The organism is Weissella soli (assembly GCF_001761545.1).
GTDB classification, from domain to species: domain Bacteria; phylum Bacillota; class Bacilli; order Lactobacillales; family Lactobacillaceae; genus Weissella; species Weissella soli.
On the sequence record NZ_CP017326.1, the window covers coordinates 230,686 to 461,371 of the forward strand.

Below are 230,686 nucleotides of genomic sequence, written 5' to 3' on the forward strand. Positions count from 1 at the left end.
GAAATGGGCATTGACGTCGCGTCAGTCTTTAATGTCCTGACGGGTTATTCTGACCCGGATTACTTTAATCAACTCTATATGTCACCAGATGGCATTCGCGAAGCCTTGATCGATCGGTTACACCAGGTTCGGGCAGCTAAGCGCGCAGGTCATGATGTGAAGGTGCGTTTCAAGGCTAATTCATTGTCAGACAAGGAAATGGTCGATGAAATTTTTGTCGCCAGCCAAGATGGGGTGCCAGTCGACATGTTGATTCGGGGGATTACGATGTTGAAGCCGGGTATTCCTGGCGTCAGCGAAAATATCGCCGTCCATTCAATTGTTGGTCGGATGCTTGAGCATAGCCGGATTTACATTTTTGAAATCGATGGCCAAGCGGAAGTGTTCTTATCATCAGCGGACTTGATGACCCGGAACCTCTCGCGCCGGGTCGAGCTAATGTTTCCAATCTTGGAACCAGCATTGGCCCAACAAGTCATCGATGTGTTTGATACGATGTGGCATGATAATGTCAAAACGCGCGTCTTACAAAGTAATGATGACTGGGTGAAGCAAAACCGGCGGAGTACAGAGCCCATCAATGCCCAAAAGGTGTTCATCGCCGATGCTGTGGCGCGCGTAGCTGCCCAAAAGCAGGCTCGAGAGCGGCATGAAGCCCAACAATCTCAATTTGAACCAGTCAACCATCCATTCTAAAAATAAAGGAGCAAGCTAGATGACAGTTATCGCAATTATGGATCTAGGGTCAAACTCGACCCGCATGACCATCAGTAAAGTTCGTAGTGACGGCTCTTATGAAGTGCTCCAACGCTCACAGTCAATGGTCCGTTTGTCAGAAGGCATGCAATCAGATAAGCAGTTGCAAGAGAAGGCCATGGACCGGACAATTGAAGTAATGAAAGAATTCATGGAGACGGCCAAAGAGTTCAAGGCAGAAAAGATTGTGCCAACCGCCACGGCTGCTGTGCGCCAGGCGACCAATCAGCAAGTCTTCATTGATAAGTTATTCAAAGAGACCGGGTTGCAACTACGGGTGTTAACCGGTTTGGAAGAAGCCCACTATGATTATTTGGCCATTATTAATACATTACAGGTCACAGATACCTTGATTATCGATACAGGGGGTGGCTCAGTCGAGTTGATCTATGTCCAAGGAACACACATGGTGCAGGCCATCTCGGTACCAATTGGCGCAGTCAATCTGACCGAAGCCTATCTTGAAAAAGATAAGATCTCAGCTAAGGCCTTGTTTGCCGCCCAGTTAGCCGTTGAACGTCAATTTAGTAATGTCCCTTGGCTGCAAAATGTCCGCCACCTGCCCATTGTGGCCTTAGGTGGTTCTAACCGAACGTTTGCGAAAATTTCGCGGCGGGCGCGGAATGTCATGGACCTCCCGATTCATGGTTATCGCTTAACGGCAGAAGAGCTGTTTGATATTTTTGCCGAGGTCTTGGTCGCTGATTTAGATGAACGCAAGAAGATCCCTGGTTTGGGGAAAGACCGGGCTGATATCATTGTCGGGGGGATGCTCCCCTTGATTACTGCATTGCAATACGTTGATGCCAATCAAGTCATCTTTTCACAGGCTGGGTTGCGTGAAGGGATTATCTTCGAATACATCATGCAACAAACTGGTCACGCCGTGGTGCCACCAGTGCCTGGTGATATGACTATTGATGATGATAAGAATTAATTAGTATCATGCACGTATATAAAAACCACCTCCAATGGGGTGGTTTTTTGTTGCAAAAAAGACGCACCACGGGGATGCGTCTTCAGTGATTAAAGTAGCACTTCGAATTCTAGGTTGTTATATTGATCGCGCTCACGGATTTGACGATAGCCAAACTCTTGCGTCGAACGCGTTAATATATCGGTTTGCCAGATAATCTTCTCAGCAGTATTAGCAAACATCTCTTCTTTAAGCGTGTTCATCAGGGCTAAGATCTGCGAACCTTCTTCTGCAGTCATGGTCGCATAAGCTCGTTCGTCATTACCAAATTTCTTTGAAATACGCTTCAATGAGATGCTAAGTACCTGACGCGTGTAGGCGGGGTTACGGTTTAAACGGACATTAAAGACAATGTGATTATAGTGATTATCGCGACTATACTGAAGGAGCATTGCTAAGAAGGGCTTTGCTTCAACCTTTTCAACTTTATTAGACATGTGTTTTCCTCGTATCTTTTCTAACTATATAGTAGTCTATCATGTTATGCGGTCCGTATGGCAACGAATATTTAAAGAAAAGATTAAGAGGGCTTGTGTATTATGGGTGAAGTAGCTATGATAGATAAGTTGTCTCAGCGACTGATTCAGTTAATGCAAGTTAATTGAAATAGGTTGTTGACAAATCATGTGTGATTCTTTAGTATAGATAGAGTTGGTTTGGAAATAAATCAATTGTGTATCAAAACTAATTAAAATAAGTTGTTGACTTATGAATTTTGATTTGATATGATATATGAGTTGTCAACGAGACAATGTAGGACATTGAAAACTGAATAACGTTTCGATGATCAAATGTGTAGGGTCTTCAAATTTTAGAATTTGAAGCAAAAAACATTTGCGAAGTCAATTCGCTAGTAAATTCGTTTAACATTGGTTAAACACAACAAAGATTGAGTTATACTCAAGCTTTCAAATTGAGAGTTTGATCCTGGCTCAGGATGAACGCTGGCGGCGTGCCTAATACATGCAAGTCGAACGCCTTGTGGTTTTAATGAATAGCGTGCTTGCACAATATGATTTAAAACAATGCAAGGAGTGGCGAACGGGTGAGTAACACGTGGGAAACCTACCTCTTAGCAGGGGATAACATTTGGAAACAGATGCTAATACCGTATAATACTGAAAACCGCATGGTTTTTATTTGAAAGATGGTTCTGCTATCACTAAGAGATGGTCCCGCGGTGCATTAGTTAGATGGTGAGGTAACGGCTCACCATGACGATGATGCATAGCCGAGTTGAGAGACTGATCGGCCACAATGGGACTGAGACACGGCCCATACTCCTACGGGAGGCAGCAGTAGGGAATCTTCCACAATGGGCGCAAGCCTGATGGAGCAACGCCGCGTGTGTGATGAAGGGTTTCGGCTCGTAAAGCACTGTTGTAAGAGAAGAATGTACTTGAGAGTAACTGTTCAAGTAGTGACGGTATCTTACCAGAAAGGGACGGCTAAATACGTGCCAGCAGCCGCGGTAATACGTATGTCCCAAGCGTTATCCGGATTTATTGGGCGTAAAGCGAGCGCAGACGGTTATTTAAGTCTGAAGTGAAAGCCCTCAGCTCAACTGAGGAATTGCTTTGGAAACTGGATGACTTGAGTGCAGTAGAGGAAAGTGGAACTCCATGTGTAGCGGTGAAATGCGTAGATATATGGAAGAACACCAGTGGCGAAGGCGGCTTTCTGGACTGTAACTGACGTTGAGGCTCGAAAGTGTGGGTAGCAAACAGGATTAGATACCCTGGTAGTCCACACCGTAAACGATGAGTGCTAGCTGTTCGAGGGTTTCCGCCCTTGAGTGGCGTAGCTAACGCATTAAGCACTCCGCCTGGGGAGTACGACCGCAAGGTTGAAACTCAAAGGAATTGACGGGGACCCGCACAAGCGGTGGAGCATGTGGTTTAATTCGAAGCAACGCGAAGAACCTTACCAGGTCTTGACATCCTTTGACCACTCCAGAGATGGAGCTTTCCCTTCGGGGACAAAGTGACAGGTGGTGCATGGTTGTCGTCAGCTCGTGTCGTGAGATGTTGGGTTAAGTCCCGCAACGAGCGCAACCCTTATTGTTAGTTGCCAGCATTCAGTTGGGCACTCTAGCGAGACTGCCGGTGACAAACCGGAGGAAGGCGGGGATGACGTCAAATCATCATGCCCCTTATGACCTGGGCTACACACGTGCTACAATGGCATATACAACGAGTCGCCAACCCGCGAGGGTGCGCTAATCTCTTAAAGTATGTCTCAGTTCGGACTGTAGGCTGCAACTCGCCTACACGAAGTCGGAATCGCTAGTAATCGCGGATCAGCACGCCGCGGTGAATACGTTCCCGGGTCTTGTACACACCGCCCGTCACACCATGAGAGTTTGTAACACCCAAAGTCGGTGGGGTAACCTTTATAGGAGCCAGCCGCCTAAGGTGGGACAGATGATTAGGGTGAAGTCGTAACAAGGTAGCCGTAGGAGAACCTGCGGCTGGATCACCTCCTTTCTAAGGAAAATCGGAAACCTACACAGCGTTGAAACGTTATTCAGTTTTGAGTGTCTTACACTCACAATATATTATCCCATGGGGAATTAGCTCAGCTGGGAGAGCACCTGCTTTGCAAGCAGGGGGTCATCGGTTCGATCCCGATATTCTCCATTGGCCCACGTGAGTGGACCACTTATTAGTTCTTTGAAAACTGAATCATATTAATGTAAATTTTTAAATTTCAATTTAAATTAAATTGAACCGAGAAATACACCGCGTTATTTTTTTTGAGTTTTAAAACAAGTTCATTACTTTAATTAGTAATAATCGCAAGTGACCTTTATGGTCACATACTCGAACTTGAATCATCAGCGTAAGCTGATAGGTTAAGTTATTAAGGGCGCATGGTGGATGCCTTGGCACTAGGAGCCGATGAAGGACGGGACTAACACCGATATGCCTCGGGGAGCTGTAAGTAAGCTTTGATCCGGGGATTTCCGAATGGGGGAACCCAACTTGTTATGCAAGTTATCAGCAGTTGAATACATAGGCTGTTTGAAGGTAGACGTTGTGAACTGAAACATCTCATTAGCAACAGGAGTAGAAAGAAAAATCGATTCCCTGAGTAGCGGCGAGCGAAACGGGAAGAGCCCAAACCAAGATGCTTGCATCTTGGGGTTGTAGGACTGTCGTTGTGGAGTTACAAAATGGTTTGTTAGTTGAAGTGGTTGGGAAGCCACGCGAAACAGGGTGATAGCCCCGTAAACGAAAGCAAGCCATCTCCCGTACAGGATCCTGAGTACGGCCGGACACGTGAAATCCGGTCGGAATCTGGGAGGACCATCTCCCAAGGCTAAATACTACCTAGTGACCGATAGTGAACCAGTACCGTGAGGGAAAGGTGAAAAGCACCCCGGAAGGGGAGTGAAAAAGTTCCTGAAACCATGTGCCTACAAGAAGTTAGAGCCCGTTAATGGGTGATAGCGTGCCTTTTGTAGAATGAACCGGCGAGTTACGATCCCATGCGAGGTTAAGGTGGAAAGACCGGAGCCGAAGCGAAAGCGAGTCTGAAATAGGCGAGATAGTATGTGGTTGTAGACCCGAAACCAGGTGACCTACCCATGTCCAGGGTGAAGGTGTGGTAAGACGCACTGGAGGCCCGAACCTGTGCATGTTGAAAAATGCTAGGATGAGGTGTGGGTAGCGGTGAAATTCCAATCGAACTTGGAGATAGCTGGTTCTCTCCGAAATAGCTTTAGGGCTAGCCTCGGAATGTAGCGTCTTGGAGGTAGAGCACTGTTTTGGTGCGGGGCCCATCTCGGGTTACCAAATTAAGATAAACTCCGAATGCCAATGACGTATGTCCGGGAGTCAGACAGTGAGTGATAAGATCCATTGTCGAAAGGGGAACAGCCCAGACCGCCAGTTAAGGTCCCTAAATGTGTGTTAAGTGGAAAAGGATGTGGAGTTGCACAGACAACTAGGATGTTGGCTCAGAAGCAGCCATCATTTAAAGAGTGCGTAATAGCTCACTAGTCGAGTGATTCTGCGCCGAAAATGTACCGGGGCTAAACACACTACCGAAACTGCGGGTGCCACGTAAGTGGCGCGATAGGAGAGCGTTGTAAGGGCGATGAAGTCAGACCGTGAGGACTGGTGGAGCGCTTACAAGTGAGAATGCCGGTATGAGTAGCGAAAGACAGGTGAGAATCCTGTCCACCGTATGACTAAGGTTTCCTGGGGAAGGCTCGTCCTCCCAGGGTTAGTCGGGACCTAAGGCGAGGCCGAGAGGCGTAGTCGATGGATAACAGGTTGAGATTCCTGTACCAGGTGAATATGTTTGAACGATGGAGGGACGCAGAAGGCTAACAGAACCCAGCAGCTGGAAAAGCTGGGCTAAATCACAAGTCTTGGAAGTAGTTAAATGCTTATTCCTCATAGGACAAGTGATGATGGGGACCGAAATAAAGTAGGGAAGTCTGTGATGTCACGCTGCCAAGAAAAGCTTCTAGTTAGTATTTACCTGCCCGTACCGCAAACCGACACAGGTAGTCGAGGAGAGCATCCTAAGGTGTGCGAGTGAACTCTCGTTAAGGAACTCGGCAAAATGACCCCGTAACTTCGGGAGAAGGGGTGCTCAGCGCAAGCTGAGCCGCAGTGAATAGGCCCAGGCGACTGTTTATCAAAAACACAGGTTTCTGCAAAATCGTAAGATGACGTATAGGGGCTGACGCCTGCCCGGTGCTGGAAGGTTAAAAGGAGTGCTTAGCTTCGGCGAAGGTACGAATTGAAGCCCCAGTAAACGGCGGCCGTAACTATAACGGTCCTAAGGTAGCGAAATTCCTTGTCGGGTAAGTTCCGACCCGCACGAAAGGCGTAACGATCTGGGCACTGTCTCAACGAGAGACTCGGTGAAATTTAAATACCCGTGAAGATGCGGGTTACCCGCGACAGGACGGAAAGACCCCATGGAGCTTTACTGTAGCTTGATATTGAGTGCTTGTGCAGCTTGTACAGGATAGGTAGGAGCCGTAGAAGTCGGAACGCTAGTTTCGATGGAGGCAATGGTGGGATACTACCCTCGTTGTATGATCACTCTAACTCACACCACTCAGCGTGGTGGAAGACAGTGTCTGGCAGGCAGTTTGACTGGGGCGGTCGCCTCCTAAAAAGTAACGGAGGCGCTCAAAGGTTCGCTCAGAATGGTTGGAAATCATTCGCAGAGTGTAAAGGCACAAGCGAGCTTGACTGTGAGACTTACCAGTCGAGCAGGTACGAAAGTAGGACTTAGTGATCCGGTGGTTCCGCATGGAAGGGCCATCGCTCAACGGACAAAAGCTACCCTGGGGATAACAGGCTCATCTCCCCCAAGAGTCCACATCGACGGGGAGGTTTGGCACCTCGATGTCGGCTCATCGCATCCTGGGGCTGTAGTCGGTCCCAAGGGTTGGGCTGTTCGCCCATTAAAGCGGTACGCGAGCTGGGTTCAGAACGTCGTGAGACAGTTCGGTCCCTATCCGTCGCGGGCGTAGGAAATTTGAGAGGAGCTGCCCTTAGTACGAGAGGACCGGGGTGGACGTACCTCTGGTGTATCAGTTGTTCCGCCAGGAGCATCGCTGAGTAGCTATGTACGGATGAGATAAACGCTGAAAGCATCTAAGTGTGAAACTCGCCTCGAGATGAGATTTCCCATTCAGAAATGAAGTAAGACCCCTTATAGATGATGAGGTAGATAGGCTAGAAGTGGAAGTGCTGCGAAGCATGGAGCGGACTAGTACTAATGGTTCGAGGACTTAACCAAGTAGTAACAGATAACGTGGTTTCAAAGTTCAATGCAATTTACAGAGATATGATTCAGTTTTGAGAGAACTAAACTCTCACTAATTAAATACCGTGTCGTGATGATGGCACTGAGGTCACACCTGTTCCCATACCGAACACAGCAGTTAAGCTCAGTAGCGCCGAAAGTAGTTGGAGGATCGCTTCCTGCGAGGATAGGACGTCGCGATGCACAGTTAGCAGGCAACCAGTGATGGTTGTCTGTTTTTTTGCGTTGATTTGGCATGGCACCACGAGCCCATCAACGTTGCGAGGGGGCTTTTTTGTGGGAGAAAATTAGCCGGTAATATGATAAACTTGATGAGACATAGTAAGGAAATCATATTAAAAACGATAGAAAAGGTCATGCGATGAATAAGGTAATTGTGATTGGTAGTTTAAATATTGATGTGCAACAGAGAATTGAGCGATTGCCCTTACAGGGGGAAACGCTTGGAATCAATAAACAAACCACCGCATTTGGCGGTAAGGGGGCGAATCAAGCCGTAGCCGCTGCTCGACAGGGAGCTGCGGTTCACTTTATTGGATCAGTGGGACAAGATGAAGGCGGGCGGGCTTACAAGGAGCTATTGAAAGAAGAGGGCATTAGTACCGCCACAATTAAAGAAATTGCCCATGAACCAACAGGGACCGCCTATATTATGCTGGAGCCAGATGGACATAACACAATTTTAGTATATCCAGGTGCGAATGCCTCAGTAACTGTTGCCGATATTGAAGCTGCTGAAGCGTTATTTGTGGATGCTGATTTTGTGGTCGCTCAATTTGAAGTGCCCCAAGAAGCTGTCTTGGCGGGATTTAGGTTAGCCCATAAGTATCATGCTAAGACGATCCTAAACCCAGCACCAGTGCGAACTAGTATTGAAGAGGCAATTTTGGCCGAAACGGACTTAGTCGTACCGAATGAGACGGAGGCAGCCGCATTGGCCCATCTAGCACCAACGACTGACATCGAGGAGTTAGCGCCAGTCATGGCATCATTACGGGCTAAGGGTATGGATAATGCGATTATCACGCTTGGTGAAGCTGGTGTGTACTACGATGTTGATGATGTGACTGGCGTGCGTGCGATATTTAAAGTGCAGGTGGTGGATACAACTGCAGCCGGTGATACCTTTATCGGCACGTTAGCAGCTCATCTTACTCCTGATTTTTCGAATCTGGAGGAGGCAATTTTGATGGCAACACGGGCCAGTTCACTAGCCGTATCACACGCGGGTGCGATTGATTCGATTCCGACGTTAGCTGCTGTGCAAGCTGCTAATGCAGATGTTTAGTAAACAAAAAACTCATATAATCCTAATTAATTAACAAAACCTGAACATTCGGAAAAACGCCAGCGAAACGTTGTATATCTCTGGTGTTTTTATTTATAATAATCATTGAAAACGTTTTCAAATTATTTTGTAGGATTTTTGTGAGGGGTATAAAATATGGCGCTATTGCTAATTAATATCGTTGGAATCTTTGCTTTCATTGGAGTAGCTTATCTATTTTCAAATGATCGCAAGAATATCCAATGGAAAAGTGTGGGAATTGTTTTAGCCATTGAACTATTTTTTGCGTGGTTCTTTATGAGTTTTAGCATTGGTCGGGATGCTGTTAAGGCTGCAGCGGATGGCTTTGCTTGGTTGGTTAATATCGCCTACCAAGGAATCGTCTTTGCGATTCCAAACTGGGTACCAGCAACCAGTGCGGCTGGCGGTACGGCGCAAACGATGAACTTCATTACTTCAGCACTGCTACCAATTCTGTTAGTCGTGCCCTTGTTTGATATTTTGACTTACATTGGCGTGTTACCTTGGATTATTAAGTGGATTGGCCGGGGGCTATCAATCATCACTGGACAACCAAAGTTTGAAGCTTTCTTTTCAGTTGAAATGATGTTCCTAGGTAATACTGAAGTGTTGGCAGTTTCTAAGACACAATTAGACACGATGAATTCACGGCGTATCTTGACGATTGCCTTGATGTCAATGTCATGTGTGACGGCTTCGATTTTAGGGGCGTATACTCAAATGATGCCAGGTGAGTATGTTATCACTGCGGTACCATTGAATATCTTATCAGCCATCATCATGGCTGCCATTTTGAATCCGGTCGTTGTTTCACCTGAAGAAGACACGGTGGCAACCATTCATAACCCAGCTGAAGAAGCTGCTAGTGGTGAGATGAAGGCCCAAAAAGAGCCTTTCTTCTCATTTTTGGGTGATTCAATCTTAGGTGCTGGTAAGTTGGTTTTGATTATCACGGCTAATGTGATTGCCTTCGTGGCTTTGGCTGCGTTGATTAATGGTTTGTTTGGTTTGACTGGCTTTGAGTGGCTGACCTTGCAAAATATTTTGGGAGTCATCATGTTCCCATTTGCCTGGTTACTGGGATTTAACCCAAATCAGGCCTTTGAAATTGCCCAGTACATGGGTACTAAGTTGATTACCAATGAATTTGTGGTCATGGGTGAGGTCTCAAAGAGTGTCTTGGCCCATCAAGGGTTGTTCGTGTCAGAACACGCTCGTGCCGTTTTGACAACGTTCCTGACATCTTTTGCAAACTTTGGTACTTTGGGCATGATTATCGGTGCTTTTAAGGGCTTGGTTTCAAAGGAAAAAGTTGACTATGTTTCAAAGCATGTGCCACTAATGATGGTTTCAGGAATTTTGGTCTCATTACTAACTGCAGCAATGGCTGGCCTATTTGCATGGTAAAATGAATGTATCGAAATGAATATGATAGTTAGGTCATGACAGACGACACTTATTTATGTTGCAAAGACTTAACTAGCAATTTACTGAAAGAGGATGGAAAAATGGCACAACGGAAAATGATTTTGGACTTGGATACGGGAATTGACGACGCTTTGGCTCTGGCTTATGCGGTTGCCGATCCACGAGTGGACTTGATTGGCATTGTCTCAAGTTACGGTAATAATACACTTGAGGTGACCACGCAAAATGCGCTCGACTTGTTACATTTATTGGGACAAGATGATGTTCCCGTTTTCAAAGGCTTGCCTCATTCTTCAACTACTGATCATTTTGATGTGATGCAAGTCTCTAAGGATATTCACGGGGATAACGGAGTGGGCGATGTGACCTTGCCCCATGCGCCACGTGTAGCCGAGACGACGTCAGGGGTTGATTTTATCATCGAAGCGGCTCATCAGTATGCTGAAGATTTGATTATTGTGCCTACTGGTCCTTTGACTAATCTAGCGGCGGCGATTGAAAAAGATCCAGCCATCGCCAAATTAATTGGTGATGTGACGTTGATGGGTGGTGCTTTGACGGTTCGTGGTAATGTCACCTCAGTCACTGAAGCTAATATCCACCAAGATGCAGAAGCTGCTGACTTTGTCTTTAAGAACCAAGCCAATTTAACGATGGTAGGGTTGGATGTCACGCTACGGACCTTACTTTCAAAGAAAGAAACTAAGCAGTGGCGTGAGCTCGGCCAAAAGGGTGAGATTTACGCTGACATCTTTGATTTCTATATTGATGCCTACGATCGTTTGGGTATCGATCACCGTGGAGCAGCGTTACATGATCCTTTGGCCGTTGGTATTGCCATCGAGCCCACTTACGCCACTTTCTTAGATCTGAATATGGAAGTTACAGTGGATCAAGCATCAGGTGATTACGGTCGTACGATCGGTGATAATACTAAATTGCTCGATGGTACGAGCTCACGAGCAGCCATTAATGTTGATGTGGCACGTTACACACGTGATTTTATGGACTTGACGAAGGCTGTTTTGACAGACTAGTCTAGCAAAACACGACACCATTGTGGTTGGTGTCGTCTTTTTTACCCATGCTTGCTTGCAAATAAGGAGGATCAGATGACTTTACCGATTATTTTAGACATGGACCCCGGGATTGATGATGCCGCAGCGATTGCGATTGCCGTGAATAATCCTGACTTTGAGGTGCGCTTGTTGACATCAGTCGCTGGCAATGTGTCCGTCGATAAGACGACCACCAACGAACTGAAATTATTGGAGTTTTTTGAGCGGACCGATATTCCGGTGGCCATGGGCGCTAAACAGCCCTTGAAGAAAGCCTACCAAGATGCCGCTAACATCCATGGCGTTTCCGGGATGGAAGGGTATGATTTTCCACCAGTTACCACGCCCGTTGATCAGCGGGATGCGGTGAGTGCGATGGTCGATGTGCTCACGGCAGCGGCAGCGCCCATGACAATCGTGGCCACGGGGTCGTATACCAATATTGCCAATTTGTTAACACAACACCCAGAAGTGAAAGTGAAGATTGACCGTTTTGTATTAATGGGCGGCTCGATTAGCGGCGGTAACGTCAGTTCAGTAGCTGAATTTAATGTGTTTACGGATCCAGATGCGGCCAAGATTGTATTTGAAGCAGGGGTGCCGATCGTGATGATTGGTCTAGATGTGACGTTAAAGGCGTTGATTTCACCAGCAGCAATGGCTAAGTTAGCCACGTTGAATGCCTCTGGGAAAATGTTGAGCAGCTTGCTGCATTCGTACCAGGATGAAGAAGCTGGTGGGAAGCCGATGCATGATGTGAATACGCTCTTTTACTTGCTGCATCCTGAGAAGTTTACGTTAGAGCGCTATCAAATCGATGTCGTCACTGAAGGCCCTGCAATTGGGGCAACCGTCGCAGATACGCAGAACAGGTGGTCAAATGGGCGGACCAATGCAGATGTAGCGGTGGCTGTTGACGCGGGCTACTTCGAAAATTGGTTCTTGGCGTCAGTTGCAAAAATGCGGTAGCGGGGTTCATTGTGACAGCTACCAGCAATGGTTATTAAATAAAAAACAGCTTTCGCAGTTAATTGCAAAAGCTGTTTTTTATTTAGGCTGTTGTTGTTTCTCAGTGATTATTTGCTCTGGAATGACATTTGGATCGACGGACTTTTTATTTTTGGGAATGAAAACATCTAGAGCCGCCCAGTAGGCAATGCTCAGAAAGATCAGGCTAATATGCCAGAAGACGACAGCCCAGGCATTCCCATAATTATTTTGATAGGTGTTGATCCAGCGGTGTTTCCAGATGAAGACGGTAATTTCTTCGACCGCCATGATGAGGGCAGTCAACGAGATACTTGCAACCGCCACAGCACCAAACATGAGTAACCCTGAGAGAATTTGGGTCATACCTGTCAAAAGGGCATTGATGAATTTGTTTTCACTATGCAAAACCGATATCTCCTCTCGTAGGTAAAATTAACATTCTCTAGTATAGCAAAAAATGCCGAACTTTGCTGATTCCTTGCTATAATTAACATACTTAATACGCGAAAAGAGGTGCACCATGTTTCCAGAACTAGCTGATAAATTAGAGCGTTTCATTGTCGCTCAAGACGAAAATAATAGTTACAACATTGCGGTAGATGAATTGTCTGCCGGAGTTAAAACAAGCCACTGGATGTGGTGGGTATTTCCACAATTACGTGCCTTGGGCAGTTCTGAACGGGCGGTCTTTTATGGCATCAAGGATCGTAAGGAAGCGCGGGCCTATATTGAAGACCCCACCTTGCAAGCCCGTTATGAATACGTTACCAAGATTGCGTTAGCGAGCACAACGCATGATCCTGTGGCTTTGTTTGGGAGCGTGGATGCAAAAAAAGTGCAGGCATCATGGACTTTGTTTGAGGCGGTCGCGGATGATGCTACCTTGTATACGGCTGCTCTCGCCAAGTTTTTCAATGAACAGGCTGATGCTAAGACCCTGAAATTAATTTAAATCAACTGGTTATTAGGTTAAAACTACAAAACGTTACCGGAATTTTGACGCATACCGTATAATAAAGGTTAGTAAGAAATAAATGTAAATTAACATAATTAGGGGAAGATAATACATGGCAAATGATTGGATAACAATTCATGGCGCCCGGGCGCACAACTTGAAAAATGTGGATGTGACCATCCCACGCGATAAGTTCGTCGTCATGACTGGTTTATCTGGGTCGGGGAAAAGCTCGCTTGCGTTTGATACGTTGTATGCTGAGGGCCAGCGACGATACGTTGAAAGTTTGTCAGCGTATGCGCGACAGTTCCTAGGCCAGATGGATAAGCCCGATGTTGATGCAATTGATGGTCTCAGTCCAGCCATTTCAATTGACCAAAAGACGACGTCAAAAAACCCACGTTCAACCGTGGGTACGGTCACGGAGATTAATGATTACTATCGTTTGTTATATGCACGTGTCGGCAAGCCAGATGCGCCCGAGGATGGTACGATTGTTCAGCCTTCAATTGATCAGATGTTGAACTATTTAGAAACGACATTGGACGAAGGCACGCGCATGCAAGTATTGGCACCAATTGTGCAACACAAGCGGGGTTCACACGCGACGGCTTTTGATCGTATCAAAAAAGAGGGGTATGTGCGCGTCATGGTTGATGGCGAGTTACATGATGTCTCTGAAAATCTCGCCTTGGATAAAAATAAATACCATGATGTCGCCATTGTGGTCGATCGGATTGTCTTGCGCAATGGTGCGCGGGCCCGGTTGTATGAATCTTTTGAGTCTGCTTTACGCATGGCTGATGGCGTCGTGATTGTAGATGTGATTAAGGGTGATCCAATTCGTTTTTCAGATCACTATACGGGTGCCTTGAAAAATTTTGGGGTGGGCAAACTTGAACCACAATTATTCTCATTTAATGCACCTTTGGGGGCCTGTGAAGTCTGTGGTGGCTTAGGGATTACCCTTGAAGTTGATGAAGATATGGTGGTGCCTGATCGTTCAAAGACGTTGGCTGAAGGGGCAATTGCAGCCTGGAATCCAATTTCTTCATCTTACTACCCAGAGATGTTACGGCAGTTTGCCGAGCAATTTGGGATTCCCATGGATGTGCCCTTCGAAGCATTGTCCGCTGATCAACAGGACCTCGTGCTCTATGGTTCCCGTTTAAAGACATTCCATTTTCACTATGAAAATGATTTTGGGGGCGTGCGGGATGTTGAAATTCCGTTTGAAGGCGTTGTGACTAACATCGATCGGCGTCACCGTGAATCAAATTCTGATTTCACCCGCGAGCAGATGCGGAGTTATATGAATGAATTAACTTGCCAAACTTGTGGTGGCTACCGGTTGAACAAGGCGGCTTTGTCGGTTAAGGTCGGTGCGAAGCACATTGGTGAAGTCTCTGAGCTGCCAGTTGACGCTGAATTGGCTTTCTTTAATGAGTTGTCATTTGGCCCACAAGACACGGAAATTGCCAAACCAATCGTCAAAGAAATCATTGATCGCCTGTCATTTTTGAAAAATGTTGGGTTGGAGTATTTGACCTTATCACGTTCGGCACGGACCTTGTCAGGTGGTGAAGCGCAACGCATCCGGTTGGCAACCCAAATTGGGTCGAACCTTTCTGGGGTCATGTATGTTCTCGATGAGCCATCAATTGGCTTACATCAACGCGACAATGATCGGTTGATTGCGTCATTAAAAGCGATGCGTGATTTAGGAAATACCCTAATCGTGGTTGAACACGATGAAGATACCATGCGCGCGGCTGATTACATTGTCGATGTTGGTCCTGGGGCCGGTGAACGTGGTGGTGAAATCATGGCCGTTGGGACACCTGCGGAGATCGAAGCCAATCCTAACTCATTGACTGGTCAGTATCTGACCGGTAAGAAGTTCATCCCCGTGCCTCACACCCGCCGTAAGGGTAATGGTCAGAGCATCAAGGTCACCGGCGCCCAAGAAAATAATTTGAAAAATGTCTCCGTGGAGATTCCATTGGGCAAGTTTATCGCCGTGACCGGGGTATCGGGTTCAGGTAAATCAACCTTGATTAATACCATTTTAAAGCGGGCGATTAAGCATGAAATGAATGGTAATTCTGAAAAGCCCGGTAAGTATAAGAAGTTGATTGGATTGGAAAATATCGACAAGTTGATTGATATTGATCAAAGCCCAATTGGTCGGACACCGCGCTCAAATCCAGCCACCTACACCGGTGTCTTTGATGATATTCGTGATTTGTTTGCCCAAACGAATGAAGCCAAGTTACGTGGTTACAAGAAGGGTCGGTTCTCGTTTAATACAAAAGGCGGTCGCTGTGAAGCCTGTAAGGGTGATGGGGTCATCAAGATCGAAATGAACTTCCTACCAGACGTTTACGTCACTTGTGAGGTCTGTGGCGGGACCCGTTTTAATTCAGAAACTTTGGAAGTCACTTACCGTGGTAAGAATATTTCAGAAGTGTTGAACTTGACCGTTGAGGCGGCTCTGGACTTCTTCGCGGCGATTCCAAAAATTCGGCGTAAGTTGCAGACGATTGTGGATGTCGGTTTGGGATACATTACCCTAGGACAATCAGCAACGACCTTGTCAGGTGGTGAAGCCCAACGGATGAAGCTAGCCTCTGAATTGCAACGTCGTTCAACAGGTAAGACGCTATACATCTTAGACGAACCAACGACTGGCTTGCACGTCGATGATATTGCGCGCTTGAATGAGGTCCTCCAACGATTAGTTGACGGAGGCAACACGGTCTTGGTAATTGAACACAATCTGGATGTCATTAAGACCGCCGACTGGGTGATCGATATGGGTCCTGAAGGTGGTGCAGGTGGTGGTACGATTTTGGCTGCTGGGACCCCCGAGAAAATTGTTAAGGTGCCGGAATCATATACTGGACAATATTTAAACACCATTATGATTCGCGACCGTGCCCGAGAAGCTGCCTTAGCTAAATAACCTTTTTTAGTTTGCAAAAAAGACAACCTCGTGTATACTTACTTTTAGTAATTAAAATACTATCGAATATAAAAATAAAAGTGAGGTATCTGAACATGGCAGAACGGATGGATGTTGCTTCAGCACGTCGTAAGATGAAGAGCCCAAACATCAAGACACGTAAGCGTGCTTTGAAGGCTTTGCACGATGCGAATAAGGCTACGCGTAACAAGAAGTAACCGATAGTTAATATGAAAAAACCAATAATGCCCTTACTGGCGTTATTGGTTTTTTTGCGTGCAAACAGGTTTGCAGAGGCCTGGGTCACGGGCGGAGCTTCCCGGGATGGGTGGTCCGCATCAGACAAGTTGGCTGGCATAAAGGTGTTGAACATTTTTTAATAATGTGTTCAAATAGTAGAAGTTCGCGGGTTTTCCTAGTTTAAGATCACCCCGCCAAAAGATCATCATGAAAGGCAACGCAACGTAGGCTATGTTAAATAAAAATGCAATTATTCAAGCTGTTCATCCAGCCATTCAAGTTGAAGTATTCGAAAAGATTAGTTCAACCAATACGTATGCGCAGCAACATGTTGATCAAACACACATGACGGCGGTTGTCGCAACGGAGCAAACGGCTGGATATGGGCGCCAGGGGCGTTCCTTTTATTCACCAAAAACGGGTTTGTATCTGACTTTTGTGGTCCCCTTTGATGTCGTCGCCACGAAAACGCCTGGGATTATCACAACGTTAATTGCCCTGGCCACGCAACGCGTTTTAGCACAGGCGTTTCAGGTGATGACGGAGATTAAGTGGGTTAACGATCTGTATCGTCATGATAAAAAGGTCGCTGGTATTTTAGTTGAGCAAACTGACCAAGCATATGTCATCGGCATGGGCTTAAATGTGCAGGCCTTTGATGTACCAGTTGCATTGCAAGATAAAATTACCCATGTCTTCGATGAGACGATCGACCGGAATGTGTTAGTCGGGTTGCTATTAAATGCCTGGTTTGAAACCATCACACAAACGACGCAGTTAGATGTATCTGCATATAAGGCAGTTAGCTACTTATTGAATAAGACGGTAACACTGAATTATAACCGGACATTATTAACAGGTCGGGTGATTGATTTTGGCCAGCAAGGAGAACTGATACTAAACGTGAACGGCGCAACCTTGGCGATTCGTTCCGGCGAAGTGACCAAGGTTGTCGAGATAGAGGGAAAGGTTCTTAAATGAAGACCCGAGAATTAATTTTAGCCGGCTTGTTAGCAGCGATTATCGCCGTAATGGCCCCCTGGTCATTGCCATTACCATTGGTACCCATCACCCTGCAAACGCTGATTATTCCAATCGTGGCGTCCATTGCAAATACCAAGATTAGTCTGGCCGCAATCGTCGTTTATTTGTTATTGGGGATCATTGGGTTACCCGTCTTTGCTGGTGGCGCCAGTGGGTTAGCAGTGATGTTTGGGCCCACCGGTGGTTATCTATGGGGGATGTTGGTGTTTCCATTGATTATCAGTAGTCTACTGGCCAAACAGCGTAGTCTACCGGTCCTCATCGGGGCAAATCTACTCGCCGCCATCATCCAATTATTGCTGGGTGCTGGGTGGTTAGTGTTAGCTTCCAAGGGGATGGACTGGCAGACCGGTTTGACTGCCGGCATGCTCGCCTTCATCGTGCCAGCCATCATTAAGGTCGCCCTCGTCACCATGGTGACGGTGATGATTGCACGCTCAATGAAGCTGCCACTGCAATAAGGACTGCGGTCATTATTGCAGCGAGTGTAGCTATTCCAACTCAGCTAGTTTGTAATTTATCTAAGCTTTCCAGCGGTGATAAGTTACAAACTAGCTTTGTTGTATAATAGAAAAAATATGCGATCACAGTCGCGAGTTAAATAGAGATGAGAACGACATGGCAAAAAATTATGTTTTAGTGTTAACTGGTAATACAGGAACGGGTAAAACCACGGTTGCAAGTTATCTTGCTGAACACTACCATATTCCACAGGTCATTACCCACACCACGCGTGCCCCCCGTACGAATGAAATTGATGGGGTGGACTATTATTTTGAAACGGTGGCCAGCTTCCCCAAAAATCATTATTTAGAGCATGTCACGTATGCTAATAACCAATATGGTTCATCATGGGAGGGACTTGAGCGTGCATGGTCCAAGCATCATATCATTGCGATCGTCTTGGATACCGCCGGCGCCGTCACCTATGCCCGTGAATTGGGTGAACAAGCAATCATCATTTACTTGACAGTCTCAAATATCGATAATCTCGCGATGCGCTTAGTGGATCGTGGGGATGACGCCCGAGAAGTTAAGGCTCGTTTATCCAGTGACGAGTATGTTAGAGACTTGGCAGTACCGATTGGTATTAAGTCGGTAGCGCATATAATAAAAAATGATGATTGGAACAAAACAACTCAACAAGTAGATGCTATCATCGCCTCGCTGGAGTAATTGTTCAAATAAAGGAGGAATGAGTTTATGGCTGAATATCGAACGCCCCCACTCATTACACCAGTTGCACTTGTGTCAGTGATTCTAGCATTGAGTGCAGCGAATGTGTTGGTCAATAATGTCACAAATACAACGGATGGTGGTAAGGCACAAGTGTCTTCGTCTGTGGTTTCATCTTCATCATCAACCGCCAGTTCACGTCAGATGAAGTCAATCCCAGCTGACAGGCTCTCACGTTCTTCAAGTAGTGTTTCCAGTTCGTCAGCTGCCGTTTCCAGTTCGGACAGTACGGTTGTTGTCACATCGACAAGTAGTGCAAGTACCAGCACTAGTAGCGCTAGTTCAGATACCACTTCAAGTACATCGACGGATAGTTCATCGTCGGCCGATGATTCATCGAATACTTCGACGAGTACTGTGACGGGAGGTAATAACTAATGTTAACTATTTTAGATTTGTTGAATCATTATCTCGGTTTTTTCAATGTGAATACCCGTTGGAAAGGAAAAATCTATACGATCCTCGCGACAGTGGGTGATTTTTATATTGCTTACTTGGCAGTCATGTTTTATTTGAATAAAAATTTCCTGCGTGGTACGCTTTTGGTTGGTGCTTTTCTGGTCATTATGTACTTCGCAATTTTAAATTTCGTGTACTATTTCACAAAGAAAACAGTCAAGTGGGATATCTCGCCGAAAGTTGAAAAATACCTTGGCACGCAAGAAAAGAAGGAATTTGGTACCCATCAATCCGTTTATGTGCCAGCTAATGGTTTGTACAAGCAAAATCAAGTTTTGCCCACCACCGTCATTAGTGACGCGGATATGCAGGCAGAATTGCAAAAACTAGCGGACCAACTGTTGGTCGCGGGTCTGATGCATGAAAATTATAATGGTCTCTCAAGTAATGAACAGATTGCCTTGATGCGGGTTGAAAAAATTGAGACCATTTATGCAAATCATCCTGGCACCCCAATCCCATACTTCACGGTAAAAGAAGAGCGTGATGGCTTGGCCATTTACGGTGGGGTTAATGAGATGATGGCCAGTCGTTTAGGACGTATTATGTCCGTTGGGTTAATGCCCATTGAAGATGCGTTGCGAACCTATGAACTGTATCCAGCTACGGTCACTTTAACGGGTGGAAAAGGGCACAGTATCGGGCGTTCATCCGTCATTCAAGTACAAAATCCGTATCAAATTCAGGTTGAATTAGCGTTTAAAAAGAAAGCCTAATTATTCTGTAATGTTCGTAATCTCACAAATTTGTGTAAGAAAAACTTGTTATTTTTCGGGTTTATAATGTATATTTAATAATAACGAATAAAGCTCACTGAACGTTTCGTTTGGCGGGCTTTTCTGTACCCTCCCTTTTGACAAAAATGATGCACTAAATCATAATTCCATTAGAATGTCGGTTTAGTTGTAAAATCGTAATCGTTATCCAAATTGGCACTTTGCTGGATAGTTTGGCGCACGACCATAATTTATATTTACTTGAATGAGGGTAGTCGTAAATATAAATTTGCACAGAGAAGGAGAATGAATGTATGTCAATGATCGAGTTTAAGAACGTAGAGAAGTACTATGGTGATTTCCACGCGTTGAAGGATATTAACTTGGAAGTCGATGCTGGTGAAACGGTTGTTTTGATTGGGCCTTCTGGTTCAGGAAAGTCAACCTTGATTCGGACAATTAATGGGTTAGAGGCCATTCAAAAGGGTGACTTGATCGTGAATGACCAAGATTTGGCTGATCCAGATACTGATATCAACCGCGTCCGTAAGAATGTTGGGATGGTGTTCCAACACTTTAACTTATATGAAAACAAGACGGTGATTGAAAACATCATGTTGGCACCGCGTTTGGTGTTGAAGCGTGATGAAGCCGAAAATCATAAAATTGCCATGGAACTATTGGAACAAGTTGGCTTAGTGGATAAGGCTGAAATGATGCCATCTACTTTGTCAGGTGGTCAAAAGCAACGTATTGCGATTGCCCGTTCTTTGGCGATGCGTCCCAAGGCATTGTTATTCGATGAACCAACGTCAGCATTGGACCCAGAAATGGTTAACGACGTGTTAAAGATCATGCAAGAAATCGCGCAAAACGATGCGATGACTTTAATGATTGTTACGCACGAAATGGGCTTCGCCAAGCAAGTCGCTGATCGCGTTATTTTCATGGCTGATGGCAAAATTCTGGAAGATTCACCAACGCAAGAATTCTTTGAGAATCCTAAAGAACCACGGGCTAAGCAATTCCTCTCACAAATTATGCACTAATTAATAAGATGATCATTGCAGGTTTGCAGAAGGTAGAGGTAGATGAAAATGAATAAAATGCTAAAAATGAGTGTTGTGGCATTGATGTCAGCAGTGATGGCTGTTGGTCCCATTGCTGGTACAACAGTCAGTGCCGCCACCAAGAAGAACGCTGTCTATAACCGTATTAAAACCACTCATAAAATTACTTGGGGTGTTAAAGCGGACACGCGTCTCATGGGCTTGATGAATATCAAAACGGGTCAGATCGAAGGTTTTGACATTGATATTGCTAAGGCGGTGACCAAGAAAATTGATGCCAAGGCTAAGGCTGAATTTGTCCAAGTGACATCCGGTACCCGAATTCCCCTATTGATTAACGGCAACATTGATGCCATTATCGCAACAATGACCATTACTCCTGAACGAGCGCAGGTCGTGGATTTTTCAAAGTCATACTTTAAAGCTGGTCAATCATTGTTAGTGGTGAAGGGCTCAAAGATTAAGAGTGTTGCTGATACGAATAAGAAGGGTGTGACGGTCATTGGTGTGGCTGGTGCTAATTCAATTGCTAATTTCCAAAAAGTTGCCCCAAAGGCTAAAATTTTGGCTTTGCCAGACTATGCCACTGCTTTGACCGCCTTGAAGGCCGGGCAAGGGGATGCTTTGACGACCGACAATGGTATCTTGTCAGGTATGGCCGCAGAGGATAAGTCGCTTAAGCTGGTTGGGGGCACGTTTACCAATGAGCCTTACGGGATTGCCTTTGCTAAGAACGATCCCAAGTTGGTGAAGGCCTCTAACAAGGCATTGAAGGAAATTAAGGAAGACGGTACATACCGTAAAATCGTTAAGAAGTGGTTCGGTAACGTGCCTGGCATGAATTGGAAGGAGTTGGCTAAATAATGATTAGTTTATTTGCAAATAACAGCCAAGCATTCCTGGAAGGGTTTGGTTGGACTTTACTTTCAAGTGTCATTGCCTTAATTGGTTCATTGATTTTGGGAACGATTTTCGCTCTTTTCCAAGTCATACCAAATAAAGTACTGAACATTATTGGACGAGTTTATGTTGAAATATTGCGTAATATCCCATTATTGGTGATTACCATGTTTTTCTACGTCGTGGTCGCTAAGACATTTAGTTTAGATGGCTTTTCCTCAGGAACGATTGGGTTAACCTTGTATACCTCAGCTTTTATTGCTGAAACCATTCGAGCTGGTATCGAAGCCATCCCTGAGGGTCAATTAGAAGCAGGGCTTTCAAATGGGATGACGTGGGGTCAAACGATGCGTCAAGTGGTGCTACCACAAGCGTTTAAGATGGTCATTCCGCCACTAGGTAACCAATTCATCAATCTGGTTAAGAATTCGTCAGTATTGGCGTTCGTGGCTGGTTTCGATTTGATGTACCAAGCCAATTTGATTTCACAAACGACATTCGATACATTTAATCCATTCATCATTGTGGGCTTGTTCTACTTGGTTATTACGATGCCAATTAGTTACTACATGGCCCACCTTGAAAAGAAGTTAGCGAAGGAGGCCTAAGATGCAAGATTTTATTAATGCTTATTCATGGGTCAATATCCACTTCTTATTGAAGGGGTTTTGGATCACGATTGAAGTGGCGGTTGTTTCCGTTATTTTGAGCTTTATTTTTGGTTCACTGTTGGGAACGGTCCGCTACATGAAGATTCCGTTCCTGTCAAAAATCGTCGGTTTGTTTATCGATATTGTCCGTAACTTACCGCTATTGCTGATTATCTTCTTTACGTACTTTGCGTTGCCAAAGTTGAATATTCACATGGGTATTATGACCAGTGCGATCTTTGGCTTGACGATTTTTGAGTCAGCCATGTTGGCCGAAATTGTGCGAGCAGGTATTGTTGGCGTACCCAAGGGCCAATTAGAGGGTGCTTTGTCAAATGGAATGACTTTCAAACAAGCCCTGTGGCATATCATTTTGCCACAAGCCTATAAGAAAATGATTCCACCGATTGTGTCACAATTTATTTCGTTGATTAAAGACACGTCATTGGCAACCATTATTGTCTTGCCGGAAGTCACGTATCGGGCCCAAATTATTTATGCCCAAAATTCAAAGGCGATTATTCCAATGTTCTTAGCGTTGGCCGTCTTGTACTTTGTTTTGAACTATGCGTTGTCAATTGCAGCACGGATGATCGACCGTCGGATGCGCGCCTAATTGATTATGAGTAAGCCAGTAACTTTATTAAAAGTTACTGGCTTTTTTGATTCGATTTGGCCATTATCTTTGAATAAAAGTTGAATATATCACGTGAAATCGGCGGATAATCGACTTAATTAACGGTTAAAATGCGATGGTGGTGCGATTTAACCTTAAATTAGTTACAAATGAGAATAATTAAATAGAAAGCGTTGACATTATGACATTATGACTGTATATTTATATCATTGTTATTTAAGTTGACGTTAGGGTTCGCTTGATGTTTATTTAAGATACGAGTGGGATACACTCATCATTTAGAAGAGGTATATGGAATGAACAAGATGGTTAAGACATCTGCATTGCTTTCAACAGCAGTGATCTTGGGATCAAGCTTCGCTGTTGTACCAGCATCTGCTGCTACATACAAGACAATCAAGTGGTCAGAATCAGCTGATTTGACTACGATGGATCCTTCAGCTGCAACAGATACGGTTGCTTTTGATGCGTTGCAAGCTACTGGTGAAGGATTGTACCGTAGCGGTAAGAATGGTAAGCCTGCTTTGGCATTGGCTAAGTCTGTTACTAAGTCAGACGATGGTTTGACTTATACTTTCAAGTTGCGTTCAGGTTTGAAGTGGGCGGACGGTTCATCATTGACTGCCCAAGACTTCGTTTACGGCTGGCAACGTACGAACAACCCTAAGACAGCATCACAATACGCATACTTATTCTCAGGAATTAAGAATGCTGATGCTATCCAAGCTGGTAAGGAAACTGATTTGTCAAAGTTGGGCGTTGAAGCCAAGGATGACACAACTCTTGTTGTCACTTTGGAAAAGCAAATGCCACAATTGGCCTCTGTTTTGACAATGGCACCTTTCTACCCACAATCAAAGACGTTCAATGAAAAAGCTGGTAAGAAGTTGGGCACGGCTGCCAAGTATTCATTGTCAAACGGACCTTTCATTTTGAAGGGTTGGAACGGGTCTAACTCAAAGTACTCATTCGTAAAGAATCCTAACTACTGGGATGCCTCAGCAGTGAAGTCAAAGAAGATCACTGTGCAAACGATCAAGGATCAAAACACAGGTTACAACTTGTTCAAGGGTGGTAAGTTGGATTACACGACTTTGTCATCAGACCAAGTGAAGGCTTCAAAGAAGAACAAGAACTACGTTAACTACCCACAAGCTTCATCATTCTACTTGGACTTTGGGCGTAAGCAAGTGTCTGCTTTCAAGAACCTAAAGATTCGCCAAGCCTTCTCATATGCGATTGATCGTCAGACATTTGCTGACAAGATCTTGACTGGTTCTGGAAAGGCAGCTTACTCATTCACTTCAGCTGGATTGGCTAAGGATCCAAACACTGGTAAGGACTTTGCTAAGTCAGCTCGTGTCAAGGGTGCCATCTCATATGACAAGAAGAAGGCTGCTAAGTTGTGGAAGCAAGGGTTGAAGCAAGTTTCAACTGCTGAAGCAAAGCGCGTTAAGAACATCACGATTTTGACTGATGACACTGATGGTGCAAAGAAGTCAGCACAATTCTTACAATCACAATTGCAAAACAACTTGAAGGGCTTGAAGGTCTCAATCAAGACGGTACCATTCAAGCAACGTTTGAGCTTATCACAATCAAAGAAGTTTGACGTGGTTATCTCAGCTTGGGGTGCGGACTACGCTGACCCATCAACGTTCTTGGACTTGTTCAAGTCTGACTCATCATTTAACAATGGTGGTTGGGCAAACGCTGCCTATGACAAGGCAGAAACTAAGGCAACAACTACTGACGCTGGTAATGACAAGGCTCGTTATGCTGACTACAAGGAAGCTGAGCAAATCATTGAGAAGGAAGTCGGTGTTGCACCACTTTACTACCAATCATACCCAACTTTGACTAGCAATAAGGTTAAGGGTGTAATCGCACACTCAGTTGGTGCTAAGTTCGACTGGAAGTACGCTTACAAGAAGTAATTTGGATTCATCAATATTCCTGAAAAGCAGGCTCGCAAGAAAATGCGACCTGTTTTTTTGGTGTTATCATCCTAATGCTTGATGGTTAAACGTAACTAAAGGTCCGAGGTTGGGCACGTAGCACGGCGCGTCTTAAAACCGAACTTTCGCTGGTTATTTAAAGCGTAGCTCCCATGATATTTAATGGTTAGGAATCCATTAATTACTTTAGCTAAGAGTATGGGATAAAATGGCGATTTATATAGTAAGAAACCGAATAATTAGCCAGCTCAATCAAAAAAATGTGGCAAAATTCAACTATTTGATCGGAATAGTTAGTAAAAAAAAGCGATAATAGCGTGAACAGTATAGTTATTCTAGAATATTTGTGATAAAATTAAAAACATTCTAATCATGTGTAGGTGAAGTATCATATACTCTCATCTGCTACTTGATATCCTCACATTATTTGATGGTGGAGAAAAATTTGGAAAGGATCATTGATATGATCAAATATATCTTGAAACGTCTTGCAATCATCGTTGTAACGTTGATCATTATCATCACGGCGACATTCTTTTTGATGAAATTGATGCCAGGCTCACCGCTTGCCAATGCAGAACGTTTGTCAACTTCACAACGTAAACTAATCGAGGCTCAGTATGGTCTGGATCGACCAATGATCGTGCAATACTTGAGCTACCTCTGGAATGCGTTTCATTTCAACTTTGGAGTTTCCTTCCAATATGCTAATCAACAAGTATCAACGTTGATTGCACAACGGATGGGACCTTCAGCGCAACTAGGTGTGCAAGCTTTGATTTTCGGAGTTATCTTTGGAATCGGCCTTGGATCAGCTGCGGCGGTTCGTCGTAACACAAAGACTGACACGGCTTTGTCAATCTTAGCGGTCCTTGGAATTTCAATTCCCTCATTCGTGGTGGCTGCTTTGCTACAATACTATGTTGGGTTGAAGTTAAACTGGTTGCCAATTGCTGGTTGGAAGGGGTTCGCCTCAACTATTTTGCCAACCATCGCCTTGGGCTTGAGCCCATTGGCTATCTCAGCCCGTTTCATTCGCACTGAAATGGTTGATGTTTTGGGGTCTGATTATATCGAATTGGCCCGTGCTAAAGGTTTGTCAAAGAGTGAGGTTATCTTCAAACACGCCTTACGTAATTCATTGATTCCAGTGGTGACGTTGATCGGCCCAATGGCAGTTAACTTGATGACTGGTTCAATCGTTATCGAGCAAATCTTCTCAATTCCTGGAATCGGACAGCAATTCGTTTCTTCAATTTTGACGAATGACTATCAAATTATCATGGGAACCACAATTGTCTACGCCATGATGTTGATGGTAGTGTTGTTGATTACGGACATCTTATATGGATTAATCGATCCACGTATCCGTTTGTCATAGAAAGGGGCCTCGTTAAATGGATAAAGTACAATTAACAGCGGCTGATTTCACATACATTACCGCTGATCGCCACGAAGAAGCAGAACGAATTGCAAAGCCTTCACTGACTTTCGCACAAGATGCTTGGCGTCGACTCAAGAAGAACAAAGGGGCGTTCGTCTCAATGTGGATTATCATCTTCATTGTGGTAGCTGCCTTTGGTTCAATTCCGTTCACCTCAACTAAGGTCGTGTCACATCAAGATGTGACGCTCCAAAATTTGCCACCAAAGATTCCGGCGTTAAGCTTTATCCCTGGTTTGGATGGGACGCAGAAGACGGATGGCGTGACTAGTAATCCTTATAAGGACGGTGACGTTAAACAGTCATTCTACTTTGGAACTGATCAATTTGGTCGGGATATCTTTAAGCGCGTGCTTTATGGTACACGTATCTCACTCGAAGTTGCCTTGATCGCTGCACTGATGGATATTTTCATTGGGGTGACCTATGGTATGGTTTCCGGCTGGCGTGGTGGTCGTATCGATACGATTATGCAACGGATCATCGAAGTGATTTCCTCAATTCCAAACTTGGTGGTCTTTGTGCTGTTGATCTTGATTATGAAGCCCGGTATGTTCTCAATTGCCTTGGGAATTGCCCTGACTTCATGGACAACGATGGCGCGTTTGATTCGAGCCCAAGTTTTGACTGCTAAAGAACAAGATTATATCCTTGCTGCCCGCACGCTAGGGGCGTCAGCTTGGAAGATTGGGTTCCGCCATTTAGTACCGAATGTGAGTTCAACGATCATCATTAATTTGATGTTCACCATTCCATCAGCAATCTTCTTCGAAGCCTTGCTGTCATTCATTGGTTTGGGAATTCCAGTGCCCATGGCATCATTGGGAACATTGATGAACGATGGTCAAAAGGCCTTCCAATTTTACCCATACCAATTGATTATTCCCGCAATCATCTTGTCAATTATCATGATTGCTTTCAACTTGTTGGGTGATGGATTGCGTGATGCCTTCGACCCACGTACTAAAGATTAACTAGAAAGGAGTGTCGGAACTGTGGTAGAAAAAGTTCTTGAGGTCAAAGACCTAAAAATTAATTTCAATACCTATGGCGGTAAGGTGCAAGCCATCCGTGACATTTCTTTTGATTTGTATAAGGGTGAAACATTAGCGATTGTTGGTGAATCAGGTTCTGGTAAGTCGGTCACGACACGTGCCATTATGGGCTTGTTGGCTAACAATTCTGAAATCGAGCAAGGATCAATCACTTTCAAGGGGCAGAACTTGATCGGATTGACAGAACATGAGTGGACGAAGATTCGTGGCTTTGATATTGCGATGATTTTCCAAGATCCAATGACTTCACTTGATCCAACGATGAAGATTGGTCAACAGATTGCGGAACCATTGATTAAGCACCGTGGTCTTTCAAAGAAGCAAGCTTGGGCGAAGGCCCTTGATATGATGAAGTTGGTCGGCATTCCAAACGCGGAAGCCCACATCAAAGATTACCCACACCAGTTTTCTGGTGGTATGCGGCAACGTATTGTGATTGCGATTGCCTTGATTGCCAATCCAACGATCTTGATTGCTGATGAACCAACGACTGCTTTGGACGTAACTATTCAAGCACAGATTTTGCACATCATGAAGAAATTGCAAGCTGAAATTGACACATCCATTATCTTTATTACGCACGACCTGGGTGTTGTGGCGGGTATTGCTAATCGAGTGGCTGTTATGTATGCTGGTCAAATTGTTGAAATTGGGACCACTGACGAAGTCTTTAATTTCCCACAACACCCATACACATGGGGCTTGTTGAATTCAATGCCAACCATTGAGACTGAAAAGGGCGAATTGGAAGCAATTCCTGGTACGCCACCGGACTTGTTGGAGCCACCAAAGGGTGATCCCTTTGCCGCTCGTAATAAGTTTGCCTTGGAAGTTGATGAAAAGATGAAACCACCCTTCTTTAAGTTGTCAGACACACACTTCGCCGCAACTTGGTTGTTGGATGAACGTGCGCCTGAAGTCGAGCCTCCGTTGGAAGTTCGTAAGCGTTGGGCAAAGTATCAAGCAAAGCACCCAGAAGCTGATCGTCGCAAGGCGGTTGCGGTTGAGTTTAACGCAGTGCTAGGATCGGAGGATAACCTCTAATGGCAGAAGCAAAGAAATTAGTACAAATTAAAAACTTGGATATTGTTTTTAATCCGGGGCGTCGCAACGAAACGAAAGCCGTTCAAAATGCATCTTTTGATATTTATGAAGGTGAAACGTTTGGTCTTGTTGGTGAGTCTGGTTCAGGAAAGACGACCATTGGTCGGACAATCATGAAACTTTACGATCCCGTTGCCGGTGAAATCGATTTTGAAGGAACTGATATCACGAAGCTGAAGAAGAAGAGTGATCTCACACACTTCCGCCAAAATGTCCAAATGATTTTTCAAGATCCCCAAGCTTCATTGAATCTACGGATGAAGGTCAAAGATATCATTGCTGAAGGAATTGATGTTAACCACTTGGCTAAGGACGATGCAGATCGGACGGCCCAAGTTGAACGTTTGCTTGACCTCGTTGGGTTAAACAAAGACCATATCAACCGTTATCCGCATGAGTTCTCGGGTGGTCAACGGCAACGTATTGGAATTGCACGTGCTTTGGCCGTGCAACCAAAATTCATCATTGCTGATGAGCCAATCTCTGCCTTGGACGTTTCGATTCAAGCGCAGGTGGTTAACTTGTTGAAGCAACTGCAAAAAGATCAGGGCCTCACGTATTTGTTTATCGCCCACGACTTGTCGATGGTGAAGTACATCTCTGATCGGATTGGCGTGATGCACTGGGGTAAGATGCTTGAAATCGGACCGGCTGAAGAAGTTTATAATCAACCTTTGCATGATTACACACGTTCATTGTTGAGTGCCATTCCGGTACCGGATCCTGAAATTGAATTGGCACGCGTGCCGATCGATTATGATCCAGTCGCTGAATTAAACGGTGCTGAGCGTGACATGGTCGAAATTGTCCCAGGACACTTTGTCTGGGCTTCAAAGGAAGAAATTCCAATGTACCAAGAGCGTGCCGTTGAAATGGGCTTGCTATAAGTATTGCAAAAACAGTTTGGTATTTTCCAAACTGTTTTTTTGTCCGCAATGGCGTTATTGCATCATACAATAACTATTAAATCAATCGATTGATTGGTGATTGGACGGTAATTTGCAAAAGTGCCATCACGGAATAGACGTCTAGTCAGGTTCATGATATAGTTAAAGAACAAAATAATTAAAAACGGTTGGGCGCATGCTTCAAGATTGACTAGGTGGGGAACTAGTCGGTCGTGGAGTGTGCTTTTTTGTTATCAATGGGCCTAGTTCTTTGATAGAGATGGGAGATGTTATGCAAATTATATTTTTACTGTTGATTAGTATTGTCCTTGGTTGGGTGACTAAAAAGTTGGGTTTTGCAACGGTGGTGGGTCAGCTATTGGCTGGTGTGATTATTGGGCCAGCCCTGTTGGGACTCGTACATGAATCACACCTGTTACACCTGTTATCCGAGGCGGGAGTTTGGTTGTTAATGTACAATGCCGGCTTGGAAACTGATGTTGGCGAACTACGGCAGAATTTTAGGGCGGCCAATGCGGTTGCCGTGATGGGGGTGTTGGTGCCATTAATCACGTTTCCGATGGCGGCGCTTTGGCTCGGCTATGGGCTCACCCATGCAATCTTTTGGGGAATTGTCTTTGCGGCAACCTCCATTTCAATCACGATTGCGGTCCTGAGTGAACAAAATAAACTCGGTTCTAAAGTGGGCACAGTGATTCTTGGCGCGGCTGTCTTAGATGATATTATGGCGTTGATCTTAGTGACAGTGTTTTCACTCTTCGTTGGTGGTGGTAGCTTGGGCATCACCTCGTTAATGCCCATTATCATCTTTGGTCTCGGATTGTTAAGTCGGCAATTTGTCTTCTCAGGTCAAGTGCTGCACTATACCGAGCTGATTGGGAATTGGAGTGTCTTCCCATTGTTCTTTGGATCAATTGGCTTAGCGGTGACTTTCGACGGGATTGAAAAGACTTGGCCCATCATCATTGTAATGTCGTTGCTAGCGGTTGCCTCGAAATTTATGGGCGCCGGGTTAGGGGCGAAGCTGGTTAAACTCAATCGGCATGAAAGTCGGGCGATCGGGGCAGGCATGATCTCACGGGGTGAAATGGCTCTGATTATTGCGCAAATTGGTGTGGGTGCCCATATTTTGTCGGCCGGTGTCTTTAGTGAATTTGTATTGGTGATTATGATTGCCACGATTGTTGCCCCCTTACTCATGCGTCCTTTGTTCGCCAAGATATAAGCATTTGTAAAGGGCTATTTTCCAGTGTAGAATAGAGACAAAGCATTGCTTAGGCAATCAGGACGAGAAGGGATCTGCTGTATGGTATCGATGGGCAAAGCATTTAAGTTGTTTTGGAAAAATTATGTAAACTTTACCGGGGCGTCAACCCGCGCTGAATACTGGTGGGTACAATTATGGGGCATCATTGCCGCCGTTGTCTGGGTGGTTGGCTTGATACCTATCATGGCACTGGTCGGTGATACGGAAGTGGCGACGATGGCTAATGCCGACACCGCTGCGAAAATGGTTGCAGCGATGTACAAATTAGTCATGCAGCCAAGTAGCCTCCTGTTAATGTTTTGGATGGTGATTGGTTTAGTGGGTGTCGTATTAGTCTTAATTCCGGGCTTAGCCTTAGAGATTCGACGCTACCGTGATGCTGGGCTGGCGACATGGGCTATCTGGACAGTCTGGGGTTTGAGCTTGATTGGTGGTTGGCTGAGTGACAGTAGTAGTAATAGCCTCATGTGGCATCTGCTGGTTGGCTTTACCGGGTTGTTTGCCTTCATTAGTTTCATGTTGACCTTGATGCCAACTAATTTTTTGGCAAAAGTGCCAGGGATTGGCCATGGCCAGATGATTCAACATACTGATAACCAAGTAAAGCAGCCCAAAAGCTTCACCATTATGAATAATAGTGATGATGAATTGTGAGTGATTAGAACAGACCATTTCCATTTGGGAATGGTCTGTTTTTTTAATTTAATTGGGTAAAATCGCAATGGCACGGTGTTCATGTTATAATAAATACATTAATAAAGAATTTACTAAGAATATAAAGATATTGATACAAGGTGCGCCAATCGCAGTGGTTGGCCTTTTTGTTTGATGGAGGGGTGCTATGTTTAATCACAATATGACATTTGGGACACTTCCAGCGTTCTTCAAGAATCGTCAGCTTGCCGTGATGGCTATTTTTGTCTCATTTATGGCCTTGATCGGGACGATCATTGCCTTTTGGTTGAGTTGGATTGTTGGTGTTTTATGGGTACTGCTGGTTGTCATTGCCATGTTTGTGTTCTTTGATACGTTGCGCCGCATTGGTCGTGATACGGAACATTATATTGCTAGTTTGTCATACCGGATTAATCGCGGTGAACAAGAAGCAGTGATTCAAATGCCTGTCGGGGTATTACTATTTAATGAGAACTATGAAATTGACTGGGTTAACCCTTATTTGCAACAATTTTTAGCCGATACCAATCTAGTTAACAAGCAATTGAGTGTCGCCAATGATGTGTTGGCACGCATTGTTATGGGTTGGAATACTGAGGAACAACAAACACGATTAGCTTGGCTTGGTCGTCAGTTTGAGGTGCAAGTCCAACCAGAACTGCATGCCATCTACTTAATGGATGTGACTGAAACTAGTAAAGTGGTCAAAGCATATGAAGATGGTCAATTAGTCATTGGTATTATTTCATTGGATAACTACGATGAGGTGACCGAACGGATGTCTGATTCAGAAATTTCAGCCTTACGTTCTTATGCGACCAGTGCCATTACGGACTGGATGATGGCACACGATATCTATGTGCGGAGCTTAGCAGCGGATCGTTTTTTGATGATTGGGTATCGGGAAGGTTTGCGCCAAGCTGAAAATGACAAATTTAATTTGTTAAATGAAATTCGGGAAGCCACTTCGGCACAAAATACGCCATTAACCTTAAGTATTGGTATTTCATATCATGAAGACACCATTGAAGCCATTGCCCAAGGCGCCCAAACCCAATTGGATTTGGCGCTCGGTCGTGGTGGCGATCAAGTTGTCGTGAAGGGGTCACAAGCCGACGCCAGGTTTTATGGTGGTAATACTAATCCAATGGCTAAGCGTACCCGTGTTCGGGCACGGGTGATTTCTCAAGCGTTAACTGAATTGATGACGCAAGCGGATAATGTGATGGTGGTTGGCCACCAACGCGCTGATATGGATTCAATTGGTGCTGCCTTGGGTGTCCGGCGGCTGGCACGCATGGTCGGTATGGATGCTTGGGTGGTGACGAATAATGATGTGGCTAAGATGCATGCAGATATGCAGCAGTTGCATCAAGAACTAATGAATGAGCCACGGGATGCCGAAGCCTTGATTAATGAAGAAGCGGCTTTGAATTTGGTAACCCCAAATACCCTGCTTGTATTAGTTGATCATTCAAAACCATCAATTACCGAAAGTCCAGCCCTCTTGGAGCTTTTGCCAGATCGGTTGGTGATTATTGATCATCATCGACGAGGTGAGGAGTTCCCCGAAAATTCATTGTTAACTTACATTGAGTCATATGCATCATCTACGTCGGAACTAGTGACTGAATTATTTGAATATCAGCCACGTAAAGCACAAGGGCTCTCACGGATTGAGGCCACCACTTTGTTGGCCGGTATTCAACTCGATACAAAGTCATTTACATTACGGGCTGGGACGCGAACTTTTGATGCGGCCAGTTATTTGCGCTCTGTGGGTGCTGATGGTAATTTAATTCAGAACTTTATGAAAGACACCATGGCGGATTATCGCGATAAGTCCCATTTGATTGAAATGGTCAAGATGCATGGGGATGCAGCGATTGTCGTTGCTGAAGACGATGTGATTTATGATTCAGTGGTGGTGGCCCAAGCAGCCGATGCGTTGCTACAAATCATTGGGGTGGCCTGTTCGTTTGTCATTGCCCGGCGTGATGCTGAAACCGTGGCGATCTCAGCCCGGTCGACTGGGACCAAAAGTGTCCAAATCATTATGGAACAGATGGGTGGTGGTGGTCACTTGAGCAATGCCGCGACCCAGGTAAAAGATCAAACAACGACTGAAGTGGCTGAAACGTTACGCGAGTTATTGACGGCAAGTCGTGAAGAAGTAGAATAGTAGATAGAGTTTATTAGATCGGAGCAAGAAATTATGAAGGTTATCTTTTTGGAAGATGTTAAAGGCCGTGGTAAAAAGGGTGAAATTAAAGAAGTGCCCGATGGCTATGCCAATAACTTTTTGATTAAGGGTAAGAAAGCTGAAGTTGCTACGAATGCGAATGTGTCAGCCTTACGTGGGCAGAAGAAAGCAGCTGATCGTGAAGCAGCTGAAGAACAAGCCGCGGCCGAAGCTCTGAAGGCCAAGTTAGAAGATGACCAGACAGTAGTTGAATTAAAAGCTAAGGCCGGTGCTGATGGGCGCCTATTTGGTGCCATCTCATCAAAGCAAGTAGTCGAAGCACTCGACAAGCAATATGGCATCAAAGTTGATAAGCGTAAAATGGATATGAAGGAACCAATCCGCGCATTGGGTTACCGGAGTATCTCAGTTAAATTGCACAAAGCGGTTGAAGCAACGATTCGTGTGCACACTGACGAATTATAATGATAAAAAAATCGAGCCAGTGATGGGCTCGATTTTTTTGTGGTTAAGCATGAGCTACCTAAATTTGTTATAATTATTTGTTAACATTAGTGGTGCAACGGTTGGGCAGCGCCTAACTAGTTCAGTGACCCACAGTGTCAGAAGATGATCAAAACCTGAAAGGAAGCGCAGAATGGCATTAAGTGCAAAGGAGCAGTTTCAAGTACTGCTAAAGCAACTAGAGATTGAAGAGCTGCAAACGACTTTAACCGAAACCGCGTTAAGTGAAGTTATCGTCCATGAAACTTCACACATCTGGCAGTTTGTATTTCAGATGCCAGCTCTGCCAAGTGTGCGAGATTTGGCATTGCTTACTCAGCGCCTGCAAATCGCTTTCTCACAGATTGCACAAGTAACCTTTCAATTGGAACTTACTGATCAACCTAATTTATCGCAAATCGTTGACTATTGGGCATGGGTCTTACAACAACATCAAAATGAATCGGGCGCCTTTCGAAATGCCTTTAATCATGTCATGCCAGCGTTGGTTGATACAGAAATTCGGCTGACATTTGATTCAGAAATTTGGGCTAAATATGCGCGTGACAGTGGCTTGCCAATCATTTTGCAGACGTACCAACAGTTGGGGGTCCGGCGACAAATTCCATTTACGATAACCGTTGATGCCGACCTACATGCGCAATCTATGGCACAAATGCGTGAAAAGCGCGCCGCTGAGGATCGTCAATTGGCGGCAAATGCGCAAAACCAAATTCAAGAGCAAGCGAAGGCACGCGAAGATCATGAGCTGAAAACAGCCAAAGCAACCGTTACCGAAAAACAAATGGGTAAACCAATTAATGGCAATGTCGACATTACCCGGATGGCTGACGTGACCATGGAAGAACGATCAGTTGTTTTTGAGGGTTATATTTTTGGTTCTGAAATTAAAGAATTAAAAAATGACATGAAATTGGCGACTTTAAAGATTTCCGATTATTCATCATCCTTCTTACTGAAGAAGTTCATTCGTAATGAAGAAGAATTAACCTTCTTAGAAGGGCTGAAAAAAGGGGCTTGGGTTCGAGCCCGCGGTCCCATCCAAGAAGATAACTTTTCCCATGATTTGACAATGATGGTCCGGGATATCGATCTGGTACAACATGCATCACGTCAGGATACTTATCAAGGACAGGAAAAACGAGTTGATTTGCATACCCATTCAATCATGTCGACCATGGATGCAACTAACTCAATTGGCCAGTACATCAAAACAGCCGCTAGTTGGGGGATGAATGGCCTGGCAATCACAGACACCGCTGGTGCACAGGGCTTCCCCGAGGCGGCAAGCACCGCGCGCGATATCAACAAAGGGCGGCAAGCAGTGGCCAAAAAGAATGCCATTGCTAGTGGGATTTCCGAAGATGATCAGGTCGGTATTCAGGGCTATATCAAGGAACATGTGACGCCATTTAAGATGATTTATGGCGTTGAGGTCAACCTTGTGGAAGATGGCCAGCAGATCGCCTTGAATACGACTGATGTGCAGCTGGATAGTGCCCAGTATGTCGTGTTCGACGTGGAAACCACGGGTCTATCACCTGCGTACGATAAAGTTATCCAATTGTCGGCGGTTAAAATGGAACGTGGGATGGTCATCGATGAGTTTGATGAATATCTTGATCCAGGTGAGCCATTAAGTCATAAAATTATCGAAATCACGCACATTACCGATGATATGTTGGTTGGATCGCGTTCCGAAGCGGAAGTTTTTGCCGATTTCCGTGCCTGGACTGGGGATGCCATCATGGTCGGACACAACGTGATCGATTTTGATGTGCCGATGGTGAATAATGCCTATATTCGCAATGGCATGCCGCCAATCCAAAACGTGGTGATTGACACCCTGAATCTGGCCCATTTTCTGTATCCAGAGATGCGCAGATTCACCTTAGGCACGTTGGCTAAACGGTTAGGAGTGCCTTTGGAGCAGGCGCACAATGCCATTTATGATGCCGCCGCCACGGGTCAGGTTAATTTCAAAATGCTAAATGATGCCAAAGAACGTTACGGCGTTGAACGGGCATCACAGTTAAATGAACATATTACCGAGAATGATTCCTGGCAACATGAACGGCCCAAGCATGCGACTGTGCTGGTCAAAGAGCAACAAGGGGTCAAAAATCTTTATAAGCTGATTTCAGCTTCGAATACGCAATATCTCTTCCGCCAACCACGTGTGCTACGGTCACTCTTGAATCAATATCGGGAGGGATTATTAATTGGAACCGGAGATAGCTCTGGTGAATTCTGGGAAGGGTTGGAGCGTAAGGGCAAGGCTTTTGCTAAGCAAATTGCTACTTATTACGATTATATTGAGATCCAACCACTGGCAGCCTATTCGATTGAGTTACAACGGGAAATGATCCGGGACGAAGGCCGGTTGCGTGAGTTGATTAAACAAGCCATCGCGATCGGGGAGGAGTTAGGTAAGCCAGTTGTTGTGACTGGGGATGCGCACTATCTGAATCCAGAAGATGCGATTTACCGGAAGATTTTGATTAATTCACAAGGTGGCGCTAACATGCTGAACCGGTATGAATTACCCGCGTTGCATTTTAGGACGACGCAAGAATTGTTGGACGAGTTTAGTTTCTTGGGCGCTGACATTGCGCAACAAATTGTCGTGCATAATACCAATGTGGTTGCTGACATGATTGAAAATGTTGAGGCGATTAAGTCAGGGAACTATCCGCCTAATATGCCAACGGCTAATCAAGAAATGCATGATCGTACTTATGAAACGGCTTATAAGATGTATGGTAAGCCCCTGCCACTCCAGATTGAAGCACGTATTGAACGTGAGCTTGATTCTATTATTAATAATGGTTTCTCGGTGATTTACTTGGTGGCGCAACGTTTGGTGGCGAAATCAAACAAAGATGGTTATCTGGTCGGATCACGTGGTTCCGTGGGCTCTTCATTAGCCGCTTTGCTGGCCGGCATTACGGAAGTAAATGCGTTACCGCCACACTATCGTAGTGCAACCGGTGATTATGTTGAGTTTGTTGATCCGCGTGACTATGAGTCTGGGTATGATATCCCAGAAAAGGCGTCGCCAATTGACCATACACGGTTACTCGGTGACGGTCACAATATTCCGTTTGAAACTTTCTTGGGCTTTTTGGGGAACAAGGTGCCTGATATTGATTTGAATTTCTCAGGGGACTATCAGCCATTCGCCCATAATTATATGAAGTCTTTGTTTGGGGAAAATAACGTTTTCCGTGCCGGGACGATTGCGACAGTTGCCGATAAGACGGCCTTTGGTTACGTGAAGGCCTACGAGCGAGATCATGAATTACAATTACGTGGTCCTGAAATTGAACGGTTAGCTCAAGGGGCAACTGGGGTGAAGCGCACTACGGGTCAGCATCCGGCTGGTATTTTGATTGTGCCAGATGATATGGAGATCTTTGACTTTACGCCAATCCAATTTCCGGCAGATGATATTCATGCTACCTGGCGGACCACCCACTTTGATTTCCATTCGATTCACGATAACATTTTGAAGATGGATATTCTGGGCCATGATGATCCGACGATGATTCGTGCCTTACAGGATATGTCCGGTATTGATCCGCAAACCATTCCCATGAATGATCAAGGTGTGATGAGTTTGTTCCGTTCTACTGAAGCCTTGGGTGTCACGCCGGACCAAATTTTCTCAAAAACAGGTACCCTTGGTGTCCCAGAATTTGGGACTAACTTTGTCCGGGGAATGTTGCAAGAGACTAATCCGACGAATTATTCAGAACTGCTGCAAATTTCAGGTTTGTCGCACGGAACGGATGTTTGGCGTGGGAATGCCGATGAATTGATTCAACAAGGCAAGGCGACGATTGCAACAGTTATCGGAACCCGTGACAAGATCATGACCGACTTAATTAACTGGGGGGTTAACCCAGAGTCATCATTCCAAATCATGGAAAAAGTGCGTAAGGGCAAGGGCATCTCTGATGAGTACCAAGCCGAAATGCGAGCTGCGGGTGTTCCTGAATGGTATATCGAATCAGGTTTAAAGATTAAGTACATGTTCCCACGGGCCCACGCGGCAGCGTACGTCTTAATGGCGTTGCGGATTGCTTACTTCAAGGTGTATTTTCCAATGTTATACTATGCGGCGTACTTCTCAGTGCGGGCAAGTAACTTTGACATTGTCGCGATGGCACATGGGTTGAGTACCACTAAGGCTCGTATTCAAGAAATTCATAAAGCTGGGTTAGACGCCTCAGCGAAGGATCGTGACTTAGTAACGGTCTTGGAGTTGGCAAATGAAGCAATGGAACGGGGCTTCAAATTTGGCATGGTCGATTTATATAAATCGGACTCGGAACAGTGGATTATTGATGGCCATACATTGATTGCACCGTTTAACGCAGTGCCTAGTTTGGGTGATAACGTTGCTAAGAAAATCATCGCGGCGCGTGCTGAAGGTGAATTCCTTTCAAAGGAAGATTTAGCTAAGCGCGGGGGCGTCTCGCAAACCCTGATGACGTTCTTTGAGGCTAATGGTGTGTTAGAGGGTATGCCTGATGAAAATCAGTTAGCCTTGTTCTAACTTAACTACAATCAACTATCAATTTTTTAAGAGCTTGCCACAAATGTTGTGGCAAGCTCTTTTTGTCTGGGTGTGTCTGACTAGATCAGCTCTGGGAGAGCTTCCATATATTGGCCTTGTTGCGGTCGTATCGTTGGGTACGACCGGGTTGGGTTACGTTGGTGGCTGCGGTTTACAATGTTCGGAAAAGTTTTCTTAAATAAAGTAGTTGACGAACATTGGTAGGTGCGGTATATTAATTGAGTACCCAGTTTTGTAACGGAAACGCTTACTTGATTGATACAAAACATCAACAAAAGGTGTTGACATTGAGTCAACATGTTGGTAAGATATAAAAGTTGTCAAAAGCAACGAAGTAGGACATTGAAAACTGAATAACGTTTCGATGATCAAATGTGTAGGGTCTTCAAATTTTAGAATTTGAAGCAAAAAACATTTGCGAAGTCAATTCGCTAGTAAATTCGTTTAACATTGGTTAAACACAACAAAGATTGAGTTATACTCAAGCTTTCAAATTGAGAGTTTGATCCTGGCTCAGGATGAACGCTGGCGGCGTGCCTAATACATGCAAGTCGAACGCCTTGTGGTTTTAATGAATAGCGTGCTTGCACAATATGATTTAAAACAATGCAAGGAGTGGCGAACGGGTGAGTAACACGTGGGAAACCTACCTCTTAGCAGGGGATAACATTTGGAAACAGATGCTAATACCGTATAATACTGAAAACCGCATGGTTTTTATTTGAAAGATGGTTCTGCTATCACTAAGAGATGGTCCCGCGGTGCATTAGTTAGATGGTGAGGTAACGGCTCACCATGACGATGATGCATAGCCGAGTTGAGAGACTGATCGGCCACAATGGGACTGAGACACGGCCCATACTCCTACGGGAGGCAGCAGTAGGGAATCTTCCACAATGGGCGCAAGCCTGATGGAGCAACGCCGCGTGTGTGATGAAGGGTTTCGGCTCGTAAAGCACTGTTGTAAGAGAAGAATGTACTTGAGAGTAACTGTTCAAGTAGTGACGGTATCTTACCAGAAAGGGACGGCTAAATACGTGCCAGCAGCCGCGGTAATACGTATGTCCCAAGCGTTATCCGGATTTATTGGGCGTAAAGCGAGCGCAGACGGTTATTTAAGTCTGAAGTGAAAGCCCTCAGCTCAACTGAGGAATTGCTTTGGAAACTGGATGACTTGAGTGCAGTAGAGGAAAGTGGAACTCCATGTGTAGCGGTGAAATGCGTAGATATATGGAAGAACACCAGTGGCGAAGGCGGCTTTCTGGACTGTAACTGACGTTGAGGCTCGAAAGTGTGGGTAGCAAACAGGATTAGATACCCTGGTAGTCCACACCGTAAACGATGAGTGCTAGCTGTTCGAGGGTTTCCGCCCTTGAGTGGCGTAGCTAACGCATTAAGCACTCCGCCTGGGGAGTACGACCGCAAGGTTGAAACTCAAAGGAATTGACGGGGACCCGCACAAGCGGTGGAGCATGTGGTTTAATTCGAAGCAACGCGAAGAACCTTACCAGGTCTTGACATCCTTTGACCACTCCAGAGATGGAGCTTTCCCTTCGGGGACAAAGTGACAGGTGGTGCATGGTTGTCGTCAGCTCGTGTCGTGAGATGTTGGGTTAAGTCCCGCAACGAGCGCAACCCTTATTGTTAGTTGCCAGCATTCAGTTGGGCACTCTAGCGAGACTGCCGGTGACAAACCGGAGGAAGGCGGGGATGACGTCAAATCATCATGCCCCTTATGACCTGGGCTACACACGTGCTACAATGGCATATACAACGAGTCGCCAACCCGCGAGGGTGCGCTAATCTCTTAAAGTATGTCTCAGTTCGGACTGTAGGCTGCAACTCGCCTACACGAAGTCGGAATCGCTAGTAATCGCGGATCAGCACGCCGCGGTGAATACGTTCCCGGGTCTTGTACACACCGCCCGTCACACCATGAGAGTTTGTAACACCCAAAGTCGGTGGGGTAACCTTTATAGGAGCCAGCCGCCTAAGGTGGGACAGATGATTAGGGTGAAGTCGTAACAAGGTAGCCGTAGGAGAACCTGCGGCTGGATCACCTCCTTTCTAAGGAAAATCGGAAACCTACACAGCGTTGAAACGTTATTCAGTTTTGAGTGTCTTACACTCACAATATATTATCCCATGGGGAATTAGCTCAGCTGGGAGAGCACCTGCTTTGCAAGCAGGGGGTCATCGGTTCGATCCCGATATTCTCCATTGGCCCACGTGAGTGGACCACTTATTAGTTCTTTGAAAACTGAATCATATTAATGTAAATTTTTAAATTTCAATTTAAATTAAATTGAACCGAGAAATACACCGCGTTATTTTTTTTGAGTTTTAAAACAAGTTCATTACTTTAATTAGTAATAATCGCAAGTGACCTTTATGGTCACATACTCGAACTTGAATCATCAGCGTAAGCTGATAGGTTAAGTTATTAAGGGCGCATGGTGGATGCCTTGGCACTAGGAGCCGATGAAGGACGGGACTAACACCGATATGCCTCGGGGAGCTGTAAGTAAGCTTTGATCCGGGGATTTCCGAATGGGGGAACCCAACTTGTTATGCAAGTTATCAGCAGTTGAATACATAGGCTGTTTGAAGGTAGACGTTGTGAACTGAAACATCTCATTAGCAACAGGAGTAGAAAGAAAAATCGATTCCCTGAGTAGCGGCGAGCGAAACGGGAAGAGCCCAAACCAAGATGCTTGCATCTTGGGGTTGTAGGACTGTCGTTGTGGAGTTACAAAATGGTTTGTTAGTTGAAGTGGTTGGGAAGCCACGCGAAACAGGGTGATAGCCCCGTAAACGAAAGCAAGCCATCTCCCGTACAGGATCCTGAGTACGGCCGGACACGTGAAATCCGGTCGGAATCTGGGAGGACCATCTCCCAAGGCTAAATACTACCTAGTGACCGATAGTGAACCAGTACCGTGAGGGAAAGGTGAAAAGCACCCCGGAAGGGGAGTGAAAAAGTTCCTGAAACCATGTGCCTACAAGAAGTTAGAGCCCGTTAATGGGTGATAGCGTGCCTTTTGTAGAATGAACCGGCGAGTTACGATCCCATGCGAGGTTAAGGTGGAAAGACCGGAGCCGAAGCGAAAGCGAGTCTGAAATAGGCGAGATAGTATGTGGTTGTAGACCCGAAACCAGGTGACCTACCCATGTCCAGGGTGAAGGTGTGGTAAGACGCACTGGAGGCCCGAACCTGTGCATGTTGAAAAATGCTAGGATGAGGTGTGGGTAGCGGTGAAATTCCAATCGAACTTGGAGATAGCTGGTTCTCTCCGAAATAGCTTTAGGGCTAGCCTCGGAATGTAGCGTCTTGGAGGTAGAGCACTGTTTTGGTGCGGGGCCCATCTCGGGTTACCAAATTAAGATAAACTCCGAATGCCAATGACGTATGTCCGGGAGTCAGACAGTGAGTGATAAGATCCATTGTCGAAAGGGGAACAGCCCAGACCGCCAGTTAAGGTCCCTAAATGTGTGTTAAGTGGAAAAGGATGTGGAGTTGCACAGACAACTAGGATGTTGGCTCAGAAGCAGCCATCATTTAAAGAGTGCGTAATAGCTCACTAGTCGAGTGATTCTGCGCCGAAAATGTACCGGGGCTAAACACACTACCGAAACTGCGGGTGCCACGTAAGTGGCGCGATAGGAGAGCGTTGTAAGGGCGATGAAGTCAGACCGTGAGGACTGGTGGAGCGCTTACAAGTGAGAATGCCGGTATGAGTAGCGAAAGACAGGTGAGAATCCTGTCCACCGTATGACTAAGGTTTCCTGGGGAAGGCTCGTCCTCCCAGGGTTAGTCGGGACCTAAGGCGAGGCCGAGAGGCGTAGTCGATGGATAACAGGTTGAGATTCCTGTACCAGGTGAATATGTTTGAACGATGGAGGGACGCAGAAGGCTAACAGAACCCAGCAGCTGGAAAAGCTGGGCTAAATCACAAGTCTTGGAAGTAGTTAAATGCTTATTCCTCATAGGACAAGTGATGATGGGGACCGAAATAAAGTAGGGAAGTCTGTGATGTCACGCTGCCAAGAAAAGCTTCTAGTTAGTATTTACCTGCCCGTACCGCAAACCGACACAGGTAGTCGAGGAGAGCATCCTAAGGTGTGCGAGTGAACTCTCGTTAAGGAACTCGGCAAAATGACCCCGTAACTTCGGGAGAAGGGGTGCTCAGCGCAAGCTGAGCCGCAGTGAATAGGCCCAGGCGACTGTTTATCAAAAACACAGGTTTCTGCAAAATCGTAAGATGACGTATAGGGGCTGACGCCTGCCCGGTGCTGGAAGGTTAAAAGGAGTGCTTAGCTTCGGCGAAGGTACGAATTGAAGCCCCAGTAAACGGCGGCCGTAACTATAACGGTCCTAAGGTAGCGAAATTCCTTGTCGGGTAAGTTCCGACCCGCACGAAAGGCGTAACGATCTGGGCACTGTCTCAACGAGAGACTCGGTGAAATTTAAATACCCGTGAAGATGCGGGTTACCCGCGACAGGACGGAAAGACCCCATGGAGCTTTACTGTAGCTTGATATTGAGTGCTTGTGCAGCTTGTACAGGATAGGTAGGAGCCGTAGAAGTCGGAACGCTAGTTTCGATGGAGGCAATGGTGGGATACTACCCTCGTTGTATGATCACTCTAACTCACACCACTAAGCGTGGTGGAAGACAGTGTCTGGCAGGCAGTTTGACTGGGGCGGTCGCCTCCTAAAAAGTAACGGAGGCGCTCAAAGGTTCGCTCAGAATGGTTGGAAATCATTCGCAGAGTGTAAAGGCACAAGCGAGCTTGACTGTGAGACTTACCAGTCGAGCAGGTACGAAAGTAGGACTTAGTGATCCGGTGGTTCCGCATGGAAGGGCCATCGCTCAACGGACAAAAGCTACCCTGGGGATAACAGGCTCATCTCCCCCAAGAGTCCACATCGACGGGGAGGTTTGGCACCTCGATGTCGGCTCATCGCATCCTGGGGCTGTAGTCGGTCCCAAGGGTTGGGCTGTTCGCCCATTAAAGCGGTACGCGAGCTGGGTTCAGAACGTCGTGAGACAGTTCGGTCCCTATCCGTCGCGGGCGTAGGAAATTTGAGAGGAGCTGCCCTTAGTACGAGAGGACCGGGGTGGACGTACCTCTGGTGTATCAGTTGTTCCGCCAGGAGCATCGCTGAGTAGCTATGTACGGATGAGATAAACGCTGAAAGCATCTAAGTGTGAAACTCGCCTCGAGATGAGATTTCCCATTCAGAAATGAAGTAAGACCCCTTATAGATGATGAGGTAGATAGGCTAGAAGTGGAAGTGCTGCGAAGCATGGAGCGGACTAGTACTAATGGTTCGAGGACTTAACCAAGTAGTAACAGATAACGTGGTTTCAAAGTTCAATGTAATTTACAGAGATATGATTCAGTTTTGAGAGAACTAAACTCTCACTAATTAAATACCGTGTCGTGATGATGGCACTGAGGTCACACCTGTTCCCATACCGAACACAGCAGTTAAGCTCAGTAGCGCCGAAAGTAGTTGGAGGATCGCTTCCTGCGAGGATAGGACGTCGCGATGCACAGTTAACAGGCAACCAGTGATGGTTGTCTGTTTTTTTGCGTCCATCAAATAAAACAAGGTGCTAAATCATTAGCACCTTGTTTTATTAATGTTTATGATACAGGATGGTCAGTTACACCTTTGAGCCGATCACGTGTTGTTGATTCACCGTAAACACAGCTGTGTCGGGGGCATCATTAATAGCAATCTTTAGGATAATACCAGACTGCGCCGATTGCGCAACCACACCGTAGTATGTTCTCCCATGCAAGTGGAGGCTGATGAGCTCACCGGGATTGAAAGCGCCATAAATACGGTAATAGTATGAAGTATTGGTTTCTGAATATTCACCAGCCATGGTGACGGTTGAAAAGGCGGCTTTATTATTTTTTTTGTTTGAGGTTGTTTCTGTTGGGGTTGCACTAGTGATACTTGCAGCATTAACTGGTGTAAGACCAACGGCTGTGAAGATGCTCAAAGCCGTCGTTGTGGTGATAATACCCTTGAGCAGGTTATCCATCACATTTTTTACAAGCGAGTTTTTTAAATCAATCATTTCTTTCATAAGGCTTCCCTCCTGAGTATAGATTATCAACTGGAACTTGAATGAAGTTTAATTTGGACAAAACAGGCAAGCTTGCTTCCCTATTATGATAGGAGGCTTTTTTATGCAACTTGAAGAATATTATGGCCGCTTAGTGGTCGATAATGCGCAGGATCAGCATCCCAGCCAAGCACAACAATTTAAAGCAATCACAGAAAATGTCTGTTTTAGATGTGGTACAAAAATTTTGGATCATTGGCAAACCCGGCAACATGAACGCTATTGTTGGGCATGTGCCAAGTTAGGGCGTCTCAGTGAACATCATCGCTTATATACGATAGCCGAACCGCATATGTTTAGTTCAGGTAAGCCGGTCATGCGATGGACCGGGAAGCTATCACCAGTGCAAGCACAGATTAGTCACGAACTGATTAAGTCATATGAGCTTGGCCAGAGTCACCTTGTTTATGCAGTCACCGGAGCTGGCAAGACCGAAATGCTGTATCCATTACTTGAATATGTCATGCAGCACAAACACCGAGTAGCCTATGTAGCACCGCGAATTGACGTTGTGATCGAAATTTCGCAACGGATTAGGCATGACTTCATGATTGATTCGGTCTTGCTTTACGGCGATTCGCCAGAAGAGTATCACTATACGCAGCTGACTTTTGCGACGACGCATCAATTACTAAATTTTTATCAGGCATTTGATTTGATCATCGTTGATGAAGTGGATGCCTTTCCCTATGCTGGGAATACCTTATTAAAAAATGCCGTGGCACAAGCCCGTTTACCGACGGGGCGCATCGTTTATCTATCGGCAACCCCAATGCAACAGATGCTGCGCGCGTGTCGTAAGGGGCAACTGGGACTGAGCATGATGCCACTCCGTTATCACGGGCACCCCTTACCAGAGCTCACACTGTTAATTGCCGAAAACTGGCGGCAACGGTGGCCTTACCGCCTAAAAAAATTATTACAGCAGTATGCGGTTACCAAGCAGCGGTTTTTGATTTTTGTCCCTGAAATCGCCGATATTCCCTATGTATTAAATTGGGTGGTCCGTTATGTGGCAGCGGAAGCAGTCTTTGCAGCAGATGAGCAACGCGTATCAAAAGTACAAGCGATGCGTGAGCACCAAATTCAGGGCTTGGTGACGACGACCATCTTAGAGCGCGGGGTGACATTTCCTAATCTTGATGTGGTGATCCTGGGTGCCGATGAAGCATCTTATTCTGAAGCCGCCTTGATTCAGATGGCAGGTCGTTGTGGTCGTAGTAAGGATTTTCCAACTGGCTTGGTGTTATGCGTGGTCACCGAAAAAACGCATAAAGTACATCGGGCCGCGAAGGAAATTCGTCGTTTAAATCGGATGAGGTGACGCCATGCAATGTGAGTATTGTCAGCAGCATATCTCTCAACAACTTGAACTAAGTCAACTGTTGTGGCTAAAGCCGGTCACGCCGCCACAAATTTGTGAGACGTGTCATAGTAAGTTTACACGGATAAACTCAGCACATATCTGTGCGGGGTGTGGGCGTAGTGGTGATTACCCACGTTTATGTAGTGACTGTCAGGCATGGCAACAACACCGGGCCTTATTACATAACCGTGCCATCTATCATTATGATGAGATGATGCGCTGGTACTTTGAGCAATACAAATTTAACGGTGGGTATCATTTACACACCATTTTTGCAGCGGAACTGAGCCAAACATTGGCCAATAAATGTCTTGTTCCCATTCCAGTAACCAAGCACACAATGGCCACGCGGGGGTTTAATCAAACCCTGGGGCTTTTGGATGATAATTTATGGATTGTTGAAGCTTTGCGCTGTAAATTCTACGATAAGGTCGCACAATCAAAGAAGAACCGGGTGACACGTTTGCAAACGCAACAACCATTTGCAGTGACTGGTGAAGTTCAAGCGATTCTTGATCAGCCTGTGATCTTGGTCGATGATGTCTATACAACGGGTCGTACCTTGTATCACGCCGCGGATTGTCTGCATGCAGCCGGCGTGAAAAACATATCGTCAATGACACTTGCAAGATAGCTAAAGTATTAACTAACAATGAAATCGGTTTCAATTAGAAAAGTTTAATGTTACAATAGAGTTACCAAGAAGGGGTGGGATGAAAATCGCATCAACTTCAAGGAAGGATGAATGGCATTAGGGGTAACTCAAATTTGATTATGCGATTTAGACTTTAGATAGAATGGAGATTTAGCTTATGCTAGAATTTATCGTACGTGGTGAAAACTTGGAAATTACTGAGGCCATGCGTGAATACGTTGAAAAGCGTCTGGTACGTTTGGAGCACTATCTAAATGACGATAACAGGTACGATGCACATGTTAATGTCAAGTCATACAAAGATGGTTCACATAAGATTGAAGTAACAATTCAATTGCCATATCTATTACTGCGAGCTGAAGATACTGAAAAGGATCTCTACCAAGCCGTGGATTTCGTATCAGAAAAATTGGAACGTCAAATTCGTAAGCACAAGACAAAGGTCAACCGGAAGTCACGTGAAAAGGGCTTCAAGGGTATCGAACAACTCGACTTTACTGCTGAAGTAGAAGCCGAGGAAGATGAAGCACCAGCTATCGAGATTGTCCGGACGAAGCACCTATCATTGAAGCCAATGGATGCTGAAGAAGCCGTCCTCCAAATGGATTTATTGGGTCATGATTTCTTTGTCTTTGAAGAAGCCGAAACTGGTAATCCATCCGTTGTTTACAAGCGTAAAGATGGTAAGTACGCAGTCATTGACGCAGAAGCATAATCTCAAAATAAAATTGAACAATTACAAATAACGAGTCGATTAGGCTATAATTGATAGAGGAGTGTGGGGATTTCACACTCCTCTATTTATTTCTAGGAGAATATTAAAATGGTTAAGAAACAATTTGCGAATCCGCGTGATTACGCACTCAAGTTATCAGAATTAATTCAAGGTACTGAAGAAGCTGGTGAAAACGTCGCACCTTTCTTCGAAAAGTTGCGCGATGCCATTGATGCAGATAAGGTCGCTGAATTGCCAAAGGCTGAATTTGAAGAAATTGCCGCTGAGTTTGACGATGTCGTTGAGTTTTATCAAGCGACGGCTGCCAAAATTACCGCCATGAAGGCACCCGTACGGTTAATTGGGACCCATGCAAGCTTAGCTAAAACATTTACAGCCTACGCTGCCGCCACTGATATGATGGCGAAGTCATTGGATGTCGCTAATCAATCAATCAATATGGCAGATTTTGAACAATCAGAAAATGATCAAGACACGCTCATGGCAGAATTCTTGAAGCATGTTCGCCGTGCAATGAGTTTGGCGGTTTAAAACATGACAGAAGCAACACTACCAGAAATCGATATTGTTGCGGCAGTCGCCAAGGAATTGACATTACCGCTTAATAAAGTGCGGGCCACAGCTGAACTATTGGCCGATGGTAATACGGTACCCTTTATTTCACGTTATCGTAAAGAAGTCACTGGTAATTTGGATGAAGTCCAAATCCGTGACATTCAAGTAACGACCAAACGGTTAGATGATCTGCAGGCCCGTAAGCAATCCGTTGCCAAGGCAATTCGTGAACAAAATGCTTGGACAGCGACCATTGCTAAAAATTTGGCGACGGCCGCCAGTTTGCAAGCCGTTGAAGATATTTATCTGCCGTACAAGCAAAAGCGCCGTACCAAGGCGACCATCGCCAAAGAAGCTGGCTTGATGGGGATGGCTCAAATCGTCCAAACATTTCCAGCAACGAGTTTAGCCGAAAGTGCAGAAGCTTTCATTAATCCAGCCAAGGGTATCAACACCCTTGAGGACGTCTTAAGTGGGGTCCACGAAATTTTTGCCGAAGTGATTGGTGAAAATGCTGGGTTGCGCGAGTGGGTTCGTAAATATACATTAGATAACGGCTTATTGGAATCAAAGCAAAAGCGGGGCGCCGAAGATAAGGATCAACCGCGCGTTTATCAGCTGTACTACGATTTTGCACAACAAATTAAGCGGGTGCGCAATCACCAAGTGTTAGCGCTGAATCGTGGTGAAAAAGAAAATGTCTTGTCGGTGAATGTCCGGGTTGATGTGGCTGCGATTGAACGTTATTTGAAGTTTCGGTTGGTCGGTTCAAGAACCGGTGCAGCCGCTGATGTCCTGACGGCAGCGGCTAACGATGCCTATAAACGATTCATCGCACCAGCCATCGAACGTGAGATTCGTAAGTCATTGACCGATGTGGCTGCAACAGATGCCATTAAGGTGTTTGGCAAGAATTTGTACCACTTACTGATGGGGGCACCCTTACGCGGTCGCGTGGTGCTTGGATTTGATCCAGGTATTCGGACTGGCTCGAAGTTGGCGGTCGTTGATGAAAATGGGCGTTTTCTTGAAAAAGCGGTGATTTACCCGCATAAAGCGGCGAAGTACGATCCCCAGGGTGCCAAAAAAGTTATTATCGGCCTCGTTAAGAAATATGGTGTTTCATTGGTGGCAATCGGTAACGGGACGGCCTCACGTGAATCACAAACCTTCATTGCTGACATCATCAAGACGGACTTACCAGCTTTGCAGTATGTGGTGGTTAATGAATCTGGGGCTTCAGTTTATTCGGCCTCAGATGTGGCGCGAGCGGAATTCCCGGATTTGCATGTTGAAGAACGGTCTGCCATTTCCATTGCACGTCGTTTGCAAGATCCAATGGCTGAATTGATTAAAATCGATCCCCAAGCTGTTGGGGTGGGGCAATATCAACACGATTTGCCAACGAAAGAATTAGACGCTGAATTAAATGCGGTGCTAGAAACAGCCGTTAACCAAGTTGGGGTGAACCTCAATACGGCGTCACCACAATTATTGGAGCATATCGCTGGCTTAACCAAGACGACTGCGGCCAATATTGTGACCTATCGTGATGAAAATGGCCCATTCACAACCCGAACAGAATTAAAGAAAGTTCCTAAGCTTGGACCGAAAGCCTTTGAGCAAGCAGCCGGCTTCCTCCGTATTCCGGATGGCAAAAATGTTTTGGACAATACAGACATTCACCCCGAGTCATATGGCCTGGCGTCGACGTTGTTAAAGGAGACCGGTAGCCAGCCGGGTCCAAGCAGCGCTAATGTTTTGCAAGCATTGGCCAATCCGGCTGAAGCTGAACGGTTGCAAGTCGGGTTGCCGACATTAACTGATGTCATTGAATCACTGACCCACCTCGGTCGTGATTTACGTGATGGCACAGAAGGGGCGATCTTACGAACAGATGTCCTATCGGTGAAGGATCTCAAGCCTGGGATGCAATTACAGGGTACGGTGCGCAATGTGGTCGATTTTGGTGCGTTTGTCGACATTGGTGTCCATGAAGATGGGTTAGTGCATATCAAGAATATGGTCAAAACTGATCGCAAAACGCGGCATATTGAAACCGTGAATCCATATAACTACGTGGCAGTCGGTGATATTGTCACAGTATGGGTCAAGGAAGTTGACGTACAGCGTGCACGCATTGGCTTGTCAATGGTTCCGATCGTTGCAGATTAGAGTAGCTAGCAGCCTGAGTGGTAACACGCAGCAACTGATGGGTGAGCAGGTCAGGCTGCTATAAAGGTATTTACAAATACCTGAAAGTATTCTATGATTAACTCGTAAACTAATAAAGCATTCGAATGAGCCTTTCGCTTCAAGTCGACTAGTTGAAATTCTAGTTATTGAATCGGGGGGCTCTTTTTACTTTTAGGAGAAACCGGGTGAAACATATCTATCAAAAATTGGCGCTGATCTTAGCGACGGTGGTCTTACTATTTGGCGGTAGCATCAGTTCAGCCGCTGCCTTGAGCTATCGGAGTTACGGTGGCCGTTCGGCGTATCATTACACGCCAAAAACGACCACCAATAGTACTAACCGTGGGGTCACCAATGGGTACAAAACCAACTCTTCAAAATATAGTACCAAGACAAAAAATTCAACAGCAACCAAGCGTGGTGTCACGAGTGGTTATAAGACCGTTTCACAAAAAACAATCAAGCGACAAGTGAACACCGCGCAGGGTGTCAAAGCGAGTCAGATCAGTAAGAAGACGGCGACCCAACGCAATTACCACTATTACAATGGGTCATACTATTCTAATTCATTTTATCGGGCGCACTATTATGGGGGTGCTTTCTATCCGTTTGGTGGCATGTGGATGGGCGCTTTCTACCCATACATGGGCTTTGGTAATTTGATGACAACCGTCTGGCACATCGCTTGGTGGACGTGGTTTTGGTCTTGGATTTGGCATTTCTAATTGATTCAATTAGAATATTTTGTAACATACAAAGTGGGGACATAAATATGATTGGCACCGTTATTATTGCTGTGATTGCCAGCTTGGCAATCGGAATTTGGATTGGCCGCATCCAACATCGCGAGGTTGAGACAGCTTTTGAGCCCACCGCGACTGACCATGAACAAGAAATTCGGGTCGCTACTCATGAATTCAAATACGATAGTACCCAAGATGCACCGATCAATATCTTAGAGACGCTCCAAGATATCATTGAGAATGAAGGTCAAATCAGTAAGTTGAATTTTGAGCAAGATGGGCAAACGATTCAAATCAATGTTGAGACTGAAGAATTATCTGTTTAAATGAAATTAAAACGCAACCGTAAACAGTCTGTTGCGTTTTTTTGTTTTTTTATACCGATAGTTTGCGTATAATGAATAATTAGAGTCATCGAAAATCATGATCCGATGACAGAGGATGGCATTCGTGGCATTCTTAAAAGAAAGGTAGGACTCGATAATTGGCACAACCCATTATTGAATTTAAGCAGGTGGCGAAGCACTATGATGATAACATCGTGCTTAAGTCTGTTGATTTGGAGATCGAAGCAGGTAAATTTTATACATTGCTTGGACCTTCTGGTTCTGGAAAGACCACCATTTTGCGTTTAATCGCTGGTTTCTTGGATGCAACTTCAGGTGATATTTTGTTTGAAGGTAAGCGGATCAATGACGTACCAGCAGAACAACGTCAAGTGAACACAGTCTTCCAAAATTATGCACTATTCCCAAACATGAACGTGTTTGAAAATGTGGCGTTTGGTATGCGCCTCAAGGGTAAATCAAATTCTGAAATCAAAACCAAGGTTTCAGAAATGCTTGAATTAGTAAAGTTGGCTGGTTACGAAAACCGTGAAATCAGTGAACTGTCTGGTGGTCAACAACAACGTGTGGCCATTGCCCGCGCTTTGGCCAATGAACCTAAAGTGCTGCTCCTCGATGAACCATTGTCAGCCTTGGATTACAAGTTACGTAAGGAAATGCAATATGAATTACGTGATATTCAGCAACGGCTAGGCATCACGTTCATCTTTGTCACCCATGACCAAGAAGAAGCATTGGCGATGTCTGATTGGATTTTTGTCACCAATGATGGTGAGATCGTGCAAAATGGGTCACCCGTGGACATTTACGATGAACCAATTAACCGTTTTGTCGCTGACTTTATTGGTGAATCAAATATTTTACCCGGCATCATGGTTGAAGACTTTTTGGTGCGTTTTAATGGTAAAGAGTTTGAAAATATTGACGGTGGTATGAAGCCCAACGAACAAGTTGAGGTTGTTTTGCGACCAGAAGATTTAGATTTGGTACCGGCAGCCGAGGGCAAGATTATCGTCACCATTGACGATTTATCATTCCGGGGCGATTATTATGAAATTACCGCTTTTGACGATGATCAAAACGAATGGCAAATTCAAGCGACTAATCCGGTGGAAATTGGGGCACGCCTTGGTGTAACCTTCGACCCAGAAGACATTCATATCATGCGGCTCAACGAATCGGAAGAAGCCTTTGACGCACGTTTGGAAAAGTATGAAGGGGAGAATGATGACGAAAGCTAATCGAACAGTTAGTTACATGGTGCCGTACATCTTGTGGCTAGGTTTGTTCGTGGTGTTACCCGTGGTGCTCTTGCTGTATCAATCCGTTCAAGATTTGAATCACAACTTCACCTTGGATAACTACGTTGAATTCTTTAGCTCTGGCACCTACCTCCGCATGACATTTAACTCGGTGTTCTATGCATTTTTGGTTACATTGGTGACGTTAATTATTAGCTACCCGATGGCTTATTTTTTGAGTAAGTTGAAGAACCGCCAATTTTGGTTGTTGTTGGTGATCTTACCAACTTGGGTCAATCTTTTGTTAAAAGCCTATGCCTTTATTGGGCTATTTTCAAAAACCGGTACAGTCAATGACTTTACGACCTTTTTGGGTCTCGGTCAGCACCAGTTATTGTTTACAGATACCAGTTTTATGATTGTCGCCGCCTACATTCAAATCCCGTTTATGATTATGCCAATTTTTAATAGTTTGATTGAACTTGATCCAAGCTTGACGAATGCCGCGCGTGATTTGGGGGCAACGGCTTTTCAAACTTTGACCAAGGTCATCATTCCTTTGACCATGAGTGGGGTCAAGGCCGGCGTGCAAGCCGTCTTTATTCCAACCCTATCCTTGTTCATGATTACTCGTTTGATTGGTGGTAATCGTGTGATTACATTGGGTACGGCGATTGAAGAACATTTCTTGGTTACGCAAAACTGGGGGATGGGCTCAACCATTGGAGTCGTTTTGATCATCGCGATGGCAGCAACCATGTTTGTTACGCGTGATCGCAAGCATAAGGGAGGACGTTAAGATGACACAATCTAAGTCGAAGCTTGGGACTGTGTACCTCGTGATTGTTTTTATCCTGATGTACTTACCGATCTTCTACCTCATTTTATTTGCCTTTAATAAGGGCGATTATATGTCTCAATTTACTGGTTTTTCATTGCAACACTTCCGGGACATGTTTAGTGATGCCCGGCTCATGAGTATCTTGGTGAATACGTTCATCATCGCCTTGCTGTCCTCGTTGATTGCAACGTTGATTGGGACGTTTGGTGCCCTGGGTATTTACGGGGTCCGGTCTGTCGGCATGCGCAATATGATTTTATCGCTCAACAACGTCTTGATGGTGTCACCCGATGTGATTATCGGTGCTTCTTTCTTGATCCTGTTCACGATGGCCGGTCTTAGTTTAGGCTTTGGGTCTGTTCTGTTGAGTCACATTGCCTTTTCAATTCCAATTGTTGTGTTGATGGTGTTGCCACGCCTGAAGGAAATGAATCCAGCCTTGATTGATGCTGCCCGTGATTTAGGGGCTAGTACAGGCCAAGTGCTAAGTAAAGTCGTCTTGCCATTTGCCTGGCCCGGTATTTTAGCTGGTTTCTTCATGGCGATCACGTATTCTTTGGATGATTTTGCAGTCACCTTTTTCGTGACTGGTAATGGTTTTTCAACCTTATCAGTGGAGATTTACTCGCGGGCGCGGCAAGGGATTGATTTATCAATTAACGCCTTGTCAGCTTTGATGTTCTTGGTTTCATTAATCTTAGTGGTCATTTATTACTTTATTACCAATCGTGGTAATGCGACGCATGCTCGTAAAAATGTGACTAGAATGGTGGTGCCACGATGAAACGATTAGTGTGGTTAACAGGAATTATTCTGGCAACTGTTGCGTTGCTTTTTGGGGTTAACGTGATTCTAAATAAAGCCCAAGAACCAGCCAAGGCCAGCAAAGCGGGTAATTCAACTTTGACAATCTATAACTGGGGTGATTATATCGATCCAAGTTTGATTCAGAAGTTTGAAAAGCAGACTGGGTATCGCGTCAATTATGAAACATTTGATTCGAACGAGGCGATGATCACTAAGATCAAGCAAGGTGGCACCAACTATGATTTGACAGTGCCGTCAGATTATATGATTGCTAAGATGAAAGAAGAGCATTTGTTGGTCCCTTTGGATAAGTCGAAACTGACCAACTACAAGTACTATGACAAGCGTTTCTTGAATCAATCATTTGATAAAGGTAATAAGTACTCACTGCCTTACTTCTGGGGGACGCTCGGAATTGTCTATAATGACAAGTACGTGAAAGCCTCTGAAGTGCAAACTTGGAATGATCTATGGGATGCCAAATGGAAAAACTCAATCATGTTATTAGATTCATCACGTGACATGATGGGGATGGCGTTGGCATCAAATGATGATTCAGTCAATGCCACTGATACAGCCACGCTGGCAGCGGCTAAAGGTAAATTGGACGCATTAATGCCTAACGTGAAGGCCATTGTGGCGGATGAAATCAAGATGTACATGGTGCAAGATGAGGCAAAAATTGCGGTTGATTACTCTGGTGAAGCAGCCACGATGATTGATGAAGATTCACATTTGCATTATGTTGTGCCTAAAGGCAATGGTAATATCTGGTTTGATAATATTGTGATGCCAAAGACGGTCAAGAATAAGAAGGCTGCGTATGCCTTTTTGAATTTCATTTCTGAGCCTAAGAATGCTGCGCAAAATGCGGAGTATGTTGGGTATGCAACGCCCAACAAGGCGGCCTTTGCGTTACTGCCAAAGGCATTGCGCAATGACAAGCAATGGTATCCAAGTAATCAACAAGTTTCAAAGTTGACAGTTTATCAGAATCTCAGTCCGACATTGACGCAAACGTACAATGATCTGTTCTTAGAGTTCAAGATGTCGACAAAGCATTAACCTTTAAGTAAAACAAAGTGGTCAGGACATCATGATGTGCTGACCACTTTTTTAGCAGGACGCTGAGGCTTAAGGTTTTTCCACCAAGATTCGGTATAATAGAAGGTATTGAAAAAGCTAGGAGTGACTCATGAAGAAAGATAATGGACTATTTATTGGTCTCGGCGCCCTTGTTTTGGTCGTCGGATTGATCGCAGCTGCCCTATTGACGACCTCGTCAAATGACGCAGCCACAACCTCATCAAGTTCGTCAGCAGAATCGACAACTTCAACGCGGCAAACGGAAAGTAAGGCCAAGTTGGACAAGGAGCCGTTGCCACAACTTTCGACAACGGTGGCTGATGATGAATCTGAGGTCATTTTGCATACGACGGCCGGCGATGTCACGATTAAGTTGTTTAACACCTACGCCCCTTTAGCTGTTAAGAATTTTATTGTTCATGCTAAGGCGGGGTACTATGACAATACGACTTTCCATCGTGTCGTCAAGGATTTCATGATACAAGGTGGGGATCCACAGTCAGCCAAGAATCCAGATGCTGACACAGTTGGTTCAGGTGGTAAGTCAATTTATGCACCGGGTCAATCAAACGCTGATAAGTCAATTGACTCAGGTACTGGTTTCAAGAATGAAATTAGCTATAGTTTGTATAATATTCGCGGTTCATTGGCCATGGCTAATGCCGGGACTGATACAAATGGCTCACAATTCTTTATTAACCAGAATAGTGATGACGTACAATCACAAATTAGTAAGAAAGTTTATCCATCAAAAATTTATACGATCTACAAGCAGGGTGGTAACCCAAGCCTTGATGGTAGTTACACGGTCTTTGGCCAAGTGATTAAGGGCATGACTGTCGTTGATAAGATCGCATCGGCAAAGGTGAAAACAAATGCCAGTGGCGAAAAGTCAAAACCAACGTCACCAGTAAAGGTTACCTCAATTACAGTCGTCAAAGAAGCGGAATAATGTCTGTGACACAGCAAATTCAGAAAATGAATTTGCTGTTTTTTATTGCATTTTTAAGTCAGTATGCTAATATTATATATGTAGCTTAGCACTTGATATTAGTGAGTGCTAATAAAATCTTATTGTTTGGAGGATTGCATAATGTTGAAGCCTTTAGGAGATCGAGTAGTGATCAAGGTTCAAGAAGCGGAAGAGCAAGTAGTTGGGGGTATCGTCTTAGCTTCAAATGCGCAAGAAAAGTCAGTTGAAGGTACAGTGGTTGCCGTTTCAACACAAACAATTGGTGATTTCAATGCACCAACTGCTGTTAAGGAAGGCGACAAGATTGTTTTCGACAAGTTTGCCGGGAGCGCAGTGAAGATTGATGGTGAAGACTACCTGGTTCTGCATGAAAAGGACATCATTGGTGTACTTGCCTAAAACGTTGAATATAAATAAATAATTAATTAATCGAGGTGTAAACGAAAATGGCAAAAGAGTTGAAGTTTTCAGAAGACGCACGTTCAAAGATGCAAGCTGGGGTGGATAAGCTTGCTAACACAGTTAAGACGACTATCGGTCCTAAAGGCCGTAACGTTGTGATTGAGCAATCATTTGGCGCACCAACCATCACTAATGATGGGGTGACGATTGCTAAGTCAATTGAGTTGGAAGACCATTTTGAAGATATGGGTGCCAAGTTGGTTGCTGAAGTGGCCACCAAAACTAATGACATCGCTGGTGATGGTACAACTACAGCGACTGTTTTGACACAAGCCATCATTAATGAAGGTTTGAAGAATATTACCGCTGGTGCTAATCCAGTTGGTGTCCGTCGGGGAATCGAAAAGGCAACCAATGCAGCTGTTGACGCATTGCATGACATGTCAAAGACAGTGTCAACAAAGGAAGAAATCGCCCAAGTTGCCTCAATTTCAGCGGCTGACGAAGAAGTCGGGGCATTGATTGCCGAGGCCATGGATCGTGTTGGTAATGATGGCGTGATCACCATTGAAGAGTCAAAGGGTATTGAGACAACGCTTGATGTTGTTGAAGGTATGCAATTTGATCGTGGTTGGATGTCACAATACATGGTTTCAGACACGGATAAGATGGAAGCCAACTTGGACAACCCTTACATTTTGATCACGGATAAGAAGATTGGTAATATCCAAGAAATTTTGCCAGTGTTGCAACAAGTTGTTGAGCAAGGCCGGGCAATGTTGATTATCGCTGATGATATCACTGGCGAAGCTTTGCCAACCTTGGTCTTGAACAAAATGCGTGGTACCTTTAATGTCGTTTCAGTGAAGGCCCCTGGCTTTGGTGATCGTCGTAAGGCACAATTGGAAGATTTGGCTATCTTGACGGGTGGTCAAGTGATTACAGATGATCTTGGCTTGGCCTTGAAGGATGTGACCTTGGCACAACTAGGACAAGCTGCTAAGGTGACTGTTTCAAAGGACAATACGACGATTGTTGAAGGTGCTGGTAGTTCAGATGCTATCGCAGAGCGTGTTGCCCAAATCAAGGCCCAAATTGCCGAAACAACTTCTGATTTTGATCGTGAGAAGTTACAAGAGCGTTTGGCTAAGTTAGCTGGTGGTGTGGCAGTCATTAAAGTTGGTGCTGCTACCGAAACTGAGCTAAAAGAGCGTAAGTATCGCATTGAAGACGCTTTGAACGCCACTCGTGCGGCGGTCGAAGAAGGGTTCGTTGCTGGTGGTGGTACTGCCCTGGTTAACGTTATTCCAGCCGTTGCTGCCTTGTCAGAGACGGGGGATGTGCAAACAGGTATTAACATTGTTAAGCGCGCCTTAGAAGAACCAGTTCGTCAAATCGCTGAAAATGCTGGTTTGGAAGGTTCTGTGGTTGTTAACAAATTGAAGGAGCAAGTACCAGGCTTTGGATACAACGCGGCAACGGACGAGTGGGTTGATATGATTGCGGCCGGAATTGTGGACCCAACCAAGGTTACCCGTTCAGCTTTGCAAAACGCGGCTTCTGTTTCAGCCTTGTTGTTGACGACTGAAGCCATCGTGGCTGAATTGCCAAAGGATGATGCTGCTCCTGCTATGCCACAAGGTGGTATGCCAGGTATGATGTAAGCAAACGATAATTGATAGACGTGTTCGTCGTTAATCGACGGAGACGTCTTTTATTATTTAGCCGTTTTTCGGGTCAATGCCGATTGATTTAAAGTCAGTCGTATGATTAAAAAATGGCTAGACTCTTGCTATCAAACGGTTTAGCCACCTTTGAACAAAAAATTCAAAACAAATTTCAACTTCGTACTAGCTTTTATGAATTGTAGGTGTTATACTAAAAACAAGTTAAAAAGAGTTTTGTTTTAATGTTTTAGAGATGTTTGGCAGCCGATTTTTGATTTATAAATTTTTATTGGCGAAATGCCAGGAGGTTCTATCACATGGAACAAGGAACAGTAAAGTGGTTTGATTCAGAAAAGGGATTTGGTTTCATTTCTCGCGAAGCTGGTGACGATGTATTCGTTCACTTCTCAGCTATTCAAGGAGACGGCTTCAAGGCTCTTGAAGAAGGTCAAGCTGTATCATTTGAAGTTGAAAACGGTAACCGTGGCTTGCAAGCCGCTAACGTTACTAAGTTGTAATCAACTTTAGGAAAAACCATTACACTTCGGTGTGATGGTTTTTTTTATGCATTCACGTCTGGTTTAGTTGCTGAAGAAGCAGCGCTGCTACACGGCAGGATGCCAATGTGTCTCAAGCGCCAGGTTGATCTGGGCGTGGCCAATCAGCAGGCTGTGGAATTAATCATGACTGATAAGTAGTATAATGGGATTATTAATTTATTGAGTAGGTATAATGATGTTTGAAACACTTTCTAAGTGGTGGTGGACTGATAAAACACAAAAGTATGCAGCGTTAATTGTGCTCATACTGGTGGCGTTTCTCATCCGGCACTCGTTATCATTGGTCTTATTTGCCACGATTTTTGGTTATCTGGGAGTGAGCGGGGGGCGCACGATTCATAAGTACACTAGATTGCCCTATATCGCGGCCGTGATTAGTTTTTTCGTGACGCTAATTGCTGTTTTTGCACTGATTGTCTCTTTGATTGCGCCAATGTTTTATAAACAGGGGTTATATCTATATGAGGCCATTGTGAAGGGCCTCGTGAAGTATCCGCAAATTGAACAGCTTGCTTCTAGTTATATGAGTAAATTTAATATTACTGGTAAAGTCGGCGATCTGGTGCAAACCATTTTGCGGGGGTCGTTGAGTACTCTATCAGAAATTTTCCATGCGACTTCAGAAGTGGTCCTCGCCTTGTTCTTGGCTTTTATTTTCGCCATGACATTTAAATCAATTCGTCGCTTTGGCAACCAGTTTTTATCATCAGATTTTCCAGGTTTTTTCAAACATAGCTACCTGTTATTGAGCAAATTTGCCTACATTTTAGGCCAAATTTTTGAAGTTCAGATTGTGATTGACGTTTTCAACACCACTATTATGTTAATTGGTTTCATGATTATCGGGATGCCCTCACCCGTGGTCCTCGGGATGCTGGTCTTTATCCTAGGCTTAGTGCCGGTTGCCGGTGTGTTAATCTCAATGGTGCCATTAACAATTTTGGCCTTTTCAACGGGGGGCCTGGTGATGGCGGTTGAGGTCCTGCTGTTCGTCTTGCTCGTGCATACTTTTGAAGCATACTTCTTACACCCAAAGTTGATGGCATCGCGTTCGGAATTACCAATCTTTGTGACCTTCACGACGTTGATCTTCATGGAGACCTTCCTAGGTGCCTGGGGGTTGATCGTTGGGGTGCCGCTAGTTTCATTCTTCTTGGATGTCCTAGGCGTGCATAGATTTTCTGGCCAAACTGAAACATTTGAAGACTAATCGAAGTCGTCCATTCATTGGGTGGCTTTTTTGTAATAATTTTTGCATGGTTTTTTCGCGAAAAGTTCGGTAAACTTACAGACAATGTGAAGAATCTTTCATATGGAACTTTTAACTGTCCGTCCAGAGAGACGACCAAAGGAGTAGCACAATGAAACATAAGCAATTCGGTAAGGTAACAGCCGTGCCAATGGCCGAGCGCGCCATGACTAACTGGGACATGTTTGCCACATGGATCGGTGCCAATGCGAATAATGGTACCTGGTATATTGGCGGAGTGATCGCGGCAGCGGGGATGTTGACGGCATCGACAACCCTAATTATCACCGGCGTGTTGTCATACATCCTCTTGGCCTTGGCATCCTATATGGGTTATAAAACCGGGTTACCAGCGATGGTGTTGACCCGGGCATCCTTTGGGTTGCGGGGGTCATTTATTCCATCGATCATCAACTTGGTGCAGTTCATCGGTTGGGCGGCCGCTAATACATTTATCGCGGCCATCTCGATTTCGGTGATTTTTAAGGACCTCTTTGGTTGGGCCGTCTATGGCTCAAAAGGCGGGAACTTCGGCTTAATTTTGGGGATTGTCATCATGTCGATCCTGCATCTGATCAGTATTTCTTTGGGTGAAAAATCAGTCCGGATGATTGAACGTGTCGGTATTATTTTAGTTTTTATTTTTGTAATTTGGGAAACGGTGGTGGTGTTGAAGACCGTCTCGCTACAGGACATCATGCAATGGCATGCGCCTGCCAAAGTTGCAATGACGAGTGGTGCCGCGGTTGACGTTTTGGCCGCGTTCAATTTAGCGTGGGTCACCGCAGCCGCCGATTTTTCACGGTTTACACCGAAGAAGCAGGCAGCGACGACCCTGTCATTTCTGGGTGCGAATATCGGGTTGTTCTGGTTCACTTTTGTGGGCTTGATGGCGACCATCGCGACCGCAATTACATTGAACGCATTTGATCCAAATAATTCGGACCCCTCAACCATTGCCTCAAAGTTAGGTCTAGGCAGTCTGGCGTTGGTGGTGATCATCATTACATCAACGACGGCCAATGCGGTGAATTTGATGGCGGCCGGCTCTGCGTTAACAAATATGTTCCACAAGCTACGACTGACACCAGCTTTGTGGCTGGTCACTATTGGCGCTACCATCGTCTCATTTATCCCCTTAGTGGTCGCTTCATTCTTAGATTCATTTATTGTCTTTCTCGATGCGATTGGCATGTTTTTGGGCCCTGAAATTGCCGTATTCTTGGTGGACTTCTTCCTGGTGCGCAAGGGTGCATATGTTTTTGATGAATTTACCAAGATTGACGGAGCGTATTGGTATAATAAGGGTGTGAACTGGGTCGCCATCATTGCCTGGGTGCTTGGTGTCAGCTTGTACTTTGGTTTGAAGAAAATTAGTTTCATTGCGGATACGATCGGCGCCACTTTTGTATCCATGGCTTTGACGGCAGCGATTTATTATGTGGCTGCCCAGTTCATCATGAACAGCAAGCGTGGCACCCAGGTCTGATCGATGAGATTTGTAAAGATTTTGTAACCTGATGTCAGAAAAGCTAACATAAATTCTGTCTTGTAAATTTGATTTCAGGTAAACTAACTATTAGAGTATTTTGAGGTTAGCTTAAGACTAGCCGAATTTAGAGAAAATGGAGGAGTGTGTAATGCGTAAATGGCTAGTAAGTCTGTTAGTAATCGCGTCGGCTATATTTGGAATGCTGGTGGGGTTTGAACAGGCAAATGCGGCAAGCAAACCACACTACACGATTACGACGGATTCAACTTACCCACCTTTTGAGTTCCAATCAAAGAATGGGAAGTACATCGGAATCGACATGGATATGTTAAAGGCCATCGCCAAGAAAGAAGGCTTCACCTATACATTGAAGCCAATGAGCTTCAATGCCGGTGTTCAGGCGGTCCAAGCTGGTCAAGTAGATGGAATTCTAGCCGGAATGACAATCACTGACGAACGTAAGCAGACGTTTGATTTCAGTGAACCATACTACAAGACGGGGGTTGTCGTCGCAATTTCTGCTAAAGACAAGACGGTGAAGTCTTTGAAGGATTTGAAGGGGAAGACGGTTGCATTGAAGACCGGAACCGCCGGAGCAACATATGCCGAATCCATTCAAAAGAAGTATGGCTTTAAAGCAACTTATTATAATGATTCAAATATTATGTATAACGCGGTCATCACAGGTAACGCGGTTGCTGCGTTTGAAGATCAACCAGTGATGTTATACGCCATTAAGCAAGGAACGGCTTTGAAGATTATTTCAAAGCAGGTTGCCAATGGTGGTTGGTATGGGTTTGGTGTCAAGAAGGGCTCACAAGCTGCGCTACTAAAGTCATTTAATGCAGGCTATAAGAAGATCGTTGCCGATGGTACTTATGACAAAATCGTCAACAAGTATCTCGGAGATACTGGGGTTAACTACAAAGAAGTTAAGGCTGATTCATCACGGGATGACAGCACAAGCTTTGTATCAATCTTCAATGAAAACCGCAGTGCTTTGCTGAATGGTTTGATTAAGACGATTGAGCTAACCGTCCTTGGTGTTGTCTTGGCTTCAATTTGGGGAATCTTGCTAGGTGTCATGGGTGTGGTACCTTCAAAGTTCATTCAAGGTTTGTCAGCAACGATTATTTATATTTTCCGTGGCCTACCAATGTTGGTTTTGGCATTCTTCATTTATATCGGTATTCCTAATGTGACGGGACAACGTATCCCAGCGTTTACTGCTGGAATTATCACGTTGATTTTGAATGAAGGAGCCTATATTGGAGCCTTTGTTCGCGGTGGCTTTATGTCAGTCGATCCTGGTCAAATGGAAGCGGCGCGTTCGCTTGGTATGCCATATGGCAAGGCGATGCGTAAGGTCGTGATGCCACAAGGAATCCGCTTGATGATTCCAAGTTTCATTAACCAATTTATTATCACATTGAAGGACACCTCACTATTGTCAGCGATCGGAATTATCGAATTGACACAAACTGGAACCTTAATCATTGCCCGTAATCTACAAGGATTTAAGGTTTGGTTGATGGTGGCAGCTTTGTACCTCATCGTGATCACATTGTTGACATGGTTGTCTAACTGGGTAGAAAAGAGGCTGAAGTAATGGCTAAAATTGTTGAAGTTACAGATTTACACAAGAGTTACGGGGATAATGAAGTCCTTAAGGGTGTCAGCCTGAGTGTTGAAGAAGGTGAAGTCGTTGTCATGATCGGGCCCTCAGGGTCTGGTAAGTCAACTTTCTTACGTGCTTTAAACAAGTTGGAAGAAGTTGATTCAGGTGAGATTAAGATTGCGGGTTGGGATTTTAAGAATCCTAAAAATGACATTAATAAGACGCGCATGAACATTGGTATGGTGTTCCAACACTTCAATTTGTTTCCGCATCTAACGGTATTGGAAAACTTGATGCTAGCGCCAACTGAACTTGGTAAGATGAGTAAGGAAGAGGCTGAAGCAACCTCACGTAAGCTCCTTGAGCGCGTTGGTTTGGTCGAGAAGGCCGATGTGAAGCCAAATACTTTGTCAGGTGGTCAAAAGCAACGTGTGGCGATTGCACGTGCTTTGGCGATGAATCCCAACATTATGTTGTTCGACGAACCAACGTCAGCCCTAGATCCAGAAATGGTGGGGGATGTTTTGGCAGTAATGAAGGAATTGGCACAAGAAGGCATGACGATGATCGTCGTTACGCACGAAATGGGCTTTGCTAAGCAAGTGGCTGATCGGGTGGTCTTCTTTGACAATGGTTTGATTCGTGAAGAAGGCACACCAGAAGCAATCTTTAATCAACCAAAAGACCCTCGGACCCAAGAGTTCTTGAACAAGGTCTTAAATGTCTAATGATAGCACTGGGCATGGTGGTAACCTGCTAGTCTGCAGTTGGATAACAGTGTGACCGAAAAAGGCCAATCCTTAGGATTGGCCTTTTTTGCACGATAAAATCTTTATTTGGTACCGCCGGCATCCCCGTTGACACCTTCCTCAGTACCCGGATTAAACCAAGCGGCATGCGCATTAGTCGCTTGGTTGGTTAAATCGAAGTAGCCAACTGTGCGGTCGCTGGCGTTGGCCCAAGTCGCTGACTTAGTAAGGGTCGCATGGGTAATGATGCGATAATTGGTATCAGGAAACAAGCAGCTGATAATGGTTAGTTTAGCGTGTTTCGTAGCGTTCAATACACTGACATCGCTTGGCTTGACGAGGTCTTGGCCCGTAATGGTGTAGGTGTAGATATGCGTGCCATTTGCGAGATAGACCTTTTGGCCTTGCAGCCAATCAGATGAACCGGGTTGACCGTTTTGCAGGTAGGGCGCGTTTTGGCTCCGGTTTTTTTGGAGGGCAGAAAAACCAGTGTGGCCATCGTTGAAATTATGGGCCGCTAATCCATAATTGCCCTGGCCCATGACTGGCATGTTAGTGCCATTGGGATCATCAGCCGAGCGGTTAGCGTAGTTTGCCCCTTGGTTAAGACCGGCCACTGAGTACGCATCATCGTAGATTGGTAATAGAATTGAACGGGTTGGGATCGCAACGAAACCTTGCTTGTGATAGCCGTTGGCAGCGTTGCGCATCACCATTTTAGCAATGCGTTGACGGGCCGTGAGCGCATATATTGTGTGCGTGCGTTGTAATTTTTGATAGTGATAGTGCTGTAGCTGTTTTTGCGTAGTCCCGGCGATATTGAAGATATTGGTTTGCCAGATTTGAAAACCGATCAGGCTGATTGCAAATGCCAGCACTAAATGCGCTAAGGACCGCCTGATGGCGAGGTGCCAGTGGTGATGTAACCGGTAGGACCAAATGATCGACCAGAGTGTCATGAGCCCAAATAGGCCGAGGGCAACTGGCAGCATGGTTTTGAAGATGTGGGTTAATTCGATTTGCGTTGAAATCGCGGTGAAGTTTGGCATGATTAGATCCTAGGCGTGATATTTAATATTTTGCACAGCCAGCTTTTGGCTAAATAAAGGCTGCCAAGCTGGATAACGTTGCTGACTTTGAATGGTTTGCCAACGGTCGATAAAGGCGATGATCAAGATGATCGCAGGGCCAAATTTTTCATCAGTATAGGTGATTTGCAAACGAAAGTTATTTGTGGGGACGACCCGGGCTAACGTACGGGTGAGGTTTTTGACCGAATAGTGGCGTCGTTGTGGGTTACCAATGACCAGCCAATTTAAGTGATTAATGACTAATAAATCGCGAAATTGGGTTGAGAGACCGAACGACCCGAGTTCTTGGGCATCTAATTTCAAAACAAAGCGCGGTAAAAAACCGGCGGCAGTTTGCACGATTTTACAATGGCTTTCAGCACCGGGCGCAATTAATTGTAATTGATCGCCGGGACGCCCAAAGTCCCCAATGATATGATAAAGCAGTTTGCCGTTTTGATCCGTAATGCGGCTCACACCGAAACCTTGTTGCTGTGACGTTTGTTGTAAATAAACGGTAGTCATCCAAAGTACCTCCAATCCCGTCAGTCGTCACGTCGTGTATTTAGTTTAAGTATACCGGTAAAAACAAATTCAACCAAATTTTATTAACAGACTAGACGCGTGCCGGCTGGTTGGGTATAATTTCTATGTGAAGAAGTTCACTAAAATGATATCCTTATCGTTAGGCACGTGCCTACTGATTGTGGGATAATATAGTTGGTAGATGAAATTTGATTTTAAGAAGATGGAGTATTTCTCATGGAACTCTTTGAACAATTAAGCACCCGTATTAAGGGGCAAGGTAAGGTTTTGGTATTCCCTGAAGGAGAAGATGCCCGGATCCAAGGAGCGGCGGTTCGTTTGGCAGCAAGTGACTTGGTCAAGCCAATTTTGCTTGGTGACCAGGCGACCATTGCGGCAACTGCAGCCGCCAATCACTTTGATTTGTCAGGTGTCCAAGTGATTGACTTAACCGAATATCCACAGGACGCGTTCGATCGCATGGTCAATGCATTAGTTGAACGTCGAAATGGTAAGACGGATGCCGCGACAGCAGAAAAGTGGTTAGGGGATGTGAACTACTTTGGTACGATGATGGTTTATCTTGGGTTGGCTGATGGATTAGTTTCCGGTGCTGTGCACCCAACGAGTGATACGGTGCGGCCGGCCTTACAGATCATTAAGACCGCTCAAGGATCATCACGTATTTCAGGTGCATTTATTATGCAACGCGCAGAAGAACGCTATATTTTTGCTGATGCGGCCATCAATATTGATCCGGATGCGGCAACGCTAGCAGAAATCGCGATTCAATCAGCACACACCGCGAAGACATTTGGTTTAGAACCACAAGTTGCCATGTTAAGCTTTTCAACGAAGGGTTCAGCTAAAGCACCACAGGCCAATAAAGTGATCGAGGCCACTGCTTTAGCCCAACAAGCGGCGCCCACTTTAGCCATTGATGGTGAATTACAGTTTGACGCGGCCTTCAGTAAGACGGTGGCGGCGGCGAAGGCTCCTGAATCTAGCGTGGCTGGTCACGCGAATGTCTTTGTCTTTCCTGATTTACAATCAGGGAACATTGGCTACAAAATTGCGCAACGTTTGGGTGGCTTTGAAGCGATCGGACCAATCTTACAAGGATTAGCAGCCCCAGTGGCTGATTTGTCACGGGGTGCCAACGAAGAAGATGTTTACAAGGTAGCCATCATCACCGCGGCCCAAGCTTTAGAAGCCTAACTTAAAATGCCTCTAGTTAAACAGATATTCGGCAAACGGATATCTGTTTTTTTATTGACCGAGATTGCGTCAAGCGGTGGTGATTAAGGGAACGAATATATTTTAACCTTTGCTATCCACAAATGAACGTTTGATTGGTATGATAGTAAGATAGGATTCTTGAATGAAATGGGAGGTAACCATAATGGCGGATGAAGTGAACACTTTGGTACAACAGGCGCCACAGGATATTCAGGCTGAACAAGCGACGCTAGGCTCAGTCTTGATCAGCACGGATCCAGCGGATACGTTAGCTGAAATTAATGCGATTGTTGAACCAGATGACTTTTTCCAAACACGGCACCGGCTGATCTATCGTGCAATGTTGACCCTGGATGAAAATCTCCGACCAATTGATGTACTGACCTTAATTGAACAGTTAAATATCATGAACCAGCTGGAAAACGCTGGTGGTGAAGCCTATTTGGCTGAATTAGCCGTTGCGGTACCGATTGCGCGTAATGCCCCAGTCTATGCGGATATTGTTAAACAAAAAGCTTTACGTCGGCGGTTGATTGATTTGTTGGCTAATGGAACCGAGGAATCATATACCGATATGAAGTCGGTGGAAGATTTGATTTCAGAGTTATCATCAGGTTTGGATGCGATTGAAACCGGGGCCAATGATGCTGACTTTGAACGGATCGGTGACGTGGTCACCGATGCATTCGACCGGATTGAACTAAATGCCAAGGCTGATGGTACGGTGGTTGGTTTGGCGTCTGGTTATCCAGCGCTCGATAATATGACCACCGGCTTTGGTGGTGGTCAGGTGATTATCATAGCGGCTCGTCCGGGTTTGGGTAAAACGGCCTTTGCTTTGAATATTTTGAAGAACGTGGCGGTGGAAAACCCCACCTTACCCGTGGCGTATTTTTCACTTGAAATGTCTGCGGTGGACTTGGTTGATCGTATGCTGGCTGCTGAGGGCAATGTCCACTCAAAACATATTCGAACCGGGCAATTGACCGATGAAGAGTGGACGAGTTTAACGGTGGCGATGAGCTCGTTAGGCAATACAAAAATCTACATGGATGCATCATCCAATATCCGGGTTTCAGAGATTCGTTCGAAGCTACGTCGTTTGGTGAAACGTGAAGGCAAACTTGGCCTAGTAATCATTGATTATTTGCAATTGATCGAAGGTACCGGCAACGAGTCACGGCAACAACAAGTGTCAGCCATTTCGCGGGCAATTAAGAACATGGCCATGGAACTGGATGTACCGATTATTGCGTTATCACAACTCTCACGTGGGGTCGAATCGCGTGATGATAAGCGACCACGGATGTCTGATTTGCGGGAATCGGGCTCAATCGAGCAAGACGCCGACATTGTCGCGTTTTTGTATCGTGATGATTATTATCAACGTGACAATGACAATACGGAGAGTCTGCAGGATCCGCGGCATGAAGAGGCGGATGTGGGTGACATGGAAGTGATTCTAGAAAAGAACCGTCGTGGTGAACGAGGCACGGCACACGTGTTATTCGTGAAATCATACAATAAGTTCTCTTCGGTGGATTACACCCACGATGACAGTAATCCATTTGGTTAATTAAGGATGCAGAGCATGATGTGGAACTAACTGGTGTCAGTTAGTTCCACATTTTAATTTTTATGCGCTAGCCCATGATACTGGGGTAGGTTTGACAGATTGAGAGGAAAATTGTGGCAAAGAATACGGCGGGGCTATCACTAAAATGGCTCTTGATAGTGAGTTTTATTAATAATTTCGGCATGGGTTTCGTGTGGCCACTGACATCAGTGTATCTCCACAGTGAACTCCATCAATCGATGGTGACCATTGGTTGGGTGTTGTTAGCAAATTCAGCTGGGCAAGCGCTAGGCAGTGCCATCAGTGGTGCCTTGTTTGATAAATTTAAGCCAATTAATATCATTAAATTTGGGGTCGGCATGATGATTCTGATCCAATTAGGGTTGTTTTTCTATCATGGTTGGCCATCATATGCCATCTTCTTGGCGTTTTATGGCTTAATGGCCGGTTGGATGGGTGGCATCATCAATGCTTACGGAACGAGTGTTCATCATTATGACGGTCGCTTTGTTTACAACATGTTGTATTTCACAGCTAATTTTGGCATGGTCTTTGCGACCTCTTTAGTTGGCCCCATCTATAGTTTTGGGGTGCAGTGGTTATTTGTGGTGGCGTTATTGATGTATACCATCTTATTCATTATTGTTTATCTTAACTTTGATGTGCCACTTGAACGCCATGTTACTGAGCATAGCAGTAGTAAGATGACATTACCCCGAGCTAATGCCATTATGATCGGGGTGGTCATTGTCGCTTTGATTGGTATTTGGATTGCCTATTTCCAATGGAATGGGTCGATTTCCGTCTATATGGAATCAGTTTTAAAGTTACCGCTCTGGCAGTATTCAATGTTGTGGACGATCAACGGTGGCTTAGTCGTGATTTTCCAGTTAATTATCAATGCATTGAATCTCTCAACGAATACGCGGGCAATGTGGTTAGAGTTGATCATTGGGATGGCCTTATTTGTCGGCGCATTCTTTTCTATTTCATTTGCCAAAGATTTTGCAGGCTTTGTCTTGGCGATGGTGATTACCACGATTGCCGAGGTTATGGTCTTTCCAATGTTACCCGCGCTGGTTAATGAATTGACGCCAGCGGCGGTCAAAGGGCGTTATCAAGGGTTAGTCACGGCCGCCCCCAGCATGGGCCGAGCAATCGGACCGGTCGTTGGTGGTTTCATGATCGATGCCCATGGCTATATCAACATGTTTCGTGCGATGGCGTTGTTGGTTGCAGGGGTATATGTTATCTTTATAGGAATTGCTTTACTAGTTATGCGACGCACCAAGCGTTACGTATAAAAAAAGGGGGAATTCCTCATGGAGATTGGCTCATTACATTTTCGGTTTGGGCTGCGCACTTTAAAAACCGGCCTCGCCGTGTTATTAGTGACAGCGGGCTTTGCATTAGTGCATCGTGGTAACCCGATGATTGCCAGTTTAGCCGCCGTATTTGCGTTACGTTCGGACTTTGAAACGACCTTACACTTTGGTAAGTCCCGCGTATTAGCTAATTTTTTGGGTGGTGCTTTTGCGGTGGGTTACATCTGGATTCGAAACTATACCCATAATGCCGAGTTGGTTCAGGTGATTGGAGTCCCACTCTTGTTAATGGCGCTCATCATTTTAAATGACGGTATCAACAATAATAGCGGGATTATTGGTTCAACCGCGGCGTTTTTGATGATTTCGTTAACTGTACCAGCGGGTGAGTCCTATTTCTACGCGGTAGAACGGGTATTTGATACCTTTTTAGGGGTCGCTGCAGCCGTCCTGATGAATATTGGCACCTCACCAATTAGCCCGAGTGAGGTGGCCAAAGAAATTGAACAGCATGAAACTAAGCAGCAGCCGTGATGGCTGCTTTTTTTGTGATGCCTGTCTGATAAGTGGTGTAAACTTAGGAGCAAAAGCTGTAGTGGGTGGTGAAATTATGAGTCTATCATATCAACAATTATTAGTGGCGGTGCCGTTGGTATTGCAAGGTGGTAATGTACCTAATATCGTTGGTGAAGCCGGCATCGGCAAGTCCGCGCTGGTCGTGGCCGTTGCCAGCCAAATGCAGGCCAAGCTGTTTACCACGGTCGTGTCATTGTCTGAGAAGGGGGATCTGGTGATGCCCATTCCTCCGTTTACGGCTAACGCATTTGTGATGACGAGCCGTTATGGTGAGCTAGCGGATGTTAAATACGGTTATACACATACCTTAATTGAAATTATCGCGCAAGCCGAAGCCCATCCTGGTCAACCGATCTTATGGTTTCTGGATGAGTTTAATCGGGGTAGCCAAGCGGTCCAGTCTGAATTAATGAATTTAGTTTTGCAACGGCAAATTAATTCACTGCAATTACCAGCTGAGGTGCAAATTATCTTGGCAGAAAATCCAGATAGTGATATGCCCGGGTTTGAGGAAAGTAATTATGCGGTCATGGCTGGGGATGCGGCGATTAAGGATCGCACGACGCGGTTAGTGATGCGCGTCGATGTCGCGGATTGGTTGCAGTGGGCAAAAACCGTAGTAGCCGGTCGGCCGGTCATTCACCCACTCGTCACTGCCTATATTGCAACCACCCCTGATACTTTATTCCCCCGCGAACGTGGAGCAGATTTAAACCCGACGCCGCGTGCTTGGCAGCGGGTATCGGATAATTTATACGAGTTAGAGAAATTAGCGCCAAAAATGGCAGACCAGTTGATTTTTGATATCGTTGCGGGCGATTTAGGTACCTTACATGCGCAACTATTTGTGCAGTATTGGCGGGAACAGGGGACGACTTTGTCCATGGCGGAACTATTTTCCCCTGATTTTAAAGGGACGCAATTTAATGACCTCTCTGAGGTCACCAAAATCGCGTTGTTGAAGCAGGCGTTACTGGAGGTAACGTTAACTGATGCATCAAATGCAACCCGATTTAAGCAGCTCTTGGAGGCAGCGGCGCCAGATAGTCGTTATGTCGTTGTTAAGGCAATATCGCGTGAGTTATTAAATGAATTGTATAATGCAAAAAGTCATTCAACAGAAGAACTTTATCAATTGATTAGCGAGGTGGCGCTGGATGCTGACTAATGAAATTGAACGGCAAATTCAACAAGCTGCACGCCAATTATTAGATGACAGTCGGTTTTACGGTGAAATTTTATTACGACTGACCCGCGTCTATGATGACCAGGCCGAGAATGCGGTTGACGTGCGGTACGCGACGCATCAATGGCAACTGGTGATTAATCCCGCTCTGTTTGTTGTGACCTACCCCACCGCTGAAAACATATTGGGTATCTTGACACACCAGGTCTTGCATCTAGTGTGGCAACATCCCATCCGTTATGGGCACATCCCCACTGATAATTTACGACGGGTGGTTAATTTAGCAACGGATTTGGCTGTCAATCAGTATGTTAAAGCTGATTTTGCTGGGAAAGTTTTACCAGCAAAATTTGCTCAACGCTTTCATATTCAGTTGCCAACCTTTGCTGATTCACAACAGTACTATGAGTTGTTATTGCCTTTTTTAGATGATTTACAAACATCAGGGGGGACAACCAACGACCAAGCCATGCATGCCGGCTGGGCAACTAGCCAACAGTCGGCCACTGAAGCGGGCGCAGCCTTGGAAAATCTGATCAATCAAGCGCAGACAGATGCCCACATTGCGGGGCGGGGCCGCTTACCAGGCTCTGGCACCCAAGCAATCGAGGCGCACGGAACCCAGACATTGAATTGGCGACGCATCCTCACGCAGCAACGCATTCACCAAGCAGCTGAATATCACGCTACCCGGGCTCGATTCAACCGCCGGCAGCCATACCGGATTGATTTGCCAGGACAGGTGCTTAATCAACAAGTGCAAGTCGTCGTGTTTGTGGATCAATCTGCCTCAATCAATGCGACCTTGGCGGTGCGTTTTGTCAATGAAGCACGCGCGCTTAAACGACAAATTCAGGGCCAAGTCGTGCTTTATGCTTTTGATAGCGCCGTTTATCCCTTGGCGGATCTCACCAAGCGCCATCAGGGTGGTGGGACAACCTACCAGGCTTTATTTGATGAACTCAAAACAGCACATTTTCAGTGGCAACACACGCAAGTCGTCATTTTAACTGATGGTGTGGGGGAAGAGTTAGTGGATACGCACCATTTTAAAAATGTCACCTGGGTGCTACCGGCACAGCAGGTCCTATCCGTTAGTCAACCAATTGGCCGGGTGCTTTACATGGAGGTAGAAAAATGAAGGTCACTTCACCGGAAGTTTTGCAAACGATTATTGATAAAGGGCATGATTATCGGCGCGCAATTGCCCTGATTGAAGGCAAATGGGAAGAATTGCTCTTGGCGGCTCCTTGGGGAATGACGACCATTTCTTTAAACGATGTCAAGTTAATGCAGGCGTACTTAGCGGCCGAGGTGGTCGCGCAACCAAAATATACGTTGGCGACTTATGCTGATGTCCAGCGCTTCGTTCAAGCACACCATACGCGCATAACGCCAGCGGTCAGGGATTATCTGTTAGCACCCTATCAGATGTGAATGAAGTTGGCATTCCTCTGAATGTTTTTGTTAATTAGTCGGGAGCTTGCTATAATGTAGAAAAACACTTGGGGGATTCGACAATGGAAGTGCTTGAACGAGCGTATGCCAAATTGAATATCAGTTTAGATACGCCGTTCATTCATGCCGATGGTGAGCAAGAATGGGATATGGTGATGGTTGCGATTGATTTGGCAGATACGGTGATGATCCGGACGGTCACCGAGCATCATGAGATCATTGTTGATTCGACCTCGGGCTTACTCCCCCTAAATGAAAAAAATTTAGCTTACCAAGCCGCGATGTTCATGCGTGAAAAGGCCGGGGTTAACGAGGGTGTTGAAATCCATATCGATAAGCGCATCCCGATTGCTGCCGGTCTAGGTGGTGGTTCGGCCGATGCGGCAGCGGTGTTACGGGGGTTAAACCGCATTTGGGGGTTGCAACTCACGGAGACCCAATTAGCAGCAATCGGCTTGAAAATTGATGCTGATGTCCCTTTTTGCGTGTATTCGCGACCAGCCCGCGTGACTGGCCGTGGTGAAATTGTCCGCCCCTTAACTAAGAAGTTACCGGCCATTTGGGTGGTTCTAGCTAAGCCAGCCGTATCCGTATCAACGCCTAAAATTCTGCGGTCAATTGATTATGATGATTTGCAACACGGGGATGAAGTCAAAATGATCGCAGCGGTTGAAGCAGGCGACTACCAGGCGATGCTCAAATATATGTTTAATGTGTTGGAGCCAATTACGGCGGCCCGGTTCCCGGAAATCCTCAAAATTAAAAATAAAATGATTGAGTTTGGCGCCGATAATGCGCAGATGTCTGGCACGGGGCCCTCAGTTTTTGCCCTCACAGATAAAGCTTCACGCGCTAAACGTATTCGCAATGCGATTCAAGGCTTTGTCGGTGAGACATATATCACGCATATCGTGAATTAACATGACGCGACTTTAAGGTTTCTTTTGGTCGGGTCATTTATGTTTATAGCTATAGACCCTGTGAAAATAGAAAGAGAGTTACTTATGCCAATCGTAAATCAAAATGACGCTACTGCGGTGTCCCGTTATACTGAATTTATTCGTCAATCACCAAACGCCCAAATCACCCAAGATACCGGCTGGGCGCATGTTAAAAACAATTGGGAACCGCTCTATGCTTATGTTGAAAATGAGCAGGGCGCAATCGCGGGCGCGCTGTCAATTTTGATTTCAGACACACCAAGCGGGTATAAATTTGCCTACGCTTCAAAGGGACCAGTGGTGCCTTATGGTGATGTCGCGATGCTGAACGCATTAGTAGCAGAAGTGAAAGCAACGCTCATTGAAAAAAACGTCTACTTGCTTCGGCTTGATCCGGAATGGCGATATGATGAAGCCCTGGTGCAGTCGATTTTAGATGCCGGCTATAAGGTGCGGGGGCGTAACCTGGCCCATTTGGGGATGCATGCTACGATTCAACCACGACTGAACATGGTGATTGATCTAACCAAGCATCCTGAGGCCGAGACACTGTTTGATATGGTGCCTTCTAAGACAAAAAATAAGTTGCGTAAGCCAAGTCGTGAAGGGGTTGTGGTTGATTATGGGTTAACGGATGACTTCTTGGATGATTTCTATGCCACATATGTGACGATGTCACAGCGACATGAAATTTCCCACCGGCCCAAGGACTATTTTGCACGCATGATTGAAACGTACAAGGATACAGATATCATGCGTATCTATCGGGCTAAGTTAGCAGATGAAACCTTGGCTACGACGATCGGCTTTGATATGGGGGACAAGGTTTGGGATATGTATGCTGGATCAGTCGATCATGATAAGACGAATGCCCTCTATGCCACCCGGGTAGCCATGGTGGAATGGGCATTAGCAACAGGTAAGCGGCGTTATGATATTGGTGGCATTCAGGCAGCGGATGAATCCGATGGCTTGTATAAGTTCAAGCGTAATATCGTTCGGGATGAGCCAACTGAGTATCTCGGTGAGATTGACGTGGTGTTGAATCCGGCAGCCTACGCTGATTTAGTTCAAGAATAGTCATGGCACCCTCGAAGGTTTTCGGGGGTGTTATTATTTAGGCGACCACAATGCTGGTTTTTGTCGTTGTCCCACTGAATTGTGGTAAAATGGTATACAAATTGGTATATAAAAGGAGTGCAAAAATGACTAAGGTTTTGACACATGCAACGATTTATACCGGTGAGCATGAGCAACCAGTAATTAAGGATGCTTATATTCGCTTTGATAAACAAATTCAAGCCATCGGCCCAATGGAAACCTTGGTGCTGACAGCAGCGGATCAGGTCATCCGCGCTGATCGGCAAGTGATTGTCCCTGGTTTTATCGATGTTCATGCGCATGGTGCTTATGGGTATGACACGATGGATGGTGTGAAGGATGACATTATCAACATGGTGCATGGTCAAATTACTGAAGGCATTACCGCAGTCTTTCCGACGACCATGACGCAATCAGTCGAAAAAATTGCTAATTCGATGCGGGCTGTCAATGAAGCCGCCCAAGTTGAACCAGCGATTGTTGGTGTCCATTTGGAAGGCCCTTTTATTAACCCACACTATAAGGGTGCCCAGCCTGAAGAATACATTATTGCACCGAACTATGATTTGGTGAAGGAATGGAATGAATTATCTGGTAATCGCGTGCGGTTGATTACCTATGCGCCAGAGCAAGCCGAGGCGTTGCGTGCGTTTGAAGACTACCTACTCGCCCATGACATTATTGGTTCAGTGGGTCACTCCAATGCGACGCGTGAATTTTTGCAAAAGGAATCAAAGGCCGCTCACATTACTCACTTGTACAACGCACAACGACCAATGTCACATCGTGAACCAGGTGTTACCGGGCACGCGATGCTTGAAAAGAACATTCGCACTGAGTTGATTGTTGATGGTTTTCATGTGTATCCAGATATGGTTAACTTAGCCTACCAGTTAAAAACGGCGCAGCGCATTGATTTGATTACGGATTCAATGCGGGCGAAGGGGCTCGGTGACGGTGTATCTGAACTGGGTGGTCAAACAGTCTATGTCAAAGACAAGCAAGCTCGCTTGGTTGATGGTACATTAGCTGGTTCCGTCTTGGAATTTGATGACGCCTTCCGTAACATCATGGCCTTTACTGGTGCAAGTGTCCCAGAAGCTATTCAAATGGCCTCGGGTAATCAAGCCGAAGAATTTGGCTTGACGACTAAGGGTACTTTAACTATTGGCAAAGATGCTGATTTGAATGTTTTTTCAGCTGATTTTACAAGATTAGAAGCCACATACAGTCTCGGTCGCCATTTTTCAAAGGCGGATGTGAAGACAAAGTAAGGAGTATTTATGACAGCACCAATTTACATCACGATTCATGATGAGATGCGTGAAGCCATTGAAGCCGGCCGTTGGGGCGCGGGCGATAAAATCCCCTCTGAACGTGAATTAGCGGAACAATTCAATGTGTCACGGATGACCTTGCGCCAGGCCGTTTTAATGTTAGTTGATGAAGGTATCTTGGAACGCCGGGTGGGTGCTGGCACTTTTGTCACGGCGACACGTGTTCAAGAACGGTTGGATGGGGTTGGTTCGTTTACAGCAGCCATGCACGCTACTGGGCGCACCGCCTCCTCAAAAGTCATTGCTTACCATATTGGTCAGGCTTCCAAAAGTGAGGTGGACCAATTGCAATTGACACCCGATGCCCAGGTATTAAGGATGGAGCGTGTGCGTTATGGCGATGACGAACCAATTGCCTTTGAAATTGCGTCGATTCCGGCCACTTTGGTTGAGGGGCTGTCGCGTGAAGAGTTGACCGACTCACTTTACAATACGTTAACCACCAAAAAAGGGTTGACCATCGGCCGGGCAGAACAAGTGTTGACCGCGGCAGCGGCTACTGAACGCGTGGCCGATTTGCTTGCCATTCAACGGACAGATCCCGTTTTGGTCATGCGTCAGGTCACGTTTGATAGTCAGGCAGTGCCCTTTGAATATGTACGGACACAATACGTCGGCTCGCGTTTTGAATTTTATCTTGCGCATTAAATAAACAGGAAGGCCATCCATCAGTGATGGCCTTTTTTGTTGAGCACCATGGGCAGGTAGGTGACATAGTTAATGCTATATACATTCTTTTCATGAAATTGTCAAATAAATTGGCATTGATTACTTGTTGTATCATGAAATAAGGGGTAACATGTACGTTGGATGGAAACATTTCGCACAAAGTTTTCAGTGTTATCAAGGGGGCTAAAATTATGGTAAATACAGATCAAACAGTTTCTGAGTTAACGGCAATCGTTGGTCAGCATCATATTATTACTGATGCTGCAAAATCATTGCGTTTTCGTAAGGGCTATCGTTCAGGGCAAGGGGATGCATTGGCTGTTGTCTTTCCAGGTAATTTAATGGAAATGTGGCATGTGCTTGAAGTGCTACATAAGCATGACATCATCATCATTATGCAAGCTTCCAATACGAGTTTGACGGAGGGATCTGTACCCACACCAGGTTACGATCGGCCGGCAGTCGTGGTGAGTGGCCGGCGCATTCAGGATTTGCAGTTACTCAACCATGGGGAGCAAGCCTTGGCTTTCCCCGGGACGACTTTGTTCACTCTGGAAAATACCCTAGCCAAGATTGACCGTGAGCCTCATTCAGTGATCGGTTCATCCACTTTAGGAGCGTCAGTCATCGGTGGTATCAATAATAATTCTGGTGGTGCATTGATTCAACGTGGGCCAGCCTATACTGAGCTAGCCTTGTATGCCATGATTGATGAAAATAATGAATTAAAGTTAGTTAATCACTTGGAAATCGATTTGGGTGAGACGCCTGAAGAAATGATCACTAATTTGCAGGAGCGTCGGTTTGACGTCGATGCCGTACCAAAGCCACAACATCATGGTTCAATTCCAGATCATGAAAAGGTTGTGCGCGATGTTGATTCTGAAAAGCCGGTTCGCTACAATGCCAATCCAAAGCAGCTATACGAGGTCTCAGGGTCATCAGGGCACGTTGCCGCGTTTGCCGTACGGCTTGACACGTTCCCTAAGGATGAGCGTTCAAAGGTGTTTTACATCGGTACCAATGATCCAGGCGTCCTTGAAACCATGCGTCGGGACATCATGAAGACATTCAAGAATTTACCGGTATCAGGTGAATACATGCATAAAGAAGCTTATCGTATGGCAAAGAAGTACGGTAAGGATTCACTGATTGTGATTGATAAATTAGGTACGGCCCTCTTGCCAAGGATGTTTGCCCTTAAAGCCTGGGGTGAACGGTTCTTGAGTCATATCCCGTTCTTCAAGCCTTACTTCCCGGATCGGATGTTGCAAGCTTTGGGACACTTGTTCCCTAATCAGTTGCCACCACGTTTGGAAGAGTACTATGAAAAGTATGATCACTACTTGCAATTGAAGATGGCCGGGGATGGCATCGAGGAAGCACGTGCTTATCTAGAGAAATACTTTGCCACAGCGAGTGGTGAGTATTTTGAAGCTGATGCCAACGAAGAGAAGAAAGCATCGTTACACCGTTATGTGACCGCAGGTGTGGCCATTCGTTATCAAGAAATTAAGCAAGATTCAATTGATATCTTGCCTTTGGATATCGCGTTTGCTAGCAATGAATTTGATTGGTTTGAACACTTGCCAAAGGAAATTGAAGATAAGATTGACTTTAAACTTTATTATGGTCATTTCTTGGATCATGTGATGCACCAAGACTACATCTTGAAGCCCGGGGTTGATGCCCATGAGGTTAAGCAAGCGATGTTGAAGATTTTGGATCAACGGCACGCTATTTATCCGGCTGAGCATAATGTCGGTCACATGTATTTGGCAGCACCATCGTTGGTGGCTCATTATAAGAAGAATGATCCTACCAATAGTTTTAATCCCGGAATTGGTCAGCAGAGTCTGCATAAGTACTGGGGTGAGTTCTAATTCAGTGGGTATTAATCCTTGTATTAACCGGTATATATTGGTATACTATTCAAAGTGTTGAAAACTGCAGCGGACTGTCCGTAAGCTCGTCAACAATTGACCGTCAAAGTTTCAAATATGGCTTTGCCTCCCCAGTACCTGCGCTGCAGCAGTGAAAGGTTGGGTCAATTGCACGAATATGAGACAGTTCTCTAGAATTCAGCAAAAAAAATATTCTGGAGGACATGATTCATGTCACGTTATACAGGTCCTAAGTACCGTATCTCACGTCGTCTTGGTGTTTCTTTGTCAGGTACTGGTAAAGAAATCGCTAAGCGTAACTACGCCCCTGGTGATCACGGTTCAGGCCGTCGTTCAAAGTTGTCAGACTATGGTGTACAATTGCGCGAAAAGCAAAAGGTTCGTTTCACTTATGGTATGACTGAGCGTCAATTCCACAACTTATTCAACAAGGCTGGTCAAGTTCGTAAGGGAACTCACGGAACTAACTTCTTGATCTTGTTGGAGCGTCGTTTGGATAACGTTGTTTACCGTTTGGGATTGGCTTCAACGCGTGCCCAAGCTCGCCAATTGGTTAACCACGGTCACATCTTGGTTGATGGTAAGCGTGTAGATATTCCTTCATACGAAGTGAAGGTTGGTCAAGAAGTATCAGTTCGCGAGAAGTCAGCAAAGAATGCTTACATCTTGGCGTCTGTAGAAGCACAAGTTGGTCACGTACAATACGTTGAATTCGACAAGGATGCCTTGAAGGGTTCATTGGTACGTTTGCCAGAACGTGAAGAAATCGATGGTGACTTCAACGAAGCGCTAATCGTTGAATACTACAACAAGTTGGGATAATTCCATTAATATGGATTTAGCCAAACAGGCTTTGTAGCATTTATGAAATAAAGCTATCAATTCGTCAGAATTGATAGCTTTTTTCTTTGGACGAACCCCTCAAAAGACTTCTTAAGAGACGGTTACTTTGCTTAGTAAATCACAGAATTGTTTAAGTATCATTAAAAGACTTTCAATAAACGATAAAGGTCGGAAACTTCCAGTACGTTTGCCTGGTGCAAGTGATACATTAATCTTAGTTAATTCGCGAAATTAAGGAGTTTGAGCATGTGACGACATGTTCAGTAAAAGAGTATGGCAAATATCGGACATGTAGTCATTGGTTTGATTATTGTGGGGGCAGTAGCCTACATGATTATCTTTTTGGCCCAACAAATTATCGCTCGGCAAGTGGCAAAACTAATCATTCGTCTGGAACAATTGAAAAATATTCCAGTGCGTGATCGGTTAGTCGATGGTCGAAAAATGAGTTTGACAGGTAAGTCGCTCAAACAATTCGAAGCCTTAGAGGCAAAGTATACAAAGCTTGAAATGACTGGCTTCGAAGCAATTAAGAAACAAGCCGACCAGGTTTTGTTTGATTCACAGGGCGTTAATTTTGTGAAGAGTACCCAATCAATGAAAGTCCTTCGTCAAATGGAAGCGGATGCCTCAAAAGACATCGACATTGTGCAACAAGGGATGAATGACTTAGAGCAGTTGGATCGCGAGCACAAGCAAGCGGTCTTGGACTTGGAAGCTAAGTACAAAGAATTGCGCAAGATTTTGCTGTCACAAAGTTTTAAATTTGGCCCAGCGTTAGATAAGTTAGAAGAAATTTTAGGCGCCTTGGAAGAGGATTTTTCGGAATTTGCCCGTATGACGGAAGAAGGGGACCACGCGGCTGCGGCTGATATTCATGAGACATTGGCCATGGAAACCAATCAATTAGAAGAGCGCATTGCCCAAATCCCAGCGTTATATGAAGATTTGAACGAAAAGATTCCGGCGCAATTGGCAGAAATTAGTGAAGTTTACACAGCGATGGCTGCCAAAGGCTTCCGTTTTGAGGAAGACTTCGTTGAACCAGCTTTAGCTGATTTGCAGAAGCAACGTAAAATTGGTTTGGATTTGCTCCAAGCATTGACTTTGAAAAAGGTTAATGATCAATTGAAGGGCTTGCATGAATCGATTGAATATCTGTATGCAACTTTGGAGAAAGAGGCCAAGGCCCAACAACGAGTGGCTAAGCAATTAAGTGAATTGTTAGAATTCAAGCACCATGTTTCACGACAAAACCATGATTTAAAGATTGAACTTGATCGCATGAATCAAGATTTTGTATTTAACAAAAACGAATTTGATCAAGTCCAAACGTGGACTAAACAGATTCACAATGTGACAGAACATCTGAATGATGTGACACGCGAGATCGAGACACAAGAACTGATTTATTCAACTGTTGAAAACGGCTTGAACCAAGATCAAGATCTGTTAACCGCCGTTGAACATGATCAAGTCACCATGTGGGACAATTTGCAAAAATTGCCAGCGATTGTCAAGGTGGCCCGTACGCGTGTGACCCAACATGATGAAAAGATGCGGTTGATTCAACGCCGGGTTGAGCGGCAAAATCTGCCAGGGATTCCAACGGCTTACGTTGATTTCTATAATTCTGTTAATGAAGAATTAGGTCGCTTAATGCAACAATTGGATGCCACCCGGATTAATATTGATGACGCTCAGCGACAGTTGAGCATCGTGAGCGCAGATTTGGATAATTTGGAAGAACGAACTAATCGCGTATTAGAAGATGCGGATTTGACGGTCCGGTTAGTGCGCAAGGCGTTTATGTTCCAGGATAACCAGGAAGTACAGCAGGCAGTTAACGAAGCAAAGTACTATTACGAGCAATCCTATGATTATGAATCAGCCACGCGCATTTTGGGCGACGTGCTAGATCAAATTGAGCCAGGTACGGTTGCGACTTTACGGCATCAATTTCAAACAGAAGTCACGGAATAAATTCAATTAATTCATGCTAACCGGTTGTCGCTAGACAATCGGTTTTTGTATCAATTTTATATCATGCAGGGCATCAACGTACTGAACTAGTATTGTTTAAGCTTTTATGCTATCATAGAATAACTATTTTTTAAGGAGGTCCCCCTCGGATGAGTGAACCGTTTGATTCAGAACAAGCACGTTTGGATGATGTCCTCGCGAAGATTCAAGATGCGAAGGTCCTAAATGATGCAAAATTAAAGCGGGCTGAAAAAGCCCAGGCAGAGGTGCACAAGGGTTGGGATGACGTCCGCTTTAAGTCATCGACTTATTCTAGCCTTTTTGAAACGGCGATGTCGGTTCGTCAACAACAACAAATGTTGCAAGAACGGGAATTGGCCACTAATTCAGCTGAACATCAGGCGGTGATCTTGGATCGTTTGAAGGAGCGGCCATACTTCGCGCGGATCGATGTGCAAGAAAAGGGTGCGGCGGTCGCTGAACCGATTTATATCGGTTTGGCTTCATTTTCAGATTCACCAGACAATTTTTTGGTCTATGATTGGCGGGCCCCGATTTCTTCAATCTATTATGATGCTGGGTTAGGTCATGTGCAATATGAAACACCTGATGGCCAACAAGAGGCACAAGTGTTACTAAAACGCCAATTTCAAATTGAAGAGGGTAAGGTCGTCACGATTTTTGATACCGATGAAGCGGTTGGTGATCAAATGTTGTTGAATGCCGTTTCAGGTGAATCAACAACCAAGATGAAGTCAATTGTGACAACGATCCAAAAAGAGCAAAATAAGATTATCCGTAACACGAAGGCTGAATTACTCTTCGTTCAAGGTGCCGCCGGATCAGGTAAGACGTCGGCTGTTTTGCAGCGGGTGGCCTACTTGCTTTACCGTTACCGGGGCCACTTGACTTCTGGGCAGGTAGTTATGTTTTCACCAAACCAGTTGTTTAATGATTATATTGATCAAGTTTTACCTGAATTAGGTGAACAAAACATGGTGCAGATGACATACTATCAGTATGCCAGTCGGCGCTTACCAAAATTGAAGCTAGAAACCTTACAAGAGCGTTTTGAAGAGAATTTAACGGATGCTGAACAAGCCGTTGTTGATTTCAAAGGTACCAGTGTCTACTTTAAGGCGATGCAACGTTACGCAGCGTCATTGAACCAAAAGAATATCAAGGTCCGTCCCATCAAGTTCCAAGGGAAAGAGATTATCCCTGTTGATAAGATCACGGATATCTACTATTCATTTAACGAAAACTACAAGTTAGGGAACCGTCTCCAGGCCACGAAAGAACGTTTGATGCGGATGCTCCAAAGTCGTGTCGGGTCTGAAATGAGGGAACAATGGGTTGAAGATACCGTGCAATCTTTGTCTAAAGAAGAGTATGATACTTTGCTAGGTGACAACCCACGTGAATTTGCTTCGGATGAACAAGAGTTTAATACATTGGCACGGTTGATTGTGCAACAAGCGATGGCACCAATTGCAAAGGGTGTTAACCGCAACCGTTTCATTAATATTAATGCGCAATTTGTGCATTTCCTCAAGTCCGTACCGCAGTTGGTCGATTTATCGGCCCACCATATTTCAGCTGAACAGTGGCAAATATCTGTAACGGCAACCGTCAATGCAATGCGTCATGGTGAGTTGTCATTGGTTGATATGACACCGTTCATGTTGCTTTATGATTTGATCAAGGGGAGTCATGGTGAACGTGATATTCGATTTGTTTTCATCGATGAAATTCAAGACTACACCCCATTCCAATTGGCATTCTTGAAATATAGCTTTCCTAAGGCGCGTTTCACGATGTTAGGGGACTTAAATCAAGCGATCTTTACCAAGGAAAATGCAGTTTCTTTGCAAAAAGAATTAGCGGCATTGTTTGATCCAGAACTATCTGAGTATATTCAATTAACACAAACCTATCGCTCAACCCAACAAATTACCGACTTCTCAAAGGCGGTCCTCATTAATGGGGCACAAATTGATGCGTTTGATCGGGTCGGTGAAAAACCAACGATGCGGGTCGTCGCAGATCAAGCTGAGCTAGTGCAAGCGACCTTGACACAACTGGCACGCAACGATGCAGCCAAAGAGACGACTGCGATCATTACCAAGACTTTGGCGCAAGCTGAGGAAGCCTACGCGCAATTACGTGAGGCAGCTCAGGTGACGATTATCCGCACGGAGAATCAGCGTTTGGTACCAGGTACAATTGTTGTCCCTGCTTACCTAGCGAAGGGCTTGGAGTTTGACGCGGTGATCATGTGGGATGCTTCTGAGGAAACGTATCATGGTGATAATGAACGTCAGTTAGTGTACACGATTGCATCACGGGCGATGCATCAACTATCAATTTACGGAGTTGGTAATATTACGCCGTTACTTGATGTTGATAAGTCACTATATATTGAAGAAAAGTAATCCCTTAAGCAGCATGTTTTTTGCTGCTTTTTTGTTTAGTGAAATTTTTCTCAAAGTTGGTGCGGTTTTCCTGGAATTTTCATATAATAGATGGAACAGGTTATACTTGTTGTAATATGTAGAGAAAATTGAGGTTTTAAGATGACCACTGAAGTACCTATCAGCTATGAACGATTTACACGGGATGCCTGGGAACAGTTGACGACCCCGGTTAGTGATCGCGACCTTGAGCAAGTGACGCCCCGTGTGTTGGCGAATATTAAATCATTTAATGATGAGATTTCCATGGCTGACGTCACGGCTGTTTACGCGCCGTTGGTTGATTACATCAAATTAAACGTGGCGCAGTATGCGCGCAAACTCAGCGAGCAACGGCTTTTTTTGGGGCAAGCCCAACATGCCACGCCGTTTGTGATTGGCATAGCTGGCTCGGTCGCCGTGGGTAAATCAACGACCGCGCGTTTATTGCAATATATGTTACAAGCAGAATTTGGCGATGCGGCAGTCGCGTTAACAACGACAGATGGTTTTTTGTTGTCCAATGCGGAGTTGCGGGCGCAGGGATTGTTTAATCGGAAGGGTTTTCCAGAATCATACGATATGCGTGCTTTGATCGATTTCTTGGATGATGTGAAGGCCGGCAAACCAATCGTGCGGTCACCTAAATACTCACATGAGATCTCAGATGTTTTGGCTGGCGAGTACGATGAGTTTAACCGGCCCGAAATTTTCATCGTGGAGGGCATCAATGTGTTACAGGCCCCTTCGAATTCGAAGGTGTATGTTTCAGATTTCTTCGATTTATCAATTTACGTTGATGCGGAGACAGATTTAATTGAGCATTGGTACTTGCAACGCTTTAACGCCCTATTGGATCGTACGTTGGCGGAGCAGGATCCAACTAATTTCTTTTGGTCATGGACGCAAATCCCACGTGAAAAGGCGGAAGAAATTGCCCGCCGTGTCTGGCGTGATGTTAATTTAGTCAATCTAAATGAGTATATTTTGCCAACGCGTGAACGGGCGGATATCGTCTTGCACAAGTCGGTGAACCACTTTATCAGTGAAGTTTGGTTACGTAAGTTCTAAAATGTAACTTTTCAATGTGACGCGAAAGTAACATTTTACGATGAAACCCTAAATATCGGCCTTAGTTAGCGGTTTATCGTAGCCTAACATTACAAAAGTTCAATTAATTAACTGGTAAAGCAATTTATTAAATAGCCGTTTTTTATAGGGTTTTGAGCGTGTTACATGCGTAACATTACAAAAATGTATCAACAAAACCGGGTGTGTCTTGATAAAAGAAGTGATTATGTTACTAAGGTGTAAAATTCAACTGTTGTGAGTTGTTACAATTATGTATGTTGATTTGGCTGAGTTTTGCCAATCGAGTCGCCCTCGAACTTTCTCGGGGGCCGAATGTAATCTTCCTACAGGAGAGTTAAATACCTATGAATAGTAAAGTAAAAGAAACAGCACTAACAGTTGCAGGTTTAACTGCAGTTTTGGCCGGCGGACAACAAGTTGTGAACGCCGCTACTACATATACGGTTCATCCAAATGATACTTTGAGCAATTTGGCTGCTAAGTTCAACACAACCGTTGAAGACTTAGTGAAGACAAATAACATCAGCAATGCTGACTTGATCTTCACTGATCAAAAGTTAACGATCGCTGATAGCGAAACTGACACAGCTACTTCAGTGGCTGCATCAGTCGCTCAAACTGCTGACGAAGCTGCCTCAACAGCGGCTTCACAAGCCGCCTCATCAGCTGCTGCTTCAATTGCCGCTAGTTCAGAAGCTGCTGCCTCAACGGCGGCCTCATCAGCTGCGGCAGCGTCATCCGCCGCTGCTAAGTCATCAGCTGCCGCTAGTTCAGCCGCTGCCGCATCATCAGCAGCAACGACAACAACTGCAAGTTCAACGGCAACCACGACGACTTCAACGTCGTCAACTTCTGGTTCAGTTTACTCACAATTTATCGCCGCTGGTGGTACAGATTCATTGTGGACGTACATTGTGTTGCCAGAATCTGGTGGTGATCCTAACGCGGTTTCTGCAAGTGGTTATCATGGTCTTGGTCAAACCAAGCAATCATGGGGCTATGGGGACGTTGCCACGCAAACTGCTGGTTTAGTTAACTACGCGGTATCACGTTACGGTTCAATCGATGCAGCGGTTCAATTCCGTTTGTCAAACGGTTGGTGGTAAAATACACCGAATAATTGCTTTTAAATAGAGGATGTGCTGATCACACATCCTCTTTTTTGTCGTAAATTAGGTTATAATTGATATAACTAAGAAAGGTGGATAACACGATGGATCTTGAAAATATGGACCCGCATGTGCAATCAGCCATGTATGGTACACCTAAAATAAACCCAGATGAACAGCGGCGCTACCTTGGCACCTTCCGTGAACGTGTCTATGCTGCTGAATATATTAAAGATATGCCCAATGAAGCTTATCACCCAATTTGGCGGGAAGTGTTACTGGCACATCCAGAGGCCACATTAATTATGAATGGTAATCTGCCAATGGATGAGTTGGTACCATTTATGCAGTTAGCTAAGGCAACAAATGTCGCATTTTCCATGAAAAATGATGATTTTTACCTTGTTGCACCAGACCGTTTGGGCCTAGTTTTAGCCGCAGATGAAGCAGTGAACATTGATGCAATTAATATTGCCAATATGGCAAGCAACGCTGATTCTGCACCGGTGGAGGAAACAACGGCACAAAAAGTTCCTTGGTTTAAAAAGTTATTCAGATAAGAGGCGAATGGATATGGCATTACAACCACTAGCTTATCGGATGCGACCCCGCAATCTCGAGGAAGTTGTGGGTCAAGAGCATTTGGTGGGCGAAGGCAAAATTATTAATCGCATGGTCCAGGCCAAGATGTTATCGTCGATGATTCTATACGGACCACCAGGCACCGGGAAAACGAGTATTGCCAGTGCAATCGCTGGTTCGACCAAGTATGCTTTTCGCATCCTAAATGCGGCGACAGATAGCAAAAAAGACTTACAGATCGTGGCCGAAGAGGCTAAAATGTCTGGTACGGTTGTCCTACTACTTGACGAAATTCATCGGCTCGACAAAACCAAACAAGATTTTTTGCTCCCACACATGGAAAGTGGGCGGATTGTGTTAATTGGCGCGACAACGGAAAATCCGTATCTCTCAATTAACCCGGCTATTCGCTCACGAGCGCAAATTTTTGAAGTGAAACCTTTATCAGAAGAAGACATTCGCGTGGCGATTCGTCGAGCCATGGAAGATGCAGAACGTGGCTTAGGTGACTATCATGCGGTGTTGGCTGCTGATGCCGAGAATCACTTGGTCTATGCGACGAACGGGGATCTGCGTTCTGCCCTGAATGGTCTTGAATTGGCCGTTAAATCGACCGCTCCGGACGCTGAGGGTGTGGTTCGCATAACTTTACCAATCATTGAAGAAACGGTCCAGAGGAAGGCTCTGACGGCGGATAAAGACGGTGATGGTCATTATGATGTTATTTCTGCGTTACAAAAGTCGATTCGCGGTAGTGACGCCGACGCGGCCTTATATTATGTCGCCCGATTGATCGAGGCAGGCGATTTGCAGATTATTGCCCGGCGCCTGCGCGTCATTGCCTACGAAGATATTGGGCTCGCTAATCCAGCGGCAGTGGCCCGTGCAGTGACGGCAATTCAGGCCGCTGAACAATTAGGCTTCCCTGAGGCCCGTATTCCCATTGCGAATGCCGTGATTGAATTAGCGCTGTCGCCCAAGTCAAATTCTGCTTATACAGCGATTGATGCAGCGCTAGCAGACGTGCGTCGTGGTGGCCATGGGGATGTGCCAGATACGATGAAGGATGCCCATTATAAAGGTGCTGAGAAATTGGGCCATGGGGTTGAATATGTCTATCCACATGCCTATCCAGGTGATTGGATACCGCAACAGTATCTGCCAGACAAGCTGCAAGGGACCCAATATTGGCAGCCGAAGGGTAACTCAAAGGTTGAGCAAGCCTATGCGGATCAATATCAAAAATTGCGAGATGCCCAACAAAAGGGTTTGCACTAGTTTGGTTAGTTGACAAATTAGGTTGAATATACTTGATTGTTTTTGTATCTTTAGGTGTTTATAATAAAGATACAACGAATTCCTTGGACGTACGCGTGATTCATTATTCAGTAGTTTCTTTACAATCTTTGTCGATCGGGAATAGCGGAACGCTGGCGTGGCATGCCCTGTACATTCGGTAGCTGCAAACGCCGACTTAGTGCCCACTTTTAACCATCCGGAGACAACTCTGACGAATCAACTAACGGCGCCAATCAAGTGTTCGCCGCCCGCACATCCCTGATGTGTGGGTTTTTTTATTTCAGATGATCCAGTAACTCAAATGGGGAGAAAATGATGATTGCATTCGTTTACGTCTTGTTCACGATCTTGATTCTCGGGATTGGCGTGACCTTACTAGTGAAGCGCAACGGTTTTATGGGTCTCACCGCCCAACAGATTCACGGAGTCGCCATGGGCTTTGGCATTTGGTTTGTCATACTGGGAATTGCGACCGGCATCAGTTTAGTACGCTATGGTGAGCAGCCTTGGCCAACGACGATTTTCGTCGTCTTAGCCACCTTATCGAGCACATTACTGTCGATGGCGCTTAGCCGTAAGTTGTTCCATAAATAATGTCAGTAACCATCCTCCTTGCAGATTTAACCGGTAATGTAACAAATTGAAATTGTTTTCAATAAACTTATGAATTCGCTTACATTTCTGTTATAATAGTATTTGTAAGAGGCAATGCGTACATAATGGTGCCGGCCTCAGACGCGTCACATGACGTTATGCATACTTAGAGGAGGAACTTATTATGACAGAATTGAACTACAACAACATTTTGATTCCTGTTGATGGATCAGTCGAAGCTGAAGCTGCCTTGGCAAAGGCGATTGAAGTTGCAAAGCGCAACGACCAAGCACATTTGCATATCTTGCATGTCATTGACACCCGCGCATTCCAAAATGTGGCTGATTTCAAGACAACCATGGTTGAGCAAGTTGCTGAAACTGCCAAGAAAACACTGGATGCCTACCTAGAACAAGCACATGCAGCTGGCCTTGAAAAAGTTGACTACACGATCGAATATGGTTCTCCAAAGGACATCATTGCCCATCAAGCACCTGAAAAGTTGAATATCGATTTGATTATGATCGGTGCCACCGGTTTGAACGCCATTGAGCGTTTGTTGATTGGATCAGTTACTGAGTATGTTACTCGGACAGCTAAAGTTGACACATTAATTGTGCGTGCTAAGTAACTTTAGATGAATTAGAGCTTAAAAATTAAGAAATTACAAAAAAGTAGGTGTCTGCGTTAAAATGCGGGTCATCTACTTTTTGTTTTATGCAAAATCCATCAGGTTGCGGTATGATAGAGATTGAGTGAAGATTCACAGATCAATAAAAATAATAACCCATAGAAGGGTGGAGTGTTTATGCAATTACCATTAGTCGCTACCGCATTATCAAATAGTTTAGGCACAAGTTTACTAGGAACGGTCGGTAATCCTAAAGCCATCGTCACTGTCACATTGCCAAGTGGCACCGAAATTCAACCGGGTGTTGATGTCACGGGTAATTTCGTCGTGGCCGTTAGCAAAAAGGATTCGATTGGAACCGCCACAGTGGTGGCTGTTTTACCGGATGATTTGGATTCTTGGACGAAGACTGAAGTGGAGCTAAAGGCGCCCAAGCCAATTGTGACGGCTATTATTTCAACACATGGTAATACACGCAGTTTAGAGGGTTCCGTGAACCAATCCGGGTTGTTTGTGGAAGTGCAAGTTCCTGAAGACCCCCATCCAATTCAAGTCCCCATTGATGAACACTTAGAGTTTAAACTTCCCTTACCAATCGCCTTGCAACCAAAGGATTTGAAGGTCACTGCTTTAAATCCCTTATCGGGTGAGAAGATCGATGTTAAAGTTGAACTTGGGGTCACGACCAAGACGATGACGATTCCAATTTTGACGGAAGACATGATCGAGGATTATGCACGGCAAGCTGAAATGCGCCGCGCATCCAAGGTGGCCCATGATGAAGCTCTGATTAAGCAAGTGGCTGATAAAGAAGCATTTGTCACTTCTATTATTGACACCATCAGTGTGAACTCAGATGCGCCTGCAGTTATGACGGCGGCTGAACAACCTGAAGAAACAGTGGCTGCCCCTACCAAGAAACGTGGCTTTTTTGGTTGGTTGTTTGGGCGCAAGTAACGGCATTAAAAAAGAAACATGATCCACAAAGTGGTTCGTGTCAAAAATCTTGAACCATCTGTTCGCATGAATAGGTGGTTTTTTGGTAAAAAAAGCACCCGATGCCTGCGAAATTCAGGCATCGGGTGCATAGTTTGGGTTACAAATAGGGATATTATTTTTTACTTGAAGAACTTGAAGTTGAATTAGTTGTGGTGATGGAGCTAGCAAACCAAGTGGTGAAGTTATTGTCAGTTTTGGCAAGGCCACCGGCAACTAAATTCTTGAACTTATTCTTGGTTGTCGTATCAAATGAATTATAAATGGCGGATTCCGCGAACTGATAACGACTGGCAGCGTTGATGAAGGTGACATAGTCGATTTGATCAGCTGATAATGTCAAACCATGCTTCAATTGATCACCGCTCCATGAAGTGGCTACCCCAAATTGCGAGCCGTTGTTACCGGCAAGTTGCCGGGCAATGCGAATGGTTTTCACTGGGGTATCTTTGGTAGCTTGCAGTGCCAAAGTGGCTGCTTGTGCATAGGTATTTAGATAAGCACTTAAGTCTTGCAAAGCAGTGTTGTCCTTAAATGTCACTGTGGCAATAGAACCATTAACCAAGATAGATTGAATGGTCACCTTTTTTTTAATCGCTGTGTTAGTTAACAGCGCACTTTCCAGATTTTCGGCAAAAGTCGAATCTTGGATTAACGCTGACTCAGTTGAAGCAGTGGCGCTGTTGATATTTTTAGCAGCTGAAGCAACAGCAGCGGAGTGACTAGCGGCCCGCTTTTCAGAGACAGACTCGGCATGTTTGCGACTAGCCTTAGCAGCCCGCGCTTTGGAGGTGGCAACCGAGGCGGCTCGCTGGCTATGTTGCTGTTGCATGGTGAAGTTAACACTGGCGATGACAGCGATGATGGCGATTAAAATAACGGTCGCGCCTAATATTCGTTTCATTGTATTTTCCATAATTGAAGAAAAAACCTCTCATAATTATTTCTGTCACCCATTGTAACAGAAATGGGAGCGGCATTGCTTAGAATATTGAGAGGTAAATGCTGGCATACATCAAGCCAGTCCCAATTAGGACGAAGAGATGCCACCAAACGTGACCGAGAAAAATACGTTTATTCATATAGAAAATGGTGCCGACGGAGTAGGTTACACCACCAGCGAAGAGTAGCCAAAAGGCAGTTGGTGACAGGGCACGCCAGAATTCTGGTAGGGCAAAGATGACAATCCAACCCATAATTAAATAGATTGTGACCGATAGCCAAGGCCAGCGACCGACAAAAAACAAATCATAGACTAAACCAGCGACTGTTAAAAATGCCAACACACCCCACATGACATAACCGGTCGTATTATGCAAAACGATCCAGGTGTAGGGGGTATATGTCCCGAGAATCACGAAATAGATGAACGAATGATCAAAGAACTGAAAGATTTTGGCAGCCCGTGTGAAGACCAATGAGTGAAATAGCGTTGATGCGAGTAAAAATGAGATGACACCGATGATGTAAATAATAATGGCAGTGAAACTCATTGCCGAGAGATGATGCGTAAATGCCTGATACACCATAAAGAGGGCGCAAATAATTGCGGCAAGGGTGCCAATACCGTGGGTCACGGCATTGAGGACTTCGTATAAGATGTTATGGCGAATATTAGCTGGATTTTCTTTCATGATATATTAGCTCCTGGTTAAATTAGTATTATCATAATCCGTTTATCTAGTTCTGTAAACTAGATAAAACGATTTTTGGTATTTAATTTATCAGATCGTAGGGCGTAAACAGTTGTGAGAGCTGGTCTATATGCTATAATGGTGTATTGAAATAAGCTCGATTTGGGCGAAGGAGGTACTCCCTATGGAGATGGAACGCATTAATGATGATACGATTCGCGTGCTGGTCACAAATGATGACCTGGCGGACCGTAGTATTTCTGTTATCGATCTATTGGGAAACCAAGAAGAAATTGAAAAATTCTTCCGTTCAATTTTGGAGGAAGTGGATGTTGATAATGATTTTGCTGAGAACGAAGCAGTCACATTCCAAGTACTGCCAAATCGGAATGGCTTAGAATTGTTCATTTCTAAGAATGTCGAAAATAATAATCTGATGACGGATATGATGGAAAACATCATGGGTGATCGTGATAATGTTGAATCTAAGGATGATGTGACGGATACATTGCTAGAGCAATTGCTCGGTCATGATACCAGCGATGACCAACCCAAGCGGCCACGCCAAAAGGCCGGCAATCGGGTCAATGATGCTACCTCAGTGACGGGTGGGCCTGAGAATGTCGTTGAAAAGACGATTAGCCCAGTTATCTTGAAGTTTGCGGATTTTGAAATGGTTATTCAGCTAGCCCAAGCTTTACGTGGTAAGCATGTCTTTGAAGATTCAATGTTGATTGAATACCACAGTGAGTACTTTGTCGAATTGACATTAGATACCACACTACCAAAGGATGAATTAATCAACATCACGGCCATTGCCCGTGAATTTGGTACGTTAACACCAGTGGCAGCGGAAGTGTTGGCTGAGCATGGACGCGTCATTTTTGCGAATGCCGCGATTGAATCAGTTTTGAAATATTTTAACTAATTGTGACTGCTTGAGGGCATTGCGGAAGGTCTACATGAGTTATCGTGTAGATCTTTTTATTATTTAAAATATCACATGAATGTTCGCTAAAATCGCTTGCTGTCAAAACTAAAGAAATGATGGGACATAGGGAATGAATAAAAAAGTATTAGGGGCCTTAGTACTGCTGGCAGGGACCTTGGTGGCAACGGGTGTCGCTGAAAAGATGACGGAAACGCGTGTCGCGAATGTCCCGACGGTGGGTGTTTTGCAATTTATGTCACACCCAGCGCTGGATGCCATCTATGAAGGCCTGCGTGAAGGTTTGGAAGATAGCGGTTATCAAATTGGTCGGACGGTTAAAATTGATTTTCAAAATGCGCAAGGCGATCAGTCGAATTTGAAGACGATGGCCACGCGTTTTGAAGATGAGGATGCAGCGGTTTCAGTTGGTATTGCCACTCCCGCAGCGGTGGCAGTGGCCAATACGATCAAAGCGAAACCAGTCATTTTTTCAGCTTCAACCAATCCGATTGGTGCTAAGTTGGTTAAGACATACGCGCATCCTGGTAGCAATGTCACTGGTGTTTCTGACCAGGCACCGCTGGCAGCACATTTGAAGATGATGCGTGCATTAATGCCTGATTTAAAAACGGTGGGGATCATTTATACCTCATCTGATGATTCAGCAACAACTGAAGCCAAGAAATTCGAAAAATTAGTCAAGCAAGCCCATTTGCAAGTTAAGCTATACTCAATTGCCTCATCAAATGATTTGAACCAAACGTCGCTGCAAATGGTCCAAAATCACAATGTTGATGCTGTTTTCGTACCGACTGATAACACCATTGCGGGGGCTATGACGACCTTAATTAAGAATACCGACGAGGCCAACGTCCCGGTATTTCCAACAGTGGATACAATGGTTGCAGCTGGTGGGGTCGCCGCTGAGTCGATCAATCAAAAGCAAATCGGTATCATGACGGGTAAGATGATTGCCAAAGTCTTAAAAGGGGCAAAGCCAAAGACGATGCCGGTTCAATTTATGAAGCAGGGTACCTTGGTTATTAATAAGGCACAGGCTGCCAAGTTAGGTATTCATATTCCAGTAGAGTATGCTGCCAAGGCAAAGTTCGTGAAAAGTGAGGTGAAGTAACATGAGCGTAATTATTTCGGCAATTGGGCAAGGGCTACTTTGGGCGGCACTGGGCATTGGACTATTTTTGACATTTCGAATTTTGGATTTCCCTGATATGACGGTTGAGGGAACATTTCCATTGGGGGCGGCGGTGGCCGTGACGATGATCGCAAATGGTCTGAATCCAGTGGTGGCATCACTGGCGGCAGCGGCAGCGGGTGCGCTGGCGGGGTTAGTGACCGGTTTCTTGTACACAAAGGGGAAGATTCCCATTTTGTTAGCCGGCATTCTAACGATGACGGCCATCTATTCGATCAATTTACGCATCATGGGGCAAGCGAACCGCTCGCTGTTGGGTAAAATCACTTTATTTAACATGCCAACCCTCGACTTTTTACCCAAGAATTTTCCAGCCATTTTGGTGGGGTTGATTGTGATTACGATCATTACGATTGGCACCGCGCTCTTCTTGCAAACGGAACTGGGGCAATCGTTTATTGCCACCGGTGACAACCCCTCAATGGCCCGATCAATGGGGATCAATACGGATCGTATGACTAACATGGGATTGATGATTTCAAACGCGTTAATTGCCCTAGGAGGATCATTAGTAGCCCAAAATAATGGCTTTGCTGATGTCAATATGGGGATTGGTATCATTGTCGTGGCCTTGGCGTCAATCATTATTGGCGAGGTGGCCTTTAACGATGAAATGAGTCTAACTGATCGGTTGATCACGATTGTGATTGGATCAATCTTATATCGGTTTGTCTTGGTGGCCGTGCTAGCCTTAGGGTTCAACGCCAATGATTTGAATCTGTTTAGTGCAGTTATCTTGGGGCTAGCATTGTTATTACCACGGATGCGCAAACTGTTTCATTTGGAACGCATTCTTAAGAACGGGGTGAAGGCACATGGCTAAGACGATTTTAGAATTAATTGATGCCACGGTGACTGTGAATCAGGGGACTGCCGAAGAAAAGACTATTTTGAATCAAGTGAATTTAACAATCTCAGAGGGTGACTTTATCACCGTCTTAGGGTCCAACGGTGCAGGTAAGTCGACCCTGTTCAATGTCATTGCCGGGACCTTGATGCTTACAAGTGGTCAAATCCTACTAAATGGTGAGGACATCAACAAAATGGATGAAACGGCGCGGACAAGTTTTTTGGCGCGGGTGTTTCAAGATCCTAAGTTAGGCACGGCGCCACGCATGACCGTAGCAGAAAATCTATTATTAGCAGAGCGGCGTGGGTTAACCCGGCGTCTGAAAAATCGGGGCTTATCGGCTGCAAAGCAGGCCGAATTTGCTGCGGTGGCGGCCACCATGGGTAACGGTCTAGATACGCGCTTGGATATGGCGACAGGGGACCTTTCAGGTGGTCAGCGCCAAGCGTTAAGCTTTCTTATGGCGACCCGGCGGCGGCCCAAACTATTGTTGCTGGATGAGCATACAGCGGCGCTTGATCCAAAAACAAGTGAACAGCTGATGGCCGTAACTGATCAACGCATTAAAGAAGATAAATTGACGGCGTTGATGATCACCCATCATTTGGAGGATGCCATTCGCTATGGTAATCGTTTGTTAATCATGAATGATGGCCAGATTACGCTGGATGTCACTGGTCAGGATAAAGCCCAGCTGACGATCCCCGACTTATTGAACTATTTCCATATCTACTAAATTAAGGCTATGATACTCATAGTTCAAACGTTGTCACACGGCCATTGCGCAGTTGTGGCAACTTTTTTATTTGGGAAAATTGCGCAAAGCGGTGCATTCCAAGGCTGGTTGTGGTAAATTGTTTTACAAACAAAAAAGGAATGGGAACTGAAATCATGCCGAAAGCATCAATTCGAGACGTTGCCCAATTAGCGAGTGTCTCACCAACGACGGTCTCCCTTATTTTGAATAATAAAGGTGACCGTTTCCCACAAGAAACGATCGATCGGGTGATCGCGGCGCGTGATGAACTGGGATACATCCCCAATAAAAATGCGCAAGGATTGCGGGGGACCCAAAAAACCATGATTGGCATTTTGGTGCCTAGTTTACGTAATCCATTTTTCGCCGATTTGATGCAAAGTATTCAAGCGCACGGCGGTCGGGACGTTGATTTGATTTTTCAATCAGCTGCTGATGATATGGTCGAAGAAAGTATCACCGCTTTGGTGGAACGGGGGGTCAATGGGTTAATTATTGCACGCCCTATCCCACATGCTGAAAAAGTGATTCAATTTGTAAAACGTCGTGGCGTCGTGGCGGTGATGCTGGATCAAAGTGAAGATTTAGGCTTAACGGATATTGTCACAACCGATGAATCTCAAGGTGGTCGGTTGGTAGCTGAATTATTAGCGCGACAAGGCCATCAAAAGGTGGCCCTAGTGCGGCCATCACTGCTGACTCACAATATGACTCAGCGGATTAGGGGCTTTATGCAGAACTGGCCATATGAATTAGTGACGTTTGAAACGACACTTTCAAAGCATGGTGGCCTGGCTGTAGCCGAGAAGGTTAACCAAGCGGCTGTCTCAGCCGTGTTTGCCGTCAATGATGAATTGGCTATTGGGGTGCTCCGCGGGTTAGCTGACTTGGGCGTACGTGTGCCACAGGACATCAGTGTCGTCGGCTACGATAATACTGATTATGCGGAATTTGTCATCCCCTCATTGACCACCGTGACGCAACCAGTATGGCAATTGGGCCAAAAGGCGTTGGATTTAGTCCTTCATCGGCTGGAAAATCCTCAGGCCGACTTGGTCACCGAAATGATGGCCGTGAAGTTAGTCGAACGCGAGTCGACAAAATAAATAATGTGAAAGGTCTAATTTGCAAGCGCAGATTAGGCTTTTTTATTTGTTTTCACACTGTTTACAGTGATTTCCCCAAAAAGAAAGCGCTTGCATTTTGGAATGATTACGCTTATATTCTATATTGTAAAACGTTTTACGGAAACGATTTACCTTTAAATGAAATTAAGTTAGATAGGGATACTTGGGGGAGTATTATGAAAAACATTGTCGTGATTGGTAGTCTTAATTTAGATGTCGTTGAAAAGATTGACAGCTTACCGTTGCAGGGGGCAACCGTACGAGTCGCAGGACGGGAAAACAATCTCGGCGGTAAGGGGGCCAATCAGGCCGTCGCGGCAGCCCGCCAAGGAGCTCACGTGAGTTTTATTGGGGCGGTTGGGGATGATGCAGCTGGGCAGATGTTTCGCGAAACATTAACGGCAGAACATATTGATGTCTCAGGCATTGTGACGAAATCAGTGGCTACCGGTACCGCAACAATCTTACTTGAAGCCGATGGCCATAATACCATTCTGGTTTTCGGTGGGGCTAATGCTGAATTAAATGCCGATGATGTCGTGGCTAGTGAACACTTAATTGCTCAAGCAGATATTGTGATTGCCCAATTTGAAGTGCCACAAACGGCGGTTGCAAAAGCCTTTTATCTGGCAAAAAAATATGGTGCCAAAACATTACTAAACCCGGCGCCTATTATTAATCAAGCGGATATCATGCCAGAAATTCTAGCATGCACAGACATTATTGTTCCAAATGAGACTGAAGCAGCCGCTTTGGTTGGGGCAGCTCCTTCAACAAACTTTGCAGATTTGTGTGCCATTCGTACGGCCATGCAACGACTAATGATTCCACGTTCGGTGATTACATTGGGTGAAGCCGGTGTCTTTACCGGGTTGAATAATGCAAGCCGCATGGTACCCGTCTTCCCAGTTAAGGCCATCGATACAACGGCAGCTGGTGATACCTTTATTGGGGCCATGGTAGCTGAATTACGATCAGATTTGAAAAATGAATACGATGCCATCCAGTATGCATCGCGGGCTAGTTCTATTACAGTTCAGAGACCGGGTGCGATGAAGTCGATTCCGACGCGGCAAGAAGTTTTGACTGCAGGGAGGTTGTGATGATGGAAGTGAACGCGCAAAAACAACAAGTTGGGGAATATGCGGCTTCCTTAGTACACGCTGACATGGTTGTCGGCCTTGGCACTGGTTCTACTGTCAAATATTTCGTGGAGGCTTTAGCGCGACGGGTACAGTTGGAAAGACTACCAATCAGAGGTGTTACAACTTCAAAGTGTACTGCCGAGTTAGCGCAACGTTTAGGAATGACAATTGTTGATATTGATGAGGTTGATCAAATTGACCTAACCATAGATGGCGCTGATCGGGTTAACAGACACCTTGAGGGCATCAAAGGTGGTGGGGCGGCCTTATTGTTTGAAAAAATTGTCGCCCGTAATTCAAAACGTAATATTTGGATTGTTGATGAATCAAAAGTTTGTGATGTCTTAGGAGGCTTCCCGTTGCCGGTTGAAGTAGTGCAATATGGCGTTGAACACCTGATGCAACTATTTACGGGAGCCCAGTTACAACCAGTTTTGCGCCGGGCATCTGATCAGCAACCCTTGGTGACGGATAACGGCAACTATATTATTGATTTGCATGTGGCACAGATTAACCAACCGGCGGTATTAGCGGATTGGTTAGCCAACCAAGTCGGCGTGGTTGAGCATGGCCTGTTCTTAGACATCTGCGATGAGGTGATTGTTGGCGGTGAGACTATGCACATATTAACGGCGCAGTCTGTTTGATTTGTAACATCACTGCAAAAATCAAAATTGGTTGATATGTTATACTTAGGGCACGGATATGTTTAAGTTGAGTTGGACAATCAGCGACGTCATGGTGGTGCAAATGACGCAAAACTAACTTAAGTGCTCCCGTATATTTGTTCATGAAAATGGACCGTGGGTCAGCGTTAGCGACAGTTAAAGAGGTAATGAGAGTAATCCATTGCAAGTAAAGTGGTACCGCGTGTAGGCGTCTTTACTAGCAAGGGGTTGCTTTTTTAATTTATTTAAAAGAAGAGGTTTTATAAAGATGAAGCAACTATCATCTGCTGAGATTCGCGATATGTTCTTGCGATTTTTCGAAAGCAAAGGTCACAGTATCGTCCCATCACAATCATTAGTTCCTAAAGATGATCCATCATTATTGTGGATTAATTCAGGTGTCGCAACATTGAAGAAATATTTCGATGGCACTGTCATTCCTGAAAATCGCCGTATTACCAATGCCCAAAAGGCATTACGGACCAACGATATTGAAAATGTTGGACACACCGCACGCCACCATACCCTATTTGAAATGATGGGTAACTTCTCAATCGGTGATTACTTCAAAGACGAGGTCATTCCTTGGGCCTGGGAATTATTGACGAGCCCAGAATGGTATGGCCTGGATCCAGAAAAGCTGTACGTCACGGTTTATCCGGCCGACACAGTTGCCAAGGAAAAGTGGTTGGAAGTCGGTATGATCCCATCACATATTTACGAAAATGACGATAATTTCTGGGACATCGGTGAAGGACCTTCTGGACCAGACACGGAGTTGTACTACGATCGAGGCGAAGCATGGAACAACACTGAGCATCCTGAGGAAAACTACCCAGATGGGGACAATGAGCGTTTCTTGGAAATTTGGAACATCGTGTTCTCACAGTTTAACCATTTACCAGGATTGACCGATAACGCGACTTACCCAGAATTGCCACATAAAAACATTGATACTGGGTTAGGCCTTGAACGATTAGTCTCTGTCTTCCAAAATGCGCCCACTAACTTTGAAACTGACTTGTTCTTGCCAATTATCCGCAAGACAGAAGAGTTATCAGGGGCTAGGTATGGTGAAGACGCCACGCTGGATATTTCATTTAAGATTATTGCCGACCATGCCCGGTCAGTGACTTTCGCGATCGGGGATGGCGCCTTACCTTCAAATGAGGGTCGGGGTTACATTATCCGCCGTTTGTTACGACGGGCTGTTTTGCACGGCCGCAAGTTGGGGATCAATGGGCCATTTTTGAACCAATTAGTACCAGTGGTGGGTGAAATTATGCATTCATACTACCCAGAAGTGCAAGAAAATGCCGACTATATTGCATCAATTGTGACAGCTGAAGAGGCCCGTTTCAATAAGACATTGTCAGATGGGTTGTCATTGTTAGACGGCGTGATGGCTGATGCAAAGGCTCAGGATGGGATCATCGCTGGCGCTATTGCCTTCAAGATGTATGATACGTATGGTTTCCCTTACGAATTGACCGAAGAGGCTGCCACTGACGCTGGGTTAACGGTAGATCGGGCGGGCTTTGATGCCGAGATGAAAGCACAACAAGAACGGGCCCGGGCTGCCCGTGGCAATGCATCCTCAATGGGGGTTCAAAATGCCTTATTGACTGACTTAACGACCGCTTCAAAGTACGTTGGTTGGTCAGAATTGTCCGTTGAAGCCGCGCAATTGGAAAATATCATTGCTGATAATCAATTAGTTAATGTGGCTGAAACTGGTCAGGTCCAAGCCATCTTTGATATCACGCCGTTCTATGCTGAAATGGGTGGTCAAGTACCTGATAAGGGTACGGTGACGAATACCGCTGGTGACATTGTGGCAACGGTAGCTGATGTGCAAGTCGCACCAAATGGGCAACACTTGCACACATTGGATGTCCAAGGTCCTTTGAAGGTGGGTGAAACCTATCGTTTGGATGTTGATCTGGCCTATCATGCGGCTATTTCAAAGAACCACACCGCAACGCACATGCTTGACCAAGCGTTACGTAATATTTTGGGTGAACACACAACCCAAGCCGGTTCATTGGTGAATGATAAACTATTGCGTTATGACTTCACATACAACGGGGCGGTTTCAGAAGCTAAGCTCCAAGAAGTTGAAGATTTGGTCAACGCTAAAATTATCGAAAACTTGCCAATTTCATGGATTGAGACCGATATCGAGTCGGCCAAGCAACTCGGGGCCGTGGCGGTCTTCACTGAGAAATACGGTGAAAAGGTGCGTGTCGTTTCAATTGGGGACTTCAATATCGAATTTGATGGTGGCACCCATGCTAAGACGACGGCCGAGTTAGGTATGTTTAAGATCGTTTCTGAGCAAGGTACGGGTGCGGGCGTTCGTCGGATTGAGGCCGTAACTGGTCAAGGTGCCATGAATTATGTCAAGGACCATGATGCTTTGTTGAAAAATGCGGCTAGTTTGGTGAAGGCCCCACAACTCTCAGAAGTGAGCGATAAGATTGAAGCTTTGCAAGCACAACTGAAAGAGGCTGAACGGCAAGTGGCCTCATTGGAAGCTAAATTGGCTAGTCAAGCAGCTAAGTCAGCCTTCAATGATGTGAAAACCGCTGGTAACTTCACATACATTACGACTGAATTAGCGGTTGAATCAATGGATGCCTTGCGTCAAACCGCTGATAACTGGAAGCAAAACCAACCATCAGATGTTTTGGTGTTAGCCGCGAACTTGGGTGAAAAGGTCAACTTACTTGTAGCGGTGGCGCCACAGGCCATCGCGGCTGGGGTGAAAGCCGGGGATTTGATTAAAGCCATTGCCCCTGCGGTTGGTGGTGGCGGCGGTGGTCGTCCCGATATGGCCCAAGCTGGTGGTAAGAATCCGGCTGGTATTCAAGAGGCCTTTGCGCAAGCGGTTACTTGGTTGGCAGCTAAGTAGTTTATTATGACAAACCTTTCATGTAATTGGCACTTTTTATTAATTTTTTATTAAGAAATTGTTGTATAATTAGAGCCAGAGAAGGATTTGTATTTAATTTCAGAATAAGAGGGGTAGACGACATGAGTGACTCAATTGATAACACAGCCGTTTTTGACCTTGGCCGTAAGGATAACGATATCCGCCAGACATTGGAAATCGTCTACGGTGCCTTGGAAGAAAAGGGATATAATCCAATCAATCAAATTGTTGGATACATTATCTCAGGCGATCCCGCATACATTCCTCGTAATAATGATGCCCGTAATTTGATTCGCCGTTACGAACGCGATGAAATTATTGAGGCATTGGTGGAGGATTATTTAAAGAAGTGAGAATATTAGGACTAGACGTCGGTTCACGGACGGTTGGAGTGGCAGTATCCGATCCAATGGGCTGGACCGCTCAAGGAGTGGAAATTATCCGTATCAACGAAGACGAAAAAGAGTTTGGCATTGATCGGATGAAGGAATTGGTTGAACAGTTTCAACCCGCTGGCTTCCTGCTGGGGTTGCCCAAGAATATGAACAACTCGTTAGGCCCTCGTGCAGAAGCTTCCCAGGCTTATGGTGACTTGTTAAAGGCAACGTTTGGCTTGCCAATTGATTATCAAGATGAACGCTTAACCACAGTCGAAGCGGAACGCATGTTGATTGAAGAAGCTGATATTTCACGTAAAAAGCGTAAACAGGTGATCGATAAATTGGCGGCTGAGCTCATTTTGCAAAATTATCTTGATCGTAAAGGCCCCTTGTTGACCAGTGGTGGTTCAACACGCATGACTTTTGATTAATATCGAAAAGCTCAAACAAGCATCCGCTCGTTTGAGCTTTTCTGTTGCTTGCAAACTCCTCCGGAACAAGTTAAAGTTATCGGAGAAGAAAATAGAGTGGGGCCGTCATGATTAAAACGTTATACAGTAAATATCGAGAAGTTTTTTGGTACCTTGTTTTTGGGGTGCTCACGACCGTGGTGAATATCATTGTCTTTTGGGGCATGCATGAATTACAGTCACCCTATCAGGTATCTTATGTCGTGGCGTGGATTGCCGCGGTCTTATTTGCCTATATTACGAATCGCATCTGGGTTTTTGCCTCGCAAGCGCACCAAGCGAGTGCGATTATCAAAGAGATGCTGCAATTTTTTATGGCTCGTCTCGTCACGGGTTTGATTGGTTTTGGTATTTTAGCATTTGGAGTCAGCATGTTGCATCAAAGCGACTTGATTTGGAATGTGATCCAAAATGGGTTCGTGATCATTTCAAATTATATACTGAGTAAGGTGATGATTTTTAAGGCGCCAAATAATTAATTTTAAGGATGAAACCCTTCTGGTTAATAGACACCAGCGGGGTTTTATTAGATAATAGAAGCTACAGGCACCAAGGTGCTATAAAGTTAAAGATAATGAGGTTAATACCATGAATGAAGAACAAGATTTGATCACTTTGGTTGATGAAAAGGGAAAAGAGCAATTGTACGAAGTATTGTTCACTTTTGCTGAGGAGGACAAGTACAATAAAAATTATATCTTGATGTATCCCGCTGGAGCTGGGGACGAAGACGATGTTGATGTTTTGGCATTCTCATTTGATCCAAATGAAGCCGATACAGAAGGTTCTTTGGAACAAATCGAAGACGATGAAGAATGGGTGATGGTCGAAGAACATTTAAACCAATACCTAGACGAAGCGGAATAGGTCACGACATGAGCGATCAAGTAACGTTTACCTTGATAGATGATGAGACGGAAGCAGAGTTTGTCTTCACGGAACTTTTCCGATTTGTAGAAGACACGAAGTTTAATAAGACTTATATTGTGTTATATCGGGCCGTTGAAGATGATGACGATGAAATTCAAGCCTTTGCTTTTGATGAAACTTTAACGAGTGAAGCGCTTGAAAATGGGTTGTTACCAATCGAAACTGAAGAAGAGTGGGAAATGGTCGAAGAGATGATTAACACCTTTTTTGATGAGCCTGAGATGAATAGCTAATATGTTGGACGTAAACGGTGATTTTTATCACCGTTTTCTTTTTGTATCGGTTAAGGAAGATATGGTAATATTTAAGTGATTACTATGGAAAAATAGGGGGCGCGCATGAGTAAGCGAGCACGAATTATTTATAATCCCACATCAGGTCGCGAAGCAATTCGTCGTGATTTGGTGGATATTTTGAACGTCTACGAACAAGCAGGGTATGAAACCTCAGCGTTTGCCACAACTGCAGCGCCAAATTCAGCCCTGAATGAAGCGCGTCGTGCGGCACAAGCTGGCTTTGATCTTCTAGTAGCGGCCGGTGGCGATGGTACGATTAACGAAGTTGTCAACGGCATCGCGCCATTAGAAAAACGGCCGATGTTAGCGATTATCCCGGCTGGTACAACGAATGACTATGCGCGGGCATTGCGGATTCCACGGGAAGACCCGCTCGAATCAGCCAAGGTGGTGCTGCAAGGAAAGTCAGCGTTGTTGGATGTCGGTCGTGCCAATGACACTTATTTTATTAATATCGCGGCGGGTGGTTCCATTTCGGAATTAACTTACTCTGTCCCCTCTAAGCTAAAAACAATGTATGGTTACCTCGCGTATGTGGTCAAAGGTGCCGAGTTAATCACCCAAGTCAAACCAATGCACTTACATGTGAAGTACGATGATGGGGAATATAACGGGATTGCGTCAATGTTTTTCGTGGCGTTGACCAATTCAGTTGGTGGCTTTGAATCGATCGTCCCGGATGCACAGTTAGATGACGGTAAATTCACACTGTTGATTGTCAAAACAACGAAGTTACCCGAAATCATTACATTAATTACTGAAGTGTTAAATGGTGGTCGGCATATCGACGATCCAAATTTGGTGTATGTAAAAACCGAACACATTGAAATCAAGCCAACGAATGACATGCAAGTCATGATTAATTTGGACGGTGAATATGGTGGGGATGCGCCGGTGATTTTTGATAATTTTCAGCAGCACATCCGGATGGTGGCCAATGTAGATGACATGCCACCTGAATCTTTCTCGCAAGTGCTATAAAACCATGGCTTCATTAGTTCTTTTGTGCTAGTGAAGCTTATTTTATTGGGCGACGATGCGTTAGGCAAACCTGCTGTGCGTCGGCGCCAAGCATGCTAAAATAAGGGAAACAGTTTGGGAGCAGTATATGGCATATCAAGTGGATTTTAAAACAGTTGCAACGACTGGTTTTGAGGACAGCCCCTTTGCAAAACAACTCGCCGGATTACGAGCTAATGAAGCCCGTTATTTCTGGAATAAGTTTAAGGTGCCGTTCGTGGTGTACCCGATTGCTGAAAAACCAGCCCTATTTGATTGGTATCGGATGCTGATCAAAAGTGAACGCGGCTTGGAATTTGCGGCCACGCCCCTTGAAATTTCTGAGAATGTGGTTGATGTTGAAGGCAGTGGCTCAACAAGGTGGGTGCATGTTTTCTATGCTGAAGGCTTTTCGTTGAATGTCTTATATCCTTTGACACAGGCATCAAAGCGGGCAGTGGGCATCAAATTAGCTGAAGATGCCCCGGTGCCGTCCGAGCTTGAAGCATTGGGCTTCAAGTTTGCCCGTCAAAAGTCAACACTGGCTGGTACGATTCGCGGGACCTATTTTAAAATCAAAGGTGACTATGAATCTAATTAAAAAAATGCGTACCCGTATTAACACGGGCACGCATTTTTTTAATTAGATTAATGAGCAACAATGAATAGATAGACTAAGAAGATAATGGCCAAAGCCCACATCATTGGGTGCACTGACTTACCACGCTTAGTAGCTAACATTGTGATTGGGTAGACGATGAATCCCAATGCAATTCCGTCTGAGATTGAGTATGTCAAAGGCATCCCAATGACAATCAAGAAGGCAGGCGCCGCGATGGCAAAATCATCCCATTTGATATGACGTAAGTTCTCGGCCATTAAGATACCGACAACAATCAACGCAGGAGCTGTGACTTGTGAAGTCACAACGCCAAGTAATGGTGAGAAGAACAAGGCTAGTAAGAACAAAATACCTGTCCAAACTGAGGTCATTCCTGAGCGACCACCAACTGCAATACCGGCTGAAGATTCAACATAAGCAGAAGTTGGTGAAGTACCAATGACAGCCCCAACGGTCATACCAACGGCATCGGCCATCAAAGCCTTACCGGCACGAGGCATCTCGCCATCCTTCATGAAGCCAGCCTGTGTTGCCAAACCAATCATTGTACCGGCGGTGTCAAAGAAGGTCACAATAAGGAATGTCAAAACAACGGTTGCTAATTGGAATGAGTTGATATCACCAATGTGCTTGATTGACTCACCAAATGTGGGAGCCAATGAGGGTACAGTTGACACGATTGAACTTGGTAGGTCAATCAAGCCAGTTAGGATTCCCACGATTGCTGTTAAAATCATCCCAACGAAGATCGCAGCTGGTACCCGCCGTGAAATCAAAACTAGCGTCACGATGATGCCAAAAATTGATAGCAGTGAAGTACCTGATGAGAGATGGCCTAGTGAGACCATGGTGGCGTCATTCGCAACAATCAAGCCGGCGTCAGCCAAACCGATGAAGGCAATGAACAAACCAATTCCTGAGGCAATGGCTACCTTTAAGTCCTGTGGAATTAAATTGATGATGGCTTCACGAACCTTGAAGAAAGTCAAAACCAAGAAAATTAAGGCAGCGACCAAAACACCAGCCATCGCTGTTTGCCAAGGTACCTTCATACCAATGACAACTGAGTAAGCAAAGAAAGCGTTCACGCCAAGCCCTGGGGCGATGGCGATCGGGTAACGGGCAACAAGGCCCATAAAGATTGTCGCAACGGCAGCGGCAACGCCAGTAGCGGTAAAGACAGCTCCCTTGTCCATACCAGCTGCGCCAAGCACAGATGGATTTACGAACAATATGTACGCCATTGAAACGAAAGTAGTCAAACCAGCGATAAATTCCGTACGATGATTGGTCTTCAATTCATCGAATTGGAAGTAACGTGCAAGAGTAGACATATAAATGCTCCTAAAATAAGAATATTAACAAACAAGCCATATTATGCGGGTTAATTTTCTGAAAGTCAACATTAAAAGCGAACATTAAGTTTTTATATCTACACATTTTGAAGTAAATTACTAAGATTATTTATTGGTAGACTCTTGAAAATCACGAAAATTGTTGCTAGACTGTACAAGTAATAAAAACATTGAATTTATGTTCGTGTTTTACAAGTAAACTATCTTTTGGTTCAACTAATTTTCGGTTGAGTGTCAAATAGAGGAGGCCATCATGGCAGGAATCGTTGTAGTCGGGAGTCAATGGGGCGATGAAGGTAAGGGTAAGATTACCAACTTCATCGCGCAAGATGCCGACATGGTTGTACGTTATCAAGGTGGTAACAATGCTGGGCACACTATCTATGTAAATGGTGTGAAGTTTGAGTTATCATCAATCCCTTCAGGAATTTTTGATCCAAAGAAGCTCGCTGTCATTGGAAATGGTTCGGTTATTAACCCCAAGTCATTGCTCGAGGAGCTCGATTCAATCCATGTTAAGGGTGTTTCAACAGAGAACCTGCGCATTTCAGATCGTGCGCATGTGATTTTCCCTTACCATATTCTGATTGATCAATTAGCGGATGCCAAGAAGGGGGCCGGTAAAATTGGAACCACCGGTCGTGGCATTGGACCAGCCTATATGGATAAGGCTGCACGTACTGGTATTCGTGTCATCGACTTGTTGGATAAAGAAGTTTTGCACGAACGTTTGACGACCGTTCTAAATGAGAAGAATGAGTTATTAGAAAAAATTTATGACCATGCGCCACTGGCCGTTGAGCCATTGGTTGAAGAGTTCTACGCATATGGACAAAAACTCGCCCCCTACATTTGTGATACCGCGGTCTTGGCGAATGATTATTTAGACGCCGGTAAGCGGGTTTTGTTTGAAGGCGCCCAGGGAGCCATGTTAGACATCGATCATGGAACCTATCCTTATGTCACGTCATCTTCACCAGTGGGCGGCGGTGCGACCATTGGTGCGGGAGTTGGCCCAACGAAGATCGACCGCGTGGTAGGGGTCATGAAGGCGTATACATCACGTGTTGGTGATGGTCCCTTTCCGACTGAATTATTTGATGAAATTGGTGACCAAATCCGTGAAGTTGCCCATGAATATGGGGTTGTGACTGGCCGCCCACGCCGGATTGGCTGGTTGGATACAGTCATTATGCGCCATGCAGCGCGAATTGGTGGGTTCACGCATATTGCCTTGAACTCATTAGATGTTTTGTCAGGTATTCCAACTTTGAAGATTGCCGTAGCTTATGAGTTAGATGGTGAGCGTTTGACCGCCTACCCAGCATCGCTTGGCGCAGTCCGTCGGGCAAAAGCAGTTTATGAAGAATTGCCCGGCTGGGATGAAGATATTACGGGTGTCCGGACCCGCGCTGACTTGCCAGAAAATGCCCAACGCTACTTGGCACGAGTTGAAGAATTGGTAGGCGTGCCTTTGTATACTTTTGCCGTTGGTCCCTCAAATGAAGCTACGAATGTCTTGTTTGATATCTGGGCAGATGCCGAAAAATAACTAGGAGTCGCAAAATAAAATGAAAATGACTCTAGAACGGACGGTTTTAAGCCGTGAAGAAATCGAGGCCATGGTGACCCGGGTGGCTGCTGAAATTAATGAGGCAACCAAGGATGTTGACCGACCAGTATTCGTTGGGATTATGAAGGGCGCCTATATTTGGATGGCGGATATCTTGCGAGCACTTGAACGGGATGTCGAAACAGATTACATCGATGTTTCAAGTTACGATGGTGATAGTTCAACTGGGGTTATCACCATCAATCGTGATATTTCCAGCGATATTGTTGGCAAGACGGTGATTTTACTGGATGAAGTGATTGATACGGGGCTCACCTTGCATTATCTGAAGGAACTATTTCAAAAACGAGGTGCTGCCAAAGTGTATGTGGCAGTGGCCACAGATAAGCGCGAAGATTCATCAGTAGGCGGCATCCAAATTGATTTTCTTGGAGCCCGGGTACCGAATGAATTTTTGGTTGGTTATGGTATGGATTACAATAACCATTTTCGCAATCTCGATCGTGTTGCGGTCCTAAGTTTGAGCGAAGATTAATAAAAGAGGGTTATGCTGTGATAGGCATAACCCTCTTTTATGGTTTGATTATTTTTGTTGCAAAAATATGATTAAAACTGTGATGGCTTGTAGTATCGAGAAAGTCGCCATGCGAAAGCGAGGGCGCAAATTCAAATTAATCAGGATCAGCCAGGTGAAAAATAGAATTAGCACCGCCGCGAGAGTCCAGATACTCCAAGGTAGTGTTAATATATTGAGGAGTAACATAATGCCAAATGCAAGGGCCGTGAGCCGTTTGTTAGCCCCGCGGGGGATGAATAAACTCGTCATGAAAAACAAGTAACTGAGCAGTAGTGGCAATAAGCTCAGTAAAAAGGGTGTGGTTAAATACGTATTTTGCTGATAAAAAATAACAACTGGCAGCGATAGTGTTGAGAGACCAGAAAATAAGATTAACCCTAAAATATTTTGGAGATTCAACCAGCGAAAATGAATGAGGACTAACGCAGCTGGTAACAGGGCAAGTAAGACAATTTGTTGACCAGTCATTTCTTGGTACATTGTATATAGCAAAATGAATGGTATCAATAAGAAAATATAATTAATGAGCCCCTTAAATTGGCGATGCAGGACACAGAAAATCGTCAAAGCCAAGAAAACAGAATAGGTTAGTAGCTGGGGGTTATTTTGCCATTGCCCTGCTGAAAGTTGCTTTGAGTAAATTGATGGGTATATCCACCAGATGGCTACCTGCGCGGCGACGGACAGCATCGCTGAGAACCAGGGGATGGCGGTTAATTGTCGGCCGCGTGATTCGCGCGTGATTTGTGGGGTGGGTACTGCTTGTGTTTGTTGTTCCATCACGACGGTTCCTTTTCTAATTCTAAAATTTTATCCTATTTAGTATTGTAACAAAATCATCGCGTCTCGGCATTTGGTATAATGAATGACGTATGATTGGATGTGGACTAGATTCACAGATAACGAGAGGTGAGAGAAATGGCAATTAAGTTGATTGCAACAGATATGGATGGCACATTGCTCCGTGATGATAAGACGTTTGACTATGACAAATTCGAGACGTTGCTGGATTTGATGGATGAACGCGGGATTACCATGGTGGCAGCAAGTGGTAACCAATTGAAGCAATTAAAAGCTTATTTTGCACCAGTGAATCCGGAACGGTTGACGTATATTTCGGACAATGGCGCTTTGGTCACGCGTGGCGATGAGGTTTTGGGTGAAGCAGCGCTAACCAAAGCACAAATCGCACGGGTGTTAAAATGGAATAGTGAGACGAAAGCACATATGGAAAATTTGATTGTGCTCTCTGGCCATGAAGGGGCCTACGTGTCAAATCATGCCACCGCCGAAATCATTATGGGCGTGCGCGAATTTTATCCCTCCGTGCACCAAGTCGAAAAGTTTTTGGATATTGACGATGAGATTTTCCGACTATCATTAGTATGGCCACCTGAGGTTGATGTTCAAAAACAAGTGCGTGAATTGCGTGACATTTTTGGTTCTGAATTACACGCTACCGGATCAGGCTTTGGATCTGTTGATATTTTGTCACACGGGACTAATAAACGGCGGGGACTCGAGGAATTAAGCCGTCGCTTGCATATCCAACCGTCAGAAATGGCCGCTTTTGGTGATAATGGAAATGACTTGGAAATGCTCCGCTATGTTGGACTACCTTTTGTAATGCCAAATGCTGAGGATTTCATGAAAGTCCGGGTTGATAATATTGCTTTGAATGACAATAATCACAATGGGGTCGTCGATACCATTGAAGCTATTTTAGCGGGTGCATACGATAACTAATAGAAATCTGATGGTAACATTGATACAATGTTATAGTTAGTCAGTTGATAAGTGAGACGGAGGACGTGTTGTGTTTTTCAAAAAGCGACAACCAAAAAATCAAATACAGTTAGAGATCGACATGACCCGGATTCCGAACCACGTCGCCATTATCATGGATGGTAATGGGCGGTGGGCGAAGGCACGGAATTTGCCACGGATTTCAGGGCACCAGCGCGGCATGGAAGTCGTTAAAACAATTACCAAAGCTGCAAGTGATTTGGGTGTCAAGGTGTTGACCCTATATGCTTTTTCAACTGAAAATTGGAAACGACCAGAAGATGAAGTCTCTTTTTTGATGAAATTGCCAGGTAAGTTTTTCGATACGTTCGTACCAGAATTAATTGCCAACAACGTCCAAGTCCGTGTGATGGGGTATGTTGAGCAATTGCCTAAGGACACACAGGCTTCGGTCAAGGCAGCGATTGAACAAACCGCCCAAAACACGGGGATGATTTTGAACTTTGCGTTGAATTACGGCGGTCGTGCTGAAATTGTTTCAGGTGTGCAAACGATCGCGGCAGCCGTGGCGGCGGGTCAGATGCATCCCAGTGACATTAACGAAGAGATTATCAGTCAGTCGTTAATGACCAGTAGTCTGGGTGAGTATGCTGATCCGGATGTCTTGATTCGGACCAGTGGCGAAGAGCGGCTGTCTAACTTCTTGCTCTGGCAAATGGCATATAGTGAAATGGTGTTCTTGGATGAACACTGGCCGGAGATGGATGGCGAGGCGTTGAAAAAGGCATTGCTGATTTATCAAAGCCGGCACCGTCGTTTTGGTGGTCTGGCTGAAAATATGAGTGATAAAAAATAGGGGAAATACTCACAGAAGTGAGTCGTTATAAATTATGAAAACACGTGTTATCACCGCTGTGATTGCGTTGGCCATTTTTGTGCCAACGGTATTCATGGGCGGATGGGTGCTCCAAGTTGTGGCGGCTTTGTTAGCGGCAGTGGCCTTGAGCGAAGTAGCCTTGATGCGTAAGCGGTTATTAGTATCCTTTGAGGCAGTTATTTCAATGATTGGGGCAGTGTTGATGACTTTACCCAGTGATGTCTGGCGGAGCATTGATAATAAGGTACCTGTACCCTTGCATGCGGAGTCATTACTATACATTTTTGTGTTGTTAATGTTGTTCCACACGGTCATTTCAAAAAACCATTTCAATTTTGAGGATGCGGGCGTCTTTACGTTGGCTATTTTATATGTTGGTATGGGCTTCCATTTCTTTGTACAAGCCCGTGAAGTTGGTACATCAACCTTATTCTATGCCTTATTAATTGTTTGGATTACTGATTCAGGTGCCTACCTGATCGGTCGTCAAATCGGTAAGCATAAGTTGGCACCGCGTATCAGTCCCAATAAGACTTGGGAAGGTTCAATTGGTGGCACCGTCGTTGCGGTGCTGGTCATGGCGATTTACACCCACTTCTTCCCACAGTATTATAGCTGGGGCTGGATGTTGGTGATGACGTTACTCCTTTCAATTGCTGGTCAATTTGGTGATTTAATTGAATCAGCCTTAAAACGTTATTACAAAGTGAAAGATTCGGGGACGATCTTGCCTGGTCATGGTGGTATCTTAGATCGTTTTGATTCCTTACTGATTGTCTTACCAATTTTATATTTATTGGGTGGTTTACAGTAAAGTTCGCACAAGTTCGTTGGATAACGTATAATTATGAGTATGATCAAAAAGACACTGATGTTAGTGTCTTTTTTAATATAGGTTGCAAAGATGGCAACGTGTACGTGCTTGCATCACGGTTACCTGCGTGATGTGACTAAATGATAGAAACACCTGTGAGAGGAATTAAAAATTATGATTGGTGTTATTGCCTTTATATTTGTGTTTGGTGTGGTCACGGGAGTGCATGAATTTGGGCACTTTTACACCGCTAAAAAAGCTGGTGTGCGTGTACGCGAGTTCTCAATTGGGATGGGATGGAAATTATTCCAGACTAGTCGTGGCGATACAACCTACACCATTCGTTTATTGCCAATTGGAGCATACGTGCGGATGGCCGGAAATGCGGAGATGGATGATCATCCCGTGCGCCCTGGGATGTCGGCCGTGGTCGTAGTGGCAGACGGTGTGGTACAACGGATCAACCTGTCTGATAAGGTTGAGTTGGTTGGTGGCCAAGCAATCATCATTGATAGCATTGATTTAGTTGATGATTTGCATATTGCGGGTTATTTGGCTGATGACGATACGAATTTAGTTCGTTGGCCAGTTGATCATGATGCGCATGTGATCGAAGAGGATGGTACCGAACTGATTATTGCACCGCGCGATACGCATTTTGAATCAGCTAAACTATGGCAACGGGCGCTGATTAATTTTGCCGGGCCTTTCATGAACTTTGTGTTTGCAGTCCTGTTGTTTATTGGGTTAGCCTTTGCGATTCCTGGGGTCACAACGACAACGCTTGATACCGTCCAAAAAAATGCGCCGGCCTATCAGGCGGGGTTACGCTCAGGTGATACGATCAAGAAAATTGATGGTACAACGGTGAAGACTTGGCAGGGCATGCAAGATACGATTCAGGCATTACCTGGAAAGACCGTCACCGTCACCTATGAACGTCAGGGTCAAACATTTAAAAAACAAGTCCATGTCAAAACGGTCAAGAGTGGGGCCACTAAGATTGGTCAAATCGGGGTGACCTCGAAGTTAACCAAGTCAATTGGGGCCCGGGTGCAATACGGCTTTGCAACAACGGGTCAAGCATTCACGCAATTGTTCCGGGCCATCAAGGCGCTCATCGCGGCACCTTCCTTGAATCAACTGGGTGGTCCGGTCTCAATTTACAAAACGACTGAGACTGTCAGCACCTTTGGCTTCCTAGCGCTGTTAAGCTTTATGGCCTGGTTGTCGGTGAACCTGGGATTGATGAATTTATTTCCGATTCCCGTATTAGATGGTGGTAAGTTAGCGTTGAATGCGGTTGAAGCGATTATTCGACGCCCCATTTCTGAAAAAGTTCAAACGGGGGTTACCTTGATTGGAGTGGCATTAGTATTGATGTTGATGGTCGCAGTGACTTGGAACGATATCATGCGCTACTTTATCAATTAATAATGTATATTGGTATGCTAAGTTTGCGGACTTAGCATTTTTTGCATATAATAGAACGTATGCAAATTTGGCGTTATAGTTCAACGGGATAGAACAAGGACCTCCTAAGTCTTAGATCACAGTTCGAGTCTGTGTAACGTCATCGAGAATGGAAAGGGAGAGGGGTAAATCATCATGACCGATAAAGATACAGACGCTTACCGCGGTGAAATTTCAATTGATGATTTACAAGCATTATTACAGGGCAAATCGTTGACGGAGATGTTACCACCACAGCCGTCGATGGCAACTAGTGAGGCTAACGAAGCGGCACAGACGTCACAACCAGATCTAACGGAAACTGCGTCTGTGGCTCCGGTCACTACTGAACAGGCACTTAATACTGAGCTCGACGATGTGATTGAGGTAGCCATTGCAAAGGCTGAAGCAAAACCGATTGAAAAAGGCATCAAGGTGACAGAAGTCGAGGACACCTTTGATTATCTAAACCATCGGGTGCGTGGTGAAACCAAGGTCGTGCGTGTCGTTGATGAAGAACTTTTAAAACAAGCGAACGAGGCGAAAAAGCGCACGCAGGCAACAGAGGCACAACGCCGAACTGAGAAGGTGAGTGCCTCGGCAAATTCACGAATGCTCCGGGGGACGATGTGGATGACCATTGGTTCGATGACCTCACGTTTGCTCGGGGCGATTTACATCATTCCTTGGTTAATGATGATTGGTCATGCCTATACGAATCAAGCGAATTCACTCTATGCGCAAGGGTATCAAATCTACGCGGTGTTTCTACTGATTGCAACGGCTGGGTTACCAAATGTCCTGGCCCGGTTGGTGGCTGAATATAGTGAACGTCAGCAGTTTGGCCGCGTGCGCAGTGTTTTCCGGCAGTCGCTGGTCTTAGGTATTACAATGGGTCTGATTGCAGCTGGCCTGTTGTACGTCCTTTCAGGTATTTTGGCACAGGGTAATGCGAATGTGGTACCCGTCTTGCAGTCATTGGCGGCGGCCGTTTTGATTATTCCCGTACTCTCAATGTTACGGGGGTACGTGCAAGGGTTTGAATTTATGGGCTTGTCCGCGCTGTCACAGTTCATCGAACAATTAGTGCGCGTGATCTACATGCTCGCGATGACAGCTTGGATTATGCTTGGTCAACACGGGGACTGGATCGATGCGGTGGTGCAATCCACTTTTGCCGCTTTCTGGGGTGCCTTGGCGGGTATCCTCGTGCTCTTACTGGGTATCTGGTTACGACGTGGTTATTTTGAAAGTCAGTATGTGTTGTCAGGCGCGTTGCACGAGGAAAGTGGCAGTGTCTTGCTCAAGATGGTGCGCCAGTCATTGCCCATCATTTTAGCGGGTTCGGCCATCTCATTGGTGCAGGTTTTGGATCAATATACTTTTTTCCACATCATGCAACAGTTGACGAAATTTTCATACAGTGCAATCGATCAAATGTTTGCCCAATTTTCATTTAACGCTAACAAATTAATCATGTTGACGGTCTCAATCGCAGTGGGGATGGCTGAAACAGCGTTACCCATGCTAGCCCGGGCCAAGACCAACGGGAACCCTTATGAAATTGGTGATCAAATCGCGTATGCACTCAAGTTGTTAGCGTTCGTGATGATCCCGGCTTCATTGGGGATGGCCGCAGTTGCCCGGCCCTTGTATATCACCTTTTACGGGGCGGTTGATGTGACCAATGGTACATTGATCTTACAGTATTCAGCGTACGTGGGGGTCGTTTTTGGTGCCTATATGGTCGTGTTAGCGATTTATCAAGGACTGGGTCGTTTACGCGAAACGCTCTGGATTCTGTTAATCGTCTTAGTTGTTAAGTCGATGGCACAAGTCCCAATGACGCTGTGGTTGGCAGGGATGGGGCCTTTGGTCAGCACTTTGCTGGGCTTCATTGCGGGGTTGATTTTTGCGGTCGTCCGTTTAACGCGTAGTTACCCAATTGATTGGCTGTCATTACAACGGACATTGGTTATGGTCATGTTTTGGTCATTAGTTATGTATGCCGTGGTGACCCCAATTGCCACGACCGGCGGTTACTTTACGGCTGATACCCGGATGCAGCAGTTCATCTTGTTGATGATCACAGCCGCCATTGGGGGTGCCATCTATGGCGTAGCGGTATTGAAGTCGACGTTGGGCGTTGAGATGCTTGGCGAACGGGCGACCCGCTTGGCGGCGAAATTACATCTTAAGTCGGCCATTGACCGGTCATAAATTACTTAGTATCATAATCTAAATTAGAGATAAGCGTTTTTGCTGCGGCAGGCGCTTTTTTATTATATGAAAAAGGGACCAGTATGGATAAAGAAATTACAACTAGGCAGGCAACCACTGCAGATATCACGCGAATTTTAGAAATTGTTGCCGGTGCACGTCAGAAGATGCATGCACAAGGTAATCCGCAATGGGGTCAGGCATACCCGGGACGGGTCGATTTTTTAACTGACATTGAACGGCACCAGGGTTACGTGATTGAACTTGATGGTGAAGTGGTGGGCGTCTATGCGCTGGTAGCTGGTCCTGATATCAATTATGATAAGATAGAAGGTGCGTGGTTGCCGGCATCTGACGGGCAGTATTTTGCGATTCATCGCATTGCCGTCGATGTGCATAAACAGGGCTTGGGATTAGCAACGCATACAATGCACTTGATTGAAACAATGGTCCAAACTATTTCTGGGCATGAGATGCGCATTGATACCCATGAAGTTAATGTCCCGATGCAAAAGGTGATTAAAAAAGCAGGCTTTACCTACAATGGGATCGTCTACATGGTCGCAGATGGGACCCCCCGGTTGGCCTACTCAAAGATTTTGTTGTAAATTTGAAATTATTAAGCTAGTCGAGATATGGTAAACTAGACTTACTGCATTGAAACAGATTAGGATAGGAAAAGGTTTTATGAAACAATCAAAAGTTTTCATTCCAACGTTGCGTGAAACGCCTGCAGAAGCAGAAGTCATCTCGCATCAATTAATGTTGCGTGCGGGATACATGCGTCAAGTATCTGCCGGGGTGTATGCATACTTGCCATTAGCCCAACGCGTCTTGAATAAGATTAACGATATTATCCGTGAAGAAATGGAAAAGATTGACGCCATTGAAATGCTGGCGCCAATCTTGTTGCCGGCCGAATTATGGCAAGAGTCTGGTCGTTATGACACCTATGGTCCGGACTTATTTAAGTTGAAGAACCGGCATGATCGTGACATGATCCTAGGACCAACGCATGAGGAGACCATGACCGCCTTGATTCGTGACGATATCAAGTCATACAAGCGGTTGCCATTGACGGTTTATCAAATTCAAACGAAGCTACGTGATGAAAAGCGCCCCCGTTCAGGTTTGTTGCGTGGGCGTGAGTTCATCATGAAGGATGCTTACTCATTCTCCGTTGACCAAGCCGGCTTAGATGAGGCCTTCAAACAAATGGAGCAGGCCTACATTAAGATTTTTGATCGGGTTGGCTTGGATTACCGCGTGATCGTTGCCGATGCCGGTGCGATGGGTGGCTCTGACTCAAAGGAATTCTCTGCCCCAGCAGAAGCTGGTGAAGATATTATTGCTTATTCAGATGCCTCTGATTACGCAGCTAACTTGGAGATGGCAAAGGACTTGTATATTCCTAACAAGTCACATGCTGCTCTGGGGGAGTTAGAGCGGATTGCAACGCCAGAAGTTGGTACGATTGCTGAATTGGCAGAGTACCTGGAAACGACTGCTGACAAGTTGACCAAAACCATCTTCATGTTTGCTGACGGTCAACCAATTATGTTGTTGGTCCGTGGTGATTATGAAGTTAATGAGGTCAAAGTCCAGAATTTATTGCATGCTGATGAATTGCGGATGGCCACTGAAGAAGAAGCGCAAGAATTTATTGGGGCACCTTTTGGTTCATTAGGACCAGTTGGTGTTGGTGAAAACGTCAAAATCATCGCTGATGAATGGATCACTGACATGGTTAACTTAACGGTTGGTGGTAATGAAGCTGGCTTCCACTACTTGAATGCGAACGTTGATCGCGATTTCCGCATTGATGAAGTCGCAGATATCCGGACTGCACGTGAGGGTGATTTAGCCGTCGATGGTAAGGGTAAACTCGTCTTCACTAAGGGGATCGAAATTGGCCACATCTTCAAATTGGGTACACGTTACTCAAAGGCCATGGGTGCACAAGTGCTCGATAATAATGGTCGCCAAGTTGATATCATCATGGGCTCATATGGGATTGGTGTGTCACGATTGCTCAGCGCAATTGCAGAGCAAAATGCTGACGAGAAGGGCTTGTCTTGGCCAACGAATATTGCGCCATGGAATGTCCACTTGGTACCAATCAAATATACTGATGAGGTTCAAGGTGCGTTGACTGATCAAATTAACGATCAGTTGGTGGCGGCCGGTTATGAAGTCTTGGTTGACGACCGGAATGAACGTCCCGGGGTCAAGTTTGCTGATTCAGATTTGATTGGTTTGCCAGTGCGGATCACAGTCGGTAAAAAAGCAAGTGAAGGTATTGTGGAAGTTAAGGTTCGCAATGCTGAAGAGGCGATTGAAGTCCGGGCTGATGAACTGGGCAATACCCTAGAAATTTTGTTACACCCATCAGCAGAATAATCCTGACAGACACATCCATTTTGGTGGGTGTGTTTTTTTGTTGACCGCGATTGGGCCAGACAAGATCAATGCACCTGTGCTGGCGTAACCCTACGAGGAAACCCACATACAAAGGCCTTTAAATTTGATATAATAGAAGTTAATACGTATAAAAAGAGGAGAGATAATGTTCGCTAACTTACAAACAGAAATTGCGGATAGATATGGCATTCATTTTAATGACGTCGCCTTATTAGAAGAAGCATTAACCCAAGCAAATTATATCAATGAGCATCCAAATTATACCGGTCATGATTACCAACGGTTGGAGTTTTTAGGTGACGCGGTGATGCAACAATCAACGGCGGTTTATTTATTCAAGCGCTACCCAGATTGGGATGAAGGTCGATTGACAGAGTTGCGTATCATGATGGTCCAAACCCGTTCATTTGCAGCTTTGTCACGCGAGTTACATCTTGATAAGTATGTTCAATTAGGTCGTGGTGAAGAGTTATCAGGCGCCCGCATGCGGGATTCACTCCTTGAAGACTTATGGGAAGCTTTTATCGGTGCGTTGTATCTTGATCAAGGCCAACAAGCCGTGATGGACTTTTTGGAACAGACCTTGTTTGCCAAGGTTGATAGTGGCTTCTTTCAACAGTTCGTTGATTACAAGTCAAAGTTACAAGAATTCTTACAAAAAAATGGGGCTGTTAAGATTGTTTATGAAACTTTGGATGAAGTTGCCGAAGAAAACAATACCCAGATATTTACTGCTTCCGTCTCGTTGAACGGTGATGAATTAGCCCGCGGTACGGGGCATTCAATTAAGGAGGCCGAGAAAGCGGCTGCCCGCATCGCATTCGAGGCTTTGCAGAAATAGTAGTTTAGGATACGCACATGAAGTTAAAGACATTAGAAATCAGCGGCTTTAAATCGTTCGCTAATCGCACAAAAATCGACTTTATGCCTGGTATCACAGGTGTCGTCGGCCCCAATGGGTCTGGAAAATCGAATATTATTGAAGCGATTCGCTGGGTGATGGGCGAGACTTCAGCTAAGGGGTTACGCGGTGATAAGATGGTCGATGTCATTTTTGGTGGTACCGATCTTCGTGCACCATTGAATCGGGCTGAAGTGATCATCACCTTTGATAATACTGACCACTATTTAAACTCAGACTTTAATGAAATTCAAATTGCCCGTACGTTATATCGCAATGGTGAGTCAAAATACCAGCTGAATGGCAAAGTTGTCCGTTTGCGCGATATTCATGAATTATTTATGGATTCCGGATTAGGGCGTGAGAGTTTTTCCATCATTTCACAAGGACGGGTGGAACGCATTTTCTCCGCCAAGCCAGAAGAGCGTCGGAGCATTATTGAAGATGTGGCGGGTGTGTTTAAGTACAAGCAAAGCAAGGAAAAAGCCGAGAAAGAGTTAACCACCACGGTTGGTAATTTACAGCGGGTTCAAGATATCTTATATGAACTCGAAGGACGGGTGGAACCGTTGGCAGAACAAGCCGCGCGGGCACAAGATTATGTCAATGCCAAAAATGAATATGACCGTCTGGATCAAATGCGGTTGGTGGTTGAATTGACGGATGCCTACTCCCAACAGGCCACTGTTAGCCAGCAAGTACAAATGGCGGAGGCTGCTAGTCAACGAGAAAACGCGCAGTTAGCTGAGCAAATGCAAACCTTGAATCACTTCAAAGTTGAACGGGCGGATTTAGAAAATCAACGCGATCATTTTAATCAAAAAATTTTAACTTTAACACAGCAAGTCGAACGGTTAACCGGTGAACAGAAGTTGGCGGTTGAACGAGCCGCGAACCGGTCATCAGTCAGCCAAGATTTGCATCAGCAAATGAGCCGCGTTAATAAGCGCTTAGCTGAGTTGACCAGTCACCGAGTAGCCCGGCAAGCTGAGATGACGCAGGCTACCGAACAGTTGGAAACATTGCAAAGTGAGTTAACTAAACAAGCCGAGCAACACCCACGGCAAAAGTTAACGCTGAACGAGGAGGCGATTACTGACATCCGTAATCAACTCGTTGACGCGATGCAGGCCTTGACTTCAGCTAAGAATGAGCAAGCCTATCTGGCCAAAACGTATCAACAAAATGATGCGGCGGCGAATCGTTTAGCCATCCGATTAAGTAGTTTGAATGAAAAACGGGTGACCCAAACGGCGATGATTGAGGAACTCACGCAAAAAAAGACCGTTATCGATGATCGGTTAACAATGATTCAAAATGAATTGTTACAACAGCAGGCGGCTGGCCAGACGCTGACCGCCCAGCACAAGGAGGCACGGACCGTCTGGTTGGATGCGTTAGCAAATGTCGAGAAAGTGACTTCACGATTGCAAGCTCTCCAGCGGGTGGCCAATAACTACGACGGGTTCTACCAGGGCGTCAAACATTTAATGAACGCAAAGAGTCAGTTTGCCGGTATTCGAGGTGTCGTTGCTGAGTTGATTAGCGTGGAACAAAACTACGCCTTAGCGATTGAAACAGCTTTGGGAGGTGCCTTACAACAAGTGGTAGTTGATCAGGAAGCCACTGCCCAAGCAGCAATCAAGTATTTGACGCAACATCGCTTAGGCCGGGTGACCTTTCTACCACTATCAACGATTAAAGCCCGCCAGCTACCGCCAACCCAATTGCAGCAAATGCAACAACTACCAGGATTTATCGGTGTCGCCAGCACATTAGTGACCACCGAACCTGCCTATACGGATATCATTAGTAATCTCCTTGGCGTGACCGTCATCGTTGATAATCTAGACCATGCCGTTCAAATTGGACAAGCGATGCAACACCGCGTCCGGCTGGTGACCTTGGATGGTCAGGTGATGAACGCCGGTGGTTCGATGACTGGTGGTGCAGCGCGCAATTCAGGAAATGGGTTGTTGTCACAACAGACGGAACTTGAGAGCCTTGAAAAAACGTTAGCTGCATCCAAACGTAGTGCCACACAATTGGAAGCAAAAGTGCAGGACTTGGATGCCCAGTTAACTCGAGCGACTGAAGCATATACGACCCAACAAAATCTGGTGGTGTCGGTGACTAGTGAAGCTCAACAGATCGCTGCCGATTTGAGCTTGGCAGGCAACACCCTGGCGCAAACTGAACGTGAATACGAGGCGTTAAACTATGAACTCAGACAGTCAACGAATGGCAGTGAATCACATGAGGCCGAGGTGGCCGATAATGCGGCGACACTGGCAAATGCGCAGGTCACCGTTGACCAGTTGCAGGGACAATTAAACACATTGAATGATCAACGGGCGGTGTTGATTACGCACGTTAACGAAGCCGACAATCACTTGACCGAGTTAAAAACGCAGGTGGCTGGCTTGACTGCAAATCGCGAAGCGCTGCAAGTCCGGTATCAAGATGTTTTGGAGCAAATCGCAAGCGAAGAAACGCGCTTAGCCGATTTGCAATCGCAATTAGCGAGTCTGAATACGAACCCAAGCAATGTCCAAGCGAAGTTACAGCAACAATTAACAGCGGTTGAGGAGGAGCTAACAACAGCTCAAACGCGTTTGGAGGTGTTGCAAACGCAATTAACAACCATGACGGAACAAATTACGGTCATGGAAGTTCAGGTGACTAGTGCACAAGCAAACCAACGTGAGACACTGACCAGTCTAAACGACTTGTCGGCCCGGCAAGCAGAAGTACGGACTCAGATTCAACAAATGGAACGTGCCCTGAGTGAGAACTACGCTCTCACGTATGAAGCGGCCCAGGCCGGCCAAACTAGCGTGGATTTGGCGGCTTTACGAACCCAATTGAAATTGCTTAAGTTGACGTTAGCTGATATTGGCACGGTTAACTTGGCGGCGATTGACGAGTATACTGAGGTTAAGGCACGTTATGATTTTTTGACCCAGCAACAAACGGATTTGTTAGCGGCCCAAGCTAATTTACGCGAAACGATGTCTGAAATGGATGCAGAAGTTGAAATGCGTTTCAAAACGACGTTTGATCACATTGCCACCCATTTTGCCACGATTTTTCAAAAGATGTTTGGCGGCGGACAAGCTGTTCTAGAATTAACTGACCCAGATCATCTCCTCGCGACTGGTGTGGATATCAAGGCCCAACCGCCGGGTAAGAAATTCCAACAAATGTCATTACTGTCTGGTGGTGAAAAAGCATTAACGGCGATTAGCTTGTTATTTGCTATCCTAGAGGTCCGACCAGTGCCTTTTGCGGTATTGGACGAAACTGAAGCAGCTTTGGATGAAGCGAATGTGGATCGATTCGCGCATTATTTGCATGAAGTGAATGATCGGACGCAGTTCATTGTGATTACGCATCGTAAGGGTACAATGGTAAATGCGGATGTATTATACGGGGTGACCATGCAAGAACCAGGTGTTTCAACGATGGTTTCGGTGAACCTTGAAAACTATGTTGCAACAACATAAGTGAGGAATGAAGATGGGATTATTTAATTCATTAAAGAAAATTTTTACAGGTGAAAATACACAACCAGCTGTGGTTGTCGAGGTCTTGCAACCACGTGTCATTGAAACGGTCGTGACGCCAGAGCCAATCATCGTTGAAACTTTGACGCCACGACCAGGGTTGGCTGTGCCAATTGAGTTACCGGTGCGAGATGCGCCTGTGACCGCAGCCACTGATCAAGAAGCAACTAACCCAAGTGCAGCAGCTGAGGTCACTGAAGTGACCTCAGCCACTAATTTAGCCACTGGTCTCACAAAAACGCGTAAAACTTGGTCACAACGTTGGAATGAATTTATGGCCAACTTCCGTTCAGTCGATGAAGATTTCTTTGAGGATTTAGAAGAGACCTTAATTAAAGCTGATGTTGGGGCTGAAACGGCCTTTAAGTTAACCGAAGAATTACGGCAAGAGGCAAAACTTGAAAATGCCAAATCACGTGATGAAGTCTCCCGGTTGGTGGTTGAAAAACTCGTTGCACATTATCAAACCCAGGGAATTGGGGAAGATGCTTCGATGCATTTTGCGCCTGCAGGTCCGACGGTTATCTTGTTCGTTGGAGTCAACGGGGTTGGTAAGACAACAACGATTGGTAAGTTGGCCGCACGCTATAAGGGTGAGGGTAAGAAGGTGCTGTTAGCAGCCGCCGATACTTTTAGAGCCGGTGCCACGCAACAATTACAAGAATGGGGCAAGCGTGACGGTGTTGAAGTGATTGCGGGTGCTGCAAAAGCTGACCCAGCTTCAGTCGTTTATGATGGTGTTCGGGCGGCGATTGCTCAACAAGCTGATATCTTGTTTGTTGATACAGCGGGTCGTTTGCAAAATAACGTGAATTTGATGCAGGAATTAGAAAAGATGAAGCGCATCATCTCACGTGAATTGCCCAATGAACCCAGTGAAGTGTTGTTAGTATTGGATGCAACCACTGGCCAAAACGCATTGCAACAAGCCAAATTGTTTAAAAATTCGACGGATGTTACCGGGATTGTGTTAACAAAGTTGGATGGGACAGCCAAGGGTGGGATTGTCCTGCCAATTCGTAACGAATTACACCTCCCAGTGAAGTGGGTTGGTTTGGGTGAGCAAGTCGGTGATTTGCAACCATTTGCTGCCGATGATTTCGCCAAGAGTTTATTCGGCGATTTATTGGAGAATTAAGATGGAGTTAGAAAAAAATACGCGGTTAAATGCGTTGTTTGATTTTTATCGACCATTACTGACCGCCAAGCAAGCGGATTATTTGGAATTATACTATGCCGATGATTTCTCATTGGGGGAAATTGCGGAAGAATTTGAGGTTTCACGCCAGGCCGTGTATGATAACGTCAAGCGGAGTACGCAACTATTGGAAGATTACGAGACCAAGTTGCAGCTGTATGCGGACTATTTGAAACGCACTGCCGCAGCCGCAGCCTTGAGTCAATATATTGCCCAACATTACCGTGGTGACAATGAATTGGCACAATTAGCATATAAACTAGAAACATTAGAAGAAGAGTAGTGAGGACCTAAAATGGCTTTCGAAGGACTAACTGAGCGTCTCCAAAACGCCTTGAGTGGTTTGCGTCGCAAGGGTAAGGTAACAGATGCAGATTTGCGTGAAACGATGCGTGAGATTCGGGTAGCGTTGCTTGAAGCCGACGTTAATTTTAACGTCGTCAAAGATTTTGTACGCAATGTGCGCGAACGGGCAGCCGGTGCTAAGGTACTGGATGGCTTGAATCCAGCCCAACAGATTGTTTCAATTGTTAATGAAGAATTGACGGCAATGATGGGTGAATCAGATGTACCTCTGAACAAATCACCTAAGATTCCAACGGTGATTATGATGGTTGGGTTACAGGGTGCTGGTAAGACGACCACAGCTGGTAAGTTGGCCTTGAAGTTAAAGAACGAGCAAAACGCCCGTCCATTGATGATTGCGGCCGACGTTTACCGACCAGCCGCCATTGACCAATTAAAAACTTTGGGTGAACAAATTGATGTGCCTGTTTTTGAAATGGGTACCGATGTCAACCCGCGTGAGATCGTCCGTCAAGGGATGGCTAAGGCCGCAGAATTAAAGGCAGACTATGTCTTTATCGATGCCGCAGGGCGTTTACAAATTGACGAAGCGTTGATGCAAGAATTGGTTGATGTCAAAGAAATTGCCCAACCTGATGAAATTTTGTTGGTTGTCGATGCAATGACCGGTCAAAACGCGGTTGAAACGGCTGAAGGATTTAATGGCCGTTTGGATATTACTGGTGTCGTTTTGACAAAGTTGGATGGTGACACCCGTGGTGGTGCGGCCTTATCAATTCGTGCCGTGACAGGCAAGCCAATCAAGTTTGTCGGTCAAGGTGAAAAGATGACTGATTTGGATATTTTTTATCCAGATCGTATGGCCTCACGTATCCTCGGGATGGGTGACTTGCTCACATTGATTGAAAAGGCCCAAAAGGACTTTGATGAAAAGCAAGCCGAAGTCCAAATGGAGAAGATGCGACAAAACACCTTCGACTTTAATGATTTTATTGAGCAAATGGAACAAGTGCAAAACATGGGGCCAATTGAAGACCTGATGAAGATGATTCCGGGGATGGCTAATAATCCTGCCTTAAAGAACCTGAAGGTGGATCCAAAGGACATCGCGCACATTAAGGCGGTGGTCATGTCAATGACCCCGGCTGAACGCGAAGATCCTGAATTGCTGAAGCGGCCATCACGTAAGCGTCGTTTGGCAGCTGGTGCTGGTCGTCCAGTTGAGGAAGTGAATCGCATGTTGAAGCAATTCAACCAAATGAAGACCATGATGAGTAAGGTCATGAATGGCGATACTGGTCAAATGGAACAAATGATGAATGCCATGGGTGGCGGTATGCCAGGCATGGGCGGCTTACCAGGCATGCCAGGTATGGGTGGTAATGGTGGTGGCTTGGGCCAAAAGGTGCAACAAATGGCCATGAAGCGCATGGCACGCCAAATTCAAAAAAATAAAAAGAAACGTAAGCGTTAAGCTTTTTGTCACATGCAAAAAAGGGCAGTCACTCCATTCGGAATGACTGCCCTTTTGCTGTATTGAAGGGCGCAGACTAATCGCTAACTACCTCATGGGTCAAGGCAGCAGCTGGAAAGGCAAGTTTCTTGCCTTGAACTGGCCAGAGCCAATAGTGTTGAACAGAGATTAAATTGCCTTGCGCTGAGTAGACTTCTTCAGGGTGAACGACCTCAGTGATCTGAGTGAGTTCGCTGCAATCATGAAGGTCGGGCACCAAAATCTGTGATACCAAATGGTGCGTATCGTCAATGAGCACACCTTCACCTTGGACATGGTCCGCTAAACGCACTAGCCGTAAATCAGATGGACTTGGGGTATGCTCAGCTAGGTATTCTTTGATGCGATGCGTCATGTGAGCATAGACGCGCTCTAGATCACGGTTTGTACCACGTAATTCATATTCGGCAATCATGGGTGCATGAAACTCAACGGCATATCGCCGGGCTGTCAAAATGTATTGCGCGTTAAAGTTTTTGTTACCAGAGCCCACAACTCCAAGGAGTTTTTGTGAACCACGATTAAAGTCAATTTGATCGGAAAGCGCATTCGTCATGATTTCTTTGACGCCAGAGTGAATACCATTACCGCCATCTAAATAGGTTGGTACGAAGACGAAGAAAGGATCAGTTTCGATATTATCGACGCTGGCATCAGAAATTTCGACAGGTTCAAACTCGTAGTCGCCGATTTCATTACCGTAGGTGGCTAGATTAGTGACGAAATGACGAGTATTACCAGAGACTGAAATGTAGAGTAGGCGAATTTTCATGAGGCAACTTCCTAAATTGGTTAAATTTCCATCAATTACAAAATGGCGTAATTAACGAATGAATACTATTACCTTACACGGGTTTATTAGCGAGTGCAATGATTTTTATGTTACGTTTTATAAATAACGTTCTGTTACATTAATGTATTTGTAACATAGCGATTGAAATGCCCATATGACGCGGTAAATGGCTATTTTAAGGCGTTTATGCACTAAAATTATTTGTCGTCAAGACCTTGCATTGTGTTATTTTTATGATTATACTAAACATCAGTTTTAGCTATTTGCTAACAATGAAATATATGAAGATAAATGGCTGATATGACGAAGATTGTTCGTCATTTGGTAGAATGCGGAGGACGTGACGATGGCTTTAACAACGATTGATCAAGATAATGTGACTTATTTTGATTTGAATAATGAATTGAATATCCCAAAGAACAATAGTATCCAACTAGATAAGGACCAGGAAGCCTTGGCAGCGTTCATTCGTGAAAATGTGGATCCAAATACCTTGCAATTTGATAATTTACGGGCGCGGTTCGATTACCTGATTGAAAACGATTTTGTCGATGCTGATATGGTCAATCGCTACCGGTTTGAGTTTATCGAGCGTTTGTATGACTACTTAAAGGTCCAAGATTTCCACTTTAAGTCATTTATGGCTGCCTATAAGTTTTACGCTCAATATGCCATTAAGACCAATGATAGTCAGTTTTACATTGAAAACTACATCGATCGGGTGGCCATGAATGCATTGTTTTATGGTAACGGTAATGAAAAATTGGCCTTACAACTGGCTGATGAAATGATTCATCAACGTTACCAACCTGCAACGCCTTCCTTCCTGAATGCTGGTCGTTCTCGCCGTGGTGAATTGGTTTCTTGTTTCGTCCTCCAAGCGACTGATGATATGAATTCAATCGGTCGTACCATTAATTCTGCTTTGCAATTGTCAAAGATTGGTGGTGGTGTGGGTATCAACTTGAGTAACTTGCGCGAAGCAGGTGCCCCCATTAAGGGGATTGCCAACGCGGCTTCAGGTGTTGTGCCAGTGATGAAGTTATTGGAAGACTCATTTACTTACTCAAATCAAATGGGGCAACGGCAAGGGGCTGGTGTGGTCTACTTATCCGTCTTCCATCCAGATATTATGGGCTTCCTTTCAACTAAGAAAGAAAACGCCGACGAAAAAATTCGTGTGAAAACCCTGTCACTTGGGTTGACAGTGCCCGACAAGTTCTATGACTTGATCCGCATGAATGCTGATATGTTCTTGTTCTCACCATATGATGTTGAACAAGTTTATGGTGAGCCATTCAATTATATTGACCTTACTAAAGAATATGACAACATGGTGGCCGATCACCGGATTAAGAAGTACAAGATTCGGGCACGTGATTTAGAAAATGAAATTTCAAAGATGCAACAAGAATCAGGTTACCCATATATTATCAATCTTGATACAGTGAACGCGGCTAATCCAGTTCATGGTAAAGTGGTGTCATCAAATCTCTGTTCTGAAATTTTACAAATTCAACGGGCCTCTGAGATTGGTAACATGCAAAACTATATCAAGATGGGTGCCGATATTTCATGTAACCTTGGTTCGACTAACGTGGTTAACATGATGGAGACTGACGATTTTGAGACCTCAGTTGACGCCATGGTTCGGGCATTATCATTTGTTTCCGATAACTCAAAGCTAGATATTGTACCCTCAGTTGAACAAGGGAATCGTGAAATGCATGCCATCGGACTGGGTGCCATGGGATTGGCCGGCTTCTTTGCGAAGAACCACATGCACTACGGCGATGAAGAAGCTTTGGACTTTACGAATGTCTACTTCATGATGTTAAACTACTACACCTTAAAGGCTTCAAACAAAATTGCCAAGGAACGCAAGGAAACGTTCTATGAATTTGAAAAGTCAGCTTATGCTGATGGTTCATACTTTGATAAGTACCTGGCGCAAGATTGGGGTCCCAAGACACCAAAGGTCAAGGAAATCTTTGCCAAGCATGCTGTGCCAACAGTGTATGACTGGTCAGAATTGATGGCCTCAGTCCGTACGTATGGCTTATACAATGCATACCGGATGGCCATTGCACCAACCGGCTCAATTTCATATATTAACGATGCGACGGCGTCATTGCACCCAATCATTAACAAGATTGAGGAGCGACAAGAAAAGAAGATTGGTAAGATCTACTATCCCGCACCATATTTGAGCAATGATACTCTGCCATATTACCAATCAGCGTATGATATGGATATGCGACGCGTCATTGATGTTTACGCCACGGCCCAAGAGCATATCGATCAGGGGATGGCTCTGACACTATTCATGCGCTCATCAATTCCTGAAGGTTTGTACGAGTGGAAGAATGGTCGGACGGACAAAATGACGACGCGAGATTTGAATATTTTGCGGATGTACGCATATCACAAGAAGATTAAGTCAGTATACTATGTCCGTACTTACACCGATGATGAACAAGAAATGGGTGTTAATGAATGTGAAAGCTGCTCAATTTAATTGAGTTAGTCATCTCATTGGCATGTAGTCACGCAAATAAGGAGATGGGGCTTCCTATCTCCTTATTGTCATATTAATATGTAATAAAGTAATAATTTTAAAGGAAATAGATGGAGAGCAACCGATGACGGATAAGTATATTGCAATCAATTGGAATGATATTGAGGACCGAATTGATAAAGCAACTTGGGAAAAATTAACAGAACAATTTTGGTTGGATACGCGTATTCCGCTATCAAATGATTTAGATGATTGGCGTAAGATGACAGATGGCGAACACTACCTTGTTGGGCATGTGTTTGGTGGCTTGACATTGCTTGATACATTACAATCACAAGATGGTATGTCATCATTGAAGGCCGCAGTGCGGACCCAGCACGAAGAAGCTGTCCTGAATAATATCGAATTCATGGAATCGGTGCATGCTAAGTCATATTCATCGATTTTTGAAACCTTAAATTCACCAGCTGAGATTGAAGAGATTTTTAACTGGACGGGTTCTGATGATTACCTGCAATTTAAAGCGCAACGGATTAACAATATTTACCAAACAGGAACTGATCTGCAAAAGAAAATTGCGTCAGTCTTTCTCGAAACATTTTTGTTCTATTCTGGTTTCTACACGCCATTGTACTATCTTGGCCACAACAAACTGAACAACGTGGCCGAAATTATTAAGCTGATTTTGCGTGACGAGTCGGTCCACGGGACTTATATTGGTTACAAGTTCCAACTGGGCTTCAACGAACTACCCGAAACCGAGCAAGACAAGTTGAAGATGTGGATGTATGATTTGTTGATGGAACTTTATGCGAATGAAGAAAAGTACACGCACGAACTATACGATGGCGTCGGTTGGACTGAATCCGTTTTGACCTTCATTCGATACAATGCGAATAAGGCATTAATGAATTTAGGGCAAGATCCGTTGTTCCCTGATGGCGCCGAGGATGTGAACCCAATCGTGATGAATGGTATTTCAACGACGACTTCAAATCATGATTTCTTTTCACAAGTTGGTAATGGGTACCGCTTGGGGCAATTGGAAGTCATGGAAGATGATGATTACAACTACGGTTTGAATGACTAAGCCATCGTGATCAGGGTCAGACTAGACGTTAATAAATAGGTACTGATGATGAATATCGCCAGGAGCAGCTTGCTCGGGCGATATTTTTTATTGCTGGGGAATTGGTCAGACGACTCTTTTCGATATGGTCACAAGGTAATAATTCAGTTAAAATAGAAGTGGGTATTGCGTCTATTTTTTAGAATACGAGGATAGGAATTTGAAAAAGACACAATCAGTACGTCACTTGGTGTTAACCGCATTATTTATTGCAATTATTCTATTACAGGCCATGGTACCTTGGTTAGGGAATCTGCCAATTAATCCGTTGGTTTCTGTGACAATCATTACCTATACGGTGGCCATCGGCGCGATGATACTCGGACCAAAGACCGGTCTGTTTTTAGGTTTTATTTGGGGCAGTTACTCCTTTTACAATGCTTGGGCTGCGGGCGTCTCGCTGGGGGCGTTGATGTTTCGTAATCCCATTACGGCGATTGTGCCACGGATGGCAGTTGGCTTGATCATTGGTTGGTTATATTGGCGTTTCGTTAAAAACCGTCAAACTGCCCGGCGTCCTATTTTCTTGGCGGGGCTAGGGGCATTGGCCGCGTTGATTAATACGGCCTTGGTGGTCTTGTCGACTTGGATTGGGTTCAATGTGATGCATACCACATTTACGGGTATTCCAGCCGGGGGGGCTTCAGTGGCTTGGTTGTTACAAGTCGTCGTCGGTTTTAATGGTATTTTTGAAATGATTGCGGGCGCCATTTTCGTGCCGGTGATTGGTTCGGTCGTGTTGCTAGTAGCTGATCGCTATAACTTTAATTAGGTCGTACAGTTTTGGCATATTTTTGATTGGTCATGTACGTTCTTGGCAACTTGTGCTATGCTAAATGCGTAAATTAAATATTATCTTTTTCACTAGGGGAGCCATTTGGCTGAGACGATGATTCGGACCCTTTGAACCTGTTGAGTTAAGACTTGCGTAGGAAAGTGATGGGAGCACTAGGGAAATACTCTGATTTAATAAGTATCTATTACCAAGGCTCTCGAACCGCTTTTCAGGTTCGAGAGCCTTTTTGTGTCCCTTGTTGTTATTAGGATTAGGAGAATGTCATGGAAAACTTATATAGCAAACTACAGGACCACAAACCGTTGGTGTTGAATTTAGCTAATATGGTCACACCACAACATGTGGCCGACGCAATTAACGTCATCGGGGGTTCACCGTTGATGACCCGCTCAATTGATGAAGTGGCCGAATTGGTGAGCATTGCGGGGGCGGTCGTGCTCAATATTGGCACTATCCGTGCAGATGAGTTCGCCCTGTTTGAAGCTGTTGGCCAAATGGCCAATGCCCAAGGCAAGCCCGTGGTGTTGGATCCGGTTGCTGTGGGCATGCCATTTCGGGGTCAGTTCGTGACGCGCTTATTGGACAGTGTACAGGTTGATATTATTCGCGGTAATGCAGCTGAAATTAGTTGGTTTGCACAGCAACAGACCGCGGGTCAAGGCATCGATGCCCTGACGGCGACAACCGATGTGGCAATGGCTCAAACCGTGGCTCATCGTACGGGGGCCATCGTAGTAGCCTCAGGGGCGACGGACGTCATTACCGATGGCAAGCAAGTGGCTTTGGTACAAAATAATGTGCAGTTGCTGGCGGTCAATGTTGGTGCTGGTGATATGTTGAGTGGCTTGATTGCGACATTTGCGGCGGTTACCAGTGACTATTATGGGGCAGCTTTATATGCCACGGCGTTGCTGGGAGCAGCCGGCCAGCAAGCCACTGTTTCGGCGCAGGGATTGCCCGGCCGCTTTATGCCGGCCCTGTTTGATGAATTATCAGTGGCCGATGACGCCTATATCACAAGGTATGCGGAGGTGACACAATGATTGAGGTACCACAGGTCGTGACGATTGCCGGGATTGATTCAGGCGGGGGTGCCGGCATAAATGCGGATTTGAAGACCTTTCATAACCAACGGGTATACGCCGCATCAATTGTGGTGGGGTTAACCGCCCAAAATACCTATGGTGTACAGGCCTTGTTACCCACGCCCAGTGCATTTTTGCATGAACAATTTGAGAGTGTGGACGCTGATTTTGCGATCAAAGCAGTGAAGACTGGTGCCCTGTTTGATGCTGAACACGTACATCAGGTGGTGCAGGAATTAGCTGATGTACATTTTGGCGCAGTGGTTGTCGATCCAGTGATGGTGGCCAAGGGCGGTGCGAAATTATTGACCAATGCGGCCATTGCACTTGTGAAAACTGAATTATTGCCACTGGCAACGGTGATCACGCCTAATTTAGAGGAAGCACAGGTGCTCCTTGACCGTTCGATTGAAACAGAGGCAGACATAATGCAGGCCGCGAGCGCTTTACAGGCGCTTGGCGCCAAGCATGTCTTGATCAAAGGTGGTCACGCTGCATCAGCGACGGTGGTGCGAGACTATGCCTTATTTGCCGATGGATCATCCGCTTGGTACACGGCACCACGTATTGATACGGTTCGCACGCATGGGACCGGAGATACCTTGTCGGCTTACATCACCGCCAATTTAGCCAAGGGACTTGATATCAAAGACATCCTTCCAGCAGCTAAACAATTCACCTATGAAGCAATCAAACAGAGTATCAACGTGGGGCACGGGCACGGCCCCCTCAATCATTGGGTGGAGGGTTAGCATGCAAACAAATTACTTAGAACGTTACTTTATCAGCGGTTCACAAGATCTGCCAGGACATACGCTCACACAGTACATCGCCCAGGTTGAACGCATCATGGCTGCTGGCATTACAGCGTATCAGTTTCGTGAAAAAACAGGGGGCTTGACGCAAGCCGCATCCCGCCTAGCCTTAGCACAAACACTAAAAGAGATGGCACGGCACTACCACATTCCGTTTTTTGTCGATGACGATGTCGCCTTGGCTTTGGCAGTTGGAGCAGATGGTATCCATGTCGGTCAGACGGACATGCCAATCACTGAAGTCATCGCCAGTGTACCAGCTGAGATGCTCATTGGGTTGTCAGTCCGAACAGTTGCAGAGATGCGTGCGGCCCAACAATATACGCGGATTGACTATTTGGGCGTCGGCCCAGTCTATCCGACGATAACCAAAAAAGATGCCGCTATGGCCCAAGGTATTAGTGGTCTGCAAGCAATCCTTGCCGTGAACGAACAACACTTCCCAGTGGTCGCGATTGGTGGGATCACACTTGCGCAACTAGCAACATTGAAAGCCACTGGTGTGCAAGGTGTTGCGTTCGTTAGTATGGCGTTACAGGCGGATCAACCCGTTAGTTTAATGCAAGAAATGGAGCAAATTTGGCATGATGACAACGCATGAATGGTTAACAACCCAAGCAACCCCGCTTTTACATCAAATACAGCAGACAGCGTTTGTGACCGGTATTGGTACGGGTGAACTCACCCAGGCACAGCGGGATTACTATGTTGCCCAAGATCATTACTATATTGAGCGGTTTACTCAGATGTGGCAGGCCATGGAACAGCAATTACCGCCCGAGCTGGTCGCACGGCAACCAAAAACACTGGGTGAAGCAGGTGCCCATGCGACATTGGAGCCAAGTGCAGCGGCTGCACAAATTAAACCAGGCCAACATAATCTTGATTATCTGGCACATATGGAGGCCCTGATCGCGCAAGGGGATGGCTTGACCAGTATGCTGGCATTACTGCCATGTACTGAATCATATCATTTGGTCGCCAAGCAGCTGGGGACGCGGGTAGCGCGGTTCCAAGGGTGGATTGATTACTACCGAGGACCTGAGTATCAGGCCATGACCGAGTGGTGCTGGCAGGTTGTTGATCACTTGACCACGCAACGCGCCATTACCCAAAGTGAACTAGCAGGTTACTTACGGGCCTATGAGTACGAGTTGCTATTTTGGGAAAAGCCAATGCACTAAGCGATGGGGAAATGCGAGCGTCAATCCCTGCCTTGATCGAACGAATATTTGGATTCCACAAAGAAATCGATCTGACACTGCTGATCGGTTGACGAATGTGGTATCTTAAAGATAAATATTTCGTAGAAAAAGGGGATGGATGATGGCAGAAATACACGAGTTGCCGGATATCCTTGCAAACCAGATTGCCGCTGGTGAGGTGATCGAACGGCCGGCGTCGGTAGTTAAGGAATTGGTAGAAAATGCGATTGATGCACACGCTGGACAAATTGATGTTCTCATTGAAGAGGCTGGTGTGCAGTCCATTCGCGTCATTGATAATGGTGATGGTATTGCATCGGACCAAGTTGCTAAGGCGTTTTTACGACATGCGACATCCAAAATTAGTAATCGACATGATTTGTTTCGTGTCCATTCCTTAGGGTTTCGGGGTGAGGCGCTACCTTCGATTGCATCAGTCGCGGATGTGACCCTGGAAACAGCCATCGCGGGGGCTTCAGAAGGCACCTTGATTCATTTCCGGGGCGGTGAACTCATCGAGCAAACTGGGACGAGTGCTCGGCAGGGTACCGATATTACTGTGCGGGATATCTTTTTCAATACACCAGCCCGCCTGAAATATTTAAAATCACAGACGACCGAGTTGTCAAAAATTGTTGACGTCCTCAATCGATTATCATTTAGTCATCCAAAGGTGGCTTTCCGGTTAAGTCATAATGGGCGCGAAGTTCTCCGTACGACGGGTAATGGCAATTTACAGCAAGTCATTGCCGCGGTGTATGGGATTAATCAGGCCCGTGAAATGGTGGCCATTACCGGTCAAGATAATGATTTCAAGGTGACAGGGCTGATGTCACTTCCTGAATTAACCCGTGCGAATCGGAGTTATATCTCGATTTTAATTAATGGCCGGTATATTAAGAATTATCCCTTGGCCAATGCATTGATTAAGGGATATGGCACGCGTTTAATGGTCGGGCGTTTCCCAATTGCGGTTTTGTCGATTGAAATGGATCCACTTTTGGTCGATGTCAATGTCCATCCCCAAAAGCATGAGGTTCGTTTGAGTAAAGAACACCAATTAACGACATTAATCGAACAAATCGTGCGAGATCGATTTGCCAAGACGAATTTAATTCCGAATGCGTACGCAAATTATATGGGTGAGAAAATTGAAAAAGAGCGGTCGACGGACGATTTTTTGACTAAGCTCAGTGATGCTTCGCAACCATATCTAGTCGACCATCCAGCACCCCAAACTGTGGCTGATTATGAGCAAATTACCCAGAATTTTGATGTTAATGACGTGCAAGCGACCATCATCCATGACCAGACTGACTTGGAGCACGTCAATTTTGGGGCCAAGTATCAGGGTGATACGCCAGCATTGCCATTTGGTGATGAGGGTGTCAAAATGGCCGCTGATCAAACTGAACTTGACGTCTCAGATGAGACCGTCACGGCAACGGATGTACATGGCCAAGGTTTCCCAACGCTCGATTACATCGGCCAAATGCATGGCACTTTTTTATTTGCCCAATCGACTGCGGGTTTGTTTTTGATTGACCAACATGCAGCCCAAGAACGGGTCAAGTATGAATATTATAAGGAAGAAATCGGTAAAGTTGGGTTGGAGTCACAAAAACTACTCGTTCCCATTACCTTGGAATATTCAACGTCAGATATGTTAAAAATTGCCGCGCATGAGTCGGAGCTGGCCCAGGTAGGATTACACTTGGAGCCGTTTGGTTCAAATACGGTGATCGTGCGAGAACATCCTGGTTGGTTTGAACCAGGGCAAGAAGAGGAGACGATGCGGGAGATGATCGATTGGTTGTTGCGTGATGGTCAGTTATCGGTCGCTGATTTCAGGGAACGGACGGCGATTATGATGGCCTGTAAGCGTTCAATTAAGGCGAATTGGTCGTTGAATGATGTTGAGGCGCGCTCACTGATTGATCAGCTGGGGCATACTGAAAATCCATACAATTGCCCTCATGGCCGCCCCGTGGTCGTTGAATTTTCATTGAAAGATATGGAAAAGATGTTCAAACGCATTCAAGATGCACACGAATCATGGATTGAATATGACAATCACCCCTTTTAATTGGTAAAATGAGTGTGATGATAACATAAGTAAAACCATAAAAGGGGATGAATGAAACAATGAAGGCGCGAGTGCTTTTTGCAACGATTACAGGGAATAATGAAGATGTCGCCGACATCATTGTTGATGAATTTGAAAAGGCTGGCGTTGACACCACCAAAGAAGATATTATTGACGTTGATGCCATGGATATCAACCCAGCAGAGACGGATATCTTGGTCGTCGTCGCCTACACCTTTGATAAGGGCACGTTGGCGGATGAGGCCCTCGATTTTTATGACGACATGCAAGACGTGAATTGGACTGGGTTAATCTACGGGGTGGCTGGGTCAGGTGATGTGTTCTACGGTCAGGATTACGGGGTGGCGGTCGATTTGTTGGAGCAGCATTTTGATGCGTTTACCGGGGCTACCCGTGGTGCAGCAGGTGTTAAAGTTAATTTGAGCCCTGATGCCGAAGCCACAAGCGCCTTACGCGCGTTTGCCCAGCAGTTGCTTGTCGCCGCCCAAACCAATTAAAAGTGCTGTTGGTGGTGCCTGAGGCTGAGTAGCTACGCGCTTGATGCCAAATTAAAGGGCCACGCAGCAGGCGTAAAAAGCGCTTGCCCCACCGGGGTGTTGGTGTATAATGGAAACATAGAAAACGTTGATGAAGACACGTCTAACACCCATTTGATAGTAATTAGAGACATTGTGGTTGGTGAAAACAATGATCAAAGGTGCCGGATACTACTTCTGAGTGGCTGGTAAATCGGCTCCGTATGCTCGCGTTAAGAGCTTTCGAGGATAGTCAATGGCTATCGAATTCAGGTGGTACCGCGTGTGAACGTCCTGATAGAGCATTTTTATGTTCTATCAGGACGTTTTTCGTTTTCACAAGGTTTAATTGCAAGAGATATTATATTTATCACATTTATAAGGAGTTCGTTTCATGGCAGATGTTAAAATCACATTTCCCGATGGTGCAGTGAAGGAATTCGCTGATGGTGTTACGCCAATGGCCATCGCTGAGGGAATCTCAAAGTCATTGGCAAAAAAGTCAGTGACGGCAAAGTTAGATGGTGCCTACGTCGGTATGCATGATGCCATCCATCAAGATGGTACCTTTGAATTGGTCACGAAAGACCAACCAGAGGCTTTGGATTTATTGCGTCATTCAACTTCACACTTGTTGGCGCAAGCTTTGAAGCGTCTATACCCAGACATGCACTTTGGGGTGGGCCCATTTATCAGTAACGGTTTCTACTACGATACGGATAATGCTGAAGGCCAGGTTTCAGTGGAACAATTCCCAGAAATTGAAAAGGTCATGAAAAAGATTGTCGCTGAGAACTTGCCCATTGTTTCTCGTGAAGTTTCACGTGCGGAAGCTTTGGACATGTTTAAGGACGATCCATACAAGGTTGAATTGATCAATGATTTACCAGCCGATGAAAAGATTACCATTGCGGTGCAGGGTGAACACGTCGAATTGGATCGTGGTGGTTTGGTACCATCAACCGGTTGGATTAAGTTCTTTAAGTTAACGTCAGTCGCTGGTGCATACTGGCGTGGTAAGTCATCTAACCCAATGTTGCAACGTATCTATGGTACGGCATTCTGGTCACAAGAAGATTTGGACGCTGAAATGGTCGCCCGGGCTGAGGCTAAAGAACGCGATCACCGTAAGATTGGTGCTGATCAAGACTTGTTCTTTACCTCGCAAGAAGTGGGTTCAGGCTTGCCAGTTTGGATGCCAAACGGTGCTGCCATTCGCCGGACGTTGGAGCGTTACATCATTGATCGTGAATTAGAAGATGGGTACCAACACGTTTACACACCCGTTTTGTCAAACTTGAACTTGTACAAAACCTCTGGTCACTGGGATCACTATCATGATGACATGTTCCCACCAATGGATATGGGTGATGGTGAATTCTTGGAATTACGACCAATGAATTGCCCATCTCACATTATGGTTTATAAGCATCACCCACGCTCATATCGCGAATTGCCATTGCGCATTGCCGAATTGGGAATGATGCACCGTTATGAGAAGTCAGGTGCCTTGACTGGTTTGTCTCGCGTGCGTGAAATGACGTTGAACGACGGGCACACATTTGTCATGTTGGATCAAATTGAAGAAGAATTTAAAAACATTTTGAAGTTGATGATGGCCGTCTATAAGGACTTTAACATCACAGACTACCGTTTCCGTTTGTCATACCGTGACCCTGAGAATACTGAAAAGTATTTCGATGATGATGAGATGTGGGAGCGTGCGCAAAAGATGTTGAAGGCTGCCATGGATGACCTTGGCTTGGAGTACTTCGAAGCTGAAGGAGAAGCTGCCTTCTACGGACCAAAGTTGGATGTTCAGACTAAGACAGCTTTGGGTGGTGAAGAAACTTTGTCAACCATCCAATTGGACTTCTTGTTGCCACAACGCTTTGACTTGAACTATGTTGGTGCGGATGGTGAGCAACATCGTCCAGTCATGATCCACCGTGGTATTATCGGTACGATGGAACGCTTTACGGCCTATGTCACTGAGATGTACAAGGGGGCCTTCCCAACTTGGTTAGCACCACATCAAGTCCGGATTATTCCGGTTAACCGTGAAGCACATGGTGCATATGCGGCGGCCTTAGCGGACAAGTTGAAGAAGCAAGGTGTGCGTGCTGAGTACGAAGGCCGTAACGAAAAATTAGGGTACCTCATCCGTGATGCCCAAGCGTTGAAGATTCCATACACGTTGGTCATTGGTGATGAAGAGACAAACAATAATACAGTCACTGTCCGGCGTTTTGGTTCAATGGATACTGAAGTGAAGAGTTACGAACAATTTGAAGCTGATCTCTTGGCTGATATTGCGAACTTCTCAAAAGAGGCTTAATAAAATAAAGTTTTACAAAACGTTTGAAAAAAATTCAAACGTTTTTTTTATGTTTGAACATAAAAAAACGATAAAACTAAGCTAACCAAGCAAGGCGGCGGTCTAGATAACTTGACAAAAAGCGGTTAATTGGGTCGTTCGAAACGCCATATTCTTTACAGAAAACGATAGAAATGTCGGGCTGATTTTGGCTAATTTTAATTCACAATAATATTGTGTTTAAGAAGTTATCCGAAAATAAATCGTGTTGCGGATTGTTTATGTTTTTTTAAGATGAAGTGTTGAGAATTCTATAATTAATGGGATAATAAGGTATAGAACGTTCATTGATTGAATAAATTTTTTGCTTATAAAAAATATTAGCCACAGGAGAATTAAAAATAAATGTATGATAAGACAAATGACTGGATGTTAACGAAAAATGCTCGTCAATTGATCGAATTAGATGACTTGATGATTTCGGGACACCAGGACGAATACTCTATCGAAGAAATTGAGCGCGTAACTGGCTGGTCACGGTACTTGGCAACCAATAATCTCGGCCTGCTGATTGACCATATTGCACGCTACATGCCTGAACAAAATCAGATGATTGAATGGGTCGAACCACAAAAGGTGGCTCGCGTTAATCGGAATCATTATCCCTTTCCAAGTTATTTGCGTTATACCTTCTTCAAGCAATCAGCTGGTGCAGTCTACTTATACATGATCATGACGGAAACGTTCACGACGGTTGAAGATTTTGCACATCGGATGAACTTGAGTACGACTAAGATTCGCCAAGTTATGCATGAAGTTGATGAAGAGCTTGCTAAGTCCAACATTCAAGTTGATCAACACTACCGACTCATCGGGGATGAAATTCAAATTCGCCATTGGTCACATGCTATTTTGTATCAAATGTTAGCGGGTAATGAGGTCTTTATGGCCTCGATTAAGCCGCAATTGTCAAAAGCTGATGATTTACGAGAAATGGTCGCACGCCTTTTTGTCAGCTTTAATCGGACGATGACAGCCGCCCAAAAAGCCAACATCGGCTACCTGATGGCTATTTTAGACTTACGTTACCGGGGCCGCCACATCGCTGACCTGAGCCGACAGGTCGACTGGACAATTGATGAAACGAAGCTTTCTGCCAAATATCTTGGTTACCTGAGTACCATTCGAGAAACACTAAATACGGCCTATCCTTACCTGACTTTTAGTCAGGTAGAAACTGAGTCAATGTATATCTTGATTAATGTCTTGTTGATCGTCGATGATCCTAAGATGCATGATTTTTGGGCCGATACGCCCAGCGAGAAGCACTTTGAAAGCACATTAGACTTTATTCAAGAGGCTTACACGGACTTCTTTGGCCTAATTATCGCGCGCAATCAGTTGGCACAAATGCGTGAGTTATTGTTCCAACCCGTGATGTACTATAGCTTGTATGGTAGTGCGCAGAATATGTATTCATGGCACAGTGAGGTTGTTTCCACCGAGTACCCTATCGTGGCTCAATTTACGCACGCGGTTTTGGAACGGCGCGCTGAAGCGTTAAATGACGACGTGAACCACCTGCGGGATGCCTTATATATGGAATTCTTTTCAACTTTTATCCAAGTATTGAATGTTCGTCAATTGTTGGCACCGGTTAAAATTTTAATTTCATTTACTGGCTTATCCGCCTTGAAGAAGTATGTCATGGATCGAATCAATGGCGTTGGTGGTGTCTTGGTTGAATTTACGGATGATTATGATGCGGATATTGATTTTGTTATCTCGGATACATCATTGGGTAATCCAACGGCCGTTGAAACTTTTGTGTGGCACACCATCCCCAATGAGGATGAATGGCAACGGTTTATCAAGCATGCTGTCAGTCGTTCAGTACTTAAATTTAATGTCACCTATGGGCACACTATTCAGCAAGAAGTGCCAGTCTGCACGATGACTGATGAATCTCCAGCTGAAGAGGCGTAATAATTGATTTAAAGTTCGGAAATTGTGATTATTTTAAAGCGTTTCCTTTTTTTTATACGCATTTTAGGGTAAACTAGAGATAACGTCATGGATGTTATTAAGAATGTCCGTAATCAGAAAGGATCAATCATGATTGAACGTTATACGCGCCCCGAGATGGCACAAATTTGGTCAATGGAAAATCAATACCAGGCTTGGTTAGATGTTGAAATTGCGGTTACCGAAGGTTGGGTTAAAGAGGGGCTGGTTCCCGAAGCTGACCTGCAGGCCATTAAAGAGAAGGCATCATTTTCTGTTGAACGGATTGCCGAAATTGAAGAAGTTACGCACCATGATATCGTGGCATTTACACGTAATGTTTCAGAATCCTTGGGTGACGAGCGTAAGTGGATACACTATGGTCTGACTAGTACCGATGTGGTGGATACTGCACAAGCTTTACGCTTACGAGATGCAAACAATATTATCAAAGCTGATTTAGTCGCTTACCGTGACGCTTTGAAGGCAATGGCTTTGAAGTACAAAGATACAGTGATGATGGGACGGACGCATGGTGTCCACGCTGAACCGACCACGTTTGGCCTGGTCTTTGCACGTTACTACCAAGCAGCGGTCCGTGATATTGAACGCTTTGAACGGGTTGCAAAGGCGATGGCAACGGGTAAGTTATCTGGTTCCGTGGGGACTTTTGCCAATGTCCCACCACGAGTTGAAGAAGCTGCCATGGCTAGTTTGGGGTTAGAACCACAACCCATTGGTTCCCAGGTATTGCCACGTGATTTGCATGCTGATTATCTGTCAACCATCGCATTGATTGGCGCGACTTTAGAAGAAGTGGCCGTCGAAATTCGTGGTTTGCAACGTTCAGAAATTCATGAAGTTGAGGAAGGTTTCGCCAAGGGACAAAAGGGTTCTTCATCGATGCCCCACAAACGTAACCCCATTGGTTCTGAAAACGTTGTGGGCTTGACGCGCGTGTTACGTGGTTATGCAGTGACCGGACTAGAAAATGTGCCACTGTGGCATGAACGGGATATTTCACATTCATCAGCTGAGCGCATGATTTTGCCAGATGCGACTGCGACCCTGGATTATATCTTGCATCGCTTGACGGGAATTATCACTCACTTGGGTGTCTTTCCGGAGACCATGAAACAAAATATGACGCGTACCTATGGCTTGATTTACTCACAACGCTTGATGTATGCGTTGATGGATGGAGCTGGCTGGTCACGTGAACAAGCATATGACACTGTGCAACCTCTGACAGCACGTTCATGGGATGAACAATTACAGTTCCGTGATTTGGTTGATGCGGAAGCAAAAATTACTGATGTCTTAACTAAGCAACAGATTGATGATGCCTTTGATTATCACTGGCATTTACGGCATGTGGATGATATTTACAAGCGGATCGGCTTAGCCTAGTTTATATAGAAGAAAACAAAAAGCATGCTCATTGTGCGGCGTGCTTTTTTGTGTCGTCATGAGAATGTAATATTTCATGATGTGCTGCAACCACAGCCCCATTGTTACGTCTGTCACAGGTAACGAAATGATTGCAAGGGTGGCTGGCTGAAGGGCATTTGTTGTTTGAAACGTTGACAAGATACTTCGAACGATTTAATATACACTTATCGAATATTTCGATAATCGAAATACTTTTGAAAGGAGGTTACACATGACAGTTCTTTCAACTACAGAAATTATGGCATTGATTCCAAATCGTTATCCCATCCTTTACATGGATAAGGTGATTGATATGGTGCCAGGTGAGTCAATCACAGCTGTGAAAAATGTGACGATTAATGAACAATTCTTCCAAGGTCATTTTCCGGGCAATCCGGTGATGCCAGGTGTCTTGATTATTGAGTCACTGGCCCAAGCGGCATCAATTTTGATTTTGTCTTCACCCCAATTTAAGGGTAAGACAGCTTACATGACTGGTATTGATAACGCGAAGTTCCGTACCATGGTACGCCCAGGCGATGTGCTTGAATTGCATGTTACTTTTGGTAATTTGCGCGAGAACATGGGGACAGTAAATGTCGAGGCACGTGTCGATGGTAAGGTGGCTACAAAGGCAGAATTGATGTTCGTTGTTTCACCAGATGAGAAGTAGAACAGTCATGAAAACAATGATGAAGAATGAAAATAATCCGATTTTTGAACGAACTAATATTGCATTGGTCGATGTATTCAATAATGTGATGTGGGTGGAAGAAGCGTACCTACAAAGTTCTGATTTTCGGGATATCACGATTAAAGATATGCATACAATCGCTGCGATTCCCTTACACGGAGCGCGAACCGCTACAGAATTAGCGGGTATGGTCCACTTAACACCAAGTGCGATGACGAGTGCGATTGATAAGTTAGTTCGTAAAGGTTATGTTGAACGTGAACGGGATGAAACGGATCGTCGGATGGTTTATATCAAATTGACCCATCGAGGCAAAGTTGTTTCTCGTGCCCATGAAGCTTTTCATCGTAGCATTACACACGCTCTGTTTGATACATTAGACGAAGTTGGCGCTGTCCAAGTTGAGCAAGTTGTTCTTCAATTACAAGATTATTTACATCAAATCAAAGTGCGTGCGGATGAGTAATCTGTGGCAATTCATGATTGTAATCGGAGAGGTAGAATGGAACAACTAAAAATTATCAGCGCCATGAAATATGTCCCTGAGCGGGTGGTGACCAATGATGAGTTGGCAACCATGATGGATACCAATGATGAGTGGATTTTTTCACGAACAGGGATTCATCGTAGGCATGTTGTTACGGATGAAAACACGAGTGATTTAGCAATTATGGTCGCCAAGCGTTTGCTTGAGCAAACACACATAGCTGCGGAATCCTTGGATTTTATTATCGTAGGTACGATGTCACCGGATACATTGTCGCCGAGCGTGGCTGCACGCGTACAAGGTGCCATCGGGGCAACTAATGCGTTTGCAACTGATCTTAATGCCGCTTGTACCGGTTTGGTCTACAGCATGAGTTTCGCAAGTGCCTTGTTAGCAACGCGCTATCAACGCGGTATGGTCATCGGTGCAGAAGTATTAAGTAAGTTACTTGACTGGCAAGATCGTACGGTGTCAGTGTTGTTTGGGGATGGCGCCGCTGGTGTCATCGTTGAACGCACGACGGAAGCAATCGGGTATCTTGGTGAATCATTGCGGACCTATGGTGCCCAAGGAGATGCCTTGACGGCAGGTGCGTTTGCCAATACTAATTTAACGGGCGAAATTACGCCAGCTGACCCCTATTTCCATATGGATGGTCGAGCGGTCTATAATTTTGCGACCCGTGAAGTCCCAGTTGTTTTGAACGAAGCAATGGAGCAGAGTGGGGTGACCGCTGATGAGGTGGACTTGTTCCTCTTACATCAGGCGAATTCACGCATTATCGATTCGATTGCCAAGCGTATGAAGCAACCTATTGAAAAATTCCCAATGAATATGGTCGAATATGGCAACACGAGTGCAGCATCAATCGGGCTTCTCTTAGCAGAGCTATGGGAAGCAGGCCGTATTCAACCAGGTATGAAGATTGCAATCGCCGGCTTTGGCGGTGGTCTAACGGCTGGTGCCAGTGTGCTGCAATTCTAAGATGTTGTTAAACACATTAACTAAATTGATAAACACATAACAAGGAAAAATAGAGGAAAAAAACATGACTAACGCAGAAATTTTTAACAAGTTGCAAGCAATTTTGATGGATCAATTTGATTTGGAAGCCACTGAAGTTGAATTGAAGACTAACTTATCAGATGACATCGATGCTGATTCATTGGACCTATTCGAAGTGTTGAACCGGGTTGAAGACGAATTTGATATCAAGTTGGATGTTGCTGACAATATCGCAACGGTACAAGATTTAGTGACTAAGATTGACGAGCAAGTTAACGCGTAATTAACTCGTTAACCGCTCATTTTGAGTTGTTTAAGAGAGGAGATACGCGAGAGATGGCAGTAAATATTAGCAACCCGTTGTTTGAAAAATTGGGCATGAAGTATCCAATTATTCAAGGCGGTATGGCTTGGGCTGGTACGGGACACTTAGCTGGATCAGTTTCTGAAGCCGGTGGTCTAGGGATCATTGGCACGGGCTACTGGCACGCTGAGCAAGTTCGTGCCGAAATTCATCGGGCCCGTGAAGTGACGGATAAGCCTTTTGGCGTCAATGTGATGCTGATGTCACGGCACATTCGTGAAGTTTTTGATGTCATTATCGAAGAAGGCATTAAAGTTGTGGCAACTGGTGCTGGTGATCCATCACCTTTCCTTGAGGAATTGCACCAACATGACATTATCGTAATTCCCGTGGTTCCTTCGGTCGCCATGGCTCGCATGATGGAGAAAAAAGGAGTCGATGCGGTCGTCGCTGAAGGGATGGAGTCTGGTGGTCACATTGGTATGTTGACGACGATGACACTTGTACCACAGGTAGTTGACGCCGTGTCCATTCCAGTGATTGCCGCCGGTGGTATGGCTGATGGTCGCGGAGTCGCGGCCGCCTATATGCTTGGTGCCAGTGGTGTCCAAATGGGTACCCGGTTCTTGGCGTCTGAAGAATCAGAAATTCACCAAAATTTCAAAGACGCTGTCATTAAGGCAAAGGACGTTGATACTTTAGTGACCGGTGAACTGATTGGGAATCGGGCCCGGGTTTTGAAGACTAAAATGTCAAAGGCTTTTGTTAAGCAAGAACGTGAATTGGTTATGCAACCTGTCATGGATGCAGATGCACGGGAAAAGCTTGAAAATGGGTCATTGCGTAACGCAGTGATCGATGGTGACAAGGAAAACGGTGCCTTCATGGCTGGTCAAATTTCAGGTTTAGTGCATGAAATTAAGCCAGTGGCACAAATTCTGGATGATATCTGGACAGAGGCTTATGAGCTGCTAGATAGTGGTATCCAGAAGTAAGGGGACAACATGAAAATTGGAATTTTAATGAGTGGTCAGGGTGCTCAATCAGTTGGTATGGGTCAAGATTTGTATGAACAAGTACCGGCCTATCGTGAAACAATTGATCAAGCTAGTGCAGTGCTTGGCTATGATTTAATGACCGAAGTCATTCAAAATGATGCAAAGTTGCAACAAACGCGGTTTGCGCAACCAGCCATCTTTGCCATGAGTATGGGCATTCACCGTGCGTTAGCTGACAAGCTGGGCGACGTTAATAGTTACCTAGGGTTGAGTTTGGGTGAGTATTCAGCACTGACAGCTGCGGGCGCCTTTGATTTTGAGCAAGCCGTCGCACTTTTGAAAGATCGTGGTGCATACATGCAAACTGCCGGGGACCAAAATCCAGGGAAAATGGTAGCGGTGATGCATGATGATCAGGGACTAGTCGCAGAAGTACTTGCATCTTTGCGTGCCCAAGGTAAACGTGTTTATCCGGCAAATTATAATACATTTGCCCAACTTGTCATTGGTGGTATCGCAGCCGATGTTGATGAAGCGGTTGCAAAGTTGACTGAGGCGGGTGTAACACGCATGATTCCACTACCAGTATCGGGTGCCTTCCATACACCGCTTTTGGATCAAGCAGCGGTTTCATTACAGGCACGGTTGGCCGACGAACCAATTGGTACTTTACAAAAGACGGTTTATTCAAATACAACTGGTCAGGCATTTACAGATGTGAAGGCAACTTTGGGTGAACAAATTACGCATCCTACGTATTTTGCGCAGGCTTTACAAGGCATGCTCAATGACGGGGTTGATGTTTTGATCGAATTTGGTCCAAGCAACACGTTGATTAAATTTTCAAAGAAAATTGGTGGTAAGGACATCAAACGTTACAACGTTTCTGATGTCGCCTCATATGTAGCTGTTTTGAACATGTTGAAGGGAGAATAGCATGGATTTAATCGGGAAAGTCGTTTTAGTGACCGGATCGGTTCGTGGCATTGGCTTAGCAATCGCCAAAGCCTTTGACGCAGCTGGCGCTCGTGTGATTTTGCATAGCCGTAAAGGTGCTTCACCAGAATTATTAGCGGAGTTCTCAGAAGGAACGCTATCAATCGCAGCTGATGTTGCAGATGCTGCGGCAGTGAATACTGCTTTAGAAGAAGTCTATGAACAGGTTGAGCAGATTGATGTATTGGTTAACAATGCCGGTATTACCAAGGATACTTTGGCGGTACGTATGAGCACGGCTGATTTTGCTGAAGTCGTGAACACAAATCTGATTGGCACGTTCAATGTCACCCAACCGGTGTTTACCAAGATGTTGAAGGCGAAGAAAGGGGGTGCCATCATTAATATGGCCTCCGTCGTTGGTTTGATGGGTAATGCTGGTCAAGCAAACTACGCTGCCTCGAAGGCGGGTGTGGTTGGCTTAACCAAGTCATTAGCGAAAGAAGGCGCCAAACGTCACGTGCGGGTTAACGCCATCGCACCAGGTATGATTACTTCTGATATGACCGCTGTTTTGTCAGAGAAGCAAACAGAAGCCATTCTAAGCAACACCCCACTGGGCCGTTTTGGCGAACCAGCTGAAATTGCACAAACTGCCTTGTTTTTGGTACAAAATGAGTACATTACTGGCCAAACAATCACGGTTGATGGTGGTCTTTATATCTAGGCCTGACATGATTTACATGACGTAATTGACAATATTTCACGCGAGTACGAAACGGTTACACATTTATTTTTATATTTAGCATTTATTCCGTTTGGTGATTTTTCATCAGTGTAACCAATTCAAAAAACGTGTACAGCCAATTTGCTGAAAAGAAATGGAGAATTTTATGACACGAGTAGTCATTACAGGAATGGGCGCAATTACCCCCGTTGGTAACAACGTTAACGAATTTTTGGATGGTATTTATAACGGCCAAGTGGGCTTAGGACCAATCACACACTTCGATGCCACTGAAACAGGTATCTCTGTTGCCGGTGAAGTTAAGAACTATGATCCAGCAGAACGTGTTGGTAAGCGTGAAGCTCGTAAGATGGACTTATTTTCTCAATACGGGGTCCACGCGGCTAGTGAAGCCTTAGAAAATGCTGGCTTGGCTGTTGGCTTCCCAAACCCTGAGCGGGTGGGTGTCGTGCTTGGTAACGGTATTGGTGGTTTGACGACAATCCAAGACAACGTTATCAAAATGAATGAAAAAGGTCCTCGTCGGGTGAGTCCACTCTTCGTGCCAAATGGTATTCCCAATATGGCTTCAGGTAATATTTCATTACGTTTTGGAGCCCGGGGCATTAACTACACGATTTCAACTGCCTGTGCCTCAGCGACGAACGCTATTGGTGAAGCCTACCTCCGGATTAAGGCTGGGATGGCTGATATCATGATTAGCGGTGGTGCAGAAGCCACCGTCAATGCCATTGGAATTTCAGGATTCGCTGCTTTAACGGCCTTATCAACTGAATCTGATCCATTGAAGGCTTCAACGCCGTTTGACGTGAATCGCCATGGTTTTGTCATGGGTGAAGGTGCCGGTGTTTTGATCCTGGAATCACTTGAAAGTGCTCAAGCCCGGGGTGCCGAGATTTTAGCTGAAGTCGTTGGTTATGGTGCTAATTCAGACGCCTACCATTTGACTAGTCCAACGCCTGACGGTAGCGGCCCTGCTGGTTCAATGAAGTTGGCGCTAGCTGATGCTGGTTTGCAACCAAGTGACATTGATTATGTCAACGCCCATGGTACTGCAACTGGAGCAAATGATGCTGCCGAAGCCAAGGCCTTGGAGTTGGTCTTTGGCAAGCAGGGTGTCTTGGCGTCTTCAACCAAAGGGATGACTGGTCACCTGTTAGGTGCCGCGGGTGCGATCGAAGCGATCGCCTCGATTGGAGCATTTACACGGGGACAAGTACCTGTTAATGTTGGTATGACGGAGCAAGATCCTGCAACTGAAGGTGTATTATTGGTTAATGATGATAACAAATACATTAATGCCGAATATGTGCTTTCAGCTAATTATGGCTTTGGTGGTCACAATGCTGCCGTTGTCTTTAAGAAGTGGAGCAATGATTAATGGGATTAAGTTATGACGAAGTTCGCGCTTTAATGGATGAATTAGAAAACTCATCCATTCGTGAATTTGAGATTTCAGAAGAAAATTTTCACTTGCGTATGAGCAAGAATGAAGCCGCACCGGTTATTGCAGCAGCACCAGCTCTTGCAAATAATAACGGTGCTGGTAACAACGCGGCTGCAGTTGAAGAAGCAGCTGTCAATCCGCTAGATAAGGTCGCCAAGCCAGGAGTGGCCATCAAAGCCCCTTTGGTTGGTACCGTTTATCTTAAGCCCAAGCCAGATGCAGCCCCATTCAAAAAGGTTGGGGATACGGTCACTGTCGGCGAACAAGTGGCCATCATCGAAGCAATGAAGCTGATGACACCAGTCAAGAGTGAAGTTGCCGGCAAAATCGTCAAAATATTAGTCGAGGACGAACAAGTGGTTGATTTTGATAAGCCACTTTACATCGTTGAAGAGGGCTAGCCGATTCTTGAGGCGGAACAAGAACCTTAAAATCGGATTGGTTTTAGGGTTCTTTTCTTATAGAAATAATTAGGCGTCTAGTAGGTGTGCGCTTGTTTGCAAACAAGGGGGCACGTCTGATTTTGCAGGATATAAGGGGACATAAAATGTCATTACTAAACACAACTGAAATTATGGAAATCTTGCCACACCGTTACCCAATGTTAATGTTGGATACAGTGGAGGAGTTAGAGCCAGGCGTGCGCGCAGTGGCGAAAAAGAATATTACGATTAATGAAGAAATCTTCCAGGGCCACTTTCCCGGTGACCCAACTTTTCCCGGTGCTTTGACAATTGAAGCCCTAGCCCAAACTGGGGCGGTTGCCTTATTGACACTGCCTGAATTTAAGGGCAAGACGGCCTATTTTGGTGGAATTAAGAAAGCCCGTTACCGTAAAATGATTCGTCCAGGCGACACCTTGACACTTGAAGTAACATTAGATAAGTTACGTGGCGCAATCGGTTCAGGAAAGGGTGTTGTTTACGTTGATGGTAAGAAAGCTACCACTGCGGAACTAACATTTATTATTGGTGACTAAATGTTTAAAAAAGTATTAGTAGCAAATCGTGGTGAAATCGCGGTCCGTATTATCCGAACATTAAGGGAAATGGGGATCAAGTCAGTGGCTGTTTATTCAACTGCTGATAAGGATAGCTTGCATGTGAAGTTAGCTGATGAAGCCATTGCGATCGGTGGACCGCGGTCAAAAGATAGTTATTTAAATATGAAGAATATCTTGAGTGCGGCATTGTTAACTGGCTCAGAAGCAATCCACCCGGGTTACGGTTTTTTGGCCGAAAACGAATTATTTGTCGAAATGGTTGAAGCCGTTGGTATCAAGTGGATTGGCCCAAGCCCTAAGGTCATCGAGTTAATGGGTAATAAAGCCAATGCGCGTGAATCGATGCGTCAGGCGGGGGTGCCGGTTATTCCGGGGTCAGACGGGTTTATTATGAATCCAGATGAAGCCAAGGCGATTGGTGATCGTATCGGGTACCCCTTGTTGATTAAAGCGGCTGCCGGTGGTGGTGGTAAAGGGATGCGTTTTGTCTACACTGAAGCTGAATTAGTTGACAAATTTGCGGATGCCCAAAATGAAGCCCGGGCGTCATTTGGGGATGATCATATGTATATCGAAAAGGTGATGGAACACGTCCGTCACATCGAGATGCAGGTAATCCGTGATCAAGCGGGACATGTGGTCTATTTTCCCGAGCGTAATTGTTCATTGCAACGTAACAACCAAAAGGTGCTTGAAGAATCACCAGCTTTGGGGGTGACGCAGACGATGCGCGATGGTCTCGGCGAAGTTGCTAAGCGAGCCGTTGAAGCAATTGATTATGAAAATACGGGAACACTAGAATTTTTGCAAGACTACGATGGTAATTTCTATTTCATGGAAATGAATACGCGAATTCAGGTTGAACATCCTGTGACTGAAATGGTAACCGGGTTAGACTTGATTAAGTTGCAGATTCAGGTCGCTGCTGGTGAAGATTTGCCGGTTAAACAAGCTGACGTGAAGGTCAACGGATTTTCAATGGAAGTGCGATTGAATGCTGAAGCGCCAGAACGTAACTTTGCTCCTTCAGCTGGTCAAATTGATTTTGTCTTTTTGCCCACTGGTGGTCCAGGTATTCGCATCGACAGTGGTATCTATCAAGGAGCCAAGGTCGCACCGTTCTACGATTCAATGATTGCTAAGTTATTAGTCCATGCTGATTCACGCGCGGAAGTTTTGGCTAAGATGGAACGGATTCTCGATGAGATGGTAATTAATGGTGTTGATACCAATGCGCACTTTCAAGCAGCCTTATTGCAGGATTCTGCAGTGATGCGGGGTGAGTTTGATACACAATACCTAGAAAAAGAATTTTTGCCACGTTGGCAAAAGAAGCTACCGTTGGCTGAGTTAGGAGGCGGAGATGGATTTATTCAATAAGGACCCTAAACCAGCTCCCACCATTATGCGTGATCGCTCAATTAATGATCGCATACCAGATGGTTTGTTTTTAGCCTGTCCATATTGTGGTGCGCAGAGTTACTCCAAACAGTTAGGTCCATTCCGGGTTTGTCAGAATTGTGGTTATGGTTTTCGCTTGCAAGCGCATGAACGGGTCGACTTGTTGACTGATAGCTTTGATGAAACGAATGCGGATTTGAAGTTAGGTGCAGTGACTTTTCCTGGCTATCAAGAAAAATTGGATCGTGCGCGTCAACAAACTGATTTGCAAGATTCCATCTTAACGGGAATTGCGACCATTGGTGAATACCGGTTTGCCTTGGGCGTGATGGACTCATATTTCATCATGGGTTCATTGGGTACTATTACTGGTGAAAAAATCACACTGATGTTTGAACAAGCAACACGTGACCGGTTACCAGTAGTCTTGTTTACTGCGTCTGGTGGTGCCCGGATGCAAGAAGGTATTAATTCTTTGATGCAGATGGCAAAAGTATCAGCTGCGGTTGCTGAACACAGTGAAGCAGGGTTACTTTTCATTGTGGTCTTAACTGATCCAACGACTGGTGGCGTATCTGCGTCATTCGCCAATCAAGGTGATATCACTTTGGCAGAGCCACATGCTTTGATTGGGTTTGCTGGTAAGCGGGTGATCGAACAAACGATTCATGAGAAGTTACCAGACGATTTTCAACGCGCCGAAACGGTACTTGAACATGGGTTTATTGATGCCATTATTGATCGGCGTGCGTTGAAGGAGACTTTGGCACAGCTGATTGGATTACATGCTCAGGAGGTGCGCTAATGGCTCTATTTAAGCGTGAAATGACCGCAGCACAGGTCGTCAAAAAATCACGTGAAGACCGTTTTGATGCTAATGAGATCATTAATGGCGTTTTCACTGACTTCTTTGAACAACATGGTGATCGTTACTACGGTGATGATGAGGCGATCATTGGTGGGGTTGCCCGTTTGAACGGCCAACCGGTGACGGTCATTGCAATCAATAAGGGACGCACACTGGATGAAAAGCTAACCACACGTAATGGCTCACCACAACCTTGGGGCTATCGCAAGGCACAGCGTTTGATGGCTCAGGCGGAAAAGTTTGGTCGGCCAGTTATTACTTTTATCAACACCCCTGGTGCCTTTCCGGGTAAGACGGCTGAAGATCTTGGACAAGGTGAAGCGATTGCCAAGAGTATTTTGCAAAGTATTTCCTTAAAGGTACCCATGATTGCGATTATCTATGGTGAAGGTGGTTCAGGTGGTGCATTGGCTTTGGCTGCTGCTGATAAAGTTTGGATGTTTCAGCATGCGACTTATTCTGTTTTGTCACCCGAGGGTTTTGCGGCCATTCTTTGGAAGGATGCTAAGCGGGCTGACGAAGCAGCTGAATTACTTGGTTTGACACCAAAGATTTTATTAGACAAGCAGATCATCGATGCGATTATACCCGAAAGTGGTAATCATCGACGTGTTTTTGATGTCTTGCGTGCTCGGTTAGTTGCTCAATTAGACGAGTTAGCAGAGCTCACGCCTGATGAAATTGTGGCGCAAAGACGGGCCCGTTTCCGTGCTTTTTAAGCTAGATGTATTCGCACAGGTCTCTCGTAACTGAGGGGCCTGTTTTTTTGACACCATTAAAATTTAAAGAAAAAGTAAAGGAGGGTTGTGTTCAATATCGGCTCGCGGTATTATATACAAGTTGTTTCAAACGAACGACGACTTATCAAAAATTAAATTCGAAAAGGTGTTGACAAAATAGCTTAACGTGCGTAATATAGATTAAGTTGTCAGCGAGACAATGTAGGACATTGAAAACTGAATAACGTTTCGATGATCAAATGTGTAGGGTCTTCAAATTTTAGAATTTGAAGCAAAAAACATTTGCGAAGTCAATTCGCTAGTAAATTCGTTTAACATTGGTTAAACACAACAAAGATTGAGTTATACTCAAGCTTTCAAATTGAGAGTTTGATCCTGGCTCAGGATGAACGCTGGCGGCGTGCCTAATACATGCAAGTCGAACGCCTTGTGGTTTTAATGAATAGCGTGCTTGCACAATATGATTTAAAACAATGCAAGGAGTGGCGAACGGGTGAGTAACACGTGGGAAACCTACCTCTTAGCAGGGGATAACATTTGGAAACAGATGCTAATACCGTATAATACTAAAAACCGCATGGTTTTTATTTGAAAGATGGTTCTGCTATCACTAAGAGATGGTCCCGCGGTGCATTAGTTAGATGGTGAGGTAATGGCTCACCATGACGATGATGCATAGCCGAGTTGAGAGACTGATCGGCCACAATGGGACTGAGACACGGCCCATACTCCTACGGGAGGCAGCAGTAGGGAATCTTCCACAATGGGCGCAAGCCTGATGGAGCAACGCCGCGTGTGTGATGAAGGGTTTCGGCTCGTAAAGCACTGTTGTAAGAGAAGAATGTACTTGAGAGTAACTGTTCAAGTAGTGACGGTATCTTACCAGAAAGGGACGGCTAAATACGTGCCAGCAGCCGCGGTAATACGTATGTCCCAAGCGTTATCCGGATTTATTGGGCGTAAAGCGAGCGCAGACGGTTATTTAAGTCTGAAGTGAAAGCCCTCAGCTCAACTGAGGAATTGCTTTGGAAACTGGATGACTTGAGTGCAGTAGAGGAAAGTGGAACTCCATGTGTAGCGGTGAAATGCGTAGATATATGGAAGAACACCAGTGGCGAAGGCGGCTTTCTGGACTGTAACTGACGTTGAGGCTCGAAAGTGTGGGTAGCAAACAGGATTAGATACCCTGGTAGTCCACACCGTAAACGATGAGTGCTAGCTGTTCGAGGGTTTCCGCCCTTGAGTGGCGTAGCTAACGCATTAAGCACTCCGCCTGGGGAGTACGACCGCAAGGTTGAAACTCAAAGGAATTGACGGGGACCCGCACAAGCGGTGGAGCATGTGGTTTAATTCGAAGCAACGCGAAGAACCTTACCAGGTCTTGACATCCTTTGACCACTCCAGAGATGGAGCTTTCCCTTCGGGGACAAAGTGACAGGTGGTGCATGGTTGTCGTCAGCTCGTGTCGTGAGATGTTGGGTTAAGTCCCGCAACGAGCGCAACCCTTATTGTTAGTTGCCAGCATTCAGTTGGGCACTCTAGCGAGACTGCCGGTGACAAACCGGAGGAAGGCGGGGATGACGTCAAATCATCATGCCCCTTATGACCTGGGCTACACACGTGCTACAATGGCATATACAACGAGTCGCCAACCCGCGAGGGTGCGCTAATCTCTTAAAGTATGTCTCAGTTCGGACTGTAGGCTGCAACTCGCCTACACGAAGTCGGAATCGCTAGTAATCGCGGATCAGCACGCCGCGGTGAATACGTTCCCGGGTCTTGTACACACCGCCCGTCACACCATGAGAGTTTGTAACACCCAAAGTCGGTGGGGTAACCTTTATAGGAGCCAGCCGCCTAAGGTGGGACAGATGATTAGGGTGAAGTCGTAACAAGGTAGCCGTAGGAGAACCTGCGGCTGGATCACCTCCTTTCTAAGGAAAATCGGAAACCTACACAGCGTTGAAACGTTATTCAGTTTTGAGTGTCTTACACTCACAATATATTATCCCATGGGGAATTAGCTCAGCTGGGAGAGCACCTGCTTTGCAAGCAGGGGGTCATCGGTTCGATCCCGATATTCTCCATTGGCCCACGTGAGTGGACCACTTATTAGTTCTTTGAAAACTGAATCATATTAATGTAAATTTTTAAATTTCAATTTAAATTAAATTGAACCGAGAAATACACCGCGTTATTTTTTTTGAGTTTTAAAACAAGTTCATTACTTTAATTAGTAATAATCGCAAGTGACCTTTATGGTCACATACTCGAACTTGAATCATCAGCGTAAGCTGATAGGTTAAGTTATTAAGGGCGCATGGTGGATGCCTTGGCACTAGGAGCCGATGAAGGACGGGACTAACACCGATATGCCTCGGGGAGCTGTAAGTAAGCTTTGATCCGGGGATTTCCGAATGGGGGAACCCAACTTGTTATGCAAGTTATCAGCAGTTGAATACATAGGCTGTTTGAAGGTAGACGTTGTGAACTGAAACATCTCATTAGCAACAGGAGTAGAAAGAAAAATCGATTCCCTGAGTAGCGGCGAGCGAAACGGGAAGAGCCCAAACCAAGATGCTTGCATCTTGGGGTTGTAGGACTGTCGTTGTGGAGTTACAAAATGGTTTGTTAGTTGAAGTGGTTGGGAAGCCACGCGAAACAGGGTGATAGCCCCGTAAACGAAAGCAAGCCATCTCCCGTACAGGATCCTGAGTACGGCCGGACACGTGAAATCCGGTCGGAATCTGGGAGGACCATCTCCCAAGGCTAAATACTACCTAGTGACCGATAGTGAACCAGTACCGTGAGGGAAAGGTGAAAAGCACCCCGGAAGGGGAGTGAAAAAGTTCCTGAAACCATGTGCCTACAAGAAGTTAGAGCCCGTTAATGGGTGATAGCGTGCCTTTTGTAGAATGAACCGGCGAGTTACGATCCCATGCGAGGTTAAGGTGGAAAGACCGGAGCCGAAGCGAAAGCGAGTCTGAAATAGGCGAGATAGTATGTGGTTGTAGACCCGAAACCAGGTGACCTACCCATGTCCAGGGTGAAGGTGTGGTAAGACGCACTGGAGGCCCGAACCTGTGCATGTTGAAAAATGCTAGGATGAGGTGTGGGTAGCGGTGAAATTCCAATCGAACTTGGAGATAGCTGGTTCTCTCCGAAATAGCTTTAGGGCTAGCCTCGGAATGTAGCGTCTTGGAGGTAGAGCACTGTTTTGGTGCGGGGCCCATCTCGGGTTACCAAATTAAGATAAACTCCGAATGCCAATGACGTATGTCCGGGAGTCAGACAGTGAGTGATAAGATCCATTGTCGAAAGGGGAACAGCCCAGACCGCCAGTTAAGGTCCCTAAATGTGTGTTAAGTGGAAAAGGATGTGGAGTTGCACAGACAACTAGGATGTTGGCTCAGAAGCAGCCATCATTTAAAGAGTGCGTAATAGCTCACTAGTCGAGTGATTCTGCGCCGAAAATGTACCGGGGCTAAACACACTACCGAAACTGCGGGTGCCACGTAAGTGGCGCGATAGGAGAGCGTTGTAAGGGCGATGAAGTCAGACCGTGAGGACTGGTGGAGCGCTTACAAGTGAGAATGCCGGTATGAGTAGCGAAAGACAGGTGAGAATCCTGTCCACCGTATGACTAAGGTTTCCTGGGGAAGGCTCGTCCTCCCAGGGTTAGTCGGGACCTAAGGCGAGGCCGAGAGGCGTAGTCGATGGATAACAGGTTGAGATTCCTGTACCAGGTGAATATGTTTGAACGATGGAGGGACGCAGAAGGCTAACAGAACCCAGCGGCTGGAAATGCTGGGCTAAATCATAAGTCTTGGAAGTAGTTAAATGCTTATTCCTCATAGGACAAGTGATGATGGGGACCGAAATAAAGTAGGGAAGTCTGTGATGTCACGCTGCCAAGAAAAGCTTCTAGTTAGTATTTACCTGCCCGTACCGCAAACCGACACAGGTAGTCGAGGAGAGCATCCTAAGGTGTGCGAGTGAACTCTCGTTAAGGAACTCGGCAAAATGACCCCGTAACTTCGGGAGAAGGGGTGCTCAGCGCAAGCTGAGCCGCAGTGAATAGGCCCAGGCGACTGTTTATCAAAAACACAGGTTTCTGCAAAATCGTAAGATGACGTATAGGGGCTGACGCCTGCCCGGTGCTGGAAGGTTAAAAGGAGTGCTTAGCTTCGGCGAAGGTACGAATTGAAGCCCCAGTAAACGGCGGCCGTAACTATAACGGTCCTAAGGTAGCGAAATTCCTTGTCGGGTAAGTTCCGACCCGCACGAAAGGCGTAACGATCTGGGCACTGTCTCAACGAGAGACTCGGTGAAATTTAAATACCCGTGAAGATGCGGGTTACCCGCGACAGGACGGAAAGACCCCATGGAGCTTTACTGTAGCTTGATATTGAGTGCTTGTGCAGCTTGTACAGGATAGGTAGGAGCCGTAGAAGTCGGAACGCTAGTTTCGATGGAGGCAATGGTGGGATACTACCCTCGTTGTATGATCACTCTAACTCACACCACTCAGCGTGGTGGAAGACAGTGTCTGGCAGGCAGTTTGACTGGGGCGGTCGCCTCCTAAAAAGTAACGGAGGCGCTCAAAGGTTCGCTCAGAATGGTTGGAAATCATTCGCAGAGTGTAAAGGCACAAGCGAGCTTGACTGTGAGACTTACCAGTCGAGCAGGTACGAAAGTAGGACTTAGTGATCCGGTGGTTCCGCATGGAAGGGCCATCGCTCAACGGACAAAAGCTACCCTGGGGATAACAGGCTCATCTCCCCCAAGAGTCCACATCGACGGGGAGGTTTGGCACCTCGATGTCGGCTCATCGCATCCTGGGGCTGTAGTCGGTCCCAAGGGTTGGGCTGTTCGCCCATTAAAGCGGTACGCGAGCTGGGTTCAGAACGTCGTGAGACAGTTCGGTCCCTATCCGTCGCGGGCGTAGGAAATTTGAGAGGAGCTGCCCTTAGTACGAGAGGACCGGGGTGGACGTACCTCTGGTGTATCAGTTGTTCCGCCAGGAGCATCGCTGAGTAGCTATGTACGGATGAGATAAACGCTGAAAGCATCTAAGTGTGAAACTCGCCTCGAGATGAGATTTCCCATTCAGAAATGAAGTAAGACCCCTTATAGATGATGAGGTAGATAGGCTAGAAGTGGAAGTGCTGCGAAGCATGGAGCGGACTAGTACTAATGGTTCGAGGACTTAACCAAGTAGTAACAGATAACGTGGTTTCAAAGTTCAATGTAATTTACAGAGATATGATTCAGTTTTGAGAGAACTAAACTCTCACTAATTAAATACCGTGTCGTGATGATGGCACTGAGGTCACACCTGTTCCCATACCGAACACAGCAGTTAAGCTCAGTAGCGCCGAAAGTAGTTGGAGGATCGCTTCCTGCGAGGATAGGACGTCGCGATGCATTTATGGACGTTTAGCTCAGCTGGGAGAGCACCTGCCTTACAAGCAGGGGGTCACAGGTTCGATCCCTGTAACGTCCATTTCATATTGATTAATATGATGCCGTTGTGGCGGAATTGGCAGACGCGCGGGACTCAAAATCCCGTTCCCGCAAGGGAGTGTGGGTTCGACCCCCACCGACGGCATTGCAAACATGAAGCTCAATTTTGAGCTTTTTGTTTTGTAAATTAAATTTTCGGGACGTAGCTCAGCTTGGTAGAGCACCTGGTTTGGGACCAGGGGGTCGCAGGTTCGAATCCTGTCGTCCCGATATATGGAAGATGTAGCTTAATTGTTACATCTTTTTTTATTGGAAAAAACTACGCTGAGTTGCTAGTTTGATGTGAGTTCTGATCGTAATTCAAGTATAATAGTCCTAGAGGGGTATGTCATGAAAAATAAATATGAACAGATTTCTGGTGAAACATTTGTGGACTTAATTAATAATTTAGGGGTGAGTCCATTAGTGGGTGAAAAAACATTTAATATTCAACCAGGTTTTGAAGTTCGTGATGCATCAGGGACAACTTACACCCTGCCATACTGGGATGTAATTCGTCGCGCTGATGATACATATTGGTCACCGCTTGATGACGAAGCGCGTAAGACAGTTTATAACGTCACTGATTTTCAAGTTTTTTCAAAGAGCACCAATGAATGGTTACCGATGGTTGCATGGTTTGAGCTGGCAGAGATGTAGCGACTGACATCTTTTTTCATTAAGCCCACAAATTGATAACGACACATCGTAAAATAAACAACGGCCAAGTAGCTATACTACTTGGCCGTTGTTCATTTTACGATATTAATGCTTGTGCTGTGACTTGTATTGCCAAAATATGAAACTAATCAGGATGACTGCACCGATGACAGCGCTCCATAGGCCTAAATAGACATTCGGTGATGTGTAGGTGACCTTAATCTGATTGGTACCGCGATGCAATTTAATACCCAAGAAACCATCATCGATCTCAACTAATTGATTGGTTTTAGAGTGCCAACCGTGGTTGTAGGGAATTGAGCTTGCTAAAATACGTGACTTTTTAACCGTGACGTTACCAGTGATGGCATCCTTTTTAAGCTGCACTGATTTTGGCGCAGTCGCGATGGCGGTTTGAGCAACTTTATCAAAACTAGCGCCAACTGGAATAGCCTGGACAGAAATATCAAACGAATATGTCCCAGGTTGACTAAAGTTCAGTGCGACCAGGTCGGCCAGCTTAATTGTTTGGGCCGTCCCTAAATTAATGGTCAGGTGATCACGTTTTTGATAAAAGGATAAATTACTTTGACTCGTTTGGGTCACCGTATTTTCATTAGTTCCATAGGTTGTTGTCATTGTATAACCAGTATTTTGATCAAAAGCGTTGACCGCATGTTGTTTAAGCCAGGTATACGTATACGCATGTGGATTGAACTGATTATTAACGGTGCTTTGCGGATTGGCTAAGGTTTGGTTTTGCGTGAAGCGATAATCAGCCAGCGCTTGTTGCTTTTGTCGTCTGAATGAATAGGGCACGTACTTGATATTGGTTAGTTCTAAATGTAACTCAGTCTGTTTTTGAGCCTTGGCCAACTTAATATAGAAACCATCGGGTAAGGTTGAGGCATGCGTGGCATACCGATAATGAATTTTGTCTTGCCACTTGCCGGTACTGTCAGTAGCCACTGCGACGGCACTCACCTGTTTGGCGAATGCCGAACGTTGCTTTGAAGGCTTACTGGTAACCACACTATCGGCCAACGTTGCTTCACGTTGCGTGGCTGATAACTTACGGTAATTAGCCAGCGAAACCTGATACTTAGGTAAGGTGAACAAGGGGTAACTGTTGGCCGAGACATAACTCGTATAGTTTGCGATGTTTAGGCCATTTTTGTTGATGTACGAAGCCGGTTGTGGCGCCCCAAGGGTATCAATCCGTGTCTTGATACCTAGCACATTTGAAAGGACATTACGATTGTCAAGGGTGTTAATCGCATCATTAGGGGTGCTAGTTTGCGTGGCTACTAAACGCAGCGCATTCGAAGTGCTCACTGGTTGTAGTGACCAGTAACTGCCAACACTATTTAGTTTGAGCGCATTTGGCAAATTAGAAGAGGCATCATCAGTGTTTAAGTTCGACAATAAATTGCCACTCACGAGCGTCCGCATGGAACGATCAGTGAGGGCGGTGAGCATATGAATTTGCTTAGTGATTGCCTTCAAATTTGCACTACTAATTAATTCTGATTTCGTCGCCTTCAAATCGTTTGCATGCGTATGATTAAACAACACCAATAGGCTGATAACAGATATAACAGACACAATCAGGCGCCGTTGTCGTTCGGATAGCCGCGTTGCCAACAATAAAATGGTTATGAAATATAAACCGTAGATGAGGTTTGAGGAGTTATTCAGTGAGAAGCCATTACCCAAGAGGAGCCCAAGGTAGCCAAATACGCCGATGCCACCAGCCACCAGTAGCGTACGGTTCTGGAGCGCGCTCAATGCATCGAGCATCTTCCCCGTTAATAGTGCCACTGGGAAAATGGCTAGCATCGTCCAGCGATTGGACGGCGCGGAAAAGCCATTAAACACCGCAGCACCCGTTGGTAGTAATAATAGAAGGGTTGGTAACACTAAATGCCACTTGTGCGGCAATTGAGTGACATAATGAACCAGTGCGACGATACTCAGGGCCAGCAAACCACCGTTGAACCAAAATTGCGGTGCGGTGCTGACGTTTATCAGTTGATCGCCGAAAGTTAAGTAATAGGAAATTGGATAAAATAGCAAACCATTGGCGAAAGTGGAGGCCGAGCGGGTTGCTTGAAAGAACTGAGTGATTGTTGGTATCAAAAGGGGTGCACTCAGTAAGGCACCAATGCCAACGCTGAGAATGGTCAGGCCTTGTTGGCGCCATGTTTTGTGCAAATGATTCATGGACAACCAATAAATCAATGCACCGAGACCTAAAATAAACGCAAAATAAAAGTTGTTCCATAGGGTCCACCAGGTCATCAAGATCAGGCCACCATATTTTTTGTGAATCGTTGCTTGGTGAACTGCTAAAATTAACAACGGAAAAATGATGAGTGGATTCAGAAAAAATGAATGCCGAAAAGCTGCAAAGTTCGCATAACCTGAAAATGTGTAGACGAGTGCGCCTAATAGGACACCATGATTTGAAATCGTGATTGGTAATCGCCGGATCACGAAGATAAAGCTTAAACCAGCCAAGATTAAGCGGATGATCACGCTCACCGAATAATAGGTGGCTAATGCGCTTTCCTTAAATAATAAACTTGGATAAGTAAAAATGTCCCCCATCACATAGTAAGCATAGGTTTGAAAATAATCTTGGCCAAACCCCTGGTGGGCTTGCCAAAAATTTGGCCACTGATGGTCAAAGACTAAATGACGGAGAGTCTCATGCCAAGTAATCAAAGCTGGTAAATGTTGCTTCAACCCATCATGTGACCAAATGAGGGTGGTATCTGTCAGCCAGTATGGCAAAAAGATCGCGCCACCGATCACGATGAATAATAATAGATAGTATAGGTATAAATTTCTTTTAAGCATAATTTCCCCGCATCATGGCAATCTCTAAAGATTTACTAGTTTCCATTATAGCAAACTGACATTTTAGCGTGCTAAGCCGGGATAAATTGACGATAAAATTGGGCTTACAGCGCAGAAATCATATTTGTATCAAGCAAAAACAAGGTCAGATCAGGTGCACTTGACTGAAAAATGTAAGTGATCAGCCAGATCGAAATTGGTTTTTCACAGTCGTTTTTTTTCACAGTCGTTTTAAAGAGGCAAAATACCGCAAAGACTTGCTTGATGGATCATTTTTAAAGCTACAAAATCGATCGGATCAGCCCTTTTAACGCCTAATAGTTAACGGGGTGGGCTATAATTAAGCAGAATCCTTTAAGGTGGATGGCGCCGTTTTGTTAAGAAAATGTGACAAAATTCTGGAAGCGTTTACATTTAAAGTAAGAAAGCGTATTATTATTATTGACCACAGATACTCTTGTATAGTGGATGAATGAATTTAAGGAGCGCGACACATGGTTAATTTTATTATTGCCAGTCACGGAGAATTTGCAGCCGGCATTCATATGTCAGGTGGAATGATTTTCGGTGAGCAAGAAAACGTTGAAGTCGTCACTTTCATGCCGAGTGAAGGTCCAGATGATTTGAAGCGTAAATATCAAGAGGCGCTTGCCAAGTTTGGCGAGGATGAACAAGTATTGTTCCTTGTTGATTTATGGGGTGGCTCACCGTTCAACCAAGCAAGTCCATTTGTTGCTGAAAATCCCGATCAAATGGCATTGATCGCCGGATTAAACTTACCTATGTTAGTCGAAGCTTATGGGGCTCGATTCACAATGGACAAAGCTGCAGATATCGCACATTATCTTGTATCAGTTGCTCGTGATGGGGTTCGCACAATCCCTGAAACTGAAGAACCTGAGACAACTGCGACTGCTAACAAGTCATCAATGGCCGGACTCAAAGAAGGTCAGTTGAAGATTAACTTGGTTCGTATCGATTCACGTCTATTGCATGGTCAAGTGGCCACTGCATGGACCCCTGAATCAAAGGCAAACCGTATTATCGTCGTTTCAGACGTCGTTGCTAAGGATGAATTGCGTAAGGGCTTGATTGAACAAGCTGCGCCAAACGGTATCAACGCAAATATCGTACCAATTAGCAAGATGGCTGAAGTGATGAAGGATAACCGTATGGGTGGTGTTGAGGCATTTTTGCTCTTCGAAACTCCTGAAGATGCTTTACGCGCAATTGAAGCTGGCGTTCCTATTAAGGAAATTAATGTTGGTTCAATGGCTCACTCAACGGGTAAGACAATGCTCAACAACGTTTTGTCAGTAGATAAGACAGACGTTGAGACATTTGATAAGTTACGCGAATTGGGCGTATCATTTGACGTTCGTAAGGTGCCAAATGATTCAAACGTCGACTTGTTTAAGTTGATTGATAATAAGCGTAGCGAAATTGAAAGCAAGTAAGTTGCTTTTAGATATTATTTGAAATTATTCATATAATGTGAATTATATAAGGAGAATGACATGTCGGTTATTTCTATGATTTTAGTCGTCATCATCGCTTTCTTCGCAGGTATCGAAGGAATCCTTGATGAATTTGAAATTCACCAACCATTGGTCGCTGTCACATTGATTGGTTTGGTTACTGGTCACTTAGTGCCAGCGTTGATCCTTGGTGGTACATTACAAATGATGGCCTTGGGATGGGCTAATATCGGTGCCGCTGTTGCGCCGGACGTTGCTTTGGCATCTGTTGCCTCAGCAATCATCTTGATTAAGGGTGGTGTCTTTGACTCAGGTCACATCGCCTTAGCTTATGGTTCTGCTATTCCATTGGCTGTTGGTGGATTGTTCTTGACAATGATTGTTCGTACAATCTCTGTTGGGTTGATTCACGGGGCTGATGCCGCCGCCAAGAATGGTGACATCAAGAAGATGGAGTATGTGCATTTGTTTGCTTTGTCATTGCAAGGTTTGCGTATTGCTATTCCAGCTCTTGCATTGTTGTTGGTTCCTTCATCAGTCGTTTCAGACGCTTTGAACGCTGTGCCAACTTGGTTGTCAGATGGTATGACAATCGGTGGTGGAATGGTCGTTGCCGTAGGTTATGCGCTTGTTTTGAACATGATGGCAACACGTGAAGTTTGGCCATTCTTTGCTATCGGATTTGCTTTAGCAGCCGTTAGCCAATTGACATTGATCGCATTAGGTACTATTGGTGTGGCCATTGCCTTGATTTACATTAACTTGTCAAAGCAAGGTGGTAACAACAACGGTGGTAACAATGGCGGTGGTTCAGGTGACCCTGTCGGCGACATCTTGAACGAGTACTAGGAAGGGGCTGAACATAATGGCTGAAGAGAAAATTCGACTTTCAAAGTCTGACCGTCTGTCAGTAGCATGGCGTTCGACATTCTTACAAGCTTCATGGAATTATGAGCGTATGCAAAACTTAGGCTTTGCTTATGCAATGATCCCTGCTTTGAAGAAGCTTTACACAAATAAGGAAGACCGTGCCGCTGCTTTGACGCGCCACATGGAATTCTTTAACACTCACCCATACTTAGCATCACCTATTTTGGGTGTGACTTTGGCACTTGAAGAAGAGCGTGCCAATGGAGCAGCCATCGATGACACCGCCGTACAAGGTGTTAAGATCGGTATGATGGGACCACTTGCTGGTATCGGAGATCCTGTCTTCTGGTTTACCGTACGTCCAATTTTGGGTGCCTTGGGTGCCTCATTGGCTAGTGCTGGTAACATCATGGGGCCAATTATTTTCTTCGTTGCCTGGAACCTCATCCGTTGGGGCTTCATGTGGTATACTCAAGAATTTGGTTACCGCGCCGGATCAGAAATCACAAAGGACTTGTCTGGTGGTTTGTTGAAGGATGTTACTAAGGGTGCTTCGATCCTTGGAATGTTCATCCTGGCCGTTCTGGTTGAGCGATGGGTTTCGATTAAGTTTGCTGTTGAATTGCCAGCTAAGAAATTGGCTGAAGGAGCTTACATCCAATTCCCAACTGGTGAAGTTACCGGTGGTAAGCTACAAGAAATTCTGAGCCAACAAGCATCAGGATTGAGCTTGACTAAGGAAGCTGCAAACTCATTGCAATCAAACATTGATTCATTGATACCTGGTTTGATGGGATTGTTGTTGACATTATTCATGATGTACTTATTGAAGAAGAAGATTTCTCCAATCTACTTGATTGTCGGTTTGTTCGTACTTGGTGTCGTTGCCCACGTACTTGGCATTTTGTAAGATTTGGATTTTAGAAAGTCTGTCCGCTTGGCGGAGAGACTTTCTAATACATATAGAGATAATTGGGAGAGAATATGGTTGAATCATTAAATACCCGAGCAGACCTCACGACGGATGGCATTTCGTTTTTAGGCATTGGCGCCCGATATGGCAAAATTTTGATCGGTGACCGTGCTTTTGAATTTTTCAACGAAAAGAACATCCAAGACTACATCCAAATTCCATGGAGTGAAGTGAATTATGTTCAAGCCCAAGTTTCACATAATAAAATTGGTCGTCGTTTTAAGTTCAACACAACAATTGGTGAATTGGATTTTTCATCAAAAGATGCTGGCAAGATTTTGAAGGGTATCCGCGAATATATCGGTAATGATAAGGTTGTTCGGGCACCAACACTTTGGCAACGAATTAAGAATCTATTCCTCAAGTTGAAGTTCAAGTTGAAACGTAACAAAAAGTAAAGCTCAACCGACACCACGTCAATTGACGTGGTGTCGGTTTTTATCTATGCTAGGTATATTGGAAAAGGGGGATGAAATCTGCAATGCCAAAAGTGACGAAAACAACGCGCACACGTACCCCAGGACGCTATAATATCTATCTTGATGATGAATTTGCGTTCGCGGTTGATGAAAAAGTTTTGATTAAGTATAATCTTTTTCCAGAAACAGCCTTCACGTCTGATGAAATCGAAACCATCAAAGCAGCTGAATTTGAACAAAAAGCCTATCAAACTGCTTTGAAATATGCCACTGGGCAAATGCGGACCAAAATGCAGGTGATCATGAAACTCAAAGAAAAGGACTTTCCTAATCAAGTCATTGGGCAAGTCATTACCCGCTTAGCACAGGCGAATGTGTTAGATGACCGCCTCTATGCTGAAATGTATGTGCAGAGTGCTGTGCGCTCGGGTAAATTGGGACCGAAAGGTGTGGCACAGAAACTCAAACAAATGGGGGTTGACCGTTTCTTGATTGAAGATGCATTGGTTCAGTATCCTGCTGAAGATCAGGCAGATGCGATTGATCGGCAAGTTGAAAAGTTAATGGCAAAGTACCATCATCAATCGCATTTTATGGCCCAGCGGAAAACAACGCAAAAGCTGATGCAACTGGGTTTTGACCAAGGGGTTATCAAACGCGCCCTGACCCAATATCTCAGTGATCATCCCGTTGACCAAGACGACGAATTGGAAAAGCTGGGTAGTGAAGCTGAGAAAGTCGCTGCTCGCTACCAACAATATGATGGCTGGGATTTCAAAAATAAGGTCAAGGCAGCACTTTATCGTAAGGGCTATGACTTGAATCGTGTGGATCAATGGCTCAAAGAAAATCCTAAATAGGGCGCAATCTGTGGCGTGACATGCTTGCATAAAAATTCTCACATGTACTCACCTTAAAACATGGTATACTTATTAGGAAATAGTTGGTGGGATACTACCTAGAGGAAGGCAGTTATGAAAGACAGTCGCTTGCCACGCGAGGGCGATTTCATAACGATCAAGAGTTACAAACACGATGGTAGTCTACACCGAACTTGGCGCGATACAATGGTTCTCAAAACAAGTGAAAATGCTATTATCGGCCTCAATGATCACACCTTAGTGATTGAGGACGATGGGCGTCGTTGGGTCACACGTGAACCAGCAATCGTTTATTTTCATCGTAAATATTGGTTTAACATTGTTGCTATGATTCGTGATAATGGGGTGTCTTATTATTGTAATCTTGCATCGCCGTTTGTCCTGGATCGGGAAGCCTTGAAGTACATCGATTACGATTTAGATGTGAAGGTTTTCCCGGATGGTGAAAAACGGCTGCTCGATGCTGATGAATATGAGGCACATAAAACTAAATGGCAATATCCAGCTGACATTGATTTTATTGTGAAAGAACACGTTAAAATTTTAGTTGATTGGATAAATGAGAATAAAGGACCATTTTCACAAGATTATGTTGATCTATGGTACCGTCGTTATCTGGAGATTCAGCATCGTTCAGATCGTTAAGAAACGCTCTGCATAAATAGATGGAGGAAACGTGTCATATTCGTGACGCGTTTCTTTTTTATCCTTCATGTAGGATGATGGTAAAATAAACTTGGATCAGTATTTTCAGCGGAATTCTTGTATAATGTAAGAGGGAAAATATAGGAGTTTATATGATGGCAAAATCGAGATTAGAAAAGAATCGACGTGTAAAAAAGCATCATCCAATTTTACGCTTTTTTGGTATTTTCATTTTATTGCTGGTATTGGCGGGCGGCGGTGCTTGGTTGTATCAACGTCATCAGGAGAGTAGTGCCGTTGCTAGTACGTTGAGCTCGGCACATCAGGCAATTGATGACCATGCTTGGCAACGTGCCAAGACAGAGTACTTAGCTGCACAGAAGCAAACACCAAATGTTGAGTCACGTACGGCGCTTGAGCAACTTAAGTATGTGCTACGTGGTCGCAAGTTAGAACAGGCCAAAGAGTATGATTTGGCGCTTGCTCAGTACCAACGAGCATTAGCGGTGGATGGCGCGCTGGACAGAATCAATCAAGCGGTCAATGAAGTGATGGCTACGACCAAGAAAAGTGCTAGTTCATCATCAAAGGCCGCTGTCGCCTCTGAATCACGGGCCCTTGCGTCCTCAAAGGCAAAAGATGCATCCGTGGCATCCTCAGCCAAACGGGCAGCAGAATCTTATCTAGCGTCTTCAAAGAAGGCCGCTAAGAATAAAAGTAGTAAAGCTAAGAAATCGTCAAAGAATTCTTCTAGTACGAAGAACACAGCTAGTTCTAAGACCGATTGGACTGATGCCAGTTCAACGCATACAACCGTAAGTACGGCTAACCTGGCTAATTTGTACAAGTTTTCAAAGACTGAAATCGCGGCGGCCCGGGCTGATTTAACCAAAAAAGTGACCAACGTTGCCAATTATGATGATGAGACCATTAAGAAGGTCATGGCGTTGCAATTAATCAATCATGACAGTGAAATTGCTGATACGTATGTCCAGAATGGTTGGGGCCAATACAAATAAGCTTAACAAAAGATGAACGCGCAATGATTGCGCGTTTTTTTGTCTCCTGGGACATGTGCTGTCGCTGCGGTCGTGAGGACGGGGCATCGTCAGACGGGTGCAGTGACAGTGAACTTGAGTTAAAATCGAAGTTCTCAGACGTGCAAATTTTGATAAATTAAAGTAAAATGATAGATGCATTTAATTTTGATGAGTTCTTAAAGAATTGATCTTACCAAGTTGGGGTAGGGCAGTAAGGATAGGACCAGCGCAATCAGCGCATGTGAAAAACAGAAAAAAAGGGAGACGAATAATGCGCATTTTTTGGCGACTCGCTTGGTTTATTAAAGACGAGTGGAAGGCTTATGTATTAGGGATTTTAGCGTTGCTGGGAGTGGCACTAATGGGGTTGATTCCGCCGGTGATGATTGGTCGGTTTGCGAATTTATTAGCGACGCACCAATTAAATTGGCAAAACATTTGGCCAATCATTGGCTTCATTGCCTTTGCAACTATTGGCCAATATTTTTTACGATTCGGGTGGTCATATTTTATCTGGGGCACGGCGGCCCGTTTAGAAAAAACATTACGTGAACGATTATTTAGGCATTATTTGGCAATGGACGCGCCCTTCTTCCAAAAACACCGGACGGGGGATTTATTGGCACACGCGACCAATGACATTTCGCAAATGCAGCGCGTGGCTGGTAATGCGGTGTTACAGATGTTTGATGCGGTTATTACCGGCCTGTCAGTCATCATTGCCATGGTTTGGTTTGTGAATGGTGAAATGACTTTTTGGGCGGTGTTACCACTCTTTGGGATTACACTAGTGGCCACCGTTTTAGGACGTCATATTCATAGTGCCTTCATGAAGGCCCAAGAGGCTTTCTCAACGTTGAATAATAAAACACAAGAATCCATCATGGGGATTAAGGCTTTAAAGACCTTGGGACAGGCGCGAGAAGATATTCAAGATTTTTCGCATCAGGTGGATGATACCATTGCGGCCAATCGCCGGGCACAGTTCTTTGACTCCCTCTTTGATCCATCAATTACCATTCTGATTGGGGTTTCATACGTGGTCACGATCATCTTAGGTGGGACAAATGTGATGACTGGTAAGATGAATATCGGGCAATTAATTACCTTTGTGACGTACCTTTCGCAATTAATTTGGCCATTTATGGGCTTGGGGTTCATGTTTAATAATTTCCAGCGAGGCAATGCATCGTATGACCGCATTGAATCCTTAATGGCGGAACAATCGGCCATTAAAGATGATACGGCCGGTGTGAATCAGGTACCGGTTGGGGATCTGGATATTGCCATCACGCAATTTCAATACCCGGAAGCAGATGAAGTGGTTTTACATGATATTGACGTTCACCTACCAGCTGGCCAAGTCCTGGGGATTGTTGGTGCTGTCGGGGCGGGTAAAACCACCCTGCTACGTCTTTTATTGCGTGAGTTTGACAATTACACTGGTTACATTAACGTGGGGGGGATCGATATTCGGCATTATCGTTTGAATAAGTATTTACCAGCCATTGGGTATGTCCCACAGGATAATTTCCTGTTTTCAACGACAGTGCGCGAAAATATTCGCTTTTCAGATCCAACCTTGATGGATGAGCAGGTCGAACGCGCCGCAAGATGGGCTGGCTTGCATGATGATATCTTGCAGCTGCCAGCTGGATATGACACTCAAGTTGGTGAACAGGGCATTAGTTTGTCAGGGGGACAACGCCAACGCCTGGCGATTGCACGGGCCTTAATTATTAATCCAGAGATCTTGATCTTGGATGATGCTTTATCTGCCGTCGATGCTAAGACCGAAAAGACGATTTTGGAGACGTTGCATACCCAACGTGCTGGCAAGACAACCTTAATTGCGACCCATCGTTTGAGTTCCGTCGTGAATGCCTATGAGACAATCGTCTTGGCTGAGGGGGCGATTACTGAACGGGGCACGCATCCGGCATTGCTTGCAGCGAATGGCTGGTATGCCACGATGTATGCAGCACAACAAATTGAGGCGAAGTTAGATGAGGAGGTGGCTCACCATGGATAACGATAAGCAATCGATTTGGTCACGCCAGCTTTCAGTTAAGGAACAAATGCATATTATTTGGGAGCTGATGAAGTTCGCCAAACCGTATCGATGGTACTTTATTGGGGCAATTGGCTTATCAATTTTAATTTCAGCCATTAATGTCGTGCTACCGAAAATCATGTCGATCTTAATGAATGAATATTTGACCAAACAGACGACGGGCATCAAAATTTTGGTGATTTTTGCAGCAACCTACATGGGCATCACTGTCATTAAAGCGATTGCTGAGTTCTTTGAGTTTTTTTGGTTTACAATGGGTGCAGAACGGATGTTAGAGCGGGTCCGGGTCATTCTTTTCGCCAAATTACATTCACTCGGGATGCGGTATTTTGACCAGACACCAGGTGGCACATTAGTCTCACGGGTGACAAATGATACCGCATCATTTTCTGATTTTTGGACGTTGTTTTTGCAACTGAGTGGCGCCGTGATTTCAATCATCACCGCGTTTATCGCAATGTGGTTAACGAATGTAAAAATCATGACCGTCGCTTTACTTTTTGTGCCCCTTTTGTTTGTGGTCATCTGGTTCTATCAGCGCTTTGCGATCCAAGTCTACCGGCGCATGCGGGAACGGTTATCGGAATTAAATGGCCAACTAGCTGAAGCCATCACGGGGATGTCTGTTATCCAACAATTTCGGCAGGAAGCGCGCATTAATCGGGCCTTCGTTGCGACAAATGAAGCGTACTATCAAACCCGGGTGCGCATGGTGAAGACCAATTCACTCTTGTTGTCCCCAGCGATTGATTTACTATATGGCGCTGCCATTATTGTGGTCTTGCTGATGTTTGGTTGGACGAATGATTCCCAAATTGTCGCTGCTGGAACCGTATATGCTTTCTTGTCATATGTGGCGGCCTTTTACAATCCCATTGATGCAGCGATGGATTCGTTGGCCAGCTTCCAGGATGGTATTGTGTCCGGGTCACGCGTCTTGCGCATCTTAAATGACGATACGTTGGAACCCCAGCAAAATTCCAATGCCACTGGTAAAATCACCGCGGGTGAGATTGAATTTAAGCACGTCAATTTTGCTTACGACGGTGAAAATACCGTGTTGCACGATTTGAGTTTCACTGCAAAACCAGGGCAAACTGTCGCCCTGGTGGGGCATACCGGATCTGGCAAGAGTTCAACCATTAACACATTGCTCCGGTTCTACGATTTCCAATCTGGTCAAATTTTGATTGATGGTCAGGATATTCGTGATATTGAGATGCGCGATTTACGCCAACAAATTGGGCTTGTCTTACAAGATCCATTTCTATTCTTTGGCGATATCGCCTCGAATATTCGCATGTATGATGCCACGATTACGGATGCACAAATTGAGGCAGCGGCCAAGTTCGTGCATGCCGCTGATTTCATAGAAAGTTTGCCGAACCAATACCATGAGCAAGTCATCGAAAAGGGCGCGGCCTTCTCCAGTGGTCAACGGCAGTTAATTTCGTTTGCTAGAACCATTGTCCGGAACCCAAAGATTTTGGTATTGGATGAAGCAACGGCTAATGTGGATACGGAAACAGAAACCGTCATCCAAGCATCCCTAGCGAAGATGCGCGAGAATCGGACAACGATTGCGATTGCTCATCGGCTTTCCACCATCAAGGATGCCGATTTAATTCTGGTCTTAGATCAGGGACGGGTTGTGGAACGGGGTACGCATGAGAGCCTTTTGGCGTTAAATGGTCGGTATGCCGACTTGTACAAGATGCAGTCTGGTATGGGACAATCATAAAACACCACTAAAAACACCTTAGTCAAATGACTGAGGTGTTTTTTAGTGGTGGCGCGTGGCCTGGCTAGTGTGCAACAGCGCCGTTATCAGTCAGGGCGATTTGAGTAACCAAGAATTCGAGGTATATTTCGTAATTTGTTGCTTTTTATGGCGATTTATAGTTTAATATTCATGAATACACGAACTATATATTTTATTTTCAAGGAGAATCATCGTGAATAATAAATGGATGCGTGCTGCTTTACCAGCATTGTTGATTCATAGCAGTATCGGAACAGTTTATTGTTGGAGTATCTTTAAACAGGCGATTGCTGATTATACCGGGCAACCCACCGCGGATGTAGAGTGGGCTTTCTCATTGGCTATCTTTTTTTTAGGGATGTCAGCAGCGGTTTTAGGTCACTTTGTTGAACAAGACATCAAAAAATCAGCCTTACTTTCAACCGTGTTTCTCGTGATCGGTATGGCTGGGACTGGTCTTAGTATTCACGCACATTCACTCGTGGGCATTTATCTTTTCTATGGTATCATCATGGGCATCGGGCTGGGGATTGGATACCTCACACCAGTGAAGACCTTAATGCTTTGGTTTAAGGACAACAAGGGGTTGGGCACGGGATTAGCAGTCGCCGGGTTTGGCTTGGCTAAGATGGTGTACTCACCAATTATGTTCAAATTACAACAGTCAATCGGTTTGTGGCAAATGTTTGTCATTTTGGCGGCGGTGTTCTTGGTAACAATGACGCTAGGGATGGTGTTGATCAAGAAGCCAGATGATTGGATTGAGGAACCCTTGGTTAATAAATTTCAGCCCGTTGCTTTGTTGAAAAATCGTTCATTTATTGGTATCTGGTTGATGTTCTACTTGAATATTACCTGTGGATTAGCTGTGATTTCGCAGGAAAAAGATATTATGGGTTCGTTGGTCAACGGCAACGGTATCGCCATTTTCTCAGCGACGGCCATCACGACTGTTGTCAGTGTGGATGCTTTTTTCAATGCTGCTGGTCGGATCGGTTTTGCGACTTTATCAGATCATTTGCGGGATCGTAACACAGTTTATAAAATTATTTTTGTGCTGTCAGCCGCATTAGCATTGGCGACCTTTTTCATGCCAAGCACGGCGGCCTGGTTAGCCATCGTCTTAGTCATGACTTTCTTTACCATCAATGCCGGTTACGGTGGTGGGTTCTCGGCATTGCCACCACTATTGAGTGACCGCTTTGGGATGAAAGCTATCTCTAAAATTCATGGGTTGGCGTTGTCGGCCTGGGCAATTGCTGGTTTGTCAGGTAATCAGTTGGCGAGCTTCATCACGAATGGGCTGCATTTACAGTATCAATCAATGTTTATCGTGATTGCCATTCTATATGTTGTGGCGTTGGGAATCGCCTATGTGATGGTTAAGCCTCAGCAAACATTAGTTTATTAACATAAAAAACGTCACAGATGAGGATAACATCTGTGACGTTTTTCAGTTGGTGATTAATTTTCAATTTCAGCGGTGTAGGCGATAATTTGATCGACGGTATCGCTTAAAAATTTAATTGTATTACGGAGTGGTTCATCGGTCGTGACGTCTGCGCCAGTTAACTTAATCGTGTTAATCGGATCTAGTGAACCGCCAGACTTCAGAAACTTCAGCCAGTTTGCGACGCCTTCATCGGGATGGGACTTGACATTGATGAATCCTTGGGTCGCAACCACGAGACCGGCACTGTAGGTGTAGCTATATAAGCCCATGTAGTAATGGCTTTGACGCATCCAAGTTAACGCGGCATCTTCATCAATTTCAACGGCATCCCCCCAGAAAGTTTGGAGGACACCTTGCATGATGCTATTCAACTTCTCAGCGCCGAAAGTTTCACCGGCCTCGATCAAATTATAGACCTCGCGTTGGAAAGCCGCTTCCAGCAAATGGGTGATAAAGTTGTGGAAGTAGGTGTCAGTTAGACGGTGCGCCAGGGCGAACCGTTTCGTGCGTGGGTCATCGGCTTGGTTTTCCAAGTAATCTGACAAGAGCAGCTCGTTAAAGGTTGATGGAGCTTCCACGAAGTAAGTTGACATACTAGCATTGAAGATTGAGTTGTTGTTGGCACTCAGGATGAATTGACCAGCATGGCCAATCTCGTGGACCAAGGTGTAGACATCTGATAAACGATTGGTCCAGCTCATCAAGATATACGGATGCTTGCGATAGGGGTCAGTAGCATAACCACCGCTCTCCTTACCAATGTTAGGGGCATAGTCGACCCAACGTTCCTCCTTGAAAGGTTTAATTTCGCGCGTGTATTCCTCAGTTAAGGGACTAGTGGCCGCCAAGACCAAGTCATACGCTGATGCAAAATCAGCGGCGGGATTCAAGGCACCGTCGAGATCGATTTTCCAATCAGCAAAAGTCATCTTTTTAAGGCCGTTGACCTTGGCAACATGCTTCAAGTACCGTTGTGCGATTGGTCCGAAGTCGTTCATAATCAAATCAATCTGGCGGTCAAACATGGCGTGGGTGACCTCTTGTTTGTCGAGGAGATAATCAAAAACATTATCGTAACCACGCAAATCAGCTAAATCCTTTTCTTTTTTTACCTGATTATAGTAAGCAGCGGCCGCTGCATGTTGATGGGCCCGCAAACCATCCGAAAAGCTTCGAAAGGCCTTTTCACGAATTTCAGCGTTCTCATGGTTTTGATAGAAATTTTCATATGTCACGAAGGCATTAGGATAGGTCACACCGGCGACCTCAAAGTCAGCCATTTTAAAATCACTCGCGCGCATGCGCACGTAGACATCCTCTGGTGCATGTTGAATTGAGCTTAGCTTGGTGAGCGCCCGTTCAACATCAGCACCAAGATAGTGGGCTTTTAACCGGGTAATCCGGCGAATTTCTGCCGCCAGCTCAGGTTGCTCAGCTAAAGCAGCAAAAACATCAGCGGGTGCATTAATTAAGGCGGCTTCAAAGAAGGACAAATCCCCTTCAGCGCTAGTTAAGAACTGACCACCGCGGGCCGCAATTTGCGCAAATGATGCATTGGTGAAATCGGTCGTTTCGGGGATGAAACTATATTGACCAATATGATTAAGTTCAATTGTAATCGGGGCTAAATCGGTAAAAGCCGCTTGGAAATCAGCCAGTGTGTGCAAATTCCCAGTATATTTGGCCACGAAAGCCGCTACGTGTGTGGTAGCCGTTGCGATGGCAACCTCAAAGGCTGCTTGATCTTGATAAAGGGCCGTTAAGTCCCAGGTAGTTTCCGGAGCAAAAGTTGCTCGTGGTTGTTGTTCAGCCATGTAGTGATCACCTCAGTCATAAAATAAGATAATTAAATTATAGAACAATGATAAAAGATTAGCGATATTTAATTTAAAGTAGGCCGGGGTCAGCGGGCATTCAACTAAAAAACGATTGAAAAAATTTTCAATCGTTGGCGACCTATTTAATCAATAATTTGTAACTCTTTTGACAGGTGCGTGAATGAATCAGCACCAGTCTCTGTTAGGACAATTGAGTCTTCAATCCGGACGCCCATATCGCCTGGAATATAGATACCTGGTTCAATGGAGAAGGCCATGTTGGGCTGCAAAACGAAATCGTTACCTTGGGCGATTTGAATGGATTCATGCACGGATGAACCGAGACCGTGGCCGAGACGGTGTACAAAGTATTCACCATAACCAGCCTTAGTAATGACATCGCGCGCAATCTTATCAAGTTCTCCAGCCGTCATGCCTGGTTTAACCGCATCTTGCGCGGCTAACTGTGCTTCTAGCACCACGTTGTAGACGTCTCGTTGGTGATCTGAAACGGACTTGTAGGCGACCGTACGGGTTGCGTCGGAAACATGTCCGCCGTAGATCGTTCCAAGGTCAAACAAGGCCATGTCACCAGGCTGCAAAATGGTGTTCCCCGTGTTGCCGTGGGGGTTAGCTGCATGGGCGCCAAATTGGACCAATGTCTCAAAGGACATCCCTGGAATTCCACGCTTCTTCGTTTCATATTCAAGATAAGCCGCGACCGCCAATTCTGAAACACCTTCGGCTAGTGCAGCGAACCCATACTGGAAAGCCTTGTCGGCATCATTACCGGCATGGTGCATTTCTTCAATTTCGGCAGCTGACTTGTGCAAACGGAATTCTTCAAGCATCGGCGTCAAATCAGCCGTAAACTTTATCTCAGGCAACGCAGTTTGCAAATAATTGGCCCGGGCAAGGGTTAATTGATTTTGCTCAACGGCCCAGTTAGTTAGATGTTGACTATGGTCTTTGATGTGACCGGCCAGGATTGCCCAGCCATTTTCATGGTCTTGGTAACCATAAACAGGATGCGTCCAGCCAGTTTCCTTAACCGCCTCAACCTCTAATGCTGGCGCAAAGATGAAGGGCTCGTCTTGGGCAAAGATAATCAAGGCCAGGATGCGCTCAATTGGGTCAGACTCGAAACCAGTTAGGTATGAAATGGTATGGAAATCTGAGATGTAGGCAACATCAACTTGATGCTCGTTCAACCATTGCTTAATCGTATCGATTTTTTCTGACATGAAAATAACCTCATTTGTTCTAGATTTACTTGTGATTATACTCCAATTAATGCTATCCATCATCGCTTGGCACGTCAGATTTGTAACAATTTATGAAAACCAACCTGAAAACTTATTAAAAAACACTTGTAAACGTTTGCAATTAGAGCCAGATTTCGGGTATACTTAACCATAACAAACAGGTATGAAATCAGCGATTTATACGGTTTCGGATATGAATTTTATATATCTGATATTAAGAAAATTGAGCGAGACAGTACAAGCTCAGTGAGGAGAAAATTATGGAGAAACAAACCATCACCATCTATGACGTTGCGCGTGAAGCTAAGGTTTCAATGGCGACCGTTTCACGAGTTGTGAATGGTAACGCCAATGTTAAAAAAGAGACCAAGGACAAGGTTGAAGAGGTTATCGCACGTTTGGGATACCGTCCTAATGCAGTTGCCCGCGGGCTGGCTTCACGGCGTACCACAACGATTGGGGTGATTATCCCGGATGTGACCGACCATTATTTCGCCGAGCTTGCGCGTGGGATTGATGACGTTGCCGCGATGTATCATTACCAGATTATTTTAGCGAACTCCGATGAATCTAATGCCAAGGAATTGCGTGTGTTGGATAGTTTGCTTGGCAAACAGGTAGATGGGATCATCTTCATGGGTAACTTGATTAACGAGCCCATTCGTGATGCATTTGCCAAGGCCGATGTGCCAATCGTCTTGGCAGGCTCAGTTGACGCTGAACAAGCCCAAGCCTCAGTGACGATTGATTACACGTTGGCAACGCAAGAAGCAACGACGCGTTTAATCAAGAGTGGTCACCAAGAAGTGGCCTTGATTATGGGACCCAGCGAGCACTCAATCAATCGTGATTATAAATTAGTGGGATACAAACAAGCCCTTGAAATTGCGGGAATTCCATTTGATGAGAACTTGGTCATCACAGCGGATTATGATTACCAAAGCGGTTATCAATTAGCCCATATTGTGAATGATTCTATGGCCACCGCGGCTGTTGTCGTTGATGATGAGATGGCAGCGGGCTTGCTAAATGGTCTTGTTGATATGGGAATTTCATTGCCAGAAGATTTTGAAATCATCACGAGCAATAATTCACGTTTGACGGTTATGACGCGACCACAATTGAGTTCGATTACACAGCCAATCTATGATCTTGGGGCGGTTGCCATGCGGATGCTCACCAAGTTAATGAATCATGAAAAACTTGATGTCAAGAATATTATCTTGCCACACGGTTATGCAGAACGAGATACCACAAAATAATTGATGACGACGTCCTATCGGCAGATTGCCGGTAGGACTTTTTTTGTGTCTGACGGCAACCACAGCTGGTTGGTGATGCTGAAAGTTGGTGGCTAAGTGCCGCTAGCATGCCATTTAAGCCGTCATTATATGGAAAATACGAACTTTAATCCCATGAAATGACGTAAAAAAGAACCATCGCTAGCAAATTTATCCATTTTGCCACTATTTTTTCATCTAAATTTAATCGTTCGGTTCGTGTTTTTGATAAAACGTTAAAATCCGAACAAAAATGATGTATTTTTGGTTAATTTACGAATTACTATATACAAAAATAGCTATAACCGGTTTAATCTATATTAAAAGACGAACTTTAACGTCAATAAATGACATGGAGACCTAACAATGACGAAAGTAGCTGTAGTCATGGGGTCAATTTCGGATTGGCCAACCATGCAACTTGCGACCGATATTTTAACCGACTTGGGCATCGAGATTGAAAAACACATCATTTCAGCACATCGGATGCCAAAAACGTTGGCCCAATTTGCTGAGAACGCCCGCGAAAATGGCGTGTCAGTCATTATTGCTGGTGCGGGTGGTGCCGCACATCTACCTGGTATGTTGGCAGCTAGTACGACCTTACCGGTGATTGGGGTGCCAATTCAATCAAAAGCATTGAACGGACTCGATTCGTTATTGAGTATCGTGCAGATGCCGGCTGGCGTACCAGTGGCCACCGTGGCAATCGGTACAGCCGGTGCGAAAAATGCCGCCTATTTAGCCGCTCAAATTATTGGTATCAGTGATGTTAAGATGGCTGAAGCAGTCGCGCACTTCCGTGAAGCACAAACGCAAGCAGCAATTGATAGTGAGGCAGCATTAAATGAGTAAGGTTATTTTACCGCCAGCCACGATCGGCATCGTCGGTGGCGGCCAATTAGGACGCATGATTGCTTTAGCAGCCAAGCCAATGGGTTACCGTGTCGGGGTGCTGGATCCCACGCCAGATAGTCCTGCTGGTCAGGTAGCGGATTTTCAAATTACCGCTGACTATGATGACGAAGCCGCGATATTGGAATTGGCACGTCGAGCAGATGTGTTGACATACGAATTTGAAAACGTCGATTTAACCACGTTGGCACACGCCAGTCAAATCACAGAGTTGCCCCAAGGTACCGATTTGCTCTATATCACCAAGAATCGTTTACGTGAAAAGCAATTCTTAGCCGATCATGGTATTCCAGTGGCACGCTTTGCTGAAGTGCAGTCAGTCGTCGAATTGGATGCTAAGGTCGCTGAAGAGGTCCCTTGCCCAGCCATCTTGAAGACGGCTGAGGGCGGTTATGATGGGCATGGTCAGTGGGATATTCCTAACACTGATGCCTTAAACACATTGATTTCACATTGGCCCGTCGCTGAAACAGTCCCACTTATTTTGGAGCAACAAATTGACTTTGACCGTGAAGTTAGTGTCATGGTCACACGGGATGGGTTTAATGAAGTACGTATCTGGCCAGTGGCTGAAAATGTACATCAACACCACATCTTGAAGACGACCTTAGCACCAGCCCAAGTGAGCCCACTGTTGCAGGCGAAGATTACCCGAATTGCAACGGATATTGCCGAGGCATTGAATTTGCGCGGGGTCCTCGGGGTTGAAATGTTTGTCGCGGGTGATGACGTTTACGTCAACGAACTCGCCCCCCGACCACACAATTCAGGCCATTATACGATTGAGGGTTCTAACATCTCACAATTTGAAGCCCATGTGCGCAGCATTGTCGGCTTGCCAATTGCTGAGATTGAAACCGTGGATCAAGCACTGATGTTGAATCTGCTTGGTGACGAATTGACCCAAGCACGTGAAGAGCTGCTGGCACATCCAGAATGGCACTTCCACGACTACGGCAAACTTGATATCAAACGAAATCGAAAAATGGGGCACATCACTGTGGTGGGTGCCACAGCGATCGGACAATTAGAAACATGGAGTCAAACACATGAGCAACATTGAGAAGCAGGACTTAATCATCGAAGGCAAGGCGAAGGCCGTTTACAATACGACCGATCCGGCATTAGTTTGGGTTCATAATCTTGACCAAGCCACGGCCTTGAATGGTAAGAAGAAGGAAGCAATTACCAATAAGGCGCACTATACGAACGCTATTTCGGGTCTATTGTTCCAATACTTGGCGGAGCAAGGCATCGCCAACCACTTCGTCGAACGCTTGAATGACACCGACGTTTTGGTAAAAAAATTGACCATGGCTAAGGTAGAGGTCGTCACACGTAACTACGCATCAGGTAGTTTTGAGCGTAAGTATGCGGTGCCACATTTGCAAGAGCTGACACCAAAGGTCCAGGAATTCTATTATAAAAATGATCAATTAGACGACCCCAGCTTAAACGACTCCCAAATTTTAGCACTTGGTCTGGCAAGCACCTCGGATATCGCAACTTTCCGCAGTACGGCTTTAGCGGTTAATGAAAAGCTGACCGCCTTATTCGCCGAAATCGGGATTATTTTGGTTGATTTCAAAGTTGAGTATGGTTATCAAGCCGATGGTAGCTTACTTTTGGCTGATGAATTATCACCTGATAACATGCGCCTGATTGATGCGACAACGCAGGTTTCTTTGGATAAAGATGTCTTCCGTCAGGGCACGGGTGAAATTACGGACGTCTATGAAATTGTCTTATCACGTTTGCAACATGCATTGCATTATTAGGAGAAAATTATGTTGTACCTTGCTAAAATCTACGTTACTTACAAGCCATCAATTTTGGATCCTCAAGGGGAAGTCATTAAAGCCGCATTACATCGTTTGGATTTCAACACAGTTGAAGGTGTGAACCAAGGTAAGTATTTTGAAATTAAGTTGACCGCCGCAGATGAAGCAGCCGCTAGTGAATTGGTGAAAGCCTTTACCACTGAGTTGCTTATCAACCACAACACTGAAACTTACCGCTTCGATTTGGAGGAGGCTTAACATGAAAGCAGCCGTGATTCGTTTCCCAGGCTCAAACTGTGACTTTGACATGTATTATGCTTTACAAGATTTTGGGGTTGATGCGGACATCGTCACGAAAGACCAAGCTGATTTTGATGACTATGACGCCATTTTCCTACCCGGTGGGTTCGCTTATGGTGATTACCTACGTACCGGGGCGGTGGCCCGTTTTTCACCTGCGATGAAAGCTGTGACACAAGCCGCTGATGCCGGTAAGTTGGTGGTGGGCGTTTGCAACGGTTTCCAAATTTTGACGGAAGCTGGTTTGCTACCCGGTCAACTCATGCGTAATGCCGTTGATGGTAAGGCGCCGGGCTTTATTAATGATGATGTCCCTTTGCAGGTCGTGAATGCTGACACGCCATTTTCAAGCGAGTATGGTGCGGGTGCCACACTGACCATTCCAGTGGCGCACGGTGAAGGTCGTTACTATGCTGACGCAGAGACAATCGCCAACTTGTACGCTAACCACCAGGTTGTGTTTACTTACCAAGAGAACATTAACGGCTCAGTGGACAACATTGCCGGGATTACCAATAAGGCGGGGAATGTGTTTGGCATGATGCCCCACCCGGAGCGGGCAGTTGATGAATTGTTGGGTAACACGGATGGACGCGCTTTCTTCAAAGGAATTGTGGCGAACATCTTGGCAAAAGTAAAGTAGGTTAATCATGATTGAAACAGTGACAAATCCGATGGCTAACGAGCCAACCGCTGAGCAAGTTCGCGACGCAAAGCTCTATCTTGAGTGGGGCTTGACTGAGCAAGAATATCAATTGATTGTCGATACAATTGGGCGTTTGCCAAATTATACTGAAGCCGGCATCTTCTCAGCCATGTGGTCAGAACATGTATCATACAAGAAATCTAAGCCGGTTTTGCGTAAGTTCTGGTCGGAAAATGAACGTGTCCTACAAGGGCCTGGTGAAGGGGCCGGTATTTTGGATATCGGTGATGGCCAAGCGGTAGTCTTTAAGGCAGAATCACATAACCATCCCTCAGCTGTTGAACCCTATGAAGGGGCTGCGACGGGTATTGGCGGTATTTTGCGTGATATTTTCTCAATGGGTGCCCAACCCATCGCTGCCTTAGACAGTTTGCGGTTCGGTGAATTAGATAACCCCCATACGCAAGCACTCGTCGAAGGCGTTGTGGCCGGTATCGCCGGTTATGGTAATGCGATTGGAATTCCGACGGTTGGTGGAGACATAGCCTTTGATGCTTCTTATCAAGGTAATCCCTTAGTTAATGCCATGGCAGTTGGTATTTTAGATCAACGCGCCATGCAAGTTGGTAAGGCCGAAGGTGTGGGTAATTCAGTCATTTATGTCGGCGCTAAGACTGGGCGTGATGGTATTCATGGTGCGACCTTTGCCTCAGCTGAATTCAACACCGATGAAGAACAGAATCGTTCCGCCGTGCAAGTGGGCGATCCATTTATGGAGAAGTTAGTGATGGACGCCACCCTCAAGGTTATCAATGAACATGGTGATGTGATTATCGGGGTACAAGACATGGGTGCTGCCGGTATCTTATCTTCGTCATCTGAAATGGCCGGCAAGGCCGGCATGGGTATCTTGTTGCATTTGGATGCGGTGCCACAACGTGAGACGAACATGACGCCATACGAATTGATGCTGTCAGAATCACAAGAACGGATGCTGTTGGTTGTGGCCAAGGGTCATGAACAAGAAGTCATTGCGGTCTTTGAAGAAGCTGAATTAGAAGCGGTCATCGTGGGTGAAGTCACTGACGACGGGCGTTACCGACTGGAATTTCACGGTGACATTGTCACTGATTTGGATGTTGAATTTTTAACGAAGGCACCTAAACAAGACATGCCTTCAAAGAAGCCGGCTTATTTAGAAAATGTTGACGAAGCACAATATCAACCAACTGCGACTGACGTTACTGAAACGTTCTTAGCGTTGTTAGCGCAGCCAACGAGTGCGTCGAAGGCGGATCTATTCCGTCACTACGATGCACAAGTGCGGGCTGATACAGTGATCAAGCCTGGTGGTGATGCCGCGGTGGTCCGAATTCGAGGTACGAAGAAGGCCTTGGCCATGACAACGGATGTTAATGGTCGGTTTGTTTATCTTGATCCATATAACGGCGGTAAGATGGCTATTGCCGAAGCTGCCCGTAATATTGTGGCCACCGGTGCTTTGCCAATCGGCATCACCGATTGCCTGAACTTCGGTAACCCGGATGATCCAGAAATCTATTGGACCTTGGACCAATCGGTGATGGGGATTAATGACTTTGCCAAGAAGTTGAACACACCGATCATTTCAGGAAATGTGTCATTGTACAACGAGACCAATGGTGAAGCAATTTACCCAACGCCAATGGTGGGGATGGTTGGTTTGCACGAAGATAACAAAGATATCACGACCATTAAGTTTAAAAATGCCGATGACATCATTTATCTGGTTGGTGACTTCCAAGCAGCCTTTAATGGTTCAGAATTGCAAAAAATGGAAACTGGTCACATTCAAGGTCAGTTATTTGCCTTTGATGATGAAGCTGAGTTACGTAGCCAACAAATCGTTTTGGATGGCATCAAGGCCGGCTTGATTGTCTCAGCCCATGACATCGCCGAGGGTGGGATCGCCGTGGCACTTGCAGAATCAGCCTTTAAAACACCATTTGGTTTGGATGTATCCGCTGAGGTTCCTACGTCAATGTACTTTGCAGAAGCCCCATCACAATTTATTGTCTCAGTACCAGCTCAGCAAGCTAGTGCATTTGAGGAATTAGCTGGCGCGGATGCGCGTCGTTTAGGCACGGTGTCTCAAGATACAGCCTTAAAGATGGCTGGAATTGATGCCCAAATTAATGTCGACAAGACGATTGCCGAGAAGAAGTATATGGAGGCTATCTCATGGCTTTTGAGCAAGTAGAAAATCAAAATTCACTAAACGAGGAATGCGGTATTTTCGGCGTTTGGGGCTGTGATGATGCGGCTAACTTGACCTACTATGGTTTGCATGCCTTGCAACACCGTGGTCAAGAAGGGGCAGGCATCGTCGCTAATAATAATCAGCACTTGTGGCAAGAGCGTGGGTTAGGTTTATTGGGGGACGTCTTCCGTGATCCACAACGCATCAAGAGCCTGGTTGGGACAGCAGCCATTGGGCATGTCCGCTATGCTACGGCCGGTTCAAATGGTATTGAAAACATCCAACCGTTGATGGTGAATTTTTCCAATGAGCAATATGCTTTGGCACACAATGGTAATTTGACCAATGCCAAAACTTTGCGCAAAGAACTCGAGGAGAGCGGTTCGATTTTTCAATCATCATCAGATACAGAAGTTTTGTTGCACTTGATTCGTCGCTCGAAGGCTGAGACCTTCAAGGAAAAGTTGATTGAAGCTTTGAATACAGTTCGTGGTGGCTTTGCCTTCCTTTTGATGACCCCAACCGCCATGTATGCAGCACTAGATCCGCATGGTTTCCGGCCGTTTGTCGTTGGTCAAATGCCAGATGGCCAATATATCGTCACTTCAGAAACAGCCGCTTTAGCCGTTGTCGGCGCCCGCTTTGTCCGGGATGTCCAACCGGGAGAGTTGATTAAAATTGATGATAATGGCATTGCGATTGAACGTTACACTGAAAATACGACCTTGAATATCGATGCCATGGAATATGTCTACTTTGCTCGGCCAGATTCAAACATCTATGGGGTGAATGTACATAATGCTCGCAAGCGCATGGGCCGGACCTTATTTCAAGAGCACGCAGTTGCAGCTGATATTGTCGTTGGGGTACCAAATTCAGCCCTATCGGCAACGGCTGGTTATGCCGAGGCGGCTGGTTTGCCAAATGAAATGGGGTTGGTGAAAAATCAGTATGTCGCCCGTACTTTTATTGAACCTACGCAAGAACGCCGTGAGCGGGCGGTGCGAATGAAGTTAACCGCGGTACCTGATGTCGTCGGGGGCAAGCGGGTTGTGTTAGTAGATGATTCAATTGTCCGCGGTACCACGTCAAAGTTCATCATTAGAATGTTGCGCGAAGCTGGGGCCAAGGAAGTGCACGTCCGCGTAGCAAGTCCGGCATTTAGGTTTCCATCATTTTATGGGGTGGATATGCAAACAACTGAAGAGTTGATGGCGGCCAACCACACTAAGGAAGAAATGCGTCAGATTATCGGGGCTGATTCGTTAGAATTTTTGTCAACGGAGGGATTGGTAGCCGCAATTAACTTGCCATATCAAGGTGCAGGAACTGGTTTGACGACGGCTTATTTTGACGGCCACTATCCTAGCCCAATTTATGATTTCCAAGCAAGTTTAAGTGCTTGGGAAGCACGGGGTGAAGTTGATTTTGCACCAGAACCTACGACCACATACTCACCAACACAAGTCCGGACATTGGCTAAGCAAGATTTGCATTTAGAAGGAGAGCAATAATGGCAGAAACAAACGCTTATGCTGCTGCTGGCGTTGACGTTGAAGCAGGTAACCAAGCTGTGGCACAGATGGCAACGGCGGTTAAAGACACATACAACGACCATGTGCTCGCCGGATTGGGCGGCTTTGGCGCAGCCTTTGCGATCGGTGCGGGTTACAAGGATCCGGTCCTAGTGGCTGGGGCGGATGGTGTTGGGACAAAGCTACTCTTAGCGATTGCGGCGAATAAGCACGACACCATTGGTCAAGATTTGGTCGCCATGACCATGAACGATATCTTGGCGCAGGGCGCCAAGCCGTTGTTCTTATTGGACTATTTGGCGGTTGATAAGATGCGTCCGGCAGTGGTTGCGGAGATCGTAGGGGGCATTGCGGCAGCCACGAAGGCAGTCGGTGCGGCGTTGATTGGCGGTGAATCGGCTGAACTGCCTGGCTTGTATGCGCATAATCACTATGATTTGGCCTCATTTGGCGTCGGGATCGTTGAACGTGATGCGATGTTAGTTGGCGATCGTGTCCAAGCGGGTGACGTCCTGATTGGCTTAGCTTCATCAGGTATTCACTCAAATGGGTACTCATTGGTCCGCCAGGTGTTGGGAATCAACGATGGTGCCGGTTGGGAAGACTTAGATCCGACCCTACAAACGGCCTTGTTGGAACCAACCAAGCTATATGCAGCACAAGTTTTGCCTTTGCTACAACAAAAACTCGTTACGGGTATTGCCCATATCACTGGTGGGGGAATTATCGAGAACTTGCCTCGGGCATATGGGACTGACCTGACCGCTGAAATTAACTGGGGTACTTGGCCGATTTTGCCGATTTTTGATACCTTGCAAACGGCCGGTACCTTGTCATTGCATGATATGTTACTGACATTCAACAATGGCCTGGGCATGATTTTGACGGTTCGTCCGGAAGATGCTGCCGCAGTTTTGCACCAACTGGGTGATGATGCTTATGTTGTTGGCAAGATGACGGCATGGCAAACAGAAGCGGTTGTTTTTAGGGGGGAAGCGCCATGGCAGTAACGCGCTTAGCCATTTTTGCTTCTGGTCACGGCACCAATTTTGAAGCACTGCAAACAGCGATGATGGCCCGCAAATTGGATGCCGAATTTGTCCAGTTGATCGTCGATCATGCCAATATCGGGGCAATTGCGTTAGCTGAGAAATTTGGTATTCCTTATCGGGTAATGAGCTATAAAGCATTTGAAAATCGCCAAGCGGCCGAAGTTTCCATCGTTGAGACGCTCACGGCGGCCCGCGTAGACGGGATTATCTTGGCTGGTTATATGCGTTTGTTGACGCCGACGCTCCTCGATGCTTTCCCCAATAAGGTGATCAATATTCATCCGGCGCTCTTACCGAGCTTTCCCGGCACCCATGCGATTGAAGATGCATTCAATTATGGGGTGAAGATCACCGGGGTGACGGTCCACTATGTGGATGCGGGGATGGATACGGGTAAGATCATCGCGCAGGCGCCCGTTGCAGTCATGGCCGATGACACATTAGCGTCATTGGAAACAAAAATTCATGATGTTGAGCATCAATTATACCCAGATACATTGGAATGGTTATTAAAAGAAGGAGTATTTAACTAATGGCACGTGCACTATTAAGTGTTTCAGATAAGAATGGCCTGGTGCCATTCGCGCAAGGATTGGCCGAATTAGGCTATGAGTTGGTATCGACTGGTGGGACTTTGAAGGTTTTGGCTGAGGCTGGTCTGGCACCAATCGCAATTGATGAAGTTACCGGTTTTTCTGAAATGTTGGATGGTCGTGTGAAAACATTACATCCACGTGTTCACGGCGGGTTATTGGCCCGTCGTGATTTGCCAGAACATATGGCAAAATTAGCAGAATTTAATATCACACCAATCGATTTAGTCGTGGTTAATTTGTATCCATTCAAAGCAACGATTCAAAAGGAAGGCGTTTCTGAAGCGGAGGCCATTGAAAATATCGATATCGGTGGTCCTTCAATGTTGCGTTCAGCCGCAAAGAACTTTGCCAGTGTGTTGGCGGTTACCGATCCAGCTGACTACGACCTCGTGTTGGAAAAGTTGCGTCATGATGAAATTGATGGGGCCTTTCGCAAAAGTTTGGCAGCCAAAGTTTTCCGTCAAACCGCTGCCTATGATGCCTTGATTGCCAACTACTTGACGGAAGAGACTTTCCCCGCACAACTCACCCCAACCTTTGAGTTGTTTGAGGAGCTCCGTTACGGGGAGAACCCCTTCCAAAAGGCAGCTGCCTATAAGACAGCTTTGCCTGAGCCATACTCTGTTTTGTCAGCTAACATTTTGCACGGTAAGCAGTTGTCATATAACAATATTCGTGATGCCGATGCTGCATTGCGTATTATCGCTGAGTTCTCAGAGCCAACAGTGGTCACGGTTAAGCACATGAACCCAGCCGGTATTGGTCAGGGTCCTGACATTGAAACTGCCTGGGATAAGGCATTTGCTGCTGATCCAGTATCAATTTTTGGTGGTATCGTGGCCTTGAATCGTGAGGTTGACCTGGATACAGCCATGAAGTTAAAGGCTATCTTCTTGGAAATTATTATCGCACCAAGCTTCACTGATGAAGCTTATGCCGCCTTAGCTAAGAAGAAGAACTTACGTCTATTGACACTACCATTCACGACTGATGTACCACAAAGTTATGAACTAACGTCAGTATTTGGGGGCGTCGTCGTACAAGACCGTGACTTGGTTAATGAAGAACTGGCAGATTTCGAAGTGGTTACTGAAGTGAAGCCAACCCAAGCACAGCTTGAAACGATGGTCTTTGCACAAAAGGCCGTTAAGCACGTGAAGTCAAATGCCATTGTGGTGGCCCGACATGGTCAAACGCTCGGTGTGGGTGCCGGTCAACCAAACCGCATCGACTCAGTGACATATGCGATTAAGAACGCTAAGAAAATTACTGATGATTTGTCAGATGCTGTTTTGGCCTCGGATGCGTTCTTCCCATTCTCAGATTCAGTGGCGTATGCGGCTGAACATGGGATCAAAGCGGTTGTGCAACCAGGTGGCTCAATCCGCGACCAAGAATCAATCGATAAAGCTAACGAGCTTGGTATTGCAATGGTTTTGAGTGGCAATCGTCATTTCCGTCACTAAAAGTAAATCTAGGAAGCCAGTGCGCTTGCTAAGGAATACTCAATATTAAATAGATTACGAGACTCATTGAAAAATGAGCCTCGTAGTAGACAGCTGGTTACAGGGGTTGTCTAGTGCGAGGCTCACAAGTTAGAAAGGGAAATTATTATGGCTCAAGTATTGGTGATTGGTTCCGGTGCCCGTGAACATGCCATTGCTCAGACATTATTACGTAGTCCGCAAGTTGATCAAGTCGTCATTGCACCAGGCAATGACGGTATGACCGACCCAGGATTAGTTATCAAGCCGATTGCGGCCACCGCGATTGCAGAGCTTATTGCCTTTGTTCAAGGGGCCAAGATTGATTTGACGATTGTTGGTTCAGAAGAGCCGTTAACATTAGGAATCGTCGATGCCTTCCAGCAAGCGGGCTTACCTATTTTTGGACCGACAGCCTACGCAGCTCAGTTAGAGGGTTCAAAGGCTTTCTCCAAACAAGTATTAGCGGCCAATCATATTCCCACTGCAGCATCCGATGTGGCGACATCACTGACTGATGCTTATGCCAAAGCCACGCAATTCGGTTTCCCCGTTGTCGTCAAACAAGATGGGTTAGCGTTGGGCAAGGGTGTCACCATTGTCAAAAACACGGCGCAATTAACCGCATTATTAACGGCCATTTATGCAAAAGATGCTGCCCAAAAACTCGTGATCGAAGAGTATTTGGCGGGGGTTGAATTCTCAATTTTCTCATTTGTCGGCGAGCTTGGCGTGGTACACGCGCCGATTGCCCAAGATCACAAACGGTTGTTGGACCAAAATGCCGGTCCTAATACGGGCGGTATGGGGGCCTATAGTCCTGTGCGGTGGTTGAGCAACGCCATTCGAGAAGAGGCAATTCAAACATTGGTCGAACCTGTCTTGGCAGGTATGCAGGCGAGTGGACATCCCTTTACTGGCATTCTGTATACCGGGGTCATGTTGACTGAAAAGGGTCCAAAAGTGATTGAATTTAACGTGCGGTTAGGTGATCCTGAGGCCCAAATTGTCCTGCCACAATTAGAGTCAGATTTTTATCAAATGTTGCTCGATTTGCTGGCTGGCCAGCAACCTGAAGTTGTTTGGCAAGATGCAGATATTTATTTAGGCGTTGTTTTGGCCGCCCCTGGTTATCCGGTAAAGCCCGAAAAAGGCTTACCAGTCCCAGTAATTACCGGTGACGATCTGCATATGAACTATGCTGGGGTGATCCAGCAAGATGATGCGCTAGTCGTCAATGGTGGCCGGGTCGTGACCGTGGTAGGTCGGGCACAGAGCGCTACCGCAGCGGCCGCCAAAATCTATGCAGCCTTGGATGCGTTAGATACGCGCCTGCAATATCGGCATGATATTGGCTATCAAGCTGTGCAAGCCGAAAATGAAACAAAAGCGTTATAATAAATTTATTAAGATTTAAGGGGATCAAACATGCAATCAGATATTGAAATCGCACAAGCGGCCGAAGTCTGGCCCATCGATGATATTGCGGCCAAGGTTGGTTTGCAAAAACACGAAGTTGAACCATATGGCCGTGATAAGGCCAAGATTAACATTGATCCAACCGTCGCACGTAAGACAGCGTTGGGTAAATTGATTTTAGTGACCTCAATCAACCCAACACCAGCCGGCGAAGGTAAGTCAACCGTTACGGTTGGTTTGTCTGATGCCTTGGCTTTGGCCGGCAAAAATGTGATGATTGCGTTGCGTGAACCATCACTTGGTCCAGTGATGGGCATGAAGGGTGGAGCGACTGGTGGTGGTTACTCACAAGTGGTCCCAATGGCAGATATCAATCTGCACTTTACGGGGGATTTTCATGCCTTGACGTCAGCGCACAATACATTGGCGGCGGTGATTGATAATTCAATTTATCAAGGAAATCCACTCAATATCGATCCACGCCGCATGATTTGGAAGCGCGCGTTGGACGTCAACGACCGAGCATTGCGACACACAGTGATCGGCCTTGGTGGGCCAACTTCTGGTGTGCCGCGTGAAGATGGGTTCGATATCACCGTTGCTTCCGAGTTGATGGCCATCCTAACTTTGTCACATGACTTGATGGATTTGAAGGCGCGTATCGAAAAAATCGTCATTGGTTATACATATGATCGTGAACCAGTTACCGTCAAAGAGCTAGGTGTTGCCGGTGCTTTGACGACTTTGTTAAAGGATGCCATTAAGCCTAACTTGGTGCAAACACTTGCCCACACCCCAACTTTGATTCATGGAGGCCCTTTTGCAAATATTGCCCAAGGTACCAATTCAATTCGTGCGACCAAGACGGCATTGCAATTAGCAGACTACGTCGTTACTGAAGCTGGCTTCGGTGCTGATTTGGGTGGCGAAAAGTTCTTAGACTTTAAAGTCCCATTGTTAGGGAAGACCCCGGATGCAATCGTCATCGTAGCCACCGTTCGTGCGTTGAAGATGCACGGTGGTAAAGCCAAGGATGATTTAAAGACCCCAGATGTCGAGGCCTTAAAGCGTGGTTTGGCTAACTTGGGGCAACATCTGAACGCAATGATGCGCTACGGCGTGCCGGTAGTCGTTGCTGTGAACCGTTTCGTCACTGATACACCTGAAGAAATTGAAACGGTGGCAGCCTATGCGCGTGAGCATGGGGCCGAAGCTTATTTAGCTAACGTTTGGGAGCAAGGTGGTGCTGGTGCACCTGAACTTGCGCAAGCAGTGATCGAAGCAGTTGAGCGACCATCAGTATTTAAGCCCCTGTATGATTTCGAAGATGAAGCCATGGACAAGTTGAATAAGATTGTCACCACGATTTACGGTGGTGCCGGTGTTGAATTGTCAGACAAGGCGGCCAAGCAGTTGAAGCAATTTGCCAAGTATGGTTGGGACAAGTTGCCAATTATCATGGCTAAGACGCAATATTCATTGTCAGATGATGCGAAGAAGCTCGGCGCACCTAAGGACTTCAAGATTCATGTCCGTGAATTTGTACCTAAGCTCGGTGCTGGCTTCTTAGTTGCCATGACCGGTTCCATTTTAACGATGCCTGGTTTGCCAAAGCATCCAGCAGCTTACGATATTGATATTGACGAAAATGGCCACATTACTGGTTTGTTTTAAATTTTTAGATTAAAAAGCAACAAGACGGTCATCAACTGCTGCTTAATTTGATAAAAATTGCGTAGAATAACAGTTTTTAAACGCCTAAATGATTGATATATAGGCAATTCTCACCAGATTTTTAATATTCTGGTGAGAATTTTTAGTTATTTTTAAAGTTAGTAGTTGACGAAAAAAATGAATGCGTCTATAATTCAATTCAACAAATAAATCGTTCAAAAACCGATGAGATGGAGATCAAGTTAGTTGTGCGCGCAAAGAGAGTCCGGGAGGGTGTGAGCCGGGTCGAACGCAGACTAATAAATGGACCATTGAGGGCTAAGCTGAAAGTTTACAAGTATGCTTAGACGTGAGACATACGTCAGTTGTCAGTGTATTGTTTGATACATGTGGTTAAAGTGCGAGTTTTATGGAGGTTTTTTAGAGATACTCTATAAAATTCGAATTAAGGTGGCACCGCGGGAAACCGTCCTTAACTATCGACTTGGTAGTTTTTGGACGGTTTTTTTGTATTAATTTTTTTAGGAGCTTTCTTATGAATAAAGGTACAGGTATCATCGCAGGTGTTTTGGTTTCATCCGTTTTGTTTGGCGGCACAAGCGTGCAGGCGGCAACAAAAAACAAGGCTATCAATTACACAGTCACTTCAGAGTTGCAAACGCTCAATCAGGCAACGGCCGCTGACACTGTATCAGAATCCATTTTGTATAGTACAGGTCAGGGATTGTATCGCATGAATGGTAAGAGCAAAGTGGTTTTGGCCGATGCCAAGTCGGTTGATATTAGCAAGGATGGTAAAACCTATACCTTCCACTTGAAGTCAGGGTTGCAGTATTCAAATGGTACCAAGGTCACTGCACAGGATTACGTTTATGGTTTTCAGCAAACGTTGACGCCAAAGAACCAATCAACCGCGGCCTCATCCGTTTTGGATATTGTCGGTGCCGCAGACTTCTACAATGGTAAGACAACGGATTTTAGCACGGTTGGTGTGAAGGCGTTGGATAGCAAGACAGTCCAAATTAAGTTGACAGTGGCTAATCCCGATTTGCCAAAGATTTTGACAGGTAGTGGTTTCTATCCTGAAAACAAGGCCTTTATTGATAGCACCGATGGCAAGTACGGTTCAACGGCGGCAACCTCGCTTTCTAACGGACCCTACATTTTGAAGGACTTCAATGGTTCTAGCACCACTTTCAAATTAGTGAAGAATCCAAACTACGTGGATGCAGCAAAGGTGAAGACACCCCAAGTGAACTACACGGTGGTTAAGGATAATACGACTGGTTACAATTTGTTCCAGAGCGGTAAGGTTGACTACACGACCTTAAATGCCACCCAAGTTAAGTCATTGAAGAAGAGCAAGGAATATCGTGCTGACAAGACAGAATACACAACGTACATGCAATTTAATTTGAAGCGGAGTGTCTTGAATAACAAGAAGATTCGCCAGGCCATGGAAATTGGGGTCAATAAGAAGGAATTAGCCAACGACGTTTTGACGGGTAGTTCAACACCAGCAACCACTTTCGCCCCAGCTAATATCCAAACTGATCACAAATCAGGCAAGGATTTCTCAAAGGCCTACCAAACGACTTATAACCAATACAATGCGAAAAAAGCCGCTAAACTGTTTGCTGCAGGTATGAAGGAAGAGGGTAAGCAGACAGCTACCGTCACGATTCTAGCGGCTGATACCAGTGAAGCTAAGGATGTCTCAGTATATTTGAAGGCCCAACTAGAAAAGAACTTGAAGGGGCTCACGGTAAATATTAAAAACGTGCCCAAGCCAACGTTAATCGCTGATATGCGTGCTGGTAATTTCGACATCGTGTACATCGGATGGGAAGGGGATGCCTCTGGGGTTATGAGCTATGAACAGGTGTTCACTTCAGACGGTATTTTCTCATTTGGAAACTATAAGTCAGCTACTTATGATGCTTTAATTAAGAAAGCAAAGACTACCGATGCAACCAAAGAAAAGGAACGAGTTGCTGATTTAGGTAAGGCTGACCAAATGTTGCAAAAGGATGCAGCCCTGGCACCACTAGGCTACACCACAACGTCTGCGTTGCTATCAAAGCAAGTTAAGAATTTGCAAATCAATGCGTATGGCGATGTTGACTTCATGCATGCAGTTAAGAAGTAAGCAATGGAGGACCTAAGATGACAGTAATTCGATATACAAATGCCCGGGTTTTCACGGGTAGTGATAGTGATTATGATGCGACTGAATTAGTCATTGATGATCTCACCGGACGCGTCTTGCCAAACGATGTGGTCAGTGATCAGACCATTAATTTGAGTAATAAGTATGTTGTGCCGGGTTTGATCAATGCACATACACATATTGTGATGAATCCATTTGAGCTCACCTCACCGACTGCGAATGTAGTTGTCAGCACCCATCATGCACTGAAGAATTTAAAGCGTAGTTTGATGGCAGGTGTGACCACCATTCGTGATGTGGGTTCAGCCTTTGATATCGATATTGAGTTAGCAAAATTGGAAGCAGCGGGTGAACTAAGCGCACCGACGATTTTACCATCTGGTGGTGCCATCTCGATGACTGGTGGGCATGGTTCAGCCATGGGGATTGAGGTAGATGGACCGGATGAAGCCCGCAAAGCTGCCCGGACTAATTTTGCTAAGGGTGCCAAAAACTTAAAGCTAATGGTCACCGGTGGAATTAGTAAAGATGGTGAAAAGGAAACGGATATTCAATTGAATGCTGATGAAATAAAAGCGGCTGTCACTGAGGCCCATCATAAAGGCTATCCTGTGGCTGCCCATGCGCAAGGAAATGCTGGTATTAAGTTGGCGGTCAAGGCAGGAGTGGACTCAATTGAACATGCGATTTACATGGATGAAGAAGCGGTTACGTTGATGTTAACGCACGGCACAGTCATTGTGCCTACATTTAGCGCCCCACTAGCGATTAGCCAACACCGAGAATTACCAACCTGGTTACATGCCAAAAATGATCCAGTAATTAAGATTCATCGGCAAAGTATTCAGCAAGCGCATGCAGCAGGAATTCCGATTGCCATGGGAACGGATGCGGGGACCCCATTTAATGATTTTGCGACCGGGGTCTTTGAGGAATTGCAAATCATGCAAGACATCGGGTTCAAGCCAATTGAAATCCTAGAAGCTGCAACAAAAAACGCTGCAAAACTTTTACATTTAGATCAGGTCGTCGGCACTTTGGAAGTGGGTAAATTTGCTGATTTCATTGTGCTAAACCAGAATCCCTTGGTTGATGTGGCAGCGTACCACGGGGATCGACAAGTATACAAGAAGGGCCGCTTGGTTTACGAACAATCTTAATTCATGTCGCAAAGTGCTAGTGAGCTTCACTAGCACTTTTTTAGTAAATAATCGGGTGGATCATTGAAATTTCAGATTCGTTTTTGGTCTTCATGATACAATTGAAAGATAATTATTCACGAAAAGGACCGTAGCCAATCATGTACACATTTTCAGAAATTGATGAAGCGAGTTTTGATGCATTTGAACAAGCCCATCCTCAAGGTACATTCATGCAGTCAGTCGCTCAAAAGCATGTCCTTGAACAACGTGGCACCAAGGTCGCACTAGTCGGCGTGCGCGATGCGGCGAATACAGTCGTTGCCGCTGCCATGGTTACCTGGGCGCCGGTGAAGTTTGGTCAATTATTTACGGTTGACCGTGGTCCCTTATTGGACTTCGAAGATACAGTTGTGTTTAATACATTTGTAGATGGTCTCAAGGCGTTTGCCAAGGCACGCGGGGGCTTGTACTTGAAGTTTTTCCCAAATGTGGTCTACCAAAATTTTGACGATCATGGTGAAGCCATCTCCGAACCTAATGAGGCATTTGTGACCAGAATGCAGGCAGCCGGGTTCATTCATGAACAGTTTGCTTCTGGCTTTACAACGGCCGCGACGCCACAATGGCAATATGTTAAGGATTTACGTGCGGTTGATCCTACCAAGGTCAGTGCGGCCTACACCAAGGATGCAACCTATTATCTGAAGAAGAATGCGCAATTTGGCACCAAGGTACGTGAACTCACGTACGCGGACTTAGCGGCATTCAAGACATTGACGCAAACGACGGCAGATCGATTGCACTATCATGATAAGGATCTCGACTTCTATGAGAAGACTTTTGCAGCATATGGTGATAATGCACACTTCTTGTTTGCGGAAATTTCGTTTAGTGAGTACATTGCTGAGGAACAACATAAAGTGGCGGAGTTGGATGCAAAGTTGACCAACATTCAAGATCGCATCAATCGTTACCCAGACAATAAGAAGTTTCCGCGTCAATTTGCGGAGTTTGATGACCAAAAACAGCATCATTTAGCACGTATCGAAAAAGCGGCGCAGCAAGCGGCTGCAGCGGGTCAGGATGTTGTGGTGGTTGCGGGAGCATTGTTTATCAAGCAACCCCAAGAAATGACGTACTTGTATTCAGGCACATATGAAGAGTACATGGATTTCTATGGCCCCTATCAGATTCAAGACAAGATGATCACCGAAGCAGTGCAAGCGGGGATTCCTCAGTTCAATTTCTTTGGAATTAGTGGTACCTTTGATGGTTCTGACGGTGTTTTGCGGTTTAAGACATCCTTTAATGGGCATGCGCAACAATTAGTAGGTGCCTTCGAATTGCCGGTCAATCCACTTAAATACAAAGTGTACCGGGCGTTGAAGAAGTTATTAGGGCGTAGTTAGTTCTGACGGCATTTGTATACACGGTTTATAAACCCCATGACGCTGCTGAATTGCCGCTGTCATGGGGGTTATTTTTTTCGGCGAAGGTGCTATTTAGATGAGGGATCATCAATAACATTGGCGTGTGATCAAATCATTGAATTGTCAGACCGTATGGCAATAGTCTATACTGTTAACTAGACTGTTTAGATTATTTTAGAAACATGGTGCGTTTTGGGAAGGCTCGCCATGGCTTCTTAAAAAATAAGTTAAAATATTTACATTTTGTACATTATATTAATTGACTACGGAAGCTAGCAATCTAGTGAGCTCTTTTCAAGAAATTGAAAGGGCTCTTTATGTTTGCCAGCATCAAGCTTAATTGCATACAGTTATGTCATTTCGGAGCGTATTAAGGAGAAGTTATATGAAGAAAGTTAGTGTCGTATTTACACTAAGCATCCTCTTTTTGGGGATGATTATGCGGGCACCATTTACCACGATACCAACGGTGTTGCCAGAGATCGCGCAAACCTTCCACATGCAGATTGGCGCATTAGGGATTTTGACCACGATTCCATTATTAATCTTTGCAGGATTGTCGTCATTTGCCGGTAAAATCATGCAACGGTTTGGCTTGGAACGTGTCTTATTAGCAGCGATCCTTTTTATCTTTATTGGTTCCATTTCACGGATTGTCGGCTATGGGCCAATGCTTGTTGGTACAGTCTTGATTGGGCTTGGGATTACCTTCATCAACGTTCTTTTACCAGCAACCTTGATCAAGTACGTACCAGCACAAATTGGGCAATATACGGGCTTATATAGTACGACGATGACGGTCTCAACGGCCTTGTTTCAAATGATTGCGGTGCCCATTGTAGCGATTGCTAGTTGGCAAGTCTTGATCGTGATTTTGTCGATTGTCGTTGGTTTAGCAGGCATCATCTGGCTGTTAAATATGCGTGAGGTGGCTGCAGCGGCCCATGCCATCCAAACACCACAGGTCACTCCTGAATTTGCCAAGGTTAATCCATGGTCAAATAAGTATGCCTGGGCCATTCTAGTCGCGGCTGGGGTGCAATCAGCCTTATTTTATACGACGATCGCTTGGGTACCAACCATGGCACAAGATGCCGGGTTGTCAGGCTCTGAAGCCGGTATCATTATTGGCTGGATGTCCTTGATCGGCTTGCCGATCTCAGTGATTTTGCCAAGTTACTATGCCCGGGTCGATTATAAAAAACGGCGGTTGGCCGTTGTGATTGCAGTTTTGGCCTGGCTCGTTGGGGTGTTAATGATGTTTAACCAAAGTAGTTCATTTATTTGGTGGTTCATCATCATGACCTTGGCAGGCATTGGTGCCACAGCTGTCTTTATGTACATCGTGATTGCTTACGCCATTCGGACACGAAATCATATTGAATCAGCTGTATTATCAGGCATGGCCCAATCAGGGGGTTACTTGATTGCTGCCTTTACGCCAACGGGGGCCGGGTTGATTTACACGACCACCCATTCTTGGGATTTATTAATTGTGGGGATGATTATTTTGCTCGTGATTTTTGGGGCAGTCGTCTGGTTTTCAGAGCGCGAAGCAACTATTTTTGAGTAATCGAATGAGTAACAAAGGTCGGGTCTACCCGACCTTTGTTGTCGACGTAGATTGAAAGTACCGTGATGGGTTGGTTTGCGTACAAGAAGCGGTGCTTTGGTGATAGCAGTGGTTAGGTACCCCGATTATTTGCTATACTAAGAGTGATAATCAAACAGATATGAGGAACAAGCATGAATGGAATTATTCCAGTCCACAAGCCTGCGGGCATGACTTCACACGACGTGGTGTACCACCTGCGCAAAATTTTGCAGATGAAAAAAATTGGGCATGCGGGGACTTTGGACCCTAGTGTCGATGGGGTGTTGCCGATTGCGGTTGGTCGTGCCACGAAAGCAATCGAATTCTTGCAAGAATCAGGCAAGATCTATACAGGCGAAGTCACGTTTGGGTTTGCCACGGAGACTGAAGATTTAGACGGTGCGGTGATCGCCCGTGAACCATTGACGGCACCATTTACCACCACTGACATTGACAATGCCATGGCGACTTTACGGGGCACGATCACGCAGATTCCGCCAATGTATTCGGCTGTGAAGGTCAATGGGCGGCGTTTATATGATTACGCGCGTGCTGGTGAAACGGTGGCACGGCCCGAGCGCCAAGTTACCATCTACCGCTTTGAACGTACCTCAGAACCGCTTTTTGATCCCGCGACTGGTACACAAAAATTTAAGTTTGTCGCAGAGGTTTCTAAGGGAACCTATATTCGCACGCTGGCTGTCGATTTGGGGGCCAAACTCGGTGTGCCGTCCGTGATGAGCCAATTGACTAGGCAAAAAGCGGGTGGCTTCATGTTGGACGAAGCATTTACCATTGAACAATTAGCTGATAAAATGGCAACTGACCACGATTTAGGGGATTGGGTGAAGACCTTGAATGCCGCTTTGGCTGACTATCCCCAGATCGAACTAAGTGATGCCGAATGGTCGTATGCCAAAGATGGTGTGGGACTAGATGCCACGGTGGCACCTGGCCAACCAGCCCGGTTTGTGTCATTAAGGCATGGGCAAGTCAAGGCAGTTTATGATTGGTCTAACGCCAAACAAAAATATCGACCATATCGGACCTTCAGTAATGAAGATTAGTTAAGTCATCAAAGTTAGCCAGTTTAGCTTGAAAATAAATAAAATGTGACCAGATATCACCGTGCTACAACGCACTACCGGCCTGGTTAGGTGGGGTGATTTGTGGGATAATTTTTTTTGGCAAACCACCAATAAATATTTACTTTTCAATAGTGCTAAAAATTGGTATAGTTAATAGAGTTGCAAGCGCTTACAGCGTATTACATATAATAGAGGTGAGAAAATGGCTATTGTTATGGCTTTAAATGCTGGTTCTTCATCATTGAAGTTCCAACTAATTGAGATGCCCGCAGAAACAGAAATTGCTGCCGGAGTGATTGATCGTATCGGGTTGGAAAGTTCAACCATGACTGTTAAGTTCGATGGTAACAAGCACAAAGCAGGTATTACTGCGCTTGATCATGGCGAAGCTTTGAAGGCTGCTTTGCAAGCTTTCTTGGACTTGAACATCATCCCTGCATTTGACGTAATTGTGGCCGTTGGTCACCGTGTTGTGCAAGGTGCTGACCGTTACAAGGGAGCCACATTGGTGACTGATGCGGTTATCGCCGATATCGAAGACTTAGCAGAATTGGCACCATTACATAACCGGGCCAATGCTTTGGGGATGCGTGCTGTTATGGAATTGTTGCCAGGTGTACCACAGGTAGCAGTCTTTGATACTGCATTCCACCAAAGCATTCCAGCCAAGAACTACTTGTATGCATTGCCATATAAGTATTACGAAGAATTTGGTATCCGTAAGTACGGTTACCATGGAACTTCAGTTCAGTTCGTTAGTTCAGAGGCTGCTAAAGCGATTGATAAGCCTTTCGAAGAAGCTAAAGTTATCGTTGCACACTTGGGTGCCGGTTCATCAGTTACAGCGGTTGATCACGGTAAGTCATTAGACACCTCAATGGGTATGAGCCCAGTGGCTGGTTTGATGATGGCGACGCGTGTCGGTGATATCGATCCTTCAGTGACATACTTCTTGCAAGAGAAGACTGGCATGAGCAACGAAGAAGTTGTGCGGATGATGAACAAGGAATCAGGTTGGTACGGTGTATCAGAAATTTCTGAAGATATGCGTGAAATTGAAGACACGATGAACACAAATCCTCGCGCTATGTTGACGATGGAAATGTTCGCTGAGCGTGCCATCAGCTACGTTGGATCATTTATGGCCAAGTTGAATGGCGCTGATGTGATTGCATTTTCTGGTGGTGTTGGTGAAAATTCACCTATCGTCCGTGAGATGATCATGCGTCAATTCAAGTACATGGGTATTGAAATTGATGAAGAAGTTAACAACGCCACACATGGTAAGTTGAAGCGCATCTCAACAGATGCCTCAACAGTACCAGTTTACGTTGTACCAACAAACGAAGAGTTAGCCATTGTGCGCGATACTTACCGTTTGACAAAGTAAGCCAAAGCAACACTTCTCGGTGACGAGAGGTGTTTTTTGTTGCTAAGATTAACTATTATACATTTCGTGTGCGGCAATCCCCGGTAATATGGCATAATGGTAATATTAATTTATACGATGATCACGGTAGTGCTAGATTACGCGTGTGCAAAGAGGGAAAGATGCCAGAAAATAAAAAAGTAAATATAGATGATGTTGCCAAACGAGCCGGCGTTTCAATCGCAACGATTTCACGTTACTTAAATGGCCAACTGAATCGTATGTCAACGAAAACAGCTGATAAGATTGCCAAGATTATCGATGAAATGGAGTATGTCCCAAATGCAGCGGCCCGGCAGTTAGTGACCCAAAGTTCACATTTAATTGCGGTCATTGCGTTTGATATTGATGACTATTTCACCTCGGAATTCTTCAAAGGGATCAGCGAGATTTTAGCAACGGCTGGTTATACACCGGTCTTGTTTGACTCTAATTCGGACGCCCAGCGTGAACGTGAGCTATTAAAAATTGTCAGTGAACAGAATTTTGACGGTTTGATTATGCAACCAATTTTGCATGATGCTGCCGAATTGAAGGAGCTGTTGAAACGCGAAATGCCGATGATTACGCTGGATCGTGAAATTGAGGGATTCCCCGCGGTAATCACCAATAACGAGACCATCGCCACCCAAATGGCACAACACTTTCGTCAACAGGGCTATGAACGCATGATTATTGTCACGAATCCGATTGATCAGGCGTCAACGCGTGCACAACGAATCCGGGGGATTGAAGCAGTCTTTTCGGATGCACCTATTTTGGAGGTACCGCAACACGGGCAACAGGATGCCTTTATGGTGAGTGGCATTCAGAATTTAATTGCCAGGCGGACGGAAAAGGTGGTGGTGTTTGTGCTGAAGGAAAATCTGTTGATGAAATTATTGGGGGCCCCAGGGCGCGAAACCTTGTGGCACAATCCCCAGATCACTTTTTCAGGATTTGCGGACACGAATGCTTTTTCACTGTTGACCAAGCCCTTGGCGCTCGTTAAGCAACAACCTTATCTGATGGGGGCTACGGCAGCGGAATTGTTATTAAAGAAATTTTCGGGTCAAGCCATTGAACCGAGGACAATTATTCCTGCATTATTTCATAAATAGACTTGGCAAAGGGATTCGACAAGATTGGCGTCGAGTCCCTTTTTGATTGCAGGAGTAACTTTGAAAAAGTCAGTAAAGATCATGATTGACAGATGCATTGCTTAGATATATTATAGTCATGTAAAACAAAGGTAAGCGCTTACCCTTGTTTTGATCATCATAAAATAACGCTCGATGCGTTTTTTATTTTCATATTTAGGTAAGCGTTTACCAAACAAAAAAATGGGACGCTTGTAGTAGGGATAGGAGTCAATGATGCAGTACATTTTGAATACATGGATTTTTGTTGACCGTGTTTTAAACGGGGAATCCCAAGTCGCTTTTTTGGATGATGCCAATGAACTGGGCGCCGACGGGGTGGAAGTACGTTATGAATATTTCACTGACCGTGCCACCGAGGCGACAGCCATTCGCGTGAAAGCGGCCAATTTAGGGCTCACCATCAATCTTAGCGTGCCTGATGAAGTTTTTGTGCAGGGTCAAGTCAATCAAAAATTAGATGAATACTTTAACTTTGCCAAGCAATTAGGCGTGACCAAAATTAAGTTTAATCTGGGTGATTTCACACAATATACCGGCGACTTAGCCCATGATTTGCTGATTCCAGCGGGCTTAACCGTTAATATTGAAAACGATCAGACAGTGATCAGCGGTCATTCAGCCCCCATCTTGGAATTTTTGGCAGCCGCTCAAGGTGCTCAAGTACCCGTCGGCTATGTCTATGATATTGGTAACTGGGCCGTCATGGGTGAGGATGCAACTGAGACAGCTAGACTATTAGCACCATATGTTGATTACATTCACTTGAAAAACATGCAGGGTGCCGAGAACGCTGTGACGACTGATTTAAATGTTGGCAAATTAGATTGGCACCAGGTTTTGGATATATTGCCAAAGGATATCGACATCGCGATTGAATTTCCAATTACCGAAACACAACACATTGCCCAGCAATTAGCGCTGGTTAAAGCATATAAGGGAGACTTCTAATGTCAATGACTGTTGCATTACTCTTACTCACATTTATCATCTTCATCGTGTACATCTTCAAAGGTGGTAACATGATGATCGGTTTCTTCGTGATGGCCTTACTATGGACGGTCATTGGCCGTATTTCATTACATACGGCCGTTAACGACATCTTCTCACAGTCAGTTTTGGATTATGGGGCGACAATTGTTCAGATCGTCTTTGGTTCCTGGTTTGGCCGGGTACTCGTTGATTCAGGTATTGCGGCTTCGATATCACGGGCAGCGGCCAAATTCGGCCGTGGTCGGATAATGTTGACAGCCATCGCCGTGGTCTTGGTGACGGCCGTCATCTTCTCATCAGCCTATGGTGCTGGTTCAGTCTTAGCGGTTGGAGTGATTATCCTACCAATTTTGCTGGAGCTGGGGATGCCCAAGCAAGTGGCCTTGACGACCTTTTTGCTCTCAGTTGGGTCAACGCTGTATATTAATTTAGTGCTCTTCAAGCAAATTCAAGGGTTCTTTCCCAAGGCAGACTACGCTGGGAGCTATCTGATTTTTGCCGGCACGGCTGTTGCCGTGCAATTGATCGCCATTGTGATTTATCTGTTGATCAATCAACATAAGTTTACCCCTGAACAGGCTGAACTAAACCGCATTGAATTTAAGTTGGATCAAGGCGGGGAGCAAGCGGTCGAAAAAGTCGTTAACCCGATTTCATGGCTGGTACCCCTGGTGCCCGTGGTTCTATCAATTGCTTTCCAAATGCCAGCGGTGCCGGCACTAACGATTGCTGGTTTGTTGGCTATGTTATTAACGGGTGAGTTTACCCGCGGTTATGATCGCTTTCAAAACTTCTTAGATAACTCAATCAAACGTGGGGTTGGTGATATCTCTGGTTTGATCATGTTCTTGTTGGTCCTGATGATGTTCCAAGGTGCAGCCAAAGCGAATGCGGCGGCGTTCGTGCCACTGTTTGAAGCGATTGTGCCACATAGCACGTTGGTATTAGCACTAGCTTTAGGTATTTTGGCACCACTAGCATTAGCGCGCGGCCCATTAATGGTCTTTGGAGCTGGTGCCGCCACGGTGGCCGTGCTATCAGGATTGAATATTTTCCCAGATAGCGTCTTGCTACCATTATTGTATGTCCCAACGGTCATGGCGATGTCAACCGATATTACCCAATCATGGAATGTTTGGGGGATGGGTTATCTGGATGTGAAGCCTAATGAATTGATTAAAAATGGGGTGCCCGTCATGTGGGTGGTCACGATTATCAATGAAGTTTTGGTTTGGTTTATTATCGGAAAGTAGGCAAAAAGATGGCAGAATTTTTGACAATTGGCGAACCAGTCGTTACCTTCATGGCAACAGATGCCGATGCAAGTTTGGCAGACGCCATTAACTATTATAAGTTACTGGGTGGTGCGGAGTTGAACGTCGCAATTGGGGTGCAACGTTTGGGTCACAGCACCGAATATGTATCCCGCGTGGGCACTGATCCACTAGGTGAATACGCGCTTAAAATGATCGCTGAGCACCAAGTTGGGACAAATTATGTTTCTCGTGATGAAGCATTTTGGACGGGTTTCCAATTAAAGCAATTGGTAACGACGGGCGATCCACAAACGTTTAACTACCGTCGTGGGTCAGCGGCTTCACATTTGACAGCAGAAGTTATTGATCAAATTGATTTGCGTGATGTCAAAATTGCCCATATGTCGGGTATTTTTCCAGCGCTCTCGACGACTTCACGGGCGGCTTTTCAGCGTTTGATGGCGCGTTTGGTAGAAAATGATATTCTAATTACGTTCGACCCTAATTTACGGCCAGCTTTGTGGGGGGATCACGACTTGATGATTGAAAACATCAATGAACTAGCCCAGTATGCCAATATTGTGTTGCCAGGGATCGGTGAGGGTGAAATTTTGATGGGTTCGCGTGACCCCGAAACCATCGCTGATTTCTACTTGCAAGGCACGCGCACACAGGCAGTGATCGTCAAAGTCGGACCGGCGGGTGCGTTTGTGAAGACCAAACAAGGCGCCGCCTACACAGTACCCGGCTTCAAAGTTGACCAGGTGATCGATACCGTTGGTGCTGGTGATGGGTTTGCGTTAGGTGTCATCACTGCCTTGTTGGAAGGTAAAGACTTGGCGTCAGCTGCCTTGCGTGGGAACGCAGTCGGCGCGCTCCAAGTCCAAACCACAGGGGATAATGATGGCTATCCAACCCCAACAGAATTAGCCGCATTTTATCAAACAGAAGGAGTACAAGAATAATGGCAGATAAAGTACTATTACCAAATGACATCTCAGCAGCTGGCAAGGAGTTGTTAACCGCTGCTGGTTTGGAAGTCATCGTTGGTTCAGGTCGCGAACGTGAGACGATGATGGCCGAAGGCAAAGACGCCTTTGCCGTATTAATTGGCACACAAAAGTTTGACGGTGAGCTCATGGATGCCATGCCAAACTTGAAGGTCATCGCCCGGAATGGCGTTGGTTATGATTCAGTAGATGTTGCGGCAGCCACTGCTCGCGGTATTTATGTGGTCAACACGCCACAAGCGTTGTCAGATTCTGTTGCCGAAACCACGGTGGCAGAACTACTGGCCATTTCAAAGAATCTATATGCCGATTCAGCTGCGTTACGGGCTGGTGATTGGAACTTCAAGCGCACGCACCCAGGACGTGATTTGCAGGGGAAAACTGTTGGTATTTTAGGCTACGGACGCATCGGCCAACTTGTGGCCAAGAAGTTGGCCGGGTTTGATGTGAAGGTCTTAGTGGTGGATCCATTTGCGAAACCAGCAGCGGGTATTGAAATCGTTGACCGTGAGCGTTTGTTTAAGGAAGCCGATTACATCACGGTACACTTGCCAGCTCTGCCTGAGACGACCCACTCAGTTGGTAAGGCCGAATTTGAATTGATGAAAGATTCCGCTTTCCTAATCAATTTAGCACGTGGCGCCATTTTGATTGAAGCCGATTTGGTTGAAGCGTTGGTCAACGGCAAAATCGCCGGGGCAGCCTTGGACGTTTTTGAAAATGAACCATTACCAGCCGATTCACCTTTGTTGCAGGCGCCTAATGTCTTATTAACTCCGCATATGGCTTCCAACACGGTTGAGACATTGACGCGTATGGCAGTCGATGCAGCCAGTGGTATTGTCGCCGTGCATCATGGTGAAAAGCCTCAATGGGCCGTTAACAACTTAGCTTAAAAGCAGATGACTATCTTCGGGTAGTCATTTTTTTATGGCATCACTTAGCGACTAAATGAGCTGGATTAGGATAGAATAAAAGGAATGAGTTTAGAAAAGAGATGGCTAATGATTGAGACGTATGACGATGCGATAAATTATATTCATGGACGGCACAAATGGAAGAAGACGCCGTCGTTTGTACGAATTGAGCAGCTCTTGGCTGCCTTAGGTAACCCCCATTTAGGATTAAAATATATCCATGTGACCGGGACGAATGGCAAGGGATCCACATCAAAAATGATGGCTGAGCTGTTGCAAACAGCGGGGTTGCAGGTCGGCTTGTTCACCTCGCCTTTTATCATGCGATTTAATGAACGCATACAAATTAATGGGCAACCCATTCCAGATGAACGGTTAACCGCTATTATGCAGCGCATTCAACCTATTTTAGAGCACCTTGATGTGACGCTTACCGACGGTGGCCCCACTGAATTTGAGACCTTGTCGGCGGCGATGTTTGTCTACTTTGCGGAGGAAAAGGTTGATGTCGTTGTCTTAGAAGTTGGCGTGGGTGGTACTTGGGACACGACCAATATCATTCAAGATAAATTAGCCGCCGTGATCACCACCATTGGGTATGATCATATGGCCGTATTAGGGAATACCTTGGCGGAGATTGCGGCGCAAAAAGCCGGCATTATTCATCATAATCGGCCGACGATTATTGGTCAGTTACCCGCAGAAGCGCGGCCAGCCATTGATGCAGTGAGTGGTGAACTACTAGCGTTAAATGAAGATTTCCAGATTGAGGATGCCCATGTCACGGGCAGTGGGTTGAATACCTTTTCATTCAATGGCTTACGTGAGATTCAAGATATTGTGCTGAGTCTGCGGGGTGCATACCAACAACAAAACGCTGCTATCGCCATCGAAACAGTCTTACGCGTCCAGGCTGACCTGGGAATTACGCTGGCACCAGCGCAAATTCGTGACACCCTGCGCGCAGTGAAATGGATGGCTCGTTTTGAAAAAATTGCAGCAAATCCGTTGACCATTATTGACGGCGCCCATAACCAGCATGGGATTGATGCCTTAATTACGACGTTATCGACACAATATCGTGACCAACATATTGAAGTGATTTTTGGGGTGTTGGCTGACAAAAATTACGCGGCCATGTTAGCTGATTTAGCAGCGTTGCCAAATGTTCATTTGAACGTCGTCGGATTCCAATCACCAGCTGCACGAGAAACCCTGGATCCGCATGCTGCTAAAGCGTTATTACCTGATACAGATATCTCAACCTTTGATGATTGGCAAACTGGGTACGCCGCGGTGCGTGCTTTGGCGACAACCGACATGCTCGTCTTTACTGGGTCATTGTACTTTGTATCGGATGTCAGACAAGCGCTAGTGCAAGCATAAACCGGTATCTTTTAGCGCACGGGGTTAAGCGTTGCAACCGGCAGCTGCTAATTTTATGGACTATGCACCTGCTGGTAAACCCGTTATACTAAAATGAGAAAGAGGGGTGGCAGTATGAGTGATCGCCAACACGAAAAAGTGGCCAAAATTTTTGAATTTGCTTTGAATATTGTCATGGTATTGATTGGCATTTTGATTTTTGTCACCTTGCTCCGTGAATTATGGACATTCGGGATGGAAATTTTTGATCCCAACACTAAAATAACTTCCTATGAAATTGCTGAGATGGTCCTTTCAGTCTTCTTGTTCTTCGAATTGGTTGATGTGGTACGGATGTACTTCGTGAAGGACTCACATGTCTCATTAGAAAATTTCTTGTATATTGGGGTGACGGCCATTGTCCGAATGATGTTGGTCTACCATGATAATACAAGTGAGACGCTATTGTTAGCCGTGGCTGTGTTTGTGATGGTGGCAGCGTTAGTCATTTATCGCACCATGCGTTACTGGGTTAACCAGCGGGCAAACGATGGTCGCGATCACTGGTCACAATAATCATGACACAGACTGAGCCCCCCTCATTTGGTACCAGCCATTTAAGGGGGCTCACTCTGTGCTGCTGTCTTGACGGACTAACGTATAATAAAACCAGAAAGGAGCGCAATCATGGTAGAAAAACGTATGATGACTTTTGATGGTATTGTCATGTATCAACGTGACCATAAGGAGCGCGATTTACTGGTTAAGATTTTGACGCGTGAAGCTGGCAAACGGATGTTTTTCATCAAAAATGGTAAGTCCAAGCGTAATCATTTAGCGGCTGAACTTCAGCCGTTAACCGTGGCGACCTATGAGGGAACATTAAACCAAACGGGGCTTAGTTTTATTGACGACGTGAAACAGTCACATATTTCGCGTGAATTGATGCATGACGTCGAATTAAATGCCTATGCCACCTATATTTTAGGATTGATTGACTCTGCTTTCGTGGACAATCAGCCGATTGAACTATGGTTTGATTGGGTCAAGTTAGCCCTGCATAAAATGGAACAAGGTTTTGATGGCCAGGGGCTCGCAAATTATTTTGAATTACAACTATTGCCCGCGTTCGGTCTCCAACAACAGTGGGGGAGCTGTGTGGTTTGTGGTCGCCGTGACTTACCAATGGATTTCTCCGAGAAATTTAACGGTACATTGTGCCAACTGCATTGGGACCAGGATGCGCAACGTATGCAGGCCAATCCACGCGCTATTTTGATTTTGTCAAAGATGGCCCACTTGAACTTAGAGCAATTGGGATCACTGACGTTGAAAGCCGAAACAAAGCAAGATATGGCGCGTGTGATGGATAAAATTTACGATGACCAAGTGGGGATTCATTTGCGTTCAAAGTCATTTATCCAACAATTACATAGCTGGCAAAATCGTTTGAGTCGGGAGTCCCAAGATTAACGCTTGGCAAACGCTATCGAATGGGTTTATAATACATGCTTGTAAGTTAACCGATGATAACAGAGAAAATCGTTACGAATAGTCCAGCAAGTCGCCGATAATGTGAGGGTGGCCTATGACGACGATGGGGCACTGTTGGAGGAAAACATAATTAAGTGGCCGGATAAATTTGTCCGGAAGCGGGGTGGAACCGCGTTATTAATGTTATTAATAGCGTCCCTGCATCAATCTCTATTTGTTTAGTGATTGGTGCAGGGACGTTTTTTTGTAGGCTACCTAAACCAACCACCAGAAAGGAATTTATTATGACAGAAAAATTGTCAGTCCAAGATATCATCTTGAAATTGCAAAGCTTTTGGGCCGAGCAAGGGGCCATGCTAATGCAAGCATACGACACAGAAAAGGGTGCCGGTACGATGTCACCATACACCTTCTTGCGCGCCAATGGTCCTGAACCATGGCATGCAGCTTATGTTGAACCTTCACGACGGCCAGCCGACGGACGTTATGGTGATAACCCCAATCGTTTGTATCAACACCACCAATTCCAAGTGGTCATGAAGCCCTCACCAGATAATATCCAAGAATTATACCTCGAGTCTTTGAAAGAATTGGGGATTGATCCACTAGAACACGATATTCGGTTTGTGGAAGATAACTGGGAAAATCCTTCTATGGGAGCCGCTGGTATCGGTTGGGAAATCTGGTTGGATGGGATGGAAGTCACCCAATTTACCTACTTCCAACAAGTTGGTGGTATCCAGGTTGATGCCGTGACCTCAGAAATCACCTATGGGTTGGAACGGTTGGCTTCATACATTCAAAATGTGCCCACAGTTTATGACCTGGAATGGGGTAATGGCGTGCTTTACGGGGACATTTTCAAGGAACCTGAATTTGAGCACTCAACGTATTCTTTTGAAGAATCTGACCAAGCGATGTTATTGCGCCATTTTGACGAATATGAAGCCGAAGCTAAGCGGTTGCTAGCAGCTGGGTTAGTACATCCAGCCTACGATTATATTTTGAAATCTTCACACACATTCAACTTGCTGGATGCGCGTGGCACGGTTTCAGTGACGGAACGGGCGAAGTATTTGAGCCGTATCCGGAATATGGCACGCCAGGTGGCACGGGCCTTTATTGATGTCCGTAAGGAATTGGGCTTCCCATTGTTGAAGGATCCAGAATTACGGGCTAAGTACCTACCAGTTGATGAGGAGGAGAAGTAATATGGCAAACTTTTTGTTAGAAATCGGTTTGGAAGAAGTGCCAGCTCACTTGGTTACGCCAGCCATCAATCAATTGGTCGCCCGCACAGAAAATTTCTTTGCGGATGAGCGCTTGAGTCATGGTGAAATTGTGCCATTCTCAACACCCCGTCGTTTGGCCGTATTAGTTAAGGATGTAGCTGAGAAGGCTGAAGATGTTGAAGAAGAGTTGAAGGGACCAGCTAAAAAGATTGCTTTGGATGCTGATGGTAACTTTACAAAGGCAGCCATCGGATTTGCCCGTGGTAAGGGGATGACAACGGCCGACATCATTTTTAAAGAATTTAACGGTGCTGAATATGTGACCTTGAATAAGTTTGAAGCAGGTCAACCAGCTGCTGAAGTGTTAACCAAGTTTAAGACGGTTATTGAAGCCATGACTTTCTCAACCACGATGAAGTGGGGCCGTCATTCGTTCGAATATGTTCGTCCGATTCGCTGGCTGGTGGCTTTGCTAGATACAGCCATCATTCCATTTGATATTTTGGGAGTGGCCACTGGTCGCGTGTCACGTGGTCACCGTTTCTTGGGCCATGACGTGGAGATTGCCTCAGCTACTGCGTATGAAGAAGCGTTGAAGGCAGTCTTTGTGGAAGCCAACGCTGCCGAACGTAAAGCAAATATTCGTCATCAGGTTGAAGCCATTGCGGCTAACAACAACTGGCAGGTTGTGATTGATGAAGACTTGCTAGAAGAAGTTAACAATATTGTCGAATTCCCAACTGCCTTTGCGGGTGGGTTTGCTGAAGACTATTTAGAAGTGCCTGATGAAGTGCTGATTACTTCAATGAAGGAACATCAACGTTTCTTCCACGTGATTGATGCAGCGGGGCATCTATTGCCTCACTTTATCTCCGTTCGTAACGGTAATGCTGAGCATATCGATAACGTGATTGCCGGTAATGAAAAGGTGTTGATCGCACGTTTGGAAGATGCTAAATTCTTCTATCATGAAGATCAAAAGCACGATATTGATTTTTATAACAACAAGTTGAATGTGGTGTCATTCCACGAGAAGTTGGGTTCAGTGGCTAATCATACCCACCGTGCCAAGGTGATTGCCCTTGTCATTGCAAAGGCATTGGGCTTAGAAGCCGCTGAAGTGGCTAAGTTAGGTCGTGCTGCTGATATTTACAAGTTCGATTTGATGACAGGCATGGTCGGTGAGTTTGACGAGTTGCAGGGTGTCATGGGTGAGAAGTACGCGGTCTTATTCGGTGAAGACGCTGCCGTCGCCCAAGCTGTTCGTGAGCACTACATGCCTTTGGGTGCGGGTACTGCTACCCCAGAGTCAACCTTGGGTAACATTTTGGCTTTGGCTGACAAGCTGGATTCATTGTTGAGCTTCTTTGCCGGTGATATGATTCCATCTGGTTCAAATGATCCATATGGTTTGCGTCGAGCCGCTACTGGTGTGGTCGCCATCTTAGCTGATACCAACTGGTCATTGGATGTCCGTGAACTCTTGATTGCAGCGATCGCTGAAATTAACGCCACTGAGGATTTCATTGGTCTCCCAGAAGCTGTCGCAGCCCAATTATTGACCAATGTTGATCATGTCATTGACTTCTTGACTGACCGAGTTGTCAAAGCGTTGAAGGATGATGGTGTCCGCGTTGATATTATCAATGCGGTTACCAAGAATAACAATGCCGATACAACAGCCGTCATGATTACTGCGAAGGTATTGCAAGCACATGTTGATGATGCTAACTTCCGTGAAGGTGTGGAAGCATTGACGCGTGTCGCTCGCTTAACATCAAAGAATCCAACGGCAGCGGTCGTTGATACGGCCTTGTTTGAAAATGAAGCGGAAAAGACTTTGTTCGCTGAAATTTCAGCGTTCAATGCTAGTTCAGCTGATGAGCGTTTGGTCAAATTGTTGGCTTTGCAACCAGCTATCGCAGCATATTTTGACGTCACGATGGTGATGGTTGAAGATGAAGCTGTGAAGAACAATCGTTTGGCCACATTGGCTTTGGTTTCAAAGGAATCAGAACAATTAGCCAACTTCATGGAATTAGACGTAAAGTCAAACTAATGATTAATAAAAACCAACCGTGTCTTCGGGACAGGGTTGGTTTTTTTAGTTGTCACAGAGTGGGCAGTTAGCAATCAATCTTAGTTAAATAGCAGACGAATGTATTGTTCATGAGACGTGCTAGCGCGCTTTTTTAATCATTTTTCAATCATGAATTCACAATAGTCCTATGTTAGAATGTAGGTACTTAAGGGAGTAAGGAGAATTCCAATGTTAGAACTTGATGGTGAAATGTATCCAGTGCGGGTCCGGTGGTTATGGTTATTACACCGAGCTATGATCACGGTTGGCTTAATGATTGGTGCAGGAATTTGGGCATTTTGTGCAAAATCATTCTTTAAATTACCGGCGCTATGGGTTTTTGGACCAATGGTGGTCGTAATTTTTATAGGTATCCTGATGGCGTTGGTGGTGGTTTATGAATACCAATTCAGACGATATCAAATCACGACTGATTTTGTGTCACTGCAGGAAGGGTTATTCTTCCGGACCGATCGAACAATTCCCATCAACCGCATTCAGAACGTCGATTTGTCGCAGGGGCCATTTGGGCGGTGGTTGGATTTGCAATCGGTCAATATTTTTACCGCAGGGTCAGGCGCATCGATCGACAGCGTGACTTCAAAAGAAGCTGAACAGTTACGTAATCTGTTGATTGCGGCGGCTCGAAAGGCACGGGAAGACAATGAACGATGAGCAAGTGATTATTCCAGAACAGCGTTTGTCACCATGGCATATCCTCCTTCAATTATTTGAAAACATCAAAAATGTCATCATCATTGTTTTAGGCGGTATTTTTGGTGCCGCGGATCATGCCGATGTTTTATGGCTCATTATTGGGGGACTTTTACTTAGCCTGATTGGTTGGTCAGTGGTGCAGTATTTCAATCAAAAATACCTCATGACGAGTACCACGATTATCATCAAAACAGGGGTGTTTATTAAGAAGAGCGTGCATATTCCTTTGGAGAAGGTTCAGGGGGTCAATTTACAGCAAAACCTGCTTCTGCAGATCATCAATCATTATGATTTGTTGATTGATACTGCAGGACAGAATAATGGGAATGCTGGGACCATCAAAACCTTGCCTTTGGCGCAAGCTGAGATGATTAAAAACACGATTTATCGTATCCAGAATCAAACGCACACCGTCATTGAACCAGAGGTGCTATATCCCCGCACGGCCGATAATATATATGTGATTGCTATCACCGATTTAGTGAAGTACGCCTTGACCGGGTTGGGGCCCTTGTCAGTCTTGATATCAATCATCGCGGTTCAAGATATCGTTAGTCGGGTTGTGCCAGATAAAGTCACCGAGCACCTATTAACTTCAGTTGGTCATATGGGCGTGATCATGGGTTTGATGTTTGCCTCGGTCGGGTTACTGATTGCCTTGGTCGTTGATTTCTTACGTGAGTTTAACCGCTACTATGGTTTCACGCTCATGAAAAAACAAAATACTCTCTCAACAGAGGCCGGGTTGGTTGGTCACCGCACTGCACAAATCCAATTGCGGCGGTTACAAACCATTTATACCTCGCGTAAGCCATTGCGACGGTTACTAAATTTAGCAACTTTTCGTGCTGATACGGCCACCACTGCTGGGGCGGGGAATGATACACCTGATGACGCCGCTGGGGTGATCACTTTAATGCCGGTGGTTAAATATCAATCAGCTTGGGGGATGATTGGCAGATTTATCGGTGAAACTAATTTTGAGCGTGATTTAGCCTGGGTACGACCGGTATCACAAGCTGCCTTTCTCCGCTGGCGATTTATCATCTCCTGGGGACTGGTCGTCGTGATAACAGGTGGTTTGGGAATGGTTTGGTTCATTAGGTTGCCGGTATCCTTGGTAGTGCGTTTTGGCATCGGTATAGGGTTGCTACTTATGGCTTGGGTAGTCTATCAGTGGTTTGTTACTCATTTACAAGCCAATGATAGTCGCGTCGCAATCGATATTGTGGAGCAAGAGCTATTAATTAGCCAGACAAAAGGGCTAACGAACCAGGAATTTATCATTCCGACGAAATTTATTCAATCATATACATTGAGTCAATCAATCTGGTTAGCAAAACGCCAGCTTGTGCATCTTCAAATTCGTGTTCGGCGTGGGGATAGTTGGCGAGATATTCGTAATTTATATCTACCAATGCAAGCTGCAATGCAGTTAAAACAACAATTAAATGGATTATTGCATGATTAGTCACCATTCAAAATCAGGTTTGTTCGAGGTCGTTTAGATTGCGCAATGTTAGCACTAGTTTGACCAAATTAGGTTTAGCTTAATTAATGTTAATTTGTTATACTTAATAGCATAGTGATTACGAATGGAGTACCGTTATGTACGAATACTTAAATGGCATCATCACGGTCATTGAACCAACTTATATCGTGGTTGAAGTCGGTGGTGTGGGCTATCGTATTACGGTTGCCAACCCGTATGCTTTTCCAGAGAATGCATTAGAGCGTGTCTACGTACAACAAATCGTGCGCCAAGACGACATTACCTTGTACGGCTTTTTGTCGAGTGAAGAGAAGTTACTCTTCCAAAAGTTGCTGCAAGTATCTGGAATCGGGCCAAAGAGTGCCTTAGCTATTTTGGCCAACGATGACCATACCGGGTTAGTCAATGCGATTGCAGCGGGCGACGTCAACTTCTTGGTGAAGTTCCCAGGGGTTGGGAAAAAGACGGCACAACAGATGGTTTTGGATCTCCAAAATAAATTGGGTGAACTACCCTTTAATGGCATGCCAATTGTCGAGCCAACACCAACTACTAATTCAGGTAATCCAGCTTTGGATGATGCATTGGAAGCCTTGCAAGCGTTGGGCTATGCGGCTAAAGAAGTGACCCGCATTGGCAAGCTCTTGGCAGCGGGTGAGCAAATGGAGACAGCAGACTATGTTTCGGCTGGCCTGCGCTTACTGATGTAACTTAGCGCAAATAGACAAATAATGCTAAAATAGACCAAGTGTAAATAACGTTTGGTCTATTTTTGACCAGAAATTGAGGGTGTGCGATGGCAGAGAATATGTTGAACAACGAACCATTGGATATGAATGAAGAAATCATTGAAAAAAGTCTGCGTCCTGCCCACCTATCACAATACATTGGCCAAGCACCACTGAAAGAACGTTTGTCGGTATACATTGAAGCGGCGAAGCGTCGTGAAGAGCCGTTGGACCACGTCCTGTTATATGGTCCGCCAGGTCTGGGTAAAACCACGTTAGCGATGGTGATTGCTAATGAAATGGGGGTCCGGATACGCACAACGACTGGCCCAGCGATTGAGAAACAGGGTGACCTGTTGGCGTTGCTGAACGAGTTGCAGCCAGGTGATGTCTTATTTATTGATGAAATTCACCGGTTACCAAAAACGGTTGAAGAAATGCTTTATTCAGCGATGGAAGATTTTTTCGTGGATATCATCGTTGGTGAAGGACCAACTTCCCGACCAGTCCATTTTCCGTTGCCGCCATTTACTTTGATTGGGGCGACAACCCGGGCAGGGATGTTGTCACAACCACTACGCGATCGTTTTGGCATTCTCGAACACATGACCTACTATACGCCAACAGAGTTAGCGGATATTGTGCTACGATCAGCAGATATCTTTGGGATCTCGATTGAAGGTGTCGGGGCCCTGGAATTAGCTCGACGTTCACATGGTACGCCACGTATTGCCAATCGTTTGCTCAAGCGCGTGCGGGATTTTGCGATGGTCAAAGACCAGACGGCTATTGATATTGATATGGTCGATTACGCGTTAGATTTGCTAAAAATCGATCGTGAAGGTCTCGACCAAATCGATCGCAAAATTTTAACAACCATGATTGACTATTACGCAGGCGGACCGGTGGGTGTGAAAACGATTGCGGCAAATATTGGGGAAGAGATTGATACGATTGAGTCTATGTATGAACCTTATTTGCTACAGATCGGGTTCTTACAACGCACACCACGTGGTCGCGTGGTGACGGCAGCCGCCTATGCACACTTGAACATACCCTATACAGAAAGTGATTAAGAGAGATTATGACTGAACAGAACTACCAACTATCAGATTTTGATTATGATTTGCCACAAGAATTGATTGCACAAACACCATTGAAGCAACGTGATGCGTCACGACTATTGGTGTTGAACGCCTTGACTGGCGAATATGAAGACAAGCATTTTTATGACATTTTGGATTATGTCCAACCCGGTGATGCGATTGTGATGAACAACTCACGTGTGTTACCAGCGCGCTTACATGGTACGCGACCTGAGACTGGTGGTCACGTTGAGGTTTTGATGTTACGACAGGATCATGGGGATGTTTGGGAAGTTTTGCTTAAGCCGGCGCGTAAGTACCATATTGGCCAAGAAATTTCTTTTGGTAATGGTGAATTAACGGCGACGGTTGTCGGTGAATTGGAACATGGTGGTCGCTATGTCGAGTTCCATTATGAAGGGATCTTCCTCGAAATTTTGGAATCTTTGGGTGAAATGCCATTGCCACCATACATTAAAGAGAAATTAGAAGACCAAGAGCGTTACCAAACCGTTTATTCAAAGGTCAATGGCTCTGCCGCAGCGCCAACGGCGGGCTTGCACTGGACGCCTGAATTGTTAAAGGCAGTTGAAGACAAGGGTGTGAAGTTAGTTGAATTAACTTTGCACGTTGGCTTAGGAACCTTCCGCCCCGTTGAAGAAGAAAATATTGAAGATCACAAGATGCATTCTGAGTTTTATCAATTAACGCAAGCTGCCGCCGATACTTTGAATGAAGTACGCCAAAATGGTGGTCGCATCATCGCCACGGGTACAACGTCCATTCGCACGTTGGAAACGATCGGGTCAAAGTTCGATGGTGAATTGCAAGAAGATTCCGGTTGGACGGATATCTTTATCAAGCCGGGTTACCAGTGGACAATTGTTGATGCCTTTATCACAAATTTCCACTTGCCAAAGTCAACATTAGTGATGTTAGTCGCCGCCTTTACCGGTCGCGAGCGCATCTTGAATGCCTATCAACATGCTGTGGCCGAAAAGTATCGTTTCTTCTCATTCGGCGATGCCATGTTTATTCACAAATAGCAGAGGAATTAATTAAAAATGCGTCAATTTAGCGAATTTGATCGATATTTATTGGAGAAATTTCCAATTAAAGAAGAGTATCTTAATGACCCCGACCGACCATTAATTTATGAGTTACTACATGTCGAAAAGCATACCGGTACTCGTTTGGGTCGTATCTACACCCGGCATGGGATTGTGCACACGCCGATGTTTATGCCCGTTGGTACCCAGGCCTCAGTGAAGAATGTATCACCACGTGATTTGGAAGAAATCAATGCCCAGTTTATTTTGTCAAACACTTACCATCTGTGGGTGCGTCCTGGTGATGATTTAATTGCTGAAGCGGGTGGTCTACACAAATTTATGCAGTGGGATGGTCCCATTTTGACTGACTCAGGCGGTTTCCAAGTTTGGTCATTATCAAAAAACAACAAAATTTCTGAAGAAGGCGTGACCTTTAAAAATCACGTTGATGGTGCAGAGATGTTCCTGTCTCCAGAGGTAGCCATGCGTATTCAAAATAATCTCGGTTCAGACATCATGATGCAACTTGATGAAGCTATTCCTTATTTTGAATCATACGAATATGTTCAAAATTCAGTTGAGCGGACTACGCGTTGGGCCGAACGTGCCAAGGCAGCCCATGCGCGTCCCAAAGACCAGTCCTTATTTGGCATCGTGCAAGGCGCCGGTTTTAAGGAATTACGTAAGTTATCCGCTGAAGGACTCGTTGCGTTGGATTTGCCAGGATACGCCGTGGGTGGTTTATCAGTTGGTGAATCAAAGGAAGAAATGAACCGGGTCTTGGACTTCACGATGCCATTATTACCCGCCGACAAGCCCCGGTACTTGATGGGCGTGGCTGCGCCAGATTCATTGTTTGATTCAGCGATGCGCGGTATTGATATGTTTGACTCAGTCTTACCAACACGCATTGGTCGTAATGGTACCTTGATGACGGATAACGGCCGAATTGTTATTACTAATGGTAAATTTGCGCGCGACTTTTCATTAATCGATGAACATACCGATGATTTCGGCTCACAGCACTTCACCAAAGCCTATTTGCACCACTTGTTCAAGGCAAACGAGTTGTATGCCCAAAATATTGCCAGTGTTCACAATCTCCGTTACCTTTTGAAGTTAATGGAAGATATGCGTAAGTCGATTCTGGAAGATAACTTTTTGGAATTCCGAGCTGAAGTCTTGGAAAAGTATGGTTATAACAAACCTAACGCGCGGTTATTCTAAAAAGTTCACATTTCATGTGAATATCTTGTTACAATTTAAGTATGTTCACTAAAAATTAGTGTTATCACGAAAGGATTTTTCAAAATGAGCCAGATTTTAATTATTGTTATTTTCATCGCTGCTATGTACTTCATGATGATTCGGCCCCAACAAAAGCAAGCTAAGCAACGGCAACAAATGTTAGCGCAAATCCAAAAGGGTACCAAGGTGGTTACCATTGGTGGGTTGCATGGTATTGTTGATTCACTTGATGAGAAGATCGTTGTCTTAGACGTCGAAGGTGTTTACTTGACGTTTGATCGCTCTGCTATTCGCACGGTGGTCCCAACTGAAACGACTCCAGTAGTTACTCCTGCAGCTGCTGAAGCCACTGAACCAGTTGTTGAAGAAGTTGTTGAAGACAAAGATGTCAACGTTAAGTAAGTATGGCTAGCTGCGTTGGTGGCTTGCACATCCAACACAGTAAAATAACCAAGTTACCGCAAAGGTGACTTGGTTATTTAGTTAAGGATGCTTGATTGGCGTGATGGTGGCCACCAAGCATGCTATCATGCCGTTTAATCAGTAATAGCAGATTGAGGAAAAGAAAATGCGTCAAATAACACAACACGGTACAGCGATTGAACTAGCTTTTGATCAGGCAGGGCTACCGGGGTATGCCATCACGGCAGCCACTGAGGTGGTGATTCCCTCGGTCCTCAGTAATCAGTTTTTGAAGGGGTTGAACATCTTAACCGTTGGGAAACAGTTGAAGGGGTTACGTGATAACCCAGCTTTGCAAACTGTCCTTGCACCTGTGACAGTGCCTACGGGAATTACCATTACGACGAGTGATGAGGAGTACATCACGTTGGTGAATGCCGATGCCTTTGTGCAACATAAGCGCTTGTTGCTGGCTAATCCCGTCGTTTCAGGTGAAAATATTGAAGTCCAGTTTATCAACCTAGGTCTTAAAGATATCAAAATCAAGGCGGGTGACGTGATTGCCACTGCGATCATTAATCAGGCAGTACGCTAACCATTGATCCAATCAGTGGTCCTACGACAGTTAATTGCATAGTTGCATGCGTGGCATCTTGGAGATTTTCCGGGATGTCACCTTTCTTTCTCAGGCACACTGATGACATAATGGGGCCACCAATGGACACGGTTGCCTGGGTTAATACTTTATAAATTCACAAGGCAGGGGCACGTGTGTTAAAATCATAAACGGTTTTAATGAACGATTTTGGATATAATGTACAGTAAACTTAAAGTTGAAAAGAGATTGAGATGACAAAGATTGCAGTGCTGGTGGATAGCTCCAGCAATTTAACGGCTACTGAAGTGGCTGAACTAGAAGTATTCATGGTTAACGCCCCCATTATGGCCGGGGAATCCGTTTACCATGAGAATGAGTCATGGGCCGAGTTGGGCGCCTTCTATGATTTGCAACGCACGAGTACCGTCCCATTGACAACATCGCAAATCGAACCCGGCATTTGGTTGGAAAAGTTCGATGAAATTGCGGCTGCTGGCTACACGGATGTGTTTGTAGTGACCATTTCGAGTGGGGTGTCTGGGACATTTGATACAGTCCAAAGCCTGGCTCAGACCGTTGATACCATTCACGTCCATGCCTGGGATTCAAAGATCGCAGCCGCTGGTGCTGGTAATCAAGCCCGTTTAGCAGCTAAGATGGCCTTGGCTGGACACACGGTCGCTGAAATTAGTGCCGCCTTGACAGAGTTACGTGCTAGTACCCAAGTTTTGTTTGTGGTGGATGATATCAAACATTTACAACGTACAGGCCGAATCTCTGGGGGCACGGCGCTGATTGGGTCTTTGTTAAATATCAAGCCACTTTTGACATTTGAAGACGGCAAAATCATTGCGATCGGTCAGGAACGCATGATGAAACGGGCTTGGATGCACATCAAGCGTGATTTCGACCAAGCCATCAAAACAGCCACGACACCTTTACTTGTCTCGGTGATTGATGCTAATAACGGGGCCTTAGCCGATCAGTGGGCGGCAGAAATTGAAGCGACTTATCCGCATGAGCAAGTGCGCGTCGTACGCGGACCGATTGGACCATACATCAGTGTCCACACTGGTGAAAAGGCCATGGGTTTCATTTGGTCAGCAGATTTGTTGGCTGATTAAGCTGGCCTAGGCTGTTGTTTATTATGCAGACGCCTACAATAGTTGGTATACTTAATGTGAAATTACCCCAGACAAAAGCGAAACGAGAAATGATATGAAATTATTAGTAATTGGTGGTTCTGATGCCGGTATCATGGTTGCTTTACGGGCTCGTGAATTGGACCCAAGTACTGAAGTGACAATGATGATGGCCGATGCTTACCCTAATTTGTCAATTTGTGGGCTACCATATGCGTTGTCAGGTGAAGTGCCAGATTGGCAAGCACTGCGTCACCGCACGATTGAGGAAATTGCCGCCACCGGGTTGACGATGGTTCCAGATACGACCGCAAAGAGCATTGATGTGGCCCAACATACCGTGACAGCCATTGATGCTAATGGTGAGGAACAGGTGTTTGCCTATGACAAACTCGTCGTGGGGACTGGGGCACGCCCAAAGGCCGGCAAGATTGCCAATGTTGATCGGGATGATGTGTTTGAGTTGCACAGTATGGCCACTTTTTTCCGCTTGCAAACAGCGATTGCCCAACGACATGCGCAACACGTGGCTATTGTTGGTGCTGGGTATATCGGGATTGAAATGGCTGAAACCTTTGTGAGGTTGGGAATCGAAGTGGCTTTGTATCAACGCGGTCCAGAAGTTCTGTCAACCGTCGACCCTGATATGGGCTACACTGTCCATGAATTGCTGACTAGTCATGGGGTGGCGGTTCACACCAATGTTGCCATCATTGATACGGAAGATTTGTTTAATGCCGGTCATGACTTGGTTTTGGTGGTGACGGGTGTACAACCAAATTCAGAAATCTTGGCTACTGCCGGGGCGGCTGTGGATGACAAAGGGCGGGTCATTGTTGATGACATGATGCAGACTAATCTACCAGACATTTATGCGGCGGGTGATTTGATCCAAACTAAACATGTTTTATTGGGACAAACCTATTTGCCACTTGGTACGACGGCACATAAGCAGGGGCGCATTGCTGGTGAAAATGCTTTGGGTGCTAGTCGCCATTTTAAGGGTATCGTTGGTAGCCAAGTGATGCGCTTATTTGATAAGGTGATTGCCCGGACAGGGATTTTGGAAACCGAAGCAAGTGCCGCTGGCTTTGCCCCATTTGCTAATACCATCATCGTTGATGATCATAAGGCCTATATTCCTGGGGCTACAAAGTTGAAAATCAAGATTATCGGTGACCGGCAGACACATCGTCTGTTAGGGGCACAAGTGATTGGCGAATATGGTAGTGAAGTGGCTAAGCGAAGTGACCTCTATGCAACAGCCATTCAACAGGGGATGACCGTGGAAGAATTCAGTGATTATGACTTGTCATATTCACCACCAATTGCGGCACCGTGGGATGCTGTCCAACAAGCGACCCAGGCTTGGGAAACAGCCCTACGCAACAGTACACTATAATAATTTAAAACCGATTGAGATGAATAAATCTCAGTCGGTTTTTTTGATTAATTAATTTTTACAATGATTTTGAGACAAAAGACCGGGTTCAATCGTTATTATTAGTGTCACCAAATCACGGTGACATGTCACACTCAGCATGGCCATGGTGAGCAAAAATTGTAAATATAATAGGAGAATAACGATGGCAGTAAAAGTAACCACAGCACGGTTCAAACACGTGAATCATGATGAAACAGGTGCCGAAAAGGATGTAGTCGCAATCCGCTCACTGACGTTGGCACCGGATGTCACAGAAGCCAATGTGCTTGAACTCGCCGCAACTTTGAATGAGCTTGAATTAATTCCAATTAATCGAATTGAACTTGTTTCAACGATGGTCTTAAACGTGGAGGGTGTAAAATAATGACAGAATTCGCATTAGATTTCAAGTTTTTGGGTGTTTCGGGTGATATTCATTGGAAGATGACCAATGTCAAGGAAGGTATTTTGCCAGCCAAGGCGGAAGATTTTGGTAAGAAAATGGCAAGTTACCCGTTCATTGTTACCAGTAATGGTAAGCGACGTTTCGAAGCTTTCAAGGGGGTTGATTTGATCGCCACCAGTGAAACAACACTGATTGCAACAACCGCATAAAAAAATTCATCATCAGCCTGCCCTCAATGTAGGTAACGGTGGCCCTGACAATATTGTCAGGGTTTTTTAGTCGTATGAACTTAGTCCTTGCGTTAAACTATGGTTTAACTGATAGACTGTAGTTCATAGATGAGTTTTGGAGGGTGCCATGCAACGATACACAATGCAAGAAGTCAGCGAATACTTTCAGATTCCAACATCGACGATTCGTTTTTACGATAAACAAGGCTTATTACCTTTAGTTGAACGGAATGCAACTGGGCAACGGGTATTCCCGCCAGTGCAAATGGATTTACTGCAATTGATTATCCATTTGAAAGAGACGGATATGTCTTTGCGCGATATTCAAAAATACATGCAACTGGTGCAAGCCGGTGATCGTACGGCCAAAGATCGCTTAGCCATCTTAACCGCCCATCACGCAGAAGTTGAAGCCCAAATCAAAAGACGTCAACAGGCCCTCCACCATATCGAACAAAAAATCGCACGCTACTCAGATACGGTGAATGAGCTAACCGCTGGCAAAGCACCATTATCATTCGAGCAACGCTTACAAAATGAGGAGAATTAACGATGAAGAAAGCATTGATTACAGGTGCCAATAAAGGGATTGGTTTTGAAATTGCCAAGCAGTTAAAGGCTGCCGGGTATGAAATTTTTATTGGTGCTCGGAACGCAAACCGCGGTCAAGAAGCAGCAACGGTTTTAGGTGGTCAGTATGTCCCCGTGGATTTGAATGATCTGCACAATTTAGCCGAGATTCAACAAGCGGTGGGCACGCTGGATTTGCTCGTGAACAACGCTGGTATTCCAGGTGATATGCATAAATCAGGGTTAGACTTTTCGGATCGTGAATTGCGTGAAACGATGGAAGTGAATTTCTTTGGTACGCATCAATTGATAGATGGCCTCCGGACGAATTTAGCTGCAGATGGCGTTATCATCAACGTCACAATTCCTGTCACACCGAAAGCCTACTTTAGCCCACTAGCATATCAAACAAGTAAGGCCGCCCAAAACGTACTGACGATGAATTATGGTATGGCCTTTGCGCAAAGTGGCAGTCAACGACGCATCTGGGGCTTCATGCCCGGCGCGGTCGCCACTGATTTGAATGGTCTAGCTGCCGGCGGTTTTGTGAAAACACCGGCAGCAGCGGCGGCACTGATTGTCGCCACGCTATCAGATGGACAAAATCATAACGGTAAGCTGGTTAATTGGGATGGCAGCGAAATTGCCGCCTATGAAGTAGATTTCAACCAACTATCAGTTCAGGGTTAAGGAGAAAATGATGTTAGTCAGTTATCAAGCATTACAAGCAGGCTTCAATCAAAGTGTCCCCGGGGCACTGCGGTTAACAGATACTTCGGTAGATACGGTTACAGTCGGGGATGCTTTGGCTACAATGACGGTGTTTAAACGTGGCGATGAAGTGACCAAAATTATCATTGAGACAGTTGCGACTGATGAGGCCATTCATGCAACCTTTTATCAGTTATTTGTGAAAGGACTCGAAGGTGGGATGCATTGGTCATCCAGCAATTATTATCATGCGATGATGGCCACATTAGCTGATCATGGCGCACATACGGGTGTGAATGAGTTAGGTATCCGTGCAGAACATGTCTATCAAGCACATGATCGGATCGTAGTAACGATTACTAGATGATTGCTACAGTTTTTCAATACAAAGGATAATCCAAAGACCGCGATGTCATATCGGGGCTTTTTTTGATTACCAAGCAGCTATGGTATATCGATTATCTTGCATTTTCATGATAAACTGAAAATGCCAAGTGCATTAAATTACATTATAGGGTAGGAAAAAATATGAAAATCGGGTTAATTTTTGCAATTATTTTAGGTTTAATCGGGCTAGGATTTTTAGCACTCAATCCGTTTATCGGGGTGATTATTCTTTTTGTCGCAGCCATAATTGGGTATATTGGGCTCAAGTAAACTTAGTAAAGGGATTATTAAATGTTCGAATTAGCTAATAAGAAAAGATCATCAAAGCGTTCATCTTTGCAAAAAACCAAGATCATCTTGATTATAGTAGTTGTTAGTTTTATTGCAGGATTATTAATTGGTGGCTATTGGGCTAGAAGTATGTATGTGGCTGGGCAGTCATCATCAACTAAAATCTATCAAACAGAACGCGATTCATATACCTCTATTAAGTCACTAGAAAAGGTGCACGAAGTAGTATTTGTAACGGCTGGGATTCAAGATGTGGAACGCCGGGTAAATAGCACTAAATTGCTATGGACTAAACTGAATATTCCACTTAGTAAAAAACAAGTTATTTTGATTCTTAATTATGAAGCTAAATTTGGTATAGATAAAAGTGTTCAGCTACAAAAAGATGGTAATACCATCCACGTTACAGTGCCAAAGTTCAAAGTGATTGGTGTTAAACCTGATGAAAAAATTGCTTACCAAGTATTTGATTCATCAGGCCAATTATTAAGTGGTTCGACAAAAGATATCGACACGGGTAAGGTAGTCGTTGAACAACTGTCAACTAAGAAGCAAGAAAAGTACTTGAAGCATTATGATAAATTGCTTAAAGAGTCAGCGACAAATTACTACCAATCAGTAATTCATGCCATTGATAAGAAGTATCAAGTCAAAGTTACCTTTGCAAAATAAATTCACAAAAAAAACATCCTCCTAATAGGCAGATTGCCAAATACATTTATTAGGAGTAGGTTTTATGAACACTACAGATTTAGACGCATTGCTGGATAGCGCAAATTCAGCTCTTTCATTAGCTACGGACGTAACGCAACTGACGTCAGAACTCACCAAGCAGTTAAGCAGCATGGATAAAGTGTATACTGAAGCGCTGAATACATTGGCTGACAATATCTCAAATAATTATGTCACGTTAAATCATTTTGAGACGGCTATGAATAACATTAGCCTATGGTTGATGTTCTTAATGGCTTGGAACCTGATTTTGACTATCGTATTAATTGTGGGTGCAGTTAAGCGCCGGCGTGCATTGAAGAAAAGCAATTAAATTCTGGATGAATAATTGTCATAAGCAATCGGAGAAATCTGATTGCTTTTTCTTTTTCTCTTCAAATAAAAGCAGCATACCATCACTGTTGATCCGATATACTAGTTGATCAAGGAGATCAACATGGAACGTTTTGTAGATAATCACTGGCCTAAGGTCGACCCACATGAAGTTTTGGAACTACGTTTAAGTTCTGATATGCAGTGTGTCACACCTTGTATGCCACTGAGGAATGTCAGTGCAGTGTGGTACATCGGCGAAACAACACCAGTTTTTGGCAAGCGTGCGCCAAAAGCATTTGTACAGGTGAATCGTCAGCAAGATGCAGTTGCCAATTTAATGCGGGTATTGCAAATCAAAGCGCCTGTCCCAGCCGTGCACGGGCAGAGTTGTTGGTGGTCTGTTGGCAGCCATCTTGAAAAATCAACAGCATGGCTAAATGTTACGCAGATTGTTACTGTGCAACCAGCCACCGCACGCACGACCCGCATTGGCTTCATCGATGGGTGGTCGATTGAAGTGGCCTTGCAACAAAGTACCGTGATGCGTCGTTTGCAGGAAATTAAGGTGCTGATGTGGCACTATACGGGTAGTGAAATATTGAGGTCTATTCCGTGGCCAACGGCGATGACGTTTCAATTATCACCCAGCCAGCAAAATATCTGGCGCCAACTTAATTTGATTTGTGAGTTGGGCCAGGTTGCCAGGGGAATTAACGATGATGAACTAAGAGAGTATTTAGCGGTTGTAGCGCAATCCATTCATGATGCACCGATTAAGTTCAGACCGAATACCGTTTATGCGGATTGGTATTTGAGATAGCCTAATAATACGCAGTATTCCATGCAGAATAACATATCATCACAGGAACCTGACTTGAATGAAAAGGTGTCATCAGGGTAGATAGACATCTGAAAAACTATTCTGAACTAACCTAGTAGCCAACCTGACATGCAAAAGTACATGCCATAGGATACTTGATGCGTACGAATAGGAGGATTCATGATGGATGAACGAGTCAAGGAATTTGAACAAATTTTGCATGGTGTGTTGAGGCGTGCGGGCATTTGGAAAACCAACTTGTATTACGACGATTATTTACAAGACTTGCGCATTGCGGTTTTGCAACAATTGCGCGCAGAGCCAGATTTAAAAGCGGAGCAAAATCCTGCGTTGTTCAAATGGTTGCATTGGCGTTTACGAGATTTACAGCGTGGTTATCAGCGCCGAGAAGCTCGGGAATGCGCAATGACAGTAGCTATTGAGGAGGCCCAGGTGGCAGGTGATGAATTTGGGCGATCAGAGCTTTACGTGACCCTAGGTCAATTACGAACACGGTTGGCAGATGATTGCCAGATGGTCAATTTAATTTCAGATATCATGGCATTTCCAGACGATGCCTTAGCTGAACGAGCACCCCGAATTGGTGTTTCACGGGCGACTGCCTACCGAATGCAGGGCGTGTTGCGAGGATATCTGTTGAATGGAAAGGTTGAATAATAAAGTAATGTTCATTTCGATCTTGATCCAAGTTGCAAATCTGATCAATAATGAGATCTATTTTGATTAAAAGTTTGCAACTACAGGGGATCCAAGACATGCTTAACCAACCAACCAACCAACCAACCAACCAACCAACCAACCAACCAACCAACCAACCAACCAACCAACCAACTAGGTGAAGTCCGTCCATTTATCAAATGGGTCGGCGGGAAAAGGCAACTCTTACCAGAATTGGCGAAATACGTTCCAGAGAAATTTGGAACGTATTTTGAGCCATTTATCGGGGGAGGTGCCTTTTTTCTTGCATTACATCCAGCTAAAGCAGTTATCAATGATTTTAATCCTGAATTGGTTAACGCCTGGAAAATAGTGAAAGAATTTCCTGAAGAATTGTTAAGCAAGTTGTCGGAACATGCTAGCAAAAATACAAAAGAATACTATCTAGATATTCGGCTTACAGACCGAGATGGTCGTCTTGAGAATATGACGGAAATTGAAAGAGCAGCGCGGTTTATCTACATGCTGAAAACTGGGTTTAATGGGCTTTGGCGGATGAATAAGAAGGGGCAAAATAATGTCCCTTATGGCAGTTATAAGAATCCTAACATTGCTGATACTCAAACGATTCGACAGGTATCAACTTTTTTGAATTCTATTCAACTTGAGATGCGATCTGGCGATTTTTCTAAGGCTGTGGCGGGAGTGAGTACAGGTGATTTTGTATATTTTGATCCACCATATATTCCATTAACTGAAACAAGTAGTTTTACCAGCTATTCGGCCGAGTTCGGCTATGCAGAACAACTTCGACTACGTGATTTAGTCAAAACATTGCATCAATCAGGTGTTTACGTGATGTTATCGAATTCGGATGTACCGCAAATTTATGAATTGTATGGAGATATTCCAGGAATTCATATTCATCAGGTGACCGCTCAAAGAAGTGTAGGCGCAAAAGCGAATTCACGCGGTAAGGTTGGTGAAGTGATTGTGACAAACGTGGGGTAGGCATATGGTTAGGGGATTAAAAAATGAGGTGTGGACAGCATTCCTAGAGAGTGATCCAACGTTTTATGAAAAGCTAAATCAAAAAGAATTAATCGAGTTCACGGCTAAAGAAGTGAATATGATTTCGAAAGAATTACGCGGTCCAGATTTTCGTAATCTATCTAAGTTTGATAAGCGTGAAGATTTACCAGATATTTTTATTGAACAACAAATCAACATTATGCCTCTCTCAACGTCAAAGTACATTATTGGGAATATGGAAGAGTATGCTGAGTTTAAAGGTGGTCAACCTGACTCACTACATCAATATAAAGTCCCGGAGTTACTTACATTGCAGGGTAAGGTCACCAATTGGAATGAAAATAGTTGGATAAGTGCGGCCATAGCAGTTGGTGGTTTTCAAAATGCATTCGATGAGACGGAATTAGTCAGAACACTGAATGGTCGGATGGGTGGCGGCCGGTGGCAATTCAATATTGCTAGCGTTACGAAGGATTACGTCAACTCCATCATTTTGGATAATCCGCAAATTGAAATTGATGCCATTTTAGAATCGGGAAAAGCAATTTATGTTATTGAAGCCAAACGTGTGAAAGAATCGAATTTTTTGGTTCGACAGCTTTATTTTCCATATCGTAAATTACTGTCGGATCTTAAAATTTGGAATAAGCCGATTTATCCAGTATTCTTTGAGATAGATTCTGCTGCACAGTACGCTCGAATTAGAGTCTTTGAATTTGTTGATGCCTCAAGCTACAACAGTATTAATGAAGTCAAACGATTTGAATTTCAACTAATTGATAATGAGGTTACTGATGCTACTAAGGACGGTTTGTTAGCATTTGCGCAACATGTTGAAACACGGCAGACGCCTGCAGAGTTATTTCCACAAGCAAATGATATGAGTAAAATCATTACTTTGTTGGTTGAACTCGGAAAAACCCCGATGAAAAATTCTGACATCGCGGTGATGTTTGGGTTTGATCCTAGACAGTCCGATTATTATGGTAATTTTTTGTTGTATTTTAATTTGGTACAAAAAAATATTGAAGGCGAGTTTGAACTTTCTCTAGTCGGGAGGCAGGTCGCTTCGCTTTCTGGAGTTTCGAGAAATTTAGCCATTGTCCATGAAATTTTTCATACGAGATTGTTTAATCGAGTTGGGCAAGCGTATTTGAAAGGACACAAAATGAATGGACATGAAATTGTGGCGATGATGCGTGATGAGCATTTACAATTAAGCGAGTCAACAATGAAACGCAGGGCTTCTACGGTAGTGGCGATGATGGAGTGGATGTTGCTACAAGTTACTGATTAACGCTTAGCAAATTTGATAAGCTAAAATATGGTAGTTGATTAATCGTTTTTGAAATTGGTATGAAAATATTTGATCTAACAATTATAAAATGCTCTTGCTCTGTGCTGGACTCAAAAGCTGACAAACCAACAGTATAATACGGCAACACCGAAAGATAATTGAATAATGTTAACCTTCATTACATATTTTTGAAAACGCTTTCATTACTGCCGGTTAGAATGTATAATTAGCACACAAGAGTAATTGGGGGTGTTAATCATGGAGATATTAGGCATAGATGTTGGTGGGACAACCATCAAGGCAGCGTTAGTTAGTGACACTGGTGAAATTAGGCAAGCTAGTAAGGTGACCATACCCACGATTGATGAGCGCGATGCCGTGATTAACACCATTGTTGATTTGGTAGCTCAGTTTCCGACTGCTGAAAAAGTAGGCGTTTCTTTTCCTGGGGTTATTCAGGGTAAGGGTTATTTGCGCACGGCTGGTGCGTTACGGTCGATGTTTAAAATTGATTTGTATGCAGAGCTGACACAACTTATTACGAAGCCCTTGGCGATCTTAAATGACGCCAATGCCGCAACGTTGGCCGAACAAGCGGTCGGCGATGCTAAGGATGTCGATAATTATATTTTATTTGCGCTAGGGACCGGTGTCGGTGGTGGCTTGGTCATTAATGGACAGCTTTATGCCGGCAAGCATGGGATGGCCGGTGAGTTTGGTTTCCAGTCAATGAATCCATATCA

At 45.2% G+C, this 230,686-nt stretch carries 198 protein-coding genes, 7 tRNA genes, 9 rRNA genes, 1 riboswitch and 1 other annotated feature (2 of these 216 running past the window's edge); of the genes, 201 read left to right on the plus strand and 13 right to left on the minus strand.

Annotated elements, in window-relative coordinates; all coding sequences use genetic code 11:
* Together WSWS_RS01130 and WSWS_RS01135 are read left to right on the plus strand one after the other, a co-directional pair.
* Positions 1-696 carry the 3' portion of an RNA degradosome polyphosphate kinase gene (locus tag WSWS_RS01130; RefSeq protein WP_070229543.1) on the plus strand. The gene continues 1,410 nt to the left of window position 1, outside the view, so only the last 696 of its 2,106 coding nucleotides appear in the window; its start codon lies beyond the left edge, outside the window; the stop codon is at positions 694-696.
* Between the two features lie 19 nt (positions 697-715).
* The gene (locus WSWS_RS01135) at positions 716-1,693 is read left to right on the plus strand and encodes a Ppx/GppA family phosphatase (protein WP_070229544.1); all 978 of its coding nucleotides are present in this window, start codon (positions 716-718) and stop codon (positions 1,691-1,693) included.
* An 89-nt stretch (positions 1,694-1,782) separates the two neighbouring features.
* Here WSWS_RS01135 and WSWS_RS01140 read toward each other — a convergent pair whose 3' ends face one another.
* On the minus strand, positions 1,783-2,169 hold the full coding sequence (locus tag WSWS_RS01140) for a hypothetical protein (protein ID WP_070229545.1): 387 nt from the start codon (positions 2,167-2,169) through the stop codon (positions 1,783-1,785).
* Positions 2,170-2,641: 472 nt separating this feature from the next.
* Here WSWS_RS01140 and WSWS_RS01145 point away from each other — a divergent pair.
* From WSWS_RS01145 to rihC, 8 genes are all read left to right on the plus strand, one after another.
* Positions 2,642-4,218 (plus strand): 16S ribosomal RNA (locus WSWS_RS01145).
* Positions 4,219-4,298: 80 nt separating this feature from the next.
* Positions 4,299-4,371 (plus strand) — tRNA-Ala (locus WSWS_RS01150).
* A 213-nt stretch (positions 4,372-4,584) separates the two neighbouring features.
* Positions 4,585-7,501 (plus strand): 23S ribosomal RNA (locus WSWS_RS01155).
* 93 nt (positions 7,502-7,594) lie between these two features.
* Positions 7,595-7,711, plus strand: a 5S ribosomal RNA gene (rrf, locus tag WSWS_RS01160).
* The 16S, 23S and 5S rRNA genes sit together here with 1 tRNA gene alongside, the layout of an rRNA operon.
* Before the next feature lie 178 nt (positions 7,712-7,889).
* Positions 7,890-8,816, plus strand: coding sequence for a ribokinase (gene rbsK, locus WSWS_RS01165; RefSeq protein WP_070229546.1), 927 nt, complete (start codon positions 7,890-7,892; stop codon positions 8,814-8,816).
* A 156-nt stretch (positions 8,817-8,972) separates the two neighbouring features.
* Entirely contained in the window at positions 8,973-10,244 is a 1,272-nt protein-coding gene (locus tag WSWS_RS01170; protein ID WP_070229547.1) for a NupC/NupG family nucleoside CNT transporter, read from the plus strand.
* A 101-nt stretch (positions 10,245-10,345) separates the two neighbouring features.
* The gene (locus WSWS_RS01175) at positions 10,346-11,302 is read left to right on the plus strand and encodes a nucleoside hydrolase (RefSeq protein WP_070229548.1); all 957 of its coding nucleotides are present in this window, start codon (positions 10,346-10,348) and stop codon (positions 11,300-11,302) included.
* A gap of 75 nt (positions 11,303-11,377) precedes the next feature.
* Positions 11,378-12,292 (plus strand): ribonucleoside hydrolase RihC, encoded by a 915-nt coding sequence (gene rihC / locus WSWS_RS01180; RefSeq protein ID WP_070229549.1) that lies wholly within the window; start codon positions 11,378-11,380, stop codon positions 12,290-12,292.
* Positions 12,293-12,370: 78 nt separating this feature from the next.
* Here the strand turns inward: rihC and WSWS_RS01185 are convergent, their stop codons facing one another.
* On the minus strand, positions 12,371-12,718 hold the full coding sequence (locus WSWS_RS01185; protein WP_070229550.1) for a hypothetical protein: 348 nt from the start codon (positions 12,716-12,718) through the stop codon (positions 12,371-12,373).
* A 115-nt stretch (positions 12,719-12,833) separates the two neighbouring features.
* Here WSWS_RS01185 and WSWS_RS01190 point away from each other — a divergent pair, with 115 nt between their 5' ends.
* The 26 genes from WSWS_RS01190 (at position 12,834) to rrf (WSWS_RS01310) (ending at position 44,444) form a co-directional block, all read left to right on the plus strand.
* Complete coding sequence (locus WSWS_RS01190) at positions 12,834-13,265, plus strand: DUF1810 domain-containing protein (RefSeq protein WP_070229551.1); 432 nt, start codon at positions 12,834-12,836, stop codon at positions 13,263-13,265.
* 115 nt (positions 13,266-13,380) lie between these two features.
* Positions 13,381-16,233: an excinuclease ABC subunit UvrA gene (uvrA, locus tag WSWS_RS01195; RefSeq protein WP_070229552.1), complete on the plus strand. Its 2,853-nt coding sequence runs from the start codon at positions 13,381-13,383 to the stop codon at positions 16,231-16,233.
* 95 nt (positions 16,234-16,328) lie between these two features.
* The gene (locus WSWS_RS08095; RefSeq protein WP_114981495.1) at positions 16,329-16,451 is read left to right on the plus strand and encodes a putative metal homeostasis protein; all 123 of its coding nucleotides are present in this window, start codon (positions 16,329-16,331) and stop codon (positions 16,449-16,451) included.
* A 253-nt stretch (positions 16,452-16,704) separates the two neighbouring features.
* Positions 16,705-17,454: a biotin--[acetyl-CoA-carboxylase] ligase gene (locus tag WSWS_RS01200; protein WP_070229553.1), complete on the plus strand. Its 750-nt coding sequence runs from the start codon at positions 16,705-16,707 to the stop codon at positions 17,452-17,454.
* Positions 17,451-17,978: a biotin transporter BioY gene (locus tag WSWS_RS01205; protein ID WP_070229554.1), complete on the plus strand. Its 528-nt coding sequence runs from the start codon at positions 17,451-17,453 to the stop codon at positions 17,976-17,978. The genes WSWS_RS01200 and WSWS_RS01205 overlap by 4 nt, the downstream gene beginning before the upstream one ends.
* Before the next feature lie 157 nt (positions 17,979-18,135).
* Positions 18,136-18,693, plus strand: coding sequence for an AAA family ATPase (locus WSWS_RS01210; protein WP_070229555.1), 558 nt, complete (start codon positions 18,136-18,138; stop codon positions 18,691-18,693).
* A gap of 27 nt (positions 18,694-18,720) precedes the next feature.
* Positions 18,721-19,131: a hypothetical protein gene (locus WSWS_RS01215; protein WP_070229556.1), complete on the plus strand. Its 411-nt coding sequence runs from the start codon at positions 18,721-18,723 to the stop codon at positions 19,129-19,131.
* A complete protein-coding gene (locus WSWS_RS01220) occupies positions 19,131-19,928 on the plus strand; it encodes a DUF6681 family protein (protein ID WP_070229557.1) in 798 nt (265 codons plus the stop codon). The genes WSWS_RS01215 and WSWS_RS01220 overlap by 1 nt, the downstream gene beginning before the upstream one ends.
* Before the next feature lie 320 nt (positions 19,929-20,248).
* Positions 20,249-20,977: an amino acid ABC transporter ATP-binding protein gene (locus WSWS_RS01225; RefSeq protein ID WP_070230793.1), complete on the plus strand. Its 729-nt coding sequence runs from the start codon at positions 20,249-20,251 to the stop codon at positions 20,975-20,977.
* Between the two features lie 48 nt (positions 20,978-21,025).
* A complete protein-coding gene (locus WSWS_RS01230) occupies positions 21,026-21,862 on the plus strand; it encodes a glutamate ABC transporter substrate-binding protein (protein WP_070230794.1) in 837 nt (278 codons plus the stop codon).
* Positions 21,862-22,506, plus strand: a complete 645-nt coding sequence (locus tag WSWS_RS01235) for an amino acid ABC transporter permease (protein WP_070229558.1) — start codon at positions 21,862-21,864, stop codon at positions 22,504-22,506. The genes WSWS_RS01230 and WSWS_RS01235 overlap by 1 nt, the downstream gene beginning before the upstream one ends.
* Before the next feature lies 1 nt (position 22,507).
* On the plus strand, positions 22,508-23,164 hold the full coding sequence (locus tag WSWS_RS01240) for an amino acid ABC transporter permease (protein ID WP_070229559.1): 657 nt from the start codon (positions 22,508-22,510) through the stop codon (positions 23,162-23,164).
* A 317-nt stretch (positions 23,165-23,481) separates the two neighbouring features.
* Positions 23,482-25,122 (plus strand): peptide ABC transporter substrate-binding protein, encoded by a 1,641-nt coding sequence (locus WSWS_RS01245; protein WP_070229560.1) that lies wholly within the window; start codon positions 23,482-23,484, stop codon positions 25,120-25,122.
* Positions 25,123-25,606: 484 nt separating this feature from the next.
* Positions 25,607-26,524, plus strand: a complete 918-nt coding sequence (locus WSWS_RS01250; RefSeq protein ID WP_070230795.1) for an ABC transporter permease — start codon at positions 25,607-25,609, stop codon at positions 26,522-26,524.
* A gap of 16 nt (positions 26,525-26,540) precedes the next feature.
* Complete coding sequence (locus WSWS_RS01255; protein ID WP_070229561.1) at positions 26,541-27,560, plus strand: ABC transporter permease; 1,020 nt, start codon at positions 26,541-26,543, stop codon at positions 27,558-27,560.
* 21 nt (positions 27,561-27,581) lie between these two features.
* A complete protein-coding gene (locus WSWS_RS01260; protein ID WP_070229562.1) occupies positions 27,582-28,685 on the plus strand; it encodes an ABC transporter ATP-binding protein in 1,104 nt (367 codons plus the stop codon).
* Positions 28,685-29,632, plus strand: coding sequence for an ABC transporter ATP-binding protein (locus tag WSWS_RS01265; RefSeq protein ID WP_070229563.1), 948 nt, complete (start codon positions 28,685-28,687; stop codon positions 29,630-29,632). The genes WSWS_RS01260 and WSWS_RS01265 overlap by 1 nt, the downstream gene beginning before the upstream one ends.
* Before the next feature lie 292 nt (positions 29,633-29,924).
* Positions 29,925-30,878, plus strand: coding sequence for a cation:proton antiporter (locus WSWS_RS01270; protein ID WP_237342594.1), 954 nt, complete (start codon positions 29,925-29,927; stop codon positions 30,876-30,878).
* A gap of 81 nt (positions 30,879-30,959) precedes the next feature.
* Complete coding sequence (locus WSWS_RS01275) at positions 30,960-31,574, plus strand: DUF805 domain-containing protein (protein WP_070229565.1); 615 nt, start codon at positions 30,960-30,962, stop codon at positions 31,572-31,574.
* 187 nt (positions 31,575-31,761) lie between these two features.
* On the plus strand, positions 31,762-33,777 hold the full coding sequence (locus WSWS_RS01280) for a DHH family phosphoesterase (RefSeq protein ID WP_237342595.1): 2,016 nt from the start codon (positions 31,762-31,764) through the stop codon (positions 33,775-33,777).
* Between the two features lie 33 nt (positions 33,778-33,810).
* Entirely contained in the window at positions 33,811-34,263 is a 453-nt protein-coding gene (gene rplI, locus WSWS_RS01285; protein WP_070229566.1) for a 50S ribosomal protein L9, read from the plus strand.
* Positions 34,264-34,435: 172 nt separating this feature from the next.
* A complete protein-coding gene (locus WSWS_RS01290) occupies positions 34,436-38,863 on the plus strand; it encodes a PolC-type DNA polymerase III (RefSeq protein ID WP_070229567.1) in 4,428 nt (1,475 codons plus the stop codon).
* Positions 38,864-39,374: 511 nt separating this feature from the next.
* A 16S ribosomal RNA gene (locus WSWS_RS01295) occupies positions 39,375-40,951 on the plus strand.
* Between the two features lie 80 nt (positions 40,952-41,031).
* A tRNA-Ala gene (locus WSWS_RS01300) sits at positions 41,032-41,104 on the plus strand.
* Positions 41,105-41,317: 213 nt separating this feature from the next.
* A 23S ribosomal RNA gene (locus WSWS_RS01305) occupies positions 41,318-44,234 on the plus strand.
* A gap of 93 nt (positions 44,235-44,327) precedes the next feature.
* Positions 44,328-44,444, plus strand: a 5S ribosomal RNA gene (gene rrf, locus WSWS_RS01310).
* 114 nt (positions 44,445-44,558) lie between these two features.
* On the opposite strand, the gene WSWS_RS01315 is transcribed toward rrf (WSWS_RS01310), so the two are convergent.
* Entirely contained in the window at positions 44,559-44,990 is a 432-nt protein-coding gene (locus WSWS_RS01315; RefSeq protein ID WP_070229568.1) for a hypothetical protein, read from the minus strand.
* A 103-nt stretch (positions 44,991-45,093) separates the two neighbouring features.
* On the opposite strand from WSWS_RS01315, the gene WSWS_RS01320 reads away from it, so the two are divergent.
* From WSWS_RS01320 to WSWS_RS01410, 19 genes are all read left to right on the plus strand, one after another.
* Positions 45,094-46,353: a DEAD/DEAH box helicase gene (locus WSWS_RS01320; protein WP_070229569.1), complete on the plus strand. Its 1,260-nt coding sequence runs from the start codon at positions 45,094-45,096 to the stop codon at positions 46,351-46,353.
* A 256-nt stretch (positions 46,354-46,609) separates the two neighbouring features.
* Positions 46,610-47,029: a ComF family protein gene (locus WSWS_RS08150; RefSeq protein ID WP_164699408.1), complete on the plus strand. Its 420-nt coding sequence runs from the start codon at positions 46,610-46,612 to the stop codon at positions 47,027-47,029.
* Between the two features lie 178 nt (positions 47,030-47,207).
* Positions 47,208-47,765 (plus strand): ribosome hibernation-promoting factor, HPF/YfiA family, encoded by a 558-nt coding sequence (hpf, locus tag WSWS_RS01330; protein WP_070229571.1) that lies wholly within the window; start codon positions 47,208-47,210, stop codon positions 47,763-47,765.
* A 108-nt stretch (positions 47,766-47,873) separates the two neighbouring features.
* Positions 47,874-48,317, plus strand: coding sequence for a hypothetical protein (locus tag WSWS_RS01335; protein ID WP_070229572.1), 444 nt, complete (start codon positions 47,874-47,876; stop codon positions 48,315-48,317).
* A gap of 3 nt (positions 48,318-48,320) precedes the next feature.
* Positions 48,321-50,516, plus strand: coding sequence for a Tex family protein (locus tag WSWS_RS01340; RefSeq protein WP_070229573.1), 2,196 nt, complete (start codon positions 48,321-48,323; stop codon positions 50,514-50,516).
* Positions 50,517-50,722: 206 nt separating this feature from the next.
* Positions 50,723-51,262, plus strand: a complete 540-nt coding sequence (locus WSWS_RS01345) for a hypothetical protein (protein WP_070229574.1) — start codon at positions 50,723-50,725, stop codon at positions 51,260-51,262.
* Between the two features lie 47 nt (positions 51,263-51,309).
* Positions 51,310-51,606, plus strand: a complete 297-nt coding sequence (locus tag WSWS_RS01350; protein ID WP_070229575.1) for a hypothetical protein — start codon at positions 51,310-51,312, stop codon at positions 51,604-51,606.
* Between the two features lie 158 nt (positions 51,607-51,764).
* Positions 51,765-52,868, plus strand: a complete 1,104-nt coding sequence (locus tag WSWS_RS01355; RefSeq protein ID WP_070229576.1) for an ABC transporter ATP-binding protein — start codon at positions 51,765-51,767, stop codon at positions 52,866-52,868.
* A complete protein-coding gene (locus WSWS_RS01360) occupies positions 52,852-53,667 on the plus strand; it encodes an ABC transporter permease (protein ID WP_371859420.1) in 816 nt (271 codons plus the stop codon). Before WSWS_RS01355 ends, WSWS_RS01360 begins: the two co-directional genes overlap by 17 nt.
* 1 nt (position 53,668) lies before the next feature.
* Positions 53,669-54,493, plus strand: a complete 825-nt coding sequence (locus WSWS_RS01365) for an ABC transporter permease (RefSeq protein ID WP_070229578.1) — start codon at positions 53,669-53,671, stop codon at positions 54,491-54,493.
* A complete protein-coding gene (locus WSWS_RS01370) occupies positions 54,490-55,581 on the plus strand; it encodes an ABC transporter substrate-binding protein (protein WP_070229579.1) in 1,092 nt (363 codons plus the stop codon). Before WSWS_RS01365 ends, WSWS_RS01370 begins: the two co-directional genes overlap by 4 nt.
* A 130-nt stretch (positions 55,582-55,711) precedes the next feature.
* Positions 55,712-56,554, plus strand: a complete 843-nt coding sequence (locus tag WSWS_RS01375; RefSeq protein WP_070229580.1) for a peptidylprolyl isomerase — start codon at positions 55,712-55,714, stop codon at positions 56,552-56,554.
* Between the two features lie 141 nt (positions 56,555-56,695).
* Positions 56,696-56,974 (plus strand): co-chaperone GroES, encoded by a 279-nt coding sequence (locus WSWS_RS01380; RefSeq protein WP_070229581.1) that lies wholly within the window; start codon positions 56,696-56,698, stop codon positions 56,972-56,974.
* A 47-nt stretch (positions 56,975-57,021) separates the two neighbouring features.
* A complete protein-coding gene (gene groL / locus WSWS_RS01385; protein WP_070229582.1) occupies positions 57,022-58,641 on the plus strand; it encodes a chaperonin GroEL in 1,620 nt (539 codons plus the stop codon).
* Between the two features lie 320 nt (positions 58,642-58,961).
* Positions 58,962-59,162: a cold-shock protein gene (locus WSWS_RS01390; RefSeq protein ID WP_070229583.1), complete on the plus strand. Its 201-nt coding sequence runs from the start codon at positions 58,962-58,964 to the stop codon at positions 59,160-59,162.
* Positions 59,163-59,379: 217 nt separating this feature from the next.
* Complete coding sequence (locus tag WSWS_RS01395) at positions 59,380-60,414, plus strand: AI-2E family transporter (RefSeq protein WP_070229584.1); 1,035 nt, start codon at positions 59,380-59,382, stop codon at positions 60,412-60,414.
* 151 nt (positions 60,415-60,565) lie between these two features.
* Positions 60,566-61,942, plus strand: a complete 1,377-nt coding sequence (locus WSWS_RS01400; RefSeq protein WP_070229585.1) for a cytosine permease — start codon at positions 60,566-60,568, stop codon at positions 61,940-61,942.
* A 151-nt stretch (positions 61,943-62,093) separates the two neighbouring features.
* The gene (locus WSWS_RS01405; RefSeq protein ID WP_070229586.1) at positions 62,094-63,554 is read left to right on the plus strand and encodes an amino acid ABC transporter substrate-binding protein/permease; all 1,461 of its coding nucleotides are present in this window, start codon (positions 62,094-62,096) and stop codon (positions 63,552-63,554) included.
* Entirely contained in the window at positions 63,554-64,291 is a 738-nt protein-coding gene (locus WSWS_RS01410) for an amino acid ABC transporter ATP-binding protein (protein WP_070229587.1), read from the plus strand. The genes WSWS_RS01405 and WSWS_RS01410 overlap by 1 nt, the downstream gene beginning before the upstream one ends.
* Before the next feature lie 104 nt (positions 64,292-64,395).
* On the opposite strand, the gene WSWS_RS01415 is transcribed toward WSWS_RS01410, so the two are convergent.
* A complete protein-coding gene (locus tag WSWS_RS01415; RefSeq protein ID WP_070229588.1) occupies positions 64,396-65,361 on the minus strand; it encodes a class A sortase in 966 nt (321 codons plus the stop codon).
* A 9-nt stretch (positions 65,362-65,370) separates the two neighbouring features.
* Entirely contained in the window at positions 65,371-65,907 is a 537-nt protein-coding gene (locus tag WSWS_RS01420; RefSeq protein ID WP_070229589.1) for an LURP-one-related/scramblase family protein, read from the minus strand.
* Between the two features lie 237 nt (positions 65,908-66,144).
* Here WSWS_RS01420 and pta point away from each other — a divergent pair, with 237 nt between their 5' ends.
* The 22 genes from pta (at position 66,145) to WSWS_RS01530 (ending at position 90,762) form a co-directional block, all read left to right on the plus strand.
* On the plus strand, positions 66,145-67,125 hold the full coding sequence (gene pta, locus WSWS_RS01425) for a phosphate acetyltransferase (RefSeq protein WP_070229590.1): 981 nt from the start codon (positions 66,145-66,147) through the stop codon (positions 67,123-67,125).
* Positions 67,126-67,309: 184 nt separating this feature from the next.
* Positions 67,310-68,722: a replicative DNA helicase gene (gene dnaB, locus WSWS_RS01430; RefSeq protein WP_070229591.1), complete on the plus strand. Its 1,413-nt coding sequence runs from the start codon at positions 67,310-67,312 to the stop codon at positions 68,720-68,722.
* Positions 68,723-68,835: 113 nt separating this feature from the next.
* Positions 68,836-70,026 (plus strand): MFS transporter, encoded by a 1,191-nt coding sequence (locus WSWS_RS01435; protein WP_070229592.1) that lies wholly within the window; start codon positions 68,836-68,838, stop codon positions 70,024-70,026.
* An 18-nt stretch (positions 70,027-70,044) separates the two neighbouring features.
* On the plus strand, positions 70,045-70,581 hold the full coding sequence (locus tag WSWS_RS01440) for an FUSC family protein (protein WP_070229593.1): 537 nt from the start codon (positions 70,045-70,047) through the stop codon (positions 70,579-70,581).
* A 76-nt stretch (positions 70,582-70,657) separates the two neighbouring features.
* Positions 70,658-71,791 carry a P-loop NTPase family protein gene (locus tag WSWS_RS01445; RefSeq protein ID WP_070230797.1) on the plus strand — a complete coding sequence of 378 codons (1,134 nt, stop codon included), beginning with the start codon at positions 70,658-70,660 and terminating at the stop codon, positions 71,789-71,791.
* Positions 71,781-72,950: a DUF2201 family putative metallopeptidase gene (locus WSWS_RS01450; RefSeq protein WP_070229594.1), complete on the plus strand. Its 1,170-nt coding sequence runs from the start codon at positions 71,781-71,783 to the stop codon at positions 72,948-72,950. Before WSWS_RS01445 ends, WSWS_RS01450 begins: the two co-directional genes overlap by 11 nt.
* A complete protein-coding gene (locus WSWS_RS01455; protein WP_070229595.1) occupies positions 72,947-73,246 on the plus strand; it encodes a hypothetical protein in 300 nt (99 codons plus the stop codon). Before WSWS_RS01450 ends, WSWS_RS01455 begins: the two co-directional genes overlap by 4 nt.
* Before the next feature lie 83 nt (positions 73,247-73,329).
* Complete coding sequence (gene ispE, locus WSWS_RS01460) at positions 73,330-74,187, plus strand: 4-(cytidine 5'-diphospho)-2-C-methyl-D-erythritol kinase (protein WP_070229596.1); 858 nt, start codon at positions 73,330-73,332, stop codon at positions 74,185-74,187.
* An 84-nt stretch (positions 74,188-74,271) separates the two neighbouring features.
* Positions 74,272-75,288: a UDP-N-acetylmuramoylpentapeptide-lysine N(6)-alanyltransferase gene (gene femX / locus WSWS_RS01465; RefSeq protein ID WP_070229597.1), complete on the plus strand. Its 1,017-nt coding sequence runs from the start codon at positions 74,272-74,274 to the stop codon at positions 75,286-75,288.
* A gap of 125 nt (positions 75,289-75,413) precedes the next feature.
* Positions 75,414-76,583 carry an N-acetylglucosamine-6-phosphate deacetylase gene (gene nagA / locus WSWS_RS01470; RefSeq protein ID WP_070229598.1) on the plus strand — a complete coding sequence of 390 codons (1,170 nt, stop codon included), beginning with the start codon at positions 75,414-75,416 and terminating at the stop codon, positions 76,581-76,583.
* A 9-nt stretch (positions 76,584-76,592) separates the two neighbouring features.
* Entirely contained in the window at positions 76,593-77,294 is a 702-nt protein-coding gene (locus WSWS_RS01475; protein WP_070229599.1) for a GntR family transcriptional regulator, read from the plus strand.
* A gap of 212 nt (positions 77,295-77,506) precedes the next feature.
* Positions 77,507-79,198 carry a D-lactate dehydrogenase gene (gene dld / locus WSWS_RS01480; RefSeq protein WP_070229600.1) on the plus strand — a complete coding sequence of 564 codons (1,692 nt, stop codon included), beginning with the start codon at positions 77,507-77,509 and terminating at the stop codon, positions 79,196-79,198.
* A 231-nt stretch (positions 79,199-79,429) separates the two neighbouring features.
* Positions 79,430-80,041, plus strand: coding sequence for a 30S ribosomal protein S4 (gene rpsD / locus WSWS_RS01485; protein ID WP_070229601.1), 612 nt, complete (start codon positions 79,430-79,432; stop codon positions 80,039-80,041).
* 294 nt (positions 80,042-80,335) lie between these two features.
* On the plus strand, positions 80,336-82,045 hold the full coding sequence (locus tag WSWS_RS01490; RefSeq protein WP_070229602.1) for a septation ring formation regulator EzrA: 1,710 nt from the start codon (positions 80,336-80,338) through the stop codon (positions 82,043-82,045).
* 149 nt (positions 82,046-82,194) lie between these two features.
* Complete coding sequence (gene helD, locus WSWS_RS01495) at positions 82,195-84,480, plus strand: RNA polymerase recycling motor HelD (RefSeq protein WP_070229603.1); 2,286 nt, start codon at positions 82,195-82,197, stop codon at positions 84,478-84,480.
* A 141-nt stretch (positions 84,481-84,621) separates the two neighbouring features.
* Positions 84,622-85,569: a type I pantothenate kinase gene (coaA, locus tag WSWS_RS01500; protein ID WP_070229604.1), complete on the plus strand. Its 948-nt coding sequence runs from the start codon at positions 84,622-84,624 to the stop codon at positions 85,567-85,569.
* A 365-nt stretch (positions 85,570-85,934) separates the two neighbouring features.
* Positions 85,935-86,696: a LysM peptidoglycan-binding domain-containing protein gene (locus tag WSWS_RS01505; RefSeq protein WP_070229605.1), complete on the plus strand. Its 762-nt coding sequence runs from the start codon at positions 85,935-85,937 to the stop codon at positions 86,694-86,696.
* A 107-nt stretch (positions 86,697-86,803) separates the two neighbouring features.
* A complete protein-coding gene (locus WSWS_RS01510; protein ID WP_070229606.1) occupies positions 86,804-87,259 on the plus strand; it encodes a YueI family protein in 456 nt (151 codons plus the stop codon).
* A 13-nt stretch (positions 87,260-87,272) separates the two neighbouring features.
* A complete protein-coding gene (locus WSWS_RS01515; protein WP_070229607.1) occupies positions 87,273-88,559 on the plus strand; it encodes a replication-associated recombination protein A in 1,287 nt (428 codons plus the stop codon).
* A gap of 336 nt (positions 88,560-88,895) precedes the next feature.
* Complete coding sequence (locus WSWS_RS01520) at positions 88,896-89,174, plus strand: hypothetical protein (protein ID WP_070230798.1); 279 nt, start codon at positions 88,896-88,898, stop codon at positions 89,172-89,174.
* Positions 89,175-89,358: 184 nt separating this feature from the next.
* The gene (locus tag WSWS_RS01525; protein WP_070229608.1) at positions 89,359-89,805 is read left to right on the plus strand and encodes a universal stress protein; all 447 of its coding nucleotides are present in this window, start codon (positions 89,359-89,361) and stop codon (positions 89,803-89,805) included.
* 177 nt (positions 89,806-89,982) lie between these two features.
* Positions 89,983-90,762 (plus strand): hypothetical protein, encoded by a 780-nt coding sequence (locus WSWS_RS01530; RefSeq protein WP_070229609.1) that lies wholly within the window; start codon positions 89,983-89,985, stop codon positions 90,760-90,762.
* Between the two features lie 154 nt (positions 90,763-90,916).
* Here the strand turns inward: WSWS_RS01530 and WSWS_RS01535 are convergent, their stop codons facing one another.
* Entirely contained in the window at positions 90,917-91,705 is a 789-nt protein-coding gene (locus tag WSWS_RS01535) for a hypothetical protein (protein WP_123773680.1), read from the minus strand.
* 79 nt (positions 91,706-91,784) lie between these two features.
* Positions 91,785-92,435, minus strand: a complete 651-nt coding sequence (trhA, locus tag WSWS_RS01540; RefSeq protein ID WP_070229611.1) for a PAQR family membrane homeostasis protein TrhA — start codon at positions 92,433-92,435, stop codon at positions 91,785-91,787.
* A gap of 184 nt (positions 92,436-92,619) precedes the next feature.
* On the opposite strand from trhA, the gene WSWS_RS01545 reads away from it, so the two are divergent.
* The 15 genes from WSWS_RS01545 to WSWS_RS01615 all read left to right on the plus strand — a co-directional run bounded on the left by WSWS_RS01545 (position 92,620) and on the right by WSWS_RS01615 (position 105,737).
* Positions 92,620-93,363, plus strand: a complete 744-nt coding sequence (locus WSWS_RS01545; protein WP_070229612.1) for an adaptor protein MecA — start codon at positions 92,620-92,622, stop codon at positions 93,361-93,363.
* A 133-nt stretch (positions 93,364-93,496) separates the two neighbouring features.
* The gene (trpX, locus tag WSWS_RS01550; protein WP_070229613.1) at positions 93,497-94,498 is read left to right on the plus strand and encodes a tryptophan ABC transporter substrate-binding protein; all 1,002 of its coding nucleotides are present in this window, start codon (positions 93,497-93,499) and stop codon (positions 94,496-94,498) included.
* A gap of 1 nt (position 94,499) precedes the next feature.
* Positions 94,500-95,402 carry an ABC transporter permease gene (locus WSWS_RS01555; protein ID WP_070229614.1) on the plus strand — a complete coding sequence of 301 codons (903 nt, stop codon included), beginning with the start codon at positions 94,500-94,502 and terminating at the stop codon, positions 95,400-95,402.
* The gene (locus WSWS_RS01560; protein ID WP_070229615.1) at positions 95,395-96,165 is read left to right on the plus strand and encodes an ABC transporter ATP-binding protein; all 771 of its coding nucleotides are present in this window, start codon (positions 95,395-95,397) and stop codon (positions 96,163-96,165) included. Before WSWS_RS01555 ends, WSWS_RS01560 begins: the two co-directional genes overlap by 8 nt.
* Before the next feature lie 155 nt (positions 96,166-96,320).
* A complete protein-coding gene (gene rbsR / locus WSWS_RS01565; protein WP_070230799.1) occupies positions 96,321-97,292 on the plus strand; it encodes a ribose utilization transcriptional repressor RbsR in 972 nt (323 codons plus the stop codon).
* A 197-nt stretch (positions 97,293-97,489) separates the two neighbouring features.
* Entirely contained in the window at positions 97,490-98,416 is a 927-nt protein-coding gene (gene rbsK, locus WSWS_RS01570) for a ribokinase (protein ID WP_070229616.1), read from the plus strand.
* On the plus strand, positions 98,416-99,105 hold the full coding sequence (gene rpiA, locus WSWS_RS01575; RefSeq protein ID WP_070229617.1) for a ribose-5-phosphate isomerase RpiA: 690 nt from the start codon (positions 98,416-98,418) through the stop codon (positions 99,103-99,105). Before rbsK (WSWS_RS01570) ends, rpiA begins: the two co-directional genes overlap by 1 nt.
* Positions 99,106-99,394: 289 nt before the next feature.
* On the plus strand, positions 99,395-102,040 hold the full coding sequence (alaS, locus tag WSWS_RS01580) for an alanine--tRNA ligase (RefSeq protein WP_070229618.1): 2,646 nt from the start codon (positions 99,395-99,397) through the stop codon (positions 102,038-102,040).
* Between the two features lie 122 nt (positions 102,041-102,162).
* Positions 102,163-102,414, plus strand: coding sequence for an IreB family regulatory phosphoprotein (locus WSWS_RS01585; RefSeq protein WP_070229619.1), 252 nt, complete (start codon positions 102,163-102,165; stop codon positions 102,412-102,414).
* Complete coding sequence (gene ruvX / locus WSWS_RS01590; RefSeq protein ID WP_070229620.1) at positions 102,411-102,872, plus strand: Holliday junction resolvase RuvX; 462 nt, start codon at positions 102,411-102,413, stop codon at positions 102,870-102,872. Before WSWS_RS01585 ends, ruvX begins: the two co-directional genes overlap by 4 nt.
* A gap of 107 nt (positions 102,873-102,979) precedes the next feature.
* On the plus strand, positions 102,980-103,390 hold the full coding sequence (locus tag WSWS_RS01595; RefSeq protein ID WP_070229621.1) for a GtrA family protein: 411 nt from the start codon (positions 102,980-102,982) through the stop codon (positions 103,388-103,390).
* 109 nt (positions 103,391-103,499) lie between these two features.
* On the plus strand, positions 103,500-103,778 hold the full coding sequence (locus tag WSWS_RS01600) for a DUF1292 domain-containing protein (protein ID WP_070229622.1): 279 nt from the start codon (positions 103,500-103,502) through the stop codon (positions 103,776-103,778).
* Positions 103,779-103,786: 8 nt separating this feature from the next.
* On the plus strand, positions 103,787-104,074 hold the full coding sequence (locus tag WSWS_RS01605) for a DUF1292 domain-containing protein (RefSeq protein WP_070229623.1): 288 nt from the start codon (positions 103,787-103,789) through the stop codon (positions 104,072-104,074).
* A gap of 105 nt (positions 104,075-104,179) precedes the next feature.
* On the plus strand, positions 104,180-105,118 hold the full coding sequence (locus WSWS_RS01610) for a diacylglycerol kinase (RefSeq protein WP_070229624.1): 939 nt from the start codon (positions 104,180-104,182) through the stop codon (positions 105,116-105,118).
* 127 nt (positions 105,119-105,245) lie between these two features.
* The gene (locus WSWS_RS01615; RefSeq protein ID WP_070229625.1) at positions 105,246-105,737 is read left to right on the plus strand and encodes a phage tail protein; all 492 of its coding nucleotides are present in this window, start codon (positions 105,246-105,248) and stop codon (positions 105,735-105,737) included.
* A 47-nt stretch (positions 105,738-105,784) separates the two neighbouring features.
* On the opposite strand, the gene WSWS_RS01620 is transcribed toward WSWS_RS01615, so the two are convergent.
* Positions 105,785-107,092: an NCS2 family permease gene (locus WSWS_RS01620; RefSeq protein ID WP_070229626.1), complete on the minus strand. Its 1,308-nt coding sequence runs from the start codon at positions 107,090-107,092 to the stop codon at positions 105,785-105,787.
* Between the two features lie 274 nt (positions 107,093-107,366).
* Between WSWS_RS01620 and WSWS_RS01625 the strand changes: the two genes are divergently transcribed.
* Both WSWS_RS01625 and hpt read left to right on the plus strand, forming a co-directional pair.
* On the plus strand, positions 107,367-108,665 hold the full coding sequence (locus tag WSWS_RS01625; protein WP_070229627.1) for an adenylosuccinate synthase: 1,299 nt from the start codon (positions 107,367-107,369) through the stop codon (positions 108,663-108,665).
* A 19-nt stretch (positions 108,666-108,684) separates the two neighbouring features.
* A complete protein-coding gene (hpt, locus tag WSWS_RS01630; protein ID WP_114981442.1) occupies positions 108,685-109,221 on the plus strand; it encodes a hypoxanthine phosphoribosyltransferase in 537 nt (178 codons plus the stop codon).
* Between the two features lie 48 nt (positions 109,222-109,269).
* On the opposite strand, the gene WSWS_RS01635 is transcribed toward hpt, so the two are convergent.
* Positions 109,270-110,043: a hypothetical protein gene (locus tag WSWS_RS01635; protein WP_070229628.1), complete on the minus strand. Its 774-nt coding sequence runs from the start codon at positions 110,041-110,043 to the stop codon at positions 109,270-109,272.
* Positions 110,044-110,181: 138 nt separating this feature from the next.
* On the opposite strand from WSWS_RS01635, the gene WSWS_RS01640 reads away from it, so the two are divergent.
* The 13 genes from WSWS_RS01640 to ffh all read left to right on the plus strand — a co-directional run bounded on the left by WSWS_RS01640 (position 110,182) and on the right by ffh (position 126,238).
* Positions 110,182-111,009, plus strand: a complete 828-nt coding sequence (locus WSWS_RS01640) for a Cof-type HAD-IIB family hydrolase (RefSeq protein ID WP_070229629.1) — start codon at positions 110,182-110,184, stop codon at positions 111,007-111,009.
* A gap of 70 nt (positions 111,010-111,079) precedes the next feature.
* On the plus strand, positions 111,080-111,865 hold the full coding sequence (locus tag WSWS_RS01645; RefSeq protein WP_070229630.1) for an isoprenyl transferase: 786 nt from the start codon (positions 111,080-111,082) through the stop codon (positions 111,863-111,865).
* A 34-nt stretch (positions 111,866-111,899) separates the two neighbouring features.
* Positions 111,900-112,700, plus strand: a complete 801-nt coding sequence (locus WSWS_RS01650; protein WP_070229631.1) for a phosphatidate cytidylyltransferase — start codon at positions 111,900-111,902, stop codon at positions 112,698-112,700.
* Between the two features lie 174 nt (positions 112,701-112,874).
* Positions 112,875-114,134 carry an RIP metalloprotease RseP gene (gene rseP / locus WSWS_RS01655; protein ID WP_114981444.1) on the plus strand — a complete coding sequence of 420 codons (1,260 nt, stop codon included), beginning with the start codon at positions 112,875-112,877 and terminating at the stop codon, positions 114,132-114,134.
* A 69-nt stretch (positions 114,135-114,203) separates the two neighbouring features.
* Positions 114,204-114,276, plus strand: a tRNA-Arg gene (locus WSWS_RS01660).
* A gap of 32 nt (positions 114,277-114,308) precedes the next feature.
* Positions 114,309-116,372 carry a putative polysaccharide biosynthesis protein gene (locus tag WSWS_RS01665; protein WP_070229633.1) on the plus strand — a complete coding sequence of 688 codons (2,064 nt, stop codon included), beginning with the start codon at positions 114,309-114,311 and terminating at the stop codon, positions 116,370-116,372.
* A gap of 83 nt (positions 116,373-116,455) precedes the next feature.
* Entirely contained in the window at positions 116,456-116,980 is a 525-nt protein-coding gene (locus WSWS_RS01670) for a GNAT family N-acetyltransferase (protein WP_070229634.1), read from the plus strand.
* Positions 116,981-117,059: 79 nt separating this feature from the next.
* On the plus strand, positions 117,060-118,772 hold the full coding sequence (locus WSWS_RS01675) for a proline--tRNA ligase (protein ID WP_070229635.1): 1,713 nt from the start codon (positions 117,060-117,062) through the stop codon (positions 118,770-118,772).
* A gap of 166 nt (positions 118,773-118,938) precedes the next feature.
* On the plus strand, positions 118,939-119,634 hold the full coding sequence (rnc, locus tag WSWS_RS01680) for a ribonuclease III (protein WP_070229636.1): 696 nt from the start codon (positions 118,939-118,941) through the stop codon (positions 119,632-119,634).
* A 17-nt stretch (positions 119,635-119,651) separates the two neighbouring features.
* Positions 119,652-123,200: a chromosome segregation protein SMC gene (smc, locus tag WSWS_RS01685; protein ID WP_070229637.1), complete on the plus strand. Its 3,549-nt coding sequence runs from the start codon at positions 119,652-119,654 to the stop codon at positions 123,198-123,200.
* A gap of 13 nt (positions 123,201-123,213) precedes the next feature.
* The gene (gene ftsY / locus WSWS_RS01690) at positions 123,214-124,398 is read left to right on the plus strand and encodes a signal recognition particle-docking protein FtsY (protein ID WP_114981446.1); all 1,185 of its coding nucleotides are present in this window, start codon (positions 123,214-123,216) and stop codon (positions 124,396-124,398) included.
* Between the two features lies 1 nt (position 124,399).
* Entirely contained in the window at positions 124,400-124,741 is a 342-nt protein-coding gene (locus WSWS_RS01695) for a putative DNA-binding protein (protein ID WP_070229638.1), read from the plus strand.
* Between the two features lie 12 nt (positions 124,742-124,753).
* On the plus strand, positions 124,754-126,238 hold the full coding sequence (gene ffh / locus WSWS_RS01700) for a signal recognition particle protein (protein ID WP_070229639.1): 1,485 nt from the start codon (positions 124,754-124,756) through the stop codon (positions 126,236-126,238).
* A 76-nt stretch (positions 126,239-126,314) separates the two neighbouring features.
* Here ffh and WSWS_RS08310 read toward each other — a convergent pair whose 3' ends face one another.
* On the minus strand, positions 126,315-127,049 hold the full coding sequence (locus WSWS_RS08310) for a class Ib ribonucleoside-diphosphate reductase assembly flavoprotein NrdI (protein WP_114981448.1): 735 nt from the start codon (positions 127,047-127,049) through the stop codon (positions 126,315-126,317).
* A gap of 367 nt (positions 127,050-127,416) precedes the next feature.
* Between WSWS_RS08310 and nrdE the strand changes: the two genes are divergently transcribed.
* The 33 genes from nrdE (at position 127,417) to WSWS_RS01870 (ending at position 159,788) form a co-directional block, all read left to right on the plus strand.
* Entirely contained in the window at positions 127,417-129,588 is a 2,172-nt protein-coding gene (nrdE, locus tag WSWS_RS01710) for a class 1b ribonucleoside-diphosphate reductase subunit alpha (RefSeq protein WP_070229640.1), read from the plus strand.
* Positions 129,589-129,712: 124 nt separating this feature from the next.
* Positions 129,713-130,678 (plus strand): class 1b ribonucleoside-diphosphate reductase subunit beta, encoded by a 966-nt coding sequence (nrdF, locus tag WSWS_RS01715; RefSeq protein ID WP_070229641.1) that lies wholly within the window; start codon positions 129,713-129,715, stop codon positions 130,676-130,678.
* A gap of 199 nt (positions 130,679-130,877) precedes the next feature.
* Complete coding sequence (locus WSWS_RS01720; RefSeq protein ID WP_070229642.1) at positions 130,878-131,489, plus strand: ECF transporter S component; 612 nt, start codon at positions 130,878-130,880, stop codon at positions 131,487-131,489.
* Positions 131,490-131,573: 84 nt separating this feature from the next.
* Positions 131,574-131,669, plus strand: a riboswitch (TPP riboswitch).
* Positions 131,670-131,776: 107 nt separating this feature from the next.
* Positions 131,777-132,556: a hydroxyethylthiazole kinase gene (gene thiM / locus WSWS_RS01725; protein ID WP_070229643.1), complete on the plus strand. Its 780-nt coding sequence runs from the start codon at positions 131,777-131,779 to the stop codon at positions 132,554-132,556.
* The gene (thiD, locus tag WSWS_RS01730; RefSeq protein WP_070229644.1) at positions 132,553-133,350 is read left to right on the plus strand and encodes a bifunctional hydroxymethylpyrimidine kinase/phosphomethylpyrimidine kinase; all 798 of its coding nucleotides are present in this window, start codon (positions 132,553-132,555) and stop codon (positions 133,348-133,350) included. Before thiM ends, thiD begins: the two co-directional genes overlap by 4 nt.
* 1 nt (position 133,351) lies before the next feature.
* Positions 133,352-134,014: a thiamine phosphate synthase gene (thiE, locus tag WSWS_RS01735; protein ID WP_070229645.1), complete on the plus strand. Its 663-nt coding sequence runs from the start codon at positions 133,352-133,354 to the stop codon at positions 134,012-134,014.
* The gene (locus WSWS_RS01740) at positions 133,998-134,597 is read left to right on the plus strand and encodes a TenA family protein (RefSeq protein WP_114981450.1); all 600 of its coding nucleotides are present in this window, start codon (positions 133,998-134,000) and stop codon (positions 134,595-134,597) included. Before thiE ends, WSWS_RS01740 begins: the two co-directional genes overlap by 17 nt.
* A gap of 142 nt (positions 134,598-134,739) precedes the next feature.
* A complete protein-coding gene (gene mutL, locus WSWS_RS01745) occupies positions 134,740-136,704 on the plus strand; it encodes a DNA mismatch repair endonuclease MutL (protein ID WP_070229646.1) in 1,965 nt (654 codons plus the stop codon).
* 59 nt (positions 136,705-136,763) lie between these two features.
* Positions 136,764-137,222, plus strand: a complete 459-nt coding sequence (locus WSWS_RS01750) for a flavodoxin domain-containing protein (protein WP_070229647.1) — start codon at positions 136,764-136,766, stop codon at positions 137,220-137,222.
* A 412-nt stretch (positions 137,223-137,634) separates the two neighbouring features.
* Positions 137,635-139,578 (plus strand): threonine--tRNA ligase, encoded by a 1,944-nt coding sequence (thrS, locus tag WSWS_RS01755; RefSeq protein WP_070229648.1) that lies wholly within the window; start codon positions 137,635-137,637, stop codon positions 139,576-139,578.
* 384 nt (positions 139,579-139,962) lie between these two features.
* Positions 139,963-141,543, plus strand: coding sequence for a helix-turn-helix domain-containing protein (locus tag WSWS_RS01760; RefSeq protein WP_070229649.1), 1,581 nt, complete (start codon positions 139,963-139,965; stop codon positions 141,541-141,543).
* Positions 141,544-141,672: 129 nt separating this feature from the next.
* Entirely contained in the window at positions 141,673-142,971 is a 1,299-nt protein-coding gene (gene purB, locus WSWS_RS01765) for an adenylosuccinate lyase (RefSeq protein WP_070230802.1), read from the plus strand.
* A gap of 253 nt (positions 142,972-143,224) precedes the next feature.
* Positions 143,225-143,665 (plus strand): 3-hydroxyacyl-ACP dehydratase FabZ, encoded by a 441-nt coding sequence (gene fabZ, locus WSWS_RS01770; RefSeq protein WP_070229650.1) that lies wholly within the window; start codon positions 143,225-143,227, stop codon positions 143,663-143,665.
* Positions 143,666-143,684: 19 nt separating this feature from the next.
* Positions 143,685-144,152: a MarR family winged helix-turn-helix transcriptional regulator gene (locus WSWS_RS01775; protein ID WP_070230803.1), complete on the plus strand. Its 468-nt coding sequence runs from the start codon at positions 143,685-143,687 to the stop codon at positions 144,150-144,152.
* Between the two features lie 36 nt (positions 144,153-144,188).
* The gene (locus WSWS_RS01780) at positions 144,189-145,157 is read left to right on the plus strand and encodes a beta-ketoacyl-ACP synthase III (protein WP_070229651.1); all 969 of its coding nucleotides are present in this window, start codon (positions 144,189-144,191) and stop codon (positions 145,155-145,157) included.
* Positions 145,158-145,221: 64 nt separating this feature from the next.
* The gene (locus WSWS_RS01785) at positions 145,222-145,461 is read left to right on the plus strand and encodes an acyl carrier protein (RefSeq protein ID WP_070229652.1); all 240 of its coding nucleotides are present in this window, start codon (positions 145,222-145,224) and stop codon (positions 145,459-145,461) included.
* 53 nt (positions 145,462-145,514) lie between these two features.
* Positions 145,515-146,477 carry a nitronate monooxygenase gene (locus WSWS_RS01790; protein ID WP_070229653.1) on the plus strand — a complete coding sequence of 321 codons (963 nt, stop codon included), beginning with the start codon at positions 145,515-145,517 and terminating at the stop codon, positions 146,475-146,477.
* Between the two features lie 9 nt (positions 146,478-146,486).
* Positions 146,487-147,416 carry an ACP S-malonyltransferase gene (locus tag WSWS_RS01795; RefSeq protein WP_070229654.1) on the plus strand — a complete coding sequence of 310 codons (930 nt, stop codon included), beginning with the start codon at positions 146,487-146,489 and terminating at the stop codon, positions 147,414-147,416.
* Position 147,417: 1 nt separating this feature from the next.
* Positions 147,418-148,143, plus strand: a complete 726-nt coding sequence (fabG, locus tag WSWS_RS01800) for a 3-oxoacyl-ACP reductase FabG (RefSeq protein ID WP_070229655.1) — start codon at positions 147,418-147,420, stop codon at positions 148,141-148,143.
* Between the two features lie 166 nt (positions 148,144-148,309).
* Positions 148,310-149,545: a beta-ketoacyl-ACP synthase II gene (gene fabF / locus WSWS_RS01805; RefSeq protein WP_070229656.1), complete on the plus strand. Its 1,236-nt coding sequence runs from the start codon at positions 148,310-148,312 to the stop codon at positions 149,543-149,545.
* Positions 149,545-150,012, plus strand: coding sequence for an acetyl-CoA carboxylase biotin carboxyl carrier protein (accB, locus tag WSWS_RS01810; protein ID WP_070229657.1), 468 nt, complete (start codon positions 149,545-149,547; stop codon positions 150,010-150,012). The genes fabF and accB overlap by 1 nt, the downstream gene beginning before the upstream one ends.
* A gap of 146 nt (positions 150,013-150,158) precedes the next feature.
* The gene (gene fabZ / locus WSWS_RS01815; RefSeq protein ID WP_070229658.1) at positions 150,159-150,590 is read left to right on the plus strand and encodes a 3-hydroxyacyl-ACP dehydratase FabZ; all 432 of its coding nucleotides are present in this window, start codon (positions 150,159-150,161) and stop codon (positions 150,588-150,590) included.
* Entirely contained in the window at positions 150,591-151,994 is a 1,404-nt protein-coding gene (gene accC, locus WSWS_RS01820) for an acetyl-CoA carboxylase biotin carboxylase subunit (protein WP_070229659.1), read from the plus strand. It abuts the gene before it with no gap.
* Positions 151,978-152,820 (plus strand): acetyl-CoA carboxylase, carboxyltransferase subunit beta, encoded by an 843-nt coding sequence (gene accD, locus WSWS_RS01825; protein ID WP_070229660.1) that lies wholly within the window; start codon positions 151,978-151,980, stop codon positions 152,818-152,820. Before accC ends, accD begins: the two co-directional genes overlap by 17 nt.
* Positions 152,820-153,602 (plus strand): carboxyltransferase subunit alpha, encoded by a 783-nt coding sequence (gene accA, locus WSWS_RS01830; RefSeq protein WP_070229661.1) that lies wholly within the window; start codon positions 152,820-152,822, stop codon positions 153,600-153,602. Before accD ends, accA begins: the two co-directional genes overlap by 1 nt.
* 378 nt (positions 153,603-153,980) lie before the next feature.
* Positions 153,981-155,557: ribosomal RNA gene (locus WSWS_RS01835) — 16S ribosomal RNA — on the plus strand.
* Between the two features lie 80 nt (positions 155,558-155,637).
* Positions 155,638-155,710 (plus strand) — tRNA-Ala (locus WSWS_RS01840).
* Between the two features lie 213 nt (positions 155,711-155,923).
* Positions 155,924-158,840: ribosomal RNA gene (locus WSWS_RS01845) — 23S ribosomal RNA — on the plus strand.
* Between the two features lie 93 nt (positions 158,841-158,933).
* Positions 158,934-159,050: ribosomal RNA gene (rrf, locus tag WSWS_RS01850) — 5S ribosomal RNA — on the plus strand.
* 6 nt (positions 159,051-159,056) lie between these two features.
* A tRNA-Val gene (locus WSWS_RS01855) sits at positions 159,057-159,129 on the plus strand.
* Positions 159,130-159,150: 21 nt separating this feature from the next.
* Positions 159,151-159,234 (plus strand) — tRNA-Leu (locus WSWS_RS01860).
* Positions 159,235-159,285: 51 nt separating this feature from the next.
* Positions 159,286-159,359 (plus strand) — tRNA-Pro (locus WSWS_RS01865).
* Positions 159,360-159,479: 120 nt separating this feature from the next.
* Complete coding sequence (locus WSWS_RS01870; RefSeq protein WP_070229662.1) at positions 159,480-159,788, plus strand: hypothetical protein; 309 nt, start codon at positions 159,480-159,482, stop codon at positions 159,786-159,788.
* 105 nt (positions 159,789-159,893) lie between these two features.
* Here WSWS_RS01870 and WSWS_RS01875 read toward each other — a convergent pair whose 3' ends face one another.
* Complete coding sequence (locus WSWS_RS01875; protein ID WP_070229663.1) at positions 159,894-162,650, minus strand: YfhO family protein; 2,757 nt, start codon at positions 162,648-162,650, stop codon at positions 159,894-159,896.
* Between the two features lie 494 nt (positions 162,651-163,144).
* Between WSWS_RS01875 and WSWS_RS01880 the strand changes: the two genes are divergently transcribed.
* The 10 genes from WSWS_RS01880 (at position 163,145) to WSWS_RS01925 (ending at position 174,203) form a co-directional block, all read left to right on the plus strand.
* Positions 163,145-164,107 carry a mannose/fructose/sorbose PTS transporter subunit IIA gene (locus WSWS_RS01880; RefSeq protein WP_070229664.1) on the plus strand — a complete coding sequence of 321 codons (963 nt, stop codon included), beginning with the start codon at positions 163,145-163,147 and terminating at the stop codon, positions 164,105-164,107.
* 60 nt (positions 164,108-164,167) lie between these two features.
* Complete coding sequence (locus WSWS_RS01885; RefSeq protein ID WP_070229665.1) at positions 164,168-164,977, plus strand: PTS mannose/fructose/sorbose transporter subunit IIC; 810 nt, start codon at positions 164,168-164,170, stop codon at positions 164,975-164,977.
* A 16-nt stretch (positions 164,978-164,993) separates the two neighbouring features.
* The gene (locus tag WSWS_RS01890; RefSeq protein ID WP_070229666.1) at positions 164,994-165,908 is read left to right on the plus strand and encodes a PTS system mannose/fructose/sorbose family transporter subunit IID; all 915 of its coding nucleotides are present in this window, start codon (positions 164,994-164,996) and stop codon (positions 165,906-165,908) included.
* Positions 165,909-165,982: 74 nt separating this feature from the next.
* Positions 165,983-166,369: a DUF956 family protein gene (locus WSWS_RS01895; protein WP_070229667.1), complete on the plus strand. Its 387-nt coding sequence runs from the start codon at positions 165,983-165,985 to the stop codon at positions 166,367-166,369.
* Positions 166,370-166,440: 71 nt separating this feature from the next.
* Entirely contained in the window at positions 166,441-167,250 is an 810-nt protein-coding gene (locus WSWS_RS01900; protein WP_237342596.1) for a RecX family transcriptional regulator, read from the plus strand.
* 114 nt (positions 167,251-167,364) lie between these two features.
* Positions 167,365-167,916 carry a nucleoside tri-diphosphate phosphatase gene (gene ntdP, locus WSWS_RS01905; RefSeq protein ID WP_070229669.1) on the plus strand — a complete coding sequence of 184 codons (552 nt, stop codon included), beginning with the start codon at positions 167,365-167,367 and terminating at the stop codon, positions 167,914-167,916.
* Between the two features lie 155 nt (positions 167,917-168,071).
* The gene (locus WSWS_RS01910; protein ID WP_070229670.1) at positions 168,072-168,935 is read left to right on the plus strand and encodes a hypothetical protein; all 864 of its coding nucleotides are present in this window, start codon (positions 168,072-168,074) and stop codon (positions 168,933-168,935) included.
* 292 nt (positions 168,936-169,227) lie between these two features.
* Entirely contained in the window at positions 169,228-170,988 is a 1,761-nt protein-coding gene (locus WSWS_RS01915) for an ABC transporter ATP-binding protein (RefSeq protein WP_070229671.1), read from the plus strand.
* Positions 170,981-172,771 (plus strand): ABC transporter ATP-binding protein, encoded by a 1,791-nt coding sequence (locus WSWS_RS01920; protein WP_070229672.1) that lies wholly within the window; start codon positions 170,981-170,983, stop codon positions 172,769-172,771. Before WSWS_RS01915 ends, WSWS_RS01920 begins: the two co-directional genes overlap by 8 nt.
* A 214-nt stretch (positions 172,772-172,985) precedes the next feature.
* Positions 172,986-174,203, plus strand: a complete 1,218-nt coding sequence (locus tag WSWS_RS01925; RefSeq protein ID WP_070229673.1) for an OFA family MFS transporter — start codon at positions 172,986-172,988, stop codon at positions 174,201-174,203.
* Between the two features lie 53 nt (positions 174,204-174,256).
* Here the strand turns inward: WSWS_RS01925 and pepF are convergent, their stop codons facing one another.
* Both pepF and WSWS_RS01935 read right to left on the minus strand, forming a co-directional pair.
* Positions 174,257-176,059, minus strand: a complete 1,803-nt coding sequence (pepF, locus tag WSWS_RS01930) for an oligoendopeptidase F (protein ID WP_070229674.1) — start codon at positions 176,057-176,059, stop codon at positions 174,257-174,259.
* A 146-nt stretch (positions 176,060-176,205) separates the two neighbouring features.
* Positions 176,206-177,306 carry a M24 family metallopeptidase gene (locus tag WSWS_RS01935; RefSeq protein WP_070229675.1) on the minus strand — a complete coding sequence of 367 codons (1,101 nt, stop codon included), beginning with the start codon at positions 177,304-177,306 and terminating at the stop codon, positions 176,206-176,208.
* Between the two features lie 281 nt (positions 177,307-177,587).
* On the opposite strand from WSWS_RS01935, the gene ccpA reads away from it, so the two are divergent.
* The 51 genes from ccpA to WSWS_RS02190 form a co-directional block, all read left to right on the plus strand.
* The gene (ccpA, locus tag WSWS_RS01940; RefSeq protein WP_070229676.1) at positions 177,588-178,589 is read left to right on the plus strand and encodes a catabolite control protein A; all 1,002 of its coding nucleotides are present in this window, start codon (positions 177,588-177,590) and stop codon (positions 178,587-178,589) included.
* Positions 178,590-178,973: 384 nt separating this feature from the next.
* Complete coding sequence (gene purE / locus WSWS_RS01945) at positions 178,974-179,462, plus strand: 5-(carboxyamino)imidazole ribonucleotide mutase (protein ID WP_070229677.1); 489 nt, start codon at positions 178,974-178,976, stop codon at positions 179,460-179,462.
* A complete protein-coding gene (purK, locus tag WSWS_RS01950) occupies positions 179,455-180,585 on the plus strand; it encodes a 5-(carboxyamino)imidazole ribonucleotide synthase (protein ID WP_070229678.1) in 1,131 nt (376 codons plus the stop codon). Before purE ends, purK begins: the two co-directional genes overlap by 8 nt.
* On the plus strand, positions 180,572-181,300 hold the full coding sequence (locus WSWS_RS01955) for a phosphoribosylaminoimidazolesuccinocarboxamide synthase (RefSeq protein ID WP_070229679.1): 729 nt from the start codon (positions 180,572-180,574) through the stop codon (positions 181,298-181,300). Before purK ends, WSWS_RS01955 begins: the two co-directional genes overlap by 14 nt.
* A 12-nt stretch (positions 181,301-181,312) precedes the next feature.
* Positions 181,313-181,561 carry a phosphoribosylformylglycinamidine synthase subunit PurS gene (purS, locus tag WSWS_RS01960; protein WP_070230804.1) on the plus strand — a complete coding sequence of 83 codons (249 nt, stop codon included), beginning with the start codon at positions 181,313-181,315 and terminating at the stop codon, positions 181,559-181,561.
* Position 181,562: 1 nt separating this feature from the next.
* Complete coding sequence (gene purQ, locus WSWS_RS01965) at positions 181,563-182,246, plus strand: phosphoribosylformylglycinamidine synthase subunit PurQ (protein ID WP_070229680.1); 684 nt, start codon at positions 181,563-181,565, stop codon at positions 182,244-182,246.
* A gap of 7 nt (positions 182,247-182,253) precedes the next feature.
* Positions 182,254-184,488: a phosphoribosylformylglycinamidine synthase subunit PurL gene (gene purL / locus WSWS_RS01970; RefSeq protein ID WP_070229681.1), complete on the plus strand. Its 2,235-nt coding sequence runs from the start codon at positions 182,254-182,256 to the stop codon at positions 184,486-184,488.
* Positions 184,470-186,002, plus strand: a complete 1,533-nt coding sequence (purF, locus tag WSWS_RS01975) for an amidophosphoribosyltransferase (RefSeq protein WP_070229682.1) — start codon at positions 184,470-184,472, stop codon at positions 186,000-186,002. Before purL ends, purF begins: the two co-directional genes overlap by 19 nt.
* Entirely contained in the window at positions 186,002-187,033 is a 1,032-nt protein-coding gene (purM, locus tag WSWS_RS01980; protein ID WP_070229683.1) for a phosphoribosylformylglycinamidine cyclo-ligase, read from the plus strand. Before purF ends, purM begins: the two co-directional genes overlap by 1 nt.
* Entirely contained in the window at positions 187,024-187,608 is a 585-nt protein-coding gene (gene purN / locus WSWS_RS01985; protein WP_070229684.1) for a phosphoribosylglycinamide formyltransferase, read from the plus strand. The genes purM and purN overlap by 10 nt, the downstream gene beginning before the upstream one ends.
* Complete coding sequence (gene purH, locus WSWS_RS01990; protein WP_070229685.1) at positions 187,608-189,137, plus strand: bifunctional phosphoribosylaminoimidazolecarboxamide formyltransferase/IMP cyclohydrolase; 1,530 nt, start codon at positions 187,608-187,610, stop codon at positions 189,135-189,137. Before purN ends, purH begins: the two co-directional genes overlap by 1 nt.
* Positions 189,138-189,284: 147 nt before the next feature.
* Positions 189,285-190,553, plus strand: a complete 1,269-nt coding sequence (purD, locus tag WSWS_RS01995) for a phosphoribosylamine--glycine ligase (RefSeq protein WP_070229686.1) — start codon at positions 189,285-189,287, stop codon at positions 190,551-190,553.
* 30 nt (positions 190,554-190,583) lie between these two features.
* Complete coding sequence (locus WSWS_RS02000) at positions 190,584-192,248, plus strand: formate--tetrahydrofolate ligase (protein ID WP_070229687.1); 1,665 nt, start codon at positions 190,584-190,586, stop codon at positions 192,246-192,248.
* Between the two features lie 216 nt (positions 192,249-192,464).
* Positions 192,465-192,725 (plus strand) — a binding site (T-box leader).
* Positions 192,726-192,783: 58 nt separating this feature from the next.
* On the plus strand, positions 192,784-194,397 hold the full coding sequence (locus tag WSWS_RS02005) for a peptide ABC transporter substrate-binding protein (protein ID WP_070229688.1): 1,614 nt from the start codon (positions 192,784-192,786) through the stop codon (positions 194,395-194,397).
* A 17-nt stretch (positions 194,398-194,414) separates the two neighbouring features.
* Positions 194,415-195,578 carry a metal-dependent hydrolase family protein gene (locus WSWS_RS02010; protein WP_070229689.1) on the plus strand — a complete coding sequence of 388 codons (1,164 nt, stop codon included), beginning with the start codon at positions 194,415-194,417 and terminating at the stop codon, positions 195,576-195,578.
* 137 nt (positions 195,579-195,715) lie between these two features.
* Complete coding sequence (locus WSWS_RS02015; RefSeq protein ID WP_070229690.1) at positions 195,716-196,969, plus strand: aminoacyltransferase; 1,254 nt, start codon at positions 195,716-195,718, stop codon at positions 196,967-196,969.
* A 406-nt stretch (positions 196,970-197,375) separates the two neighbouring features.
* Positions 197,376-198,563 (plus strand): MFS transporter, encoded by a 1,188-nt coding sequence (locus tag WSWS_RS02020; RefSeq protein WP_070229691.1) that lies wholly within the window; start codon positions 197,376-197,378, stop codon positions 198,561-198,563.
* A 173-nt stretch (positions 198,564-198,736) separates the two neighbouring features.
* Positions 198,737-199,651: a tRNA pseudouridine(55) synthase TruB gene (truB, locus tag WSWS_RS02025; protein WP_070229692.1), complete on the plus strand. Its 915-nt coding sequence runs from the start codon at positions 198,737-198,739 to the stop codon at positions 199,649-199,651.
* A gap of 223 nt (positions 199,652-199,874) precedes the next feature.
* On the plus strand, positions 199,875-201,062 hold the full coding sequence (locus WSWS_RS02030) for an acetate/propionate family kinase (RefSeq protein ID WP_070229693.1): 1,188 nt from the start codon (positions 199,875-199,877) through the stop codon (positions 201,060-201,062).
* A 161-nt stretch (positions 201,063-201,223) separates the two neighbouring features.
* Entirely contained in the window at positions 201,224-202,201 is a 978-nt protein-coding gene (locus WSWS_RS02035) for a LacI family DNA-binding transcriptional regulator (protein ID WP_070229694.1), read from the plus strand.
* Positions 202,202-202,453: 252 nt separating this feature from the next.
* Positions 202,454-203,191, plus strand: a complete 738-nt coding sequence (locus WSWS_RS02040; RefSeq protein WP_114981091.1) for a sugar phosphate isomerase/epimerase family protein — start codon at positions 202,454-202,456, stop codon at positions 203,189-203,191.
* Positions 203,191-204,486, plus strand: coding sequence for a gluconate:proton symporter (locus WSWS_RS02045; RefSeq protein WP_070229696.1), 1,296 nt, complete (start codon positions 203,191-203,193; stop codon positions 204,484-204,486). The genes WSWS_RS02040 and WSWS_RS02045 overlap by 1 nt, the downstream gene beginning before the upstream one ends.
* Positions 204,487-204,494: 8 nt before the next feature.
* Complete coding sequence (locus WSWS_RS02050) at positions 204,495-205,454, plus strand: sugar kinase (RefSeq protein WP_070229697.1); 960 nt, start codon at positions 204,495-204,497, stop codon at positions 205,452-205,454.
* Positions 205,454-206,395, plus strand: a complete 942-nt coding sequence (locus WSWS_RS02055) for a phosphoglycerate dehydrogenase (protein WP_070229698.1) — start codon at positions 205,454-205,456, stop codon at positions 206,393-206,395. Before WSWS_RS02050 ends, WSWS_RS02055 begins: the two co-directional genes overlap by 1 nt.
* Before the next feature lie 108 nt (positions 206,396-206,503).
* Complete coding sequence (locus WSWS_RS02060) at positions 206,504-207,802, plus strand: bifunctional folylpolyglutamate synthase/dihydrofolate synthase (RefSeq protein ID WP_070229699.1); 1,299 nt, start codon at positions 206,504-206,506, stop codon at positions 207,800-207,802.
* Positions 207,803-207,916: 114 nt separating this feature from the next.
* Positions 207,917-208,357: a phosphate-starvation-inducible PsiE family protein gene (locus WSWS_RS02065; protein WP_070229700.1), complete on the plus strand. Its 441-nt coding sequence runs from the start codon at positions 207,917-207,919 to the stop codon at positions 208,355-208,357.
* A gap of 111 nt (positions 208,358-208,468) precedes the next feature.
* Complete coding sequence (recO, locus tag WSWS_RS02070; protein WP_070229701.1) at positions 208,469-209,254, plus strand: DNA repair protein RecO; 786 nt, start codon at positions 208,469-208,471, stop codon at positions 209,252-209,254.
* A gap of 305 nt (positions 209,255-209,559) precedes the next feature.
* Positions 209,560-210,486 (plus strand): glycine--tRNA ligase subunit alpha, encoded by a 927-nt coding sequence (glyQ, locus tag WSWS_RS02075; protein WP_070229702.1) that lies wholly within the window; start codon positions 209,560-209,562, stop codon positions 210,484-210,486.
* 1 nt (position 210,487) lies between these two features.
* Positions 210,488-212,566, plus strand: a complete 2,079-nt coding sequence (gene glyS, locus WSWS_RS02080) for a glycine--tRNA ligase subunit beta (RefSeq protein WP_070229703.1) — start codon at positions 210,488-210,490, stop codon at positions 212,564-212,566.
* Between the two features lie 210 nt (positions 212,567-212,776).
* Complete coding sequence (locus WSWS_RS02085) at positions 212,777-213,262, plus strand: PH domain-containing protein (RefSeq protein ID WP_070229704.1); 486 nt, start codon at positions 212,777-212,779, stop codon at positions 213,260-213,262.
* Positions 213,252-214,775: a PH domain-containing protein gene (locus tag WSWS_RS02090; protein WP_070229705.1), complete on the plus strand. Its 1,524-nt coding sequence runs from the start codon at positions 213,252-213,254 to the stop codon at positions 214,773-214,775. The genes WSWS_RS02085 and WSWS_RS02090 overlap by 11 nt, the downstream gene beginning before the upstream one ends.
* Before the next feature lie 137 nt (positions 214,776-214,912).
* On the plus strand, positions 214,913-215,506 hold the full coding sequence (gene ruvA, locus WSWS_RS02095; protein WP_070229706.1) for a Holliday junction branch migration protein RuvA: 594 nt from the start codon (positions 214,913-214,915) through the stop codon (positions 215,504-215,506).
* Between the two features lie 86 nt (positions 215,507-215,592).
* A complete protein-coding gene (gene ruvB / locus WSWS_RS02100; protein WP_070229707.1) occupies positions 215,593-216,600 on the plus strand; it encodes a Holliday junction branch migration DNA helicase RuvB in 1,008 nt (335 codons plus the stop codon).
* An 8-nt stretch (positions 216,601-216,608) separates the two neighbouring features.
* Positions 216,609-217,655: a tRNA preQ1(34) S-adenosylmethionine ribosyltransferase-isomerase QueA gene (queA, locus tag WSWS_RS02105; protein ID WP_070229708.1), complete on the plus strand. Its 1,047-nt coding sequence runs from the start codon at positions 216,609-216,611 to the stop codon at positions 217,653-217,655.
* An 18-nt stretch (positions 217,656-217,673) separates the two neighbouring features.
* Entirely contained in the window at positions 217,674-218,888 is a 1,215-nt protein-coding gene (tgt, locus tag WSWS_RS02110; RefSeq protein ID WP_114981092.1) for a tRNA guanosine(34) transglycosylase Tgt, read from the plus strand.
* A gap of 84 nt (positions 218,889-218,972) precedes the next feature.
* Positions 218,973-219,311, plus strand: a complete 339-nt coding sequence (yajC, locus tag WSWS_RS02115; protein ID WP_070229709.1) for a preprotein translocase subunit YajC — start codon at positions 218,973-218,975, stop codon at positions 219,309-219,311.
* 166 nt (positions 219,312-219,477) lie between these two features.
* A complete protein-coding gene (locus WSWS_RS02120; protein WP_070229710.1) occupies positions 219,478-219,906 on the plus strand; it encodes a hypothetical protein in 429 nt (142 codons plus the stop codon).
* Between the two features lie 254 nt (positions 219,907-220,160).
* The gene (locus tag WSWS_RS02125) at positions 220,161-221,033 is read left to right on the plus strand and encodes a DegV family protein (protein ID WP_070229711.1); all 873 of its coding nucleotides are present in this window, start codon (positions 220,161-220,163) and stop codon (positions 221,031-221,033) included.
* Between the two features lie 94 nt (positions 221,034-221,127).
* Entirely contained in the window at positions 221,128-222,453 is a 1,326-nt protein-coding gene (locus tag WSWS_RS02130; protein WP_070229712.1) for an FAD-dependent oxidoreductase, read from the plus strand.
* Positions 222,454-222,637: 184 nt separating this feature from the next.
* Positions 222,638-222,859 (plus strand): hypothetical protein, encoded by a 222-nt coding sequence (locus tag WSWS_RS02135; protein WP_070229713.1) that lies wholly within the window; start codon positions 222,638-222,640, stop codon positions 222,857-222,859.
* Positions 222,859-223,089 carry a hypothetical protein gene (locus WSWS_RS02140; protein WP_070229714.1) on the plus strand — a complete coding sequence of 77 codons (231 nt, stop codon included), beginning with the start codon at positions 222,859-222,861 and terminating at the stop codon, positions 223,087-223,089. The genes WSWS_RS02135 and WSWS_RS02140 overlap by 1 nt, the downstream gene beginning before the upstream one ends.
* 148 nt (positions 223,090-223,237) lie before the next feature.
* Positions 223,238-223,660: a MerR family transcriptional regulator gene (locus WSWS_RS02145; RefSeq protein ID WP_070229715.1), complete on the plus strand. Its 423-nt coding sequence runs from the start codon at positions 223,238-223,240 to the stop codon at positions 223,658-223,660.
* A 2-nt stretch (positions 223,661-223,662) separates the two neighbouring features.
* Positions 223,663-224,370: an SDR family NAD(P)-dependent oxidoreductase gene (locus WSWS_RS02150; RefSeq protein WP_070229716.1), complete on the plus strand. Its 708-nt coding sequence runs from the start codon at positions 223,663-223,665 to the stop codon at positions 224,368-224,370.
* 10 nt (positions 224,371-224,380) lie between these two features.
* Positions 224,381-224,758: a hypothetical protein gene (locus WSWS_RS02155; protein ID WP_070229717.1), complete on the plus strand. Its 378-nt coding sequence runs from the start codon at positions 224,381-224,383 to the stop codon at positions 224,756-224,758.
* A gap of 311 nt (positions 224,759-225,069) precedes the next feature.
* Positions 225,070-225,741 carry a DUF4230 domain-containing protein gene (locus WSWS_RS02160; RefSeq protein WP_070229718.1) on the plus strand — a complete coding sequence of 224 codons (672 nt, stop codon included), beginning with the start codon at positions 225,070-225,072 and terminating at the stop codon, positions 225,739-225,741.
* 64 nt (positions 225,742-225,805) lie between these two features.
* A complete protein-coding gene (locus tag WSWS_RS02165; protein WP_070229719.1) occupies positions 225,806-226,114 on the plus strand; it encodes a hypothetical protein in 309 nt (102 codons plus the stop codon).
* Between the two features lie 123 nt (positions 226,115-226,237).
* Entirely contained in the window at positions 226,238-226,936 is a 699-nt protein-coding gene (locus WSWS_RS02170; protein ID WP_070229720.1) for a hypothetical protein, read from the plus strand.
* 183 nt (positions 226,937-227,119) lie between these two features.
* The gene (locus tag WSWS_RS08105; RefSeq protein ID WP_114981093.1) at positions 227,120-227,614 is read left to right on the plus strand and encodes a hypothetical protein; all 495 of its coding nucleotides are present in this window, start codon (positions 227,120-227,122) and stop codon (positions 227,612-227,614) included.
* A gap of 234 nt (positions 227,615-227,848) precedes the next feature.
* Positions 227,849-228,625, plus strand: a complete 777-nt coding sequence (locus WSWS_RS02180; protein ID WP_237342597.1) for a DNA adenine methylase — start codon at positions 227,849-227,851, stop codon at positions 228,623-228,625.
* A 4-nt stretch (positions 228,626-228,629) separates the two neighbouring features.
* A complete protein-coding gene (locus WSWS_RS02185; RefSeq protein WP_070229723.1) occupies positions 228,630-229,943 on the plus strand; it encodes a type II restriction enzyme in 1,314 nt (437 codons plus the stop codon).
* Positions 229,944-230,201: 258 nt separating this feature from the next.
* Positions 230,202-230,686 carry the 5' portion of an ROK family protein gene (locus WSWS_RS02190; protein ID WP_070229724.1) on the plus strand. 412 nt of this gene lie beyond the right edge of the window, so the window shows 485 of its 897 coding nt (coding positions 1-485); the start codon lies at positions 230,202-230,204; its stop codon lies beyond the right edge, outside the window.

Coding starts and splice junctions, on each gene's coding strand:
- WSWS_RS01135 (WP_070229544.1), top strand. CDS start 716: ATGACAGTTATCGCAATTATGGATCTAGGGTCAAACTCGACCCGCATG.
- WSWS_RS01140 (WP_070229545.1), bottom strand. CDS start 2,169: ATGTCTAATAAAGTTGAAAAGGTTGAAGCAAAGCCCTTCTTAGCAATG.
- rbsK (WP_070229546.1), top strand. CDS start 7,890: ATGAATAAGGTAATTGTGATTGGTAGTTTAAATATTGATGTGCAACAG.
- WSWS_RS01170 (WP_070229547.1), top strand. CDS start 8,973: ATGGCGCTATTGCTAATTAATATCGTTGGAATCTTTGCTTTCATTGGA.
- WSWS_RS01175 (WP_070229548.1), top strand. CDS start 10,346: ATGGCACAACGGAAAATGATTTTGGACTTGGATACGGGAATTGACGAC.
- rihC (WP_070229549.1), top strand. CDS start 11,378: ATGACTTTACCGATTATTTTAGACATGGACCCCGGGATTGATGATGCC.
- WSWS_RS01190 (WP_070229551.1), top strand. CDS start 12,834: ATGTTTCCAGAACTAGCTGATAAATTAGAGCGTTTCATTGTCGCTCAA.
- uvrA (WP_070229552.1), top strand. CDS start 13,381: ATGGCAAATGATTGGATAACAATTCATGGCGCCCGGGCGCACAACTTG.
- WSWS_RS08095 (WP_114981495.1), top strand. CDS start 16,329: ATGGCAGAACGGATGGATGTTGCTTCAGCACGTCGTAAGATGAAGAGC.
- WSWS_RS01200 (WP_070229553.1), top strand. CDS start 16,705: ATGTTAAATAAAAATGCAATTATTCAAGCTGTTCATCCAGCCATTCAA.
- WSWS_RS01205 (WP_070229554.1), top strand. CDS start 17,451: ATGAAGACCCGAGAATTAATTTTAGCCGGCTTGTTAGCAGCGATTATC.
- WSWS_RS01210 (WP_070229555.1), top strand. CDS start 18,136: ATGGCAAAAAATTATGTTTTAGTGTTAACTGGTAATACAGGAACGGGT.
- WSWS_RS01215 (WP_070229556.1), top strand. CDS start 18,721: ATGGCTGAATATCGAACGCCCCCACTCATTACACCAGTTGCACTTGTG.
- WSWS_RS01220 (WP_070229557.1), top strand. CDS start 19,131: ATGTTAACTATTTTAGATTTGTTGAATCATTATCTCGGTTTTTTCAAT.
- WSWS_RS01225 (WP_070230793.1), top strand. CDS start 20,249: ATGATCGAGTTTAAGAACGTAGAGAAGTACTATGGTGATTTCCACGCG.
- WSWS_RS01230 (WP_070230794.1), top strand. CDS start 21,026: ATGAATAAAATGCTAAAAATGAGTGTTGTGGCATTGATGTCAGCAGTG.
- WSWS_RS01235 (WP_070229558.1), top strand. CDS start 21,862: ATGATTAGTTTATTTGCAAATAACAGCCAAGCATTCCTGGAAGGGTTT.
- WSWS_RS01240 (WP_070229559.1), top strand. CDS start 22,508: ATGCAAGATTTTATTAATGCTTATTCATGGGTCAATATCCACTTCTTA.
- WSWS_RS01245 (WP_070229560.1), top strand. CDS start 23,482: ATGAACAAGATGGTTAAGACATCTGCATTGCTTTCAACAGCAGTGATC.
- WSWS_RS01250 (WP_070230795.1), top strand. CDS start 25,607: ATGATCAAATATATCTTGAAACGTCTTGCAATCATCGTTGTAACGTTG.
- WSWS_RS01255 (WP_070229561.1), top strand. CDS start 26,541: ATGGATAAAGTACAATTAACAGCGGCTGATTTCACATACATTACCGCT.
- WSWS_RS01265 (WP_070229563.1), top strand. CDS start 28,685: ATGGCAGAAGCAAAGAAATTAGTACAAATTAAAAACTTGGATATTGTT.
- WSWS_RS01270 (WP_237342594.1), top strand. CDS start 29,925: ATGCAAATTATATTTTTACTGTTGATTAGTATTGTCCTTGGTTGGGTG.
- WSWS_RS01275 (WP_070229565.1), top strand. CDS start 30,960: ATGGTATCGATGGGCAAAGCATTTAAGTTGTTTTGGAAAAATTATGTA.
- WSWS_RS01280 (WP_237342595.1), top strand. CDS start 31,762: ATGTTTAATCACAATATGACATTTGGGACACTTCCAGCGTTCTTCAAG.
- rplI (WP_070229566.1), top strand. CDS start 33,811: ATGAAGGTTATCTTTTTGGAAGATGTTAAAGGCCGTGGTAAAAAGGGT.
- WSWS_RS01290 (WP_070229567.1), top strand. CDS start 34,436: ATGGCATTAAGTGCAAAGGAGCAGTTTCAAGTACTGCTAAAGCAACTA.
- WSWS_RS01315 (WP_070229568.1), bottom strand. CDS start 44,990: ATGAAAGAAATGATTGATTTAAAAAACTCGCTTGTAAAAAATGTGATG.
- WSWS_RS01320 (WP_070229569.1), top strand. CDS start 45,094: ATGCAACTTGAAGAATATTATGGCCGCTTAGTGGTCGATAATGCGCAG.
- WSWS_RS08150 (WP_164699408.1), top strand. CDS start 46,610: ATGCGCTGGTACTTTGAGCAATACAAATTTAACGGTGGGTATCATTTA.
- hpf (WP_070229571.1), top strand. CDS start 47,208: ATGCTAGAATTTATCGTACGTGGTGAAAACTTGGAAATTACTGAGGCC.
- WSWS_RS01335 (WP_070229572.1), top strand. CDS start 47,874: ATGGTTAAGAAACAATTTGCGAATCCGCGTGATTACGCACTCAAGTTA.
- WSWS_RS01340 (WP_070229573.1), top strand. CDS start 48,321: ATGACAGAAGCAACACTACCAGAAATCGATATTGTTGCGGCAGTCGCC.
- WSWS_RS01350 (WP_070229575.1), top strand. CDS start 51,310: ATGATTGGCACCGTTATTATTGCTGTGATTGCCAGCTTGGCAATCGGA.
- WSWS_RS01360 (WP_371859420.1), top strand. CDS start 52,852: ATGATGACGAAAGCTAATCGAACAGTTAGTTACATGGTGCCGTACATC.
- WSWS_RS01365 (WP_070229578.1), top strand. CDS start 53,669: ATGACACAATCTAAGTCGAAGCTTGGGACTGTGTACCTCGTGATTGTT.
- WSWS_RS01370 (WP_070229579.1), top strand. CDS start 54,490: ATGAAACGATTAGTGTGGTTAACAGGAATTATTCTGGCAACTGTTGCG.
- WSWS_RS01375 (WP_070229580.1), top strand. CDS start 55,712: ATGAAGAAAGATAATGGACTATTTATTGGTCTCGGCGCCCTTGTTTTG.
- WSWS_RS01380 (WP_070229581.1), top strand. CDS start 56,696: ATGTTGAAGCCTTTAGGAGATCGAGTAGTGATCAAGGTTCAAGAAGCG.
- groL (WP_070229582.1), top strand. CDS start 57,022: ATGGCAAAAGAGTTGAAGTTTTCAGAAGACGCACGTTCAAAGATGCAA.
- WSWS_RS01390 (WP_070229583.1), top strand. CDS start 58,962: ATGGAACAAGGAACAGTAAAGTGGTTTGATTCAGAAAAGGGATTTGGT.
- WSWS_RS01395 (WP_070229584.1), top strand. CDS start 59,380: ATGTTTGAAACACTTTCTAAGTGGTGGTGGACTGATAAAACACAAAAG.
- WSWS_RS01400 (WP_070229585.1), top strand. CDS start 60,566: ATGAAACATAAGCAATTCGGTAAGGTAACAGCCGTGCCAATGGCCGAG.
- WSWS_RS01405 (WP_070229586.1), top strand. CDS start 62,094: ATGCGTAAATGGCTAGTAAGTCTGTTAGTAATCGCGTCGGCTATATTT.
- WSWS_RS01410 (WP_070229587.1), top strand. CDS start 63,554: ATGGCTAAAATTGTTGAAGTTACAGATTTACACAAGAGTTACGGGGAT.
- WSWS_RS01415 (WP_070229588.1), bottom strand. CDS start 65,361: ATGCCAAACTTCACCGCGATTTCAACGCAAATCGAATTAACCCACATC.
- WSWS_RS01420 (WP_070229589.1), bottom strand. CDS start 65,907: ATGACTACCGTTTATTTACAACAAACGTCACAGCAACAAGGTTTCGGT.
- pta (WP_070229590.1), top strand. CDS start 66,145: ATGGAACTCTTTGAACAATTAAGCACCCGTATTAAGGGGCAAGGTAAG.
- dnaB (WP_070229591.1), top strand. CDS start 67,310: ATGGCGGATGAAGTGAACACTTTGGTACAACAGGCGCCACAGGATATT.
- WSWS_RS01440 (WP_070229593.1), top strand. CDS start 70,045: ATGGAGATTGGCTCATTACATTTTCGGTTTGGGCTGCGCACTTTAAAA.
- WSWS_RS01445 (WP_070230797.1), top strand. CDS start 70,658: ATGAGTCTATCATATCAACAATTATTAGTGGCGGTGCCGTTGGTATTG.
- WSWS_RS01450 (WP_070229594.1), top strand. CDS start 71,781: ATGCTGACTAATGAAATTGAACGGCAAATTCAACAAGCTGCACGCCAA.
- WSWS_RS01455 (WP_070229595.1), top strand. CDS start 72,947: ATGAAGGTCACTTCACCGGAAGTTTTGCAAACGATTATTGATAAAGGG.
- ispE (WP_070229596.1), top strand. CDS start 73,330: ATGGAAGTGCTTGAACGAGCGTATGCCAAATTGAATATCAGTTTAGAT.
- femX (WP_070229597.1), top strand. CDS start 74,272: ATGCCAATCGTAAATCAAAATGACGCTACTGCGGTGTCCCGTTATACT.
- nagA (WP_070229598.1), top strand. CDS start 75,414: ATGACTAAGGTTTTGACACATGCAACGATTTATACCGGTGAGCATGAG.
- WSWS_RS01475 (WP_070229599.1), top strand. CDS start 76,593: ATGACAGCACCAATTTACATCACGATTCATGATGAGATGCGTGAAGCC.
- dld (WP_070229600.1), top strand. CDS start 77,507: ATGGTAAATACAGATCAAACAGTTTCTGAGTTAACGGCAATCGTTGGT.
- rpsD (WP_070229601.1), top strand. CDS start 79,430: ATGTCACGTTATACAGGTCCTAAGTACCGTATCTCACGTCGTCTTGGT.
- WSWS_RS01490 (WP_070229602.1), top strand. CDS start 80,336: ATGGCAAATATCGGACATGTAGTCATTGGTTTGATTATTGTGGGGGCA.
- helD (WP_070229603.1), top strand. CDS start 82,195: ATGAGTGAACCGTTTGATTCAGAACAAGCACGTTTGGATGATGTCCTC.
- coaA (WP_070229604.1), top strand. CDS start 84,622: ATGACCACTGAAGTACCTATCAGCTATGAACGATTTACACGGGATGCC.
- WSWS_RS01505 (WP_070229605.1), top strand. CDS start 85,935: ATGAATAGTAAAGTAAAAGAAACAGCACTAACAGTTGCAGGTTTAACT.
- WSWS_RS01510 (WP_070229606.1), top strand. CDS start 86,804: ATGGATCTTGAAAATATGGACCCGCATGTGCAATCAGCCATGTATGGT.
- WSWS_RS01515 (WP_070229607.1), top strand. CDS start 87,273: ATGGCATTACAACCACTAGCTTATCGGATGCGACCCCGCAATCTCGAG.
- WSWS_RS01520 (WP_070230798.1), top strand. CDS start 88,896: ATGATTGCATTCGTTTACGTCTTGTTCACGATCTTGATTCTCGGGATT.
- WSWS_RS01525 (WP_070229608.1), top strand. CDS start 89,359: ATGACAGAATTGAACTACAACAACATTTTGATTCCTGTTGATGGATCA.
- WSWS_RS01530 (WP_070229609.1), top strand. CDS start 89,983: ATGCAATTACCATTAGTCGCTACCGCATTATCAAATAGTTTAGGCACA.
- WSWS_RS01535 (WP_123773680.1), bottom strand. CDS start 91,705: ATGAAACGAATATTAGGCGCGACCGTTATTTTAATCGCCATCATCGCT.
- trhA (WP_070229611.1), bottom strand. CDS start 92,435: ATGAAAGAAAATCCAGCTAATATTCGCCATAACATCTTATACGAAGTC.
- WSWS_RS01545 (WP_070229612.1), top strand. CDS start 92,620: ATGGAGATGGAACGCATTAATGATGATACGATTCGCGTGCTGGTCACA.
- trpX (WP_070229613.1), top strand. CDS start 93,497: ATGAATAAAAAAGTATTAGGGGCCTTAGTACTGCTGGCAGGGACCTTG.
- WSWS_RS01555 (WP_070229614.1), top strand. CDS start 94,500: ATGAGCGTAATTATTTCGGCAATTGGGCAAGGGCTACTTTGGGCGGCA.
- WSWS_RS01560 (WP_070229615.1), top strand. CDS start 95,395: ATGGCTAAGACGATTTTAGAATTAATTGATGCCACGGTGACTGTGAAT.
- rbsR (WP_070230799.1), top strand. CDS start 96,321: ATGCCGAAAGCATCAATTCGAGACGTTGCCCAATTAGCGAGTGTCTCA.
- rbsK (WP_070229616.1), top strand. CDS start 97,490: ATGAAAAACATTGTCGTGATTGGTAGTCTTAATTTAGATGTCGTTGAA.
- rpiA (WP_070229617.1), top strand. CDS start 98,416: ATGATGGAAGTGAACGCGCAAAAACAACAAGTTGGGGAATATGCGGCT.
- alaS (WP_070229618.1), top strand. CDS start 99,395: ATGAAGCAACTATCATCTGCTGAGATTCGCGATATGTTCTTGCGATTT.
- WSWS_RS01585 (WP_070229619.1), top strand. CDS start 102,163: ATGAGTGACTCAATTGATAACACAGCCGTTTTTGACCTTGGCCGTAAG.
- WSWS_RS01595 (WP_070229621.1), top strand. CDS start 102,980: ATGATTAAAACGTTATACAGTAAATATCGAGAAGTTTTTTGGTACCTT.
- WSWS_RS01600 (WP_070229622.1), top strand. CDS start 103,500: ATGAATGAAGAACAAGATTTGATCACTTTGGTTGATGAAAAGGGAAAA.
- WSWS_RS01605 (WP_070229623.1), top strand. CDS start 103,787: ATGAGCGATCAAGTAACGTTTACCTTGATAGATGATGAGACGGAAGCA.
- WSWS_RS01610 (WP_070229624.1), top strand. CDS start 104,180: ATGAGTAAGCGAGCACGAATTATTTATAATCCCACATCAGGTCGCGAA.
- WSWS_RS01615 (WP_070229625.1), top strand. CDS start 105,246: ATGGCATATCAAGTGGATTTTAAAACAGTTGCAACGACTGGTTTTGAG.
- WSWS_RS01620 (WP_070229626.1), bottom strand. CDS start 107,092: ATGTCTACTCTTGCACGTTACTTCCAATTCGATGAATTGAAGACCAAT.
- WSWS_RS01625 (WP_070229627.1), top strand. CDS start 107,367: ATGGCAGGAATCGTTGTAGTCGGGAGTCAATGGGGCGATGAAGGTAAG.
- hpt (WP_114981442.1), top strand. CDS start 108,685: ATGAAAATGACTCTAGAACGGACGGTTTTAAGCCGTGAAGAAATCGAG.
- WSWS_RS01635 (WP_070229628.1), bottom strand. CDS start 110,043: ATGGAACAACAAACACAAGCAGTACCCACCCCACAAATCACGCGCGAA.
- WSWS_RS01640 (WP_070229629.1), top strand. CDS start 110,182: ATGGCAATTAAGTTGATTGCAACAGATATGGATGGCACATTGCTCCGT.
- WSWS_RS01650 (WP_070229631.1), top strand. CDS start 111,900: ATGAAAACACGTGTTATCACCGCTGTGATTGCGTTGGCCATTTTTGTG.
- rseP (WP_114981444.1), top strand. CDS start 112,875: ATGATTGGTGTTATTGCCTTTATATTTGTGTTTGGTGTGGTCACGGGA.
- WSWS_RS01665 (WP_070229633.1), top strand. CDS start 114,309: ATGACCGATAAAGATACAGACGCTTACCGCGGTGAAATTTCAATTGAT.
- WSWS_RS01670 (WP_070229634.1), top strand. CDS start 116,456: ATGGATAAAGAAATTACAACTAGGCAGGCAACCACTGCAGATATCACG.
- WSWS_RS01675 (WP_070229635.1), top strand. CDS start 117,060: ATGAAACAATCAAAAGTTTTCATTCCAACGTTGCGTGAAACGCCTGCA.
- rnc (WP_070229636.1), top strand. CDS start 118,939: ATGTTCGCTAACTTACAAACAGAAATTGCGGATAGATATGGCATTCAT.
- smc (WP_070229637.1), top strand. CDS start 119,652: ATGAAGTTAAAGACATTAGAAATCAGCGGCTTTAAATCGTTCGCTAAT.
- ftsY (WP_114981446.1), top strand. CDS start 123,214: ATGGGATTATTTAATTCATTAAAGAAAATTTTTACAGGTGAAAATACA.
- WSWS_RS01695 (WP_070229638.1), top strand. CDS start 124,400: ATGGAGTTAGAAAAAAATACGCGGTTAAATGCGTTGTTTGATTTTTAT.
- ffh (WP_070229639.1), top strand. CDS start 124,754: ATGGCTTTCGAAGGACTAACTGAGCGTCTCCAAAACGCCTTGAGTGGT.
- WSWS_RS08310 (WP_114981448.1), bottom strand. CDS start 127,049: ATGAAAATTCGCCTACTCTACATTTCAGTCTCTGGTAATACTCGTCAT.
- nrdE (WP_070229640.1), top strand. CDS start 127,417: ATGGCTTTAACAACGATTGATCAAGATAATGTGACTTATTTTGATTTG.
- nrdF (WP_070229641.1), top strand. CDS start 129,713: ATGACGGATAAGTATATTGCAATCAATTGGAATGATATTGAGGACCGA.
- thiM (WP_070229643.1), top strand. CDS start 131,777: ATGGAAAACTTATATAGCAAACTACAGGACCACAAACCGTTGGTGTTG.
- thiD (WP_070229644.1), top strand. CDS start 132,553: ATGATTGAGGTACCACAGGTCGTGACGATTGCCGGGATTGATTCAGGC.
- thiE (WP_070229645.1), top strand. CDS start 133,352: ATGCAAACAAATTACTTAGAACGTTACTTTATCAGCGGTTCACAAGAT.
- WSWS_RS01740 (WP_114981450.1), top strand. CDS start 133,998: ATGATGACAACGCATGAATGGTTAACAACCCAAGCAACCCCGCTTTTA.
- mutL (WP_070229646.1), top strand. CDS start 134,740: ATGGCAGAAATACACGAGTTGCCGGATATCCTTGCAAACCAGATTGCC.
- WSWS_RS01750 (WP_070229647.1), top strand. CDS start 136,764: ATGAAGGCGCGAGTGCTTTTTGCAACGATTACAGGGAATAATGAAGAT.
- thrS (WP_070229648.1), top strand. CDS start 137,635: ATGGCAGATGTTAAAATCACATTTCCCGATGGTGCAGTGAAGGAATTC.
- WSWS_RS01760 (WP_070229649.1), top strand. CDS start 139,963: ATGTATGATAAGACAAATGACTGGATGTTAACGAAAAATGCTCGTCAA.
- purB (WP_070230802.1), top strand. CDS start 141,673: ATGATTGAACGTTATACGCGCCCCGAGATGGCACAAATTTGGTCAATG.
- fabZ (WP_070229650.1), top strand. CDS start 143,225: ATGACAGTTCTTTCAACTACAGAAATTATGGCATTGATTCCAAATCGT.
- WSWS_RS01775 (WP_070230803.1), top strand. CDS start 143,685: ATGAAGAATGAAAATAATCCGATTTTTGAACGAACTAATATTGCATTG.
- WSWS_RS01780 (WP_070229651.1), top strand. CDS start 144,189: ATGGAACAACTAAAAATTATCAGCGCCATGAAATATGTCCCTGAGCGG.
- WSWS_RS01785 (WP_070229652.1), top strand. CDS start 145,222: ATGACTAACGCAGAAATTTTTAACAAGTTGCAAGCAATTTTGATGGAT.
- WSWS_RS01790 (WP_070229653.1), top strand. CDS start 145,515: ATGGCAGTAAATATTAGCAACCCGTTGTTTGAAAAATTGGGCATGAAG.
- WSWS_RS01795 (WP_070229654.1), top strand. CDS start 146,487: ATGAAAATTGGAATTTTAATGAGTGGTCAGGGTGCTCAATCAGTTGGT.
- fabG (WP_070229655.1), top strand. CDS start 147,418: ATGGATTTAATCGGGAAAGTCGTTTTAGTGACCGGATCGGTTCGTGGC.
- fabF (WP_070229656.1), top strand. CDS start 148,310: ATGACACGAGTAGTCATTACAGGAATGGGCGCAATTACCCCCGTTGGT.
- accB (WP_070229657.1), top strand. CDS start 149,545: ATGGGATTAAGTTATGACGAAGTTCGCGCTTTAATGGATGAATTAGAA.
- fabZ (WP_070229658.1), top strand. CDS start 150,159: ATGTCATTACTAAACACAACTGAAATTATGGAAATCTTGCCACACCGT.
- accC (WP_070229659.1), top strand. CDS start 150,591: ATGTTTAAAAAAGTATTAGTAGCAAATCGTGGTGAAATCGCGGTCCGT.
- accD (WP_070229660.1), top strand. CDS start 151,978: ATGGATTTATTCAATAAGGACCCTAAACCAGCTCCCACCATTATGCGT.
- accA (WP_070229661.1), top strand. CDS start 152,820: ATGGCTCTATTTAAGCGTGAAATGACCGCAGCACAGGTCGTCAAAAAA.
- WSWS_RS01870 (WP_070229662.1), top strand. CDS start 159,480: ATGAAAAATAAATATGAACAGATTTCTGGTGAAACATTTGTGGACTTA.
- WSWS_RS01875 (WP_070229663.1), bottom strand. CDS start 162,650: ATGCTTAAAAGAAATTTATACCTATACTATCTATTATTATTCATCGTG.
- WSWS_RS01880 (WP_070229664.1), top strand. CDS start 163,145: ATGGTTAATTTTATTATTGCCAGTCACGGAGAATTTGCAGCCGGCATT.
- WSWS_RS01885 (WP_070229665.1), top strand. CDS start 164,168: ATGTCGGTTATTTCTATGATTTTAGTCGTCATCATCGCTTTCTTCGCA.
- WSWS_RS01890 (WP_070229666.1), top strand. CDS start 164,994: ATGGCTGAAGAGAAAATTCGACTTTCAAAGTCTGACCGTCTGTCAGTA.
- WSWS_RS01895 (WP_070229667.1), top strand. CDS start 165,983: ATGGTTGAATCATTAAATACCCGAGCAGACCTCACGACGGATGGCATT.
- WSWS_RS01900 (WP_237342596.1), top strand. CDS start 166,441: ATGAAATCTGCAATGCCAAAAGTGACGAAAACAACGCGCACACGTACC.
- ntdP (WP_070229669.1), top strand. CDS start 167,365: ATGAAAGACAGTCGCTTGCCACGCGAGGGCGATTTCATAACGATCAAG.
- WSWS_RS01910 (WP_070229670.1), top strand. CDS start 168,072: ATGGCAAAATCGAGATTAGAAAAGAATCGACGTGTAAAAAAGCATCAT.
- WSWS_RS01915 (WP_070229671.1), top strand. CDS start 169,228: ATGCGCATTTTTTGGCGACTCGCTTGGTTTATTAAAGACGAGTGGAAG.
- WSWS_RS01920 (WP_070229672.1), top strand. CDS start 170,981: ATGGATAACGATAAGCAATCGATTTGGTCACGCCAGCTTTCAGTTAAG.
- pepF (WP_070229674.1), bottom strand. CDS start 176,059: ATGGCTGAACAACAACCACGAGCAACTTTTGCTCCGGAAACTACCTGG.
- WSWS_RS01935 (WP_070229675.1), bottom strand. CDS start 177,306: ATGTCAGAAAAAATCGATACGATTAAGCAATGGTTGAACGAGCATCAA.
- ccpA (WP_070229676.1), top strand. CDS start 177,588: ATGGAGAAACAAACCATCACCATCTATGACGTTGCGCGTGAAGCTAAG.
- purE (WP_070229677.1), top strand. CDS start 178,974: ATGACGAAAGTAGCTGTAGTCATGGGGTCAATTTCGGATTGGCCAACC.
- purK (WP_070229678.1), top strand. CDS start 179,455: ATGAGTAAGGTTATTTTACCGCCAGCCACGATCGGCATCGTCGGTGGC.
- WSWS_RS01955 (WP_070229679.1), top strand. CDS start 180,572: ATGAGCAACATTGAGAAGCAGGACTTAATCATCGAAGGCAAGGCGAAG.
- purQ (WP_070229680.1), top strand. CDS start 181,563: ATGAAAGCAGCCGTGATTCGTTTCCCAGGCTCAAACTGTGACTTTGAC.
- purL (WP_070229681.1), top strand. CDS start 182,254: ATGATTGAAACAGTGACAAATCCGATGGCTAACGAGCCAACCGCTGAG.
- purF (WP_070229682.1), top strand. CDS start 184,470: ATGGCTTTTGAGCAAGTAGAAAATCAAAATTCACTAAACGAGGAATGC.
- purM (WP_070229683.1), top strand. CDS start 186,002: ATGGCAGAAACAAACGCTTATGCTGCTGCTGGCGTTGACGTTGAAGCA.
- purN (WP_070229684.1), top strand. CDS start 187,024: ATGGCAGTAACGCGCTTAGCCATTTTTGCTTCTGGTCACGGCACCAAT.
- purH (WP_070229685.1), top strand. CDS start 187,608: ATGGCACGTGCACTATTAAGTGTTTCAGATAAGAATGGCCTGGTGCCA.
- purD (WP_070229686.1), top strand. CDS start 189,285: ATGGCTCAAGTATTGGTGATTGGTTCCGGTGCCCGTGAACATGCCATT.
- WSWS_RS02000 (WP_070229687.1), top strand. CDS start 190,584: ATGCAATCAGATATTGAAATCGCACAAGCGGCCGAAGTCTGGCCCATC.
- WSWS_RS02005 (WP_070229688.1), top strand. CDS start 192,784: ATGAATAAAGGTACAGGTATCATCGCAGGTGTTTTGGTTTCATCCGTT.
- WSWS_RS02010 (WP_070229689.1), top strand. CDS start 194,415: ATGACAGTAATTCGATATACAAATGCCCGGGTTTTCACGGGTAGTGAT.
- WSWS_RS02020 (WP_070229691.1), top strand. CDS start 197,376: ATGAAGAAAGTTAGTGTCGTATTTACACTAAGCATCCTCTTTTTGGGG.
- truB (WP_070229692.1), top strand. CDS start 198,737: ATGAATGGAATTATTCCAGTCCACAAGCCTGCGGGCATGACTTCACAC.
- WSWS_RS02030 (WP_070229693.1), top strand. CDS start 199,875: ATGGCTATTGTTATGGCTTTAAATGCTGGTTCTTCATCATTGAAGTTC.
- WSWS_RS02035 (WP_070229694.1), top strand. CDS start 201,224: ATGCCAGAAAATAAAAAAGTAAATATAGATGATGTTGCCAAACGAGCC.
- WSWS_RS02040 (WP_114981091.1), top strand. CDS start 202,454: ATGATGCAGTACATTTTGAATACATGGATTTTTGTTGACCGTGTTTTA.
- WSWS_RS02045 (WP_070229696.1), top strand. CDS start 203,191: ATGTCAATGACTGTTGCATTACTCTTACTCACATTTATCATCTTCATC.
- WSWS_RS02050 (WP_070229697.1), top strand. CDS start 204,495: ATGGCAGAATTTTTGACAATTGGCGAACCAGTCGTTACCTTCATGGCA.
- WSWS_RS02055 (WP_070229698.1), top strand. CDS start 205,454: ATGGCAGATAAAGTACTATTACCAAATGACATCTCAGCAGCTGGCAAG.
- WSWS_RS02060 (WP_070229699.1), top strand. CDS start 206,504: ATGATTGAGACGTATGACGATGCGATAAATTATATTCATGGACGGCAC.
- WSWS_RS02065 (WP_070229700.1), top strand. CDS start 207,917: ATGAGTGATCGCCAACACGAAAAAGTGGCCAAAATTTTTGAATTTGCT.
- recO (WP_070229701.1), top strand. CDS start 208,469: ATGGTAGAAAAACGTATGATGACTTTTGATGGTATTGTCATGTATCAA.
- glyQ (WP_070229702.1), top strand. CDS start 209,560: ATGACAGAAAAATTGTCAGTCCAAGATATCATCTTGAAATTGCAAAGC.
- glyS (WP_070229703.1), top strand. CDS start 210,488: ATGGCAAACTTTTTGTTAGAAATCGGTTTGGAAGAAGTGCCAGCTCAC.
- WSWS_RS02085 (WP_070229704.1), top strand. CDS start 212,777: ATGTTAGAACTTGATGGTGAAATGTATCCAGTGCGGGTCCGGTGGTTA.
- WSWS_RS02090 (WP_070229705.1), top strand. CDS start 213,252: ATGAACGATGAGCAAGTGATTATTCCAGAACAGCGTTTGTCACCATGG.
- ruvA (WP_070229706.1), top strand. CDS start 214,913: ATGTACGAATACTTAAATGGCATCATCACGGTCATTGAACCAACTTAT.
- ruvB (WP_070229707.1), top strand. CDS start 215,593: ATGGCAGAGAATATGTTGAACAACGAACCATTGGATATGAATGAAGAA.
- queA (WP_070229708.1), top strand. CDS start 216,609: ATGACTGAACAGAACTACCAACTATCAGATTTTGATTATGATTTGCCA.
- tgt (WP_114981092.1), top strand. CDS start 217,674: ATGCGTCAATTTAGCGAATTTGATCGATATTTATTGGAGAAATTTCCA.
- yajC (WP_070229709.1), top strand. CDS start 218,973: ATGAGCCAGATTTTAATTATTGTTATTTTCATCGCTGCTATGTACTTC.
- WSWS_RS02120 (WP_070229710.1), top strand. CDS start 219,478: ATGCGTCAAATAACACAACACGGTACAGCGATTGAACTAGCTTTTGAT.
- WSWS_RS02125 (WP_070229711.1), top strand. CDS start 220,161: ATGACAAAGATTGCAGTGCTGGTGGATAGCTCCAGCAATTTAACGGCT.
- WSWS_RS02130 (WP_070229712.1), top strand. CDS start 221,128: ATGAAATTATTAGTAATTGGTGGTTCTGATGCCGGTATCATGGTTGCT.
- WSWS_RS02135 (WP_070229713.1), top strand. CDS start 222,638: ATGGCAGTAAAAGTAACCACAGCACGGTTCAAACACGTGAATCATGAT.
- WSWS_RS02140 (WP_070229714.1), top strand. CDS start 222,859: ATGACAGAATTCGCATTAGATTTCAAGTTTTTGGGTGTTTCGGGTGAT.
- WSWS_RS02145 (WP_070229715.1), top strand. CDS start 223,238: ATGCAACGATACACAATGCAAGAAGTCAGCGAATACTTTCAGATTCCA.
- WSWS_RS02150 (WP_070229716.1), top strand. CDS start 223,663: ATGAAGAAAGCATTGATTACAGGTGCCAATAAAGGGATTGGTTTTGAA.
- WSWS_RS02155 (WP_070229717.1), top strand. CDS start 224,381: ATGTTAGTCAGTTATCAAGCATTACAAGCAGGCTTCAATCAAAGTGTC.
- WSWS_RS02160 (WP_070229718.1), top strand. CDS start 225,070: ATGTTCGAATTAGCTAATAAGAAAAGATCATCAAAGCGTTCATCTTTG.
- WSWS_RS02165 (WP_070229719.1), top strand. CDS start 225,806: ATGAACACTACAGATTTAGACGCATTGCTGGATAGCGCAAATTCAGCT.
- WSWS_RS02170 (WP_070229720.1), top strand. CDS start 226,238: ATGGAACGTTTTGTAGATAATCACTGGCCTAAGGTCGACCCACATGAA.
- WSWS_RS08105 (WP_114981093.1), top strand. CDS start 227,120: ATGGATGAACGAGTCAAGGAATTTGAACAAATTTTGCATGGTGTGTTG.
- WSWS_RS02185 (WP_070229723.1), top strand. CDS start 228,630: ATGGTTAGGGGATTAAAAAATGAGGTGTGGACAGCATTCCTAGAGAGT.